General features: G+C 56.0%; 152 protein-coding genes, 2 tRNA genes, 37 pseudogenes and 1 riboswitch (1 of these 192 only partly in view). Of the genes and pseudogenes, 77 read left to right on the forward strand and 114 right to left on the reverse strand.

The window, feature by feature from the left end:
* The 12 genes and pseudogenes from JNO11_RS12885 to JNO11_RS12940 all read left to right on the forward strand — a co-directional run.
* Nucleotides 1–1,015, forward strand: partial view of an MdtB/MuxB family multidrug efflux RND transporter permease subunit gene (locus JNO11_RS12885; RefSeq protein ID WP_033788263.1) — the final stretch only. Its footprint begins 2,108 nt before the window's first position; the window shows 1,015 of its 3,123 coding nt (coding positions 2,109–3,123); the start codon falls outside the window, past its left edge; the stop codon is at nt 1,013–1,015.
* On the forward strand, nt 1,012–4,086 hold the full coding sequence (gene mdtC, locus JNO11_RS12890; RefSeq protein WP_325177392.1) for a multidrug efflux RND transporter permease subunit MdtC: 3,075 nt from the start codon (nt 1,012–1,014) through the stop codon (nt 4,084–4,086). Before JNO11_RS12885 ends, mdtC begins: the two co-directional genes overlap by 4 nt.
* A gap of 54 nt (nt 4,087–4,140) precedes the next feature.
* On the forward strand, nt 4,141–5,523 hold the full coding sequence (mdtD, locus tag JNO11_RS12895; protein ID WP_325177393.1) for a multidrug transporter subunit MdtD: 1,383 nt from the start codon (nt 4,141–4,143) through the stop codon (nt 5,521–5,523).
* Between the two features lie 21 nt (nt 5,524–5,544).
* Nucleotides 5,545–6,933 (forward strand): two-component system sensor histidine kinase BaeS, encoded by a 1,389-nt coding sequence (gene baeS / locus JNO11_RS12900; protein WP_033758415.1) that lies wholly within the window; start codon nt 5,545–5,547, stop codon nt 6,931–6,933.
* Between the two features lie 6 nt (nt 6,934–6,939).
* Nucleotides 6,940–7,647 carry a two-component system response regulator BaeR gene (baeR, locus tag JNO11_RS12905; protein ID WP_325177394.1) on the forward strand — a complete coding sequence of 236 codons (708 nt, stop codon included), beginning with the start codon at nt 6,940–6,942 and terminating at the stop codon, nt 7,645–7,647.
* Between the two features lie 120 nt (nt 7,648–7,767).
* Nucleotides 7,768–9,150 carry a tRNA 5-hydroxyuridine modification protein YegQ gene (yegQ, locus tag JNO11_RS12910; RefSeq protein ID WP_033772224.1) on the forward strand — a complete coding sequence of 461 codons (1,383 nt, stop codon included), beginning with the start codon at nt 7,768–7,770 and terminating at the stop codon, nt 9,148–9,150.
* A 220-nt stretch (nt 9,151–9,370) separates the two neighbouring features.
* Nucleotides 9,371–10,270 (forward strand): lipid kinase YegS, encoded by a 900-nt coding sequence (gene yegS, locus JNO11_RS12915; protein WP_033772226.1) that lies wholly within the window; start codon nt 9,371–9,373, stop codon nt 10,268–10,270.
* Nucleotides 10,271–10,491: 221 nt separating this feature from the next.
* Nucleotides 10,492–11,706: a D-mannonate dehydratase ManD gene (manD, locus tag JNO11_RS12920; protein ID WP_010670990.1), complete on the forward strand. Its 1,215-nt coding sequence runs from the start codon at nt 10,492–10,494 to the stop codon at nt 11,704–11,706.
* 10 nt (nt 11,707–11,716) lie between these two features.
* Nucleotides 11,717–12,728 (forward strand): annotated as a pseudogene (locus JNO11_RS12925) (Zn-dependent oxidoreductase).
* 82 nt (nt 12,729–12,810) lie between these two features.
* On the forward strand, nt 12,811–14,094 hold the full coding sequence (locus JNO11_RS12930; RefSeq protein ID WP_010248200.1) for an MFS transporter: 1,284 nt from the start codon (nt 12,811–12,813) through the stop codon (nt 14,092–14,094).
* 67 nt (nt 14,095–14,161) lie between these two features.
* Complete coding sequence (locus JNO11_RS12935) at nt 14,162–15,622, forward strand: mannitol dehydrogenase family protein (RefSeq protein ID WP_325177395.1); 1,461 nt, start codon at nt 14,162–14,164, stop codon at nt 15,620–15,622.
* 100 nt (nt 15,623–15,722) lie between these two features.
* The gene (locus JNO11_RS12940) at nt 15,723–16,409 is read left to right on the forward strand and encodes a GntR family transcriptional regulator (RefSeq protein WP_325177396.1); all 687 of its coding nucleotides are present in this window, start codon (nt 15,723–15,725) and stop codon (nt 16,407–16,409) included.
* A 52-nt stretch (nt 16,410–16,461) separates the two neighbouring features.
* Here the strand turns inward: JNO11_RS12940 and thiD are convergent, their stop codons facing one another.
* On the reverse strand, nt 16,462–17,262 hold the full coding sequence (thiD, locus tag JNO11_RS12945) for a bifunctional hydroxymethylpyrimidine kinase/phosphomethylpyrimidine kinase (protein WP_325177397.1): 801 nt from the start codon (nt 17,260–17,262) through the stop codon (nt 16,462–16,464).
* The gene (thiM, locus tag JNO11_RS12950) at nt 17,249–18,046 is read right to left on the reverse strand and encodes a hydroxyethylthiazole kinase (protein WP_122458076.1); all 798 of its coding nucleotides are present in this window, start codon (nt 18,044–18,046) and stop codon (nt 17,249–17,251) included. The genes thiD and thiM overlap by 14 nt, the downstream gene beginning before the upstream one ends.
* Before the next feature lie 34 nt (nt 18,047–18,080).
* Nucleotides 18,081–18,181: riboswitch (TPP riboswitch) on the reverse strand.
* A gap of 307 nt (nt 18,182–18,488) precedes the next feature.
* Between thiM and JNO11_RS12955 the strand changes: the two genes are divergently transcribed.
* Together JNO11_RS12955 and JNO11_RS12960 are read left to right on the forward strand one after the other, a co-directional pair.
* Nucleotides 18,489–18,686: a hypothetical protein gene (locus JNO11_RS12955; RefSeq protein WP_010670995.1), complete on the forward strand. Its 198-nt coding sequence runs from the start codon at nt 18,489–18,491 to the stop codon at nt 18,684–18,686.
* A gap of 97 nt (nt 18,687–18,783) precedes the next feature.
* Nucleotides 18,784–19,743 carry an AEC family transporter gene (locus JNO11_RS12960; RefSeq protein ID WP_022625034.1) on the forward strand — a complete coding sequence of 320 codons (960 nt, stop codon included), beginning with the start codon at nt 18,784–18,786 and terminating at the stop codon, nt 19,741–19,743.
* 55 nt (nt 19,744–19,798) lie between these two features.
* On the opposite strand, the gene ahpF is transcribed toward JNO11_RS12960, so the two are convergent.
* Complete coding sequence (ahpF, locus tag JNO11_RS12965; protein WP_010248223.1) at nt 19,799–21,367, reverse strand: alkyl hydroperoxide reductase subunit F; 1,569 nt, start codon at nt 21,365–21,367, stop codon at nt 19,799–19,801.
* 71 nt (nt 21,368–21,438) lie between these two features.
* On the reverse strand, nt 21,439–22,002 hold the full coding sequence (gene ahpC, locus JNO11_RS12970; RefSeq protein ID WP_010248225.1) for an alkyl hydroperoxide reductase subunit C: 564 nt from the start codon (nt 22,000–22,002) through the stop codon (nt 21,439–21,441).
* A 236-nt stretch (nt 22,003–22,238) separates the two neighbouring features.
* Between ahpC and JNO11_RS12975 the strand changes: the two genes are divergently transcribed.
* Nucleotides 22,239–22,694, forward strand: a complete 456-nt coding sequence (locus JNO11_RS12975) for a GNAT family N-acetyltransferase (RefSeq protein WP_010670997.1) — start codon at nt 22,239–22,241, stop codon at nt 22,692–22,694.
* Here JNO11_RS12975 and apbC read toward each other — a convergent pair.
* A pseudogene (gene apbC, locus JNO11_RS12980) lies at nt 22,691–23,804 on the reverse strand (iron-sulfur cluster carrier protein ApbC). The gene JNO11_RS12975 and the pseudogene apbC overlap by 4 nt on opposite strands.
* A gap of 177 nt (nt 23,805–23,981) precedes the next feature.
* Here apbC and metG point away from each other — a divergent pair.
* From metG to sanA, 6 genes are all read left to right on the forward strand, one after another.
* Complete coding sequence (gene metG / locus JNO11_RS12985; RefSeq protein WP_325177398.1) at nt 23,982–26,015, forward strand: methionine--tRNA ligase; 2,034 nt, start codon at nt 23,982–23,984, stop codon at nt 26,013–26,015.
* Nucleotides 26,016–26,248: 233 nt separating this feature from the next.
* Nucleotides 26,249–26,641, forward strand: a complete 393-nt coding sequence (locus JNO11_RS12990) for a CidA/LrgA family protein (protein WP_010248237.1) — start codon at nt 26,249–26,251, stop codon at nt 26,639–26,641.
* Entirely contained in the window at nt 26,634–27,326 is a 693-nt protein-coding gene (locus JNO11_RS12995; protein WP_010248240.1) for a CidB/LrgB family autolysis modulator, read from the forward strand. Before JNO11_RS12990 ends, JNO11_RS12995 begins: the two co-directional genes overlap by 8 nt.
* Nucleotides 27,327–27,446: 120 nt before the next feature.
* On the forward strand, nt 27,447–28,337 hold the full coding sequence (gene cdd / locus JNO11_RS13000; RefSeq protein ID WP_325177399.1) for a cytidine deaminase: 891 nt from the start codon (nt 27,447–27,449) through the stop codon (nt 28,335–28,337).
* 269 nt (nt 28,338–28,606) lie between these two features.
* A complete protein-coding gene (locus JNO11_RS13005; protein ID WP_033788243.1) occupies nt 28,607–30,304 on the forward strand; it encodes an NAD-dependent malic enzyme in 1,698 nt (565 codons plus the stop codon).
* Between the two features lie 135 nt (nt 30,305–30,439).
* Complete coding sequence (sanA, locus tag JNO11_RS13010; protein ID WP_010248246.1) at nt 30,440–31,159, forward strand: outer membrane permeability protein SanA; 720 nt, start codon at nt 30,440–30,442, stop codon at nt 31,157–31,159.
* Between the two features lie 689 nt (nt 31,160–31,848).
* On the opposite strand, the pseudogene mglC reads toward sanA, so the two are convergent.
* The 7 genes and pseudogenes from mglC to JNO11_RS13045 form a co-directional block, all read right to left on the reverse strand.
* A pseudogene (mglC, locus tag JNO11_RS13015) lies at nt 31,849–32,844 on the reverse strand (galactose/methyl galactoside ABC transporter permease MglC); the annotation flags it as partial.
* 35 nt (nt 32,845–32,879) lie between these two features.
* A pseudogene (gene mglA / locus JNO11_RS13020) lies at nt 32,880–34,401 on the reverse strand (galactose/methyl galactoside ABC transporter ATP-binding protein MglA).
* 69 nt (nt 34,402–34,470) lie between these two features.
* Nucleotides 34,471–35,466 carry a galactose/glucose ABC transporter substrate-binding protein MglB gene (gene mglB / locus JNO11_RS13025; RefSeq protein WP_325177400.1) on the reverse strand — a complete coding sequence of 332 codons (996 nt, stop codon included), beginning with the start codon at nt 35,464–35,466 and terminating at the stop codon, nt 34,471–34,473.
* Nucleotides 35,467–35,777: 311 nt separating this feature from the next.
* Nucleotides 35,778–36,818 (reverse strand): HTH-type transcriptional regulator GalS, encoded by a 1,041-nt coding sequence (galS, locus tag JNO11_RS13030; protein ID WP_022625039.1) that lies wholly within the window; start codon nt 36,816–36,818, stop codon nt 35,778–35,780.
* 147 nt (nt 36,819–36,965) lie between these two features.
* A complete protein-coding gene (gene yeiB / locus JNO11_RS13035) occupies nt 36,966–38,126 on the reverse strand; it encodes a DUF418 domain-containing protein YeiB (protein ID WP_263054146.1) in 1,161 nt (386 codons plus the stop codon).
* Nucleotides 38,127–38,175: 49 nt separating this feature from the next.
* A complete protein-coding gene (folE, locus tag JNO11_RS13040; protein ID WP_010248259.1) occupies nt 38,176–38,841 on the reverse strand; it encodes a GTP cyclohydrolase I FolE in 666 nt (221 codons plus the stop codon).
* 125 nt (nt 38,842–38,966) lie between these two features.
* Nucleotides 38,967–40,096 (reverse strand): annotated as a pseudogene (locus JNO11_RS13045) (YbfB/YjiJ family MFS transporter).
* Between the two features lie 117 nt (nt 40,097–40,213).
* Between JNO11_RS13045 and JNO11_RS13050 the strand changes: the two are divergent.
* The 3 genes from JNO11_RS13050 (at nt 40,214) to fghA (ending at nt 43,205) form a co-directional block, all read left to right on the forward strand.
* Complete coding sequence (locus JNO11_RS13050) at nt 40,214–41,125, forward strand: LysR family transcriptional regulator (RefSeq protein ID WP_010248266.1); 912 nt, start codon at nt 40,214–40,216, stop codon at nt 41,123–41,125.
* Between the two features lie 100 nt (nt 41,126–41,225).
* A complete protein-coding gene (locus JNO11_RS13055) occupies nt 41,226–42,350 on the forward strand; it encodes an S-(hydroxymethyl)glutathione dehydrogenase/class III alcohol dehydrogenase (RefSeq protein ID WP_010248270.1) in 1,125 nt (374 codons plus the stop codon).
* Nucleotides 42,351–42,362: 12 nt separating this feature from the next.
* Nucleotides 42,363–43,205, forward strand: coding sequence for an S-formylglutathione hydrolase (gene fghA, locus JNO11_RS13060; protein ID WP_325177401.1), 843 nt, complete (start codon nt 42,363–42,365; stop codon nt 43,203–43,205).
* Nucleotides 43,206–43,356: 151 nt separating this feature from the next.
* Here fghA and JNO11_RS13065 read toward each other — a convergent pair whose 3' ends face one another.
* The 5 genes and pseudogenes from JNO11_RS13065 to JNO11_RS13085 all read right to left on the reverse strand — a co-directional run bounded on the left by JNO11_RS13065 (nt 43,357) and on the right by JNO11_RS13085 (nt 48,265).
* Nucleotides 43,357–44,148: an ABC transporter ATP-binding protein gene (locus JNO11_RS13065; RefSeq protein ID WP_022625043.1), complete on the reverse strand. Its 792-nt coding sequence runs from the start codon at nt 44,146–44,148 to the stop codon at nt 43,357–43,359.
* Nucleotides 44,149–44,154: 6 nt separating this feature from the next.
* A pseudogene (locus JNO11_RS13070) lies at nt 44,155–45,222 on the reverse strand (iron ABC transporter permease); the annotation flags it as partial.
* 208 nt (nt 45,223–45,430) lie between these two features.
* Nucleotides 45,431–46,897 (reverse strand): amino acid permease, encoded by a 1,467-nt coding sequence (locus JNO11_RS13075; RefSeq protein ID WP_022625044.1) that lies wholly within the window; start codon nt 46,895–46,897, stop codon nt 45,431–45,433.
* A 117-nt stretch (nt 46,898–47,014) separates the two neighbouring features.
* The gene (yieE, locus tag JNO11_RS13080) at nt 47,015–47,881 is read right to left on the reverse strand and encodes a DNA-binding transcriptional regulator YeiE (RefSeq protein ID WP_010248285.1); all 867 of its coding nucleotides are present in this window, start codon (nt 47,879–47,881) and stop codon (nt 47,015–47,017) included.
* A 9-nt stretch (nt 47,882–47,890) separates the two neighbouring features.
* Nucleotides 47,891–48,265, reverse strand: coding sequence for a YkvA family protein (locus JNO11_RS13085; protein ID WP_010248287.1), 375 nt, complete (start codon nt 48,263–48,265; stop codon nt 47,891–47,893).
* A 106-nt stretch (nt 48,266–48,371) separates the two neighbouring features.
* Here JNO11_RS13085 and JNO11_RS13090 point away from each other — a divergent pair, with 106 nt between their 5' ends.
* Nucleotides 48,372–49,427: a YeiH family putative sulfate export transporter gene (locus JNO11_RS13090; protein WP_062758861.1), complete on the forward strand. Its 1,056-nt coding sequence runs from the start codon at nt 48,372–48,374 to the stop codon at nt 49,425–49,427.
* Between the two features lie 51 nt (nt 49,428–49,478).
* A complete protein-coding gene (gene nfo / locus JNO11_RS13095; RefSeq protein ID WP_235764394.1) occupies nt 49,479–50,324 on the forward strand; it encodes a deoxyribonuclease IV in 846 nt (281 codons plus the stop codon).
* 893 nt (nt 50,325–51,217) lie between these two features.
* Here nfo and fruA read toward each other — a convergent pair.
* The 3 genes and pseudogenes from fruA to fruB form a co-directional block, all read right to left on the reverse strand.
* A complete protein-coding gene (gene fruA, locus JNO11_RS13100) occupies nt 51,218–52,930 on the reverse strand; it encodes a PTS fructose transporter subunit IIBC (RefSeq protein WP_325177402.1) in 1,713 nt (570 codons plus the stop codon).
* A gap of 16 nt (nt 52,931–52,946) precedes the next feature.
* Nucleotides 52,947–53,885, reverse strand: a complete 939-nt coding sequence (gene fruK / locus JNO11_RS13105; protein ID WP_325177673.1) for a 1-phosphofructokinase — start codon at nt 53,883–53,885, stop codon at nt 52,947–52,949.
* Nucleotides 53,886–53,891: 6 nt separating this feature from the next.
* Nucleotides 53,892–55,013, reverse strand: a pseudogene (gene fruB, locus JNO11_RS13110) (fused PTS fructose transporter subunit IIA/HPr protein); the annotation flags it as partial.
* 311 nt (nt 55,014–55,324) lie between these two features.
* Between fruB and JNO11_RS13115 the strand changes: the two are divergent.
* Nucleotides 55,325–55,561 (forward strand): annotated as a pseudogene (locus JNO11_RS13115) (type II toxin-antitoxin system VapC family toxin); the annotation flags it as partial.
* A gap of 105 nt (nt 55,562–55,666) precedes the next feature.
* Here JNO11_RS13115 and JNO11_RS13120 read toward each other — a convergent pair.
* A pseudogene (locus tag JNO11_RS13120) lies at nt 55,667–55,855 on the reverse strand (YkgJ family cysteine cluster protein); the annotation flags it as partial.
* A 356-nt stretch (nt 55,856–56,211) separates the two neighbouring features.
* On the opposite strand from JNO11_RS13120, the gene yeiP reads away from it, so the two are divergent.
* From yeiP to yejF, 9 genes and pseudogenes are all read left to right on the forward strand, one after another.
* Complete coding sequence (gene yeiP / locus JNO11_RS13125) at nt 56,212–56,772, forward strand: elongation factor P-like protein YeiP (protein WP_325177403.1); 561 nt, start codon at nt 56,212–56,214, stop codon at nt 56,770–56,772.
* A 76-nt stretch (nt 56,773–56,848) separates the two neighbouring features.
* Nucleotides 56,849–57,818: pseudogene (locus JNO11_RS13130) on the forward strand (GTP-binding protein).
* A gap of 45 nt (nt 57,819–57,863) precedes the next feature.
* Nucleotides 57,864–58,571, forward strand: a complete 708-nt coding sequence (locus tag JNO11_RS13135; protein ID WP_010671014.1) for a phosphatase PAP2 family protein — start codon at nt 57,864–57,866, stop codon at nt 58,569–58,571.
* 512 nt (nt 58,572–59,083) lie between these two features.
* Nucleotides 59,084–59,659 (forward strand): bifunctional murein DD-endopeptidase/murein LD-carboxypeptidase, encoded by a 576-nt coding sequence (gene mepS, locus JNO11_RS13140; RefSeq protein ID WP_010248316.1) that lies wholly within the window; start codon nt 59,084–59,086, stop codon nt 59,657–59,659.
* 222 nt (nt 59,660–59,881) lie between these two features.
* Entirely contained in the window at nt 59,882–61,444 is a 1,563-nt protein-coding gene (locus JNO11_RS13145; RefSeq protein ID WP_029519404.1) for a cyclic di-GMP phosphodiesterase, read from the forward strand.
* 43 nt (nt 61,445–61,487) lie between these two features.
* Nucleotides 61,488–63,296: an extracellular solute-binding protein gene (locus JNO11_RS13150; RefSeq protein ID WP_325177404.1), complete on the forward strand. Its 1,809-nt coding sequence runs from the start codon at nt 61,488–61,490 to the stop codon at nt 63,294–63,296.
* A gap of 11 nt (nt 63,297–63,307) precedes the next feature.
* Nucleotides 63,308–64,402: a microcin C ABC transporter permease YejB gene (locus tag JNO11_RS13155; protein WP_182500216.1), complete on the forward strand. Its 1,095-nt coding sequence runs from the start codon at nt 63,308–63,310 to the stop codon at nt 64,400–64,402.
* Complete coding sequence (locus JNO11_RS13160; RefSeq protein ID WP_167430156.1) at nt 64,399–65,421, forward strand: microcin C ABC transporter permease; 1,023 nt, start codon at nt 64,399–64,401, stop codon at nt 65,419–65,421. Before JNO11_RS13155 ends, JNO11_RS13160 begins: the two co-directional genes overlap by 4 nt.
* On the forward strand, nt 65,422–67,026 hold the full coding sequence (gene yejF, locus JNO11_RS13165) for a microcin C ABC transporter ATP-binding protein YejF (RefSeq protein WP_187506636.1): 1,605 nt from the start codon (nt 65,422–65,424) through the stop codon (nt 67,024–67,026).
* Here yejF and JNO11_RS13170 read toward each other — a convergent pair.
* The 3 genes from JNO11_RS13170 to rsuA form a co-directional block, all read right to left on the reverse strand.
* Nucleotides 67,013–67,333: a hypothetical protein gene (locus tag JNO11_RS13170; RefSeq protein ID WP_010248336.1), complete on the reverse strand. Its 321-nt coding sequence runs from the start codon at nt 67,331–67,333 to the stop codon at nt 67,013–67,015. The two genes, yejF and JNO11_RS13170, sit on opposite strands and share 14 nt — an antisense overlap.
* A gap of 296 nt (nt 67,334–67,629) precedes the next feature.
* Nucleotides 67,630–68,826: a Bcr/CflA family multidrug efflux MFS transporter gene (locus tag JNO11_RS13175; RefSeq protein ID WP_325177405.1), complete on the reverse strand. Its 1,197-nt coding sequence runs from the start codon at nt 68,824–68,826 to the stop codon at nt 67,630–67,632.
* A gap of 49 nt (nt 68,827–68,875) precedes the next feature.
* On the reverse strand, nt 68,876–69,595 hold the full coding sequence (rsuA, locus tag JNO11_RS13180) for a 16S rRNA pseudouridine(516) synthase RsuA (protein ID WP_010248342.1): 720 nt from the start codon (nt 69,593–69,595) through the stop codon (nt 68,876–68,878).
* 155 nt (nt 69,596–69,750) lie between these two features.
* Between rsuA and JNO11_RS13185 the strand changes: the two genes are divergently transcribed.
* Together JNO11_RS13185 and rplY are read left to right on the forward strand one after the other, a co-directional pair.
* Nucleotides 69,751–71,505, forward strand: a complete 1,755-nt coding sequence (locus JNO11_RS13185) for a DEAD/DEAH box helicase family protein (RefSeq protein WP_311974960.1) — start codon at nt 69,751–69,753, stop codon at nt 71,503–71,505.
* A 176-nt stretch (nt 71,506–71,681) separates the two neighbouring features.
* On the forward strand, nt 71,682–71,966 hold the full coding sequence (rplY, locus tag JNO11_RS13190; RefSeq protein WP_003854168.1) for a 50S ribosomal protein L25: 285 nt from the start codon (nt 71,682–71,684) through the stop codon (nt 71,964–71,966).
* Nucleotides 71,967–72,084: 118 nt separating this feature from the next.
* On the opposite strand, the gene yejK is transcribed toward rplY, so the two are convergent.
* A complete protein-coding gene (gene yejK / locus JNO11_RS13195; RefSeq protein ID WP_010248346.1) occupies nt 72,085–73,089 on the reverse strand; it encodes a nucleoid-associated protein YejK in 1,005 nt (334 codons plus the stop codon).
* 158 nt (nt 73,090–73,247) lie between these two features.
* On the opposite strand from yejK, the gene JNO11_RS13200 reads away from it, so the two are divergent.
* From JNO11_RS13200 to JNO11_RS13220, 5 genes are all read left to right on the forward strand, one after another.
* Entirely contained in the window at nt 73,248–73,475 is a 228-nt protein-coding gene (locus JNO11_RS13200; protein WP_010248348.1) for a YejL family protein, read from the forward strand.
* Nucleotides 73,476–73,497: 22 nt separating this feature from the next.
* On the forward strand, nt 73,498–75,252 hold the full coding sequence (yejM, locus tag JNO11_RS13205) for an LPS biosynthesis-modulating metalloenzyme YejM (RefSeq protein WP_325177406.1): 1,755 nt from the start codon (nt 73,498–73,500) through the stop codon (nt 75,250–75,252).
* A gap of 73 nt (nt 75,253–75,325) precedes the next feature.
* Nucleotides 75,326–75,402: transfer RNA gene (locus JNO11_RS13210), tRNA-Pro, on the forward strand.
* A 440-nt stretch (nt 75,403–75,842) separates the two neighbouring features.
* A complete protein-coding gene (locus tag JNO11_RS13215; protein WP_003854174.1) occupies nt 75,843–76,046 on the forward strand; it encodes a hypothetical protein in 204 nt (67 codons plus the stop codon).
* A gap of 72 nt (nt 76,047–76,118) precedes the next feature.
* A complete protein-coding gene (locus JNO11_RS13220; protein ID WP_325177407.1) occupies nt 76,119–76,835 on the forward strand; it encodes a 4'-phosphopantetheinyl transferase superfamily protein in 717 nt (238 codons plus the stop codon).
* Between the two features lie 171 nt (nt 76,836–77,006).
* Here JNO11_RS13220 and JNO11_RS13225 read toward each other — a convergent pair.
* The 3 genes and pseudogenes from JNO11_RS13225 to apbE form a co-directional block, all read right to left on the reverse strand.
* Nucleotides 77,007–78,660: pseudogene (locus JNO11_RS13225) on the reverse strand (multidrug ABC transporter permease/ATP-binding protein).
* Nucleotides 78,661–78,756: 96 nt separating this feature from the next.
* Entirely contained in the window at nt 78,757–79,398 is a 642-nt protein-coding gene (gene alkB, locus JNO11_RS13230; RefSeq protein ID WP_033767444.1) for a DNA oxidative demethylase AlkB, read from the reverse strand.
* Nucleotides 79,398–80,444: an FAD:protein FMN transferase ApbE gene (apbE, locus tag JNO11_RS13235; RefSeq protein WP_033788219.1), complete on the reverse strand. Its 1,047-nt coding sequence runs from the start codon at nt 80,442–80,444 to the stop codon at nt 79,398–79,400. The genes alkB and apbE overlap by 1 nt, the downstream gene beginning before the upstream one ends.
* 171 nt (nt 80,445–80,615) lie before the next feature.
* On the opposite strand from apbE, the gene JNO11_RS13240 reads away from it, so the two are divergent.
* A complete protein-coding gene (locus JNO11_RS13240) occupies nt 80,616–80,726 on the forward strand; it encodes a hypothetical protein (protein WP_010248361.1) in 111 nt (36 codons plus the stop codon).
* A 149-nt stretch (nt 80,727–80,875) separates the two neighbouring features.
* Entirely contained in the window at nt 80,876–81,070 is a 195-nt protein-coding gene (locus JNO11_RS13245; RefSeq protein ID WP_010248364.1) for a hypothetical protein, read from the forward strand.
* Between the two features lie 17 nt (nt 81,071–81,087).
* On the opposite strand, the gene ompC is transcribed toward JNO11_RS13245, so the two are convergent.
* The 6 genes and pseudogenes from ompC to JNO11_RS24830 all read right to left on the reverse strand — a co-directional run bounded on the left by ompC (nt 81,088) and on the right by JNO11_RS24830 (nt 108,104).
* Nucleotides 81,088–82,206 (reverse strand): porin OmpC, encoded by a 1,119-nt coding sequence (gene ompC / locus JNO11_RS13250; protein ID WP_031292696.1) that lies wholly within the window; start codon nt 82,204–82,206, stop codon nt 81,088–81,090.
* A gap of 599 nt (nt 82,207–82,805) precedes the next feature.
* A complete protein-coding gene (locus JNO11_RS13255; RefSeq protein WP_010248368.1) occupies nt 82,806–83,975 on the reverse strand; it encodes an HlyD family efflux transporter periplasmic adaptor subunit in 1,170 nt (389 codons plus the stop codon).
* Nucleotides 83,972–86,125: a type I secretion system permease/ATPase gene (locus JNO11_RS13260; RefSeq protein ID WP_163842510.1), complete on the reverse strand. Its 2,154-nt coding sequence runs from the start codon at nt 86,123–86,125 to the stop codon at nt 83,972–83,974. The genes JNO11_RS13255 and JNO11_RS13260 overlap by 4 nt, the downstream gene beginning before the upstream one ends.
* Nucleotides 86,126–86,141: 16 nt before the next feature.
* Nucleotides 86,142–87,498 (reverse strand): annotated as a pseudogene (locus JNO11_RS13265) (TolC family outer membrane protein).
* Between the two features lie 305 nt (nt 87,499–87,803).
* Nucleotides 87,804–89,747, reverse strand: a complete 1,944-nt coding sequence (locus JNO11_RS13270) for an Ig-like domain-containing protein (RefSeq protein WP_325177408.1) — start codon at nt 89,745–89,747, stop codon at nt 87,804–87,806.
* Nucleotides 89,748–90,095: 348 nt separating this feature from the next.
* Nucleotides 90,096–108,104 (reverse strand): annotated as a pseudogene (locus tag JNO11_RS24830) (Ig-like domain-containing protein).
* Nucleotides 108,105–108,843: 739 nt separating this feature from the next.
* Between JNO11_RS24830 and JNO11_RS13295 the strand changes: the two are divergent.
* The 3 genes from JNO11_RS13295 to rcsB are packed head-to-tail and all read left to right on the forward strand — an operon-like array spanning nt 108,844 to nt 113,327.
* Nucleotides 108,844–109,998 (forward strand): MFS transporter, encoded by a 1,155-nt coding sequence (locus JNO11_RS13295; RefSeq protein WP_010248386.1) that lies wholly within the window; start codon nt 108,844–108,846, stop codon nt 109,996–109,998.
* Nucleotides 109,999–110,017: 19 nt separating this feature from the next.
* Nucleotides 110,018–112,675, forward strand: a complete 2,658-nt coding sequence (gene rcsD / locus JNO11_RS13300) for a phosphotransferase RcsD (protein WP_010248389.1) — start codon at nt 110,018–110,020, stop codon at nt 112,673–112,675.
* A gap of 1 nt (nt 112,676) precedes the next feature.
* A complete protein-coding gene (gene rcsB / locus JNO11_RS13305) occupies nt 112,677–113,327 on the forward strand; it encodes a response regulator transcription factor RcsB (RefSeq protein ID WP_009089068.1) in 651 nt (216 codons plus the stop codon).
* 54 nt (nt 113,328–113,381) lie between these two features.
* Here rcsB and rcsC read toward each other — a convergent pair whose 3' ends face one another.
* Both rcsC and gyrA read right to left on the reverse strand, forming a co-directional pair.
* Nucleotides 113,382–116,234, reverse strand: coding sequence for a two-component system sensor histidine kinase RcsC (gene rcsC, locus JNO11_RS13310; protein WP_325177413.1), 2,853 nt, complete (start codon nt 116,232–116,234; stop codon nt 113,382–113,384).
* 689 nt (nt 116,235–116,923) lie between these two features.
* Nucleotides 116,924–119,596 carry a DNA topoisomerase (ATP-hydrolyzing) subunit A gene (gene gyrA / locus JNO11_RS13315; RefSeq protein WP_033772293.1) on the reverse strand — a complete coding sequence of 891 codons (2,673 nt, stop codon included), beginning with the start codon at nt 119,594–119,596 and terminating at the stop codon, nt 116,924–116,926.
* 177 nt (nt 119,597–119,773) lie between these two features.
* Here gyrA and ubiG point away from each other — a divergent pair, with 177 nt between their 5' ends.
* From ubiG to yfaE, 4 genes are all read left to right on the forward strand, one after another.
* On the forward strand, nt 119,774–120,499 hold the full coding sequence (ubiG, locus tag JNO11_RS13320) for a bifunctional 2-polyprenyl-6-hydroxyphenol methylase/3-demethylubiquinol 3-O-methyltransferase UbiG (protein WP_010671459.1): 726 nt from the start codon (nt 119,774–119,776) through the stop codon (nt 120,497–120,499).
* Nucleotides 120,500–121,025: 526 nt separating this feature from the next.
* A complete protein-coding gene (nrdA, locus tag JNO11_RS13325) occupies nt 121,026–123,311 on the forward strand; it encodes a class 1a ribonucleoside-diphosphate reductase subunit alpha (protein WP_010258098.1) in 2,286 nt (761 codons plus the stop codon).
* Between the two features lie 72 nt (nt 123,312–123,383).
* Entirely contained in the window at nt 123,384–124,514 is a 1,131-nt protein-coding gene (nrdB, locus tag JNO11_RS13330) for a class Ia ribonucleoside-diphosphate reductase subunit beta (RefSeq protein ID WP_010258096.1), read from the forward strand.
* A gap of 2 nt (nt 124,515–124,516) precedes the next feature.
* On the forward strand, nt 124,517–124,777 hold the full coding sequence (yfaE, locus tag JNO11_RS13335; protein WP_010258095.1) for a class I ribonucleotide reductase maintenance protein YfaE: 261 nt from the start codon (nt 124,517–124,519) through the stop codon (nt 124,775–124,777).
* 338 nt (nt 124,778–125,115) lie between these two features.
* Here the strand turns inward: yfaE and JNO11_RS13340 are convergent, their stop codons facing one another.
* Together JNO11_RS13340 and elaB are read right to left on the reverse strand one after the other, a co-directional pair.
* Nucleotides 125,116–126,312, reverse strand: a complete 1,197-nt coding sequence (locus JNO11_RS13340) for a nicotinamide mononucleotide deamidase-related protein YfaY (RefSeq protein WP_022625069.1) — start codon at nt 126,310–126,312, stop codon at nt 125,116–125,118.
* 240 nt (nt 126,313–126,552) lie between these two features.
* Nucleotides 126,553–126,864, reverse strand: coding sequence for a stress response protein ElaB (gene elaB, locus JNO11_RS13345; RefSeq protein WP_010258091.1), 312 nt, complete (start codon nt 126,862–126,864; stop codon nt 126,553–126,555).
* A gap of 335 nt (nt 126,865–127,199) precedes the next feature.
* On the opposite strand from elaB, the gene JNO11_RS13350 reads away from it, so the two are divergent.
* Nucleotides 127,200–128,858 carry a glucan biosynthesis protein gene (locus tag JNO11_RS13350; protein ID WP_029519710.1) on the forward strand — a complete coding sequence of 553 codons (1,659 nt, stop codon included), beginning with the start codon at nt 127,200–127,202 and terminating at the stop codon, nt 128,856–128,858.
* A 35-nt stretch (nt 128,859–128,893) separates the two neighbouring features.
* On the opposite strand, the pseudogene JNO11_RS13355 reads toward JNO11_RS13350, so the two are convergent.
* The 15 genes and pseudogenes from JNO11_RS13355 to lrhA all read right to left on the reverse strand — a co-directional run bounded on the left by JNO11_RS13355 (nt 128,894) and on the right by lrhA (nt 146,206).
* Nucleotides 128,894–129,354, reverse strand: a pseudogene (locus JNO11_RS13355) (GNAT family N-acetyltransferase).
* Between the two features lie 123 nt (nt 129,355–129,477).
* A complete protein-coding gene (gene nuoN / locus JNO11_RS13360; RefSeq protein ID WP_010258083.1) occupies nt 129,478–130,935 on the reverse strand; it encodes an NADH-quinone oxidoreductase subunit NuoN in 1,458 nt (485 codons plus the stop codon).
* 6 nt (nt 130,936–130,941) lie between these two features.
* Nucleotides 130,942–132,462, reverse strand: a complete 1,521-nt coding sequence (gene nuoM, locus JNO11_RS13365) for an NADH-quinone oxidoreductase subunit M (RefSeq protein ID WP_010258081.1) — start codon at nt 132,460–132,462, stop codon at nt 130,942–130,944.
* Nucleotides 132,463–132,672: 210 nt separating this feature from the next.
* Nucleotides 132,673–134,508, reverse strand: a complete 1,836-nt coding sequence (gene nuoL / locus JNO11_RS13370; RefSeq protein ID WP_010258078.1) for an NADH-quinone oxidoreductase subunit L — start codon at nt 134,506–134,508, stop codon at nt 132,673–132,675.
* Entirely contained in the window at nt 134,505–134,807 is a 303-nt protein-coding gene (nuoK, locus tag JNO11_RS13375; RefSeq protein WP_003854236.1) for an NADH-quinone oxidoreductase subunit NuoK, read from the reverse strand. The genes nuoL and nuoK overlap by 4 nt, the downstream gene beginning before the upstream one ends.
* Nucleotides 134,804–135,355 carry an NADH-quinone oxidoreductase subunit J gene (nuoJ, locus tag JNO11_RS13380; RefSeq protein WP_010258075.1) on the reverse strand — a complete coding sequence of 184 codons (552 nt, stop codon included), beginning with the start codon at nt 135,353–135,355 and terminating at the stop codon, nt 134,804–134,806. Before nuoJ ends, nuoK begins: the two co-directional genes overlap by 4 nt.
* 10 nt (nt 135,356–135,365) lie before the next feature.
* Nucleotides 135,366–135,909 (reverse strand): annotated as a pseudogene (nuoI, locus tag JNO11_RS13385) (NADH-quinone oxidoreductase subunit NuoI).
* Between the two features lie 11 nt (nt 135,910–135,920).
* A complete protein-coding gene (gene nuoH / locus JNO11_RS13390; protein ID WP_003854240.1) occupies nt 135,921–136,898 on the reverse strand; it encodes an NADH-quinone oxidoreductase subunit NuoH in 978 nt (325 codons plus the stop codon).
* Nucleotides 136,895–139,618, reverse strand: a complete 2,724-nt coding sequence (gene nuoG / locus JNO11_RS13395; RefSeq protein WP_325177414.1) for an NADH-quinone oxidoreductase subunit NuoG — start codon at nt 139,616–139,618, stop codon at nt 136,895–136,897. Before nuoG ends, nuoH begins: the two co-directional genes overlap by 4 nt.
* Before the next feature lie 112 nt (nt 139,619–139,730).
* On the reverse strand, nt 139,731–141,071 hold the full coding sequence (gene nuoF / locus JNO11_RS13400) for an NADH-quinone oxidoreductase subunit NuoF (protein ID WP_325177674.1): 1,341 nt from the start codon (nt 141,069–141,071) through the stop codon (nt 139,731–139,733).
* Between the two features lie 2 nt (nt 141,072–141,073).
* Nucleotides 141,074–141,589: an NADH-quinone oxidoreductase subunit NuoE gene (gene nuoE / locus JNO11_RS13405; protein ID WP_010258066.1), complete on the reverse strand. Its 516-nt coding sequence runs from the start codon at nt 141,587–141,589 to the stop codon at nt 141,074–141,076.
* Between the two features lie 2 nt (nt 141,590–141,591).
* Nucleotides 141,592–143,392: pseudogene (gene nuoC, locus JNO11_RS13410) on the reverse strand (NADH-quinone oxidoreductase subunit C/D).
* Between the two features lie 113 nt (nt 143,393–143,505).
* Nucleotides 143,506–144,184 (reverse strand): annotated as a pseudogene (locus JNO11_RS13415) (NADH-quinone oxidoreductase subunit B).
* Between the two features lie 15 nt (nt 144,185–144,199).
* Nucleotides 144,200–144,643: an NADH-quinone oxidoreductase subunit A gene (locus tag JNO11_RS13420; RefSeq protein WP_010258058.1), complete on the reverse strand. Its 444-nt coding sequence runs from the start codon at nt 144,641–144,643 to the stop codon at nt 144,200–144,202.
* Nucleotides 144,644–145,282: 639 nt separating this feature from the next.
* On the reverse strand, nt 145,283–146,206 hold the full coding sequence (lrhA, locus tag JNO11_RS13425; RefSeq protein ID WP_010258055.1) for a transcriptional regulator LrhA: 924 nt from the start codon (nt 146,204–146,206) through the stop codon (nt 145,283–145,285).
* Nucleotides 146,207–147,186: 980 nt separating this feature from the next.
* Here lrhA and JNO11_RS13430 point away from each other — a divergent pair.
* Nucleotides 147,187–148,404, forward strand: a complete 1,218-nt coding sequence (locus tag JNO11_RS13430) for a pyridoxal phosphate-dependent aminotransferase (protein WP_325177415.1) — start codon at nt 147,187–147,189, stop codon at nt 148,402–148,404.
* A gap of 75 nt (nt 148,405–148,479) precedes the next feature.
* Nucleotides 148,480–149,079: a 5'-deoxynucleotidase gene (yfbR, locus tag JNO11_RS13435; protein ID WP_010258048.1), complete on the forward strand. Its 600-nt coding sequence runs from the start codon at nt 148,480–148,482 to the stop codon at nt 149,077–149,079.
* 29 nt (nt 149,080–149,108) lie between these two features.
* On the opposite strand, the gene JNO11_RS13440 is transcribed toward yfbR, so the two are convergent.
* The 3 genes and pseudogenes from JNO11_RS13440 to yfbV all read right to left on the reverse strand — a co-directional run bounded on the left by JNO11_RS13440 (nt 149,109) and on the right by yfbV (nt 150,874).
* Complete coding sequence (locus JNO11_RS13440) at nt 149,109–149,768, reverse strand: sugar phosphatase (RefSeq protein ID WP_325177416.1); 660 nt, start codon at nt 149,766–149,768, stop codon at nt 149,109–149,111.
* A 13-nt stretch (nt 149,769–149,781) separates the two neighbouring features.
* Nucleotides 149,782–150,276, reverse strand: coding sequence for a YfbU family protein (locus JNO11_RS13445; RefSeq protein WP_010671451.1), 495 nt, complete (start codon nt 150,274–150,276; stop codon nt 149,782–149,784).
* 144 nt (nt 150,277–150,420) lie between these two features.
* Nucleotides 150,421–150,874, reverse strand: a pseudogene (gene yfbV / locus JNO11_RS13450) (terminus macrodomain insulation protein YfbV).
* Nucleotides 150,875–151,211: 337 nt separating this feature from the next.
* Here yfbV and ackA point away from each other — a divergent pair.
* The gene (gene ackA / locus JNO11_RS13455; RefSeq protein WP_010258040.1) at nt 151,212–152,414 is read left to right on the forward strand and encodes an acetate kinase; all 1,203 of its coding nucleotides are present in this window, start codon (nt 151,212–151,214) and stop codon (nt 152,412–152,414) included.
* An 85-nt stretch (nt 152,415–152,499) separates the two neighbouring features.
* A complete protein-coding gene (gene pta, locus JNO11_RS13460; RefSeq protein ID WP_031292718.1) occupies nt 152,500–154,632 on the forward strand; it encodes a phosphate acetyltransferase in 2,133 nt (710 codons plus the stop codon).
* 109 nt (nt 154,633–154,741) lie between these two features.
* Here pta and yfcD read toward each other — a convergent pair whose 3' ends face one another.
* The gene (gene yfcD / locus JNO11_RS13465) at nt 154,742–155,266 is read right to left on the reverse strand and encodes an NUDIX hydrolase YfcD (protein ID WP_010258035.1); all 525 of its coding nucleotides are present in this window, start codon (nt 155,264–155,266) and stop codon (nt 154,742–154,744) included.
* Nucleotides 155,267–155,374: 108 nt separating this feature from the next.
* On the reverse strand, nt 155,375–156,016 hold the full coding sequence (gene yfcF / locus JNO11_RS13470) for a glutathione transferase (RefSeq protein WP_010258032.1): 642 nt from the start codon (nt 156,014–156,016) through the stop codon (nt 155,375–155,377).
* Between the two features lie 182 nt (nt 156,017–156,198).
* Here yfcF and JNO11_RS13475 point away from each other — a divergent pair, with 182 nt between their 5' ends.
* Entirely contained in the window at nt 156,199–157,095 is an 897-nt protein-coding gene (locus JNO11_RS13475; RefSeq protein ID WP_010258028.1) for a TIGR01777 family oxidoreductase, read from the forward strand.
* 33 nt (nt 157,096–157,128) lie between these two features.
* Here the strand turns inward: JNO11_RS13475 and JNO11_RS13480 are convergent, their stop codons facing one another.
* From JNO11_RS13480 to dalD, 3 genes and pseudogenes are all read right to left on the reverse strand, one after another.
* Nucleotides 157,129–158,409 carry an MFS transporter gene (locus tag JNO11_RS13480; RefSeq protein ID WP_325177417.1) on the reverse strand — a complete coding sequence of 427 codons (1,281 nt, stop codon included), beginning with the start codon at nt 158,407–158,409 and terminating at the stop codon, nt 157,129–157,131.
* 27 nt (nt 158,410–158,436) lie between these two features.
* Nucleotides 158,437–159,908: pseudogene (gene xylB, locus JNO11_RS13485) on the reverse strand (xylulokinase).
* Between the two features lie 2 nt (nt 159,909–159,910).
* Nucleotides 159,911–161,299 (reverse strand): D-arabinitol 4-dehydrogenase, encoded by a 1,389-nt coding sequence (gene dalD / locus JNO11_RS13490; RefSeq protein ID WP_010671449.1) that lies wholly within the window; start codon nt 161,297–161,299, stop codon nt 159,911–159,913.
* Nucleotides 161,300–161,494: 195 nt separating this feature from the next.
* Between dalD and JNO11_RS13495 the strand changes: the two are divergent.
* Nucleotides 161,495–162,441: pseudogene (locus JNO11_RS13495) on the forward strand (sugar-binding transcriptional regulator).
* A 135-nt stretch (nt 162,442–162,576) separates the two neighbouring features.
* On the opposite strand, the pseudogene hisP reads toward JNO11_RS13495, so the two are convergent.
* From hisP to JNO11_RS13570, 15 genes and pseudogenes are all read right to left on the reverse strand, one after another.
* A pseudogene (gene hisP / locus JNO11_RS13500) lies at nt 162,577–163,351 on the reverse strand (histidine ABC transporter ATP-binding protein HisP).
* An 8-nt stretch (nt 163,352–163,359) separates the two neighbouring features.
* Nucleotides 163,360–164,076 carry an ABC transporter permease gene (locus tag JNO11_RS13505; RefSeq protein ID WP_010258010.1) on the reverse strand — a complete coding sequence of 239 codons (717 nt, stop codon included), beginning with the start codon at nt 164,074–164,076 and terminating at the stop codon, nt 163,360–163,362.
* The gene (locus tag JNO11_RS13510) at nt 164,069–164,758 is read right to left on the reverse strand and encodes a histidine ABC transporter permease HisQ (protein ID WP_010258006.1); all 690 of its coding nucleotides are present in this window, start codon (nt 164,756–164,758) and stop codon (nt 164,069–164,071) included. The genes JNO11_RS13505 and JNO11_RS13510 overlap by 8 nt, the downstream gene beginning before the upstream one ends.
* A 179-nt stretch (nt 164,759–164,937) precedes the next feature.
* Nucleotides 164,938–165,720, reverse strand: coding sequence for a lysine/arginine/ornithine ABC transporter substrate-binding protein ArgT (gene argT, locus JNO11_RS13515; protein WP_010258004.1), 783 nt, complete (start codon nt 165,718–165,720; stop codon nt 164,938–164,940).
* Nucleotides 165,721–165,979: 259 nt separating this feature from the next.
* Complete coding sequence (locus JNO11_RS13520) at nt 165,980–166,549, reverse strand: UbiX family flavin prenyltransferase (RefSeq protein ID WP_010258003.1); 570 nt, start codon at nt 166,547–166,549, stop codon at nt 165,980–165,982.
* A 112-nt stretch (nt 166,550–166,661) separates the two neighbouring features.
* Nucleotides 166,662–168,179 (reverse strand): amidophosphoribosyltransferase, encoded by a 1,518-nt coding sequence (gene purF / locus JNO11_RS13525; protein ID WP_010258001.1) that lies wholly within the window; start codon nt 168,177–168,179, stop codon nt 166,662–166,664.
* 37 nt (nt 168,180–168,216) lie between these two features.
* Nucleotides 168,217–168,702: a colicin V production protein gene (gene cvpA, locus JNO11_RS13530; protein WP_003854265.1), complete on the reverse strand. Its 486-nt coding sequence runs from the start codon at nt 168,700–168,702 to the stop codon at nt 168,217–168,219.
* Nucleotides 168,703–168,967: 265 nt separating this feature from the next.
* Nucleotides 168,968–169,750: a cell division protein DedD gene (dedD, locus tag JNO11_RS13535; RefSeq protein WP_010257997.1), complete on the reverse strand. Its 783-nt coding sequence runs from the start codon at nt 169,748–169,750 to the stop codon at nt 168,968–168,970.
* Nucleotides 169,740–171,008, reverse strand: a complete 1,269-nt coding sequence (gene folC / locus JNO11_RS13540) for a bifunctional tetrahydrofolate synthase/dihydrofolate synthase (RefSeq protein WP_062758703.1) — start codon at nt 171,006–171,008, stop codon at nt 169,740–169,742. Before folC ends, dedD begins: the two co-directional genes overlap by 11 nt.
* Before the next feature lie 94 nt (nt 171,009–171,102).
* The gene (gene accD, locus JNO11_RS13545; protein WP_010257992.1) at nt 171,103–172,017 is read right to left on the reverse strand and encodes an acetyl-CoA carboxylase, carboxyltransferase subunit beta; all 915 of its coding nucleotides are present in this window, start codon (nt 172,015–172,017) and stop codon (nt 171,103–171,105) included.
* 144 nt (nt 172,018–172,161) lie between these two features.
* On the reverse strand, nt 172,162–172,824 hold the full coding sequence (locus JNO11_RS13550) for a DedA family protein (protein ID WP_010257990.1): 663 nt from the start codon (nt 172,822–172,824) through the stop codon (nt 172,162–172,164).
* Nucleotides 172,825–172,853: 29 nt separating this feature from the next.
* On the reverse strand, nt 172,854–173,657 hold the full coding sequence (gene truA, locus JNO11_RS13555; protein WP_045139793.1) for a tRNA pseudouridine(38-40) synthase TruA: 804 nt from the start codon (nt 173,655–173,657) through the stop codon (nt 172,854–172,856).
* A gap of 2 nt (nt 173,658–173,659) precedes the next feature.
* Nucleotides 173,660–174,667, reverse strand: coding sequence for an aspartate-semialdehyde dehydrogenase (locus JNO11_RS13560; protein WP_010257986.1), 1,008 nt, complete (start codon nt 174,665–174,667; stop codon nt 173,660–173,662).
* A 303-nt stretch (nt 174,668–174,970) separates the two neighbouring features.
* Nucleotides 174,971–176,106 (reverse strand): annotated as a pseudogene (pdxB, locus tag JNO11_RS13565) (4-phosphoerythronate dehydrogenase PdxB).
* Nucleotides 176,107–176,161: 55 nt separating this feature from the next.
* A complete protein-coding gene (locus JNO11_RS13570; RefSeq protein WP_033772307.1) occupies nt 176,162–176,941 on the reverse strand; it encodes a helix-turn-helix transcriptional regulator in 780 nt (259 codons plus the stop codon).
* A gap of 97 nt (nt 176,942–177,038) precedes the next feature.
* Between JNO11_RS13570 and JNO11_RS13575 the strand changes: the two are divergent.
* Nucleotides 177,039–177,939, forward strand: a pseudogene (locus JNO11_RS13575) (DMT family transporter).
* A 183-nt stretch (nt 177,940–178,122) separates the two neighbouring features.
* A pseudogene (flk, locus tag JNO11_RS13580) lies at nt 178,123–179,173 on the forward strand (flagella biosynthesis regulator Flk).
* Nucleotide 179,174: 1 nt separating this feature from the next.
* Here the strand turns inward: flk and JNO11_RS13585 are convergent.
* Nucleotides 179,175–179,620, reverse strand: a pseudogene (locus JNO11_RS13585) (rhodanese-like domain-containing protein).
* Nucleotides 179,621–179,707: 87 nt separating this feature from the next.
* Here JNO11_RS13585 and JNO11_RS13590 point away from each other — a divergent pair.
* Nucleotides 179,708–181,133: pseudogene (locus JNO11_RS13590) on the forward strand (PLP-dependent aminotransferase family protein).
* Nucleotides 181,134–181,219: 86 nt separating this feature from the next.
* On the opposite strand, the gene fabB reads toward JNO11_RS13590, so the two are convergent.
* Nucleotides 181,220–182,440, reverse strand: coding sequence for a beta-ketoacyl-ACP synthase I (gene fabB, locus JNO11_RS13595; protein WP_010257968.1), 1,221 nt, complete (start codon nt 182,438–182,440; stop codon nt 181,220–181,222).
* A gap of 154 nt (nt 182,441–182,594) precedes the next feature.
* Here fabB and mnmC point away from each other — a divergent pair, with 154 nt between their 5' ends.
* Nucleotides 182,595–184,601: a bifunctional tRNA (5-methylaminomethyl-2-thiouridine)(34)-methyltransferase MnmD/FAD-dependent 5-carboxymethylaminomethyl-2-thiouridine(34) oxidoreductase MnmC gene (gene mnmC, locus JNO11_RS13600; protein ID WP_325177418.1), complete on the forward strand. Its 2,007-nt coding sequence runs from the start codon at nt 182,595–182,597 to the stop codon at nt 184,599–184,601.
* Nucleotides 184,602–184,634: 33 nt separating this feature from the next.
* Here mnmC and JNO11_RS13605 read toward each other — a convergent pair whose 3' ends face one another.
* From JNO11_RS13605 to prmB, 6 genes and pseudogenes are all read right to left on the reverse strand, one after another.
* A complete protein-coding gene (locus JNO11_RS13605; protein WP_010257960.1) occupies nt 184,635–184,919 on the reverse strand; it encodes a YfcL family protein in 285 nt (94 codons plus the stop codon).
* 32 nt (nt 184,920–184,951) lie between these two features.
* Nucleotides 184,952–185,497: an elongation factor P hydroxylase gene (locus tag JNO11_RS13610; protein WP_003854284.1), complete on the reverse strand. Its 546-nt coding sequence runs from the start codon at nt 185,495–185,497 to the stop codon at nt 184,952–184,954.
* A 19-nt stretch (nt 185,498–185,516) separates the two neighbouring features.
* Nucleotides 185,517–186,321: pseudogene (locus JNO11_RS13615) on the reverse strand (sulfite exporter TauE/SafE family protein).
* Between the two features lie 8 nt (nt 186,322–186,329).
* Nucleotides 186,330–187,154, reverse strand: coding sequence for a penicillin-insensitive murein endopeptidase (mepA, locus tag JNO11_RS13620; protein WP_010257953.1), 825 nt, complete (start codon nt 187,152–187,154; stop codon nt 186,330–186,332).
* 4 nt (nt 187,155–187,158) lie between these two features.
* Nucleotides 187,159–188,245, reverse strand: a pseudogene (gene aroC, locus JNO11_RS13625) (chorismate synthase).
* Nucleotides 188,246–188,290: 45 nt separating this feature from the next.
* A complete protein-coding gene (prmB, locus tag JNO11_RS13630; RefSeq protein ID WP_010671438.1) occupies nt 188,291–189,223 on the reverse strand; it encodes a 50S ribosomal protein L3 N(5)-glutamine methyltransferase in 933 nt (310 codons plus the stop codon).
* 160 nt (nt 189,224–189,383) lie between these two features.
* On the opposite strand from prmB, the pseudogene smrB reads away from it, so the two are divergent.
* A pseudogene (gene smrB / locus JNO11_RS13635) lies at nt 189,384–189,933 on the forward strand (endonuclease SmrB).
* Between the two features lie 29 nt (nt 189,934–189,962).
* Here smrB and sixA read toward each other — a convergent pair.
* From sixA to JNO11_RS13655, 4 genes and pseudogenes are all read right to left on the reverse strand, one after another.
* The gene (sixA, locus tag JNO11_RS13640) at nt 189,963–190,445 is read right to left on the reverse strand and encodes a phosphohistidine phosphatase SixA (protein ID WP_010257941.1); all 483 of its coding nucleotides are present in this window, start codon (nt 190,443–190,445) and stop codon (nt 189,963–189,965) included.
* 224 nt (nt 190,446–190,669) lie between these two features.
* Nucleotides 190,670–192,767, reverse strand: a pseudogene (fadJ, locus tag JNO11_RS13645) (fatty acid oxidation complex subunit alpha FadJ).
* Nucleotides 192,767–194,077 carry an acetyl-CoA C-acyltransferase FadI gene (gene fadI / locus JNO11_RS13650; RefSeq protein WP_325177419.1) on the reverse strand — a complete coding sequence of 437 codons (1,311 nt, stop codon included), beginning with the start codon at nt 194,075–194,077 and terminating at the stop codon, nt 192,767–192,769. The pseudogene fadJ and the gene fadI overlap by 1 nt, the downstream one beginning before the upstream one ends.
* A gap of 158 nt (nt 194,078–194,235) precedes the next feature.
* Complete coding sequence (locus JNO11_RS13655; RefSeq protein WP_325177420.1) at nt 194,236–194,532, reverse strand: YfcZ/YiiS family protein; 297 nt, start codon at nt 194,530–194,532, stop codon at nt 194,236–194,238.
* Nucleotides 194,533–194,891: 359 nt separating this feature from the next.
* On the opposite strand from JNO11_RS13655, the gene fadL reads away from it, so the two are divergent.
* Nucleotides 194,892–196,175, forward strand: coding sequence for a long-chain fatty acid transporter FadL (gene fadL, locus JNO11_RS13660; RefSeq protein ID WP_010671434.1), 1,284 nt, complete (start codon nt 194,892–194,894; stop codon nt 196,173–196,175).
* A gap of 137 nt (nt 196,176–196,312) precedes the next feature.
* On the opposite strand, the gene mlaA is transcribed toward fadL, so the two are convergent.
* The 10 genes and pseudogenes from mlaA to ccmA all read right to left on the reverse strand — a co-directional run bounded on the left by mlaA (nt 196,313) and on the right by ccmA (nt 204,197).
* Nucleotides 196,313–197,077 (reverse strand): phospholipid-binding lipoprotein MlaA, encoded by a 765-nt coding sequence (gene mlaA / locus JNO11_RS13665; protein ID WP_325177421.1) that lies wholly within the window; start codon nt 197,075–197,077, stop codon nt 196,313–196,315.
* A gap of 150 nt (nt 197,078–197,227) precedes the next feature.
* Nucleotides 197,228–198,439, reverse strand: a complete 1,212-nt coding sequence (gene ccmI, locus JNO11_RS13670) for a c-type cytochrome biogenesis protein CcmI (protein WP_033788177.1) — start codon at nt 198,437–198,439, stop codon at nt 197,228–197,230.
* Nucleotides 198,439–198,891 carry a cytochrome c-type biogenesis protein CcmH gene (locus tag JNO11_RS13675; protein WP_325177422.1) on the reverse strand — a complete coding sequence of 151 codons (453 nt, stop codon included), beginning with the start codon at nt 198,889–198,891 and terminating at the stop codon, nt 198,439–198,441. The genes ccmI and JNO11_RS13675 overlap by 1 nt, the downstream gene beginning before the upstream one ends.
* Nucleotides 198,888–199,445: a DsbE family thiol:disulfide interchange protein gene (locus JNO11_RS13680; protein ID WP_010257920.1), complete on the reverse strand. Its 558-nt coding sequence runs from the start codon at nt 199,443–199,445 to the stop codon at nt 198,888–198,890. The genes JNO11_RS13675 and JNO11_RS13680 overlap by 4 nt, the downstream gene beginning before the upstream one ends.
* Before the next feature lie 9 nt (nt 199,446–199,454).
* A pseudogene (locus tag JNO11_RS13685) lies at nt 199,455–201,402 on the reverse strand (heme lyase CcmF/NrfE family subunit).
* Nucleotides 201,399–201,884, reverse strand: coding sequence for a cytochrome c maturation protein CcmE (gene ccmE / locus JNO11_RS13690; protein WP_010671430.1), 486 nt, complete (start codon nt 201,882–201,884; stop codon nt 201,399–201,401). The pseudogene JNO11_RS13685 and the gene ccmE overlap by 4 nt, the downstream one beginning before the upstream one ends.
* A pseudogene (ccmD, locus tag JNO11_RS13695) lies at nt 201,881–202,115 on the reverse strand (heme exporter protein CcmD). Before ccmD ends, ccmE begins: the two are co-directional and overlap by 4 nt.
* A complete protein-coding gene (locus JNO11_RS13700) occupies nt 202,112–202,852 on the reverse strand; it encodes a heme ABC transporter permease (RefSeq protein ID WP_010257913.1) in 741 nt (246 codons plus the stop codon). The pseudogene ccmD and the gene JNO11_RS13700 overlap by 4 nt, the downstream one beginning before the upstream one ends.
* 68 nt (nt 202,853–202,920) lie before the next feature.
* A complete protein-coding gene (gene ccmB / locus JNO11_RS13705; RefSeq protein WP_010671428.1) occupies nt 202,921–203,580 on the reverse strand; it encodes a heme exporter protein CcmB in 660 nt (219 codons plus the stop codon).
* Nucleotides 203,580–204,197, reverse strand: a complete 618-nt coding sequence (gene ccmA, locus JNO11_RS13710) for a cytochrome c biogenesis heme-transporting ATPase CcmA (RefSeq protein ID WP_069025243.1) — start codon at nt 204,195–204,197, stop codon at nt 203,580–203,582. The genes ccmB and ccmA overlap by 1 nt, the downstream gene beginning before the upstream one ends.
* A 243-nt stretch (nt 204,198–204,440) precedes the next feature.
* Here ccmA and JNO11_RS13715 point away from each other — a divergent pair, with 243 nt between their 5' ends.
* From JNO11_RS13715 to JNO11_RS13725, 3 genes and pseudogenes are all read left to right on the forward strand, one after another.
* Nucleotides 204,441–205,376 carry a formate/nitrite transporter family protein gene (locus JNO11_RS13715; RefSeq protein ID WP_010671426.1) on the forward strand — a complete coding sequence of 312 codons (936 nt, stop codon included), beginning with the start codon at nt 204,441–204,443 and terminating at the stop codon, nt 205,374–205,376.
* Between the two features lie 304 nt (nt 205,377–205,680).
* Nucleotides 205,681–205,752, forward strand: a tRNA-Arg gene (locus JNO11_RS13720).
* 158 nt (nt 205,753–205,910) lie between these two features.
* A pseudogene (locus tag JNO11_RS13725) lies at nt 205,911–207,087 on the forward strand (tyrosine-type recombinase/integrase).
* Here the strand turns inward: JNO11_RS13725 and JNO11_RS13730 are convergent.
* The 4 genes from JNO11_RS13730 to JNO11_RS13745 all read right to left on the reverse strand — a co-directional run bounded on the left by JNO11_RS13730 (nt 207,077) and on the right by JNO11_RS13745 (nt 209,903).
* The gene (locus JNO11_RS13730; protein WP_325177423.1) at nt 207,077–207,577 is read right to left on the reverse strand and encodes a reverse transcriptase domain-containing protein; all 501 of its coding nucleotides are present in this window, start codon (nt 207,575–207,577) and stop codon (nt 207,077–207,079) included. The pseudogene JNO11_RS13725 and the gene JNO11_RS13730 overlap by 11 nt on opposite strands.
* Nucleotides 207,513–208,007, reverse strand: coding sequence for a reverse transcriptase domain-containing protein (locus tag JNO11_RS13735; protein WP_325177424.1), 495 nt, complete (start codon nt 208,005–208,007; stop codon nt 207,513–207,515). Before JNO11_RS13735 ends, JNO11_RS13730 begins: the two co-directional genes overlap by 65 nt.
* Nucleotide 208,008: 1 nt before the next feature.
* Nucleotides 208,009–209,004, reverse strand: coding sequence for a retron St85 family effector protein (locus tag JNO11_RS13740; protein WP_033778704.1), 996 nt, complete (start codon nt 209,002–209,004; stop codon nt 208,009–208,011).
* A 710-nt stretch (nt 209,005–209,714) separates the two neighbouring features.
* Entirely contained in the window at nt 209,715–209,903 is a 189-nt protein-coding gene (locus JNO11_RS13745; RefSeq protein ID WP_321166637.1) for an ogr/Delta-like zinc finger family protein, read from the reverse strand.
* Between the two features lie 386 nt (nt 209,904–210,289).
* Here JNO11_RS13745 and JNO11_RS13750 point away from each other — a divergent pair, with 386 nt between their 5' ends.
* On the forward strand, nt 210,290–210,604 hold the full coding sequence (locus JNO11_RS13750; protein ID WP_033778703.1) for a hypothetical protein: 315 nt from the start codon (nt 210,290–210,292) through the stop codon (nt 210,602–210,604).
* A gap of 83 nt (nt 210,605–210,687) precedes the next feature.
* On the opposite strand, the gene JNO11_RS13755 is transcribed toward JNO11_RS13750, so the two are convergent.
* Nucleotides 210,688–211,395, reverse strand: a complete 708-nt coding sequence (locus JNO11_RS13755; protein WP_325177425.1) for a DUF4225 domain-containing protein — start codon at nt 211,393–211,395, stop codon at nt 210,688–210,690.
* Nucleotides 211,396–211,477: 82 nt separating this feature from the next.
* Here JNO11_RS13755 and JNO11_RS13760 point away from each other — a divergent pair, with 82 nt between their 5' ends.
* Nucleotides 211,478–211,960: a type VI secretion system tube protein Hcp gene (locus JNO11_RS13760; protein ID WP_033778701.1), complete on the forward strand. Its 483-nt coding sequence runs from the start codon at nt 211,478–211,480 to the stop codon at nt 211,958–211,960.
* A gap of 311 nt (nt 211,961–212,271) precedes the next feature.
* Here JNO11_RS13760 and JNO11_RS13765 read toward each other — a convergent pair whose 3' ends face one another.
* Complete coding sequence (locus JNO11_RS13765) at nt 212,272–213,141, reverse strand: AraC family transcriptional regulator (protein WP_033778700.1); 870 nt, start codon at nt 213,139–213,141, stop codon at nt 212,272–212,274.
* A 179-nt stretch (nt 213,142–213,320) separates the two neighbouring features.
* Between JNO11_RS13765 and JNO11_RS13770 the strand changes: the two genes are divergently transcribed.
* A complete protein-coding gene (locus tag JNO11_RS13770) occupies nt 213,321–214,220 on the forward strand; it encodes an EamA family transporter (protein ID WP_033772868.1) in 900 nt (299 codons plus the stop codon).
* A gap of 36 nt (nt 214,221–214,256) precedes the next feature.
* On the opposite strand, the gene JNO11_RS13775 is transcribed toward JNO11_RS13770, so the two are convergent.
* Entirely contained in the window at nt 214,257–214,490 is a 234-nt protein-coding gene (locus tag JNO11_RS13775; protein ID WP_010257893.1) for a hypothetical protein, read from the reverse strand.
* Nucleotides 214,491–214,775: 285 nt separating this feature from the next.
* Here JNO11_RS13775 and JNO11_RS13780 point away from each other — a divergent pair.
* Nucleotides 214,776–216,003 (forward strand): annotated as a pseudogene (locus tag JNO11_RS13780) (OFA family MFS transporter).
* Nucleotides 216,004–216,041: 38 nt separating this feature from the next.
* Here JNO11_RS13780 and JNO11_RS13785 read toward each other — a convergent pair.
* From JNO11_RS13785 to JNO11_RS13805, 5 genes and pseudogenes are all read right to left on the reverse strand, one after another.
* Nucleotides 216,042–216,917: an SMP-30/gluconolactonase/LRE family protein gene (locus JNO11_RS13785; protein ID WP_022624175.1), complete on the reverse strand. Its 876-nt coding sequence runs from the start codon at nt 216,915–216,917 to the stop codon at nt 216,042–216,044.
* A 512-nt stretch (nt 216,918–217,429) separates the two neighbouring features.
* A complete protein-coding gene (locus tag JNO11_RS13790; RefSeq protein WP_033758553.1) occupies nt 217,430–217,711 on the reverse strand; it encodes a lipoprotein in 282 nt (93 codons plus the stop codon).
* 274 nt (nt 217,712–217,985) lie between these two features.
* A pseudogene (locus JNO11_RS13795) lies at nt 217,986–218,794 on the reverse strand (hypothetical protein).
* A gap of 9 nt (nt 218,795–218,803) precedes the next feature.
* A complete protein-coding gene (locus tag JNO11_RS13800) occupies nt 218,804–219,256 on the reverse strand; it encodes a universal stress protein (RefSeq protein ID WP_033769738.1) in 453 nt (150 codons plus the stop codon).
* A 7-nt stretch (nt 219,257–219,263) separates the two neighbouring features.
* The gene (locus JNO11_RS13805; protein WP_010257875.1) at nt 219,264–220,049 is read right to left on the reverse strand and encodes an IclR family transcriptional regulator; all 786 of its coding nucleotides are present in this window, start codon (nt 220,047–220,049) and stop codon (nt 219,264–219,266) included.
* A 149-nt stretch (nt 220,050–220,198) separates the two neighbouring features.
* Between JNO11_RS13805 and JNO11_RS13810 the strand changes: the two genes are divergently transcribed.
* The 3 genes and pseudogenes from JNO11_RS13810 to ypdK all read left to right on the forward strand — a co-directional run bounded on the left by JNO11_RS13810 (nt 220,199) and on the right by ypdK (nt 223,106).
* Nucleotides 220,199–221,797, forward strand: a complete 1,599-nt coding sequence (locus JNO11_RS13810; protein ID WP_033778697.1) for an MFS transporter — start codon at nt 220,199–220,201, stop codon at nt 221,795–221,797.
* A gap of 2 nt (nt 221,798–221,799) precedes the next feature.
* Nucleotides 221,800–222,828, forward strand: a complete 1,029-nt coding sequence (locus JNO11_RS13815; RefSeq protein WP_325177426.1) for an HlyD family secretion protein — start codon at nt 221,800–221,802, stop codon at nt 222,826–222,828.
* Between the two features lie 202 nt (nt 222,829–223,030).
* Nucleotides 223,031–223,106: pseudogene (ypdK, locus tag JNO11_RS13820) on the forward strand (membrane protein YpdK).
* Nucleotides 223,107–223,157: 51 nt separating this feature from the next.
* Here the strand turns inward: ypdK and alaC are convergent.
* Together alaC and JNO11_RS13830 are read right to left on the reverse strand one after the other, a co-directional pair.
* Nucleotides 223,158–224,390: an alanine transaminase gene (gene alaC, locus JNO11_RS13825; RefSeq protein WP_033758563.1), complete on the reverse strand. Its 1,233-nt coding sequence runs from the start codon at nt 224,388–224,390 to the stop codon at nt 223,158–223,160.
* Between the two features lie 117 nt (nt 224,391–224,507).
* On the reverse strand, nt 224,508–225,032 hold the full coding sequence (locus tag JNO11_RS13830; RefSeq protein WP_325177427.1) for a GNAT family N-acetyltransferase: 525 nt from the start codon (nt 225,030–225,032) through the stop codon (nt 224,508–224,510).
* 280 nt (nt 225,033–225,312) lie between these two features.
* Between JNO11_RS13830 and JNO11_RS13835 the strand changes: the two genes are divergently transcribed.
* Both JNO11_RS13835 and JNO11_RS13840 read left to right on the forward strand, forming a co-directional pair.
* A complete protein-coding gene (locus JNO11_RS13835) occupies nt 225,313–226,983 on the forward strand; it encodes a sensor histidine kinase (protein WP_010257859.1) in 1,671 nt (556 codons plus the stop codon).
* Nucleotides 226,980–227,708, forward strand: a complete 729-nt coding sequence (locus JNO11_RS13840) for a LytTR family DNA-binding domain-containing protein (protein ID WP_325177428.1) — start codon at nt 226,980–226,982, stop codon at nt 227,706–227,708. The genes JNO11_RS13835 and JNO11_RS13840 overlap by 4 nt, the downstream gene beginning before the upstream one ends.
* A 159-nt stretch (nt 227,709–227,867) precedes the next feature.
* Here the strand turns inward: JNO11_RS13840 and glk are convergent, their stop codons facing one another.
* Entirely contained in the window at nt 227,868–228,833 is a 966-nt protein-coding gene (gene glk / locus JNO11_RS13845) for a glucokinase (protein WP_325177429.1), read from the reverse strand.
* Between the two features lie 160 nt (nt 228,834–228,993).
* Nucleotides 228,994–230,648: pseudogene (gene ipdC, locus JNO11_RS13850) on the reverse strand (indolepyruvate decarboxylase).
* Nucleotides 230,649–230,686: the final 38 nt, after the last annotated feature.

A 230,686-nucleotide genomic window follows, 5' to 3' on the forward strand; every position in this document is an offset into this window, starting at 1 on the left:
GCTGCGCGATGTCAGCAGTGACTGGCAGGATCAGGGACTGGAAGCCTATGTCAAAGTGGACCGCGACAGCGCCAGCCGCCTCGGCATCAGCATGGCGGATGTCGATAACGCGCTGTACAACGCCTTCGGTCAGCGGCTCATCTCCACCATTTATACCCAGGCGAACCAGTATCGGGTGGTGCTGGAGCAGGACAATAGTGCCACTCCAGGCATGGAGAGCCTGGAGGCGATTCGCCTTAACAGCAGCGACGGCGGCAGCGTACCACTGAGCGCCATTGCCCGCATTGAACAGCGCAACACGCCGCTCAGCATTAATCATCTCGACCAGTTCCCGTCGGCGACCTTCTCCTTCAACGTGGCTGACGGCTATTCGCTGGAAGATGCGGTGAAAGCGGTGTCGCAGGCTGAAGCCGAGCTTGGCATGCCCGCAGAGCTGATGACGCAGTTCCAGGGCAGCACGCTGGCGTTTGAGGCGGCGCTGAGCAGCACCGTCTGGCTGATTGTGGCGGCTATTGTGGCGATGTACATCGTGCTGGGCGTGCTTTATGAGAGCTTTATTCACCCCATCACGATTCTCTCAACGCTGCCCACAGCGGGTGTCGGCGCGCTGCTGGCGCTGATGCTCAGCGGCAATGAGCTGGATATCGTGGCGATAATCGGCATCATCCTGCTGATCGGCATCGTGAAAAAGAACGCCATCATGATGATCGACTTTGCGCTGGCGGCCGAACGTGAACAGGGTATGAAGCCTGTTGATGCCATTTATCAGGCCTGCCTGCTGCGCTTCCGCCCGATTCTGATGACCACGCTGGCCGCACTGCTCGGCGCGCTGCCGCTGATGCTCAGCACCGGCGTCGGTGCCGAACTGCGTCATCCGCTGGGGATTGCCATGGTCGGCGGGCTGATTCTGAGCCAGGTGCTGACCCTGTTTACCACCCCGGTGATCTACCTGCTGTTTGATCGACTGGCGCACGCTACCCGCCGCCGCTTTGCCCGCACGGAGGCCGCAGAGTGAAGTTCTTTGCCCTGTTCATCAACCGGCCCGTCGCCACTACCCTGCTGACGCTGGCCATCGCACTGGCGGGGATGCTGGGTTTCCGGCTGCTGCCGGTGGCGCCGCTGCCGCAGGTTGATTTTCCGGTGATCGTTATCTCGGCTTCGCTGCCGGGTGCCGCGCCGGAGATCATGGCGTCGTCGGTGGCCACGCCACTGGAGCGCTCGCTGGGACGCATCGCGGGCGTCAGTGAAATGACCTCAACCAGTTCGCTGGGCAGCACCCGCATCATTCTGGTGTTTGACTTTGATCGCGACATCAACGGAGCCGCGCGCGATGTCCAGGCCGCGATTAACGCGGCGCAAAGCCTGCTGCCTACCGGGATGCCGTCGCGCCCGACATATCGCAAAGTGAACCCTTCAGATTCGCCGATTATGATCATGACGCTGACTTCGGATACCTATAATCCGGGTCAGCTCTACGATTACGCCTCGACCCAGCTGGCGCAGAAACTGTCACAGATTGAGGGCGTGGGCGACGTCACCGTGGGTGGCAGCTCGCTGCCTGCGGTCCGCGTGGCCCTGAATCCACAGGCGCTGTTTAATCAGGGCGTCTCGCTGGATGCAGTGCGCACCGCCATTTCCAACGCCAATCAGCGACGGCCGCAGGGCGCACTGGATGATTCGCAGCAGCGCTGGCAGTTGCGTACCAATGACGCGCTGCAGACCGCCAGTGAGTATCAGCCGCTGATAGTGCATTACAACAACGGCGCGGCGGTCAGGCTGTCGGATGTGGCGACAGTCGAAGATTCAGTGCAGGACGTACGCAACGCAGGGATGTCGCGCGGTAAACCGGCGGTGCTGCTGCTGATCCGCAAAACGCCTGAAGCCAACGTCATCGATACGGTGGACCGCATCCGCGCCGAAATGCCGCTGCTGCATGAGGTGATCCCGGCCGCCATCGATCTGCAGATCGCTCAGGATCGCTCACCCACCATTCGCGCCTCGCTGCATGAGGTGGAGCAGTCGCTGGTGATCGCCGTGGCGCTGGTGATTCTGGTAGTGTTTGTTTTCCTGCGTTCGGGCCGCGCCACGCTGATCCCCGCCGTTGCGGTGCCGGTTTCGCTGATCGGCACCTTTGCCGCGATGTACCTGTGTGGCTTCAGCCTCAACAATCTGTCGCTGATGGCGCTGACCATCGCCACCGGCTTTGTGGTGGATGATGCGATTGTGGTGCTGGAGAACATTGCCCGACACGTGGAAGCGGGCATGAAGCCGCTGGCCGCCGCGCTGAAAGGGGTACGGGAAGTCGGCTTTACCGTGTTGTCGATGAGCCTGTCACTGATTGCCGTGTTCCTGCCGCTGCTGATGATCGGCGGACTGATTGGCCGCTTCTTCTCAGAATTTGCCATTACGCTGTCGGTGGCTATCGTCATCTCGCTGTTTATCTCGGTCACCCTGACGCCGGTGATGTGTGCCTATCTGCTGAAGCCGCACGCGCCGCGCAGCCAGCCGCGTCAGCGCGGCGCGGGCCGGTTGCTGATGGCGATCCAGCAGGGCTATGGCCGCTCGCTTAGCGTGGTACTGAACCATGCGCGCTGGGTGATGGTGCTGTTTTTCGCCACCATCGTCCTGACCGGCTGGCTGTTTGTTCATATTCCAAAAACCTTTATGCCGGAGCAGGATACCGGACGACTTTCCGGTTTCATCTCTGCCGACCAGAGCATTTCGTTTCAGGCGATGCGCAGTAAGCTGCAGGATTTTATGGAGATCGTCGGGGCCGATCCGGCGGTAGAGAGCGTGGTGGGCTTCACCGGCGGGATGCGTACCAACAGCGGCTCCATGTTTATCTCGCTGAAGCCGCTGTCGGAGCGGAAAGAGAGCGCAGTGGAGATTATCGCCCGCCTGCGCAATAAGCTGGCGAAAGAACCCGGGGCGAGTCTCTATCTGAATGCGGTGCAGGATCTGCGCGTCGGCGGTCGGGAATCGAATGCCGGTTATCAATATTCCCTGCTGTCGGACGACCTTAACGCCCTGCGTGAGTGGGAGCCAAAAATCCGTCAGGCGTTCTCTGCCCTGCCACAGCTGGCGGATGTGAACTCCGATCAGCAGGATAAAGGCAGCGAAATGGCGCTGACCTATGACCGGGAAAGTATGGCGCGGCTTGGCATCGATGTCTCTCAGGCCAATGCCCTGCTGAATAACGCCTTTGGTCAGCGTCAGATCTCCACCATCTATCAGCCGCTTAACCAGTACAAAGTGGTGATGGAGGTCGATCCGCGCTACACCCAGGATATCAGTGCCCTGTCGCAGATGTTCGTGATAAACAGCGAAGGTAAAGCGATTCCGCTGTCGTGGTTTGCCCACTGGCAGCCCGCAAATGCGCCGCTCTCGGTCAACCATGAAGGGCTGTCTGCCGCCTCGACCATTTCATTTAACCTGCCGGAAGGGGTGTCGCTGTCGCAGGCGTCGGAGGCAATTGAACGCACCATGACCGCGATTGGCGTGCCCTCCAGCGTGCGCGGCAGCTTTGCCGGTACGGCGCAGGTGTTTCAGCAGTCGCAAAGCAATCAGCTCTGGCTGATGCTGGCGGCGATTGCGGCAGTCTATATCGTGCTGGGGATCCTCTATGAGAGCTATGTCCATCCGCTGACGATCCTCTCTACCCTGCCCTCGGCGGGTGTCGGTGCACTGCTGGCGCTGGAGCTGTTCGATACGCCCTTCAGCCTGATTGCGCTGATCGGTATTCTGCTGCTGATCGGTATCGTGAAAAAGAACGCCATCATGATGGTCGATTTTGCGCTGGAGGCAGAGCGCAACGGCCAGCTCAGCGCGCGCGAGGCGATTTTCCAGGCGTGCCTGTTGCGCTTCCGGCCGATTATGATGACGACGCTGGCGGCGCTGTTTGGCGCGCTGCCGCTGGTGCTGACCAGCGGCGACGGCGCAGAGCTGCGTCAGCCGCTGGGGATTACCATTGCCGGCGGGCTGGTGATGAGCCAGTTGCTGACGCTCTACACCACGCCGGTGGTCTATTTAATGATGGATAAATTGCGCCGTAAAAAACGCCCGCTGGCCGCCGCGCAGCAGCCGTAACAGGTATGGCGGCAGCAGGCATCGGACGTGACGCCTTTATCGGGGGGGGGATCGATGAGTACGCAAAGCACTCACGTCCGCTGGCAACTGTGGATTGTTGCCATCGGCTTCTTTATGCAGACGCTGGATACCACCATCGTGAATACCGCGATCCCGTCGATGGCGCACGATCTGGGTGTCAGCCCGCTGCACATGCACTCGGTCATCGTCTATTACGTGCTGACGGTCGCCGTCATGCTGCCGGTCAGCGGCTGGCTGGCCGATCGTTTTGGCGTGCGCAACATTTTCTTCTGCGCCATTGTACTGTTCAGCCTGGGATCACTGCTGTGCGCCCTCTCCGGCACCCTCGATCAGCTGGTGCTGTCGCGGGTGGTTCAGGGGATTGGCGGGGCCATGATGGTGCCGGTGGGTCGTCTGACGGTGATGAAAATCGTGCCGCGCGAGCAGTATATGTCCGCCATGACGTTTGTCACTCTGCCCGGCCAGATTGGCCCGCTGCTGGGTCCGGCGCTGGGCGGTGTGCTGGTGGAGTACGCCAGCTGGCACTGGATCTTTCTGATCAATATCCCGGTCGGCATTGCAGGCGCTATCGCCACCCTGATGCTGATGCCCAACTACAGCATGCAGACGCGGCGCTTTGATTTCGGCGGTTTTATCCTGCTGGCCGCCGGAATGGCAACCCTGACGCTGGCGCTGGATGGTCAGCGCAGCAGTGGCGGCTCTCCGCTGCTGCTGGGTGCCATGATCCTCATTGGTATGTTCTCTTTGCTGTTCTACCTGATGCATGCGCGCAGCAATGATAATGCGCTGTTCAGCCTGAAGCTGTTTGATAATCGCATCTACTCCATCGGCCTGCTTGGCAGTTTTACCGGCCGCATCGGCAGCGGCATGCTGCCCTTTATGACGCCTATCTTTCTGCAGCTCGGCATGGGTTACAGCCCGTTTCACGCCGGTCTGATGATGATTCCGATGGTGCTGGGGAATATGGGGATGAAACGCATTGTGGTGCGCATCGTCAATCTTTATGGCTACCGCAACGTGCTGGTGATGTCGACCGTGGCGCTGGCGCTGGTGGTCCTGCTGTTCCCGCTGGTGGCAATTCTGGGCTGGGTCTGGCTGCTGCCACTGGTGCTGTTTCTGCAGGGCATGGTCAACGCCATTCGTTTCTCCTCAATGAATACCCTGACGCTGAAGGAGCTGCCCGATGAGCTGGCATCCAGCGGCAACAGCCTGCTGTCGATGATTATGCAGCTGTCGATGAGTATCGGCGTGACCGTGGCCGGGCTGCTGCTGGGGGGCATTTGCTCAGGAGAGCGCAGCGAACAGCACGGCGGAACATCAGATGTTTATTTATACCTACCTTTGCATGTCGCTGATTATCATCCTGCCCGCGCTGGTGTTCTGGCGCGTGCCGCCACAGGTGAGTACCAACGTTGATTTGCGACGCCGGAGAAAAAAATGAGAGATAACCTGCGCCTGGGCATCGGTGCCAAACTGTTTATGGCGATTTTCGCCACCTGCATGCTGGTGCTGATTACCATGCACTGGGGAGTTCGCCTCAGTTTCGAGCATGGCTTTGTCGACTACATTAAGCGCGGCAACGAGCAGCGGTTAAATCTGCTCAGCGATGCCCTGGCCGATCAGTATGAGCAGCACGGCAACTGGGATTTTTTGCGCCACAACGACCGGCTGGTGTTCACCATGCTGCGCTCGCTGGAGCAGAATCCCGACAGTAACAGTCAGCTGCCGCCGCACGGCTGGCGCACCCAGTTCTGGATCCTCGATCAGCAATATAAAGTGCTGGCCGGGCCAAAATCGCCAGTGCCACCCGAGGGCACGCGACGCAATATCACCACCAGCAATAATAAAGTGGTCGGCTGGGTCATCGGCTCGCCGCCGGAGCGGCTGACGCGCAGCACCGACATTAACTTTGATCAGCAGCAGCGGCGCACCAGCTGGATTATCGTCGGGCTGTCTACGCTGCTGGCGGCACTGGCGACCTGGCTGATGGGGCGCGGTCTGCTGGCTCCGGTCAAACGGCTGGTTGACGGCACCCATCATCTGGCGGCCGGTAATTTTGCCACCCGCGTTGAGGTCAGCAGCCGGGATGAGCTGGGCCAGCTGGCCAGGGACTTTAACCTCCTTGCCAGCTCGCTGGAGAAAAATGAGAGCATGCGCCGCGCCTTTATGGCCGATATCTCCCATGAGTTACGCACACCACTGGCGATCCTGCGCGGTGAACTGGAAGCGATGCAGGATGGCGTGCGCAAACTGACGCCGGAAGCGATCGCCTCGCTACAGAGCGAAGTGGTGGTGCTGACCAAGCTGGTCGACGATCTGCACCAGCTGTCGCTGTCCGATGAGGGCGCCCTTGCCTACCGCAAACAGGCAACCGATCTGGTGCAGTTACTGGAAGTGACGGCAGGCAGCTTTGCCGAACGCTATCGTGCACACGGGCTGACGCTGAAACTCAATCTGCCCGATAACGCCCCCTTCTTTGGCGATCCCGACCGCCTGATGCAGTTGTTCACTAATCTGCTGGAGAACAGCCTGCGCTACACCGACAGTGGGGGCCGGGTTGAAGTGACGCTGAACTATGAGGCGCCCAACTGGCGCATCGAGTTTGATGACAGCGCGCCGGGCGTGGATGGGGAACATCAGGCGCAGATTTTTGAGCGCTTCTTCCGCACCGAAGGCTCGCGCAATCGCGCCAGCGGTGGCTCGGGCCTGGGCCTGGCCATCTGTAAAAATATCGCTGACGCGCATGGCGGCGATATTCACGCGGCGCACTCTGATTTAGGTGGACTGAAAATCGCGCTACACTTGCGCTATGTTCCCCTTGTGTAGACGCTTATGAGCCTGGAAAACCACGACCCGCTGATTCTGGTGGTCGAAGATGAGCCGAAACTAGCGCAGCTGATGATCGATTATCTGCATGCCTCGAACTACCGTACCCATCACATCGCCGACGGCAACGCGGTGCTGGAATACGTGCGCCAGACGCCACCCGACCTGATGCTGCTGGATTTGATGCTGCCAGGCAACGACGGTTTAACGCTGTGCCGTGAAATCCGTCGTCATTCCGAACTGCCGATTATTATGGTCACCGCCCGTACCGAGGAGATCGATCGGCTGCTGGGGCTGGAGCTGGGCGCGGATGACTACATCTGTAAACCCTTCAGCCCGCGTGAAGTAGTGGCGCGAGTTAAAACGATTCTGCGCCGGGTAAAACGGTCGGCGGAAGAGCCGCAAAGCGCCTCGTTACTTCGCGTCGATGAGAGCCGCTTCTTCGCCAGCTGGCGAGACAAGCCGCTGGATCTCACGCCGGCGGAGTTCCGCCTGCTGAAAACGCTGTCGCTGGAGCCGGGCAAGGTCTTTTCACGCGAACAGCTGCTTAACCATCTCTATGATGACTACCGCGTGGTCACGGACCGCACCATCGACAGCCATATAAAGAACCTGCGGCGCAAGCTGGAGACTCTCGACAGCGAGCAACCTTTTATCCGCGCCGTCTACGGCATGGGCTATCGCTGGGAAGCCGATGCCTGTCATTTGATCTAGTTTGATCCCGATCAATTTACTTCCCTTTTCTCACTGCCTACAATTCCGCACCTTTTGCAGGGCTTCACTGCCCTGCACCTGCCGCCTGAGGCGACATGCTGACCTGACATCAGTGAGAAAATCATGAAACCCGAACTGCTTTCCCCCGCTGGCACCCTGAAGAACATGCGTTACGCGTTTGCTTATGGTGCCGATGCCGTCTATGCCGGCCAGCCGCGCTACAGCCTGCGGGTGCGCAACAACGAATTCACCCACGAAAACCTCGCACTGGGCATCAGTGAAGCGCACGCACTGGGTAAAAAATTCTACGTGGTGGTGAACATTGCGCCACACAACGCCAAGCTGAAAACCTTTATTCGTGACTTAGCGCCGGTAGTGGCGATGCAGCCCGACGCGCTGATCATGTCCGATCCCGGCCTGATCATGCTGGTGCGCGACGCTTTCCCGACGATGCCGGTTCATCTGTCGGTGCAGGCCAATGCGGTCAACTGGGCCACGGTAAAATTCTGGCAGCAGATGGGGCTGAGCCGGGTGATTCTGTCACGCGAGCTTTCGCTGGAGGAGATCGCCGAGATCCGCCAGCAGGTCCCGGAGATGGAGCTGGAAGTCTTTGTCCATGGCGCACTCTGCATGGCCTACTCCGGTCGCTGCCTGCTCTCCGGCTATATGAACAAACGCGATCCGAATCAGGGAACCTGCACCAACGCCTGCCGCTGGGAGTATAAAGTGGCGGAGGGTCAGCAGGATGAGGTGGGGAATATCGTCGGTATCCACCAGCCTGTCGCCGTACAGGATGTGACGCCAACGCTGGGCGTTGGTCAGCCCACCGACAAGGTGTTTCTGCTGGAAGAGAAGATGAAGCCCGGCGAGGTGATGAGCGCGTTCGAAGATGAGCACGGCACCTACATCATGAACTCGCGGGATCTGCGCGCGGTTGCGCACGTGGAGCGGCTCAGTGAGATGGGCGTTCATTCGCTGAAGATTGAGGGACGCACCAAGTCCTACTACTACTGCGCCCGCACCGCTCAGGTTTATCGCCGGGCGATTGATGATGCAGCTGCCGGTAAGCCGTTTGATCCCTCACTGCTGTTAACCCTGGAAGGCCTGGCACATCGTGGCTATACCGAAGGCTTCCTGCGCCGCCACACTCACGACAGCTACCAGAATTATCAGCAGGGCTTTTCGGTGTCCGACCGCCAGCAGTTTGTCGGCGAATTCACCGGCGAACGCCGGGGCGAATGGGCTGAAGTGGCGGTGAAGAATAAGTTTATGCTGCACGACAGCGTGGAGATCATGACGCCTCAGGGGAACCTGAATTGCCAGCTGGACGCGCTGCAGAATGCGCGCGGCGAACCCACTGAAGTTGCGCCGGGCGATGGCCATCGCGTCTGGCTGCGGGTGCCAGAGGAGGTGGATCTGCGTTTTGCACTGCTGCTGCGCAACTTCGATCATGGTGAAGATACCCGGGACCCTCATAATCGTTTACCAACGGAAACATTTTGAGGAAATCAGAACAGGATCACAGACCCCTGCGCAGCGCTGCTTTATAGTCCCGCCTGCTGCTAACGAGTAACAACAAACGGCAGATTTACCAGGAACCACCTCATTTACCCGCCCGGCTCCCCCGTGCGGGTTTTCTTTTTTCTCTCTTTCGCCAATAATTTACTGCTGGCAGCTGTGTTATAAATCCCTTCTTACTCTGTAGATCTTCAAGGAACGCAAAATGGATAATAAACCGCTTACGCTGCTCATCCTGAATGGGAAAGGCGCGGGTAATGATGATCTGCGCGAAGCTATTACGACCCTGCGTGAAGAAGGCTTCGACATTGCGGTGCGTGTCACATTTGAAAAAGGTGACGGCGATCGGTACGTCAAAGAGGCCATTGCGCTGCAGGCCGCGACCGTGGTGGCGGGTGGCGGCGATGGCACCATCAATGAAATTGCGACAGCGCTGGCTTCTTCTGAAGCGGATCATCGCCCGGTGCTGGGCATCCTGCCGCTGGGTACCGCTAACGATTTTGCCACCAGCGTCGGCATCCCGGAAGAGATGGAACCGGCACTGCGACTGGCGATTCAGGGCAAAGCCAGTGCCATCGATCTGGCCAGGGTAAACCAGAGCCACTACTTCATCAATATGGCGACCGGCGGGTTTGGCACCCGTATCACGACTGAAACCCCGGAAAAGCTGAAGTCGGCGCTGGGTGGCGTCTCCTACTTTATTCACGGCCTGATGCGCATGGATACGCTGAAACCGGATACCTGCGAGATCAGCGGCCCCGATTTCGCCTGGCAGGGTGATGCGCTGGTGATCGGTATTGGTAATGGTCGTCAGGCGGGCGGCGGTCAGCGGTTATGCCCTTCTGCCCTGATCAACGATGGCCGACTTGACGTCAGTGTTGTCACCGCGCAGGAGTTGCTGCCTACCCTGCTGCACTCGCTGACCGGCGACGATGACAATCCCGGCATCGTCACCACGCAACTGGAGTCACTGACGATCCGTTCGCCGCATGAGATGACCTTTAACCTCGATGGCGAGCCGCTTTCCGGGCGCGAATTCGTGATTGAGGTGATGGCGGGCGCGCTGAGCTGCCGCCTGCCGCCGCAGTGCGCGCTGCTTGCCTGAACCGACATCAGGGGCGAAAGCCCCTTTTTTCTTCTGCTACCATTAGCGCCCATTGTCTTCGTAACATTCCTCCTGCTGCCTCGCTTTATCACGCCTTAACGGGCGTTTTCAGGCAATGTAAACACTCTGTGATTCCGTTCACAACTCTGCCACCCTAACTTGTATGGTAGTATTAAAGAGCGTACTTTTTCATCATTGAACGCTGACTTAAGGCAACCAGGATGAAAATTGTTAAGGCAGAAGTATTTGTAACCTGCGCAGGCAGAAACTTTGTCACCGTAAAGATCACCACCGATCAGGGTCTGACCGGCATTGGCGACGCAACGCTGAATGGCCGTGAATTACCGGTCGCCTCCTACCTGAAAGATCACGTCTGCCCGCAGCTGATTGGCCGCGATGCGCATCAGATCGAAGACATCTGGCAATATTTCTACAAGGGCGCTTACTGGCGTCGTGGCCCGGTCACCATGTCCGCTATCTCGGCCGTCGATATGGCACTGTGGGATATCAAAGGCAAAGCCGCCAATATGCCGGTGTATCAGCTGCTGGGTGGTGCATCCCGTACCGGCGTGATGGTCTATTGCCACACCACCGGTCACTCCATTGATGAAGTGATGGATGACTACGCGAAGCACAAAGAGCTGGGCTTCAAAGCGATTCGCGCGCAGTGCGGCGTTCCGGGCATGAAAACCACTTACGGCATGGCGAAAGGTAAAGGTCTGGCCTATGAGCCTGCAACCAAAGGCAACTGGCCCGAAGAGCAGCTCTGGTCAACCGAGAAATACCTCGATTTCACCCCGAAACTGTTCGCCGCCATCCGTGACAAGTTTGGTTTCGACGAGCACTTGCTGCATGACATGCATCACCGCCTGACGCCGATTGAAGCGGCGCGTTTCGGCAAGAGCGTGGAAGATTATCGCCTGTTCTGGATGGAAGATCCTACGCCTGCTGAGAATCAGGAGTGCTTCCGCCTGATCCGCCAGCATACCGTTACGCCGATTGCCGTGGGTGAAGTGTTCAACAGCATCTGGGATTGTAAGCAGCTGATTGAAGAACAGCTGATCGACTACATCCGCACCACCATTACGCATGCGGGCGGCATCACCGGTATGCGGCGTATTGCTGATTTTGCATCGCTCTATCAGGTGCGCACCGGCTCGCACGGTCCTTCTGATCTCTCCCCTGTTTGCATGGCGGCTGCACTGCACTTTGACCTCTGGGTGCCGAACTTCGGTGTGCAGGAGTACATGGGCTTCTCTGAACAGATGATGGAGCTGTTTGATGCAAACTGGACCTTTGACCAGGGCTACATGCATCCAGGCGACAAACCCGGTCTCGGCATTGAATTCAACGAGAAACTGGCGTCGAAATATCCCTATGAACCTGCCTATCTCCCGGTCGCCCGTCTTGAAGATGGCACCCTGTGGAACTGGTAAGGAGAAGCTGATGAAAAGCGTTGTTATTGAACAGCCGGGTGAACTGGTGGTGGCTGAACGTCCGCTGCCACAACCTGCGGCGGGCGAAGTCCGGGTCAAAGTGGCTTATGCCAGTATCTGCGGCTCTGATGTGCATATCTGGCACGGTCATAACCCGTTCGCGAAATATCCACGGGTAATTGGTCACGAATTTTTCGGCGTTATTGACGCGGTGGGTGACGGTGTTGATCCGGCCCGGCTGGGCGACCGCGTGGCGGTGGATCCGGTGGTGAGCTGCGGCAGCTGCTATCCCTGCTCGGTAGGCCGTCCCAATGTCTGCACCACACTGCAGGTGATTGGCGTGCACCGTGATGGCGGCTTCAGCGAGTTTGCGCTGGCTCCGGCAAAAAATGCTTTTTCCCTGCCGGACAGCATCCCCGATCGGCTCGCCAGTCTGGTTGAGCCTTTCACGATCGCCGCCAATATCACCGCATTTCTCAAGCCGCAGCCAGACGATGTGGCGCTGATTTACGGTGCCGGTCCGATGGGGCTCACTGCGATTCAGGTGCTGAAGGGCGTCTATAAGGTTAAAAAGGTGATGGTGGTGGATCGCCTGCCGGAAAGGCTGGCACTTGCAGAGCAGAGCGGTGCCGATCAACTGTTCGATAACAGCGAAATCCCGCTGGCGGCACAGCTTGAGGGCGTGCAGCCTACGCTGATTATCGACGCGGCCTGCCATCCCACCATTCTGGCTGAAGCAGCTGCCCTCGCCTCACCGGCCGCGCGCATTGGCCTGCTGGGTTTCTCCGGCGAGCCGTGCAGCATTACTCAGCAGAGCCTGACCAGCAAGGAGCTGTCGCTGTTTACCTCACGTCTTAACAGCAATCGTTTCCCCCCAGGTGATCGAATGGATGGAAAAAGGGTTAATCCAGCCAGAGAAACTGGTCACGCACTACTTCCCGCTGCAGGAGATTGAGCGTGCGATGACCCTGTTTGAAAAAGATCCGCGCACCTGCTGCAAAGTCATACTTCAGATGGGTTAATTATCCGCTGAACACCAGGTCTCCTCAGCCGGTGCGTACCCGCCGGCATGACTATAAAGATAAAACAGATCACGGAGTTTGTATGTTCAAGAATCTGCGCTGGACCCTCGTTTTGCTGCTGTTCCTGGTTTACATGATTAACTACCTCGATCGTGTCGCCCTGTCGCTGACGGTGCCGCTGGTGGAAAAAGATCTGGCGATCAATGCTGAGCAGTTTGGCATGATCTTCGGCAGCTTTTTCTTTGGCTATGCCCTGTTTAACTTCCTTGGCGGCCTTGCCACTGACCGCTATGGCCCTAAAATCGTGCTGGCCGTGGCGGTAGGTGCCTGGTCCATTTTCTGCGGCATGACCGCACTGGCCACCGGCTTCTGGTCACTGCTGATCCTGCGTGTGCTGTTCGGCATGGCTGAAGGCCCGATCTGCTCCTCGGCCAACAAAGCGATTAACGGCTGGTTCCCGAAAAAACAGGCCGCGACGGCCATGGGCTTACTGAGTGCCGGATCACCTTTAGGTGGTGCGGTCGCTGGCCCGATCATTGGTTATCTGGCGCTCGCCTATGGCTGGCGTCCGGCGTTCGTGATTGTCTGCTGCATCGGTCTGGTGTGGATGGCGTTCTGGCTCTTCTTCGCCGCTGACAATCCGGCGAAGAGCAAGCGCGTCAGCGAAGAGGAACGTCTGCTGATTGATCGCCTGAAAGCAACGAACCCGAATGATGAAGTTGATCTGTCGGAAACGTCACATCCGTTTGGCTACTACCTGCGCCAGCCGATTATCCTGGTCACCGCTTTTGCCTTCTTCTGCTACAACTACATTCTGTTCTTCTTCCTGAGCTGGTTCCCGGCCTACCTGGTGCAGGCGCACGGCCTGGATATCAAATCAATGAGCATCACCACCATGATCCCGTGGATCGTCGGTTTCGTTGGCCTGGCGCTGGGTGGCTGGATCTCCGATAAGATCTTTAACATCACCGGCAAGCTGTTGTTGTCCCGCAAAATTGTGCTGGTGGTCTCACTGCTGGCCGCCGCAATTTGTGTGGCGCTGGCGGGTACGATAAAAGATGTGGTGCCTGCGGTAATTATGATGTCGGTGTCGATTTTCTTTCTCTACATCACCGGCGCAATCTACTGGGCGATTATTCAGGATGTGGTGCACAAGAGCCGTATCGGCAGCATCAGCGGCTTTATCCATCTGGTGGGTAGCCTCTCCGGCATCATCGGGCCCATCGTCACCGGGTTTATTGTTCATCACACCGGTAAATTCGATAGCGCCTTTATCCTGGCGGGCTGTGTTGCCGCGCTGGGTGCCTTCCTGGTGTTATTTGTGATTCGCAGTCCGAAAACTCAGGATAAACCGGTTTCGGTCTGAGTGTTGTTTCGCTAACAGATGTATGATTTCGGGGCGCTTTGCGCCCCGTTTGCCATAAGGATGGACTATGTTACAGATTGATCGCCTGCCCGCTGAGGTCAAGCGCCCCGCTTATGACCGCAGCCAGTTAAAAACCCGCATGGTACATATCGGTTTTGGTGCATTTCACCGCGCCCATCAGGCGCTCTGCAGCGATAAGCTGGCTGAACAGGGCAGCGACTGGGGTTATTGTGAAGTGAACCTCAACAGCGGCGCGTTGATTGAGGCCCTGCGAGAGCAGCAGCTGCTTTATACTCTCACCGAGATGGCCGATGATTCATTGCATACCCGGGTGATTGGCGTCATTACTCTGGCACTGCACGGCAAAAGTGACGGTATTGAGGCGGTGATCAATGCCATGAGCCAGCCTGAGGTGGCCATTGTCTCCATGACCGTCACCGAAAAAGGCTATTGCCACCAGCCTGCCAGTGGCAATTTAAATCCCGATCACCCTGATATCGTGCATGACCTGCAGAATCCGCATTCGCCGCGTTCGCTGCCCGGTCTGATTCTGGCCGCGATTCGCCGCCGACGTGATCAGGGCTTACCCGCCTTTAGCGTGATGTCCTGTGACAACATGCCGGAAAATGGTCACGTGACACGCAACGTTGTTGTGCAACTGGCACAGCATCAGGATCCGGCACTGGCAGACTATATTCAGCAACACATTACCTTCCCCTCCACCATGGTCGATCGTATCGTTCCGGCCATGACCGATGCAGCGTTTGCGGCACTAAGCGAGCGTCTGGGTTCCGATGACCCGGTTGCGGTTGAAGCGGAGCCCTTCTTTCAGTGGGTGATTGAAGATAACTTCGTCAATGGCCGTCCGGCGTGGGAAAAAGCGGGCGCAGAACTGGTCAGTGACGTTCTGCCCTATGAAGAGATGAAACTGCGCATGCTGAATGGCAGCCACTCTTTTCTGGCCTATCTCGGCTTCCTGGCCGGTTATGAGTACATCAGCGACTGCGTGGCCGATCCCCATTTCCGCGCCGCCGCCCGTTCACTGATGATTGATGAGCAGGCGCCGACGCTACGTACCCAGGGCGTGGATCTCAACGCCTACGCCGATTCGCTGATCGCCCGTTACGAAAACCGTGCCATTAAACATCGCACATATCAAATCGCCACTGACGGATCGCAAAAATTGCCACAACGCATGCTCGACAGTCTGCGCTGGCATCTGCAACGCGGCAGCCGCTGCGACCTGCTGCTGCTGGGCGTGGCGGGCTGGATGCGCTATGTCGGCGGCATCGATGAACAGGGTCAACCGATTGAGATCCGCGATCCGCTGAAAGCCACGCTGGCAGAGACGGTTGCCGGTAGCGAAGAAGGCGAAGCGCGTGTCCGTGCGCTATTGGGTCTGCGCGACATCTTTGGCGAAGATTTAGCGCAGAACGCCGATCTGGTGGCCCGACTGACGACGTATTACCAGCAGCTGACGACTCAGGGCGCGCGGGCGACGGTGCAACAGTGTATGAGCCAGGCATAACAGCCTGGTGACAAAGCGCTGGCGCAGATGCAGCGCGCTGATTAGACTGACACTTTCCCATCGCGCTGGCCCCGGCCAGCCGTAATATGGATATTGCTGCATGTCGATCGCCTATACCATTACTACCAGCGAACCGGTAAATCAGCAGATTTACCGGTATCTGCGCAAAGATATCGTCACCTGCGCAATTCAGCCGGGCTCGCTGCTCTCGGAAAAAGAGGTGTCCGCGCGCTTCAACGTCTCACGCCAGCCGGTGCGTGAAGCGTTCATCAAGCTGGCCGAAGCCGGACTGGTACAGGTATTGCCGCAGCGTGGCACTTTCGTGCGCAAAATCTCCGCTAAGCGGGTGGCGGATGGCCGCTTTATCCGGGAGGCAGTCGAGGTGTCGGTGGTTCGCCGTGCGGCACTGGAGATTGATGATCCGGCCCTGATGGCGCTGGAGCATAACCTGCAGCTGCAGCGCATGGCCGCTGAACGGCATGACAGCCAGGCTTTTCTCACTCTGGACGATGAGTTTCATCGCCTGATTGCTGAAAGCATTGACTGTAAGCTGGCCCGGGAAACGGTGGAGAACATCAAAGCGGCCATGGACCGGGTGCGGTTTCTGACGCTGAGTGAAGTCTCTCCACCGGACAAGCTGATTGAGCAGCATGAAGAGATTTTTGCCGCGCTGAAGCGTCATGACGCCGATGCAGCCGAAGCGGCGATGCGTCGTCATCTGCAGGAGATGATCTTCTCTATCACCCCGATTGCCGAGCGTAACAGCGCCTGGTTTGAAGCACCCTGAACCTGAAACCGCCCGCACCACCTGATTACCAGGTCGATGCGGGCCTTCGTCATTACCACCATTGATGAAAATGGTGAACCGGCCCGATACCCTTCCCGACCTCCAGCGAATCCGCCTGCAGCAGCGCCTGCTGTAACCAGTTTTTGGCTTCCCCAATCGTCTCTGCCCAGTCAGCATGACGTGGTCGCAACGCGGCTAAGGCTGCCGATAGCGTACAGCCGGTGCCGTGCGTATGACGGGTATTCACCCGCGGCGTACTGAATCGCTGCTCTGCTGAGTGCGTGATCAGCCAGTCCGGGCTCTCCGCCGCCGTAAGGTGACCGCCCTTCATCAGCACGGCCTGACAGCCCAGTGCCAGCAATTCCCGTCCCTGCTCGCGCATTTCCTCTTCATCTGCCGCAATGGAACAGTCCAGCAATGCCGCCGCTTCCGGCAGATTAGGCGTGATCAGCGAGACCTGCGGCAATAACAGCTCCCGAACACTGGCTACGGCGTCTGGCGAGAGCAGCGCATCACCACTTTTCGCGACCATGACCGTGTCCAGCACGATAAACGGGATATCCGCATTTCTCAGACGGGCCGCAACCTGCTCCACGATAGCCGTTTCTGACAGCATGCCAATTTTTGCGCTGTCGATACGCACATCACTGAGCACCGAATCGAGCTGGGCGGCCACAAAGTCAGGCGTAATGCGATAAACCGACTGCACGCCGCAGGTGTTCTGTGCCACCAGCGCGGTGATGACGCTGGTGCCATAGGCTCCCAGAGCGGAGAAGGTCTTGAGATCGGCCTGAATCCCTGCGCCGCCGCTGGGATCGGTACCCGCAATCGTCAGAGCGTTAATACGCTTCATGATTACCCTCCAGCGTCCAGAGTGCATCAATAAACGCTGTGGCAAAGCTGCCGGGGCCGGCAGCCTGCGCCGCCGCCTTTTCACCCGCCAGCGCCATCACCTGACAGGCGGCCGCGACATTCATCAGCCGATCGCCAGCCAGAGAGCTGAAACCCGCCACCACTGCCGAGAGGGCGCAGCCGGTCCCGACTACCCGTGTCATTAACGGGCTTCCACCGTGTACAGCAAGGAGTCGCTGACCATCGGTGGCGTAGTCCACTTCACCGGTGACGACCACCAGCGTGCTCCAGGTTTCCGCGAGCTGTTGGGCCGCATCGAGTGCGGCATCCGCCTGATGCAGCGTGTCAACACCGCGCCCGCCGCTGGCCTGTTGTGCCAGCGCCAGAATCTCTGACGCATTTCCCCGAATCACCGCCGGTTGCTGGTTTAACAACTGCTGGCAGAAGTCACTGCGCAGCGTCAGCGCGCCGACGGCAACCGGATCGAGTGTCCAGGGCGTGCCCGCCTGATTAGCCGCGGTGACGGCAGCCTGCATCGCCTGCTGGCGATCGCGGGTTAAGGTGCCCACGTTAATCAGCAGTGCATCGGCCATGCTACTGAACTGGGCAGCCTCAGCGGCATCGATCACCATCGCCGGTGAGGCATGGAGTGCCAGCAACACGTTGGCGGTGAAGTTCTGGACCACGTCATTGGTCATACAGTGCACCAGCGGTGACTGGCGGCGGAAAGCGTGCAGAATGGGCGCGAAGTGCGCGGCAGAAAGGTGTTGAGATTGATGTGTCATCGTAGCTCCCAACCGGCGAACAAGAAGGCGAATGCGGTCAGGCATCAGACTTCCCTACGCTGGCATTATCCAGTTCAGGTCAGCGGGTTTTTCTCAGCCCTTTCCGTGTGGAAAGCGGCACCCCGAGTCATCTTACGGCTTGCAGCATAGGCAAGCCGCGCAGCGAAAGCAAGCGACTCCCGCCTGGGAAATAATCAGAGCTGAAACAATTCACATGATCCCGATCAACGCCTGAGGGTGCAAAAAAAGGCTTAATGCTGCGGGTTAACGAGATACCTCTTTATAGGTAGCCCCGCTTATTACCCGGATAGGTAATATTTCCCGCAGTGACTCTGGTTATCCCATAATAATTAACCTGCTTGCAGCATCATCGTAAAAAAAACTTTATTTCATGGGGTTAGAAAACTCCTGAAGCGGAACTTCATACTATTCAGGATGTATGATGCGATTTTTAGCGCTTATTCCACACCGCCATCGATGGCAGGATATTAATATTGAACGCAGGGGTGCCGTGGCACCCAATGGCAGACAGTACCTCTCCACCTATATCTCCGCCCGTTGCACAGGCTGTGGCGAAATTATTCACCGGGTCTATTATCGCGACATCAGCGATCGGCAGGCGCGCCGCTGGTTAGGTTAGCGTCCCGGCAACGGTCATTCCGGACACAGTTCAGGTTAACAGTTAGTTAGCAATTTGTTAGTCTGGTAACTAATCATCGTCTGACCAGACTCTCTCTATGCCACTGCTGTTTGAAAGCTTAAGCCATCAAATTTACCTGTCAGCCCCGCTGTTTATCCTGATCCTGCTGGGGTACTGCCTGACGCGCCTCGGGAAATGGCCCGCCAGCATCAGCGAAGGGATGAACCGCTTTGTGTTTAACGTTGCCCTGCCCTGCATGCTGTTTCGGGTGATGAGCACCTTCTCGCAAAGTCCGCCGGTGGATGCGCGCCTGTTGCTGGCCTTTTTCGGCAGTTGCCTGCTGGTGTTTATCGTGGGACGACTGCTGGCAACAAGGCTGTTTAATCTGGATGGCGTAGCGGCGTCGGTTTTTGCGCTGGGCGGCATCTTTTCCAACAACGTCATGCTGGGGATCCCAGTGGCCACGGTACTGCTGGGGCCAGAAGCCCTGCCCCCGGTGGCGCTGGTGCTGGTGTTTAACAGCCTGATCCTCTGGACCTTACTGACCGTTTCGGTCGAGTGGGCAAAACAGGGCAGCTTCTCGCTGGAAGGACTCTGGCGCACCCTGCTCGGCGTGCTGAAGAATCCGCTGATCATCGGTATTCTCAGCGGTACAGCCTGGAGCTTTCTGCAACGTCCCTTGCCGCTGCTGGCCGCTGAACCGCTAAAGATGCTGGCCTCACTGGCTGCACCTCTGTCGCTGGTGACGCTGGGCATGAGCCTGGCACACTATCGGGTGCGGGATGGCTTAAAAGAGAGCTATACCATCTGCCTGCTGAAGCTGGTGCTGCAACCGATGACGGTATGGGCTATCGCGTGGCTGACCGATCTGCCGCCGCTGGAGAGTAAAGTGGTGGTGCTGCTGGGATCGATGGCAGTCGGGGTTAACGTCTATCTGATGTCGCAGAAGTTCAATGTCATTACCGGCCCGGCGGCGGCGAGCATGCTCTTTTCTACCGTGTTTGCGGCGGTGACGACGCCAATCTGGATGATGCTGATGACGCTGGCGGGCTATTAACAAAAAAAGCCCCTCAGCAGGCGTGCTGAAGGGCTATTGTCTGGCTAACTAAATGTTACTCAGCCGATTTGGTACGAATCAGATAGTCAAAAGCGCTCAGTGAGGCTTTAGCACCTTCGCCGCTGGCGATGATGATCTGCTTGTACGGTACGGTGGTGCAGTCGCCCGCGGCGAACACGCCTTTCAGGCTGGTTTCACATTTACCATCGATGATGATCTCACCCATTTTGTTGCGCTCAACCGCACCTTCCAGCCATGGGGTGTTTGGCAACAGACCGATCTGAACGAAGATACCGGAGAGCGGCAGCTCATGAGTGGTCTGCGTCGTGCGATCGATATAGTGCAGGCCGGTGACTTTGGTGCCGTCGCCTTTCACTTCGGTGGTCTGCGCGTTCAGGATCACATCCACGTTCTTCAGGCTGCGCAGTTTATCCTGCAGCACCTGATCGGCGCGCATCTCACCGGCAAACTCCAGCAGCGTAACGTGTTCAACGATACCGGCCAGGTCAATGGCCGCTTCCACGCCGGAGTTACCGCCGCCGATCACCGCCGTGCGTTTGCCTTTAAACAGCGGGCCATCGCAGTGTGGGCAGTAGGTCACGCCTTTGGTGCGATACTCTTCTTCACCCGGCACACCCATGTTACGCCAGCGTGCGCCGGTCGCCAGGATGATGCTGCGTGATTTCAATACTGCGCCGGAGGCGGTTTCGATGGCATGCATTCCGCCCTCTTTCGCTGCCGGGATCAGTTTGATGGCGCTCTGGCTTTCAATGACGTCTACGTTGTAATCATCCACGTGTGCGCGCAGTGAACCGGCCAGTTTTGCCCCTTCGGTTTTCGGTACGGAGATATAGTTTTCGATATCGACCGTGTCCAGCACCTGACCGCCAAAACGCTCACCCAGCAGGCCGGTACGGATACCTTTACGTGCTGAGTAGATGGCTGCCGCTGCGCCCGCCGGGCCGCTGCCGATAATCAGGACTTCATAGGCGTCACGCTTGTTCAGCTCTTCCGCTGCACGTTTGTCGGCATTGGTATCCACTTTGCTGACGATTTCCGCCAGGCTCATGCGACCCTGACCAAACTCTTTACCATTGAGGTAAACCGCTGGCACGCCCATCACGTTACGTTCCTGAATCTCGTTCTGGAACAGGCCACCGTCGATAGCGGTGTGGCTGATGCGCGGGTTAATCACCGCCATCAGGTTCAGCGCCTGTACGACGTCAGGGCAGTTATGGCATGAGAGTGAATAGTAGGTTTCGAAATGGAAGTCGCTGTCCAGCGCGGCAATCTGATCCAGCAGGCTTTGTGCTTCTTTCGACGGATGCCCACCGGTCTGTAACAGTGCCAGCACCAGTGAGGTAAATTCGTGACCCAGAGGTGAACCGGCAAAACGCGGGCCGCTGTTCGAACCTGGGTTGGTGATCAGAAATGAGGGCTTACGCACCTGACGATCGTTCTCTTCGCGGAAGCTGACTTTGTCAGACAAACCGGCGATATCAACCAACAGTTCACGGATCTCGGTTGATTTTGCACCTTCGTCCAGCGTGGCAATCAACTCAACAGGTTTGGTTAATTTCTCAAGGTAAGCCTTGAGCTGGGTTTTCAGATTTGTGTCGAGCATAGTGATATCCTGGTCAAAAAATCGGGTGCCGCAGCACCCGATTGGAGAATGGTCGAAAGGCCGAAGCGGAATTAGATTTTGCCAACCAGGTCCAGAGACGGAGCCAGTGTTGCATCACCTTCTTTCCATTTAGCCGGGCACACTTCACCTGGGTGAGAAGCCACGTACTGAGCCGCTTTCACTTTGCGCAGCAGGTCAGAGGCGTCACGGCCAATGCCTTCAGCAGTGATTTCGATTGCCTGGATAACGCCTTCCGGGTCAACGATAAAGGTACCACGGTCAGCCAGACCTTCGTCTTCGCGCATGATTTCGAAGTTACGGGTCAGCGCGCCAGTCGGGTCACCGATCATCGTGTACTGGATTTTCGCGATGGTGTCAGAAGAACCGTGCCAGGCTTTGTGGGTAAAGTGGGTATCGGTAGAAACGGAGTAGATATCTACGCCCAGTTTCTGGAACTCTTCGTAGTGATCAGCCACGTCGCCCAGCTCGGTCGGGCAGACGAAGGTGAAGTCAGCTGGATAGAAGAAGAACACACTCCATTTACCTTCAACGTCTTTCTCGGTTACGTCGATGAATTCGCCGTTTTTGAATGCTGCGTTTTTGAACGGCTTGATTTTGGTATTGATAATAGACATCTGGTGGCCTCCGTTAAAATATGTGATGCAGGTTACATAATTTCCGGGCCAACATCTAATATGCAGTCGTTATCAATTTGATTAACGAAAGCTATCAAACGCTAAGAGCCTGATGCTCTCTGGCCCGGCAGGCAGTGTACAGCGATTTACGTGACATTTAACCCGCTTTATCTTTTCCGCCCCTCTCCGCAAATCGCTGCTAGTTTTGTTAGACCGGATTAAAAGGGAGCTGACTTGTGGAGATTCGTCCGTTTACTGAAGCCGATCGTCCTTTTCTGCGTACGCTGTTTCTGGCGGCGCGTCGGCATAACTGGCGCTGGCTGGACGGCAGCGAGTGGCAGCTGGAAGATTTTGATGGGGTAATCCTGGGTGAAACCGTGCTGGTCGCGGAAGCTGACGGACAGCGGGTCGGATTTGCCGGCCTGCTGGAGAACGATAATTTCCTGCACAGCCTCTATGTCGATCCTGACTGGCAGGGGCGCGGCGTGGGCAGCGCTTTGCTTAAGGCGGCAGAGGCGCGCTTTACCTCAACCGGTGCGCTGAAGTGCCTGCAGAAGAATAAAGCGGCGCAGGCCTTTTACCTGAAACATGGCTGGAAGATGATTTCACAGGGCGAAGGCGAACATGGCGGCTACGTGTTAATGCACTACCCGCTGGCCTCGCAATATGCCAGCGGGTCGGGTCGGGCTTAAAGCGCGCGGAACGCGATATCGCCGGGGATGACTTCGCCCTGCCAGTAAAGCTGGGCAGCAACGCGTCCGGCCAGCTGGCGATAAAGCGCGGTAAACTCGCTATCGGGCCGGCGAATCACCGTCGGCTGACCTTCATCGAGATCTTCGCGCAGGTCAATGTGCAGCGGCAGCTGGGCCAGCAGTTGCGTCTGGTAATCCTCTACCAGTTTTTGTGCGCCGCCGGTGCCGAAAATCGGCTCATGGAAGCCACACTGACTGCAGACATGCAGGCTCATGTTTTCCACCACGCCAAGTACCGGCACATTGACCTTTTCAAACATCACCAGCCCTTTGCGGGCATCAATCAGGGCGATATCCTGCGGCGTGGTCACCACCAGCGCGCCCGTGACCGGTACGTTCTGCGCCAGCGTTAGCTGAATGTCACCGGTACCGGGTGGCATATCCAGCACCAGATAATCCAGCTCAGGCCACAGCGTCTCGTTCAGCAGCTGCATCAGCGCTTTGCTGGCCATCGGCCCGCGCCACACCATCGCATTGTCGTCCGTGACCAGATAACCAATAGAGTTGGTTGCCAGCCCGTGCGCCATGATCGGCGCCATGTGGGTGCCATCCGGCGAGGTAGGCCGTTGATCCTGGGTGCCAAGCATGTTCGGAACTGACGGGCCATAAATGTCGGCGTCAAGAATACCGACCCGCGCCCCCCTCTGCTGCCAGCGCCAGCGCCATGTTCACGGCGGTGCTGGATTTACCCACGCCGCCTTTGCCAGAGCTGACCGCAATAATATTTTTCACGCCGTTGACGCCCGGCTGGTTTTTCACCCGTTTCAGGGTGGCAATATCATGGCTGAGTCGCCAGTCGATGGCACCCGCGCCGGTCTGACGCAGCAGTTCGGCGCTGACCTGCTCTTTCAGGACGTCGAACCCGCTGGCCCAGGCAAACGGCATCAGCAGCTCCACATGCAGCGTACCGTCAAGCTGTGCCACGTGATGTAACGCCTTCAGGGCGGTGAGATTCTGCTTAAGGGTCGAATGCTCAAAGCTTCTCAATACGCCAGCCACGATGGCGCGCAGGCCTTCTGGCGTCTGCGGTTCCCGGGATTGTGCTGTCATCCCCTACTCCTTATTTCTGCTGTGCTTACGCTGTGTTTCAGCGATGTATTGTCAATGATATCAGATGCTCGTGGATCTGCGGTGACCGGAGGGGGTGAATCCCTTGTGTTTACGCAGGAGAAGCCTTCAGTTACCATCTAAGCCCGTTTTTTCAATCAACAGAAAGCTACGCAAACTATGACTCAAGTCGCTAAAAAAATTCTGGTAACGTGCGCACTGCCTTACGCGAACGGATCAATCCATCTCGGCCATATGCTCGAGCATATCCAGGCCGACATTTGGGTGCGTTATCAGCGAATGCGTGGCAATCAGGTTTATTTCATCTGCGCCGATGATGCGCACGGCACGCCTATCATGCTGAAAGCTCAGCAGTTAGGGATTGCACCGGAGCAGATGATTGCAGAAATGAAAAGCGAGCATGAAGCCGACTTTGCCGGTTTCAACGTCAGCTATGACAACTATCACTCGACCCACGGCGACGAAAACCGTGAGCTTTCTGCGCTGATTTATGGCCGTCTGAAAGAGAAAGGTTTTATTAAAAACCGCACCATCTCCCAGCTTTACGATCCGGAAAAAGGGATGTTCCTGCCGGACCGTTTTGTGAAAGGCACCTGCCCGAAATGTAAATCTGCCGATCAGTATGGCGATAACTGCGAAGTGTGTGGCGCGACCTACAGCCCGACCGAGTTGATCGAGCCAAAATCGGTGGTCTCTGGTGCGACACCGGTTCTGCGCGACTCTGAACACTTCTTCTTTGATCTGCCCTCGTTCAGCGCCATGCTGCAGGCCTGGACCCGCTCGGGTGCGCTGCAGGATCAGGTGGCGAACAAAATGCAGGAGTGGTTCGAATCGGGCCTGCAGCAGTGGGATATCTCCCGAGACGCGCCTTACTTCGGCTTTGAAATTCCGGACGCGCCAGGCAAATATTTTTATGTCTGGCTGGATGCGCCTATCGGCTACATGGGCTCGTTCAAGAACCTGTGCGACAAGCGCGGCGACATCGACTTCGACGAATTCTGGCGTAAAGACTCCACGACCGAGCTCTATCACTTCATCGGTAAAGATATCGTCTACTTCCACAGCCTGTTCTGGCCAGCGATGCTGGAAGGCAGTAACTTCCGCAAGCCGAACAACCTGTTTGTGCACGGCTATGTCACCGTCAACGGTGCCAAGATGTCGAAGTCGCGCGGCACCTTTATTAAAGCCAGCACCTGGTTGCAGCATCTGGATGCGGACAGCCTGCGTTACTACTACGCGGCGAAACTCTCTTCACGTATCGACGATATCGACCTGAATCTGGAAGATTTCGTCCAGCGCGTAAACGCCGACATCGTCAACAAAGTGGTTAACCTGGCGTCACGTAACGCGGGCTTTATCACCAAACGCTTTGACGGCAAACTGGCGGCTGAGCTGGCCGATCCGGCGCTCTATCAGACCTTTGTGGACGCGTCAGAGAAGATTGGTGAAGCCTGGGCCGGTCGTGAATACAGCCGGGCTATTCGTGAGATCATGGCGCTGGCTGACCTGGCGAACCGTTATGTCGATGAGCAGGCTCCGTGGGTGGTGGCGAAGCAGGAAGGCCGTGATGCCGATCTGCAGGCGATCTGCTCAATGGGCATTAACCTGTTCCGCATTCTGATGACCTGGCTGAAGCCGGTGCTGCCGTCACTGAGCGCCCGTGCAGAAGGCTTCCTGAACTGCGAACTGAGCTGGGATGCTATCGCGCAACCGCTGCTGGATCACCAGGTTGCGCCATTCAAAGCGCTCTACAGCCGCATTGAGATGGCAAAGGTTGAAGGACTGATTGAGGCCTCGAAAGAGGATGCCGCTGCCGCCAGTGCACCGGCCGCAAGCGGCCCGCTGGCAGATTCGCCGGTAGGTGACACCATCACCATCGACGATTTCGCCAAAGTTGATATGCGCGTGGCGCTGATTGAGCAGGCGGAACTGGTTGAGGGTTCGGACAAGCTGCTGCGCCTGCAGCTCGACCTGGGCGGTGAAAAGCGTCAGATCTTCTCGGGTATCCGCGCCGCCTATCCCGATCCCTCTGTGCTGGTCGGTAAAATGACCATTATCGTGGCCAACCTCGCGCCGCGTAAAATGCGCTTTGGTATCTCTGAAGGCATGGTGCTGTCAGCGGGTCCTGGCGGCAAAGATCTGTTTGTGCTGTCCGTTGACAGCGGTGCTGTACCGGGAATGCCCGTTAAGTAACACTCTGCATTCTGCGGCTTTAACCGCTTAGCGCAGTGCCGTTCTCAAACCCTTCGTGCCTCATCACGGGCGCGAAGGGCTATCACTCCTCGCTCTGAATGTGCACCGTGTCCATTCCACTCCTGCCCCTGAAAATCTGTATCTGCTACGGCCATACCGCTGCATAAATGTGATCGCTAGCACGCTAAGCGGTTAATGCGTATGATGAAGCTCAGTGAAAACAGGAGCCTGCCATGCTCACCGTGCTGTCTGTCTGCGGGCGCTATCTTCGCGCCTTTATCATCATTTATCTCTGCTTATACGCCGGAATCGGCATCGCCTCGCTGCTGCCCATCAAACTGCCTGGCAGCATCCTTGGGATGTTAATTCTGTTTGCCCTGCTCGCCTCGCAGATCCTGCCTGTCAGCTGGGTTAAACCGGGCTGCCATCTGCTGATTCGCTATATGGCGCTGCTATTTGTGCCAATCAGCGTCGGGGTAATGAGCTACACCGATATTCTGACCGCGCAGTTTGGCCCTATCGTGATCTCCTGCGTCGTCAGCACCTTCCTGGTTCTCTCTATTGTCGGCGTAAGCGCCCACCAGCTTCATAGTCGCCGTCCGGCCGGGGAGTCAGGCGATGAGTGAAATATGGTGGTCACTGCCACTGACGCTGGCGGCATTTTTTCTGGCGCGCAAACTGGCGATACGGCTGAAAATCTCGCTGCTTAATCCGCTGCTGGTCGCGATGGCGATTATTATCCCGATTCTGCTGCTGTTGCAGCTGCCCTATTCGCGCTATTTCGCGGGCAGTCAGATTCTTAATCAGCTGCTGCAACCGGCAGTTGTCGCGCTGGCACTGCCGCTGTATGAGCAGATGCACCAGATCCGAGCCCGCTGGAAATCGATTATTGGCGTCTGCTTTATCGGCAGTGTGACCGCCATGACCTCTGGCACCGCTATTGCTCTGTGGATGGGTGCCACGCCTGAAATCGCCGCTACCATTGTTCCTAAATCCGTTACCACGCCCATTGCGATGGCCGTCTCCGGTTCGCTGCACGGTATTCCCGCCATCAGCGCCATCTGCGTGCTGATTGCCGGGGTACTGGGGGCGGTGTTCGGACATACCGTGCTGAATCTGCTTGGCGTGAAATCTAAAGCAGCGCGCGGACTGGCGATAGGTAACGCGTCGCACGCCCTCGGCACAGCGCGCGCCGCTGAACTCGACTATCAGGAAGGGGCATTCAGCTCACTGGCGCTGGTGATCTGCGGCATCATCACCTCACTGCTGGCGCCGTTTATTTTTCCGCTGCTGCTGCACTGGTTTGGCTGAAAGTTTGCGAGAGATCTCGCAAAGTTGAAACATGCAACACAGGTTACATTGTCAGAGCGATGTGGATCACATATAAACCGGTGACTGGCACATCGCCCTGCTGAATCTAATGAGGCTCACATGCAATCCCGTTTCCTCTCTGCCTTTGAGGCATTGCCGTCAACGCTGCAAACCGCACTCGCTCCGCTGCTGGACGATCCTGGCTTTCAGGCGGTGCTGAGCGCCGACCAGGTCGCCTCACTGCAGCAACAGACACAGATGGATGCCGATGCTCTGGCGCTGGCGCTGCTGCCCCTGGCGGCGGCCTGTGCCGTTGCTACCGTGTCGCATTTTAACGTCGGGGCTATCGCCCGTGGCGTCAGCGGCAACTGGTACTTCGGGGCCAACATGGAATTTACCGGTACGCCGTTGCAGCAGACGGTTCACGCCGAGCAGAGCGCCATTACCCATGCGTGGCTGCGTGGCGAAAGCCAGCTTGAGACGATCACCGTTAACTACACGCCGTGCGGTCACTGCCGTCAGTTTATGAACGAGCTGAACAGCGGCACGAACATTCGTATCAGCCTGCCACAACGCGCGGTCAGCACCCTGGCCGATTATCTGCCGGATGCCTTTGGACCGCGCGATCTGGACATCACGACCTTCCTGATGGACAGCGTGGATCACGGCTATGTAGCCGAAGGCGATGAACTGGTGCAGGCCGCAGTTGCCGCTGCCAATGCCAGCCACGCGCCTTACAGCCAGTCACACGCCGGTGTTGCGCTGCTGACCGCAACCGGCACGATTGTCATCGGGCGCTATGCGGAAAATGCCGCCTTTAACCCGAGTTTTCCGCCCCTTCAGGCGGCGCTGGTCCTGCTCAACATGCAGGGTGGCGATGTTCGTCAGATAAAAAAAGCGGTATTAGCCGAAGTGGAAAATGCCACGCTAAGCCAGTTCGCCGCCACACAGGCGACGCTTGAGACATTTGGTTGCGGTGAGCTGCTGCAGGTGACGCTGTACAAAGCATAACCCGCTGTCAGAGAGGCCACAGTTTTGTGAGCTTTTATGAACAAACGCTGTACTTCTGCGGGAAATTTCATAGGATCTGGCGCCAGAATTCACGTGATTACAAATTACTCTGAATAATTCAGGTTGCAGGATAGCAGCACGGTCGTGAATGTTTTAGCAGCGGTTCCCCTGCCGCTGCCAGGCCTGCAGTCTGAGCTATAACGGGTAAGAAAACTGGCGCTACCTTTCCGGCGTGACGCCAGACAACACTGCAACCGGAGCATTACCGCATGGAACTCGACTACGAAAGTAAACGCCCGCTGTATATCCCTTATGCTGGCCCGATTTTGCTGGAATTTCCCCTGCTGAACAAAGGCAGCGCCTTTAGTATCGAAGAACGTAACGAATTCAACCTCAACGGTCTGCTGCCAGAAGCAGTGGAATCGATTGAAGAGCAGGCGCAGCGTGCCTGGCGTCAGTTCCAGGACTTCAAAAACAATAACGATAAGCATGTCTACCTGCGTAACATCCAGGACACCAACGAAACGCTGTTCTACCGCCTGCTGGATAACCATCTCGAAGAGATGATGCCCATCATCTACACCCCGACCGTCGGCGCAGCCTGCGAACACTTCTCTGAAATCTACCGTCGTGCGCGCGGCGTCTTCATCTCCTACCCTAACCGCGACCATATCGAAGATATGCTGCAAAACGCCACCAAGCAGAATGTGAAGGTGATCGTGGTGACTGATGGCGAGCGTATTCTGGGCCTCGGCGATCAGGGCATCGGTGGTATGGGTATCCCGATTGGTAAGCTTTCACTCTATACCGCCTGTGGCGGCATCAGTCCGGCTTACACCCTGCCGGTGGTGTTGGATGTTGGTACCAACAACCAGCAGTTGCTGAACGATCCGCTCTATATGGGCTGGCGTCATCCGCGCATCACCGGTGATGAGTATGATGCGTTCGTGAACGATTTTATTCAGGCCGTTAAACGCCGCTGGCCGAAAGTGCTGTTGCAGTTTGAAGATTTCGCCCAGAAGAATGCCATGCCGCTGCTGAACCGCTATCGCGATGAAGTCTGCTGCTTTAATGATGATATTCAGGGCACTGCCGCCGTAACCGTGGGTACGCTGATTGCCGCCAGCCGCGCCGCCGGCAGCCGCCTGTGCGAGCAGAAAGTGGTGTTCCTGGGCGCCGGTTCCGCAGGTTGTGGTATCGCTGAACAGATCATCGCACAGATGAAATCCGAAGGTCTGAGTGACGAGGAAGCGCGTGGCCGCGTAATGATGGTGGATCGCTTTGGTCTGCTCACTGACAAGCTGCCTAACCTGCTCGATTTCCAGAGCAAGCTGGTGCAGAAGAGCGAAAACCTGCAGCAGTGGGATGTCACCAATGATTCCATCTCGCTGCTGGACGTGGTGCGCAATGCGCAGCCCGATATTCTGATTGGTGTCTCTGGCCAGCCGGGCCTGTTCACCGAAGAGATCATCCGCGAGATGCACAAGCACTGTAAGCGCCCTATTGTGATGCCACTGTCGAACCCGACATCACGCGTGGAAGCGACGCCAGCCGATATCATCGCCTGGACTGACGGTGCCGCACTGGTCGCAACCGGCAGTCCGTTCTCGCCGGTGAGCTGGAACGGTAAAACCTATCCGATTGCGCAGTGCAACAACTCCTACATCTTCCCGGGCATTGGTCTGGGTGTGATTGCTTCGGGTGCCAGCCGCGTTACCGATACCATGCTGATGACCGCCAGCCGCGCGCTCGCTGACTGCTCTCCGCTGGTGAATGAAGGTGAAGGCCCGGTGCTGCCTGAGATTAAAGATATCCAGGGTGTATCGAAAATCATTGCGATGGAAGTGGGTAAAGCTGCTCAGCTGGCGGGTGTCGCCGTGGTGACCTCTGAAGATGTGTTGTCACAGGCTATCGCCAACAACTTCTGGCTGCCGCAGTACCGTCATTATCGTCGTACCTCGATTTAATCTTCAGACTGCCGGATTGCATCCGATCCGGCAGTGTTCAAAAAGAGCACAGCCAGCCGGCAGTAACTTGCTTCACAGTGATAGCTCAAGTAGCCTTGTCCCATCTCACTATTCTGACATCGAGTCTCCAGGCGCATGCTGAAACGCGTTTTCATTGGTCTGCTTTTCATCATCTTACTGATGATGGCAACGGCGCTCGGCCTTGATCGCTGGATCAGCTGGAAAACTGCGCCCTTTATCTACGAAAATGTCGCCTCTTTGCCACATCGTCAGGTCGGTGTGGTACTGGGTACGGCGAAATATTATCGCACCGGCGTCATCAATCAGTATTACCTCTATCGTATGCAGGGCGCGCTGAATGCCTACAACAGCGGCAAGGTCAATTATCTGCTGTTAAGCGGTGATAACGCGCTGCAAAGCTATAACGAGCCGATGACGATGCGCCGCGATCTCATCAAAGCCGGTGTCGATCCGGCTGATATCGTGCTCGATTACGCCGGCTTCCGTACACTGGATTCGATTGTGCGCACCCGCAAAGTGTTTGATACCAACGACTTCATTATTATCACGCAGCGTTTCCATTGTGAGCGTGCGCTGTTTATCGCCCTACAGCTGGGTATTCAGGCGCAGTGTTATGCGGTGCCCTCACCGAAGAACATGCTTAGCGTGCGCTTCCGTGAGGTAGGTGCCCGGCTGGGCGCGCTGGTGGACCTCTTCCTGCTTAAGCGCGAACCGCGCTTCCTGGGCCCACTGGTGCCGATCCCCGCCGTACGCGATGTCCCTGAAGATGCGCAGAGCTACCCGGCAGTGACGCCGGAGCAGCTGCTGGAGCTGGAACAGAAGCTGCGGAAATAGCTCACGCGCTGCGGCTTCTTTATGCTGGTTACTGCTGTGCCGAAGTCTGGCAGTAACGTGCAAGGCTCTAGGAGCTGACGGTAATATGCTGGCTCAGGGAGCATACGCCTTCTGCAAAGACGCAGGACCTCTATACCTGGCGGGCTCAGCGTGGGCGATTACGCACCTCATCCCTGAGGTGCGCCCGTAAACGGGCCAACGCGCTGCGTTGTTCAAAAACGCTCCCGGCATTTTGTCCATAGCCTGCGATGCTTTATTACTACGGGCATATGCTCCCATCGTTTTAGCTTTTGTCGCCGTCTGATGGTGAAGACCGGTCTGCTGAGAAGTTGAAGCGAGCTACATATGACAGCAATAAATCAGCTCAACGCGCAGGGAACAGGGTCAGAGGAGGAAAGCGTCCCACGCCAGGGATGGCGTGGGCCGAGCGTGTCATGGATGACGGCTTTTGCGACTTTCCGATCTGACCGTGTTCCCTACGCATACTCGATCTCACAGCAACGATTCCAGCACTCTCCGCTATAAAAAGCGTTCTGCGGAGGAATGACACAGGCAGATCATTTACTGGCCTTAGCGTCTTTCCGATCTGACCGTGTTCCCTTCGCATACTCGATCTCACAGCAACACCCACCACTTCCACATAATAAAAAAAGCGACCCGAAGGTCGCTTTGTGAGCACTGAAGAAGACTTACTTCTTACGTGAATATTTCAGGGAATCCAGCGCCACGGCGAAGATGATGATGCCGCCTTTAATGATGTACTGCCAGTAAGGGTTGACGCCGATATAGGTCAGACCGTAGTTGATAACGGTGAAGATCAACACACCGGTCACTACGCCCGCCACGCTACCCACACCACCGGCGAAGGAGACACCGCCGACCACACAGGCCGCAATCGCATCCAGCTCATACATAAAGCCGAGGTTGTTGGTGGCCGAACCGATACGACCCGCTTCCAGCATCCCGCCGAAGGCGTAGAACACACCTGACAGGGCATAAATCATGATCAGGTTCAGGTTGACGTTAACGCCTGAGACTTTCGCCGCTTCCGGGTTACCGCCGATAGCAAAAATGTTCTTGCCGAAACGGGTTTTATTCCACAGCACCCAGACGAAAATAATGGCAATCACGGCGTAGAAGGTGATGAACGAGAGCTTGAAATCACCAAAGCGTAAGAAGCCCTGGGTAAATTTCGAGAACCCTGTATCAAAACCGGCAATCGGTGATGCGCCAACAAAGTCGTAATAGAGTGAGTTGATACCGTAAACGATGATCATGGTGCCCAGCGTGGTGATAAATGGCGTTACCTTGAGGTAAGCAATAATCACACCGTTGACCAGACCAATCACGCCGCCGATGATGCACACGGTCAGGATTACCAGTGGAATCGGCACCGTATCCAGCGTCGGGAAGACCTTATTCGCGTTATCCATCGCCTGCAGCAGCGTCGCGGCGACAACCGCCGCCAGACCGACCTGACGTCCGGCTGACAGGTCAGTACCCTGCGTCACAATCAGACCCGCCACACCCAGTGCAATAATAATGCGCACCGAAGATTGGGTCAGAATATTACTCAGGTTCATTAAACTTAAAAATGAGGGGTCCTGGAAAATAATAATAGCCAGCAATACCAGCAGCACGACATAAATGCCGCCCTCTTTTAACCAGGTTAGCGCATTCTTTTTTTGTAGTCGCTTTCATGTTAACAGCCCTTGCTTCATTAAAGGTGTAATGACGCTAAACGCAATATTTCGTTCTGCGTGGTCGTTTTGGTATCAACTATGCCTGCTACCAGACCATTACTCATTACCAGAATACGATCGGTAATGCCTAACAGCTCCGGCATTTCGGATGAGATAATAATGATGCCCTTTTCTCTTTTCGCCAGCTCAGCAATTAACTGGTAAATTTCGAATTTTGCACCAACATCAATACCGCGAGTGGGTTCATCAAGCATCAGGATTTCAGGCTGGGTCAATAACCAGCGGCCAATAATCACTTTTTGCTGGTTACCGCCCGAAAGCGAACCAATCTGAGTATGGTGGCCTGGCGTTTTTACACGCATAGAATCGATCACCCATTGGGTATCACTCTTCATGCGTTTATTATCCAGCAGTCCCATACTGTTTTTATATTTTTTGATATTGGAAATAAGCGAGTTAAAACCAATGTCGAGGAAAGCATAAATACCGGTTGAGCGACGCTCTTCAGTCACCAGCGCAAAACCGTGGTTAATGGCTTCATTGGCGCTGTGATTATTAATCGGTTTGCCATGCAGTTTAATGGTGCCGCCCGATTTTTCGCGAATGCCAAACAGCGTTTCGACGATATCGGTACGTTTGGCGCCCACCAGCCCGGCAATGCCGAGTATCTCCCCTTTACGCAAATCAAATGAGATGTCGCGAATCGATGGCTGACGCAGTGACGTCAGATGACGCACCTCAAGAATCGTCTCGCCTGGCACGTTAGTACGGTCAGGGAAACGCTGGTTCAGTGAACGGCCAACCATCATGGAGATGATCTTATCCATATCCAGCCCTTCCAGCGGCTGAGAAGTGATCCACTGACCATCACGCAGGATAGTAATCTCATCACACAGCTGGAAAATCTCTTCCATTTTATGCGAAATATAAACAATGCCACAGCCGCGATCTTTCAGCTTACGAATAATCGTGAACAGGTGATTAACCTCTTTCTCGGTTAACGAGGAGGTCGGCTCATCCATAATCACAATTTTCGCATCGTAGGAGAACGCTTTGGCAATTTCAATCATCTGCATCTGCGATACAGAAAGATTGGCAACTTTGTCGCGCGGATCGATATCGATATCCAGCTCGTCAAAAATCGCTTTGGTATCCCGGTACATTTTATCCTGATCGACAAAGAAGCCTTTGCGCGGATAACGCCCAAGCCACATATTGTCCATCACGGTACGCTGCAGAACCAGGTTTAATTCCTGATGCACCATCGACACGCCATTTTCCAGCGCCTCTTTGGAACTTTTATAGTCGATCTCTTTACCCTGAAACAGGATACTGCCGGTATCTTTTTTTATAAATACCAAACAGGCATTTTAATAAGGTGGATTTCCCGGCACCGTTCTCGCCCATTAATGCATGAACAGAGTGAGGCCGCACTTTTAAATTCACATTATCTAACGCTTTAACGCCGGGAAATGATTTTGAGACATCCGTCATTTCCAGCAGATATTCTCGCTGCGCGGTCGTATTATCACTGGCCATATTTTACCTGGCTAAAAAACGGTGGTGACATAAAAAAAGGCGCGACAGCGGTCGCACCCGTAATCGATCTTATTTCACGAACTGAGACAGATTTTCTTTATCAACCGGCACGTAAGGAACGCGGACGATCTTATCAACCATCTTGAAGTTTGTTCCGTCGGTGGCAGCTTTGCCGTTAGCCAGATTGTTGGCAATATCCAGCGTTGCTTTCGCCTGGTTTTCCGCATCGTTCAGCACGGTACCGGCCAGCGCACCGGATTTCACCAGCGCCAGCGCTTCTGGCAGTGCATCGACGCCGAAGACCGGGATTGAGGTCATGTTGTGCGCTTTCAGCGCTTCAACCGCACCCATCGCCATCGCATCGTTGTTGGCAATCACAACTTCGATTTTTTTGGCATTCGGGCCTGACAGCCACGCATCCATCTTATCTTTGGCCTGCGCGGTATCCCACATTGCAGTATCCATCGCTAACTGCTGGGTTTTCAGACCATCTTTGTTCAGGGTATCGATCACATATTTGGTACGGGCTTCTGCATCAGGATGGCCCGGCTCGCCTTTCAGCAGCACGAACTGAATCTGACCATCTTTGTTCAGATCCCACGCTGGTGTGGCTTTCCAGTGCTTCTCAATCAGCTGACCCTGAATGATGCCTGACTCTTTAGAGTCGGTACCGACATAGTAAGCTTTGTCATAACCGGCCAGCACTTTGGCGTTAGGTTCTTTGTTGAAGAAGACCACCGGCACGTCGTTGGCACGCGCTTTGTCTACTACCACCGCAGCCGCAGCCGGGTCAACCAGGTTAATCGCCAGCGCTTTCACGCCTTTTGCCATCAGCACGTCAATCTGATCATTCTGTTTGGACTGGTCATTCTGTGAATCATTCATCAGCAACTGCACGCCACCGATCGCTTTCGCTTCTTTCTCGATGTCTTTGCGCACCATTGACATGAAGTTGTCATCATATTTGTAAATGGTCACGCCGATACGGGTGACAGCTGCGTGAGCGGTTGCACCAAACATCATGCTGGCAACCAGTGCTGTAAGCGTGAAAACCTTCTTATTCATGGTATCTCCGGTTTTATTATGCAGGGTCTTTTTAGCGCTACCGCGCCATACAGGCGGGAGAGCAATCGGTAAAACAGATCGGCGCGTTGGTTAACGTAATGAGGTTGTTAAGCCATTGAACACCGTCTAAAACCTGACTTCCCTGTGCCAGAATGCTTCCATGAAGAGGGTATAAACCCTTTAACCGGCTACTGAGACCACAACTGATGCCGTTACACTGGCGTTACATAATGTTTCAGTCCGGTAAGACGCTGCCATCATAGTGAGAGCAATGTTAATTAACTGTGAATGTAATCACAGATTGAAAACGGTTACATGGCTGAATCGCCTGAATTAGTGACGGACTCCACATTTTGCCGCTGCGCCACCGAATGACGCCGCACCAGCGTTGGCATAAAGATGTGCGTTGCCGTGTCATCCAGCAGTCCGGCTGCGCCCTGCAGTGCCAGTTCAGTGGCGATTTTTGCCATAGATACAATAGGATAGCGTACAGTGGTTAACTGTGGATCGGTGTAACGGGAAATGGGGATATCATCAAAGCCAATGACAGAAAAATGCTGTGGCACCTGGATGCCGTTGTCTTTCAGCGCAGTGAGTGCGCCAGCCGCCATGCCGTCGTTATAGGCAAACACCGCACTGAGATTGAGATTGCGTCCCAGCAGCTCCACCATCGCCGCTTCGCCGCCCTGCATATCGGGCTCTGCGCTGGCTATCCAGCTCTCCTGCGGCCGGATGCCCTGCTCTGCCATCGCCTGAATCCACCCTTCACGGCGCTGCGCCACATCTTCGATGGGATGGCTGGAACAAAGGTAGCCAATGCGGCTATGCCCCTGCTGTAGCAGGGTTCGTGAGGCCATCAACGCACCCGTGACGTTATCCAGACTGACACTGCGGTGTTCAAATCCGGGCACGATGCGGTTAATCACCACCATGCCCGGAACGTGGCGCATAAAATCCGCCAGTTCAGCGTCAGGCAGCGTTTTCGCGTGTACCACCAGGGCGCTGCAACGCTGACGAATCAGCACTTCAATGGCATGACGCTCTTTCTCTTCCTGATGCCAGGAGTTGCTGATTAACACATGTTTGTGCACGCGCTGCGCCACGGTATCCACCGCTTTAACCAGTGCACCGAAGAAGGGATCCGAAACATCCATCACCACCACGCCAATGGTGTCACTGACCTGCGTCGCCAGCGCCTGCGCATTGGCGTTGGGGCGATAGCCCAGCGCTTCCACCGCCTGTAACACGGCGTCGCGGGTGTCAGAGGTGACGGCGCTGCTCTGATTGAGGACGCGCGACACGGTCGCCACCGACACGCCAGCCTGACGGGCAACATCACGAATTGTTATCATGCAGCAGTTCCACAAAGGAAAAATAAGGCATCACGCCGGGTTGAACACCGGCGCTATTTTGTCAGGGGCAGGAGGCGTACAGCGTGAATTGCGTCACATCAATGAAAACGGTTACATACAATTCTGTAACCTTTGTGATGGCGGTCATTATCTGGCGTTGTCAGTGATGCGCGATTTACCGGCTGAGATCAGCGTGAGCCGCCGCCACAGCCACTCCAGCGGACCCTGTGCGAAGAAATGTAACCAGATGAGTGAAAACAGGATATTGATAAGCCAGACCGCAGGCACCATCAGCACCAGCTCCAGCCGGGTAAAGTGCATATAGAAGCCGAAGCGATAGAATAGCGTGGTGCAGATCAGCGACTGCAGCAGATAGTTGGTCAGCGCCATGCGGCCCACGCACTGAATGGCATAGCTGATGCGCCAGCGCGCTATCTGCGGCCAGTAAGCCAGACAGAGCGCGGCATAGCCCAGGCTAATCAGCGGGCTGGCGAGATCGCGCGGGGTTTGCAGATAAAAAGCGGTCCAGCGGAATTCCCAATGTAACAGCCATTGCGCTGCCACACCGGCCACCGCAATTAATAACCCCATCGTCAGCAGCAGCGCCGCCGCCTGACGGTAATGTTGCGCTGGAAATTCGCCGAGCAGCCAGCCACTGCGCAGCAGTGCGCCACCGATCATCATCAGGCCCGCCAGCTGCCAGCCATACTGTGCTGCCAGCGCCATCAGTCCTGACGAGAGATGATCCAGCCGGTTCTGTATCGCTTCCCAGCCGCCGGTCAGTTTCCAGTACTGTTCATATTGCAGATCGGCAGCACCTGGCAGCCAGGATCGGGTCGGTTCAGGATCGGAGATTGACCCAAACACCAGCAGAACGCCACAGCCCACCAGGTAGAGCAGAATGCCGGTATTCATCAGGCTGCGGGTGGAAGGGACATCGCGCACCACCCGCCAGACCACCAGCCCGATAATGCCGTAGTCCAGCAGGATATCGCCCTCCCAGAGAAAGACGCCGTGCAGAAAACCGATCAGCACCAGCAGTGAGAGCCGGGCAGTCAGCCAGCGACTGCCGCGTGGCAGCTGCATTTGCAGACCTGCGCCAAACAGCAGCGCAAACAGGGTGAGGAATTTGAGCTGGGCAAAGGCGTCAGAGATCGCCCATGTCCAGACATCGGACAGGCTGACGCTGCCCTGCCAGGCCGGATTAAGGTAGGCGGCAGAAGGCAGGCCGAAGCCGACAATATTGAGCAGCAGAATGCCGAGAATGGCACATCCACGAATGAAATCCAGCGCGTGATAGCGTTGCATGCGGCACCTGCACCATTGAGGCGGGCAACGTTATGCGCCCGCCGTAGACTCAACTATGGCGCACCGCGCGCAAAAATTCCTGGCGGGTATTCTGGCTGGACTTGAACAGGCCACCCAGAGAGGTCGTCGTGGTGGCGCTGGTGGCATCTTTTACGCCACGCGCTTTCACGCAGTAATGCACCGCATCAATAGAAACAGCCACATTGTTGGTGCCCAGCAGCGTCTGCAGTGCGACCAGAACCTGCTGCGTCAGACGCTCCTGCACCTGCGGGCGCTGGGCGAAGAACTGCACGATACGGTTGATTTTCGACAGGCCAATCACCTTTTCTTTGGGAATGTAGGCGACGGTCGCTTTGCCATCGATGATCACAAAGTGGTGTTCACAGGTGCTGGTCAGCGTGATATCACGCACGGTCACCATCTCATCAACCTTCATTTTATTCTCAATGACGGTGATTTTCGGGAAGTTGGCGTAGTCGAGACCGGAAAAGACTTCATCCACATACATTTTGGCGATGCGATGCGGCGTTTCCATCAGGCTGTCATCTTCAAGATCCAGATTCAGCAGCTGCATAATCTCGGTCATGTGCCCGGCAATCAGACTTTTACGTGTGTTGTCATCTATATCGCGCGTCGGTGCACGTAACGGCGTTTCCAGTCCACGCGCCAGCAGCGCTTCGTGAACCAGGGCAGCTTCCTGACTTAGGGTGCTCATCTTACTCTTCTCCGGCTGGTGTTGCGCCCGCCAGCTTTTGCCAGCGGGCCCTGTAATCAGGCGCGTATTGTGAAACTTTCTTTGCGGGGAATCCAGCAATCAATCAGATTGGTGATGAAAGCTTTTCACCCGGTTCGCCGCCACACCAGCAGGCCGGCCCAGACCAGGCTAACCCCGGCAACCCACAGGGCAGGCTCCAGCCGATGTAACAAGGCTGTGGAGAGAAAAGAGAGCAGCGGGCCGACCAGCTGCCCGATAGCATAGCCGGTGGTCAGCAGGCCAGCCATGTAGCGCAGATGATTGGGTGCCAGCTCACGGGCGCAGAGCAGCGACAGCTGCACCACGCTGAGGAAACCGCCCCCCCACCAGCAGCGCACCGGCCAGCAGGCCGCTAAAGCCTGGCAGCAGCGCCGCGGCAAATACGCCCAGCGCCTGCGCCCACAGCACCAATGCCAGGCGGACGTGGCTGTGCCCCCCAGCGTCGCGTCAGGATCCCCAGCAGGATGCCGATCATCGCCGCGCCGCCAAAAATCGGCCAGACAAACTGCGCGAAGATGCCGTCAGGAAACCGCGTGGCGGCCATCTGCGACAAAAAGGTGGCGGGCAGAATGTAGCCAAAGCCCGCCAGACTGTAACTCAGTACCAGCCGTTTAAGGTTGCGATCCAGCACCAGCGGCTCGGGTGCCTGATCCGGGCGATGCAGTTCGCCCCGACGCGGCAGATTACGGGTAATCAGCGCAATCAGCAGCAGCGCCAGCGCACCGTAAGCGGCCCAGGCCAGACCGGCAGAAACCTGCAATGTGTGCAGCGCTACCCCCAGCAGACCGCTGACAAAAATGCCGCAGCCTGGCCCGGCAAAAACGGCCGCTGACAGCCCTGCCCGGCCATGGCGATGCAGCTGTTCATTGCTCCAGGCCGCCACCAGCACCATCGCCCAGCCGCTGGCCCAGCCAATCAGAAAGCGGATTGCGCCGTGCAGCCACGGTCCGCTGGCGAATGCTGAGAGCAGGGTCAGGATCACCGCGCCCCATACGCCCGCCTGCAATCGCAGCTCAACCCGCCGGTGTGCGCGCATGGCATCAAATGAGCCACACAGATAGCCAAGATAGTTAAGTGCCGCGACCAGGCTGGCACTGGTGAGTGTCAGTTGGTGTGCCTGAATCATCAGCGGCACCTGGGGCGTAAAGGCAAACCGGCCAATGCCCATCGCGACAAATAAGGTTAAAAACGCGCTGAGCGCGACGCGTAACGCCATTGCTGAACTCCTGTTGTTCTGCCCTGAGATCTCTTCTGACTTGCTAACAGCATGCAGGATGATTAAACTCACGGAAAGTGAATAATTTTAACCAACTTGCTTACAGGAAGAGAAGATATGGATTTAGTTCAGCTGCGTATGTTCTGTTCCGTCGCCGAAACGGGTTCACTGGCGCGCGCAGCAGAACAGCTGCATCGCGTCCCCTCTAATCTCACCACGCGGCTGCGCCAGCTGGAAGAAGAATTAGGTGTGGATCTCTTTATTCGTGAGAAACAGCGCATTCGCCTGTCACCAATGGGCCATAATTTTCTGAATTATGCGCAGCGTATCCTGGCATTAAGTGAAGAAGCGATGAGCATGACCCGCACCGGTGAACCGGCGGGCAACTTTGCGCTGGGCTCAATGGAGAGCACCGCGGCGACGCGTCTGCCCGGCCTGCTCGCCGCCTATCACCAGCGCTTCCCCAAAGTGGCGCTGTCGCTGATTACCGGCACCTCGGGCGAAATCATCGATCGGGTGCGTGAAGGCACCCTGGCGGCCGCGCTGGTGGATGGCCCGGTCTCCCATGACGATCTCAATGGCTGCATCGCCTTTCGCGAAGAGATGATACTGATCACCGGGCTCGATCATGCGCCAATCGCCACCGCGCGCGACGTACAGGACGACACTCTGTTTGCCTTTCGCAACAGCTGCTCTTACCGGGTGAAGCTGGAGAGCTGGTATCGGGACAGCCAGACTGCGCCCAACAGTGTGATGGAGATTCAGTCCTATCACGCCATGCTGGCCTGCGTGGCAGGCGGTGCGGGCGTAGCGATGATTCCGGCCTCGGTGCTGAAGCAGATGGCGGATCGGTCACGGGTGCAGGCGCATACGTTACCTCCCGCTTATCGCGACACCGCCACCTGGTTGATGTGGCGACGCGACGCCTTTACGCCGAATGTTGAAGCACTGAAGTACCTGATTATTGAACAATTTGACGATCGTCCGCTCAACGATGAGCTGATTTACCCATTACAGGCGGCGGAGTAAGCGTTCCACGCTATGTTTAAGAGCCTGACCCACCAGGCTTTGAATCATCACGACCACCCGGCGCCACTGCGCGTCACAATCTGACTGGAAGAGGGATTGCATGAATATGATCAAAACCCGTGCCGCTGTTGCCTGGGCTGCTGGCGAACCGCTGAAAATCGAAGAAGTTGATTTAATGCCACCGCAGAAAGGTGAAGTGCTGGTGCGTATCGTCGCGACCGGCGTCTGTCATACCGACGCCTACACCCTGTCCGGCACCGACCCGGAAGGCGTTTTCCCGGCGATTCTTGGCCATGAAGGCGGCGGCATCGTCGAAGCCGTGGGCGAAGGCGTGACCAGCGTTGAAGTGGGTGACCACGTCATTCCGCTCTACACGCCGGAGTGTGGCAAATGTAAATATTGTCTTTCAGGCAAAACTAACCTCTGCCAGGCGATCCGTACCACTCAGGGTAAAGGCCTGATGCCGGATGGCACCACCCGCTTCTTTAAAGATGGCAAACCCATTTTCCACTATATGGGCACCTCAACCTTCTCTGAGTACACGGTAATCCCGGAGATCTCGCTGGCGAAAATCAGTAAAGAAGCGCCGCTGGAAGAGGTTTGTCTGCTGGGCTGTGGCGTGACCACTGGCATGGGCGCGGTGATGAACACTGCCAAAGTGAAAGAAGGCGACACCGTGGCGATTTTCGGTCTCGGCGGCATTGGCCTCTCTGCGGTCATCGGCGCGAAGATGGCGAAAGCGGGCCGCATCATTGCCATCGACCTTAACACCAGCAAATTCGATCTGGCACGCAAACTGGGTGCCACCGATCTGATCAACCCGAAAGATTACGACAAGCCGATTCAGGATGTGATCGTCGAGCTGACCGACGGCGGCGTGGATTTCTCGTTTGAATGTATTGGTAACGTCAACGTGATGCGTTCCGCGCTCGAGTGCTGTCATAAAGGCTGGGGCGAGTCCGTGATTATCGGCGTCGCCGGTGCCGGTGAAGAGATCTCCACCCGTCCGTTCCAGCTGGTGACCGGTCGCGTCTGGCGCGGTTCCGCGTTTGGCGGCGTCAAAGGCCGTTCGCAGCTGCCTGGCATTGTGCAGGATTACCTCGACGGTAAATTTGCGCTGAACGACTTCATCACTCACACCATGCCGCTGGAAGAGATCAACGACGCCTTTGATTTGATGCACGAAGGAAAATCGATTCGCTCGGTCGTGCACTTTAACAAGTAATCAGGAGGCGTTATGGCATCCACTCTGGAGCTACTGGAAGAACACCGTATTTTTGGCGGCTGGCAGCAGCGCTGGCGTCATCAGTCTGCGGTGCTGAATTGCCCGATGACCTTCAGCATCTATCTGCCTGGGCCGCACGGTGATGCGCCGCCGCCGGTGGTCTGGTTTCTGGCCGGGCTGACCTGCAACGATGAGAACTTCACCAGCAAAGCCGGCGCACAGCGGGTTGCAGCGGAACTGGGTCTGGTGCTGATTATGCCGGATACCAGCCCGCGCGGCGAAGGGGTTGCGAATGATGAAGGATACGATCTGGGTCAGGGCGCGGGATTTTATCTCAATGCCACCCAACAGCCCTGGGCCAGCCATTTCCGCATGTTCGATTATCTGAGCAACGAGTTACCCGCCCTGATTGCGGATAACTTCAAGGTCAGTGAACGTCAGTCGATTATGGGTCACTCGATGGGCGGACACGGCGCGCTGATGCTGGCGCTGCGTCTGGGTAACCGCTTTGCCTCGGCTTCCGCTTTTGCACCGATTGTGAATCCGATGCAGGTACCCTGGGGCCAGAAAGCGTTTCAGGCCTATCTGGGCGACGATCGTGCAACGTGGCGGGAATATGACAGCTGCCAGCTGATGGCGGAGGTGTCGCATCGGCTGCCAATGCTGATCGATCAGGGCGACAGCGATCAGTTCCTGGCCGATCAGCTGCAACCGGAGCGGTTACAAGAGGTCGCGAATGAGGTGGGTTTCCCGCTGACGCTGCGCATTCAGCCGGGTTATGACCATAGCTACTTCTTTATAGCCAGCTTTGTGGAAGATCATCTGCGCTTCCATGCGCAGCATCTGCTGGCGTAAACAATCAGGGCCGCAATCGCGGCCCTGAACTTTTATGCCTGCTCTGCTGGCTAACGCTCTGTCACAGAGCCAGCATACTGCCAGCCTGCCCTGTAAAAATTCCTTTCTCAGAACAGTGATGCTCAGCGCCCTACCGGACGCCTCCTCAATATCAGACCAGTGCCGGGCCGGTCAGCCCGTCGATCATCACCTGCGGGATACCACGCGAGCAGTGTTCGATACGACCATCGACGCCATACACCTTTGCCAGAGTGGCAGGCGTGATCACCTTATCCGGCTGCCCTTCCGCCACCAGCGCGCCCTGCTTCAGCATCAGCGCATGTTGCGCATGACGCAGTGCAATATTGATGTCATGCACCACTACCACCGTCACGATGTTACGCTGAGCGGTTTCGCGCCGCACCAGATCCATCACGTGAAACTGGTAGTTGAGATCCAGCGCGCTCAGCGGTTCATCCAGCAGCAGCAGCTTAGGGCGACGGATCAGTGACTGCGCCAGCCCGACCAGCTGTTTCTGTCCGCCGGAGAGCTGATCGAGATATCGCATCGCCAGATGGGCAATGCCCAGTTGTTCCAGCAGATGCATGATTTCCGCTTCGCTGCTGGCGCTGTGCAGACCACCGGAGGCACGCTGCGCCACGATGATCGACTCCAGCACATGCAGATGCACGCCCGCAGGCAGCGACTGCGGCAGATAAACCACGTTCTTCGCACGCCGGGCAAACGGCTGGGTCATGAGATCCTCACCGTTGAGCCACATTTCGCCCTGGCCTTTGTTCAGCCCGGCCAGTGCACGCAGCAGCGTCGATTTACCACAGCCATTCGGCCCCAGCAGCACGGTGATCTCGCCGCGCGGCAGCGGCGCGATATTAAGATTATCAATGACTTTATTTTTTGGGTACCCGGCACTGAAGCCGCGTAACGTCAGACCCTGTTCCATCATACCGTCCCCCCGATGACGCAGAATAATACTCAGGAAGAACGGCACGCCAATCAGTGAGGTGACAATGCCAACCGGGATGATTACACCGGGGAGCAGGTTTTTCGAGGCGACCGACGCCAGCGACAGCACCAGCGCGCCAACCAGCGCACTGGCGGGCAAATAGAAACGGTGATCTTCACCAAACATCATGCGGGCGATATGGGGAGCGACCAGCCCAATGAAACCGATCGGGCCGACAAACGCGACCGCCAGGGCAGAGAGGATGCTGATGCGCAGTAAGGTAGTCAGACGCAGACGACGCACATCAATGCCAAAGCTTACCGCGCGGTCTTCGCCCAGACGCAGCGCCGTCAGCTTCCAGCTGCTCATCATTGAAAACGGTACCAGAATGGCCAGCGCCACGCTCAGCACGCCCAGCTTTTCCCAGGAGGCGCGCGCCAGGCTGCCCATGGTCCAGAACACCAGGCCCTGCAGGGTATCTTCGCTGGCGATGAACTGCATCATGGATACCAGAGCGTTAAAGGTGAAGACCAGCGCGATACCGAACAGCACCACGCCCGCCGAAGAGACCTGAGTCCAGCGGGTCACGGCATCCAGCATCAGCGCGGCAAACAGGGCAAAGACAAAGGCATTGGCAGAAATTAACCACTGATCGGGAATGCCGGGAATACCCACGCCGAGGATGATGGCCAGCGCGGCACCAAACGCCGCCGCCGATGAGACACCGAGGGTAAACGGACTGGCCAGCGGGTTATTCAGGATGGTCTGCATTTCTGCGCCCGCCAGACCCAGCGACAGGCCCACTACCAGCGCCATCAGCGCATAGGGCAGACGAATGTCCCAGACAATGACGCGCGTGCCGGCATCGACGCTCTCGGGGCTGAGCAGCGTATTCCACAGCGTTTCAAGTGAGAGTCCCGCCGGACCCAGCGTGAAGTCGAGGATCAGCGAGGCGAGTATCGCCAGCAACAGCACGCCAATCCAGATTAAGCGGCGGCGCAGCACCTGATGATAGTTCTGCATGGTGTGGTGAAGCGTCTCTTCCCCCGCCAGCAGCGAAGTTTCGGTAGTCATGTTTGAACCCTGTGTGGCTATCACGTCAGAAAACGCAGCCACAATAGTGCAGGTGATAATAATTATCAATTCGAGAACATAAGCGAGACGTGAAAAAACAGTAAAAAACGGTGTTGCAGGCAGGAGAATGGCTCAGGGAGCCTGCGCCTTTCGCAAAGACGCAGAACCCGCCATCCCTGGCGGGTTTTGTGCGGGCGATTACGCAGAGTTAATCTTTGTGAACCGGGAACTCCATTTCGCTGTACTTCACGAAACGGCTACCGCGCGTCAGCTTGTAGCCGAACCAGATAATCAGGAACAGCGGAATGCCGATATAGGTTGCCGCCACGCCATACCAGTCGATGCTGTCGTTAAGGAATGCCTGGTAGTTCTGACCCAGCGTGATGATCAGGCAGAGCACAAAGGCGAAAATCGGACCCAGCGGGAAGAAGCCGGAACGGTAAGGCAGATCGTTCAGGTCACGTCCCTGGGCCACATAGCCCCGACGGAAGCGATAGTGACTGATGGCAATACCCAGCCAGGCAATAAACCCGGTCATGCCTGAGGTATTCAGCAGCCACAGATAGACTTCCTGATTACCAAATTTTGAGGTCAGGAAGCACAGTCCGGCCACCACGGTGGTGGCCCACAGGGCATTACGCGGCACGCCGCCCTTTGAGAGCTTCGCGAAAATCCGTGGCGCTTTACCTTCGCTGGCCAGGTTATAAAGCATACGCGTTGACGCATACATCCCGGAGTTACCCGCTGACAGCACAGCCGTCAGGATCACCGCATTCATGACGGCGGCGGCAGAGAGCAGACCGGCATTCTGGAACACCAGGGTGAACGGGCTGACGCTGATATCGTCGATATCATTGTGCAGCAACTGCGGATCGGTGTATGGCAGGATCAGGCTGATAATCAGGATAGCGAACACATAGAACAGCAGAATACGCCAGAAAATCTGCCGCACAGCGCGCGGAATATTTTTCGCCGGATCTTCAGATTCGCCCGCCGCGATACCGATCAGTTCGGTGCCCTGGAAGGAGAATCCCACAATCATCGCCACCCCGATCATGGCCGCAAAGCCGCCCGCAAACGGCGCGTCGCCCACCTGCCAGTTTTGCCAGCCCGCATGTTCAGCACCGCGCATAATGCCGGTGATCATCAGCACCCCAACGATGATAAAGATAATCACGGTGGCCACTTTAATCAGCGAGAACCAGTATTCCGCCTCGCCAAAGCCTTTGACCGAAATGTAGTTGAGCAGGAACATCAGCCCCAGGAACAGCGCGCTCCAGATCCAGCCAGGCGTGTCGGGGAACCAGTAGTTCATCACCAGCTGGGACGCTACCAGGTCAACCGCGATGGTCACCGCCCAGTTGTACCAGTAGTTCCAGCCGAGTGCGAAACCAAAGCCCTCTTCGACATATTTCGCGCCGTAGGTGGCGAAGGAACCCGATACCGGCATGAACGCAGCCAGTTCGCCGAGGCTGGTCATCAGGAAGTAGACCATCAGGCCGATGAGGATATAGGAGAGCAGTGCTCCGCCCGGGCCAGCCTGAGCGATGGTGGCACCGGAGGCGACAAACAGGCCGGTACCAATGGAGCCGCCGATGGCGATCATCGTCAGGTGACGGGCTTTTAACGCACGTCGTAATGCAGGTTGTTGTGTTGTATTTGAGTCATTATGCATGTGTTAACGCTACGCTGGGTAAAAATGAGGCGCGATTGTAGCAGCCAGATCGCCTCTGTATAGCGAATGCCAACCTGTTATTAGTTAACTTCATGATCGCGCCGGAATTATTAGTAATTACTCGCGACAATAGGAAAAAAACCGCGTCAGTGCTTTGGAAATATGCTTCTGCCGGTGATGGATGCGATAGAGCGTGCGGATAAGACGCGGCAGCGGAATCGTCAGTTCAACCAGCGTGCCCGCCTCCAGCAGATCGGCAATCACCCGGCGCGAAAGACAGCTGATGCCCATGCCGTGCCGCACCGCATGTTTAATCGCCTCGGAATTGCCCAGCTCCATGCCCAGCTGAAAACTCGGCAGATGCGACAGCAGCAGATAATCGACAATTTCACGGGTGCCGGAGCCGCGTTCGCGCAGGATCCACGGGGCGTCAGCCAGGGTTTGCAGCGTCACCGGCTGTTGCAGAATCGCCGCGTCTGGCGCGGCAAACACCACCAGCTCATCTTCGAGCCAGGGTTCACTGACCAGCTCGGTCATATGGCACGGCCCTTCAATTAATCCGACATCGACGCGGAAATCGGAAACCGCCTGAATCACATCCTGGCTGTTGCCGACACTCAGCTCCAGCGGCAGGCGGGGAAAATCGCGACGATAAGCGGCCATCATACCTGGCAGCAGATAGTTACCGATGGTGCTGCTGGCAAAGATGCGGATCGCGCCGTTATCCTCTTTAAACAGCTGCTCGATTTCGCCCGCCTGCTCCAGCAGCCCTACTGCACGGGGATAGAGCAGCCGTCCATGCTCATTCAGCACCAGCCGTTTGCCGACGCGGTCAAACAGTTGCACTCCGAGCTGGCTCTCCAGATCGGCCAGCGCTGCACTCACCGCCGACTGCGACAGCGCCAGCAGTTGCGAAGCCTGAGTGGTGGAGCCGCTCTTAAGCACTTCGGTGAAAACTTCAATTTGCCGCAGTGTAATGTGCATCGTTGCCTCTTAACTCAGTGACTGCCTGACCAGGTAAATGATTAATGCCAGCCAGATCAGCCCTATCGCCACCAGCCAGCCTGCAATCTTTTTGCCACGCGAACGTTGAGACTGCGCCCGCTCGCTGCTGCTGATGCGCACCTCTCGCGGCAGTAAACGCAGCAGCACCATGACGCCCGTCGGAATAATCACCGCGTCATCCAGCAGACCGACAAAGGGGATCACATCAGGAATGATATCGATCGGGCTGATGCCATAGGCGACCAGCCCCAGCATCCCCAGCTTGTTCCACCAGGGTGTGCGGGGATCACGGAAGGCAAACCCCAGCACAAACACATCTCTTTTGATCAGCGTCGCCCAGCGGCGCAGACGCGAAACTATCATGATTGCTGCCTTATCGTTTATTCTGGTTAATTATAAATATATTATCAATTTCACTTTTAAGCCAGTCGCCGTCATGATCGGGTCTCAACCAGGAGGAGTGAGCATCATGACTGAACTGAGCATCGCTAAACCGCATCATCCCGTTCCGCTCTGGATCCCGGGTCTGCTGCTGACCGCCGTGATTGCCGGGGCAGCCAGCTGGCTGGCGCAGCAGCCGATGATTGCCGCGCTGGGGCTGGGTTCACTGACTCTGGCGATTATGCTGGGCATCCTGGTCGGTAACAGCATCTATTCGCCGCTGGCGTCACGCTGCGACAACGGCGTGCTGCTGGCTAAGCAGAAACTGCTGCGGCTGGGGATCATCCTGTTTGGCTTTCGCATCACTTTACAACAAATTGCTGACGTCGGTTTCAGCGGCATCCTGATTGATGCGCTGACCCTGACCAGCACCTTCCTGATAACCTGCCTGCTGGGCATGCGGCTGCTGAAGCTGGATCGCGATACCGTCTGGCTGATTGGTGCGGGCAGCAGTATCTGCGGTGCTGCGGCTGTACTGGCGACCGAGCCGGTAGTGAAAGCCGCGCCGTCGAAAGTTGCGGTGGCTATCGCGACCGTGGTGCTGTTCGGCACGCTGGCGATCTTTATCTATCCGCTGCTGTGGCCGCTGGCGCATGAGCTGTTCCCGGATCTCAGTGCATCGCAGTTTGGTGTTTTTACCGGCTCAACCATCCATGAAGTGGCGCAGGTGGTGGCCGCCGGACACAGCATCAGCCCGGAAGCCGAGAACAGCGCGGTCATTGCCAAAATGCTGCGGGTAATGATGCTGGCTCCCTTTCTGCTCTGCCTGAGCGCCGTGATACGCGGCAAACGTCAAGGAAGCAACGCGCGTCAGGCTGTGACATTTCCCTGGTTCGCCCTGCTGTTTATTGCCGTCGCACTGTTTAACTCGCTGCAGCTGCTGCCTGCCGCGGTGGTGGCGACGCTGAATCAGCTGGCGGGTCTGCTGCTGGCGATGGCGATGGCGGCGCTGGGATTGACCACCCGTTTCGGGGCATTGCGTGAGGCAGGCGTTAAACCGCTGCTGCTGGGTGCGCTGGTGTTTGTCTGGTTAATCGCGGGCGGCGGTGCAATCAATCTGCTGGTGCAACATTTCATGGGCTAGCGGCATCGGGTATCATGCCGTCTCATCCGTGCACAGCCCCAGGAGAAAGGCATGAAATATATTGGCGCACACGTGAGTGCGGCAGGTGGCGTGGATCAGGCAGTGATCCGCGCCCATGAAATAGAAGCCACCGCCTTCGCGCTCTTTACTAAAAATCAACGTCAGTGGAAGGCCGCCCCGCTCTCGACTGAGGTGATTGATGCTTTTCGCGCCGCCTGCGAGACGTACAAATTCGGTCCGCAGCAAATCCTGCCGCACGACAGTTTCCTGATAAACCTGGGTCATCCGGTTGAAGAGGCGCTGGAGAAATCCCGCGCCGCTTTTATTGATGAGCTGCGACGTGCCGACCAGCTGGGCCTGACTTTGCTGAACTTCCATCCGGGCAGCCATCTGCATCAGATTGATGAGGAGGCCTGTCTGAAGCGGATTGCGGAGTCGATCAACATCGCTCTCGACCAGAGCCAGAACGTCACCGCCGTCATTGAGAATACCGCCGGTCAGGGCAGTAATCTGGGTTTCCGCTTCGAGCATCTCGCCACCATTATTGAGCATGTTGAAGATAAATCGCGTGTCGGCGTCTGTATTGATACCTGCCATGCGTTTGCCGGTGGTTATGATCTGCGTACCGAAGCGAATTGCGAAGCGACCTTCGCCGAATTTGAGCGCATTGTCGGCTTTAACTATCTGCGCGGCATGCACCTTAACGATGCCAAAAGCGCCTTCGACAGTCGCGTTGACCGCCATCACAGCCTGGGTGAAGGCAATATCGGCAAAACAGCGTTTAGCTGGCTGATGAAAGATCCGCGGTTTGATGGCATCCCGTTGATTCTGGAAACCATTAATCCCGATATCTGGAAAGATGAGATTGCCTGGCTGAAAGCCGAACAGCAGGGATAGAAAAGGGAGCCAGCTGGCTTAATGCTGGTCAGTTAAGATTAGATTTGTAAAGGCTGTCACGGTCAAACGTGGCAGCTTTTTTTGTCAGTGCGAGCGAGCCGCAGTGCGGGCCAGTGCACCTCTGCTGCTGCCGGGCCGTCCTCGCGCCGCTCACGCGGTACCTTCGGCTTTGACGTCGTGCCGACGAACCGTTCGGGGATCGGCCCTCCCTGGCCGGCCCCGACCTGTCCACGCTTCCCGGCGTGGACTTCTGGCCCACCGTCACGCCTCAGCGCTGCGGATAGCCCTTTCAGCAGCAGAGGCGCTCAGGCCTCCACTCTCGTGCCCTTTTTAACAGTACGCACCAGAAGCTTCAGAGCAGGCTGATGCCGGGCAGGGGCAGGCAATCCGCAGCGCTGAACAGAATGAGTCTGCCAGGAGAGCCCGCAGGACGCGGGCGAAAGGCGGGGCGGCACAGGATGTGCCATCCCCGGCGGTCCGTCAGGCAGGCGAATGAAGTGAAGGAACCGCGCAGCGGCGCGAGGACCGCCAGCCCCTGAGCGGCACCAGACTGCGTTATCACCTGTCGCTTAACTGGCTGGCATGGCTCCCTTTTCGTTTAGAGAGAACACTGGCTCAGGGAGCATACGCCTTCCGTAAAGACGCAAAAAAAACGCCATCCCTGGCAGGCGCAGCGCGGGCGATTACGCACCTCATCCCTGAGGTGCGCCCGCAGCCGGGCCAACGCTTTGCGTTGTTCAAAAACGCTCCCGGCTTTTTGTCCATGGCCCGCGATGCTTTACTCCAGTCGTATGCTCCCGTCGCTTTGGCTTCGGGAACCGTCTGTAAAAGCAAACAGGGAGCCATCCGGCTCCCTGTTATTTTCACTTCAGCAGATTATGCACTTCTGCACATCAGGCTTTCGCCAGCTGCTCTTCCGGACGTTTCAGTACCGCATAGCTCAGACCCGCAATCGCAGTACCGATGATGATCGCCATCAGATAGCCGATAACCGGGGTAATCGCGCCAGGGATCAGCAGTACGAACAGTCCACCGTGCGGAGCCATCAGTTTTGCGCCAATCGCCATGGAGATCGCGCCGGTGGTTGCACCGCCAACGATACAGCAAGGCAGAACGCGCATCGGGTCACGGGCAGCGAACGGAATCGCGCCTTCAGAGATAAAGCAGAGACCCAGAACCAGTGCCGCTTTACCGCCTTCCTGCTGACCTTTATTGAATTTACGACGGGCAACCAGCGTCGCCAGCCCCATCGCCAGCGGTGGCACCATACCGGCTGCCATAATGGCAGCCATTGGCGCATAGGTCTGCGAACTCAGTAACCCGACGCCAAACGCGTAAGCCACTTTGTTTACCGGACCGCCCATATCGGTACACATCATGCCGCCCAGAATGGCACCCAGCAGGACCGCATTCGCCGTTCCCATGTTGGCCAGCCAGTGCGTCAGGCCGTTCATGATGCCAGCAACCGGTTTACCCACTACGTAGATCATCAGCAGACCGGTGATCAGACTGGCGAACAGGGGAATAATCAGTATCGGTTTCAGCGCTTCCATACTCTGCGGCAGTTTAACTTTGCCGCTGATCAGCTTCGCCGCATAACCGGCAATAAAGCCCGCGATAATTCCGCCTAAGAAACCTGCGTTAATGCTGGTGGCGATCATACCGCCAATCAGACCCGGCGTCAGACCCGGACGATCAGCGATGGAGAAGGCGATAAAGCCCGCCAGCACCGGCACCATCAGGGCAAAGGCGCTGCCACCACCAATTTGCATCAGCGCCGCAGCCAGCGTGCCCTGCTCTTTAAACGCCGTGATACCAAAGGCAAACGACAGCGCGATGCTCAGACCACCTGCGACCACCATCGGCAGCATGTAAGAAACACCGGTCAGCAGGTGACGATAAGCCCCTGCTCCGCCTTTCTTCTCTTCTTCACTGCTATTGTTCTGTCCGCCAGCCGCCGCTTTATACGGCTTCGCTTCTGCTACCGCTTTATCCAGCTCCTGCGCGGTTTTCTTCAGCGCCAGACCGGTTGAGGTACGGTACATCGGCTTACCGGCAAATTTCGCCAGGTCGACTTCGATATCAGCTGCGACGATCACCAGATCGGCGGCAGCGACTTCTTCCGGAGTGATCGCATTACCGGCTCCCACTGAACCACGGGTTTCAACTTTCACCCACCAGCCGCGACGGGTCGCTTCAGCCTGAATGGCCTCGGCAGCCATAAAGGTATGCGCCACGCCGGTCGGACAGGCGGTCACCGCGACGACGCGTTTCTGTGCACCAGCCTGAGCCGGTGCAGCAGGTGCGCCTGCTGCAGGTGTTGCTACCGCAGCCGGTGTCTGCCAGGTTTTCGCTTCTGCTTTCGCGCGGTTCAGGAAGGTTTCTGGCTCACGTACTGCCAGCTGGATATCGCCCAGCCAGACCGCTTTGCCGTTCAGCGCCGCATCGTCCGGCACGTTTTTGCCCAGCACAATCGCCAGCTCAGCGTCGGCAGGATTATCAGTCAGGGTCAGGCCCGCCGCAGCGGCGGCGGCGGCCAGACGTTGTTGCGCCATATATGCGGAAGCCAGTCCCAGCGTAGGGTCTTTAATCAGCAGCGTTTTCATTATCGCTCTCCTGCTGTCAGTTAACGGGTTGTAAGTCGACGCGCGCCATCATTGCGGCCAACTGAGTACGATCGGAAACGCCAACATTGCTCTGGCTGACGGCCATCGCCGCCACAGCAGTCGCAAGACGCAGCGTGTGTTCGCTGGATTCGCGCATCAGCAGGCCATAAATCAGGCCGCCAACCATTGAGTCGCCTGCACCCACGGTGCTGACCACTTCGCACACCGGCGGTTTAGCGATCCATTCGCCAGAAGCGTTGACCCACAGAGCGCCTTCTGCGCCCAGCGAAATCACCACATGGGCGATACCCTGCTCGCGCAGTTCGTGCGCAGCGCCAATCACATCCTGCAGGGTTGGCAGTTTGCGACCGGCCCAGATTTCCAGCTCACGGCGGTTAGGTTTAACCAGCCACGGTGCCGCCTTCAGTCCTGCCACCAGCGCCTCGCGGCTGCTGTCAAAGATGATGCATGGGCAGTGGGTGCGAAGTTCGGTCATCCAGCGGGTAAAGGCATTGTGGTCGACGCCCTCAGGCAGGCTACCGCTGACGCAGACCATATCGAACTGGCCCAGCCAGGTCAGAGAATCGGTAGTAAATCGATCCCAGTCCTGCGCCGTCACCTGAAAACCGGAGAAATTCAGATCGGTGACGTCACCGGTCTGTTCAGTGAGTTTAACGTTGATACGGGTACGGCCAGGCACGACATGGAAACGGTTGGCTATGCCCAGCTCACTGAACAACTGCTGGAAACCGTCCTGATTCTCTTTCCCCATGAAGCCACCGACGGTGACATCGATACCCAGATCCTTAAGTACTTTGGCTACGTTGATGCCCTTGCCCGCAGCATGCAGCCCGGTGGTTTTCACCAGGTTAACTTCGCCACGTTCAATTTCAGGGGTATATCCCACCAGGTCATACGCCGGGTTCAGCGTAATGGTGGCGACGCGTCTGCTCATGATGCCCCCCTCACCCAGACCACTGGTGATCGCTTCTTCAATCGCATTCAGTGCCTGCTGTGCATCTTCACCGCTGGCGGTAAAGCGCAGGCGATGACCTTTCTTCACGCCCAGCGCAACCACTTTCATCAGGCTGCGGCCATTAGCGGGTTTGCCGCTGCCGTCGAGATTGGTCACGGTGATGTCGCTGTTGAACTGCTTGATCACGCTGACCAGCGCCGTGCCTGGACGGGCATGCAGGCCGTGTTCGTTGCGAATGGTAAATTCAGCCGTCAGCACGTCAGCCTGCTCATCGACTTCGCTGGTGAGCAGTGCGTATACGCCTGCAGCATCCGCTTTCAACAGACGATCCGCTTTGCCCTGCTGCAGCAAGGCGCTGAGGTAACCCAGCACTTCCAGCGGACGTTCATCGGTCGCCGAAACGCTGATTAACATCGCAGCCGATTCGCCCTGATGGTCGAAGGCATGTTCAGCGCGGCTGATAGCCACGCCGCTGCGCAGGTTGCCGAGGCTGCTGTCGCTGAGCCAGATGCCCTGACCCAGATTCAGCGGAGGCGTTGAAACCACGTCTGCGACGTAGCTGGCATCCACCACACCAGCGGACTGCAGCCGACCGGCGTTCATCGCCTGTAAGGTGATCAGATCGCTGGCAGCCACGTTGAGCGTGATTAATGAGGTGTCGAAGCTGAATTCAGCGGCTTGTTTCTCGCCCATCAGCAACGCACGAAGATCTTCAGCAGAGGCGGTTTTTAGCTGTTCTGCAATGGTGTCATCGCTCAGCACATGGGTCAGCTGACGCAGCAGCGCCAGATGTTCATCCGACTTAGCGGCAATCCCGATGGCAACATAGGCTGTCTGATCGTCACCCCAGGCAATGCCCTGCGGAAACTGGAAAACCTGAACGCCGGTTTTCAGCACCAGATCGCGGGTATCGGTGGTGCCATGAGGGATTGCGATGCCGTTGCCAAGAAAGGTTGAGGTCTGCTGTTCGCGCGCCAGCATGCCGTTGACGTACCCTTCGGTCACATTGCCCGCCGCGGTTAACGCGGCAGCAACCTGACGAATGGCCTCTTCTTTATTCTGGGCGCTGGCTCCGGTATGGATGGCCTGCAATTCGAGCTGGAACATAATTCTCCTCGCTTGCTGAGATTGAATCGTTTCAGCCAGTGGGAAAGTTTTTACGCCATGCTGTGGAAAACAGGTGGCGCAGTAACCGCTGAAACGTTTCAGGGATTGTGGTACAGCCGCTTTCACCAGGCAAGAAAATGCGCAAACGGCGTAGCAGATTTTTGACGTTACGCACATTTCGGGCAGGTTTAAGGGATTAGCGGGCGAACAGGCTGACGCTGCTGCTGTAAGGTAAGAATGGGTGGACCGAAAACTTCAGCAGCGTCAGCGCCTCAGGGCGCGGTATCCGCTTCGGTTTACAGCAGATACGTTTGCAATTGGTGGATGCATTCTGCGCACGTCTTAATGCTGTGCTTTCATGGGATCGCGCAGCGGTAGTTGCAACTACTGAAATCAAAGCGGCGCTGGTGGCTGCCGGAACGCCCATTGGTCCCAACGACACCGCGATTGCCGGGCATGCCATTGCGGCCAGGGCTATTCTGGTGACCAATAACACACGCGAGTTTGAACGGGTACCCGGATTGCAGCTAGAAGAGTGGGACAGCTAACCGCTGACGCTGGATTAAATCTGAGCGGTGGGAGGGTTCTCAGGCACGTGTGCTGGCTTCAAGCTCAATCAGGTAGGTCATGGCTGAGGTACGGTCTGTAAGACACATATCAACTGAAGGTTGCAGACTTCCGCATACTTTCGGCCTTAAATCTGAACCGAAAATCATGCACAAATTTTCATCCGATAACTGAATGCATCGGACATTCGCGGGTTTACCCTGCGGCATTCCGGGGATGGGGCTGGAGATTGACGGCGCGATGCAGCAGGCTCCACAATCAATACGACACTGCATTAACACCTCTCACGCGACCTTCAGTATACAACAGACAGTAACAGAATCTCAGAGGGAGCGACACCACACCCTTCAGCTCTTAACTTCCTGCTTAAATCGTTCACTGTCACCCATGCCAGAAATCGGTGAAGAGATAGAGGGCGCTGTACAACAGGCACCGCCCTGGCTACGGCATTGCATGCTGTGCCCCGGCAGAGAAAGTCGCGGCGACAATAGAAGTCCGGGGCGGCAATTGCCATGAAAGCCGCGGCCTGAGACAAAATTTCACGCCGGTGATATTGCCAGTTTTCATCGGCGCGAGTAACGTTGCGCGCACTTCACTCTCAAGATAGCGAGAACAGCAATGCCAAAAGCCAATGAAATCAAAAAAAGGGATGGCCGTCACGCACAACGGTAAACTGCTGCTGGTTAAAGATATTGATGTCCAGAGCCCCAGCGCACGCGGTGCCGCCACCCTGTATAAAATGCGCTTTACCGATGTCCGCACCGGTTTAAAAGTGGAAGAGCGCTTTAAAGGCGACGAGATTATTGATGCGATTTCGCTCAGCCGTCGCAGCGTGACCTTCTCTTATATAGATGGTGACGAATATATTTTTATGGATGATGAGGATTACACCCCCTACTCCTTTAAACAGGAGCAGATTGAAGAAGAGCTGCTGTTTATCCCTGAAGGCGGTATCCCTGGCATTCACGTGCTGACGATGGAAGGTCAGGTGCTGGCGCTGGAACTGCCACAAACCGTGGATATGGAGATTGTTGATACCTCACCAGGCATTAAAGGTGCTTCCGCCAGCGCCCGCACCAAACCCGCCGGTATGAGTACAGGCCTCTCGATTCAGGTACCGGAATACCTCAGCAACGGTGACCGCATCCGCATCCACATTGCTGAACGCCGCTATATGGGCCGTGCAGACTAAATAAGAAGCCTGCTGCCGATCGTGATAGTGTTATATTATTACATTATCACGTTATTCCCCGGCAGGAGTCACTCCCATGACACGCGTTAATCTGATTACCGGTTTTTTGGGCAGCGGCAAAACCACGCTGCTCTGCCATCTGCTGGCTGCCAGGCCGTCCGGGGAAAACTGGGCGGTGCTGGTAAATGAATTTGGCGAGATCGGGATCGACGGCACCCTGCTGGCCGATCGCGGTGCCACGCTGAAAGAGATCCCCGGCGGCTGCCTGTGCTGTGTTAATGGCCTGCCGATGCAGGTCGGGCTGAATATGCTGCTGAAGAGTAAACCCGATCGGCTGCTGATCGAGCCAACCGGCCTGGGCCATCCTCGTCAGGTGCTGGAGATGTTGAGTGCGCCCGTCTATCAGTCGTGGCTGCAACTGAATGCCACACTGACGCTGCTGGATGCGCGTCAGCTGGCCAATCCTCGTATCGTTGCCAATGAAAACTTCCGCGATCAGCTGGCTGCCGCCGACCTTATTATCGCTAATAAGCGCGACTGCTGGGATCAGGCGGATCGTCAGCGCCTGGCTGACTGGCAGCAGCAGATGCAGCCTGCGCGCCCTCTGATAGAGACCGAATTTGGTCAGGTCCCCCCTTTCCCTGCTGGATACACCCCGGCAGCCGCGCGAGCTTCCCGTGCCACAGCATCATCATTCGTCGGGTCCCACCAGCGGTCTGGCGGCGTTGCGACTGAATGGCGAGGCGCGCTGGCGTCGGGCGCTGAACCACGACCAGGACTATAACGCCTGCGGCTGGCTGTTTGATGGTGATACGCTGTTCGACAGCGGCACACTGCTGGAATGGGTTCGGCAGGCGCCGGTAGATCGCGTTAAAGGAGTGATGCGCACGAAAGAAGGCGCTCTGCGTATCAATCGCCAGGCAAATGAGCTGCAGAGTGAAACACTCCCCTCACCGCCATCCGATAGCCGCATTGAGATCATTCATTCTCAACAGGCTGACTGGAATCGACTACAATCGGCATTGTTGAAGTGCCGTTTACGCTGACAGAGGTATTGTCGGCGGTTATTTTTAATAATAATGAGTTTAACTATGCGCGTAACTCGCCTTATTACTATCCTGCTGCTTAATGCACTGGGCGTGGTGCTATTTCTGTCATGGTATCTGCCCCCGGAACATGGCTTCTGGTTCGGCGTCGATAAATCTATTTTCTTTGGCTTCAATAGCCAGATGGTGACCCATCCGCTGTTCGCGCTGATCGTCGCTATCACGAATTACCGTGGTTTTGATGCGGTGTCATTGCTGGCGATGGGTCTGCTTTACCTGTCGATCTGGCGGCGTGAAACGCCACAGGCGCAGCGCCGGATGCTGGCAATCGGCATCACCATGCTGCTGACCGCCGTCGTTCTCAATCAGTTGGGCCATTTATTGCCGGTTAAACACTCCAGTCCGACACTGTTCTTCGAGAACGTGCATCGCGTCAGTGAACTGACCGGTATTCCCGCAAAAGATGCTTCAAAAGATAGCTTCCCCGGCGACCACGGTATGATGCTGATCATTTTCGCCTGCTTTATCTGGCGTTATTTTGGTTTCAGCCGCTTTTTAATTGCCACGGCTATTGTGGTGATATTTTCACTGCCACGCATCATGGCCGGTGCGCACTGGTTTACCGATGTTGCCGTCGGTTCAATGTCGGTGGTATTAGTGGGTCTGAGCTGGTGGCTATTAACGCCAGCCAGTGACGTATTGGTTAACTGGTTTTATCGCAAATTGCCGGGTAAATATAAGCCCGTGACGTAAATGTTAAGCGCGGACGATTTAAACCCCTGGTTTGAACCGCCCGCGCTTATAAAAAACACCCCACCACTATTAGCCTGCTAATTAAATTCACGAAAAGAAAAGGTTATGACCCTGCTGGCAGGTTAAATAGTCGCCAATATCCTCTGTCAATAAAGAAAACTCTAAAAATAGCGGCTATGCCCCGAATTAGCCCCCCTTTAACTCCCTGTTCTCACCATCATTTGACCACAATTGTAGCTAAAGTAGTCAGTGTGTTACGGTTTGATTTCACATCAAAAAAACCTATATGAAATTGATTAAAAGCACTCGCCACGGCGTCTGTAATCAGTTAACCTCAGTCGCAGTGAGGCAAAAGCGGCAGAAAATTCGGATTTTTTACCGTTAAAATGTGTCCATTAACACATTTTAGTAATTAAGGATTTGTCTTAGTCTGTTTCGCTTATTAATCTCCCTGTTTTGTCATCTGGCTGGCGACAATCTTGTCGTAAGGAAATCGAAGGAAAACCCGAATAATGGTCAAGTCTCAACCAATACTGAGATATATCTTGCGGATCGTGCCCGCAGTGGCGCTGGCAACACTCCTCTCAGCTTGTAGCAGTACCCATAGCAGTCAAAACGCGAATAACGAGAATCATGAAGTTAACAACCACAATGGTTTTTTACTTCAGGCGTCTCAGGATGAGTTTGAAGAAATGGTGCGTAATGTCGACGTTAAGTCGCGCATCATGGAACAATACGCCGTCTGGAAAGGTGTGCGCTATCGCCTCGGTGGCGATACCAAACGCGGGATCGATTGTTCCGCCTTTGTACAACGCACCTTCCGCGATCAGTTTGGCTTAGAATTACCGCGTTCTACCTCGCAGCAGCAGGACACCGGTAAAGAGATTACCCGCAGTAAACTGCGTCCCGGCGATCTTGTGATGTTCCGTGCAGGCTCTACGGGCCGTCACGTTGGCATCTATCTTGGCAACGATAACTTCGTTCATGCCTCGACCAGCAGTGGCGTGATGATCTCCAGTCTGAATGATGATTACTGGAAAAAGCGCTACCGTGAAGGACGCCGTGTATTAAGTCGTAACCCGACCTGATAACCACTTTCGATCTTCTCTCAGCCAGAGAACATGAAACGCTGCTTATGCAGCGTTTTTTTTCGCCTTTAATCATTTTTACCAGCAGTTATATAAGATAAAAGCATTCTGACTCAGATTAATAGCAAGACATTTCCCGCCGTCTCGTTATATTCTCGGTCGCTTAAACCGAAGCCGTCGTGCGCAATAACATAATAATAATTTGATTAGGGGAAGCTCCTCATGCCACTGTCGGGGGCGCTACGGCGCCATGCCACCTATCCTCGCCGTATCGCATGGAGTAGTGCGATGGCTGGCGGCTTATTCTTTCTGTTATTTGCTGCACTCTCGCTTCACCAGACCTGGCAGAAGCGCGAACGACAGCATCAGCAACTGCTGGAGAACAGCCGCACGGCATTGCAGCAAACGCTCTCCAGCCTGATTAACAGTACTCTTAGTCCCCTGCTTCCGTTTACCCACACTGCCTGCAATACCATCAATCGTGAACTCACCTCACGCGCCGCCTTTGCCGGAAATCTTCGTGCCATCCTGCTGGTTAAAGAAGGTAATGCCTTTTGCTCCTCGGCCACCGGCAGTTTTAATTTGCCGCTCAATGTAATTGCGCCCCTGAGTGATATTTCGCGTGATATCGATCTGCAGCTGATGCCGGGCACGCCGTTGCAGCCCAATAAACCGGCGCTGGCGTTGTGGATCAAAAATCCCGGCAGCCTGCAGTCAGGCGTTTTCGCGACGCTGAATATTACCCTGGCACCCTATCAGCTGCTGGCGTCCGGGCATCCGGAAATCACCGGTATGGCACTGGTGGCACAACGCAGTGCCTTAACCAGCTGGCAATCCGTCGTCATGCAGAATAAAAACCTGCCGACGCCGCTGCACCGGCAGGCGCTGACAGGCTATCCGCTGCAGTTTGTGTTGTACGGTTCCACTCTGACGTTCAGCGATTATCAGAATATCCTGCTGAGCGGCCTGCTACTGTCGCTGCTGGTTTCAGGCGCTTGCTGGCTGCTGTTGTCGGTTTATCAGCGCCCTGGTAAAGAGCTGATTCGGGGCATGAAGCGCGGTGAATTTCACGTCGAATATCAGCCGCTGGTCACCTCCCATGATGGTCAGCCGTATGGGATGGAAGCGTTACTGCGCTGGACCCACCCGACGAAAGGCCCGATTCCGCCCGATGTGTTTATTCACTATGCCGAGGCGCAGAACCTGATTATTCCCCTGACCCGACATCTGTTTCAGCTGGTTTCCCGTGATGCCCACCTGCTGTGTCATACCATTCCCCGTCATGCCTGCCTCAGCCTCAACATTTCGCCCCTGCATCTGGCTGACAGCGGTTTCCGTCAGGATGTGCTGCGCTGGCTTGATACTATGCCTGCGGACCACTTTACTTACGTGTTTGAGATCACCGAGCGAGCCATGGTGCGTGACGAAAACGTTGGAGAACTGTTTGACTGGCTGCATCAGCAGCAGATCCATATCGCCATTGATGATTTCGGTACCGGTCACAGCGCGCTGATCTATCTGGAACGTTATGACTTTGATTATCTGAAAATTGATCGCGGCTTTGTTCAGAGCATCGGTACGGATAGCCTGACCTCGCCGGTGCTCGATACCGTGCTGCAGCTGGCGAAGAAGCTGAACCTGAAAAGTGTGGCCGAAGGGGTAGAAACCGGCGAGCAGGCTGCCTGGCTGATTAACCGCGGTGTGACCCATCTGCAGGGTTACATCTTTAGCCGTCCGCTGCGGCCGGAAACGCTGATAGACTATTTCCGGCGTCATAACGCCTGACACTACCTGGCCCAATCGCGCCAGACATCTGACAGGAGAGTGCATGCTGTTTCGTTCCGGACTTCTGCTGCTGTGCAGCCTGCTCAGCGCCCCGCTGCTGGCGGCCTCTGTCCAGCAAAGCTACGCGTTCACCCAGGCCGGTGAAGCGAAATATCCGCCCGGCTTCAGCCATTACGACTACGCCGATCCCCGCGCACTCAAAGGCGGCAGCATCACCATGGCGGTAGTGGGCACTTACGACAACTTCAACCGCTACGCTTCTCGCGGTAATCCGGGCATTAACACCGGCACGCTTTATGATGGGCTTTACACCAGCTCAGACGATGAACCTGGCAGTTATTATCCGCTGATTGCCGAGTCAGCGCGCTACGCCAGCGATTTTACGTGGATTGAGATCCGCCTTAATCCCCGCGCCCGTTTTCAGAATGGCACACCCATCACCGCCCGCGACGTGGCGTTCACCTATCAGAAATTCATGACCGAGGGCGTGCCTCAATTTCGCGTCGCCTACCGTGGCGTGACCGTTAAAGCGCTGAACGATCTCACTGTGCGCATCGAGGCACAGAAGCCGGATAAAGATCTGCTGCTTGGCTTACTGACGCTGCCGGTTATCGCAGAGTCGTTCTGGCGCGATAAGAAGTTTAATGAGCCGTTAAGCGAGCCACCCTTGTCGAGCGGACCCTATCGCATCACTCGCTGGAAGCTGGGACAGTTTATTGAGTTCAGCCGGGTAAAAGATTACTGGGCCGCTGATCTGCCGGTCAATCGCGGACGCTTTAATTTTGATCGAATGCGCTATGACTACTATCTGGATGACAATGTGGCATTTGAAGCCTTCAAGGCGGGTGCTTACGATCTGCGTGAAGAGACATCGGCAAAGAAATGGGCTACCCAGTATCGCGGCCGCAATTTTGACGATGGCAGCATCGTCAAAGAGACCACGCCTAACGATGCCGCTATCGATACCCGCTGGCTGGCATTCAACAATGAAAAAACGCTGTTCCGGGATCGCCGCGTGCGTCAGGCGCTGTCACTGGTGTTCGATTTCGAGTGGATGAACAAAGCGCTCTATTACGGTGCCTGGCAGCGCGCCAGCAGCTATTTCCAGAACACGGCGTATGCGGCCAGCGGCGTGCCGGATGCACAGCAGCAGGCCCTGCTTGAACCGTGGCGCGCGCAACTGCCACCTGAGCTGTTCAGCCAGCCTTATCAGCCACACAAAACCGACGGCAGCGGCTATGACCGCGGCAGCCTGTTAAAAGCGTCTGACCTGCTGAAACAGGCGGGCTGGCAGATAAAAAATCGCCGTCTGGTCAATGATAAAACCGGTCAGCCGTTTACCATAGAACTCCTGCTGCGCGGTGGCACCAATACCGACTGGGCGTTACCGTTCCAGCACAATCTTTCCCGGCTTGGCATTACGCTGAACCTGCGGCAGATCGACAACTCGCAGTATCTGCGGCGCTGGCGCGAAGGCGACTATGACATGATTGCCACGGTCTATGGGGCGATGCCGATCCCAACCTCCAGCCTGCAGATCCTGTGGCAGTCTGACTTTATCGCCTCGTCGTGGAATACCGCGCGGGTCAAAGAGCCTGTAGTCGATCATTTCGTGAAACAGATTGTGGTGCATCAGGGTGATCCCGCCGCGCTGCGGCCGCTGGCCCAGGCGCTGGACCGGGTGCTGCTGTGGAATGCGTATATGATTCCGATGTGGTACAACGCAGAGCAGCGGCTGGCGTACTGGGATAAGTTTTCTCACCCTGCCCGCAAGCCAGCCTACAGCGTCGGACTGGAAAACTGGTGGTACGACACAAACAAAGCCGGACGCCTGCCGGCCAGCAAACGCTAAGGAGATCACCGTTGGCCGCTTACTTTCTGCGCAGATTGCTGCTGATCATCCCGACGTTATGGGCGATCATCACGCTTAATTTTTTTATCGTGCAAATCGCGCCCGGCGGACCGGTCGATCAGGCGCTGGCTAACATTCAGTTTGGTCAGACAACCGGTCTGCCCGGAAGTGGCGCAGACAGCGCCGGTTCACGCGCCAGCATCAGTCATCTCAATCCGGCCGATAATCAGTACCGGGGCGCACGCGGGCTGGATCCCGAAGTGATTGCCGAGATTAAACAGCGTTATGGTTTCGATAAACCTCTCTGGCAGCGTTACGGCGAGATGCTGTGGAATTATCTGCGTCTGGATTTTGGCGACAGCCTGTTTCGCAGTGCCTCGGTGATCGGGCTGATCAAAGAGAGCCTGCCGGTTTCGATCAGTCTGGGATTATGGAGCACACTGATCATCTACCTGGTGTCGATCCCGCTGGGGATCCGCAAAGCGGTGCGCAATGGCAGCGCTTTCGATGTCTGGAGCAGCGCTTTTATTATCATTGGCTACTCCATCCCGGCTTTTCTGTTTGGCATTATGTTAATCGTGCTGTTTGCGGGTGGCAGCTATCTGGACTGGTTTCCGCTGCGCGGGCTCACCTCTGCGCAGCACGACACACTGCCCTGGTATGGCAAAGTGCTGGACTACTTCTGGCATATTGCCCTGCCGGTGCTGGCGACAGTGATCGGCGGCTTCGCCACGCTGACCATGCTGACGAAAAACGCGTTTCTGGATGAGATCCGCAAGCTCTATGTGGTGACTGCGCGCGCCAAAGGGGTGCCGGAGCGCCGTATTCTCTATCACCATGTGTTTCGCAATGCGATGCTGCTGGTGATCGCCAGCTTCCCCGCCACCTTTATCAGCATGTTCTTTACCAGTTCAGTGCTGATCGAGGTTATGTTCTCGCTCAACGGACTCGGGCTGCTCGGCTATGATGCGACTCTGCAACGCGACTATCCGGTGATGTTTGGCACGCTCTATATTTTTACGCTGATAGGTTTGCTGATGAATATTCTCAGTGATCTCACCTATACGCTGGTCGATCCGCGCATCGATTTCGGGAGCCGCTCATGACGCTCTCTCCGCTCAACCAACAGCGCTGGCAGCGCTTTCGTCATAACCGGCGCGGCTACTGGTCGCTGTGGATCTTTCTGATCATCTTTCTGCTGTCGATGGGTGCCGAACTGATTGCCAATGACAAGCCACTGCTGGTGCATTACCAGCAGCGCTGGACAGTGCCGCTGCTGTTTGACTACAGCGAGACCGACTATGGCGGCGTACTGGCGACAGCGGCGGATTATCAGGATCCCTGGCTGCGGCAGCGCATTGAGCAGAATGGCTGGGCCATATGGGCACCGATTCGTTTCAGCGACAGCACCATCAATTTTGCTACCGAGGTGCCCTTCCCCTCTCCGCCCTCTGCGCAGAACTGGCTCGGCACGGATGCTAACGGCGGCGACGTGATGGCACGCCTGCTCTATGGCACGCGCATTTCTCTGCTGTTCGGACTGATGCTGACGCTCTTCTCCAGCGTCATCGGGATTGTGGTCGGCGCGCTGCAGGGCTATTTCGGCGGCAGGATTGACCTGATTGGGCAGCGGCTGATTGAAGTCTGGTCCGGCATGCCTGCGCTGTTTCTGCTGATTCTCCTCTCCAGCGTGATCCAGCCGGGTTTCTGGTGGCTGCTGCTGGTCACCGTGGCTTTCGGCTGGATGAGCCTGGTCAGCGTGGTCCGGGCCGAGTTTCTGCGTACCCGAAACTTTGATTACATCCGTGCGGCGCAGGCACTGGGGGTTAGCGACGGCCGGATTATGCTGCGCCACATGCTGCCAAACGCCATGGTCGCCACCCTGACCTTTCTGCCGTTTATTCTGTGCGGATCGATTACCACGCTGACCTCACTCGATTTTCTCGGCTTTGGCCTGCCGCTGGGTTCGCCCTCGCTGGGCGAGTTACTGCTGCAGGGCAAAAATAACCTGCAGGCACCCTGGTTAGGCCTGGCGGGCTTTTTTACCCTGGCGATCCTGCTTTCGCTGCTGATTTTTATTGGCGAAGCGGTACGCGACGCTTTTGATCCGGGCAAAGGAGCCTGAATGAACACGCCATTGCTTGCCATCAATCATCTCTCGGTCGCCTTTCGTCAGGGCGAGACGCTTCGCCAGGTGGTGAATGACGTTTCACTGCGCATCGACGCGGGCGAAACGCTGGCGCTGGTGGGCGAGTCGGGTTCCGGTAAGAGCGTCACAGCACTGTCGGTGATGCGACTGCTGCATGAGGCTGCGGTGGCTTATCCCAGCGGGGAGATTCTGTTTAACGGTGAAGATCTGCTGCGCGCGCGCGAGCAGCGCCTGCGCGGGATTCGCGGCAACCAGATCGCGATGATTTTTCAGGAGCCGATGGTATCGCTTAATCCGCTGCACACCGTGGAGAAGCAGCTGTATGAAGTGCTGTCGCTGCATCGCGGGTTGCGTCGTCCGGCGGCACGCGGTGAAATTCTCAGCGTGCTTGATCGGGTCGGAATACGACAGCCCGCCACCCGGCTCAATGATTTCCCCCATCAGCTCTCGGGTGGGGAACGTCAGCGGGTGATGATCGCCATGGCGCTGCTGACCGAGCCTCAGCTGCTGATTGCCGATGAGCCAACCACCGCGCTGGATGTGACGGTGCAGGCGCAGATCCTGACGCTGCTTCGTGAACTGCAGCGAGAGCTGAATATGGGCATGCTGTTTATCACCCATAACCTGAATATCGTGCGTCAGCTGGCAGATAACGTCAGCGTGATGCGCAATGGTCACATCGTCGAACAGAACCGCTGCCAGGTCCTGCTGAATCAGCCGCAACACCCTTACAGCCAGCAGTTGCTGGCCGCCGAACCGGAAGGAAAAGCGCTGCCGCTGCCCGCAGACGCGCCGGTCATTCTTCGGGTCGATAATCTTCAGGTCAGTTTTCCGCTGCGGCGCGGGCTGTTCCGCCGGCAGAGTGGTGAGAAACAGGTGCTCTCCGGCCTGAGCTTTAGCCTGCGACGCGGCGAAAGTCTGGGGCTGGTGGGCGAGTCCGGATCAGGTAAAAGCACTACCGGGCTGGCACTGCTGCGGCTGATTGCCTCGCGCGGCGAAGTCTGGTTTGACGGCCAGCCGCTGCATCAGCTGTCACGTCGTCAGTTATTGCCGCTGCGTCAGCGCATTCAGGTGGTGTTTCAGGATCCTAACTCTTCACTGAATCCGCGTATGACAGTGCAGCAGATCATTGCGGAAGGGCTTGCGGTACATCAGCCCGAGCTTAGCCGTGCGCAACAGGAGCAGCGGGTCATCGAGGTAATGGCGGAGGTGGGGCTTGAAGCGGAAAGTCGCCATCGTTATCCGGCCGAATTTTCGGGCGGTCAGCGACAGCGTATTGCCATTGCGCGTGCACTGATTCTGGAGCCGGAGTTGCTGGTGCTGGATGAACCGACCTCATCGCTGGATCGCACGGTGCAGAAGCAGATTCTGACGCTGTTACGCCGCTTACAGCAGCAGCGGCAGCTCAGCTATCTGTTTATCAGTCACGATCTGGATGTGGTGCGTGCCCTGTGCCATCAGCTTATTGTGCTGCGTCAGGGAGAAGTGGTGGAACAGGGAGAGTGTGAAAGGTTGTTTGCTTCACCCGCGGCCGGGTATACCCGCGAGCTGCTGCAGTCGGCACAACTCAACCTGCGATAAAGGTTTCGGCAATCGCTACGCCCTGATTTTTCAGGCAGCAGTTGGTGGCGCTTTCGTCACGACGCTGAATGAACAGGCAGGGCTGTCCTTCGCACTCGGCCACTTTACAATCGACCTGAATATCCGCCAGAACCTCTTTTAGCTGCTGAAGGATCTCCCACGCCGGAATGCCGTCATGGCTGATCAATCGCAGCGCAACGAAATCCTGCTCGTCCAGCGTGGTGTCATCGGATTCGATAGCACTGTGGTGATCGCTGGCCCAGCGAAAATGCTGTGGCAGACGATGCACAATCGAAAGTTGCAGCATAGTTTACTCTCCCCGGATGAGTTTATGTCGCAACACAAAGCAGCCCAGCTGGAAGCGGCCTGATAACCACTGAGTCCGGACAGGGTTTAATGGCCCGTCCGTGTGGATTGCAGAAGCGCATTTTTTTGCGACTCACATCGCACTTCAGCCTATATGTACCGCGTTCACACGCCGTTAACAATCATTTTAGCTGCATTGTGATTACTTTTTTTAACTAAATATTTTCACAATATCGAAACAAAGTCAGGAGGCGTGCAAGTCGGCACGTCATTGCAGAGGGAAATCACTGCGCCCGATTACCGGGACGCAGTGCGGGGACGTGAAGCGTAGAAAAAGAGCAGCAGAGAGATTGTCGCGCACAGTGCAATCGTGCCGACCATTGGCCAGGCGCTGTTGAAACTCACCAGCGACAGCAGTGCGCCAACAAATGCCCCGACGCCAAAACGCAGGGTGCCCGCCAGCGACGATGCCGTACCCGCCATATGTGGAAACTCATCCAGAATCACCGCCATCGCATTCGATGAGACCATTGATACGCAACCGATAAACATCGCGATCCCCATCACCAGCGGCAAAAAGCCGAGGCTGAAGGCGCTGACCAGCAGCAGCCAGATCCCCATACAGAACTGTATCAGCAGTCCCATCCGGAACATCGCCACCGGGCCAAAGCGGCGCACGGCGCGGCTGTTAATCAGCGTCAGGACAAACAGAAACACCACATTGAGGCCAAAGTAGTAGCCAAAGTTTTGCGGTGAAACGTGATTCAGTTCGATGTAAACAAAGGGACCGGCATTGAGAAAGGTAAACAGCCCGGCAAAGGAGAAACCGCTCGACAGCATGTAACTGAACGCGCGCTTGTGGCGAAACAGCGTTACGAAATTGCCCAGCGTAGTACGCAGATGAAACCGCTGTCGCTGCTCCGGCTTCAGGGTTTCACGGATCTGCGTGGTCACCAGCACGGTAGTGACTAACGCCGCGCCCGCCAGCGCCCAGAAGATGGCGTGCCAGCTCCAGAGCACCAGCAGCCAGCCGCCGATGATCGGCGCCAGCAGCGGCGCAATGGTGGTAATCAGCATCACAAAGGACATCATGCGGGAGAAGTCCTCTTTCGAGTAACTGTCACGCATTAACGCATTGATCACCACACTGGCTGCGGCAGCCGACAGCCCATGCAGAAAGCGCATCGTAATCAGCTGATCGATGGTTTGTGACAGCGCACAGGCCGCGGCGGCGCAGGCAAAGATCAGGGTGCCGAGCGCAATCACCGGCTTACGCCCACAGCTGTCTGCCAGCGGCCCATAGATCAGCTGCCCAATCGCGAAGCCAAGAATGTAGAGGTTGAGCGACATCTGCACGCTACCGGCTGAAACGCCGAACTCACGTGCAATCTGCGGCATGGCGGGCAGATACATGTCGATCGACAACGGCATCAGCATGGCTAACAGACCGAGGATGACCACCAGTCCTGCTGGCGAATTCTTTTCCTTACGCACACCCTCTCCTGCCCTTATGATCGTGACGCGGGCCGCCGGGCCCGTCCGGTTATTTTGTCTGCAGCTCTTTCGGCAGACCGATGCTGGCGATCTCTTCTTCTGTCAGCGCACGATATTCGCCCGGTTCCAGATCGGCGTCCAGTACGATGTCACCGATGCGCTCGCGATGCAGCTCAAGGACCCGATTGCCTACTGCCGCAAACATCCGTTTTACCTGATGATAACGGCCTTCGCTCAGTGTCAGCCGGACGTCTGTCGGGGTGATTACCTCCAGCTGAGCCGGTTTAGTCAGGCTCTTCTCATTGTGCAGCTGCACGCCCGCCGTAAACTGTGCGGCGGTATCGTCACTGACCGGCGATTCCAGGGTCACACGGTAGGTTTTCTCGCAGTGATGACGTGGCGAGGTAATACGGTGTGACCACTGGCCATCATCTGTCAGCAGCACCAGTCCGGTGGTGTCGATATCAAGACGCCCCGCCGCGTGCAGTTTGAATGACATCGGTTCTTCAATGAAATAGATGATGGTGGGATGATCGGGATCGTCGGTTGAGCAGACGTAACCCTGCGGTTTGTTCAGCATAAAGTAGCGTGGACCAGTCTGCATCTGCAGTACGTTGCCGTCATAGACGACTTCGTGGTCGGGCAACAGTTTAAACGCGGTATCGCGTACGATTTCCCCGTTAACGGTGACACGCTGGCCACGGATCTCGCGATGGGCGATGGCGCGGCTGATTTCCAGTTGCTGAGAGATGAATTTGTCGAGTCGCATGAATTCGTTTTGCCTGTTACTGCGGAGGGAATCTGAAACGGCCTGGTTAACCGTTGAAAATGTGCGGGAAGTATAACGTGATCCGCGCCAGCCTGACAGCGCGTTTACCGCACTTTCATGGCATAATTACCCCCAGTTTTGCAAAAGTGAGCATCATGTCTTTTACCTTACGCCCCTATCAACAGGATGCGGTGAATGCCACCGTGGCGCATTTCCGTCGTCATCAACAGCCTGCAGTCATTGTGCTGCCGACCGGTGCCGGAAAGAGCCTGGTCATTGCCGAGCTGGCACGGCTGGCGCGTGGCCGGGTGCTGGTGCTGGCGCACGTCAAAGAGCTGGTAGCGCAGAACCACAGTAAATATCAGGCTTACGGGCTGGAAGCGGATATCTTTGCCGCCGGACTTCAGCGTAAAGAGAGTCAGCGCAAAGTGGTGTTTGGCAGCGTGCAGTCAGTGGCGCGTAACCTCGACCAGTTCGACAGCGCCTTTTCACTGGTGATTGTCGATGAGTGCCACCGTATCGGTGATGATAAAGAGAGTCAGTATCAGCAGATCTTCAATCATCTGCGTCAGCATAATCCGCAACTGCGTTTACTGGGCCTGACCGCCACCCCTTTCCGGCTGGGTAAAGGCTGGATTTATCAGTTCCACTATCACGGCATGGTGCGTGGCGACGAAAAATCGCTGTTTCGCGACTGTATCTATGAACTGCCGCTGCGCTTCATGATTAAGCATCAGTTTCTGGTGCCGCCGGAGCGACTGGACATGCCGGTGGTGCAGTATGACTTCAGCCGCCTGACGGCACAAAGCAGCGGCTTGTTCAGCGAAGCCGATCTTAATCGTGAACTGAAACAGCAGCAGCGCGTGACGCCCCATATTATCCGTCAGATCGTGGAGTTCGCTGAAGATCGGCTGGGGGTGATGATTTTTGCCTCAACGGTTGAGCATGCGCATGAAATTTTGCGGCTGCTGCCCGCTAACAGCGCGCTGGTGTCAGCCGAAACGCCTGCCAGAGAGCGCGATGCTCTGATTCTGGCCTTTAAGGCGCAGCAGCTGAAATTCCTGGTTAACGTGGCGGTGCTGACCACCGGGTTTGATGCTCCGCACGTTGATCTGATTGCGATTCTGCGCCCGACCGAGTCGGTCAGCCTCTATCAGCAAATCGTCGGACGCGGCCTGCGGCTCTCGCCCGGTAAAACCGACTGTCTGATTCTCGATTATGCCGGTAATCCGCACGATCTCTTTACGCCCGAGGTCGGCGCGCCCAAAGGGGCCAGCGACAATCAGCCGGTACAGGTTTTTTGTCCCGCCTGCGGTTTCGCCAACACCTTCTGGGGCAAGGCGACCGAAGATGGCATGGTTATCGAACATTTTGGCCGACGCTGTCAGGGCGTGCTGGAAGATGATGAGGGCGAGCGCGAACAGTGTGACTTCCGCTTCCGCTTTAAAAGCTGCCCCGACTGTGGCGCAGAGAATGATATTGCCGCCCGGCGTTGTCACCAGTGCGACAAAATTCTGGTCGATCCTGACGATATGCTCAAAGCGGCGCTGAAGCTTAAAGATGCGCTGGTGCTGCGCTGTGGCGGCATGACGCTGGAACAGGGCCGTGACGCCAAAGGTGAATGGCTCAAGGCGACCTATTATGACGAGGAAGGCACCAGCGTCAGCGAACGGTTTCGTCTGCAGACACCGGCCCAGCGCAAAGCGTTTGAACAGCTCTTTATGCGCCCGCATCAGCGCGCGCCCGGCGTGCCGCTGGGCTGGCAAAGCGCCGCTGACGTGCTGGCGCTGCAGCCGCTGCTGCGTCATCCCGACTTTGTGGTGGCGCGGGCCAAAGGTCAGTTCTGGCAGATCCGCGAAAAAATGTTCGATTATCAGGGTCGCTATCGCCGTGCCAATGAGCTGCGCTAATGAGCGCTATCGGGTCCGGCTAACCGGATGCCGAGCCCGGCTGGCGGGTATATCGTTTGCTACCATCCAGCATAACGGCTATACTGCCGCCCGCTTTTGCATGTGCATCAGCGGTATTGAATAACCAGCCTGTTACTGGGTCGCCTGTAGCAGGAATTAAATAAAGAGATATATTAATGCTCACTATCAATGCAGTAGAACGTAAAGAGCAGGGTAAGGGTGCGAGCCGCCGCCTGCGTACAGCAAACCGTTTCCCGGCCATCATCTACGGTGGTTCTGAAGCGGCTGTTGCCATCGACCTGGATCACGACTCCGTAATGAACCTGCAATCTAAGCCAGGTTTCTACGACGAAGTGCTGACCCTGTCAGTTGACGGTAAAGAAACTAAAGTGAAAGTTCAGGCTGTTCAGCGTCACCCGTTCAAGCCAAAACTGTTCCACATCGACTTCGTTCGCGCTTAATCGCGAACTTCGTTGAAAGCAGAAGGGCCGGTTGCGAAACCGGCCCTTTTCTTTGGCGCTGCCCGGTGAAATGATCGCCGCGTGCAGGGAATGAAAGCCGGGCTAAGCCCGGCTTTTTTTATTTGCTGCTGGTACGGCGCTGCAGCTGATCGCGCAGATTGGGTGGTGTGCCCTTAATCGTCAGGGTGTCCGTTGCCGGATCCCAGAAAATGCGTTCGCCCAGCAACATCGCATCGAAGTTCAGGGTCAGGCCCCCGCCGCTTCCGGCAAACTTCGTCAGCTGGCGCAGAGTACTGCGATCCGCCGGGAAGCTCTCTTCCAGTTCATACCCCTGCTCCTGGGTAAAGGCCTGGAACGTTTTTTCACCCAGTGGTGGCAGTTCGCTCGACAACTCTTCCAGCGCAATCTCCTCGCCCGCCTGCAGCTGCTCGTTGCAGTAGCTGTAGACCTGCTGGCGATAGTTCTGCCGCTCCTGCTTATCCAGTTCCGATTCGTTGCAGTAGTCATCTACCGCCTGCAACAGACCGCGGTTCTGCGCCTTGGTGTCTAATCCCACTTCGGCACCCAGGAAGTCCATAAAGAAGTCAGCCACTTTACGTCCGACCCGGCCACGCAGGAAAGTCAGGTAACGGGTCGATTCCGGGTTAGTTTCCCACTCGGTTAAATCGATGCGTGCCACGATGTCGGCATGATTGATGTCAAGATAGTGGGTGCTGCTGATATCCATCTGCTCGTTGACGCGCATGCTAGACTGGCTGTTCAGCACCGCAATCAGCAGGTATTCCACCGCCAGATAGCGGTAGTGAATAAACAGCACCACGCCGCCTTCAGCGAAGGGGTATTTTGCAAGCTCATCGCGCAGACGACCGGTCGCGGCACGGCTAAAAGCGAGAAAATCATCGTTGCCCTTACGACAATTACGCAGCGCTTCTGCCAGTTCACTCTCTGCATTGAACAGGCCATAGGCTTTGCTTTTTGCGCTATAAACCCGGTGTAACTCCTCCACCATCGCGTTGACCGTGTTGGTGGCAGGCAGCAGCGAATCGCGCAGCGCCAGTTCAAGCTGGTTTTCATCGCGTTTAATTAACTGATGCAGGGCAATCTGGTCGATATCCAGACTCATGGTAGACTCTCCTTTTAGCACAGGCGCGTATTCAAACACCGCCAGCATCGGCTTTCAACTCCATGCGTATAGCGAACGTGCTGCTTTCGATAAAATTGCGGTAAAAAGTGCGCTGTTCCGGTAATATATCGCCTTTTGAAATGAGCTTAGACGACGATATGGCACAATCATCCCGTTACAGTGACGAACGCGTGGAACAACTCCTCGCGGAAATGGCCCAAATCCTGCACAAGGACAAGGCCCCCACCGATCTCTCCCTGATGGTTCTGGGAAATATGGTGACCAACTTAATTAACAGCGATGTCGCTCCGGCGCAACGTCGTTCACTGGCACGATCTTTCGCCGATGCCCTTCAGGCGTCTGTGCGTGACGATAACGCCCATTAATTGGCTGATTTGACTTCATAATATGGTAACCAACCGGCAGCGCTACCGCGAAAAAGTTTCCCAGATGATCAGTTGGGGTCACTGGTTTGCTCTGTTTAACATCTTATTCGCGCTGATTTTAGGCAGTCGCTACCTGTTGGTCGCCGACTGGCCTTCTTCGCTGGCGGGGCGCATCTACGCCTATACCAGCTGGGTTGGCCACTTCAGTTTTGTTGTTTTTGCCGCCTATCTGCTGATTATCTTCCCGCTGACCTTTGTGGTGATGTCGCAACGGCTGATGCGGGTGTTGTCCGCGGTGGTCGCTACCGCCGGGCTGACGCTGGTGATGGTCGACAGTGCGGTGTTCAGCCGCTTCCACCTGCACCTGAATCCGGTGGTGTGGGAGCTGGTCATTAACCCTGATCAGAGCGAGATGGCGCGCGACTGGCAGCTGATGTTTATCAGCGTGCCGCTGATTTTCCTGGTTGAGATGCTGTTTGCGACCTGGAGCTGGCAGAAGCTTCGCAGCCTGAATCGCCGTTCGTTTGGTAAGCCTGTCGCCGCCCTGTTTATCAGCGCCTTCTTTGCCAGCCACCTGATGTATATCTGGGCCGATGCGAATTTTTATCGTCCGATTACGATGCAGCGTGCCAACCTGCCGCTCTCCTACCCGATGACCGCCCGCCGCTTCCTTGAGCGTCATGGTCTGCTGGATGCGCAGGAGTATCAGCGTCGGCTGATTCAGCAGGGCGACCCGGAAGCAGTGGCGGTGGAGTATCCGCTGAGCGAGATTACTTTCCGTGATACCGGCACACGCAACAACCTGCTGGTGCTGACGGTCGATGGTCTGAACAACGCCACGCTGGCCAAAGCGCTGCCGGAGCTTAATCAGTTCGCCAGCGAGAACGTGCGTTTTACCCAGCACTACAGCGCGGGTGATACGCCGGAGAAAGGGTTGTTTGGCCTGTTCTATGGGATCTCATCCAGCTACATGAACGGTATTCTGGCATCCCGAACGCCGTCGGCGCTGCTGGGCGCGCTTAGCACCCAGGGTTATCAGTTTGGCCTCTTCTCCTCGGAAGGCTTTAATCCGCCGCTCTACCGACAGGCGTTGCTGACTGATTATTCACTGCCTGCAACGACCAGCCAGCCCAACGCCAGTACTGTGGCGCAATGGCAGAACTGGCTGGAGAAACAGAACGGTTCACAGGCGCCGTGGTTCTCATGGATTGCCCTGAACGGCCCGGACGTCACCGGCGACAGTGCAAAAGCGCGTCAGCGCAGCTATCTGCGCCAGGCTCCTGCCGTTGATGAGCAGATCCACGCGGTGCTCAGCAGCCTGCAGGCGCGTGATTTACTGAAGAACACGGTGGTGGTGATTACGGCGCAGCGTGGACTGGCATTGGATGGCAATCCTGACAGCGCTGGAAACCGCCAAACGCTGCAGGTGCCGTTAGTGATTCACTGGCCTGACACGCCCGCACAGACCGTTGATCGCCTTTCTGATCATCAGGATGTGATGTCGACGCTGATGCAGCGACTGCTGCATGTGCGGACCAATCCGGTGAACTACTCTCAGGGTGAAGATCTGTTTGCTGCGCGCCGCCGCCATGACTGGGTCGTCAGCAGCGAAGAGAATAAGCTGGTGATTACCACGCCGCAGGTGACGCTGGTACTCAACAATAACGGCAGCTATCGCGCTTATGATGCGCAGGGCAACGCCCTGAAAGATCACAAGCCAGAACTGGCGCTGCTGTTGCAGGTATTAACTGAAGAGAAGCGGTTTATCGCTAACTGATTAATAATCAGGCAAATAGTCGGCAGGTATCTTGCATTAATGGTGATAACCAGTAGACTAATCCTCCAGTGTTCGGCACGTAGCGCAGCCTGGTAGCGCACGGTCATGGGGTGTCCGGGGTCGGAGGTTCAAATCCTCTCGTGCCGACCAAATTCCCTGAAAAGCAGCCCTAAAGGCTGCTTTTTTCGTTTATGTCATCAAACCTTAACTTTCCTCGCACCTTCCACAATCCGTTCTATACTTAACTGCGTGTGGGTAACAAGAGGAGAGTTCATGACATATATTGAAAAAGACGATCCAACAGAAGCACCCGAGTCAGGCGATAAGCAACCTTCTCCGCCAGACCAGAAGTAACCCACGGGGCCGCGTCTGACGCGGCCTTTCTATGTCAGCTACCCCCTCCGTTTAACATTCAGAATAGTCCCGTGTGGCAGTTAACATTCCTCTTACAATCAGCAGGTTAACAGTTGCATTATAATCTGATCTGCTTCACAAAATCGGCTACCGGCTGCGCTTATTCATCAAACTGAAACAAAAATGTCACAGAAAGTGCCTACCCTGAAATCCCCAGAAATTGACGGATAATTTTTATGGCGATCAAAGCGAAAAGCCTGAAAGATGCAGAAGCATTGCTGCATTCAGGCATTAGCAAAGTGGAACTGGCGTATGACATTGGCAGCGACGATTTCTTTCGTCTGGCAAGCCACTGGTGCGACCGAGGTGCACGCATCAGCAGGGGTCACCACCATTTCGTTGTTTCTCTGAAGAGTTTTGCCATTCCTCCCAACGACTGATTCCGGCGGGCTGCTTGCCCTGATCCATCGCGCCTGATTTAATGCCTTTTTTGGTTTTGATGATGGTCCCGCATGCGCTATCCCGACCTGCCTCTGCCGCCTGTTGCAGGCGGCTTTATCCTTTCCCGGCACCTTAACCGCAGCGATCCTTTGCTGGCGGTGAGTCACTTCGATCCGCAAAAGTATCATGATGGGCTGGCTGTCGAGTGGGATATTCCGCTGCCCGCCCGACTGCAGCAGGCTGTCAGCAAACGGCGTGCTGAATACCTCGCCAGCCGTCTGCTGGTCCGGTCAGTGATGGCAGAACTGGGTATTGCTGATTTCATTCTGACCAATGCAGCCGATCGATCTCCCCGCTGGCCCGCTGGTATTCAGGCGTCACTGTCGCACAGTGCAGGCATCGTTGTGGTAGCGGCAACCCGTCAGCGCTGCGCTGTTGGGGTGGATGTCGAGCAATTTATGTCGGAGACGACGGCGCATGAAACGGCTGAGTTGCTGATGAACGAGCAGGAACAGCACCTGCTACGGACGCTGCCCGTCTCTTTTCGCGCTGCCGCTACCCTGCTCTTCTCCCTCAAAGAGAGCGTTTACAAAGCCATCTGGCCGCAACTGCTACAGCCGATGGACTTTCCGGATGCAGAACTGGTGTCGGTAGATTTCGCGCAGCAGCGGGCGACGTTGCGACTGACTCAGCACTTTAGCGGGTGTTTTGCGATGGGAACGTTACTGGAGGCAAGCTTTGTGTGGCGGGATACTCAGGTAATCACGCTAATCACACATCGGCTTTAAAAAAACCGGCTAAACAATACGCGTTAAAACTTTGCGGTTTAGCCGGGGGGTAACACAGACGAAAGAAAAGGTTCAGAATGGCAGAAACCGGAGTTTCTGCTGATCGCTAACGTAGCCTGGTTCAGGCGAAGCACGCCACTACGCTTTTTTGCTAAGCTTTGCCAGCTGCCGTTAAAGCCCGGTGTCAGTGCGTTTCACCGAGTCGAGCGTGGCAAGATCGCGCTCATTACCGGTCAGCTCCGTCAACTTGCCTTCACGCATCTCCAGCAGCCGATCGGCATGAATGAAGTAGTGATCGTCATGGCTGATAGCAAACACCGTTTTACCCGCCTGCTGTAACCATGGCAGCAGCTCGCGATAGAAGATACGTCGGAAGTGAGGGTCCTGATCCGCCGCCCACTCATCCAGTAGCAGCACATCGCGCTCTTCTGCCACCGCCAGCAGCAGTGCCAGTCGCTTACTCTGTCCTTTAGAAAGCTGCAGATTCAGCACTTTGTTGCCTTCAATCTTCAGCTTATCCTGCATCTTCAGCCTCTCAAGCCAGAGCTGAACCAGCGCCGGGTTGGCTGCAACCCCTTCCCGCCCGATTAACCGGTCAAACAGATGTAAGTCGGTAAAGACCGCCGAGAACTGACTGCGCCACACATCAAGCTCATCCGCCGTTATCGGCTTGCCATCCAGCAGCAGCGTGCCGGACTGAGGCTGATACAGCCCGGTCAGCAGCATCGCCAGCGTCGATTTCCCGCTGCCGTTGCCGCCAATCAGAAAGACCAGTTCGCCCCGGCGCAGCGTCAGGTTAACCGGCCCGACCTGGAAGCCGTTATCACCATAGTGAAAAGAGACATCGCGCAACTCCAGCGTTTGCCAGTCTGAGGACGTGGAGGCGGAGTGGAATCCTGACTGATAAGGAGCGAGGTCAAAGGCATTGAGCTTACGGAATGCGACCTGGGCACTGAGCAACGTCGGTAACGCGCCCACCGCGGAGAGCAGCGGCGTACGTAAAAACAGCAGCGTCAGGGAAAAGGTAGCGGCGACGGCGGTATTGGCCCAGCCCAGGCTGTTGGCCATAAAAAAAGACCATACCGATAGCGCCTAACGTCATGATATTTGACCAGTTGACCGCACTGAGATGGTAAGTATCGGCGCGGACAATGTGGTGTCGCCAGGCGCGGGCATCTTCCTGATAAACCGTGTCGTAGACCTGCTGAGCGCGTGAGCGGTTAAGCTGTAGCTCTTTGCGCCCTTCAATCACCGTCTGATAATCGCGATAGAGGTTATCTTCGATTTCCCGCAGCTTTGCCATGTGCTGGTAAACCCGCGAGACCAGCAGCCAGCCGCCAACCAGCGTGACACCCAGCCAGACACTGGTTACCAGCAGCATTTTAGGCGACAGCCACGCGAGATAGATCGCTGAGCCAAGCGTAATAATCACGCCCTGAAAGAGCTCCGGCAGGCGTACAAAGGCCAGAGTAATGGCCCGCACGTCGCTGGTCAGTCCCGCCAGCAGTTGCGCACTACCGAGTTGCTCGATGCGTTCAATGCGGGTATCGAGGATACGCTTGATAAATTCGCCGCGCAGTCGCCAGACAAACTGATGGCCAAGCATGGTCAGCGCCAGCTGCGAGGCCAGTGTCACCGCCATCAGCACCACCAGCTGCAACAGAAACTGCGGCAGTACCGCAAATGAGGTGTTGATGGCGACAATCATTTCGCGATTGATAAAGGCGATCATGCCGATACCCAGCACGGCGCTTAACAACGTGAGCGCAATCACCCCGATAAAAGGCCAGCGGAACTGGCGAAAAACAACGCTTAGCAACGTCATGCAGGCAATCCAGCAGTCAAAAAACAGCCTGCAGTGTAATGGGATGCAAAATGATAGCAATAGTTATTCGTACCACGCCGTAACCGGCGTGGTGGGTCAGAAAGCGCGTCGAAACGTCAGGTTATAACGCCAGGCACCCACCAGCGGATGAACGCCTGGCTTAAGTGGCAGGATGCCGTGGTAACGCAGGCGCGACGGCCCGCCCCACACCACAATGTCGCCATGCTCCAGCAGCACACGCTGGGTACTATCACCCCGTTCGAAACCGCCAAACTGAAAGACCGCCGGTAAACCCAGCGACACCGAAACGATAGGCTGACGCAGATCTTTCTCATCTTTATCCTGATGCAGCGTCAGCTTCGCGCCCGGCTCATAGCGATTAAGCAGGCAGGCATCCGGATTAAAGCCAGGGAACCCCGCCTCAGACGCCGCCTGCTGCGCCAGAGTACGAAACAGCGGCGGCATAGCCGGCCATTTACGCCCGTTCAGGTTGTCCTGCTGCTGATACTGGTAGCCGCGAGAATCCACCGACCAGCCGAAATCGCCACAGTTGGTCATCGCCACCGACATGCGATGGCCACCGGGCGTAATGCGATGGGCAAACGGATTCTGCTCCGCAATTGCCATTATTTGCTGATAAAGCGCCTCTGCATCCTCACGTGCGCGACGCCGCAGGATCACCGCGCCCTCAGCCAGCGTCTCCTGCCAGGGTTGTTCTTCACTAAACAGATCTAACATCAGGGTTCTCCGGATTCAGCGGGGATCAGGAAAGCAGCGAACTGCGGCGACATCCAGCTGACAAATTTATCGCCCTGCTTGCTGATCAGATAGACCGCCAGATGCTGTTCGATCGCCAGCGCCTGGGCTTTTTCCGTGCCAAGTACCATCAGTCCGGTATCCCAGCCATCGGCTTCCAGCGCCGTGGTGGCGATCACCGTGGCGGAAACCAGTTTATGCTCAATTGGCCGTCCGGTAACGGGATCGATAACATGAGAAATGCGTTTGCCGTCCAGTTCATAATAGTTGCGATAGCTGCCGGAGGTACTGATGCCGTGTCCCTGCAGATTAACGCGCGCCTGAACCGCATTCTCACGATCGGTCGGTTTCTGAATCGCCACCCGCCACGGCTGCTGCTGCGCATTAAGGCCACGGCTCAGCACGGCGCCACCCACAGACACCAGATAGTTATTGATGCCGAGCTGCTCCATCAGTCGCGCCAGATGATCGGTGGCGAAGCCCTCGCCCACCGTCGAGAGATCGACATAGAGACCTGGCAGATCTTTCTGCAGCCACTGTCCGTCTGCGCCCTGCACCACCCGCAGATGCTGCAATCCGGTCTGCGCCCGGGCGGCGGCGATTTGTGCCGCATCCGGCGTATGGCCGGGCTGCTTCGTCGGGCCAAAGCCCCATAAGTTGACCAGTGGCCCGATGGTAATATCCATCGCCCCGCCGGTTTTACGGCCAATCCGCAGTGAGGTCGTGACAATATCTGCCATGTTTTCACTCACCGGCTGCGGTGACAGGTCACGGCTTTGGTTAAAGCGCGATAAGGCGGAGTCTGGCTTCCAGGTAGAGAGTTCCGCATCGTCCGCATCCAGCTGCTGCTGAATCCGCTGTTGCAGTTCCGCTCTGCGCTCACTCGCCACACCGGCCAGGCTTACCCGCCAGACGGTTCCCATGGTTTTTCCTTCCAGCACCAGCGCGGATGTGGTCGCTGGCTTATCACAGGCCGTTAACATCAACGCTAACATCGCTATAAACAGCAGATTAATCTGAGAACGCATCTTTCCTCACTTGTAACACTTTATTCAGCTCTGCTACAAAGCATAAACTTCTGGTAAAGACGCTTAAAGAGAGTTGAATATTTCTCTGAAACCTATCAGTATTCACCGGTCATCTACCCTGTATGCGCCTTTTATCAGGCGACTAACGTTAACCAAAGTAAGGAGCGGCAGATGATCTATCTGATTCTCGTCATTGCCCTGGGGCTGTTTATCTTCAGTAGCTATAAAGTCTTGCATCAGCGTCGTCATCGTCACATGACACCCTCACGCCCGCGCCAATAACAGGCTTAACTGCACCTCATTGGGGCAAGATCGCCCTGACGCGCGCGGCAAGTGTACCAAAGTGCGCGCGAGGTCTGTGGCTGTGAGAGCGGTAAAGCTGGCATGAATTCTGCACTGTTGAAACAGTGTTTATCTCTGAGAGGTGCAGAATGAAAAATTCACAGAAGTGGCAGTCAGCATGGCATCACTGGCTGAGCTTTTCAGCCTTCACCCTGGCAGGCGTGGCATTTGAAGGCGCGCGATTCGGCAGCGTGGTGTCGTCAGTGACAACCGCGCCGGAAGCCACGAAGTGGCGAAAGGCTGAAGCGCTCAGCCCGAAAGGTGACGCAGGAGCGCAGCGGTAACTGCGCTCCCGTACAACTCAGAACTGGTAAACCAGACCCAGTGCCACCACGTCGTCGGTATTGATACCGGCTGCGTCGGTGAAAGCGTTGTCGTCCAGCAGGTTGATCTGGTAATCAACATAGGTGGACATGTTTTTGTTGAAGTAGTAGGTCGCGCCAACGTCGATATATTTTTTCAGATTCTGTTTACCCCAGTTCTGAACATCGGTGCCGCGTGAGGTGACGTACGCCAGGGATGGACGCAGGCCAAAGTCGAACTGATACTGCGCAACCAGTTCCCAGTTGTCCGCTTTATCCGCATAGCCATAAGCTGAAGAGTCGTTGGTGCTGTCGCCGAAGCGGGTCGCATTGTACGAGCGTGAGTACATAGCCGCCAGATAGACGTTGTTCGCGTCATATTTCAGACCGCCAGTATAGACTTCCGCTTTATCGCCACTCCCGAGGATGCCTGATGTTGCGCTGTTCTGGTCGTTGGTACGGTCAGACTGGAAAGCAGCCGCACCAATGCCGAAACCTGAACCCAGATCATAAGTTGTGCTCAGACCCCAGCCGTCGCCGTTCTGACCTAGTACGTCACGGCCATTCGGAGACTCGGTGCTGTTGCCATTCTTGCCCTGATACTGGACTGCAAAGTTCCAGCCATCCACCAGACCGAAGAAGTTATTGTTACGGTAGGTCGCCATGCCGTTACCGCGCTGATACATAAAGTTATCTGCGCCGTAGGTGTCGCCGCCGAACTCTGGCAGCACGTCGGTCCAGGCGCCGATGTCGTAAGCTACGCCGTAGTTACGACCGTAGTCGAACGAACCTGCATCACCAAATTTCACACCGGCAAAGCCAACACGGGTGAAGCTGTCAGCCGTACCTTCAGACTCGGCGTTGTTCAGCGCCGCCTGGTATTCCCACTGGCCGTAACCGGTCAGCTCATTGCTGATTTCGGTTTCGCCTTTGAAGCCGAAGCGAACGTAAGACTGATCGCCATCAGAACCATCGTTATCAGAGAAGTAGTGCAGACCGTCAACTTTACCAAAGAGATCTAATTTGTTGCCGTCTTTGTTATAGATTTCAGCTGCGTTTGCTGATCCTGCTGCAACCAGCAACGCAGGGATCATCAGGGAGAGAACGCGACGTTTCATTTTATTACCCTCTGTTATGTGCCTTTATTATTTGCCACTGCTAACTGAATGATTAAAAATTCAGCCGGCAGGCCATTGTTGTTTTATAACGGGCAATAATCCACCAGGAAAATGCTACTAAATTTCCAAAAGTGTTTCATAAGTCGAAACAGTTATTTCATAATGTAAATAACGGGGAACTAATAACCAGCACGGATCGATAAAAAATGGCGCACAAATCGACAAACCGATTCCGATAGCTATGTTATCAACAGGTTACATCAGAGTATTCCGAAGCACTGAATGGTAAAACTTATACGGCATCAGGTAATAGAATAGACCCCGCTATCATCATTTATTCCATTATTACCTTCATTCTCCCCGAATGAGATGTACAACTTATTATTTCCCGCCGGACAAGTTGTCCGGCATTTTTTTTGCCTGCTATTTGCCATTGCGTTATATCTTCGTAAACTTTCTTAACCGGGTTAAATTAACTACAGCCTGCTTCCGCACATATTGTTAAAATACGCACGCTTTGCGCCCTGATTGCCCATATATCCGCCATGTTAATTTATCACCGTAATTAAGCAGGCGGATATTTTAGCTGGTGCGGAGTTTCAGCGCTCGCGCATCGATTCTTTGACTTTATTCAGGGGTTTAATCAGATAATCCATGACCGACTTCTGACCGGTTTTAATCTCTACATTGGCCACCATACCGGGCACAATCGGGAATTTTCGTCCGGCACGGTTAGTCAGTTCGGCTTTCTGGGTACGAACATAAACACGATAGTAATATTGATCACGTTTTACCTCATCCTGCAGGGTATCTGGCGAGACCGTTTCAACTTCGCCGTGCAGATCGCCATAAATGGAGGAGTCGTAGGCGGTCACTTTGACGGTAGCCGCCAGACCGGGCCGGATATAAGCGATATCGCGTGGATTGATGCGCGTCTCAATCAGCAATTGATCCTCCAGCGGGACGATTTCCATCAGTTTGCCGCCAGGCTCCAGTACCCCACCGACCGTGGTGACCTGAATATCTTTAACGATGCCGCGCACCGGTGAATAGAGCGTGGCACGCGTCAGTTGATCCTCTTTGCCTGCGGCAACCTGCAGTTGCGCATCCAGTTCGGCATTGTTTTTCACCTGCTCTTCGTGGGCGCGCACCAGATAGTCATTGCGCGCCTCATCGATTTTGCCGCGCAGATCGCTGACCTGACGACGCAGTCGAATCACCTCGACCTGCCCTGCTGCGCCTTTGGCAACCAGCGGTTCCGTCAGGCGCAGCTCATCCTGCACCAGTCGCAGCGACTGCTGCAGATTACTGATGGTTTCGGTGAGATTACGGCGTCGCGACTCGTAGAGCTGCCGTTCGCGCGTCACCAGGTTCGGCTCCTTCAGCGTTTCGGCGCTGAATGTCAGCGGCGTGCCCGACAGCTCCGCCTCCAGCCGCTCGGACGAGGCGCGCAGGGTGCGCACTTTGGCCTGCGCCTCGCCGAAGTTCGACTGGAAGCGCGTCGGATCGAGGGTCGCCAGCACCTGCCCTTTTTCGACAATGTCGCCCTCATGCACGTTAAGCTGTTTGACGATGCCGCCATCCAGGCTGTCGATCACCTGCGCGCGGCTGGAAGGGGTGACTTTACCGGTGCCGACCGTGACCTCATCCAGAATGGCAAAGTGCGCCCAGATGAGAAAAATCGCCAGCGCGGCGGTGCAGAGCCAGATAATCGCCGATGTCCGGCGTTCATGACGGGCAAGATCTTTATCAACAATAACCAGACTCATGCGGTGTCTCCTTTACCTGGCGACGGTGCCGGCGCGGGTGTCGTCGCACGGCGCAGGATCTCGTCGCGCGGGCCGTCGGCCACAATCCGGCCGTTATCCATCACCACTATACGATCGACCATCTTCAGCAGCGCCGGACGGTGCGTCACCAGCACCAGCGTCCGGCCGCTGATCCAGCCCTGTAGCTGACGGATCACATGCTCCTCCAGCTGTTCATCCATCGCCGCGGTGGGTTCATCCAGCAACACCACCTGCGGCTGACGCAGGATCAACCGGCTCAGCATCACCATCTGACGCTGGCCGCCCGAAAGCCCTCGCCCGCCTTCATTGATAATGCGGTCCAGGCTGGCGGCATCCTGCTGGACCAGCGACAGCGCGCCGCTGATGCGCAGCGCCTGCAGCATCTCCTGTTCGCTGGCATGGGGATTGCCCAACATCAGATTCTGCCGCAGCGTGCCAAAAAAGAGGCGGGAGTCGTGCGACAGCCAGCCGAGCTGACGACGTAAATCGGTGGGATCGATACGCTCAATATCGACGCCATCGACAATCACTTTGCCCTGGGTAGCCAGCGCCTGACCGGCGAGGATCTTCAGCAGCGTCGATTTCCCTGCTCCGACTTTGCCCAGAATGGCAATTTTCTCGCCGGGCTTAATCTGCAGCTGCTGAACGTTGAGCACATTCTTTTCATTCTCTTCGTCATAGCTGTAGTGAACATTGCGCAGATCGTACTGGCCGGTGAGTGTCGGGCAGTGTGCCAGCGTGGTCGCTTCAGGCTGATCAAGCGGCTTTTTCAGCAACTCATCCAGCCCTTTCATCGCCATTTTGGCGTGCTGCCAGCGCGAGAAGACCATGGTCAGCTGCATCAGCGGGGCGATGGTGCGTGATGAGAGCAGGCTGCAGGCAACCAGCGTACCGGTAGTGATTTGCGAATCGAGCACCAGATAGACACCAAATACCAGCATGCCCGCATAGGTGAGCTGCTGCACAGTCGCGGCCCAGCCGGTGAGACGCGCGCCCCACAACCGCTGCTGATTACTGATTGAGGCGCTGACTTCATGCGTCTGCTCCCACTGACGCTGAAAATAGGGTTCCGCCTGCAGCGCCTTGATATCCTCAATCCCTTCAATGGTCTCTACCAGCACCGCATTGCGCAGCGCGCCCTCGCGCAGCCCCTCTTTGGCCAGGCGCGCCATCGGGATCTGCACCAGCAGACCGGGAATGACGATCAGCGGGATCGCCGCCAGCGGAATCAGCACCAGCCAGCCGCCAACAAACGACATAATAAACAGGAACAGGATAACAAACGGCAGATCGGCCGCTGCGCCTACCGTGGTCGAGGTGAGCAGCTCACGCACCTGGTCGATCTCACGCAGCTGCGAGATAAACGAACCGGTCGATTTCGGACGCGCCTCATTACGTATGCTCATCGCCCGGGCAAACAGCATGGCCGAGACTTTCAGGTCGATGCGTTTGCCCATTAAGTCTGACACCTGGGTCCGCATCAGCCGGATCAGATACTCAATGGCCGCAGCGATCAGCACGCCGACAAACAGTACCCACAGCGTGGACTGCGACTGGGCCGGGATGACCCGATCGTAGACCTGCATCGAAAAGAGAATACCGGCCAGTGCCAGCACATTACTGATCACCGAGGCCAGCGAAATTTCCGTGATACGGCGGCCCATACCGCGAAAATTTTTCCAGAACCAGTGTGGCTCATAAGGCTGAACGAATTCGTCGATGCGCGCATCACGGCCACGCGCCGCTACGCCAATCACGCCGACATCGCCCTGGGCGCGTGCCAGCAGTTCTGATAACGCGCTTTCACGCACCACATCGCCGCCTTCACTGAGCCAGTAGCGCGCGCTGTTGTCTGAATCGATGCTCTCCAGCACCGCCACGCTGGCATTCTCCAGCACCAGCACCACCGGGGTGATCTCCTGACGCCAGCGCAGTTTGTTCTGCGGCACCATGGTCAGATGCAGTCCCAGCAGGCCGGAGAGTCGTTCCAGCTGCTGTGACACCGGCAAATGTTCAAACCAGCGCATCTGCTGACGCAGGGTTTTGCCATCGGCAGGTTTACCGAATCGCGCGGCTACGCGCAGCATGGCGGCAATCCAGTTATCGGTATTCAGGGTTGATGTACTCATTATTAATGCCTTATCGCTATTGCAGCGAAGGAAGGAGATCGCCGCTGCTTTGCTGGCGATCGATACCCATGATATCGAGCAGATTGTCTACCGCGGCGGCATAACGCACGGTGGCATCCCAGCCATCGTAAAGCGCGGTGATACGTGAGCTGTCAGCCTGAAACACATCCTGTTCCACGCTAAGCAGATCGTTAAGGCTGCGCTTACTCAGGCGATATTCATCGGCGTAGACATTACGGGTATGGTCGGCGCTGGCCAGCTGCACTTCCCCGGCAGCCTGCCGTTGCTGCGCGCCAATCATGTCGGCATAGGCGGTAGAGGCGTTTTGATTGATGGCGAGCTTGGCCTGCTGAATAGCCGCCTGCGCCGCTTCACGATCGCCCTCTGCTGACTGGGTTTTCGCATTCACCAGGCCGCCCTGGTAGAGCGGCGCTTCCACCTGCAGCTGCACTTCATCATCCCAGTAAGATTGACGATCGTTTTCATAGCGGGTCCGGCCCGCCTGCACTTTAATCGTCGGCCAGTGACCGGACTCTGCCTGGCGCACCCGTTCACGAGCGGCTTCCTGTTTCGACTGCGCGCTGCGCACCGCCGCGCTGCTTTCATAGGCAATTTTGTCGAGGGTGATCTGCTGCTTAAGCAGCGCCTGTGGCAGTTCAGGCAGCGTGGCGGGAACCACGCCGGTCAGCACGGTCAGTTGCGCGGTGGCGGAACGGTGCTGGGCACGATATTGCTCCAGCGTAGCCTGCATCGCGGCAATGCGGGTTTCTGCCTGCAGCACGTCGGACTGGGAATTGAGGCCGGCATCGGCGCGCAGCTTCGCAATATCCCGCACGCGCTTCAGCGAGGCGATATTGGTATGCGCCGTTTCTGCCAGCGCCTGGTAACGTTTGACTTCGAGGTAGGCCTGCAGCGTATCTTCCGCCACGGTGGTCATCGAGTCGAACAGGCTGTAACGATAAGCATCCGACAGCGCGTGCTGCTCATCGATGGCGCTGCCGGTGCGGCCAAAGTCGTAGAGCAGCTGACTGAGCGTGATGCCACCGGAGCCGTTATTGTTCAGGCTCCCGGCGGAGTCGGTCTGATGAGAGCGTCCCGCCGCGCCCTGCAGTGAGATCTGCGGATACCAGGCGCTGCGGGCGGCATCAAGATCCCCCCTCACCGATGTGGATCTGTGCCGCCGCTTCTGAGATTTTCGGATTGCGGGCGAAGGCCCGAAGAATGGCGTCGCGCAGCGTTAAGCTGGCAATCTGCTCTTCGGTGGGCGCGGCGCGCCAGTTAAATTCGGCTTTAGGTAACGGTGCGGCAAAGGCCGCGTGCACTGCAACGCCACTCAGGGCGCACAACAAAAAAGTTAATCGCGCTTTGTTCATTATCCATACCAACAGGGGTTCTTATCATCATGGTGTTTTTCCTGGTGAACAAAGCGAGCAAAAAAGGGGTGCTACTCAGCGTCTGACAGATTTACTGCATTATTTTATTTATGGTTCGCAAGCGAGACGCTAAACGACCTTTAACATTATTAGATCAGATCCCGCGCTTATTCCTGCTAAAAACAGATGAAATCGTTAATATTTCTGCTGAACGAACGAAAAGCAACCACTGAGCGAGCTCGCGCCAATCCAGACAGGCTTAACAGACCTGTCCGGAAGGCAGTGCGTTTACTAATGTGTCAGCGTCAGACCAGGGGGTGTGCCGCAGGATGCTGCAGCAGGTGGTCGGCGAGCGTATAAGGAATATCAGAGAACAGATGACTTTCCTGCGGTGCGGCGGCGGCAGAAGATGCCTGCGCCACGTGCGCCGTCTCCGCCTGCTGGGTCAGGCTGACCGTCTCCAGCAGCTGGTCCACCGTCTGACCCTCCAGCGGGTTGGCACTTTCAGTATGTGATGCCACCTGCACCGTCTGGCTGGCACTGGCCAGATTACCGGCGCTGTCTTTGCCGCTGACTGTCATCTGGTACTCACCATCGTCCAGCGGTGCCAGCTGCCCGGCCAGAATAGTCAGCGCCCAGCCGCCATCGGCTTTTACACTGGCGCTGTAGTGCTGATCGCCCAGCGTTAATTCCACCAGGCTGCCCGGTTGCAGATGACTGGAGCTGCCCTGAATCAGATGCCAGCTGTTGACATCGGCAGCATCAATTTTGTTATCACCAAAAGCCGTGTCCAGGGTCAGCGTCGGCCGCTGGTGCACGGCTACGGTAAAGAGTTTATCGCTGGTCTGGGTGTCGCTGTTGCCATATTCATCCCAGCGGTGAAAGGTGGCGGCGACCGGGCCATCCGGCAGTGCCAGCAGCTCGCTGGAGGTCAGTGTTACCATACCTTTGGCATCGGGCTGGTAGGTTTTACCGTTGATCTCCAGGGTGTTGGCGCCTTCAACGTAGAAGCTCAGATCGTGCTGCGCCTCCTGATAGTTAAGCGTCATGTCACCGCCGATATCCATTTCGGTGTAGATCGGAATAAAACCGGTGTGGATATTCAGCTCATGCGTGACGTCGATGTAGTTTTTAGCCCCGTCGATCGACCAGGCGCGGATTTCCCCAACGTTGATAAAGGCGTGCACATCCGCTGCCGGGATCACCACCTGCCAGTGTCCATCATCGCCTATGGTGGCGGCATAATCTTTCTGGTTGGCACCCGTGATCACCAGGCGATGGCCCGGCATGACGGTGGAGAGCGTGCCGCTCAGTAGCAGATCCTGCTGGCTTTCTGCCAGGTTTATCACATCGTCCGCAGTGACCTTATCAAAGGTAATTTTTGGCAGGCTACTCAGATGGGTGATCAGCGTCAGATCGTGATATTCGGTGGCGGTTTTTCCATTGGGATCAGTCGCCGTGACTTTCAGGCTGTAGACCCCGTCTTTCAGCGCCTGCATATCGCTTTCCTGAAATGTGCCATACCACTTACCGTCATTTCCCATGCTGGCGGTGGTGGTTTGCGTCCCCAGCGTCAGTTTCAGCACCGACCCCACCGGCAAATGCGTTGCGCTGCCGCTGATCTCAACGCCATAAATGCTCTCAGCAATACTCACCGCGTTATCACCACTGACCGTGTCCACTGTCAGCGTAGGTTTGATCGTACGGTCGGTATAGAGACCAAAATCTACGGTAGTTGCCGTGCTTTGCCCTGCTTTATCGGTAATGGTCAGCGTCAGCGTGTGATTGCCATCCGGTACGCCTTTCAGCGTATCAGCCGGCATTGAGGCGTTCCAGTAGCCCCACTTATTGACGGTGCTGTGCCAGCTTTGATCGTTGAAGGTCAGCGTGACGGTGGAGCCCGCTTCTCCTTCCGCACGGCCGCGCAGATGCACCGGCTTTTGCGCTTCCCAGCCAGCGATCACGCCATCACTGGCGATCGGTTCATAGGGTCGCAGCATAGCGGGCGGCGAACTTTTGACCGCACTGACAGCCAGTGTGCTGTCGTTGAGCGGGCTGCTATGCAGTGACTCGGTGGAGAGCGTGGTGATCGGCAGGCTCTGGCCCGGCGTGGCGAAAGGAAGGCTCAGACTTTGCGTAGCGGCTGGCGCAATGGCGGGCACAGCGCTATCGGCGACGGCAAAATCGCTCACCGCCGTCTGGAAAATGGATTCGAGCCGGATGGTACGAAGCGTATCGCGTGATGACATAGGTAACCTCAGTTCAGAACAGAAACGCAGACAAAAACCATCGGATAAACCGATCGTTTAGTCTGGCGACATGGTAGTGGGACAGCTGAAGCTGCCCGTTTCCGCTGGTCGGAACTGATTACCCGCAGGTAACAAGGATTGATAAACAGGACGCTAATAAAAGCGACAAATAGAGTCAGAATGCTGATTTTACGGCGTGACGCCGTTTGTTGCGCCTACCCTAATCTTTCATTCTGCTAATGAATAGTGGCGATAATCTGGAAAATGCAATTATCACGTGACTAAAACAAAAAAAAGCGGGTGCTTTCGCACCCGCTCTGTTCATCAACTGAACTGACCTTTCAGTCACTACACAACATGGACCTGCAGGTTCTGCTGCACCAGCACATCGCCCAGGGTGTTATCACTGGTCAGCGCCGAGTTGTGGTAGATCTCAAAGACTCTGCCCTCAACGGTACGCTCGCCCGTCACTTCCCAGATTCCGCCGTTGCTGTTAGCCAGTGTCACCTGGCTGCCATCTGCGCCTTTGATCAGCAAATCGTCACTCTGTTTATCCGTAATATTGAGTGCTTCGTTGAGATCGAGCTTCACGGAGTTGGTTCCGGTTTTACCCAAATCGAGCACCTCAATGTGTTCGACCTTCAGGCCCAGCGCGGTGAGATCCAGACTAAGATGCTCACCATTCAGCACCAGGGTATCGGTGCCTGCGCCGCCATCAATATGGGTAAAGTTAAGGTCACTGACCGTTACGATATCCGCCCCGCTGCTGCCGGTCACTGCCGCCCCCCTCAATGGTGCTGCCATCGGCCAGCGTAATCACGACGCCGCCGATGGTGTAACCCACCTCCTCTGCCGGTGCCGCTGCCACCGCGGCGTCATTTGCCGCCGCGTTTTCACTGCTGCTGACTGGCGTCACGGTATCCGCTTCGGTGATCAGCGTGGAAGCCACCGCCACATGGGCGCTGCTCTCATCGCTGCTGGTGCTGCTGTTATGCTGCGTCTCCGCGCTGGCGACAGTAGCGCTGTCATCCGCCACCGAGAACAGCGCAACCGATTCGTTTGCCGCCAGCGTCACCGGTAGCACGGCACCCAGTAACAGGGTATTGGTGGTCGAGTAGCTGTTACCGGCCGCGTCGGTAATCGTGACTTTCGCCAGCGTTCCCAGCGACAGCAGCAGGCCCCCCACCGACAGCAGTGAAGGTGAGAAGTTAACCGCGTAACGCCCCAGCGCATCGGTCGTGGTGTTCAGCGTCGGGCCGTTGTTGCCGTTGGAGAGCAGCAGCGTAACGTTCACTTTCGAGCCCTGCGCGGCATTCAGCGATCCCCCCCTGCACCACCAGACCCGCCAGTAAGGAACCGACGATGCTCAGCACCGGATCGACCCCGACCAGCGGCTGATTGTGCGACAGCGCGGTAAAGCTGCTGGTGCTGGTTGCGGTGTTGCCGCCAATATCCGCCACCGTGACGGTGAGAGGATGGCTGCCATCGGCGATCCCTTTCAGCGTCGCTGACGGCACGCTGATGCTCCATGCGCCATTCGCACCAATAGTAGTGGTGAGGATATTGCCCGCCACGTTCACCGTCACCGTGCCGCCCGCCGCGTTGGTGCTGGTTCCTCTGATGGTTTCAGTACTGTTGGCTTCCGCAATATTGAGGTAGCCATCGCCGCCAAAGAAGCTGTTGACGCTGACCGTTGGCGTGGTGTGACTGACCACACCCAGCGACGCCGAGGTGTTGCCAATGCTGCCCGCACCGTTGGTCACGCTGGCGGTGACAGTCTGCAGACCGTCAGTAATGGCAGCAAGGTTAGCCGCCGGAACAGAGAGACTCCAGTTGCCGTTGCTGCTCACCGTCGTGCTGTAAGTCTGACCACCCAGCGTGACGCGCACAACCGATCCCTCGGCGTTGCTGGCGGTGCCGCTGATGGTCTGCGCCGTTTTCACATCCACCGCGCTCAGCGCACTGTCACCAAACAGCGAGGTAATGGCGACCACCGGCGTCGACTGACTGATGACGCTCAGCGTTCCGCTGCTGTTTGCCACGTTACCGTAGGCATCGGTGCCGGTGACCGTGACGGTTTTACTGCCGTCAGTGATAGCAACAAGATCCGCTTTCGGGACGGTAATACTCCAGTTGCCGCCGCTGACCACTTTGGTGGTGTAGGTCAGGCCATTCAGCGTGGCGCTGACGGTTGAACCGGCAGCGAGGCTGGACGTCCCGCTCAGGGTCTGGTTAGAGGCCAGATCCGCGGCGCTCAGCACGCCATCGCCAAACACCGTATTCACCGACAGGGTCGGCTGGAACAGTCCCAGTGACACGCCCGCGCTGGTGCTGCTGACGTTTCCGACCGGATCGGTGACGGCCGCGCTGACGGTGAAGTTACCGTTCAGCAGCGTAGACAGAATCGCTGGCGAGACGGCGGTTGAGAAACTGCCATCCGCGTTGACCTGCGCGTCGACGATAGTGTTGCCAATCGTCAGCCTGACGCTGCTACCCGCAGCCAGCCCGGAGACCGTGCCGCTGATGGTCTGAGTCACCAGCGACTCCGCCAGGTTCAGCACGCCGTCGCCAAACAGCGGACTGAGGGTGACTTTCGGCAGGTTGTGAATACCGACCAGTGCCCCGGCCGTGGTGCTGTTGGTGTTACCCGCGCTGTCGGTGACGCTGATGCCCACGGTCAGATTGCCATCTGCAATCCCCTGCAACAGCGCTGGCGTCAGCGAGACGTTAAAGTTGCCATTGGCATCGGTCGCCGTCACCAACTGCTGTGAACCTACCGACACCACCACGCGCGATCCCGCTTCCGCGCCGCCAATCACCCCACCGATCACCTGGGTGACCAGCGAATCCGCCACGTTCAGCAGACCGTCGCCAAACAGCGGATTCACGGTGATGGTCGGCAGCAGCGTATCGACCCGGATACCGGCGCTGGTGCTGGCGGTATTGCCCGCCGCATCCGTTACCGATGCGCCCACCGTCAGGTTGCCTTGCGCCAGCGTGCCCAGAATATCTGGCGTCACCGTGGCGCTGAACGCCCCGCCCGCACCCACGGTGGCGGTCACCTGGCTGTTGCCAACCGAGAGCGTCACCACACTGCCCTGCGCGACGTTGTTCACCACCCCGCTGATCACCTGTCCGGTGGCGATATCGGCCAGGTTCAGCACCCCATCACCAAACAGTGAGGTCAGCGAGATTGATGGCGTCTGAGTAAAGATGCCGATGGATGCGCTGCTGGAGGCGACATTGCCCGCCACGTCTCTGACGCTGACACCCAGCGTCAGATTGCCATCCAGCAGAGAGGTCAGATCGCTGCCCGGCAGGTTAACGCTCCACACTCCACCCGCCTGCACCGTCGTGCTGTAACTCTTGCTGCCAAAGGTGACCGTTACCTGGGAACCCGCAGCCGCATTTTCTATCACGCCACTGACCAGCTGTCCGGCAGCGGCTTCCGCAATGTTCAACAGGTTATCACCGCCAAACAGCCCGGTGAGCGCGCCAACCACCGGCACCGCATCGACAATCGCGGTGACGGTTTCACCGACGGTGCGGGTGTTGCCCGCGGCATCGGTCAGGGTGACGTCAAGCGCAAGATTGCCATCGCTTAACAGGCCCAGCACCGAAGGCGGCACCACGATGGCCCATTTACCATCCTGGCCCACTGACGCAGAGAGCGTTGTGCCGCCCAGCACCACCGATACCGTGGCACCCACGCCCGCCGAGGTCGCAACCCCGGAGATAGTCTGCGCCACCGTGGTATCCAGCGCGCTGAGCGTGCCGTCGCCAAACACCGAATCGACCACCAGCGTCAGCGCACTGTTGACCACTTTGTTGACCGTCAGCGTGGCGTCGGTCTGGTTGCCCGCACCGTCATTGACCCGCACGCCAAACACCAGCGCACCGTCAGTGAGACTCGACAGGACATCCGGCGCGAGATCGATGCTCCAGCGTCCGTCAGCACCCACCGTCGCGGTGGCGATTGGCGCGGCATCGCCCAGATAGAGCCCGATGGTCTGGCCTTCTGCGCCCTGCGCGCTGCCGGTCAGCACCTGGCTTAGCACCAGGTCAGCGGCGTTGATCACGTTGTCGCCGAGGAACGCGTCGACCTGGACCAGCGGCGCGGCGGTATCCACCGTCACCGTCTGGGTGGTCGTCGTCACGTTACCGGCCGCATCCGCCAGCTGCGCGGTGATCACCGGCGAGCTGCCATCGGGAAGAGCCTGCATCGCGCTGGCAGGAACCGTTGTGGACCAGGTGCCGTTGCTCTGCACCACGGCGTTGTAGGTCTGATTATTGAAGGTCACCACCACTGTGCGACCCACTTCGCTGAGATCGGCGGTGCCACTGATGGCCTGGCTGGTGGCACTTTCATTGCCATTGACCTGGTTGTCACCGGTAAATGGATTGAGAGTCAGTGCCGGTGGCGTAAGGTCGATCAGCACGTTACCGCTGGTGGTTACAGGATTAGTGCCGTCGGTAGCATTCACCGTGATGGCAACGCTGCCGTCCGCATTGCCAAAGGCGCTGACCGGCAATGCCGCCGTTGACCAGTTGCCCGACGCATCCAGCGTAGTCGCGTACTCCTGATCACCAATCGACACCGTCACTACCCCACCCGCACCGAGGTTAGCGGAGGTGCCACTCACTACCACACCACCCGCCACGTCCTGAGTGCTGATGATGTTGTCACCCGAGACTGTGCCCAGCGTGACCAGCGGCCCTGGCGGTGGGGTAAGATCTACCGTCAGCGCAACCGTGCCGTTGGCGGTATTGCCTGCCAGATCGGTCACTGCCAGCGCCAGGGTCGTCGATGGACCAAAGGTGGCCATCTGTTCTGGCGTCAGCGTTACACTCCAGTTGCCGTTGGCTGTCACTATCGCGGTGCCAAGCAGCGTGTCATTCAGCGAGATTGAGACCACTGATCCCGGCTCGGCTCCCGCTGCGGTGCCGCTGAGACTCTGCGGCTGAATGCTCTCGGCGTAGTTCAGCGCATTGTCACCGGTAAAGGCGGCAACATTAAGCACCGGTGGTGTGGTGTCGAGCACCAGCGAACTGTTAATGGTGGTGCTGTTGCCTGCCGCATCGGTTGCCGTCACGGTAACCGGATAGGTGGCATCCGGCAGCAGTGAAAGCTCCGCCGTTGTCAGTGGCACCGTCCAGTTCCCATTGGCATCCACTGTCGCAGAATAGGTTGTGCCGCCAAGCGTAAGCTGCACAGTCTGATTCGCGCCCGCCTCACCGGTGGTTCCGCTCAGCGTCACTCCCGCGGCCACATCGCCGCCATTCACATAACTGCCAAGGAATTCCGGATTGACCGCAGGCTGTGGCGCGCTGAGATCCGCGGTGAACGGCAGCTGCGCCGACGCGCTGTTGCCCGCCGCATCCACGACGTTAACCGTCAGTGATTGCGCACCGTCACCCAGTGAACTCAGGGCGTTGGCAGGAATGTTAACCGTCCAGTTACCGTTGCTCGCCACGGTGCCAGAATAGAGGCTGCCGTTGACATCCACGGTAATGCTGACCGCCTGGTTCGCCCCGACACTGCCGGTGGTGCCGGTCAGGGTCACCCCTGCCGCGGCTTCACTGATGTTCAGCAGGTTGTCGCCGCCAAATGCGCCTGGGTTGAAGGTCGGCACGGGCAGCGCCACCTCTGTCACCACGTTCTGCGCCGTCGCGTCGCTGTTACCCGCGATATCGGTCGCCGTCACGGTAATGGTGTGGGTGCCGCTGGTGAAAGTGGCTAACTGCGCTGGCGACAGGGCCAGAGACCAGCTGCCATCGGTCTGCACCGTGGCTGCCAGTGGCTGACCGTTGTTAAAGCCAGAGATCAGCACCGTTACCGTCTGTCCGGCTCCGGTAATGCCGGTTGTGCCACTAAGGATCTGTTCACCGGCCGCCTCTGCTGCGTTCAGCGCACCGTCTCCAAACGGCAGGTTCAGGGTGACATCCGGCAGCGCGTTAACGGCGACCAGTATCGTACCGCTGGTGCTGCCGATGTTGCCGTTCACATCGGTAACCGTCACGCTCACCGGCCAGTTGCCATCCGGCAATGACTGCAATACAGAAGGTGGCAGATCCAGCGACCAGCGCGAACCATCCGCACTGAGCGTAGCGGAATAGACCGTGCCATTAACGGTCACCGTGACCGACGCGGCGTTATTAATATTCACCGCACCAGTCAGGGATCCGCCTGAGGCGGCCTCTTCAGCATTGATACGGCCATCAATAAATGGCGTATCCAGCGTTGGATTAGCAATCGGCGTAATCGCAGCGACGAACGTTTTGATCGTTTCAATGCTGTTACCGGCCCGATCCGTGGTGGTGAGGGTCAGGGTATGTTCACCGGTTCCCAGGCTGGCAATGAACTCTGGGGGCAGGCTGGCAGTCCAGTTGCCATTGGCATCGACCGTCACCGACAGCGGGATATTGTCATCGCCTACCGTGACGCTCAGGGTCTGGCCCGGCACGACGGTGGAGGTGCCGGTGACCAGCTGAACGGAGCCTGCTTCGCTGATATTAATGATGTTATCGCCGAACAGTGTCGTGTCGAAGGCGGCTGAAACAGGATCACTCTGCAGGATCTCAACGCCTGCGGTAACCTGCGCCGGATTACCGGCACCATCCGCGGCGCTGACCACCACCTGTGTCAATCCATCGGCCAGGCCCGTCAGCGCGCCCGGTGCCAGGTTCAGCGTCCAGTTACCGCTGACATCCGTGGTGGTGCTGAAGTTCTGCCCGCCTACAGAGATGTTCACCACGCTGCCTTCCGGCAGATTGGTACTGTCACCACTCAGCGTTAACGCCCCTTCCGCATCTGCCGCACTGATCAGCGCATCGCCAAACGGCGTATTCAGCGTCAGCGCTGGCAGGGTATTAAACGCTACGTCCAGTGTCGTGGTGCTATCCGTGGTGATATTGCCCGCCGCGTCGGTGACCGAAACGGTAATCGCATTGGGGCCGTCCGCCAGCTGCTGCAGGTCGGCGGTCGGAATAGTAAGTGACCAGTTACCGTCGGCATCTGCCGTGGTGGTATAGCTGACGTTATTCAGCGTCACCGTCACCGGCAATGCGCCGGTGGTGCTGCCGCTGATGGTGAGATCCTGCAGCGACTCCGCCAGGTTAAGGGTATCTCCCGCGTCGACCGTGATATTCGTCAGCGCAGGCGGTGTGGTAATGAAACTGACCTCCTGAGTGGCGGTCGCCGGATTGCCTGCGACATCAGTGGCGGTCACGGTAAAGATTTGCGTGCTGCCCGGATCCACGCTGGTAAAGGCAGCAGACGGCACATTCACCGTCCAGTTGCCGTCAGCGTCGAGCGTGGTGCTGTAGTCAGTGCCGTTAAACGACACCGTCACCAGCGTACCCGCTGCCAGCAGGGTGCTGCTGCCGCTGACCGCGACATCCGCTGTGGCCTCGGTGGCGTTAATCACATCATCGCCGGCTACCACGTTCATGGTCAGCGTCGGCTGAACCTGGTCGCTGGCCAGCACGACCAGGCTGGTGCTGGCGCTGGCCGGATTGCCAGACGTATCCGCTGAGACCACGACCAGCAGCTGATCGCCATCCGGCAGATTACCCAGATCGGCGGCCGGAACGGTCACCGTCCAGCTGCCATCGGCTGCCACCGTGCCACTGTACTGAATGTTATTCAGCGTCACCGTCACCAGCTGGCCTTCCACCAGGTTGTTACTGGTGCCGCCGATGTTCAGATCCTGTAGCGACTCCGCCTGGTTAAGGAAGTTATCATCACTGATGGTCCCGATGGTCAGGGTTGGCAGGTTCAGAGTGTCAGCATCACGCGTCAGGGTCTGGGTGGCCGTGGCCGGGTTCCCCGCCGCATCGGTCATCGAGACAGCAACGGTGTAGCTGCCGTCAGCCAGCCCCTGCACGACGCTGGCTGGCAGTGTCACCTCCCAGGTGCCGTCAGAGAGCACCTGAGTGGTGTAATCGACATTCTGGAAGCTGACGGTGACTGTCTGTCCGGCATCCGCTACCGACGCACTGCCGCTGATAGCGACCGCTTCCAGCACCTCTACCGAATTGATAATGTTGTCGCCGCCGATGGCATTGACGGTCAGCACAGGCGGCGTGAGATCGACCGTAACGGCGCTGGTCAGCGAACCACTGTTACCGGCGGCATCGCTGGCATTGACCACCAGCGTAGTAACCCCCCTCGCCCAGCGTCTGCACCTGATCTGCTGATAAGTTCAGCGTCCAGTTACCCTGCGCATCCACCGTGGCGGAATAATCGTTCCCGCCCAGCGTCACGCTGACGGTCTGGCCGTTGCCCGCTACACCGGTGCTGCCGGTCAGCGTCTGACCGACCCCCTGTTCCGCCAGGTTCAGATAACCATCGCCAAACGGGGTGTCTATGCTGACGGCCAGCGACGCCGTTGCCACGGTGATTTCACGGGTTTCGGTTACCGGGTTACCCGCCGCATCGCTGACCGTCACGGTCAGAATGTACGCCCCGGCCGGAATACCGGCCAGCGAACCCGCAGGCAGCGTCAGATTCCACTCGCCGTTCTGGTCAACCGTGGTGGTCCAGGTCTGGTTGTTCAGGGTAATGGTGACCTGCTGTCCGGCTTCGGCATTGCTGTTGCCGCTGAGAACTATCGGCGCGGTGCTTTCGGCAATATTGATACTGTTATCGCCCGCAACCGTATTCAGTGTCAGGGTCGGTGGCGTCAGATCCACCGTCACGCTGCCCTGGCTGCTGCCGGTGTTACCCGCTGCATCCTGGACTGTGACGGTATAGTTCAGGAGATCTTCCGGCAGACCGGCCAGCGCGGAAGCCGGCACGCTGATCTGCCAGTTGCCATTGCCGTCGACGGTGCCGTTGTAGGTTGCGCCATTCAGCAGCACGCTCACCGTCTGGCCGTCACCGGTTATGCCGGTGGTGCCGCTCAGGGTTTGTGCTGTAGCGATCTCGCTGCTGTTGAGCAAGCCATCGCCAAAGGCCGAGACGATCTGCGGTGCTGGCAGCGTCGCCAGCACGCTGAGCGCTGCCTCGCTGCTCAGGGTCGCCCCGCCGCTGTCCGTTGCGGTGACCGTCAGAGTGTAAGGCCCATCGGCGAGCGCCGTCAGTGCCTCAGCCGGAACGATCACTGTCCAGCGGCCGCTGGCCGAGACCTGCGCGGTGTAGCTGATGTTGTTAAACAGCAACGTGACCGTGCTGCCCTCTGTCACGTTCACCGACGTACCGGTGACGACCAGGGCCTGACCCAGCTCCTGCGCATTCAGGTAGTTATCTTCGCTGATGGCATCCATCGCCAGGCCAGAGGCGTTGCTGTTGACGTCAAAGGTGAGATTGCTGGTGGAGGTGTTGCCCGCCACATCGCTGACTGCCACGGTAAAACTGGCGCTGCCATCATTAATCGCGGCCAGCGCACCGGCTGGCACGATCAGGCTCCATGCCCCGCTCGCCTGCACGGCGGCGCTGTAGACTGTGCCGTCAACGGTGACGGTAACCAGCTGACCCGCTTCGACGTTGGTGGTGGTGCCGGAGAGACGTTGATCGGTGAGGCGCTCCGCGCCATCGACCACGTTGTTACCGGCAAAGGCATCCAGCGTCAGGGTCGGCAGTGTGCCTGGCTCCACTTTCAGCGCAAGGTCGCGGCTGGTGGTGGTGGCATTTCCTGCCGCATCGCTGGCGGTCACGGTCAGCGGATAGCTGCCGTTGCCCAGCCCGGTGTAAACCGTGGCGGGCAGATCCAGCGACCAGACGCCGTTGACGTCAGCGGTGGTGCTCAGGGTGGTGCCGTTAAAGCTGGCCACAATCAGGGCGTTAGCTTCGCTGCTGCCGGTCAGCGTCAGCGGCTGCTGACTTTCAGCGGCGTTAATGATGCCATCGGATGGCGTAATGAAGTTCAGCACCGGAGGCAGTGTATCCACCACCAGGTTGCCATCAGCCTGGCTGCTGTTGCCCGCTACATCACTGACGACCACGGTGTAGCCACTATTGCCCTGCGGCAATGCAGACAAGACATCGGCCGGAACGACGACCTGCCAGTTGCCTGCGGCATCGACCGTGCCGCTGTAGTTGTTGCCGCCCAGCGTCACGACGACGGTCTGGCCGTCGCCGGGCACGCCCGTGTTACCGGTGATCGTGCCACCGGCGGCGGCTTCCTCACCGTTCAGAATACCATCATCAAAGGCCACGCCCGGGGTCGCCACCGGCAATGCGCTGGCGATCACCGTCAGGGTAACGTCGCTGGTCGCCAGCGGCTGTCCGTTAGCGTCGCTGGCGGTGGCGGTGATGGTCTGCGGGCCATCTGCCGTTCCGGTAAAGGTGCCTGCCGGTAAGGTCAGGCTCCAGCTTCCATCTGCCGTCACGGTGGTGCTGACCGTGGTGCCGTTGGCCAGCACGGTGACAATGCTGCCATCAGGCAGACCGCTGGTGCTGCCGCTGACCACGACGGCGCCACCCAATTCCTGCGCATTGAGGTAGTTGTCGTCACTGACGGGTGCCAGCGCGATCGACGGCAGGGTGTTGTCCACACTGAAGTCAAGCGTGCTGCTGGCGGTGTTACCGACGGCGTTGATGACGCTGACGTTCAGCGTCTGAGTGCCTTCTCCCAGTTCAGCCAGGGCGCCCGCAGGCAGAATAATGCTCCAGTTGCCGCTGGCCTCGACCACACCGCTGTATTCGATGCCATTCAGGGAGATGATCACCTGCTGGCCCGGTTCGACATTCGTGCTGCTGCCGCGCACCGTTATCGGCTGCAGCTGCTCCGCTGCCGTGACGATGCCGTCACCGGCGAAGGTGCTGCTGTCGATGGTCAGTACAGGCTGCACGTCCGACGCGGTTGCCACATTCAGATCAACCACCTGGCTGCTCTGATTCCCGTTAGCACTGGTTTCCGTCACCGTCACCAGATTACTGCCAGGAGGCAGCGCCGCCAGCGCTTCAGGGGCGATCTGCAGCGTCCACTGGCCGTTAACGCCAACGGTGGTGCTGTAGAGCTGGTCATTGAGCTGGACCGTGACCACGTCGCCATTCTGACCACTGCCACTCACCACCAGCGGCTCTGCCAGTTCCCCGACGTTCAGCGCGTTATCACCGCTGACCGGCGCGACGACCAGCGGAGGCGGCGTAGTCGCAACCGTCAGGGCACTGTTCTGGCTGCTGCTGTTACCGGCTGCGTCTGTGACGGTGACCACCACCGGATAGCTGCTGCCATTGGTCAGACCGGCAAGCGCCGCTGGCGGAACAGCCAGCGCCCAGTTTCCGTCACCATCAACGGTGCCGGTGTAGGTCACGCCATTCAGCGTCACACTGACGCGGTCGCCTTCACTGCCTGCGCCGCTGAAACTGAACCCTGCCGCCTGCTCAGCGATATTCAGCACGCCATCACCCGCGGGCGCAGCGATACTGAAGTCTGGTGCCGTGGTATCCACGGTAACCGACACTGGCGTAGTGGCGACGTTGCCGCTGACGGTGGTGACGGTCACGTTGAGATCGTAACGGCCATCTGGCAACTGTTGCAGATTCGCAGCAGGCACGGTGGCGGTCCAGCTGCCATCGGCGGCAACCACTGCGTCATAGGTCTGGCCATTCAGCGCAAGGCTGACGCTACTACCTGGCGTAACGGTGCCGCTGAGGGTCAGATCGGTGGCGGTTTCAGCCTCATTAATCGTGCCATCGGTGGCAATCGGGTTAACGGTCAGCGCCGGTACGCCGGTATCAACAATCAGCGGCTCGCTGATGCTGGTGCTGTTACCCGCTTCATCACTCACCGTCACGGTAATCGGATTGCTGCCCTGCGCAAGTGCCTGCAGTCTGTCTGCGGGTATCGTCACGCTCCATTCACCATTCGCGTCTACAGTGGCCGGATAACTGGTACCGCCCAGGGTCACGCTGACCGCCTGGCCTGGCAGCACTGTGCCGGTCAGCGTCTGCGCCGCGCTGGCTTCATCGGTATTGAGTATGCCGTCAGTGAATGGCGTGTTGATTTGCGGGTCTGCCAGCGGCGCGGTCGCCACCAGCAGCGGCAGGCTGTTCTGCACATCACCCGAAGAGACGGTAACGGTGGTCGTGCCCTGCGGCAGCGTCGCCAGATCGGCAGCCGGCACGGTCAGGGTCCACGCACCGGTTTCATCGGTTGTGGTGGTGTAGACGGTGCCGCCAGTCACCAGCGTTACGCTGATCGGGCTGTTAGCCGGCAGGTTCGCTGAACCGCCGCTGAGGATAAGATCGCTCTGCGCCTCCAGGGCATTCAGCGCATTGTCGTCACTGATTGGGGCAATCGACAGCGACGGTACGGGTGATGTAACCACGCTGAACTGCCCTTCAGCAGGCAGCGCCGGGTTACCGGCCACATCGGTAATCGCCACGGTGAAGGTTTTATCGCCTGCACCGCCCAGCGATCCGGCTGGCAGCGACACACTCCAGCTACCGTTCGCCTGTACTACGCCATCGTAAGACTGGCCATTGATGGTCAGCAATACCGGCTGACCTGCCGGTACGCCGGTGACGTTACCGGTGACCAGAATGTCGGTGAGCTGTTCAGCGCTGTCGACCTGATTATCGCCGGTCACGGGATTAATGGTCAGCGCCGGCGACGTTGCCGCCAGCACAGTGACGCTGGTCGGTACGGTGCTGCTGTTACCATAAGCATCGCTGAGTACCACATCCACCGGATAGGTTGCGTCACCCAGCTGGCTGATAATCGCGGCGGGCACCGTAACACTCCACGCGCCATCAGTATCCACGGTGGCGGTGTAGGTCTCGCCATTGAAACTCACCGTGACGGTGTCGCCCTGGGCCCCCCCGCGTCCGTCGAGTGTGAGATCCTGAGTGTGTTCAGCGATATTGATATAACCATCACTGCCCGGCGTGGAGACTTCCAGCAACGGCGGTGTGGTGGCGAAAATCAGTGAACTGCTGGCTGGCGTGGTATTACCATCGGCGTCTGTCGCCACTACCGATACCGGTTGGGTACCGTTGGGCACATTTGCCAGGTCGGATGCCGGAACGGTGACACTCCAGCTGCCACCCTGCGCCACCACGGCGCTGTAGGCCACGTTATTCAGCGTGACGCGGATGATGTCGCCTTCGTCGCCGGTTCCGCTGACGATTAGCGGCTGCTGCGCGTCGCTGACGTTGATCACGCCATCATCGCTGAGATCGTTGAGCGTCAGAGTGGGCACCGCGGTAGCCACCCGCAGTTCCGTATTCTGAGTGCTGATGTTACCGGCCGGATCGGTCACGGTGACGGTCACCGGATAGGTCTGATTGGTCAGCGTGCCGAGATCGGCCACCGGGACGGATGCACTCCAGTTACTGTTTTCGTCAACAATGGCGGTGTAGGACTTACCGTTTAATTCCACCGTCACGCTGTCGCCCGGGGTGCCGGTTCCGCTGATTTGCAGCGGCGTAGTGAGTTCGTTGTTGGTCAGGACGCCATCACCGCCCGGTGCGGTAACGGTTGCAACCGGAGGCTGCGTGCTGACCGCCAGGGGCTGCGTCTGCGTGGTGGTGTTACCGCTGGCATCAGTCAGCGTAACTACCAGCGTATAGCTGCTGCCATCTGACAGGGCCTGCAGCGCCGCTGGCGGCACATCCACCGTCCAGTTGCCCTGCCCATCTACGGTGGCGCTGTAACTCTCGTTATTCAGCGAGACAGACACCACTTCGCCCGGCAACGCACCTGAACCGCTGACCGGCAGACCGGCAGCCACTTCGCTGCTGTTGAGAATGCCATCGCCGCCTGCGACCTCTGCCACAATCAGATTCGGTGGCAGCGTGTCGACGCTGAAGTTGAGCGTCTCATCCACGCGGTTGCTTGCTTCATCAATCGCGGTAATGATCAGGCTGTTGGCGCCCTGTGGCAGTAAGGCGAGATCGGCGGCCGGCAGCGCCAGGCTCCAGCTGCCGTCTGCATTGACCGTGGTGCTGTAGGTTTTACCGTTAAGTTCCAGTTCAACCTGCTGGCCCGGCACGGCTTTGCCAGTGCTGCCGCCGATCAGCAGATCGCTGCCCGCTTCCACCCGGTTGAGAAGGCCATCGGTGATTGCGCTCTCCTCCAGCGTGATTTGCGGCAGCGTGGCTGCGACTACATTCAGTTGAGCGGAGTCGGTCAGCAGTGCGCCGGTGGCGTCGGTGGTGGTGACCGAAATCAGTTTTACGCCGTCGGTGATAGTGGTGAGATCGCCTGCCGGAACAGTGACGCTCCAGAAGCCATTGTCGCCGATCACCGCGCTGTAATTATTGCCGTTAAAGTTAACCTGCACCGCCTGGCCCGGGTTAACGCCTACCGCAGAACCGCTGATGATCAGATCGCTGCTCAGCTCCTGCTGATTCAGGAAACCATCAAGGCTGACAGGTTCACTAATGGAAACCACGCCAGGTTCGCCTGCCGCCGGGGCGACGTTAATATCGCGGGTGTCGGTAGCTGGGGCGCCTGCCGCCGTTGTGACGCTGACCGCGATGGTGCTGCTGCCCGCCGCCAGTGCGCTGAGCGCCGCAGAGGGGATCTGCGTGCTCCAGCTGCCATCCGCGTTGACCAGCGCAGTGTAATTTTGGCCGCCCAGGGTAATGGTGACCGTCTGGCCCGCCTCCACGTTGCTGGTGCTGCCGGACAGCGTCTGGTCCAGCGCTTTTTCGCTGTTATCCAGCAGATCGTCACCGGCAAACAGGGCGATCGTCACCGTCGGCGTACCCGGTTCCGCTGGCGCTTCCACCGCAATCACCCGATCTTCGCTGACTGTTACGCCCGCCTGATTGGTGACTGTGGCCGCGATAGTCGCGTTGCCCGCCGTCAGTGCCGCCAGCGCGCTGGCCGGGACGCTCAGGCTCCAGCTGCCATCCGCGCCGACCGTGGCGCTGTAAGTCTGGTCGCCCAGCGTAACGGTCACGACCTGACCCGCCTCGACATTGGTTGAGCTGCCGCTCAGCAGCTGATCGCTGGTTTTCTCATCGTTGCTCAGCACGTCATCCACGGCGAACTGATCGAGCGTGATAGTGGGCTGGCCCGGCCCGGTAACCGGCGGCTCAACCGTGATCGGCAGCGTGTCACTGACGGTGGTGCCTGCCGCGTTGCTGACCGTGACCACCAGCGAGGCAGAACCGGCTGCCAGCGCACCGAGTGCATCGGCCGGAATGGCAATGTTCCAGCTGCCGTCGGCGCCAACCGTTCCGCTGTAGCTCTGGCCGCCCAGCGTCACCGTGACAATCTGGCCCGCCTCGACGTTGGTGGTGCTGCCGGAGACCGCCTGCGCTTCCAGCTTCTCATCGTTGCTCAGGATGTTGTCGTCAGCAAAGGCATTGAGGGTTAGCGTCGGGGTGCCTGGCCCGGTGCCCGAGGACTCCACCAGGAAGTCGCGGGTTTCAGTGATCTGAGTACCAGACTGATCTGTCACCGCCACATTCAGGGCTGCGCTACCGGCTGTCAGCGCAGCCAGTGAACTGGCAGGAATCGACACGCTCCAGCTGCCATCCGCACCGACCGTGGCGGTAAAAGTCTCTCCGTTCAGAGTGACAGTGACCTGCTGGCCTTCGCCGATATTAGTGGTGGTGCCGCTCAGCAGCTGATCGCTGGCTTTCTCGCTGTTGCTGAGGATGTCATCCCCGGCAAAGGCGTCGATGGTTACGGTGGCTTCACCCGGCTGCGTTACCGGGGCTTCGACAGTGACTGGCTGCGTTGAAGTGACTGTGTCGCCCGCTGCATTACTGACCGAGACGGTCAGTGTGGTGGTGCCTGCTGCCAGCGCATTCAGCGCGGCTGACGGCACGGCGACGCTCCAGCTGCCATCACCCTGCACGCTGGCACTGTAGGTCTGACCGCCCAGGGTGACCGTCACGATCTGCCCGGTTTCGATATTACTGGTGCTACCGCTGACAAGCTGATCGACCGCTTTTTCGTCGTTGCTCAGAAGGTTGTCGCCGGCGAAATCATTCAGGGTCAGAGACGGCACGCCCGGTTCCGTTACTGGCGTCTCAACCGCGATATCGCGGATTTCGGTAGTGCTCACGCCATCGGCATTGCTGACGGTAACGCTGATGGTATTAGCTCCCGCCGGCAGATTACCCAGCGCGGCTGCCGGAACAATTACACTCCAGTTACCACTGCCATCGACGGTGCCGAGGTAAGTCTGGCCACCGAAGGTGACTGTCACCGTCTGGCCCGCTTCGATGTTGGTGGTGGAGCCGGAGAGCGTCTGGGCCGTCCCTTTTTCATCGTTGCTGAGGATGTCATCCCCGGCAAACTGACCAATGGTGACTGTGGGTTCGCCCGGCAATGTGACAGGCGCTTCCACGGTGATGGGCAGCGTGCCGGTCACGGTATCACCGGCCACATTGCTGACTGAAACCGTCAGCGTCGTTTCACCTGCCGCCAGGGCGCTCAGGGCCGCCGATGGCAAAGTAACGCTCCAGTTGCCCTGCGCATCAACGCTGCCGCTGTAAGTCTGGCCGCCCAGGGTGACTGTTACCAGCTGACCGGGTTCAACATTGCTGGTGCTGCCGGTGAGTGTCTGATCGGTGGCTTTCTCCCCATTACTCAGCACGTTGTCCCCGGCAAAATCATCCAGCGTGACGGATGGCGGGCCCGGAACGACCGGCGTATCAATGCTGATCGCGCGGTTTTCACTGGCTTCAATGCCAGCCTGGCTGGTGACGACCGCGGAAATCGCAACCGAACCGGCTGCCAGCGCATTCAGTGCCGCAGGCGAGAGCGTGACGCTCCAGTTGCCCTGCGCATCCACTACTGCGCTGTAGGTCTGATCGCCCAGCGTGATGGTGACAATCTGGCCCGCTTCCACATTGGTGGTAGTGCCGCTAAGTACCTGATCGCTGCTTTTCTCGGCATTGCTGAGAATGTCATCACCGGCAAACTGATCGATGGTGATAACGGGCGTACCCGGCTGAGTCAGTGGTGGCTCTACGTTTACGGTCAGGCTACCGCTGGCGGCGGTTCCTGCCTGGTTAGCAACGGTGGCAGTCACCGTGGTGGTGCCGGATGCCAGTGCGGTCAGCGCATCAGCAGGCACGGTAATGCTCCAGCTACCGTCGCCTGCCACGCTGCCGCTGTAGCTCTGGCCGCCCAGGGTAACCGTGACGATCTGCCCGGCTTCGACGTTGGTGGTGCTGCCGCTAAGAATCTGATCGCTGGTTTTTTCTGCGTTGCTCAGCACGTCGTCGCCGGTAAACGGGGCGATCGTCAGGGCTGGCACACCAGGGGTGGTGTCAGGTGCCTGCACCTGGATACCCAGGCTGGCGGCAGCCGCCGTGCCCGCGGCGCTGGTCACACTGACCGAAATGGTGCTGCTGCCTGCAGCCAGCGCCGAGAGTGCGGCAGCCGGAATTGAGACGCTCCAGCTGCCATCCGCCCCCACAGTGGCGTTATAGCTCTGTCCGCCCAATGTCACACTGACCTGCTGGCCCGCTTCGACATTGCTGGTGCTGCCGGACAACGTTTGTGGCGTGGTTTTTTCGCTGTTATCCAGCAGGTTATCGCCCGCAAACGGGTTCAGGCTAATGGACGGCGCAGCCGGTGTGCCGGGATCGGCGGCCGCGACGGTAATGGGCAGGCTGCCGGTGGTCGTCGTGCCCGCCGCGTTAGTGACGCTGACGTCGATGGTGGTGGTGCCTGCGGCGAGTCCCGCCAGCGCGGAAGCAGGAATAGTGACGCTCCAGCTGCCGTCAGCACCGACGGTGGCGTTGTAGGTCTGGCCGCCCAGCGTGACAGTGACAATCTGACCCGCTTCGACATTACTGGTGGTGCCGCTCAGTACCTGATCGCTGCTTTTTTCCGCGTTATCCAGAACATCATCGCCAGCGAATGCATTGAGCGTGATGGCAGGCGTCCCCGGCGTGACCGGTGTTCCAGGATCGGTGCCACCGTCATTGCCGCCACCGTTACCCCCACCGCCGCCGCCACCACCACCGCCGACGCCAACGGCCAGACCGGCTAAGCCGAGCACACCCAGACCGCCCGCCGTTATCACACCCATCGAGGTGTTGGCGTTATCTGCCAGCAGCAGCGGCTCTACGCTGTCGAGTGATTCATAGGTTGGCGTGACCGACGTGGAAGCGAGTTCAGCCCCTTCTGCGGTCTGCGGAAAGAGCGCGTGTTCCGGTGGGTTGACGCCATCATCGAACACCAGTTCGCTGTGCTGGCCATCGGCGTCGTCGAGGAAGAATTTCTGATAGCGGACAGTCTTGCCGTCGCGCATATGCAGCACCAGATCGTTACCCTGGCGCTCATACTGCGTCACCATGTCGCGGGTGCCGCTGATGCGCACGACGCTGGGCTCGGTGAGGTTAATGGATTGTGACGAACCGCTGACGGACTGCGAGATGAGTGTGCCGTTTTCGCGCGAGATAATGTCTACACGGCCTTGCGTGAGTTCTGCCATTTGTAACCTCTACTCCACCAGATTAGCTAATATACTGAATCCATAAACATAAAATTATTTTATGCTTACAGTGTTCACACATAGTTTCACCTTCTGAAGATCAGAAGATGTCTTAACCTGGTGTATGTCGAAACGGCAAAGCCAAAGCTGGTCACACGTCCCTAACCAGAGTGGCGAGTGACGCTATTATTGTTAGTTTTACTTGTACAGACTCACGCAAAATGTAACGTTTCTGACAGATTAACTTTTAGCGTAGCCGTGTTAAAAAACAATTTAAATGTACAGATTTCATTATGGTTTAATCTTCATTACATAAGCCTCACTTGAAAAAAGGTTTTCATAAAATCCGCTTTGCCTTTGTTTTTACATGTCAATTTATTGCTGACTGTTTCCGGAAATGATGCGGAAAGGTTAAAAAAACCACCACTACCGGAACATCAGGGCTGTAACCAAAATTTGTTCATTAAGCGATTCAGCCATCATTTATCAGTGGCCCTGTTCCGATTTTTCAGCAGCAAGTCGTTGAAAAACGACAGTGAAATTTGAGTTAAGTCATTCTGCGGGGCGGTGGTCATGCCAGGAAAGTTCTGGAAAAAATTCGCAGCGCGACAAAAGTCGGTAAACTCCCGGTTTTGTCATTTATGCCATGTTGCTGCCCCCTTCCTGATAAGAGGCGCAACGACCACTGACTCACGGCCAGTGCTACACTTTTCCGCTTTACCATTGATGAATCTGACCTATGACCGCACTGGACGCTGCACAACAAAACAAACATCAGAGCCGCCTGAACTGGGGCACGCGCACCATCTTTTTAATCAATGGCTTAGGAATGTCAGCCTGGGCTCCGCTTGTGCCGTTTGCCCGCGATCGTCTGCAGCTCAGCGGCGCATCACTGGGCGCGTTACTGCTCTGTCTGGGTATTGGTTCGCTGGCGGCGATGCCGGTGACCGGCACACTGGTGGCGCGGTTTGGCTGCCGTCGGGTGATGTGCTTCTCTACCCTGTTAGTGCTGATGATGATGCCGCTACTGGCCACGGCTGACTCTCATCTGGTCATGGCGGCTGCGCTGATGCTGTTTGGCGCCGGGCTGGGCATGCTGGATGTGGCGATGAATTATCAGGCGGTTCAGGTTGAGCAGGCGGCGGATAAACCGATGATGTCCGGCTTCCATGGCTTCTTCAGTCTTGGCGGGATTCTGGGTGCGGGCACGGTCAGCCTGTTGCTGAGCCAGTCTTTTACACCCCTGGCCGCCACGCTGGTGGTGATGGCAGTGATGTTATTGCTGTTGCTGTGGCGACTGCCGGTCTTAATGAATGAACGCCTGCATCAGCCCGATCAACCCTGGCTGGTGATCCCACGCGGCTGGGTCGCGTTTCTTGGCCTGCTCTGCTTTATCCTGTTCCTGGCGGAAGGGGCCGTGCTGGACTGGGGCGCGCTGCTGCTGTTGCAGAACCCGGAGATGTCACCCGCCTGGGCCGGACTGGGCTATGCGGTCTTTTCCGTGGCGATGACGCTGGGCCGTTTTAGCGGCGATAAGATCATCCAGCGTTTTGGTCGCTACCCGGTGATGCTGACCGGCGCGCTGACCGCCGCCGCGGGCATGAGTCTGGCCGTCTGGCTGCCGTGGCCGGAGATCGCCCTGCTGGCTTTCCTGCTGGTCGGCTTTGGTTTATCTAACACGGTGCCGATGTTGTTCAATGCTGCCGGGAATCAACAGGATATGCCTGCGAACCTGGCGATTTCTGCCATGACAACGCTGGGATATGCGGGTATTCTCTCAGGTCCGGCTTTAATCGGATTCATTTCGCAATGGATCAGCCTCAGCGGCGCATTTTTAGCGATCGCCCTGTTGCTGTTAGCGGTAGCCGCCAGTGCGCGAAAAGTTGCGCAATAATTCAGGTACCTGACACGCTATGTTGTATAAGTTTCCACTGACCTCCGGCAACGTCACCCGCTTTTTTGTGGTTTTCAATCTGGTGCTCCTGCTGGCGCTGGGCTTTATGGTACATAACTCGGTGAATGCCTGGCTGACCGGGAAGCGCTATGCCATGGACGATCTGGCACGTGACGTTCAGAAGCGCATTGATGCCTATCGCTTTGCCACCTGGCAGATCTATGAAAACCTTTCTACCAGTGCGGCAGGTGCAACACCCGGCAGTAACCTGCAGGAGACGCGACTGCGTCCTGACGTCTACTACCTGGAAAAAACCCGGCGTAAAACGGAAGCGCTGATTTTCGGCTCACATGACAGCAGCACGCTGGACATGACCATGCGGATGTCGAACTATCTCGACACGCTGTGGGGCGCAGAAAACCCCACCTGGTCGATGTACTTTTTAAATGGTCAGGACAATAGCCTGATTATGATCTCGACCCTGCCGCTGAAAGATATGGCGACGCGTTATAAAGAGAGTGCCATCAGTTCAATGGTTGATGGCCGTCGTGCTGAGATGTTGCAACAGGCGAATGCGCTCGATGAGCGCGAGAGTTTCTCACCGCTGCGCCACCTCGCCTTCCAGAACGATCACTATTTCACGCTGCGTACCACCTTTAACCAGCCAGGCCATCTGGCCACAGTGGTCGCCTTTGATCTGCCGGTTAACGATATTGTTCCGCAGAACATGCCGCTGGAAAATTTCCAGCTGCGTCAGGACAGCTCAATGCCTGCCAGCAGCAGTGAACAGCAGGAGGTGGAAAATACCCGCATCTCACTGGTTAATCCCAATATCGAGATTACGGCCACCCTGCCCAGCACCTCGCTACAGCTGGTTTATCAGGTGCCGATTGGCCGTCTGATTATCGACACCCTGCATAATCTGCTCTGGCCGCTGCTGATTAACCTGCTGCTGTTCCTGCTTTCACTGGCGGGTATCGTGCTGCTGCGCCAGCAGTCGCTGCGTCCCAGCGAGAACCAGAGCGCTGAACTCGATTCGCTGCGGGTATTGAATGAAGAGATTGTGGCCAGTCTGCCGGTCGGTCTGCTGGTATATGACTTTGCCAGCAACCGCACCCTGCTGAGCAATAAGATTGCTGAACATCTTTTGCCTCACCTCAATCTGCAGAAGATCATTAATATGTCCGACCAGCATCAGGGCGTGCTGCAGGCCACCATTAATAACGAAGTGTATGAGATTCGCCACGCCCGCAGCGTGCTGTCGCCGCATACCCAGCTGTTTATGATGCGTGACCAGGATCGCGAACTGCTGGTGAATAAGAAGCTGCAAAAAGCGCAGCAGGTGCTGGATCGTAACCATCAGATGCGACAGCAGCTGCTGCACAATCTGGGCCACGCGCTGAATCAGCCCCTGGAGAAGATGGTGACGCAGCTGGTACAGCTCAGCCAGCGTGATGCCGATGAGACCGTGCTGGATCTGCTCGATGAGAGTCAGGGGCTGGCGCGGCTGGTGGATGATATCGTGCTGCTGAACCGGCTTGAGGCGCACGACTGGTCACCCGATGCGACCGTCTTTAACCTGCAGGAACTGCTGGATGAGATCGCGCTGGAAAGCCTGCCGCTGATGCGCCGCAAAGGGCTGTCGCTGGTGGTGAATAATCACCTGGCTAATGATGAGACGCGCTTTGGCGACCGTCGCGCCCTGCGTAAAGTGCTGACCACGCTGATGCACTACGCCCTGACCACCACCCGCTGGGGGAAAATCACCCTGGAAGTTAAGGCTGCGGACAAGCAGGCCGATAGATTGATTATCGAACTGGTGGATACCGGTGCGGGCCTGACGGTGGATGAACTGGCCAATGTCGACTTCCCGTTCCTGGGTGATACCAGTCAGGATCGCTACGGACAGGCTTCTGGCATGGCGTTCTTCCTCTGTAAGCAGCTCTGCAAGCAGATGGGTGGCAGCCTGGATATCGTGGCAAAAGCGGATATCGGCACGCGCTACAACATGCAGTTGCCGCTGGTGCTGGAGCAGAAGCGCGAAGAAGAAGAGGAAAAAATTCTGGATGGCGTTACCGCGCTGGTGGAGATCACCGTGGAGGACGTGCATAAAATTGTCTGCCGCCATCTGGAAAACTGGGGAGCGCGTTGTCTGACACCCGACGAGCGCATTTCCGGTCAGGATCACGATGTGCTGGTGACCGACGATCCATCAAAGCTTAGCGGCTGGGCACTGCTGCTGGCGGAAGATGAACTGGGGCATCATGCACTGAACGACCAGCAGTATCGGGTCAATTTCAATCTCAGTAATGCGCTGCTGGATGCATTGCTGGCACTGATAGAGAAGCAACTGTCGCATGATGTGATGGATAACGACACGGAAGACGACGCGGCCACGCCATTGATGAGCGGCGGCTATTTCCAGCTGTTTACGGAGACAGTACCGGTTGATGTGAAGAGGCTGTATACTGAGTCGGCGGAAAAGGACTACGCCTCGCTTGCTCAGACAGCGCATCGCCTAAAGGGCGTGTTTGCCATGCTCAATCTGACTCCCGGCAAACAGCTTTGTGAAGAGTTAGAACACCACATTAAAGCGTGTGACGATTCAAACATTACAAATACCACCAGTGATATTGACGCTTACGTCAATCAACTGCTGCAGCAAGGTAACCAATAAGATGAATAACTTAAACGTAATTATTGCCGATGACCATCCAATTGTCCTTTTCGGTATCCGAAAATCTCTGGAACAAATTGAATGGGTTAACGTTGTAGGTGAGTTCGAAGACTCAACAGCACTGATCAATAATCTGTCCAAGCTTGACGCCAACGTCCTGATCACCGACCTCTCTATGCCAGGTGAGAAGTATGGCGATGGTATTACGCTGATTAAATATATTAAACGCCACTACCCGGATCTCTCGATTATTGTTCTGACCATGAACAATAACCCGGCGATTCTGAGTTCAGTGCTTGATCTCGATATCGAAGGGATTGTACTGAAACAGGGCGCGCCAACCGATTTGCCAAAGGCACTGGCTGCACTGCAGAAAGGCAAGAAATATACGCCGGAAAGCGTTGCGAAACTGCTGGAGAAAATCAGCGCGGGTGGTTATGGCGACAAACGCCTGTCACCGAAAGAGAGCGAAGTGCTGCGTCTGTTTGCAGAAGGTTTCCTGGTCACCGAGATTGCCAAGAAGCTGAACCGCAGTATCAAAACCATCAGTAGCCAGAAGAAATCAGCGATGATGAAACTGGGCGTGGATAACGATATCGCACTGCTGAACTACCTGTCGTCTGTCAGCCAGACTCAGGTCGAAAGAGACTAAGTTACTTCCTGAGGCGGTGCAGCCTGCACCGCCTCGCCTCTGCCCTTTCCTGCCCTACCCCATCCGCGTTTTACGTACCCGATCAGCATAGATTGCCAGCGTCACTTTCAGCACATCTAACGTCACCGGTTTCGACAGGCAGTTATCCATGCCCGCATCCATGCAACGCTGTTTCTCTTCCGCCAGCGCATTCGCCGTCACGCCAACTACCGGGAAGAGATGGCCCAGCTGACGCAACCGCTGCGTCAGGCGATAACCATCCATATTCGGCATGTTCACGTCGGTCAGTACGATATCAATCTCATTACGACTCAGTACATTAAGTGCATCAACGCCATCCTGCGCAGTCTTCACCTGATAGCCCAGCGTGCCGAGCTGTTCCGACAGCAGCATGCGGTTAATCGGATGGTCATCGACAATCAACACCATGATGTCATCGTTATGCACTTTCTCTTCTACCGGTGCGGCCAGCAACAGCGCATCTGCGGCGTCGTTGCCCAGTGCGATTCGATAGATGCGCGCCAGCAGCGCCGGAACCTCATGCAGCGTGGCGGTAGAGTGGATCCAGCGGCCAGGCTGACGTTCACGCGGCATATCCACATGCGATCCATCGAAAGTGACCAGCGCCCGCAGCGGAACATCAATATCCAGTTCGTAATCGGTCATCACCACATCGTCGTGGCCGGGCTTACCGTTATATTCTGCGACCTGAATGCCCTGCTGCTGAATCTGACGCGTGATAAATTCCGCGAGGTACTCGTTGCGCATCGCCAGCCAGATTTTCTTATCCTGTAAATCCTCCAGCAGCATCAGTGACGGCTTCTGCCCTTTGTAGATTGGAATACGCACAATAAACTGGCTGCCCATACCTGGCTCTGAGTCGACCTCAATGTCGCCGTCCATCATATTGATCAGCTTTTCACAGATCGCCAGTCCCAGCCCGGTGCCCTGGAAATTACGCTGCACGCCATTTCCTACCTGGAAGAAGGGATCAAACAGGCGTGGCAGCTCTTTTGCCGGAATGCCGACGCCAGTATCACGGACGCGGAATGCCAGATAGCCCTGCGAAACGTAAGCGTGGAGGATAATACAGCCCGTATGCGTGAACTTAATCGCGTTATTCAGCAGGTTCGAGATCACCTGCTGCAGACGCAGCGGATCGCCGTCCAGCACCTGCGGAACGTCATGTTCGATAAAGCAGTAGAGCGTAAGCCGCTTCTTCACCACCAGCGACAGATAATTGCCGACGATGTGGGTCACGATTTCACGAGGTGCAAACGGACGCGGCTCAATTTTCAGCTGCTCTGATTCGATTTTTGAGAAGTCGAGAATATCGCTGATGATTTTCAGCAGCAGGCTGGAGGAGTTGTTCATCGCCGTCACCAGCGAGTCGATACCGCTGGGCAGCTCTTTGGTCTGCAGCAGATCGAGATTCCCGATAATGCCATAAAGCGGCGTGCGCAGTTCGTGACTGACCGTGGCAAGGAACATCGATTTTGACTGGCTCGCCTGCTCTGCCGCGTGGGCCATCTCCTGCAGCGACTGCTCCATCCGCACGCGCGCCGAGACATCGACCAGCACGCAAATCGCCACGTTCTCATTACGATAGCGCGAATGCACAAAGCTGATTTGCAGGTTGGTATTACTGCCGGTGAGCACATCGACAAAGTTGACCTGCTGCCCGCCAATAATCTCATTCAGCCGTAGGCGATCTTCCTGCGTCAGCAACGTCAGATAATTGTGCGCCAGCTCGTTACTCAGAATATTGGTGCCGTCGCTGGTGCGTAAAATACAGATCCCGACCGGCGCAGAGGCGACAATCTTACGGTTAAACTGCTCATGCTCTTCCAGCCGGTGCGCATTCTCCTCCGCCGGCAGGAACATCCGGCGCTCAAACAGCCAGGCGAGGGTAAACAGAATGACAGCGCTGAAAATATTGAGCAGCAGCGCATTAATGATCATCAGCTTGAGCTGATCCACCATCACGTCGGTAGATATCGACCACACCACGTTAAGATCGGAAGGCGGCAGCGGCTTTTTCAGAACCAGCTGACGATAACCATTCAGGTATCCGAACCAGGTTTTATCATCAGGAAGACTATCGAGCGAGAAGCCCAGCCCGCCGCGCCGCGAATTTAGCAGTGGACGATAATTTTCATCGGTAATGGACGCGATAATCGGCAGGCTGCCCGGCTGAATAAACTCATCCAGACGGATATTCTGTTCGACGCCAAGCAGCGCCTGTAACTTATTAGCAACGTAGACGGGCACCACCATAAAGAAGGTTCCGACGCCTGGCTGAGCACTGCTATTAATCCAGTACATCGGATTGCGGCGATCTTCTTCGCTGCTATTGCGATAGCGCAGCACATTCTCACGCAGCGATTTCAGGCTGCGTTCCCGGTCAGCATTGCTGCTGCCAATCGTGAAGTCGGCCAGACACTGACTCTCGCCACCGATAAAGAACACCCGATTCAGCTCATACGATGAGGCGAAGTTACTTTTCCAGTAATTGATGTAGTAACTGAGTGAATCGAGCGAGTTGCGCCAGGTATTGCTCATCGAGGTACAGTCGCCATCCGAAAACAGGGGCGTAAACTGCGGCTGGGATGTTTTACCTGGCATCATACCGGTCAGCACATCCAGACCGCTGCTGGCGTTGGTTAAGCGGTTCTCGGTGATATATTTCAGCTCACGCATCATGTCCGCCGAATGGCGCACATACCACTGTATGGTGCCGTAGTTGCTGGCAAACTCCTGCCGAACCTGCGTCTCTTTATTGTGCAGCACGCTGATAATGTAAAACGCAGTAAGAACGGCGCCCAGCGTCCAGATTAGCAGCGCCAGCGCGCGGAAAAGATAGCGCGAGATGCGAAGCGTAGTGCGGAAAGAGACAGGATATTTCAAAGGTAACTCGCAGTTGGCAAGGTTAGTCGCATCATCGATTTTTAATGCCCATACACTAGCTTTATCGGACGTAAAAAAGCCAGCCAGCCGCAGGCTTAGCGGGCGGTTTGAGAATCTTTTAAGACAGCCAAAGCAACATCTTTATCTTAGGAAGAAGTCGCCGCCTCTCCCCCCTCAAACAAATGCACGCACACATCTCCTTAAAGCGACACCACAACCCCAACAAGAAAGGCCTGCTATGCCCGAAGAGCAAAGCGTCCACGCCAGGGATGGCGTGGCCGATCCGCATGGATGCGGGAATCCTTTGCGATCGGGCACAGCAGTCCTTTCGACGGCTCCCATCTGACTGCCATCAGCCAGCCATTTTCCCGCCCCGCCTCTAAGACCTCAAACAACACGCCCATCCCCCTCAAAGCGACACCCAAATCCCAACAAGAAAGGCCTGCTATGCCCGAAGAGCAAAGCGTCCACGCCAGGGATGGCGTGGCCGATCCGCATGGATGCGGGAATCCTTTGCGATCGGGCATAGTGGGCCTTTCGGCAGCTCCCGACTCACAGCCATCAGCTCCCAGCCACCAGCCATAAGCTCTCTGCCCCCCTGCAATCTCCCCATCACACAAAAAAAACGGCAGGCCGGGTTTCCCCAGACCTGCCGTTTCTGCAACGAACCTCAGCTCACGCCAGACAAATTACTCTTCGTCTTCAGCCGCGTCGTCTTCGTCTTCTGCATCCGCTTCCGGCGCAATCTCTTCATCGTCGTTCTCTGCTTCCGGCGCGATATCTTCCTCGCCTTCCGCCACGCTACCGTCGATTGAATCCAGCTCTTCTTCTTCAACCGGCTCGGCAACACGCTGCAGACCCACGACGTTCTCATCCTCTGCGGTACGAATCAGAATCACACCCTGGGTATTACGACCCACGACGCTCACTTCTGAAACGCGGGTACGCACCAGCGTACCGGCATCGGTGATCATCATAATCTGATCGCCATCAACGACCTGAACGGCGCCAATCACCGGACCATTACGTTCGGTCACTTTGATTGAAATAACACCCTGAGTCGCACGCGACTTGGTCGGGTATTCGCTGTTGGCCGTACGCTTGCCGTAACCATTCTGCGTCACGGTCATAATTGCACCCTCTTCACGCGGCACAATCAATGACACAACGCGATCGCCTTCAGCCAGCCTGATGCCGCGTACGCCAGAGGCGGTACGACCCATCGCACGGACTGCGGTTTCTGCAAAGCGCACCACTTTACCGGCCGCTGAGAACAGCATCGCTTCATCGTTACCGTTGGTCAGCGCCACACCGATCAGCTCATCGTCGTCACGCAGATTCACGGCAATAATGCCCGCGCTGCGTGGACGGCTGAACTCTTTCAGTGCGGTCTTCTTCACGGTACCGAGCGCGGTGGCCATAAAGATATTAAAGCCTTCGGTATACTCACGTACCGGCAGAATCGCCGTAATACGCTCGTTGGCTTCCAGCGGCAGCAGGTTGACGATTGGACGTCCACGTGCGCCACGGCTTGCTTCCGGCAGCTGGTAAACCTTCATCCAGTAGAGACGGCCACGGCTGGAGAAGCAAAGAATCGTGTCATGCGTATTGGCGACCAGCAGACGATCAATGAAGTCCTCTTCTTTGATACGTGCGGCTGACTTGCCCTTACCACCACGACGCTGCGCTTCATAGTCGGTCAGCGGCTGATACTTCACATAGCCCTGATGCGACAATGTCACCACAACATCTTCCTGATTGATCAGGTCTTCGATATTAATGTCAGCCGTGTTGGCAGTAATCTCTGTGCGACGCTCATCACCGAACTGATCACGCATCAGCTCCAGCTCTTCGCGGATCACTTCCATCAGACGGTCCGCGTTCGACAGAATGCGCAGCAACTCAGCGATCTGCTCCAGCAGCGCTTTATACTCATCCAGCAGCTTCTCGTGCTCAAGACCAGTCAGTTTCTGCAGACGCAGATCCAGAATCGCCTGAGCCTGCTGCTCGGTCAGATAGTATTGACCATCACGGATGCCATATTGTGGATCCAGCCACTCCGGACGCGCGGCGTCATCACCAGCACGTTCCAGCATCGCTGACACGTTACCGAGAGCCCACGACTGCGCAATCAGACCCGCTTTTGCTTCTGCCGGGTTTGGTGCACGACGAATCAGCTCGATGATAGGATCGATATTCGCCAGCGCAATCGCCAGACCTTCCAGAATATGCGCACGATCGCGTGCTTTACGCAGTTCAAAGATAGTACGACGCGTCACAACTTCACGACGATGGCGAACAAAGGCGTCCAGAATCTCCTTCAGCGCCATGATCTTCGGCTGACCCTGATGCAGGGCGACCATGTTGATACCAAACGAGGTCTGCAGCTGGGTCAGTGAATAGAGATTATTCAGCACGACTTCGCCAACCGCATCGCGCTTGATCTCAATCACGATACGCATGCCGTCTTTATCAGACTCATCGCGCAGTGCGCTGATGCCTTCGACACGCTTCTCTTTCACCAGCTCCGCAATCTTCTCAATCAGGCGTGCCTTGTTAACCTGATACGGCAGCTCATGAATGATGATGGTCTCGCGGCCCGTTTTAGCATCGGCTTCCACTTCGCCACGCGCACGAATATAAATTTTACCGCGTCCGGTGCGGTACGCTTCTTCGATGCCACGGCGACCATTGATGATAGCGGCGGTCGGGAAATCAGGCCCCGGAATGTGCTCCATCAGCTCTTCAATGCTGATGTCTTCATTTTCAATGTAAGCCAGACAGCCGTTAATCACTTCACGCAGGTTATGCGGCGGAATGTTGGTTGCCATACCTACGGCGATACCGGAAGAGCCGTTCACCAGCAGGTTAGGGATTTTGGTCGGCAGAACTTCAGGGATCTGCTCAGTGCCGTCGTAGTTCGGTACGAAATCGACGGTATCTTTTTCCAGGTCAGCTAACAGGTCGTGGGCGATTTTCGACATGCGAATTTCGGTATAACGCATCGCCGCGGCGGAGTCGCCGTCGATGGAACCGAAGTTGCCTTGTCCGTCCACCAGCATGTAACGCAGGGAGAAAGGCTGGGCCATACGTACAATGGTGTCGTAAACGGCGGAATCACCATGCGGGTGATATTTACCGATAACGTCACCGACGACGCGGGCAGATTTTTTATAGGGTTTGTTCCAGTCGTTACCCAGTACACTCATCGCAAAAAGTACGCGACGATGAACCGGCTTCAGGCCATCACGCACATCGGGTAAAGCTCGGCCAACGATGACCGACATGGCGTAACCGAGGTAAGAATTTTTTAATTCTTCTTCGATATTGACCGGTGTAATTTCTCTCGCAAGGTCGCTCATGGAGCCGCTATCCCTCTACTTAATCCCGGATTTTAAAGGTGCGAAAGTATATCACACTGCAATGCTCTGGTGAACGCTAACCACCGATTTCACCCGCTTTTCCTTGCGCCTGAAAGGTGTGCCATCTGCGGTTAAGCGTTTATACTGTGGGCACATTTTGTCAGGAGTTACGATTCAATGAATGCACAACCGCAGAATCATCAGCAGAACGTCGATGCGCAGGAAATTGCCAAGTTTGAGGCCGTTGCCTCGCGCTGGTGGGATCTGGAGGGTGAATTTAAACCGTTGCACCGCATTAACCCGCTGCGCCTGGGCTATATCGCGCAGCACAGCAACGGCTTATTCGGTAAAACCGTGCTCGACGTCGGATGCGGCGGCGGCATCTTAGCCGAAAGCATGGCGCGTGAAGGTGCCGTGGTCACGGGCCTGGACATGGGCGCGGAACCGCTGGCCGTGGCGCGCCTGCATGCTCTGGAGAGCGGAGTGACGCTGGACTACGTGCAGCAGACCGTAGAAGAGCATGCGGAGCAGCACGCCGGAAAATATGATGTGGTGACCTGCATGGAGATGCTGGAGCACGTGCCGGATCCGCGCTCAGTCGTTCACGCCTGTGCGAAGCTGGTCAAACCCGGCGGCGAAGTCTTTTTCTCTACGCTGAACCGCAATCCAAAAGCCTGGCTGCTGGCGATATTTGGTGCGGAATATGTGTTGCGCATGCTGCCGCGCGGCACCCATGACGTGAAGAAATTTATCCGTCCTTCCGAACTGCTGGGCTGGGTCGATGAAACGGCCCTGCGTGAACGCCACATCATTGGCCTGCACTACAACCCGGTGACTAACCGATTCAAACTGGCTCCCGGCACTGACGTGAATTATATGGTGCACACCCACCGCGCCGTCTGAGTGACCCGCCCGCCTGAATCAGGGCGGGCATCTCCTCTTCTGCGCCCGTTCTCCCTGTGCCGGTCACAGCACTCACCGCGCCAGAGGCATTCTGATGTCTGCCAATAGGTTACATCAGCCCGGTTCCATCCTCTTCAGCGTTACCGCATCCGGTTCTCTGCTGACCAGCAACCCGCTAGCGGCTTTTAGCCATTTTTCATCCCTTTTCCTGCTGAATCCTGAGTATTGAATAAGAAACACGCGCCCGATCATAATAAGAAAAAAAAGTGTGATCTGGTTGACATGATGCCAGGCCTTACAAGGCGTGGGCTAAGAAATTTCGCAAGAATTACAACCCCTCCAGCCATCATTTTTTGCTCTTGTTAAGCGGCCGTAAAATACTAAAATATGCCCCCATGTAGTTATGGCTTTTCCCATCACCCCCTAGATGTAGTGTTTATCCACACATTATTCACAATGAATAGGCTGTGTATAAACCGGGATTTCTTTTAATTTTTGGATACTCACGCAAAGGTAAAAACGCGACATGAACCAGAGTCTGCTCGTTACTAAACGCGATGGCCGCCAGGAGCGCATTGATCTCGACAAAATTCACCGTGTGCTGGACTGGGCAGCTGAAGGGCTGAACAACGTCTCAGTTTCACAGGTTGAGCTGCGCTCTCACATTCAGTTCTATGATGGCATCAGAACCTCTGACATTCATGAGACCATCATCAAGGCCGCAGCAGACCTCATCTCCCGCGATGCCCCTGACTATCAGTACCTGGCTGCCCGCCTGGCGATCTTCCACCTGCGCAAAAAAGCGTATGGTCAGTTTGAGCCGCCAAAGCTTTATGACCAGGTCGTTAAAATGGTCGACATGGGCAAATATGATCGCCACCTGCTGGAAGATTACAGCCAGGAAGAGTTTGCGCAGATGGACGAGTTCCTCGACCACTGGCGTGACATGAACTTCTCCTATGCCGCTGTGAAGCAGCTGGAAGGCAAATATCTGGTGCAGAACCGCGTTTCGGGTGAAATCTACGAAAGCGCGCAGTTCCTCTACATACTGGTCGCCGCCTGCCTATTCTCCGGCTACCCGCGCGACACGCGTATGGATTACATCAAGCGTTTCTATGATGCGATCTCGACGTTTAAAATCTCCCTGCCGACGCCAATCATGTCTGGCGTACGCACCCCAACACGTCAGTTCAGCTCCTGTGTACTGATCGAGTGTGGCGACAGCCTGGACTCCATCAACGCCACCTCCAGCGCGATTGTGAAATATGTCTCTCAGCGTGCCGGCATCGGTATCAACGCCGGTCGTATCCGTGCGCTGGGCAGCCCGATTCGCGGCGGTGAAGCGTTCCATACCGGCTGTATCCCGTTCTACAAGCATTTCCAGACCGCGGTGAAGTCCTGTTCTCAGGGCGGCGTTCGTGGCGGCGCAGCCACGCTGTTCTACCCGATGTGGCATCTGGAAATCGAAAGCCTGCTGGTGCTGAAGAACAACCGTGGTGTTGAAGGCAACCGCGTGCGTCACATGGACTATGGTGTACAGCTCAATAAGCTGATGTATCAGCGCCTGCTGAAAGGCGAAGATATCACCCTGTTCAGCCCGTCTGACGTGCCTGGCCTGTATGACGCATTCTTCGCCAATCAGGATGAGTTTGAGCGCCTCTATACCAAATATGAGCAGGATCAGAGCATCCGCAAGCAGCGTGTTAAAGCGGTCGATCTCTTCTCACTGATGATGCAGGAACGCGCCTCTACCGGCCGTATCTACATTCAGAACGTCGATCACTGCAACACCCACAGCCCGTTTGACCCGAGCATTGCGCCGGTTCGCCAGTCTAACCTCTGCCTGGAAATCGCCCTGCCGACCAAACCGCTGGAAGATGTTAACGACGAAAACGGTGAGATTGCCTTGTGTACGCTCTCTGCGTTCAACCTCGGCGCCATCGAAAGCCTCGACGATCTGGAAGAGCTGGCTACCCTGGCAGTACGCGCGCTTGATGCGCTGCTCGACTATCAGGACTACCCGATCCCGGCGGCCCAGCGTGGCGCGATGGGTCGTCGTACCCTGGGTATTGGCGTCATTAACTACGCCTACTATCTGGCGAAGCATGGTGTGCGCTACTCCGATGGCAGCGCCAATGGCCTGACGCACAAGACCTTTGAAGCGATTCAGTATTACCTGCTGAAAGCCTCAAACGAGCTGGCGAAAGAGCAAGGTGCCTGCCCGTGGTTCAATGAAACCACCTATGCGCAGGGCATTCTGCCTATCGACACCTACAAGAAAGATCTGGACGCGATCAGCAACGAACCGCTGCATCTCGACTGGGAAAGCCTGCGTGAAGAGATTAAAACGCACGGCCTGCGCAACTCGACCCTGTCTGCGCTGATGCCGTCTGAAACCTCGTCGCAGATCTCCAATGCCACCAACGGTATTGAGCCTCCGCGCGGTCACATCAGCATCAAAGCGTCGAAAGATGGCATCCTGCGTCAGGTCGTACCGGAGTATGAGCGTCTGAAAGATCAGTACGAACTGCTGTGGGAAATGCCGAACAACGATGGCTACCTGCAACTGGTGGGTCTGATGCAGAAATTCATCGACCAGGCGATTTCGTCCAACACCAACTACGATCCGTCGCGCTTCACCAACGGTAAAGTGCCGATGAAACAGCTGCTGAAAGATCTGCTGACGGCGTATAAGTTCGGCGTGAAAACGCTCTACTATCAAAACACCCGTGACGGTGCTGAAGATGCGCAGGATGACCTGGCACCTTCTATCCAGGATGATGGCTGCGAGAGCGGCGCCTGTAAGATCTAATGGTCAGGCGGGAGAATCTCCCGCCTCATTCATTTCACGAGGCCTGGCTTCGTCTACTTTTGGACAACTTTTATGGCTTACTCCACTTTCTCACAGAACAAAAATGATCAGCTGAAAGAGCCGATGTTTTTCGGTCAGTCCGTAAACGTGGCGCGCTTCGACCAGCAAAAATATGACATCTTTGAAAAGCTGATCGAAAAGCAGCTCTCCTTCTTCTGGCGTCCGGAAGAGGTCGACGTTTCACGCGATCGCATCGATTACCAGGCGCTGCCGGATCATGAAAAACATATCTTTATCAGCAACCTGAAGTATCAGACGCTGCTGGATTCGATTCAGGGCCGCAGCCCGAACGTCGCGCTGCTGCCGCTGATCTCGATTCCTGAACTGGAAACCTGGATTGAAACCTGGGCGTTCTCAGAGACGATTCACTCCCGTTCTTACACCCACATCATCCGTAATATCGTTAACGATCCGGCAGTGGTGTTTGACGATATCGTCACCAATGAGCAGATTCTGGCGCGTGCTCAGGATATCTCACGCTATTACGACGATCTGATTGAGATGACCAACTACTGGCATCAGCTGGGTGAAGGCACGCATCAGGTCAACGGCAAACCGGTTGTCGTCAGCCTGCGCGCCCTGAAGAAGCAGCTCTATATCTGCCTGATGAGCGTCAATGCGCTGGAAGCGATCCGTTTCTATGTCAGCTTCGCCTGTTCATTCGCGTTCGCTGAACGTGAGCTGATGGAAGGCAATGCCAAAATCATCAAGCTGATTGCCCGCGATGAAGCGCTGCACCTGACCGGCACCCAGCACATGCTGAATCTGCTGCGCAGCGGTGAAGACGATCCGGAGATGAAAGAGATTGCGGCAGAGTGCCGTGAAGAGTGCTTCGAGCTGTTTAAGAAAGCAGCGCTGCAGGAGAAAGAGTGGGCAGAATATCTGTTCAGCGGCGGCTCAATGATCGGCCTGAACAAAGATATTCTCTGCCAGTACATTGAGTACATCACCAATATCCGTATGCAGGCTGTTGGCCTTGATTTGCCGTTCCAGACGCGCTCAAACCCAATCCCATGGATTAACTCCTGGCTGGTCTCTGACAACGTTCAGGTTGCGCCACAGGAAGTGGAAGTGAGCTCCTATCTGGTGGGTCAGATCGATTCTGAAGTAGGCGCTAACGACTTCGACGACTTCCAGCTTTAATTATGAGCCGCGACGTTGTTATTCTGCGCAGTTCCGGCACCCGGCTGGAATGCACAGACGAACATACCAATCTGCTGACGCTGCTGGAAGCCAACAATCTCTGCGTGGAGTTTCAGTGCCGCGAAGGTTATTGCGGCTCCTGCCGGATGCGGCTGCTGAAAGGCGAAGTGCATTACCCACAGCGGCCGCTGGCCTTTGTGCAGCAGGATGAGATCCTGCCCTGCTGCTGCAAAGCCAAAGGCGAGATTGAGCTGGAGTTATAACTGAGGTGGAATAAGTCTGGCTTGATTTGCTGTGAGATCGAGTCAGCTTAGGGAACACGGTCAGATCGGAAAGACGCAAAAAGCGTCATCCCTGACAGCTCGGCCCGCGCGATTACGCACCTCATCCCTGAGGTGCGCCCGTAGCCGGGCCAACGCGTTGCGTTGTTCAAAAACGCTCCCGGCGTTTTTGTCCCAGGCGCGGGACGCTTTCCTCCTCTGCCCGTGTTCCCTGCGCTTTGAGCTAATTTATTGCTGCGAGAATGACGCTGTATGGGGGGTTAATTCGCAGTCACATACAAAAACGGGCGCCTCAGGCGCCCGTTTTATTTTCACTGATATTACTGTCTGACAGTTTCAACCACATCAATCCAGCCGTGACCGGTGCTCACTTCGCTGCCGTGTAACCAGCGGCGCAGCATGTTCATCGCCATCATTGCCACCACCTTCTGCCGCGTCTCCAGATTATGGCGACCGGTACTGAACTTCACGCGCTGACCAAAACTGCCATCCGGTGTATGCAGCGCCACCGAAATCTCTTCCTGCTCCAGGCTGCCAACAGAGAGCGCCAGCGCAGCCTGCTGCTGTGCAGCAAGTTCGCGGGTGCGGATCACCTGCTGCTCCAGCGTCTCCTGCCGGGGTGGAAAGATGTCAGCGCCACGCAGCGGCACGCTGGCGCCAGCCAACTGCCAGTAGAGCAGTCCGGCGGTGTATTGCTCACTGATTGCCAGCTGCTCACCGCGCTGCTCCAGCTCACGTGCCAGCAGCGCCGGTAAGCCTTCGGTGCCTTCGAAAATGGTGCACTCCGCCAGTTGCAGACGCACCTGCTGCCACACCTGCTCCATCGCCACCCGCTGACTGGCCGGGCCGGTGAGCTTGATCTCAATGATCGGCATGGACGAGCGATATCCCATGACCACGCCTTCCGGCAGCGCCAGCGGCTCCAGTTCGGCGGCAATATCGCTTTCACCACGACCGAAGGTGGTCAGCCGCAGACAAATCGGTGGCTCGGGCGGCGAAAATTTCGCTTTCAGACGGGGGATGATCTGCTGCTCCACCATCACTTTAAATTCAGACGGCACACCAGGCGTGAAGAACATCCAGCAGCGATTGAGTTGCAGTGCAAAGCCACAGGCGGTACCGACCGGATTATCAATCAGTTCCGCATTGGCCGGGATTTCCGCCTGCTTGCGATTGCTGGCCGCCATCACGCGTCCCCGGCTGGCGAACCAGGCTTCCATCTGTTCCAGCCACTCCTGCTGCACCTCAAGCTCAACGCCACAGGCTCTGGCTGCTGCCAGCGCACTGAGATCGTCACTGGTCGGCCCCAGACCGCCATTCACAATCAGCACATCTGCCTCATGGCTGCGCGCCTGTAGCGTGGCGATTAGCGATTCGAGTGAATCTCCAACCGTGGTACGGCTGGTCATAGGCAACCCTTGCTGGAACAACATATCCGCCAGCCAGGCTGCGTTGGTATCGACGATTTGGCCATGCAGCACCTCATCCCCGGTCGACAGCATCTCTACTCTAATCACGTTGAGTTCTCCTTTTCACGTTTGCTTTACTGTACGAACTCCTCCCGCCAGACACAATCGGCATCACCAGGGATTGTGACCACTGCGTCTCAGGCACGTTGCGCATAAAGATAGCGAGGGTGAAGCAGGAACAAGGGAGGTGAAGGTGTTCAGGGAGTTAAAAACCAATAAAAACGGCGGGATTGCCCCGCCGCTTTTTTTACTACAGTTGTCTGCTACAACTGGGTCAGCGAATCGCGATTAACGACGCGCCAGCAGCAGACCAAGTACCAGACCGGCTGTTGCACCGATACCGACACCCTGCCACGGTTTTTCGTGCACGTAATCGTCTGCACGGTAAGCCGCTTGTTTAGCGCGATAGTAGTAGCTATCGGACGCCTGGCTGACACGAGATTTCACATCGTTCAGCGCCTGTTCGGCTTTGCTTTTAAGCTCAATGTACTTCTGATCGGCCGGATCGCCTGATGCCTTAAGAACTTCTTCCAGCGTTTCAGTCAGTAACGCAATATCGTCATCGAGGCCCGTTTCGAATTGATTTGTCTGATTTACCATCGTTTCCTCCGTGTGAATTGCAAAGCAGTTCATTAACTATAGTCATAATCTGGCGCTCTGCTGATTTCCTGCTCCAGGAATCACCTGATTTTTCATCTGTTAATCTTGCTCGGTGCAGGCTGTGCGCCGTTTCGCTACGCAAAGAAGTGTAAGACGCAGCGGCAACCGCGGAATTTCGCTTCGCTTCTTTGATTAATCTGATAAATTTTGTTGTGACTGAATTTTCCAGTAACCCTACTGTCGTACCCCTCTGTTGCCTGTGATTATCGGGCCATGAAAGTGCATTTTGCACGACAGTCACGACACCCTCGAACAGCTAAGGAATAATCTCTGGCATGAATCGAAGAATGTTTATGAAAGCGTCAATGGCCTTCTCCGCCGTCAGCGGCATGACCGGCCTGTCAACGCTGTTTGCGCAATCCGCATGGGCAGAAGATGGCATTGCTGACGGAACCGCCGTACGCTTCGATTTCGACGTATTGAAGAAAAACGCGGCTGCACTGGCGAAAAAACCCTGGGGCGGAGCACCGGGCGCGCTGCCGGAGACGCTGGCCACATTGACCCCGCAGGCGTACAACGAAATTCAGTATGACGCCAACCACTCACTCTGGAACAACCTGCCCGATCGTCAACTGGACGTTCAGTTCTTCCATGTCGGTATGGGCTTCAAGCGGCGCATCCGCATGTTCTCTGTTGACGGCGAGAGTCGCGAAGCGCGCGAAATTCACTTCCGTCCCGAATTGTTCAACTACAACGACGCCAAAGTTGATACGAAGCAGCTGGAGGGCAAAACTGACCTCGGCTTCGCCGGTTTCCGCGCCTTTAAAAAACCGGAACTGGCCCGTCGCGACATCGTCTCCTTCCTTGGCGCAAGCTACTTCCGTGCCGTTGACGATACTTTCCAGTACGGCCTCTCGGCGCGTGGCGTAGCGATCAATACCTTCAGCAATGGCCAGGAGGAGTTTCCCGATTTCACCGCCTTCTGGTTTGAAACGCCAAAAGCGGAAGATACCACCTTTACCTGCTACGCCCTGCTGGATGGTGCCAGCGTCACCGGTGCTTATAAATTCATCATCCATTGCGAAGAGAAACGCGTGGTGATGGAGGTGGAAAACCACCTGTTTGCCCGTAAAGAGATCCGTCAGATTGGCATCTCGCCAATGACCAGCATGTTCAGCTGCGGCACCAACGAACGCCGCATGTGCAACACTTACCATCCGCAGATCCATGACTCCGATCGCCTGGCGATGTGGACCGGTAAAGGTGAATGGATTGCCCGTCCGCTGAATAATCCTCAGCGTCTGCAGTTCAACGCCTATGAAGATGAGAATCCGCGTGGGTTTGGCCTGCTGCAGCTTAATCACGACTTCAAAGATTATCAGGATGTGATTGGCTGGTATGACAAACGTCCCAGCCTGTGGGTTGAGCCGGTTGGTAAGTGGGGCAAAGGCGCGATTAACCTGATGGAGATCCCGACCACGGGTGAAACGCTGGATAACGTGGTCTGCTTCTGGCAACCGGCTGAGCCGGTCAAAGCGGGCAGCGAGCTGAACTTCTCCTACAAGCTTTACTGGAGTGGTCTGCCGCCGGTGCGTAGCGGTCTGGCACGCGTGGATGCAACCCGTACCGGTATCGGTGGTTTCCCGGAAGGCTGGGCGCCTGGCGAACACTTCCCGGAAACCTGGTGCCGCCGCTTCGCCATTGATTTTATTGGTGGCGATCTGCAGGCTGCTGCGCCGAAAGGTATTGAGCCGGTGATTACCGTTTCATCCGGCAGCGTGAAGCAGGTTGAGATTCTGTATGTCGATCCGCTTAAGGGCTATCGCATCCTGTTTGACTGGTATCCGAACAGCGATTCCACCGAGCCGGTAGAGATGCGTCTGTTCCTGCGCAGCAAAGATGAGACGCTGAGTGAAACCTGGCTCTATCAATATTTCCCGCCTGCGCCGGATCAGCGTAAATATGTCGATGACCGCCAGATGACGGTGGGTTGATGTAAAAAAAGGCGAGGCTCAGGCCTCGCCTTTTTTTATGGCGCGTTCTTCAGCATATCGACGTGAGGGATCCCATCTTCCAGGTAGTTCTCCCCCCACCGCGACAAAGCCATGCTGCCCATAGAAACTTTCCAGATGCGCCTGCGCAGAGAGAAACAGATCGCGGCCCGGCCAGTGCTGCTGACAACTGTTGATTGCCTGCTCCATCAGACGATTCCCCAGCCGCGCACCACGAACCCGATCTGAAACAATCACCCGTCCGATTTTCACCGGGCTGGTCTCATCCTCCGGAGAGAGCAGTCGCGCATAGGCCACTAGTTGGTCATCCGCCATTCCCAGCAGATGCCGGTTTTCCGCCTGCAAATCTTTGCCATCCACATCAAGGTAAGCGCACTGCTGTTCCACCACAAACACGGCACTGCGCAACGCCAGCAGTGCATAGAGCTGTGAGGGGGGTCAGTTCGCTATGGTGTTTATCCTGCCAGTTAATGTCCATGGTCTCTCCTTTAAACCACACACTCTACATCAGCGCGGTGTCGCCAGCACCTGCTGGTGACACTATGTTACAGGCAAAAAAAATCAGGCCCGGAGGCCTGATTCGTCAGTCGCAGCAACGCGCTTACATCAGCGGCTGAGCCATCTGCACCAGTCTGATCAGCGGCTGCGGGTAAACCCCTAACAGCAGCACCAGAATGGCAGAGATCAGTACCACCACACCACCGGCCGTAAATGCCCAGTTAGCCGGGGTATCACGGGTATGCAGTTCTGGCGGGCTGAGGTAGAGACTCACCGTCACGCGCAGATAGTAGTAGAGGCCAATCGCACTACCCGCGACTACAGCACCGGTCAGCCACCACAGGTGCGCACTGACGCCTGAAGCGATAACGTAGAATTTACCGATAAAGCCCAGCGTCATCGGGATACCCGCCAGTGACAGCATCATCACCGTCATTACCGCTGACAGGATAGGACGATGCCAGAACAGACCGCGGTAGGAGTAGAGCGAGTCAGCATCCGGGCCACGATACGGGCTGGACATCAGACTCACCACACCAAACGCGCCCAGGCTGCTGAACAGATAACCGGCCAGGTATACGCCAGATGTTTCCAGCGACAGCTGATGATCTTTAACCGCAATCAGCGCCACCAGCAGATAACCGAGGTGGGCGATAGAGGAGTAACCCAGCAGACGCTTGATGTTGCTCTGCGAAATCGCCATCAGGTTACCGAACAGAATCGACACAAAGGCGATCATGGCCAGCACTGTGCGCACCGCTTCGCTGTCGGTCACCGGCGCATACATAAACAGACGCATGATGACACCGAAGATTGCAATCTTGCTGGCGGTAGCCAGGAAGGTTGAAACCGGCGCAGGCGCACCCTGATAAACATCGGGGGTCCAGAGGTGGAACGGAACCAGTGAGAGCTTAAAGCCCAGACCGATGATCATCATGCCCAGACCCACCAGCAGCAGTGGTTCGTGGATCATGCTGTCAGTCAGGCTCTGGCCCAGTGCCACAAAGCTCAGATTACCGGAGTCGGCGTAGATCAGCGCAATACCAAACAGCAGGAACGACGAGGCCGCCGCCGAAAGAATGGTGTACTTCAGCGCGGCTTCCAGTGAACGTTTCTGGCGGAAGGCGTAACCAATCAGACCAAACAGCGGCAGCGACAGCAGCTCAATGCCGATGAACAGCGAAGCCAGATGGTTAGCACTGGCCAGCACGATGCCACCAAGTGCCGCAATCAGCACCAGCAGGTAGAACTCATCTTTGTTGTCCGGGAAGCCTGCCAGCCATGGATAGGCAAAGGTACAGGTCGCCAGACTCGCCAGCATGACCAGCGCGGTATAGAACATCGAATAGCCATCGACGCGCAGCAGCGGCGTGACATCCATCGCTCCGACCTGACCGACAAAGTACAGCGAGAGCAGCGCCAGGTTCAGGCCAACTACCGTTAGCGTGGCGTTAACGAAGTGGTTGCGTCGCCAGGCAATGGACAGCATCACAACCACCACCGTCAATCCGACGATTAACAGCGGTAGCAACGCAATCAATTGGTGAGGAGTTATTGTCATGGCGAATTACGGCCTTGTAGTTGAAATTGAAGCGGTAAACCACTGCTGAATATTGCTCATGGCAGCGTGCGAAGTATCCAGAATCGGCTGTGGATAGACGCCCAGCAGCACCAGCAGCACCACCAGAACACCGATGGTCATAAACTCACGCGGTGACATGCCTGGCAGCGGATCTTTCGATTTCGCTTCGCCGTAATAAGCGCGCTGCATCATCACCAGCGAGTAAATCGAGGCAAACACCAGACCAAAGGTCGCGATGATGATAATCATCGGCACCACCTGGAAGCTGCCGGTCAGAATCATAAATTCGCCGACGAAGTTACCGGTGCCTGGCATACCGAGGTTGGCAACGGCAAAGAACAGCGACAGACCCGGAATCCATTTGATGCGCGACCACAGGCCACCCATCTGACGCATATCACGAGTATGCAGACGCTCATACAGCTGACCACACAGAATGAAGAGTGCTGCAGCGGAGAGACCGTGCGCAATCATCTGAATCACCGCGCCCTGCAGCGCCAGCTGGCTGCCGGTGTAGATGGCAATCAGCACAAAGCCCATGTGCGAAATCGAGGTGTAAGCAATCAGACGTTTGATATCAGTCTGCGAGAAGGCCATCCAGGCACCGTAGAAGATACCGATGATGCCCAACCACATGGCGATTGGCGCAAACTCGGCTGACGCATTCGGGAACAGCGGCAGACTGAAACGCAGTAAACCGTAAGCTGCGGTTTTCAGCAGGATACCCGCCAGGTCGACAGAACCAGCCGTTGGTGCCTGACTGTGCGCATCCGGCAGCCAGCCGTGCAACGGTACCACCGGCATCTTCACCGCAAAGGCGATAAAGAAGCCCAGCATCAGCAGATATTCAACACCGCTCGACATTGGGGTCTGCAGCAGCTGTTCGTAGTTGAATGTCCAGACGCCAGTCGCGTTGTAGTGGACAAACACCAGGCCCAGAATCGCAATCAGCATCACCAGACCTGAAGCCTGGGTGTAGATGAAGAATTTGGTCGCGGCGGAAATACGGGTTTTGCCGTCCGATGCTTTATGACCCCAGAGCGCGATGAGGAAGTACATCGGCACCAGCATCATTTCCCAGAAGAAGAAGAACAGGAACAGGTCGATGGAGAGGAAAACACCGATTACGCCGCCCAGGATCCACATCAGGTTCAGGTGGAAGAAGCCCTGATACTTTGAAATCTCATTCCAGGAACAGAGCACCGCCATCAGACCGAGCAGGCCGGTCAGCACCACCATCAGCAGCGACAGGCCATCAATGGCTAAATGGAAGCTGATGCCGAAGCGTGGGATCCACGGAACGGAGAAACTTGACTGCCACTGCGGAATGCCCGCTGCCTGCGTCAGTGAATAGCCTCCCTGCAACCAGAGTTGCAGTGAAAGCGCCAACGTCAGCCCCATAGTGATCAGTGCGATCCAGCGTGGCACCTTCGCGCCGAGGCGCTCAGTGAGCCAGCAGATCAGACCACCGACGAAGGGTATGATAATTAGCCAAGGTAATAACACGGCACACTTCCCTTTTCTTTGTCTTAGTTCGGGCTATCTTACTTGCCATTTTGGCTCCCGGCAGTGCTCGCAATCCTCACATACCTCGGTATGCTCCGGTTGCTGTGCGCTGGCGGTAACCAAACTGGCCGCGACGATAACGCCCTTGCTCAGGACAATTTTTGACATTCTCAATGGGCAGATTAGCTAACCTGCCCCGCTCATCAATCTTTAAATCACCAGCAGCAGAGCCAGCACCAGCACGGCGCCCACGCTCATTGACGCAACGTACCAGCGCAGGTAGCCATTCTCACTGACTACCAGGCCTTTGTTGGCAATACGTGACAGTAGCGCAGGCAGGTTCATCAGGCCATTCAGTGGGTCGCGCTTCAGCAGCCACGCAATACCCAGATAAGGTTTGACGAACACTTTATCGTAGAGCCAGTCGAAGCCCCAGGCCGCAAACCACCAGGTGCCGAAGAAACGGCCTGGTGCACTGTTTGCGATACGGGTAACCAGCTCACGTTTGCCCAGCCACAGCGCGGCAGCGATCAGAATGCCGACAATCGCTACGACGCCCGAGGTGATTTCAAGTCCCACTTTGCCCGCTTCACCGAACTCATTGGCTGGCAGTACACCTGCCAGCGGCGGCGTGATCAGCGCACCAATAAAGGTAGAGAGCAGCAGCAGCACAATCAGCGGCAGATGATGGGTAATACCCTTACCGGCGTGCGCATGAATTTTCTCTTCGCCGTGGAACACGATGAAGATCATACGGAAGGTATAGATAGAGGTCAGGAACGCCCCCACCAGACCCGCAACCATCAGGTTGATGTGACCGTTAGCCAGTGCGCCAAACAGGATCTCATCTTTACTGTAGAAGCCCGCCGTAATCAGCGGCAGTGCCGCCAGCGCCGCGCCGCCCACCAGGAAGCAGGTGTAGACCAGCGGAATGCTCTTACGCAGGCCACCCATTTTGAAAATGTTCTGCTCGTGATGGCAGGCCAGAATCACTGAACCCGAAGAGAGGAACAGCAACGCTTTAAAGAAGGCGTGCGTCATCAGATGGAAAATCGCCGCATCCCACGCCTGAACACCCAGCGCCAGGAACATGTAGCCAATCTGGCTCATGGTGGAGTAAGCGAGAACACGTTTGATGTCGGTCTGTACCAGCGCGGCAAAGCCTGCCAGCACCAGGGTTATCGCCCCGATAATCCCGACCAGATGCAGCACTTCCGGCGTCAGCAGGAAGAGACCGTGGCTACGGGCAATCAGGTAGACACCTGCTGTCACCATAGTCGCGGCGTGGATCAGTGCCGAAACCGGTGTCGGACCGGCCATCGCATCTGCCAGCCAGGTCTGTAACGGCAGCTGAGCCGATTTACCGACCGCGCCACCCAGCAGCATCAGCGTTGCCCACTGCAGCATATGGTTATCTGCGGCAAAGTGCGCAGGAGCCAGCTCCATCATCTCGCGGAAGTTCAGCGTGCCCAGCTCGTTGTAGAGGATGAACAGACCAAATGCCAGGAAGACGTCGCCCACGCGGGTAATGATGAACGCTTTCATCGCCGCTTTGCCGTTTTCCGGATTGCTGTAGTAGAAACCGATCAGCAGATAAGAGCAGAGTCCTACCCCTTCCCAGCCCAGATACATCAGCATCAGGTTATCGGCCAGCACCAGAACAACCATGCTGGCGATAAACAGGTTGGTATAGGCGAAGAAGCGGGAGTAGCCCTCTTCTCCGCGCATGTACCAGGAGGCGAACATGTGAATGAAGAAACCGACACCGGTCACGACAGACAGCATGGTCAGCGACAGGCCATCCAGCGTCAGGTTTACCTTCATGTCGAAGTTGCCGACATGCATCCAGGTCCAGAGCGCCTGCGTGTAGGCTTGCTGGCCGTTGGCGAAGAAGTCAAAACCGACCATCGCTGTAGTCAGGGCCGCCAGACCCACCGATCCCATACCAATCGTGGCCGACAGGTTCTCTGACCAGCGACCGCGCGAAAACGCTAACAGCAGAAAGCCGATCAGCGGAAACAAGACAGTTAAATAGAGAAGATTCATCCGCGCATCTCGCTCACAGTATCAATGTTCAGCGTCTGACGACGACGATAGAGCTGAAGCAGCAGTGCCAGACCAATACTGGCTTCCGCTGCCGCCAGGCTGATCGCCAGGATATACATCACCTGTCCATCGGCCTGACCCCAATAGCTCCCGGCAACCACCAGGGCTAAAGCGGCGGCGTTGATCATGATTTCAAGGCCGATCAGCATAAACAGCAGATTGCGGCGTATTACCAGCGACGTCAGTCCAAGGACAAACAGCACGGCAGCAAGAATCAATCCATGTTGTAACGGGATCATGCGTTCTCCTTTTTCACCTGAGCGGCGTCAGCATTACGGTTACTCAGGACTTCGCCCTGACGCTCTTCGCGACCGATATGGAACGCCACGACCAGACCCGCCAGCAGCAGCATTGAGGCCAGTTCAACCGCCAGTACGTAAGGACCGAACAGGCTGATGCCGACCGCTTTGGCGTCGATGATGGTGCCATCAATGCCCTGATCGTTGGCGGTCAGGATGGCGTAGACCATTACGACCAGCAGCAGCAACGAGACGATACCCGGACCAATCCACAGTGACGGGCTGAGCCACTCACGCTCCTGCTTCTCGGTCTGTTTGCCCAGGTTCAGCATCATGACCACGAAGACGAACAGCACCATGATGGCACCGGCGTAGACGATGATCTCCAGCGCACCGGCAAAATAGGCTCCCATAGAGAAGAAGACGCCCGCGATCGATAACAGCGAAACGATCAGGTACAGCAACGCATGTACCGGATTAGTGTGGGTAATGACGCGCAACGTCGTCAGCACCGCCACCAGCCCGCAAAGATAAAACGCAAATTCCATGCCTTGCTCCTTAAGGTAATAAGCCTTTGACGTCGATAGGCTTCGCTTCGTTTTCTGCTTCGCCCTTATCTTTACCGTCAATCGCCATACCTGCCATGCGGTAGAAGTTGTACTCCGGATATTTACCCGGCCCCGAAATCAGCAGATCGTCCTTCTCATACACCAGATCCTGACGCTTAAACTCACCCAGTTCGAAATCGGGGGGTCAGCTGAATCGCCGTGGTCGGACAGGCTTCCTCACACATGCCGCAGAAGATGCAGCGTGAGAAGTTGATGCGGAAGAACTCCGGATACCAGCGGCCATCTTTGGTTTCGGCTTTCTGCAGCGAGATGCAGCCAACCGGGCAGGCAACCGCACACAGGTTACAGGCGACGCAACGCTCCTGACCATCCGGATCGCGGGTTAACACGATACGGCCACGATAGCGTGGTGGCAGATAAACCGGCTCTTCCGGATACATCTGAGTTTCACGTTTGGCGAAGGCGTGCAGCCCGATCAGCCAGATACTGCGAACTGTCGTGCCAAAGCCTACGACAATATCTTTCAAAGTCATTTGTTAACCCCTTACGGCGCTGTGTAGAGAATCACTGCGGCAGTCGCCAGCAGGTTCAACAGCGTCAACGGCAGACACACTTTCCAGCCGAATGACAGCACCTGGTCGTAGCGTGGGCGCGGAAGCGCAGCACGAATCAGGATGAACATCATCATAAAGAACGCCGTTTTCAGGGCGAACCAGATGAACGGCGGCAGGAATGGGCCGTGCCAGCCACCAAAGAACAGCGTCACAATCAGCGCTGAAACGGTGGTGATCGCCACATATTCGCCGACAAAGAACAGGCCGAACTTCATACCGGCATATTCGATGTGATAACCGTCCGCCAGTTCCTGCTCCGCTTCTGGCTGGTCAAACGGATGACGGTGACACACCGCCACGCCAGCAATACAGAAGGTCACGAAACCGAAGAACTGCGGAATGATGTTCCACAGGTGCGTCTGGCTGTTGACGATATCGTTCATATTGAACGAGCCCGCCTGCGCTACCACACCCATCAGCGACAGACCCAGGAACACTTCGTAGCTCAGGGTCTGCGCCGAGGCGCGCATCGCGCCCAGCAGCGAGTATTTATTATTACTCGACCAGCCGGCAAACAGCACCGCGTAGACCGCAAGGCCCGCCATCATCAGGAAGAACAGCAGACCGATATTCAGGTCTGTCACCATCCAGGTTGGCGAAACCGGCACGATAGCAAAGGCCAGCAGCAGTGAAACAAAGGCGATAACCGGCGCAAGGGTAAAGATAAAGCGGTCGGTAAACGGCGGAACCCAGTCCTCTTTAAAGAACATTTTGATCATGTCCGCTACCAGCTGGAGCGAGCCGCCCCAGCCTACGCGGTTTGGTCCGTAACGGTTCTGGAACAGGCCGAGCAGACGACGCTCGGCGAAGCTCATGAACGCGCCGCAGGCCACAACCACCAGCAGAATCACGATGGCTTTAACAATGGCCAGCAGAATGTCGATAACGTCCGGTGTTAACCAGCTCATTGCGCCGCCTCCTGCAGAGTGTCGATTTTACCGTTCGCCAGGAATGGCGGAACGCCCGGCATGCCCAGCGGCAGACCAATCTGTCCCGCCTGCAGTGACGCCGAGAAACGGACCGGCAGACGCACTGTCTCACCGGCACAGATGAACTCAACCGCCGCGCCATTGTTGACGCCCAGCTTCGCTGCATCTTCCGGGTTAATCACCAGTGCAGGCGGTGCCATACGCTGCTGGAAGACCGGTGAACGCTGTGACATCTCTTCACTACCAAACAGCTGGTAGAGAGGGGCCACGCGCCACTGCGCTTCACTGACGAATGCCGCCGGAACGTTGCTGAACCAGGGCAGACTGGCTGCGCTGGCTTCAAACAGCCGTACACCCGGATCGCCATTACGCAGTTTGCCGCCCACTTCAACCTGGAACTTGTTCCACGCCTGCGGTGAGTTCCAGCCCGGTGCCCAGGCAAACGGAATCTGCGAACGCGGTGCGCCTGGCTGGTTGTTCCCTTCCATTGAGAAGGCGAACATCGTGTCCTGATCCTGCGGCTGACGCGGTTCGTGCACGCTGATATTGGCGCGCGCCGCGGTACGGCCACTGGCACGGTGCGGTGAACGCGACAGTTTCTGTCCACGAATACGGAAGCTGGCATCCGGTGCCGCATCCTTGATTCCGGCCAGCTGTGGCAGATGACTGACCACCGCATCGATCACGTGGTCCAGCTGCGTCCAGTCGACGTGACGGCTTTCCAGCGTGCTGTGCAGCGAATGCAGCCAGCGCCAGCTCTCCAGCATCACTACGTTGTTGTCATAGTAAGAAGGATCGTAAACCTGGAAGAAACGCTGTGCGCGGCCTTCATGGTTGATCGAGGTGCCATCACTTTCGGCGAAGCTGGCGGTTGATAACACCAGACCCGCTTTCTCAAGCGTCGCGGTGCGCTGATGATCAACCACAATCACGTTAGTGGTCTGGGCCAGCGCCGCATCAACCAGCGCTTTCGGTGCATGGCGATAGAGGTCATTTTCCAGTACCACCAGCGCATCGGCTTCACCGTTGCTCAGTTGCTCCAGCGCGCTTTCCAGAGGATTGCCGCCCATCAGGCCAAGACCCACGCTGTTGGCGTGTCCCGCCAGCAGCGTAATCCCGACGTCGGCACCGCGCGCTTTGAGCGCTTTGGCCACGTTGGCAGCCGCTTCGATCATCGCGCTGCTGCCGGAATGGGTCCCGGAAATAATTAACGGTTTTTTCGCGCCGGCCAGCGCCTGCACGATGACATCCATTTTGCCGTTCAGTTTGCTGTCGAAATCGGTCACCGCCGGAGCGGTTTCATCCAGCGCACTGGCGATAGCGAAACCGAGACGCGCCTGATCTTCAACCGGTGCGCGATAGCTCCATGCCGCGATATCATCCAGACGGGTTTCATCGACGTTGGTGATAAACAGCGGATGTTTCGCATTCTGTCCGATGTTCAGGATCGCGGCGATCTGCCAGTCTGCTACTTTCTGAGCGGCAGCCATTTCGCGCGCTTTGCCTTTCACGGCCTGACGCACTGACAGCGCCACGCGTGCGCCAACCTGGGTCAGATCTTCGCCCAGCACCAGCACCGCATCGTAGCTTTCAATTTCACGCAGCGATGGCGTATAGATACCGCCCTCACGCAGAATTTTCAGCATCAGTTCAAGCCGGGCCTGCTCGCCCGCTGGCATGCCGGTAGAGAAGTTCTCTGCACCGACCAGTTCACGCAGCGCGAAGTTACTTTCAATGCTGGCGCGCGGCGAGCCGATACCGATCACTTTTTTCGCCTGACGCAGCAAATCTGCACCGGCATTGACCGCCTGCTCTGCGTTCAGCGTCACCCAGTCGTTGCCGCGCAGCAGCATCGGCTGGCGTGGGCGATCTTTACGGTTCACGTAGCCATAGCCAAAGCGGCCACGGTCACACAGGAAATAGTGGTTTACGGTGCCGTTATAACGGTTTTCGATACGGCGTAACTCACCATAACGCTCACCCGGGCTGGTGTTACAGCCCACACTGCACTGCTGGCAGATGCTCGGCGCAAACTGCATATCCCATTTACGGTTATAGCGTTCGGAGTGCGTTTTATCGGTGAAGACGCCGGTCGGGCAGATTTCAATCAGGTTACCGGAGAATTCGCTCTCCAGCGTGCCATCTTCCGGACGACCGAAGTAGACGTTGTCGTGTGCGCCGTAGACACCCAGATCCTTGCCATCGGCATAATCTTTGTAGTAACGCACGCAGCGGTAACAGGCAATACAGCGGTTCATCTCATGGGAGATGAACGGGCCGAGATCCTGATTACGGTGGGTACGTTTGGTGAAGCGATAGCGGCGGAAGCTGTGGCCGGTCATTACTGTCATATCCTGCAGGTGACAGTTACCGCCCTCTTCACACACCGGACAGTCGTGCGGGTGGTTGGTCATCAGCCACTCCACCACGCTTTCGCGGAACTCTTTCGCTTCGCCATCATCGATGGAGATGAATGTGCCGTCAGAGGCCGGCGTCATGCAGGACATGACAAGACGGCCGCGGGTATCTTCGGCATTCTGGAATTGCTTTACCGCACACTGGCGGCAGGCCCCAACGCTTCCCAGCGCCGGATGCCAGCAAAAGTAAGGAATATCAAGGCCCAGAGAGAGACATGCCTGTAGCAGGTTGTCCGCTCCGTTCACATCATACTCTTTACCGTCTACATGAATTGTAGCCATAGTGACATGCTTCCGTAAGGCTCGTCAGAGACGAGCGTTAATCATATTCTTGCCCCGACGCACGACATTGTCGGGGCGGCGGCACCAGGCCTGTTCCGTGTTCTTCGGCGAATTACCAGCGCGATTTCAGCAGGTTTGGCTGGATCCCGCCAATGGCGCGGGTATTGCCAAACACCTGCGGTGCCATGCCGGCTTCAAACTCTTCACGGAAATATTTAATCGCACTCTGCAGTGGCTCAACCGCACCCGGCGCATGCGCACAGAAGGTTTTACCCGGGCCAAGCTGACGGCAGAGTTGCAGTAAGGTTTCGATATCGCCTGGCTGACCCTGCTTCTGCTCCAGCGCGCGCAGAATTTTGACGCTCCACGGCAGGCCATCGCGACACGGTGTACACCAGCCGCACGACTCACGGGCAAAGAACTCTTCCAGGTTACGCACCAGCGAGACCATGTTGATCTCGTGATCGACCGCCATCGCCAGCGCCGTACCCAGACGGCTGCCCGCTTTGCCGATGCTGGCAAATTCCATGGGCAGATCCAGGTGCTGGTCGGTCAGGAAGTCAGTCCCTGCCCCGCCGGGCTGCCAGGCTTTGAACTTCAGTCCGTCACGCATACCGCCCGCATAATCCTCAAGGATTTCACGTGCGGTGATACCAAATGGCAGCTCCCAGACGCCGGGATTTTTAACCCGTCCGGAGAAGCCCATCATTTTGGTACCGGCATCTTCGCTTTTAGAGATGTTTTTGTACCACTCCACGCCGTTGGCCAGAATCGCCGGAACGTTGGAGAGGGTTTCCACGTTGTTCACGCAGGTCGGTTTGCCCCACGCGCCCGCACTCGCCGGGAATGGCGGTTTCGAACGCGGATTGGCACGACGGCCTTCCAGTGAGTTAATCAGTGCCGTCTCTTCGCCGCAGATATAACGACCTGCGCCGGTGTGAACAATCAACTCAAAGTCGAAGCCGGTACCGAGAATATTTTTACCGATATAGCCCGCTTCGGTCGCTTCAGCAATCGCACGACGCAGATGCACCGCGGCTTCAATGTATTCGCCACGTAAGAAGATATAGCCACGGTAAGCCTTCAGCGCAAAGGCGCTGATCAGCATTCCTTCCACCAGCTGGTGAGGCATCTGCTCCATCAGCAGACGGTCTTTGTAAGTGCCCGGCTCCATCTCATCGGCGTTACACAGCAGGTAACGGATGTTCATCGACTCATCTTTCGGCATCAGGCTCCACTTCAGCCCGGTGGAGAAGCCCGCACCGCCGCGCCCTTTCAGGCCTGAATCTTTGACTGCCGCAACGATTTCATCCTGCGACATGCTTTTCAGCGCTTTTTCCGCACCGGCATAGCCATTTTTACTGCGATATTCGTCAAGCCAGACAGGTTGCTTGTCGTCACGCATCCGCCAGGTCAGCGGATGGGTTTCTGCAGTGCGAATGATCTGTTTAATTGTCATTGATACTGCTCCAGCAAACCAGGGATGCCTTCCGGCGTCAGATGCACATGCGTGTCTTCATCCACCATCATCGTTGGCCCCTTATCGCAGTTACCCAGACAGCAGGTTGGCAGCAGTGTAAAGCGGCCATCGGCAGTGGTCTGACCCGGTTTGATATTCAGTTGCTGTTCCAGTGCTGACTGGATGCCCTGATAACCGGTGATATGACAGACCACGCTGTCACAGTAACGGATCACATGACGGCCAACCGGCTGACGGAAGATCTGGCTGTAAAATGTCGCCACACCTTCAACATCACTCGCCGGGATACCCAGTACCTCGGCAATCGCATTGATGGCGCCGTCCGGCACCCATCCGCGCTGTTTCTGCACGATCTTCAGCGCTTCAATCGAGGCTGCACGCGCATCTTCGTAGTGGTGTTTTTCGTGCTCAATGGCGTGATGCTCTTCCGCGCTCAGCACGAAGACCTCGTTAGGGTCGATCGTTTTAATGGCAATGTGTTGATCGTGCATAATTAGCGGTCCACGTCTGACATAACAAAATCGATACTACCCAGATATACGATCAGGTCGGATACCAGGCTGCCACGGATTACTGAAGGAATCTGCTGCAGATGCGGGAAGCTCGGCGTACGCACGCGGGTGCGGTAGCTCATGGTGCTGCCATCGCTGGTCAGGTAGTAGCTGTTGATCCCTTTCGTCGCTTCAATCATCTGGAACGACTCATTGGCTGGCATCACCGGCCCCCCACGAAACCTGCAGGAAGTGCGTGATCAGCGTTTCAATATGCTGCAACGTGCGCTCTTTCGGTGGCGGCGTGGTCAGCGGATGATCCGCTTTAAACGGACCCTCTGGCATGTTGTTGAGACACTGCTCAAGAATGCGCAGCGACTGCCACATCTCTTCCATTTTCAGCATGACGCGGCTGTAAGCATCGCTGATGCCGTCGCCGACCGGGATTTCAAAATCGAAGTTTTCGTAGCCGGAGTAGGGACGCCATTTACGTACGTCAAAGTCGAGACCGGTAGCACGCAGACCAGCACCGGTAGTGCCCCACGCCAGCGCCTCTTCCATGTTGTAAGCAGCAACGCCTTTGGAACGGCCAATCAGTACGCTGTTGCGCAGTGCCGCTTTGTCATACTCTTTAAGACGTTTTGGCATCCAGTCGAGGAAGTCACGCAGCAGACGTTCCCAGCCTCGCGGCAGGTCATGCGCGACACCACCGATGCGGAACCACGCCGGGTGCATACGGAAACCGGTAATCGCCTCAACCACGTCATAGATTTTCTGACGGTCGGTAAAGGCAAAGAACACCGGCGTCATGGCCCCGACGTCCTGAATAAAGGTGGAGATATAAAGCAGGTGGCTGTTGATGCGGAACAGCTCAGAGAGCATCACGCGGATCACATTAACGCGATCGGGCACCACGATACCGGCCAGTTTCTCCACCGCCAGTACGTACGGCATTTCGTTTACGCAGCCGCCGAGGTACTCGATGCGGTCAGTGTAAGGAATGTAGCTGTGCCACGACTGACGCTCGCCCATCTTTTCGGCACCACGGTGGTGATAGCCGATGTCAGGCACGCAGTCGACAATCTCTTCACCATCCAGTTGCAGAATGATGCGGAATGCCCCGTGCGCCGACGGGTGGTTAGGCCCGAGGTTCAGGAACATGAAGTCTTCGTTGGTGGTGCTGCGCTTCATGCCCCAGTCTTCAGGCTTAAAGGTCAGCGCTTCCATCTCCAGATCTTCTTTCTGTTTGGTCAGCGTAAACGGATCGAATTCGGTGGCGCGCGCCGGGTAATCTTTACGCAGCGGATGGCCTTCCCAGGTCGACGGCATCATGATGCGCGTCAGATGCGGGTGACCATCAAAGGTGATACCAAACATCTCCCAGGTTTCACGCTCATACCAGTTGGCATTCGGGAAAAGGCGGGTGATGGTCGGCAGGTGCATATCGTTTTCAGAGAGTGCCACCTTGAGCATGATGTCGCGGTTGCGTTCAATCGACAGCAGGTGGTAGAAAACGGAAAAATCCGCCGCAGGCAGGCCTGCACGGTGGGTACGTAAACGCTCATCCACGCCATGCAGGTCATACAGCATGACGTAAGGCTTGGGTAATTTACGCAGGAACTCGATAATTTCCAGTATCTGTTCACGCTTCACCCACACCACCGGAATACCGGTACGGGTTGGCTGAACAGTGAAAGCATCCGGCCCAAAACGGTTACGCAACTCGCCGATCACCGGGTCATCAAGGTGATCACGGGTTTGCCATGAAGGCTGAGCGAGATCTTGCGTGGTCAAATCTGTCATACGTTACTCACCATTCCGGCCTGGTCTCAGGCACTCAAATGAAGGCGTCAGGATGGGGCCATGCATTAAATTGTGATGTTCTGCTGCAGGCGCTGTTTTCCATCCATACGGTTTTAAACTTCGTCCGGGCTGCGCAGGTTTGTGACTGCGATGCGCTCGCCGCGTTTTCTTTCACGCTCAGATGGCATGTTGGCGCGATAAACGCCCTGATCGCCAACCACCCACGAGAGCGGACGGCGCTCTTTGCCGATCGACTCCTGCAACAGCAGCAGTGCCTGCATATACGCTTCAGGACGTGGCGGACAGCCAGGAATATAAACATCGACCGGCAGGAATTTATCGACACCCTGCACCACGGAATAGATGTCATACATGCCGCCAGAGTTGGCGCAGGCACCCATGGAAATCACCCATTTTGGTTCCAGCATCTGATCGTACAAACGCTGAATAACCGGGGCCATTTTGGTGAACGGCGTACCGGCAATGACCATGAAATCGGCCTGACGTGGCGAAGCGCGCATAACTTCGGCGCCAAAACGTGCCACGTCGTGGACCGCGGTGAACGATGTTGTCATCTCAACGTAACAACAGGACAGGCCAAAGTTATAAGGCCAGAGGGAGTTTTTACGCCCCCCAGTTCACCATGTCATGCAGGGCATTTTCGAGCTTGCCCATATAAACGCTGCGATGAACGTGCTGCTCCAGCGGATCGCTGACGATTTCCTGCTTTTGCAGAGGATAACGGTCGTTCTCACCACCGTTCGGGTCTATGCGGGTGAGCGTATAGTCCATCTTATTGCCTCTCTTTTACTGCTTATGAGGATTGGTGTGGCTGACCGTAGTGGTTTTTACCACCACGCGACGGCGAGCTGGAGCCCAGTCCAGTGCGCCAATGCGTACCAGATAGACCAGACCCGCCAGGAGCACCAAAATGAAAATTGCGGCTTCCACAAAGCCGATCCAACCGCTTTCACGGATTGAAGTCGCCCATGCGTATAAAAAGAGGGCTTCGACGTCGAAGATGACGAAAAACATCGCAACCAGATAAAATTTCGCCGACAGGCGGATATGGGTATCACCAACGGATTCAATGCCCGATTCGAATGGCGTGTCTTTGTAGCGGGCGCGCGCTCTGCCGCCAAGCAGCCATCCTCCGGTCAGCATGAAAGCACACAGGCCAAAGGCAATAACGATAAATACGATAAACGCCCAGTGCTGAGCGATGATTTCGGTGGTAGTTGACATACTCATTGCTTACTCATCAAAAGTGGCGCTGGCATCCTGCACGCGTTTCCCGCAGCAAACTGACCACATCGATTCAAGGGAAGGATAAAAACCTTTCAAATGTCGCTGTTATTACGTAATAAGCAGCTATTTTATGGGGTTTTTTTACTCCTTTCTATAACCTTTTGTCAACTTTGACAAAAGTATCCAAACATTATTTCACACCTGCATCATATTATTAACAAATGATGCCCCGCTTTCCAGCTAAATCGCTTCAGTCTGTAGGGTTAATTTTAGTGTAGCGGGTATTCACATGCATGGATCGTGCATTTAACAAACATATTTTGACAGGTATCACTGAATTTTCCCTCCCCTTTCCAGGGCTATTTTTTTGATCCAGAACACACTTTTGCCCTTTATGCGTTAATTTTCCCCACCTGAAACGGTGATTCGGAACAAAGCGTTCGGTTTTTTGGTCTGGATGTTTCAATTAAGCAGGTGGTGAAACTTTTTTAGTCGGGTCAGGAGAGGCAGATGAGCAGTAAGGAACATAGGACGAGGGTCAGGCACAAAAAAGCCTCTCGTTCTTTTCAGGGAAGGAGAGGCTTATTTATAAGCGTTTATTAAGGCAATCACGCAGGTATTGAGTACAACACGTTAGCGAAATTACTCTTCGTCATCCAGCAACAGTGAACCGTCGGGATTATTGCTCAGGTTATAAGGATCATTGGTGGACTGCATGGCATTGAAGATAGCCAGCGCCAGTTCATTATCGCTGTCAGGATTACGGCACAGCAGATATTGCGTATCCGGCAGTACCGGCAGTCCTTCAGCTGCACCCATAACACGCAGTTCCGGGCTCATCATCTCGACCGGACGTGCCGTCACGCCCAGTCCCGCTTTCACCGCTGCGCGTACTGCAGCCAGTGTGGAAGCGACATAAGAGATACGCCACGGGATGCCCGCTTCGTTGAGATGATCGATTGCCATATCACGATAAGGACTTGGCTCATCCAGCAACACCAATGGAATGGCTTCGCCACGCTGGAAGATATAATCCGCTGCGCAGTACCACAAGGTAGGTGAAGTACGCAGTACCTGATAGGTAAAATTGCCCGGGCTGGAAGTCGTCACAACCAGGTCCACTTCACCCTGATTGAGCATTTCCATCATAAACGGATTACGTTTAACCCGCACATCGATTGCCAGTTTCGGATAAACCGAGGTCACCCGGTTTAGCAGGAACGGCAGAATAGTGTCAGAGGTGTCATCAGAGGCGCCAATAGTCAGCACGCCCTGAATGTTGCTGTACATCAGAGATGTGCAGGCTTCGTCGTTAAAACGAAGAATTTTTCTCGCATAGCCTAAAAGCTGGATACCGTGCTCTGTCAGAAGCTTATTACGTCCATGTCTGGCAAACAGCTCTTTACCTACCAATTGTTCCAGACGTTGCATCTGCTGACTGACTGCTGACTGGGTTCTGCAGACCGCTGCAGCGGCTGCTGCAAAGGTATTCAAATCCGCAACGGCAACGAAGGTTCTCAGCAGATCGAGGTCGAGATTCAGTATCGGACGATTTGCATTAGTCATGTTTTTTCTTCACTTATAAGATTTTTACGAACTACTACCCTGGTGTTATCACAAGCTTATCAAAGTGATAAGCAGTAATGGTGCTCAATGACAGTCCTGTGTGAAGACTGACACAAAAAAAGTTTAAGTGGATCCTGCACTGTTGACTCCCCTGAAAGGGCCATAGCGCTATTCAAGCCATAGTACTATTCAAGACAGATACAACTTCTGAACCGATGGCGCTGGGTGCGCAAATGCAGGAAGCTGCGTAGTTGTCTTATTCCCACCAGAAAGAATCGTGCGGGATAGAAAGCGCACTTTACGGGCTATCCAAGCGAAGCGGCAAAGTGCACTAAATAATAAATTATACTTAATCATTTTTGACTTCAAAATGGAAATGATTTTGTGAAAAGCGCTGTAAATTTTGTGCTAAAGGCATTTCCAGACCCTTATGCCACATTATTGATCACTTTTTTAAGCCTTCAGCGTTCTGAAATTTAGTGAGGAAGTGTTAAGTACGGCTCACAATCCTGCAATAAAGGTGCCATATGAAGCTCTGCTTTTGGCACTTTTCCGGCGAACACAAGGCCTTAAACGCGCCACTCTTAAGCAGCGTTAAGGCGTAATCTTTAGGCACGTTCTAAAATCGTCCATAATTTGAACATTTATAAAATATCCTTTAACTATTTCTCTAAGTGTATATTTCAGGTGCAAAGAAAAGTTCCATTTCAATAACTTCCAGATAGCGTTCATGATGCTAAAGCCATATGTCGGTTCAGCAGCGCTTTGGACAAGTTAAAATCCTGCATTAATGCCAATTTATGGTTTTATTAACCAGTTTACGCGACAACAAATATTTTTTACGCTGCGCACCGGGCAAAAAAGTTGTTGAACCCGCCAAAACGGGGCGGCACCCTTCTTTTGTGACTGTCAGGAGAGTACATTGTGCTGGTTGGATTTCTGTGGCAGCCAAAAGGATTCTGCCCATTAAGGCGGTAACAATGACTTTTCAAATTGATAAATCCGGAAAACTCGATAACGTCTGCTATGACATCCGTGGCCCGGTACTGAAAGAGGCTAAGCGCCTCGAAGAAGAAGGTAACAAAGTTCTGAAGCTGAACATTGGCAACCCGGCGCCGTTTGGTTTTGAAGCACCGGATGAGATACTGGTCGATGTTATTCGTAACCTTCCCAGCTCTCAGGGCTATTGTGACTCCAAGGGTCTCTATTCCGCCCGTAAAGCGATCATGCAGCACTACCAGGCGCGCGACATGCGCGATGTCACCGTAGAAGATATCTACATTGGCAACGGTGTTTCAGAACTCATCGTGCAGGCGATGCAGGCGTTACTGAACAGCGGCGACGAAATGCTGGTGCCGGCACCCGACTATCCGTTATGGACGGCTGCGGTTTCCCTCTCCAGCGGTAAAGCAGTGCACTATCTCTGTGACGAATCAGCAGGCTGGTTCCCTGACCTCGATGATATCCGCAGCAAGATAACGCCTCGTACCCGCGGCATCGTGATTATCAACCCGAATAACCCCACTGGCGCGGTCTACAGCAAAGAGCTGCTGTTAGAGGTGGTTGAAATTGCGCGTCAGCATAACCTGATTATTTTCGCCGATGAGATCTACGACAAGATCCTCTATGACGATGCACAGCATCACTGCATCGCAGCGCTGGCACCCGATCTGCTGACTGTTACCTTTAATGGCCTTTCTAAAACCTATCGCGTTGCCGGTTTCCGTCAGGGCTGGATGGTACTGAACGGGCCAAAGAAACATGCTAAAGGCTATATAGAAGGACTGGAGATGCTCGCCTCGATGCGCCTGTGTGCCAACGTACCGGCGCAGCATGCGATTCAGACGGCGCTGGGCGGCTACCAGAGCATTAGCGAATTTATCATGCCGGGTGGTCGTCTCTACGAGCAGCGGCAGCGCGCTTGGGAGTTGATTAATGATATCCCAGGCGTCAGCTGTGTGAAGCCACAGGGCGCGCTTTATATGTTCCCGAAAATCGATGCCAAAAAATTCAACATTTTCGACGATCAGAAGATGGTGCTGGATTTTCTGTTACACGAGAAGGTGCTGCTGGTTCAGGGCAGTGCCTTTAACTGGCCATGGCCCGATCACCTGCGCATTGTTACGCTGCCTCGTGTGGATGATCTTGAGATGGCGATCAATAAATTTGGCCGCTTCCTGCAAGGCTATCGTCAATAATCGGGCCCGCGTATACTGACGCTATTTGGGGAGAGCCAGAGCCTGTCTCTCCCCCGCCAGCCAACAGGAACGCTCATGACACAAAGCCACTTCTTTGCTCATCTCTCCCGTCTTAAGCTGATCAACCGCTGGCCGCTGATGCGCAATGTGCGCACCGAAAATGTCTCCGAACACAGTCTGCAGGTCGCTATGGTGGCGCATGCCCTGGCCGTGATCAAAAACCTTAAATTCAACGGGTCGCTTAATGCCGATCACATTGCCATGCTGGCGCTTTACCACGATGCCAGTGAAGTGCTCACAGGCGATTTACCGACTCCGGTAAAATATTACAACGCGCAGATCGCCCACGAATACAAGAAAATCGAGAAGATTGCTCAGCAGAAGCTGATTGAGATGCTGCCTGAAGAGTTTCAGGCGATCTATCGCCCGTTGATCGATGAGCATCTGCACAGCGAAGAGGAGCAGGCGGTTGTGAAACAGGCGGATGCGCTCTGTGCATATGTAAAATGTCTTGAGGAGTTGTCTGCCGGGAACAACGAATTTTTACTGGCCAAAGCGCGGCTGGAAAAGACCCTGGCACTTCGGCGTTCACCGGAGATGGATTACTTCGTTGAGGTGTTTATTCCGAGCTTCAGCCTGTCACTGGATGAAATCTCGCAGGATACGCCACTCTAAGCCCGGCGGTCTGGCCGCCGGGCCAGCCCTTAAGCCTGCTGATGGAAGGTAAAGCTGCCGTCAGACTCGCGGGTTATCACCAGTGACGCCAGTGAGTCGAGCTGAAGCGCTACCTCATCCAGCCGGGGTGTCTCCGCCGGCGCATTGATGGCAATCACCGCACAGCCAGCATTCAGGCCGGATAAGATTCCGGCAGGTGCATCTTCTGCAACCACGCACGATGTCGCCGCTAATCCCAGCTTCTCCGCGCCAAGCAGGTAGGGATCGGGCTCCGGTTTGCCCTTAGCCACCTGTTCAGCGGTAATAAACACGGCAGGCTTCGGTAAGCCTGCGGCTTTATGACGTGCATGTGCGACCGGCACTGAACCGGAAGTGACAATCGCCCAGGGAATCTGCAGTTCGTTCAGCCGGTTCAGCAACGCGTTGGCCCCTGGCAGCGCCTGCACACCGTCGGTGTCCGCCGCTTCAGCCTGCTCCAGCGCAACAAACTCCGCCTGAATAGCCTCTTCCGACTGGCCTGCCATGAAATGACGCAGAGAGGTGATCGCCTGTTTGCCATGAATGAAATCCAGAATCTCATCAGCCGCGATGCCATGACGGGCACCCCACTGGCTCCAGGCTCGTTCAACCGCTGGCAGTGAATCCACCAGCGTGCCGTCTAAATCAAATAGAAAACCTCTGTAGGTCACGCGCTCCTCCTCATCAGGCATTAATCACTTGCGCAATTTCGTTTGCACTTAAATGGTACTGGCGCGGACAAGTCTGCCACAAAGCTAACATCCGTTGATACTTTTCCCACATCGGGGTCTGCGCATTAAAACCATGGGTACCGGAATCGAAGTGGGTATAGCGCCCTTCTGTATTGACCATAAAACGGACATAACCCAGCAGGCGCGCTTCCGTTGCCGCATCGAAGCCCAGAAAGGCCAGACGGCGCTCTTCAAGCTCACCTTTCTCTTTAAGGTTCGACCAGGAGACGTGGAGAGCGTGATGCATTTCCATAATATCGATTACCGTCCGGCAGATCGCTTCGCTGAGTTCGCCAAACTCTTTGTCCAGCTCCCGCATCTGCAGCGCATAACCGCGTTCGATGATGGTCTGGTAACGACGAAAACGTTCCGCATTTTCCGGCTCAAGCATGGCCATCATTTTGTACTGATTAGTGAGAATCAAACGCTGCGCATGGGTCATTTCCATCATTTACTCCCGGTCAGAGACCGCTCAGTTAATCGACAATGGAGAAATCATTGCACAGCGTTAGCGACACGGAAATCGCCGTATCACCATTCTTTGATTTGGCCGCAGGTTAGCGGTAAATATTTTACCGCCAGCGGGGATGGGTCAGAGATCGTCGAGGAAAGTGCGGTCGAGTTGTTTGAACGCCCGCTTTAGCAGATCGGCCAGCGCCTGATAGGTCGGCTTGCCTTCTACTGGCGCTGTCGCCTGCCCCGCTTCTTCCAGCCGGGCACGAACTTCATGAAACCAGTTAAGCAGCGTCGGCGGCAGCGGCGTCACAGAACGCTTTCCCAGCCACCATAATCCCTGCATCGGCAGGGTACAGGCAAACAGCGCGGTCGCCACGGCCGGGCCTAACTGACCGCCCATCGCGATCTGCCAGGTCAGCGTAAAAATCGCCAAAGGGGGGCATAAAGCGAATAGCAAAACGCGTTGCCGATGAAACACGGTTTTCCGGGAACATAGGTGCCAGGCGCTTATCAGCCGGCCAGGTCTTCATATAGTGTTGGCCGCGCTGAAACATCCGAAACCAATTGGTACTGCCAGATTCATTCGCCATGGCTCACCTCAACTAATGCTGTAAAAATTAAAAAATAGTTATAACTACACAACTTTACGTGACATCCTTCAATTATTTTTGTCTTTAAAGGTGACTCCAGCTATTCTGACGCCGTTTTACCCCCTTTCCGGAAGCGGATTGCGCTTTTGGGAAGAGGCCTGAGCCAGGTTCAGACGAGGCAATTTTCAAATTTTCGCGTAAGATTGCCGAAATATTTTGCGGAAATGCAGAATTCTGTCTACCGCATGATGTTTGTCATTAATCTACCAGCTTTCATGGGCTACGCTGTTAGTCTGATTGCGTTTTATTTAGCCACTCTCAAAAAATAGGTACTTCCATGTCGAGTAAGTTAGTTCTGGTTCTGAACTGTGGCAGCTCTTCCCTTAAGTTTGCCATCCTCAACCCTGCCAGCGGTGAAGAATTCCTGTCGGGCCTGGCGGAATGTTTCCACCTTCCTGAAGCCCGCATCAAATGGAAGCTGGAAGGCGAAAAACAGGAAGCGCCTCTGGGTGCTGGCGCAGCGCATAGTGAAGCGCTGAACTTTATCGTTAAAACCATTCTGGCACAAAAACCTGAGCTTTCGGCACAAATTGCTGCAATCGGCCATCGTATCGTTCATGGCGGCGAGAAGCTGACTCAGTCAGTCATCATCACTGAAGAAGTGGTACAGGGCATCAAAGACGCCTCTTCTTTTGCACCGCTGCACAATCCGGCTCATCTGATCGGTATTGATGAAGCGATGAAAAACTTCCCGCACCTGTCAGATAAGAATGTCGCGGTATTTGACACCGCTTTCCATCAGACAATGCCGGAAGAGTCTTATCTCTATGCGCTGCCGTACAAATTGTATAAAGAGCATGGCGTTCGTCGCTATGGCGCGCATGGTACCAGCCACTTCTATGTGACCCATGAAGCGGCCAAAATGCTCAACAAGCCGCTTGAGTCACTGAATATTATTACCTGCCACCTCGGTAACGGCGGTTCTGTCTCTGCCATTCGCAACGGCGAGTGTGTGGACACCTCAATGGGCCTGACCCCACTGGAAGGCCTGGTGATGGGTACCCGCAGTGGCGACATCGACCCGGCAATTATCTTCTTCCTGCACGATACGCTGGGTATGAGCGTCGATGCCATCAATAAACTGCTGACCAAAGAGTCTGGCCTGTTAGGTCTGACTGAAGTCACCAGCGACTGCCGCTACGTGGAAGATAACTACACCACCAAAGAAGATGCGAAGCGCGCAATGGATGTCTTCTGTCATCGCCTGGCGAAATATATCGGCAGCTACACTGCGCTGATGGATGGCCGCCTTGATGCCGTGGTATTTACTGGCGGCATCGGTGAAAACGCCGCGATGGTTCGTGAACTCTCACTGAAAAAACTGGCACTGCTGGGCTTTGACGTCGATCACGATCGCAACCTGGCGGCCCGTTTCGGCAAGTCTGGTTACATCAATAAAGAAGGCACCCGCCCGGCGCTGGTGATCCCGACCAACGAAGAGCTGGTCATCGCCCAGGACGCCGCGCGTCTGACTGCGTAAACACTTCTCTCCGTCAGCTCAGGCTGACGGAGTTGTTTTTGACACCCTGCCATTACTGAGAGGTTCAAACGTGTCACGTACAATTATGCTCATTCCGACCGGCACCAGCGTCGGCCTGACCAGCGTCAGCCTCGGCGTTATCCGCGCCATGGAGCGCAAAGGCGTTCGACTTAGCGTCTTTAAGCCGATTGCTCAGCCGCGTACCGGCGGCGATACGCCGGATCAAACCACCACTATTATCCGTAAGAACTCTTCGATTCCTGCCGCTGAACCGCTGCAGATGTCACGTGTTGAATCACTGCTGGGATCGAACCAGCAGGATGTGCTGATGGAAGAGATCATCTCCCGTTACCATGCCAACACGCAGAATGCGGAAGTAGTGCTGGTTGAAGGTCTGGTCCCTACCCGTAAGCATCAGTTCGCCAACGCGCTGAATTATGAAATCGCGAAAACCCTGAATGCGGAAATCGTCTTCGTGATGGCGCTGGGCAATGACTCTCCGGCCCAGCTGAAAGAGCGCATTGAACTGACGCAGAGCAGCTTCGGCGGTCAGAAGAATAAAAATATCACTGGCGTGATCATCAATAAACTCAACGCGCCGGTCGATGATCAGGGGCGTACCCGCCCTGACCTGTCAGAAATTTTTGATGACTCGTCAAAAGCCAGCATCGCCAATATCGATCCTAAGCAGCTGTTCTCAGACAGCCCGCTGCCGGTGCTGGGCTGCGTGCCATGGAGCTTTGATCTGATCGCCACCCGCGCAATCGATATGTGCCGCCACCTGGATGCGCGCATCATCAACGAAGGTGAGATTCAGACCCGCCGGGTTAAATCGGTCACCTTCTGCGCCCGTAGTATCCCGCACATGCTGGAGCATTTCCGTCCAGGCTCACTGCTGGTGACTTCCGCAGACCGCCCGGATGTACTGGTCGCCGCCTGTCTGGCCGCCATGAACGGCATTGAGATTGGCGCTATCCTGCTGACCGGTAACTACGAGATTGACGATCGTATCGCGCGCCTCTGTGACCGTGCCTTCCAGACCGGCCTGCCGGTGTTCATGGTGAAAACCAATACCTGGCAGACCTCTCTGAGCCTGCAGAGCTTTAATCTTGAAGTGCCCGCTGACGACACGCAGCGCATCGAGAAAGTGCAGGAATATGTTGCCAGCTACATTAATGCCGACTGGATTGAGTCACTGACCGCCACGTCAGAGCGCAGCCGTCGCCTGTCGCCACCGGCCTTCCGCTATCAGCTGACTGAGCTGGCGCGTAAAGCGGGCAAACGCGTCGTGCTGCCAGAGGGTGACGAGCCGCGTACGGTTAAAGCGGCCGCTATCTGTGCTGAACGCGGTATCGCCACCTGCGTACTGTTAGGCAACCCGGATGAGATTCAGCGTGTTGCTGCGGCTCAGGGTGTCGAACTGGGCAAAGGGGTTGAGATTGTTGATCCGGAACAGGTGCGTGAAAACTACGTGCCGCGTCTGGTTGAGCTACGTAAGAGCAAAGGCATGACCGAAGTGGTCGCCCAGGAACAACTGGAAGATAACGTGGTGTTGGGCACCATGATGCTGGAAAGTGGCGAAGTGGATGGCCTGGTTTCAGGTGCGGTTCACACCACCGCCAACACCATTCGTCCGCCTCTGCAGCTGATCAAAACAGCGCCTAACAGCTCACTGGTTTCATCGGTGTTCTTTATGCTGCTGCCGGAGCAGGTGCTGGTTTACGGTGACTGCGCGATTAACCCGGATCCCACCGCTGAGCAACTGGCTGAGATCGCTATTCAGTCAGCCGACTCTGCTAAAGCCTTTGGTATCGATCCACGTGTTGCGATGATCTCCTACTCTACCGGCACGTCAGGTGCAGGCAGCGACGTTGAAAAAGTGCGTGAAGCAACGCGTATCGCGCAGGAAAAACGTCCTGATCTGGTCATCGATGGTCCGCTGCAGTATGACGCCGCGATCATGGAAGATGTGGCGAAGTCGAAAGCGCCAGATTCACAGGTTGCCGGTCGCGCCACCGTGTTTATCTTCCCGGATCTGAACACCGGTAACACCACGTATAAAGCGGTACAGCGTTCAGCCGATCTGATCTCAATCGGGCCGATGCTGCAGGGTATGCGTAAGCCGGTTAACGACCTGTCGCGCGGTGCGCTGGTTGATGACATCGTCTACACCATCGCCTTAACCGCCATTCAGTCTCAGCAGGCTGAACAAGGCTAAGCGTCAGGTAAGAACGCAAAAGGCATGCCCCAGGGCATGCCTTTTTTTCGCCGGTAACAGAGCCAGAGGTTTTAATGCGGATCGCTGAGACGCGTTAAAGCGCCCGTTTTCAGGCCCGGTTATCGCCGTTGCGGCTCATCCACAGAGAGAGCGCTTTAAGCGAATCGTCAGTGAACTCATCACAACGTGCGGTGATCTCATCGGGCGTCATCCAGATAATCTCATCGACTTCCGATTCCTGCATGGCGAATGGCCCATGTGACACACAACTGAACAGTCCGCCCCAGACGCGACAGTGCTGATCTTCGAAGTAGAATTTGCCATGCTCAGCAAACGGCACCGCAGCAATTCCTAACTCCTCTTCCGCTTCACGTCGCGCAGACTCCAGCATATCTTCACCGCTCTGCACCACGCCGCCTGCGGTTGCGTCCAGCTTGCCCGGCATAAAATCTTTTATCTCTGTGCGACGCTGCACCAGAATTTTGCCCATACCGTCATGAACCACAATATAGGTAGCGCGGTGACGCAGGCACTCAGCGCGCATCTGCGCACGTGTTGCCTGAGCAACAACTTCATTCTCTTCGTTTACGATATCGACCCACTCGATGCCGTCACCCGCAGTTTGATCCACCATCCGTAACCCTTTCCTGTTTGGCGTACTCTTGGGTACGCAGTTTGCCACGTCTTTATTTTTATGTGGCGTAAGGTAATCACTTCCGGCAGCCTGAGCAAGCCCTGGCTGTTACCGATTTTTACCACTTTCTGCTAACCACAGCTGTACTGAGGCTCGCTGCCACTGAAACTCAGCATAATCCCGCAGACGCGCGGGCAAAGGATCGCCATGCAATACCAGCCGGTTAAGCATCACCGCCAGATCGGTATCCGCAATTGACCACTCGCCAAACAGGTTCTGTTGCCCGTCCGGCAGCAGGCGATCGACGGCCATAACCAGTTTATCCACCGCCTGCTGCGCTGATGCGGTCAGCGGCGCAAAGCGCTCACCGGCAAACAGCACTTCTGTGGGACGCTCCTGACGTATCCACAGGAAGTCACTGCGCAGCCAGGCCTGGATCTCTCTGGCGCGGGCACGCTTCTCGCGGTCGCGGGGATAGAGGCGCTCAAATTCGGGCGCCGGAAAGCGCTCTTCAAGATATTCGGTAATCGCCGAGGATTCGCTTAACAGGAACGCATCAATCTGCAGGGTCGGGACCCGGCAGGTCAGCGACAGCTCGCGGTAAGCCGCGGCGTATTGCTGATTCTGCGACAAATCGACGCGCTTCAGCTGGAAAGGGATCCCTTTTTCGGTAAGAGCAACATAGGCCGACATGGCGTAAGGACTGAAAAATGATGAATCTGACCACAGGGTGATGGACGGATAATTCATCGGTTACCTCAATTGGCTGTCAGGGTTGCATCATGTTTACCGATTTTTATTTGGGAAGGCAACGCTGAGCTGATCCGATCTCTGCCTCCGGAATAAGAAAGCGCGACGCGACTCACGATAGAGTGGCTCGACTCTTCTATGCTGAAAGATGCAAATAACAAAAACATCAAGGGAGCCGCAACATGCACATTCTTATTACCGGTGGCACGGGACTGATTGGCCGTCACCTGATTCCGCGCCTGCAACAGCTGGGGCATCAGATCAGTGTGGTGACGCGTGACGTGGTCAGCGCACGTGAAAAACTGGGCGAAGAGGTCGCGCTCTGGTCAGGGCTGGCGCAACAGTCGAACCTGGATACGATCGATGCGGTCATTAATCTGGCGGGAGAACCTATTGCCGACAAACGCTGGACGGAGCCGCATAAACAGCAGCTGTGTGAAAGCCGCTGGCAGATAACCGAGCAGATCGTCTCACTGATCAACGCCAGCGCCACGCCACCGTCCGTGTTGATCTCAGGTTCGGCAACCGGCTTTTATGGTAACACCGGCGATCTGGTACTGACTGAAGAGGATCAGGGTCAGGATGAGTTTACTCATCAGCTCTGCGCCCGCTGGGAGCAGCTGGCGCTCGCGGCTGAAAGCGAACGCACCCGCGTCTGCCTGCTGCGAACCGGCGTGGTGCTGGCGTCTGAGGGCGGCGCACTCAGCAAAATGAAGCTGCCCTTTAAACTCGGCATCGGCGGGCCGATTGGCAGTGGTAAACAGTACATGCCGTGGATTCACATTGATGACATGCTAAACGCCATTATCTGGCTGCTGGAGCATGACGATCTGCGGGGTCCGTTCAATATGGTCGCTCCCTACGCGGTGCGTAACGAGCAGTTTGCCGCCACCCTGGGCCGGGTTATGCATCGTCCGGCCTTTATGCGCACGCCTGCCAGCGCCATTAAACTGATGATGGGCGAATCGTCGGTGCTGGTGCTGGGAGGACAGCATGTGCTGCCAAAACGGCTGGAAGCCTCAGGCTTTGGCTTCCGCTGGTACGATTTGCAGGAAGCGTTGCAGGATGTCGCAGGATAAACATACGGCGGCCCTGGGCCGCCGTATGTTTCGTTAGTTACGCTGCTCTGCTACACGCGACTTCACTACCTTCTCTTCACGCGTATGCCCCGGTTGTGGCACACGAATAATAAAGGTCAGCACGCCAGCGAACACGTATAGCCCGGTATAGGCCCATACCACACCGACAATGTCGAAGAACGGCAGCATGACTGAGGCGATAGCCGGTGCCACAAAGTTACTGAGTCCTGCGGAGAGGTTGTAAATAGAGACCGCAGCGCCTTTGTGATGCGGTTCCAGCGTGGGAAATACAGCGGTCATCGGTACAAACGCGGCGACAAAAATGCCCAGCATTACCGCAGGGATTAATGCGACCCAGAAGTTATGACCCGCATACAGCGGCAGATAATAAAAGGTCAGGCTGGAGATGGCCATCCCCAGGCAACCAAACCAGCGCACCTGACGGATCCAGCCCAGCTTCTCTCCCGTGAGGCCCCAGAAGATATTCGTAAATATAGTGACAAAGAAGAACACCGCCCAGATTTGTAGCCATTCAGAGATGGTAAAGCCGAGACGATCGACAAACAGCAGTGGCATGATAATGGCGAAACCAAACAGCGACAGCGTGTTGATGATGCGAATCAGGCAGGCATAAAACACATTCTGATTGGTGAACAGGATGGTCACGGCACGCGCCATCTCTGTCATCTTGTCACGCATCGGCAAATTCACACGAGAGCGATCCACCGGTACCTTGCGCAGGCTGAAGTATGCGAGGATCCCACCACAGGCCACCCAGATAATAGCCAGCCACAGCGTCCCCGTTTCCCCCAGCATCGGAATGGTGAGACTTGGCAGATAGCTGCCAATCACCCCGATGCCGACAGAATACATCGCCCAGAACCAGCCGGTCGCCGCCGCCAGTTTTTCGCGCGGTAAGACCTGCACCAGCATCATCATGAAAGAGTAGATAAACAGCGGATAAGCCAGCCCGCGAATGCCGTAGAACAGCACCATCAGCGGATAGTTGCGCAGGCCAAGCCCCAGCGACATAAACAGCGTATGCATCACGATCCATAACACAAAGCCAATCATCATCGCGCGCTGCGGTGTGATCAACTCGGCAACCACGCCAGATGCCCAGGCCGCCAGGGCTGCCGCTAAGCCATAGAAGGTGAATACGACTGCAGACTGCGCGGGCGTAAAGCCCATATCGGTGATATGGCGCGACAGAAACGCCATTTCAAAGCCATCACCCGCCATAAAGATTGCGATAGCGAGGAAACCCCAGAACATCTTTTTCGGTAAGCCAAACCAGTATTCGTTCGATAGCATCACAATTACCTTCTGTCTGGTTAGTCGTTATGCAGGCAGCAAACTGCGCACCTGTTGTTGCTGGACGTAGAGTTCCCGGAACAGACATAGCCGCTTTTGCAGCACGGCACCGCGCGTCTCGTCCGGTTGGTAGCACGCCTGCACAGCCGGCTTCAGACACACCTCATGCTCAAGGCCGCCATCAGCCAGCCACGCTAAACGTGCCGCACCCAGCGCGCCAGATGCGCTGGCGGGATGGGTAACAATGGGCAGTTGCAGCACATCGGCAATCAATTGAGCCCACAATGTGCTACGTGCGCCACCACCGGTCAGGCTGCACTGCTGAATGTGATGCCTGGCATCGCCGAGCACACTCAACCCATCAGCCAGCCCAAATGCCACGCCTTCAACCACCGCATAGCCCAGCAAGGCGCGCGGGGTTTCATGGCGCAGATTGAAGAAAGAACCGGATGCGTCAGGATCGTTATGTGGTGTGCGTTCACCAGACAGATAGGGCAGGAAAACCGGGGCGCTACGCACTTGCTCATCACTGAGCTGGACCATCTCCTCCATCAGCTGGCTTTCACTGACCGACAGCAGATTGCACAACCAGCGCAGACAACTGGCGGCGCTAAGCATCACACTCATCTGGTGCCAGCGGCCCGGTAACGCATGGCAAAAAGGCGTGCACCCCGCATTGAGGGTCAGCCCGTAAGCGGTCGTTTACGACAAAAATCACACCGGAGGTACCCAATGAGATAAACGCATCACCGGGATTCACCGCCCCCCACACCGACTGCCGATGCGGCATTGTCACCGCCGCCTCCCGCGACAGTAACCGCAGTAGATAAACCCCACTCGCTCGCCAGCGTCGGCTGCAGGCGTCCACTTATGGCACTGCCTTCTACCAGTTCAGGCATTTGGGCACGCTTCAGTCCGGTGATGGCCAGCAGTTCTTCCGACCAGTCACGCCGGGAGACATCGAGCCACAGCGTTCCGGCAGCATCCGAAGGCTCACTGACAAAGCGCCCGGTAAGACGCCAGCGCAGGTAATCTTTCGGCAGCAGGACCTTATCGATGCGGCTGAAAATTTCTGGCTCATTTTCCGCGACCCAGTGCAGTTTCGGCAAAGTGAAGCCGGGCATAATCATATTGCCGCTAATTTCCATTATCCGGGGATTGCTCTTCCGTAGCCTTTCACACTGCGGTGCACTGCGCGTGTCGTTCCAGAGGATACACGGACGCAGCACCTTCCCCCCGGCATCCAGCAACACGGCCCCGTGCATCTGTCCCGATAATCCAATAGCGCGAATCGCGGCCCATGCCAGAGGAAACTGATGACGTAATCCCGCCAGAACCTCGCTGCAGGCTTGCCACCAGCATTCAGGATCCTGTTCAGCCCAGTGGGGATGGGGACGCTGCACGCTCAGCGTGGCGTGCTGAGCCGCCACAATCTCACCGTGCGTATTAATGATCAGCGCTTTAAGCTCTGAGGTACCAATATCAATGCCGAGATACATAATTACACCGCCGCCAGTTCAGGCTGTTTCAGCCACTGCTGCAAACTCGCAACACGGCGGGTGACTAATTCATGAAACGCCTTATCAGATGCCAGTTCCGCAAACAGCGCGCTATCACTCAGGTATGCATGGAGCGGATCGGCGCTGGCGAACTGCTTACGTAGCGTATCGACCTGTAGCGCACCGTCCTGATAGCAATAGGGTAAATTGTCATCGGCCCATCGCTGCATAAACAGGAAGAACAGTGCCGGAATCACCGCCGTTGCGGTGGGCTGCGCACCGCGCTGGTAGCACTGTTGCAGGGTTGGCGTCACCATGCCGGGAATTTTGGATAAACCATCGGCACCGACGCGCTGATTGGTATCTTTAATGTAAGGATTACTGAAGCGGGCCAGCACCACGTCACGATAATCCGCTAAATCAAGCGGGCTGGGAGACAGAGAAGGAATGACATCCTGGGTTACGTAGTCGTGAGCCAGTTGATAAATCGCCGGATGGCTGGTGCTCTCATCGATATAGTTCAGACCAATCAGTGTGCCCGCCCAGGCAATCGCAGCATGTGTCGCATTGAGGATGCGAATTTTCGCCTCTTCCCACGGCAGTACCGATTCCACCAGTTCAACACCGACCTTTTCCAGCGCCGGGCGCCCGGCAATAAAATCATCCTCAATGACCCACTGAATAAAAGATTCGGCCATTACTGCTGCGCCATCCTGTTTGCCGGTCGCCGCCTGCACGCGTTCTGCCACCTCCGGAGTAGGACGGGGTGTAATGCGATCAACCATGGTATTCGGTGAGCGGGTTTGCGTGCGCACCCAGTCGGCCAGCGCGGTATCGCCTTTGGCCGTAAGAAACGCCAGGAAGGCGTCACGGAAACGCTCACCATTGTGCCGCAGATTGTCGCAGTTCAGCAGCGTAACCGGCGGACCGCCTTGCGCAACACGCTGTGTCAGAATATGGCTGAGTGCGCCGTAGAGGGTGCGGATATCGCCACCCAGATCGGCCTTCACATCTGCCTGATTGAGATCCAGGGTAAACGCGGGCGTCAGGTAGTAACCCGCTTCGGTTACGGTAAAGCTAATCACACGTGTTTCCGCGCTGGCCCCCTGCTCGATCAACGCACTGATATCACTGTCCCAGGGCAAAATTTTGCGCAGCGAAGTGATGGTTTCGTAGTCGCGCTTACCTTCAGGCGTCACGGTTTCCAGCACATATTCTCCCTGCTGCGCCGCGAGCTGATTGAGCAGCGGCACTGCGTCATTACGGATATTGCCGAGCGCGATGCTCCAGCTTTCATCACCCTGCTCACGCAGTTTATGCAGATACCACGCCTGATGTGCACGATGAAAAGATCCCGCGCCGATGTGCATCCACACTGATTGGTTGTTCATAATCGCCTCATTTAAACATTTGCCACACCTAAGGGCATTTGCCCGATGACTTGTAGCATAGTGCCTATTACGAAGATCCTTCTGCGAGCTGAGTCACAAATAATATTTTTGCTCTCATTCCGGGCTTTTGCTCAGTTAGTGCTTTTCGACCCGCACGGCGTTAAGATGTCCCCTCAAATTCGACGGAACATCGTGATGAGCAGAGAAGAAAAAAAGCAGGAGCTGGCCGCACGTGCCGCATGGATGTATTACGTCGCAGGCGTGACACAGCAGGAGATTGCGCAGGCATTGGGATTGTCACGACAGGTAGCGCAGCGGCTGGTATCCAGTGCACGTGAAATGGGCATGGTGAACGTAAAAATTGATCATCCAGTCACACACTGTCTGCACTGGCGCGTGAGGTACAGGCGAAGTTTGGTCTGGATTTGTGCCGCGTTGTGCCATCTGCCAGTCTGAATGATGAGGCTATTCAACAAATGCTGGCAGTTGAAGGCGCGGCGGTGATGACACAATTCATCAATGAGGAAACGCCTCAGGTGTTCGGTATTGGTTCCGGTAAAACCCTGCGCTCAATGATTGATGCGCTACCCTGGGTTGATCGCCCGCAGCATCATTGCGTTTCCATGATTGGTGCCATCGCGCGGGATGATTCCGGTACACGCTATGACGTACCGTTGAAGATGGCCGAAAAGATGCAAGGTAAGTATTTCTTTATCCCAGCGCCCTTATACGCCGACACCCCAGAGGATAAAGCGATGTGGGTTCAGCATAAGGTTTACCAGCGCGTCATTGATCGCGCATTACAGGCGGACGTGGCTTTTGTGGGTATTGGCGAAGTGATGCCGGGCTGTCCTTTGAATGCCGAGGGATTCATCACAGATGCGCAGGTCGAGGCGCTAAATGGGCGCGGCGTGGTGGGCGAAATGCTCGGTCACTTTTTCAATCAGCAGGGTGAGCGGGTATGGGGCGAAACGGATGAGCTACTGACCAGCGTGCGACTGGAAAGCCGGACTCAGCGTAAAATTATTGGCTTTGCGGGTAGCGAGCGCAAGTATCCAGCAATCCGTGCCGCATTACAGGGCGGCTGGGTATCGGGACTGGTGACCGATGAGGATACGGCGCTGAAGCTACTGCAAAAGTGATATCTCAGCATGGATGCAGAGTGCGAGGGCAGAACGCAGAGATGACGCAAAATCTCAAACGCGGCTCGCACTTATTCTGCGCAGGGCACGTTACGCCGGTGCCCTGATTCCCTCGCCTTAACTAACATCTAACCGTTACTTCAGCGATCCCTTGAGGAACTGCTGTAAACGTGGGCTTTTCGGGCTGCCGAACAGTTCCGCAGGCGGTCCCTGCTCTTCGATTTTACCCTGATGCAGGAAAATGACATGGCTGGAGACGTGACGGGCAAACTCCATCTCGTGGGTCACGACCACCATGGTTTTGCCCTCCTCAGCCAGCTTCTGCATGATGCGCAGTACTTCCCCGACCAGCTCCGGATCAAGCGCCGAAGTGGGTTCGTCAAACAGCAACACCTCTGGCTCCATCGCCAGCGCGCGCGCAATCGACACACGCTGCTGCTGACCGCCGGAGAGGTGAACCGGATATTTTGCCTGTGCCCGCGCATCAATTCCGACTTTATCGAGGTATTTGATGGCACGCTCACGCGCCGCCGCTTTACTCAACCCCAGCACCTGAATCGGCGCTTCCATCACGTTTTCCAGCACGGTCATGTGACTCCACAGATTAAAGTGCTGGAACACCATGGTCAGGCTGGTACGTAACGCGCGCAGCTGCTCTTTGTCAGCCACTTTGAGCTGACCATCTTTGTCACGGACTAAGGTGATTTGTTGGTTATTCACCATGATGCTGCCTTCACTCGGTTTTTCGAGGAAGTTGATGCAGCGTAAAAAAGGTACTTTTCCCTGAGCCGGACGATCCAATGATACTGATCACATCGCCCGCTTTAGCAGTTAACGAGACCCCTTTCAGCACTTCATGTTCACCGTAACGCTTATGCAATTCGGTGACGCTTAATTTATTGTCAGCCATAGTTCTACTCAATGCGATGAAGAGGGTTTCACGTGGGCCAGCCAGCGACGTTCCGCCAGGCGGAACAGGCTGATCAACACGTAAGAGATAATCAGGTACAACACAGCCGCCAGACCAAAGGCGGTAAACGGCTGATAGGTCGCCGAGTTAATATCCCGCGCGATTTTCAGCAGATCCGGCACGGTGGCGGTGAAGGCCAGCGCCGTGGAGTGCAGCATCAGAATCACTTCGTTGCTGTAGGCCGGCAGTGCCGTACGCAGCGCCGATGGCAGGATAATGCAGCGATAGAGTTTAAAAGTAGAGAAGCCGTACGCCCGTGCCGCCTCAATTTCACCGTGTGGCACCGAGCGAATCGCACCGGCAAAAATTTCCGTGGTGTAGGCGCAGGTGTTGAGGGTAAAGGCGAGCAGGGTACAGTTCAGACCACTGCGGAAAAAGGCATTCAGCAGTTCAGTGCCTTTCACAATCTCCAGCGTGTACATGCCGGAGTAGAACACCAGCAGCTGCACATAGAGCGGCGTGCCGCGAAAGACGTAGGTGAAGAGCCAGACCGGAAAGCTGATAAACCGGTTAGGGGAAACCCGCGCTATCGCCAGCAGGATTGCCAGACATCCGCCAATGGTGACCGAGAGGATCAGCAGCCACAGGGTGATAGCTACACCGGTAAAACGATAACCGTCAGTCCAGAGCAGCGATTTCCAGTATTCCTGAATAATATCAATCATAACTCGCCCTCTTTACACCTACCGTATAGCGCCGGTTGAGCCACCACAGCACACCGTTTGACAGCGTGGTAAATACCAGATAAATCACACCGGCCACAATGGCGAAGTAGAACGGCTGCCAGGTACTTTTTCCTGCCAGCTGCGTCGCCTTCACCACATCTTCCAGCCCCAGCAGCGAGACCAGCGCGGTGGCTTTCAGAATCACCTGCCAGTTGTTGCCGATGCCTGGCAGCGCGTAGCGCATCATGGCCGGAAACAGAATGCGGCGGAACACCTGCGCGCCGGTAAAGCCAAACGCGGTTGCTGCTTCAATCTGCCCCTGAGGCACGGCCATAAAGGCGCCGCGGAACGTTTCGGTGAAGTAGGCACCATAGATAAAGCCGAGCGTGATGATACCGGCGACCATCGGGTCGATATCAAACTGCGCCATGCCCAGCGCATCGGTTATCTGGTTGAGGACAATCTGCAGACCGTAGAAGATCAGCAGCATCAGTACAAGGTCTGGCACGCCACGAATCAGCGTGGTGTAGCCTTCAAAAATCATCGCCAGTGGCCGGCTGCGCGACAGTTTCGCGCCTGCGCCAATCAGGCCCAGCAGCACTGCCAGCACGACGGAAGTGAGCGCCAGCTCCAGCGTCACCAGCGTGCCCCGAAGAATTACATCAGAATAGCCATACAGCATCGAGAGGGTCCTGTCGTGGGGTGAAAACGAAACGCTGCCCGCAAGCGAGACGGGCAGTTTAGCTTTACTTCTCTGTTGCAGATGCCATCCGCCATTAGCGGAAAAGAACCCGATTCTGCACCTGGCAGAACCGGCTCAGACCCGGCAAAACGGATACAGAGGGTAAAGCGACAGGATGGTTAGTCGCCGTACACGTTGAAATCGAAGTATTTCTTCGCAATCTTGTCGTAGGTGCCATCTTTACGCATGTCAGCAAAGGCTTTGTCGATGGCGGCTTTCAGTTCGCTGTCATCTTTACGCAGTCCCATGCCGGTACCGACGCCAAAAATCTTGTCATCTTTCACGGCCGGACCGGCGAAGGCGTAATTTTTACCGACCGGCTGCTTCAGAAATCCTTCGCTGGCCTGCACTTCATCCTGAAAGGCAGCATCAATACGACCGGCATTCAGATCCTGATAGACCAGATCCTGGTTTGCATAAGGCGTGACGTTCACCCCTTTTGGCCGCCAGTTCTGATTGGCGTAAGTTTCCTGCGTGGTGCCCTGCAGCAGACCGATATTTTTGCCTTTCAGCGACTCAATGGTCGGCTCAATTTTCGATCCCTTCGGCGCGACTAAACGCGCGTTAGCGGCGTAGAGTTTTTCCGAGAAGGCGATCTCTTCCTGACGTTTCGCTGTGATGGAAAGTGAGGAGATGATGGCATCAATTTTCTTCGCTTTCAGCGAAGGGATCAGCGCATCAAAGTCGCTCTCTACATAGGTACATTGGGTATGAATACGTTTACAGATTTCGTTAGCGAGATCGATATCGAAGCCCACTAACTTGCCTTGCGCGTTTTTCGACTCAAACGGTGGGTAAGTTGGATCTGTGCCGATACGGATTGAACCCGGAACCGCCGCGAAAACGCTGGCAGCACTGGATAAGCCCAGCATCAGGGAAAGAGCCAGAACACGCTTTTTCATAGATTACCCTCAAGTGAAGTGCTTTTTGTTATGTGGTTCGTGATGTGTTTGCGCAAAGTAATTTGCATGTTTCATGCCAGTTCTGCAAGTTAACCACGCTGTTAGCGTGATGTCAGACAGGCGAAAACGCTGTGTTTGTGAGGGGAATATAGCAGTGAAGTAAAAGAGAAAAAGCGACGTTGTTAACTTTTGGTGCGTCAAATGCACGAAGAGTGATCCGAGGCGCGCTTATGCACTAAATAAGTGCGCCAGCGGAACTTTATGCACCCTGCCAGCGCGTGAAGAGATCTTCCGATAATTCGATATCAAACTGGTCGATCACCCGGTTAACGGTCTGATCGATCAGCTGATCGATCGTTTCAGGCCGATGATAGAATGCCGGCACGGGTGGCATAATAATGGCACCCAGCTCTGCGGCAGTGGTCATCATTCGCAGATGGCCAACATGCAGCGGGGTTTCGCGAACGCACAGCACCAGCTTACGCTGCTCTTTTAACACCACGTCAGCCGCACGGGTCAGCAACGAGTCACTGTAACTGTGGACGATGCCAGAGAGCGTTTTCATTGAGCAGGGTAAAATCGCCATGCCCAGCGTTTTAAACGATCCAGATGAGATATTTGCTGCAATATCGCGCACGTCATGCACCACATCGGCCAGCGCCTGCACGTCACGCAGCGAATAATCGCTCTCCAGTCCCAGCGTCTGACGCGCCGCCTGACTCATGACCAGATGCGTTTCTACTTCTTCCACCTGCTGCAACACCTGCAGCATGCGCACGCCATAGATCACCCCGCTTGCGCCAGAGATGCCAATGATGAGTCGTTTCATATTCCAACCTTATTTCAGCCAATGGGCCATCATACGCGGCCTGCGGGTTTCTGAAAACAAACAGGGCGGGATTGCTCCCGCCCTGTTTTATGCTGCCCGCCTGCTGAAAGTATCAGCCTTCGTTGTGCAGCTCGAGGTTTTCGACTTCGTTCTGCCGCTGAAGCGCTTTGGCATCATCATTACGCAGCGACTCAAGATACTCCAGATATTGCTGATCGACATCTTTCGTCACGTAAATGCCGTTGAACACCGAGCACTCAAATTGTGCAATGTCCGGATTCTCTTCGCGAACCGCTTCGATCAGATCGTCCAGATCCTGGAAGATCAGCGCATCGGCTTTAATCAGCTGGCGAATCTCTTCCACTTCACGGCCATGCGCAATCAGTTCCGTGGCGCTGGGCATATCGATACCGTAGACGTTCGGGAAACGAATTTCCGGCGCCGCTGACGCCAGATAAACCCGTTTTGCGCCCGCTTCACGCGCCATCTCAATAATCTGCTCTGAGGTGGTACCGCGAACAATAGAGTCATCCACCAGCAGCACGTTTTTATCACGGAATTCGGCGCGGTTAGCGTTGAGCTTGCGGCGCACCGCGCTGCGGCGTAACTGCTGGCCCGGCATGATAAAAGTACGGCCAACGTACCGGTTCTTCACGAAGCCCTGGCGATAGGGTTTGTCGAGAATACGTGCAATTTCCAGCGCGATATCGGTGGAGGTTTCAGGAATCGGAATCACAACGTCGATATCGAGATCTTCCCACTCGCGCGCAATTTTCTCACCCAGCTTGGTGCCCATACGAACACGGGCGCTGTAGACCGAGATTTTGTCGAGGAAGGAGTCCGGACGCGCAAAATAGACATACTCGAACAGGCACGGATTGCTTTTCGGATTTTCAGCGCACTGGCGGGTAGACAGCTGGCCCGCCTCAGTCACATAAACCGCTTCACCTGGTGCAACGTCACGGATGAACTCAAAGCCCAGCGTATCCAGCGCCACGCTCTCGGAGGCGACCATATATTCGGTGCGGCCATCAGCGATAACGCGCTTGCCCAGCACCAGCGGACGGATACCGTTAGGATCACGGAAGGCGACCATACCGTGGCCGATAATCATCGACACCACCGCATAGGCACCGCGCACCTGCTGATGCACGGCAGCAACCGCAGCAAAGATGTTGTCGGCTGTCAGCGGATCGTTTTGAAAACGATCTAACTCCTGCGCAAAGATGTTCAGCAGGATTTCAGAATCTGAGGTGGTATTAACGTGACGGCGGCCCTTTTCAAACAGGTGCTTACGCAGCACGTGGGCGTTGGTCAGGTTACCGTTGTGCGCCAGGGTGATGCCATACGGGGAGTTTACATAGAATGGCTGCGCTTCAGAGGCACTGGAGCTTCCCGCGGTTGGATAACGCGCGTGACCGATCCCCATATTGCCCTGCAGACGCTGCATGTGGCGTGCTTCGAAAACGTCGCTGACCAGGCCGTTTGCCTTTCGCAGGCGAAAACATTTCAGCGCATCGATAGTACAAATGCCTGCGGCATCCTGCCCGCGGTGCTGGAGCACCGTTAACGCGTCATAGATCGACTGGTTGACCGGCATGAAACCGGTGATACCGACAATACCGCACATGTTGTCATTTCCTCATTAAGCCGCACTCCCGGTCACATCACCGGGGTAAAAAACTCGACGTGCTTTTCAGGTAATCAAAAAACCACCTGATTATATAACTGAACTCGGGAATGAGTTGAGACTGTTGCCAGTCCGGACTTTTGGAAAACCCAGTGAATGTATCGAGGAAGAACAGCAAAGCGGCTACGATCAGCACACCACGCAATGCCCCGAAACAGACGCCCAACACCCGGTCGGTTCCCGACAGGCCGGTTTTTTCCACCAGCGTGCCGATAACGTAGTTCACAATGGCCCCCACAATCAGGGTCGCCACAAACAGCACACCGATGGCGATACCGTTACGAACCAGTTCGTCGTCAAAACCTGTAAACCAGACTGCAAGGTAGGCGTAGTAATGACTGGCGACAAAAAACGCGCATCCCCAGGTAACAAGAGATAAGGCTTCACGGACAAACCCACGGACCAGGCTGACCAGAGCCGAAAAACCAACTACCGCAATAATGACGTAATCAATCCAGATCATGAACTCTTCCAGCGCCAGTGCAATTGCACCCCTGCATCCAGTTCGGGGCGCATTCTAACAGAAAAAGAAAACGTTTGCGTAGCGGTTTTCTTTTTCTGCATCCATAAAAAAAGGCGATGAAAAAAAACGCTATCGCCCGGGTGATTCTCAGCCGGACAGGCCGTTGAAAATCGTCAATTTTTTCGCGGCAGCGCGCATTAAACGCGCTGCCTGAGGGGTAAAAGACGCTGCCTGTTACTGCTATCGGCAGCGCCAATCGCCCGTTTTAGCGGGCGCTGTAGGGTTTCACGACACCGCCCAGTCCTGAGATACTTTTCAGCTCGCCAACCGCACTCTGCATTTTGGCTTTCGACGCATCAGGCCCAACGTAAATGCGGGTGATCTGACCCTGTACCGGCGTTGAAGGCACGGTAAAGGCGCGATAGCCCGACAGCCGCAGTTGCGCGACAATCTCATTCACTTTGCTGGCGTTTTTCAGCGCACCTAACTGCACCACATAAGCCTGCCCTGCCGGCGCTGTCGTCTCTGCCGTTTTCGGCGGCTCTTCCTGCTTCGGCTGTTCGACCACTTTAGGCTGTTCAACCGGTTTAGGTTTAGGCTGCTCCACGACTTTTGGCTTCTGCTGTTCGACCGGCTTCTGCTTAGGCTGCTCTGTTACTTTCGGTTTCTGCTGCTCAACGACCTTCGGCTTCGTCACCGTCTGTGCGGGCACAGACTGATGGACCGGCGGCGGCGAGACCACTACCGGATCGCTCTCGTCTTCCGGTTGAGTCCGACCCTGCTCTGCTGTAGCGTTGGTTTTACCGTTGCCATTGCTGCTGCTGACCGCATTGCCCGCGCCTTCCGGCGGCTGTGCCGGCAGCGACTGGGTTACCGGCGGCACCATTTCGCTGTCCTGCTGATCGTCAGGTTTCGGCACCAGCGGAATGGCGGCAAACTCCTCTTTGTAATGCTTTTTCTGACCATCCAGCAGCCCTGGCAGCACAATCACGCCAACGGCGACCAGAATAACGGTGCCGACTAAACGGTTCTGAAACTTACTTGCCACGTCCTTTCTCCGTTTCAATCGATTCCATGACCTGTGCAACGGTGTGGAATGAACCACAGACCAGCACAATGTCCTGCGGCGCTGCCCGCTGGCGTGCCTGCTGCCAGGCGAGCTCAACCGAACTAAAAGCCTCGCCCTGCGAAAGGTTGTTCAGCAGTTGCTCAGCACTGGCGCCGCGCGGACCCTCGAGGGGCGCGCAGTACCAGGCATCGACCACCGGTGCCAGCGCCGCCAGCGTTCCGGCGATATCTTTATCATGCAGCATGCCCACCACGGCGTGCACTTTGCCGCGTTTCGGCAGTGACGCCAGCCGCGACGCCAGATACGCTGCCGCATGCGGGTTATGGGCGACATCCAGAATAACGCGCGGTGATTCGCTGAGGGTCTGAAAACGGCCTGGCAGCATCGCCAGCGGCAGGCTGGCGCGAATCTGCGCCTCACTGACCTCAAGCCCGGAGACCCGCAGCGCCACCAGCGCGGTCGCCGCGTTAGGCAGCGGCACCTGCGGCAGCGGCAGATCGTTCAGCTCACCCGTCGCATCACGCAGTGACCAGCTTTCTGCCTGCGCATGCCACGACCAGTCACGGTTGCGCTGCAACAGCTGCGCACCTTTTTCCTGTGCGACCACGGCAATACTCTGCGGCATATCTGGTTCACCCACTACCGCAGGTTTCCCCGCCCGGAACACACCGGCTTTTTCACGCCCGATGCTTTCGCGATCCGGACCAAGCCAGTCGGTGTGATCGAGTGCAATGCTGGTGACCACCGCGACATCGGCATCCACGATGTTTGTCGCATCCAGCCGTCCGCCGAGGCCGACTTCGAGGATAACGACATCCAGCTGCGCCTGGCGGAACAGATTCAACGCGGAGAGCGTGCCAAATTCAAAATAGGTCAGCGAAATATCTGCACGTCCGGCTTCAATCTCCGCAAAACTGGCGCAGTGCTGCGCTTCACTCAGCTCCTCTCCCTGAACCCGAACGCGCTCGGTATAGCGCACCAGATGCGGTGAGCTGTACACGCCAACGCGGTAGCCCGCGGCGATCAGCAGCGTTTCCAGGGTGCGACAAGTGGTGCCTTTGCCATTAGTACCGGCCACGGTAAAGACAAAAGGAGCGGGTTTCAGCAGGTCGAGACGAAGCGCAACCTGACGAATACGGTCCAGACCCAGTTCAATGGCCTGAGTATGCAGGTGCTCAAGATAATAAAGCCACGTGGCCAAAGGCGACGTGGCTTGGGGAAGGTGAAGATTGTCCATATGTCCCGTTTTGCTTATTTATACCTGGCAGGCTGCTGCTGCGGTATACGGTGCATTGGTAAGAGGTGCTTTGGACGCACCTCTCTATCTCCTGTCAGGCCTCGTTGCTTTCCGATTCAGTCGTCGCCGGAGCGGACTGTTCACCGTCATGCAGCGGTGCCGGCAGGTTCATCATTTTTGCCAGCAGGCTTGCCAGTTTGTAGCGCATTTCCGGACGGCGAATGATCATATCAATCGCGCCCTTTTCAATCAGGAACTCACTGCGCTGGAAGCCCGGCGGCAGTTTTTCACGCACGGTCTGCTCAATAACGCGTGGGCCGGCAAAGCCAATCAGTGCTTTAGGTTCCGCGATATTGAGGTCGCCCAGCATGGCAAAACTGGCCGAAACACCACCCATAGTCGGGTCAGTCAGCACGGAAATATAAGGCAGACCGCGCTCACGCATTTTTGCCAGTGCCGCACTGGTTTTCGCCATCTGCATCAGCGACTGCAGCGCTTCCTGCATACGCGCCCCGCCGCTGGCGGAGAAGCAGATCAGCGGGCAGTTATCTTCTAACGCCTGCTCAACCGCACGTACAAAACGCGCACCGACCACTGAGCCCATTGAACCGCCCATAAAGGCAAATTCAAAGGCTGCCGCAACAACCGGCATGCCGTGCAGCTGACCTTTCATGACCACCAGCGCATCTTTCTCACCGGTGTCTTTCTGGGCCGCGATCAGACGATCTTTGTACTTTTTGGAGTCACGGAACTTGAGCAGATCTTTAGGTTCAAGTTCACTACCCAGCTCAACCATCGTGCCCTGATCGAGGACACTGCCGAGGCGCTCACGGGCGTGCATCCGCATGTGATGGTCACACTTCGGGCAGACCTCAAGATTACGCTCCAGCTCGGCGCGGTAGAGCACCTGACCACAGCTGTCACACTTGGTCCAGACCCCTTCCGGGATACTGGCTTTGCGCACAGGCGTTCCGGTGCTTTTATTAAGAATGCGTTCAATCCAGCTCATTGATGACCTTTCTGTTTAAAACTGACCTGGTCCAGTCGTCTTGATACTGCTGAAAACCGCTTCAGCAGACGGTAAATGTCGCTCATTAAACCACAACCTGTTCAGACTGTGGATAAAAATCTGGTCTTACCCCTGAGCGCAGCCTTACGGCTGCTTCTGCTGCTTAGCCTGACGGCGATGACGCCAGACTTCAATCACACCTGGCAGAATCGAGACCAGGATAATGCCCACAATCAGCAGCTTCAGGTTTTCCTGCACCACCGGCAGATCGCCAAACAGGTAGCCGGCATAGGAGAACAGCAGCACCCAGAGCAGCGCACCCGTTACGTTGAACAGCGCGAAGTGGCGATAGGACATATGGCCCATACCGGCAACAAACGGCGCAAAGGTTCGCACGATCGGCACGAAGCGCGCCAGGATAATGGTTTTTCCACCATGACGGGCATAAAACGCATGGGTTTTATCCAGATGGCTGCGACGGAAAATCTTCGAGTTCGGGTTACTGAACAACCTTTCGCCAAACAGGCGGCCAATGGTGTAGTTCACTGCGTCGCCCAGAACCGCGGCCACCACTAATAATGCCACCATCACATGCACATTAAGATCGTTACCCGGCAACGCCGCCAGTGCGCCCGCCACAAACAGCAACGAGTCACCCGGCAGGAAGGGCGTCACCACCAGACCGGTTTCGCAGAACAAAATCAGGAACAAAATAGCGTAAATCCAGATACCGTACTGTGCAACCAGTTCGGCAAGATGCACATCAATGTGCAGAATAAAATCAACCAGAAAATGGAGAAACTCCATGGCGCGCCCTTTTAAGTCCTGAAAGTGAATTAATCCGCGAGGAACAACGGTCCCATCGACGGCTGTGGTAACGCAAAGTGGGATGGGTAATCCACCGCCACCAGATACAACCCCTCTGCCCGGGCTGTGGCTGCGGCTAATGTCCGATCCTTCGCCGCCAGCAGCGTTGCCATCCATGACTCCGGCTTATTGCCGCAGCCTATCTCCATCAGGCTGCCCACGATATTGCGCACCATGTGATGCACAAAGGCATTGGCTTTGATATCCACAATCACGTAGGGACCCTGACGCGTCACGTTGAGGTGAATCACGTTGCGCCACGGTGTACGCGACTGGCACTGCACCGCGCGGAATGAGGTGAAATCATTCTCGCCTAACAAACATTGCCCGGCTCGCTGCATTTTCTCTGCATCCAGAGGATGGTAAAAGTGCGTCACGCCCTGCGCCAGCACCGCCGGACGCAGACGCTGATTGTAGATCAGGTAGCGATAGCGTCGGGCCGTGGCGCTGAAGCGGGCATGAAATTCATCCGGCACCGCTTTCACCCAGCGCACCGCAATATCCGGCGGCAGATTAGCGTTGACGCCCAGCGTCCAGGCGCCATCAGGCCGCTGCGAGGTGGTCTCGAAATGGACCACCTGCCCCGTCCCGTGTACGCCTGCATCGGTGCGGCCAGCACAAAAAATGCTGACCGGATGATCGGCGACTTTCGACAGCGCGCGCTCAACCTTCTCCTGCACGCTGCGGACTTCATTCTGACGCTGCCAGCCGTAGTAATGGCTGCCGTCATACTCGATGCCGAGCGCCAGTTTTTGCGTCTGACCATCGGACATGGTTACAGATACTCCTGAACCAGTTTCTCAGCGGTTTTCACCGCCATCAGTGCGCCGCCAAAACGAATGTTGTCCGCCACTGACCAGAACTGCAGCAGTTCCGGGATACCGTAGTCGTTGCGCACAGCGCCGATGCTCAGTTCGCCGTTGCCTGAGGCATCCGTGACCGGCGTCGGCACTTCATCCTCTTCGCTCAGACGAATATCTGACGCCAGCGCCAGTTCGGCACGCGCTTCTTCCGCAGAGAGCGGGCGCAGGTTTTCGATATGCACAATCTGCGCATTACCGTAGAACACCGGAGCCTGTACGCTGCTGACCGCGATTGGTAAGCCTTCGTCCTGCAATACCTTACGCACCTGATCAATCAGGCGACGCTCACTCTCCACGCTGCCTTCTGCGTCGGCCTGTTGTGGCATCAGGTTAAACGCCAGCTGACGACCAAAATGGTGTTCATCGGCCGGAAGACCGTTCAGCAGGCGGGCACTTTCCCCGGCCAGCGCATCAACAGCCACTTTGCCGTAGCTGGAGACTGAGATCAGGTTAGTCACCTGTAAACGACTCAATCCGGCCGCATCCACCAGCGGTTTAATTGCGGTCAGCAGCTGGCTTACCAGGTTATCCGCCACGCTGATGATGTTGCGATTGCGATAATCTGCCAGCACCTGCGGATTCACATCCGGCACCACCAGCGGCACATCGGGTTCCAGCGCAAACAGCTCGCTGCTGTCGATCACCAGACAACCGGCATTGGCCGCTTCCTCGGCAAAGCGCGCCGAGGCGTCACGTCCCGCCACGAAAAAGGCCAGCTGCGCCTGTGACCAGTCGAACGTCTCCGCATTTTCGACCCGCACCGAGCGGCCTTCGAAACGTTTGATTTCGCCCGCGCTGTTTTCGCTGGCCAGCAAATATAATTCACCAACCGGGAACTGGCGTTCCGCCAGCAGTTCCAGTACAGCGTTCCCTACTGCGCCTGTCGCGCCAAGTAGCGCAATATTCCAGCCGTCAGACATGTTGGTTTACTCCAGACAATGACATAAAAACAGAAGGCGGTGATATTCACCGCCCAGGGATTCAGATTTATCCCCGTCGTCTTTCACGTTGCATCTTTGTTGGCTGTGTTCACTCACCCGAATCACTTACCTGAGTAAGCTCATCGGGATTCGTTCTCTTGCCGCCTCAATGCAACCCGAAATCCATTGGGTATATCCCCCCCAGAACCCGCCGTCATGCAGACATGCCAGCAGCGCGCGCCTTCCGTTCACTGATTAATTCAGTGCAGAAATCGCGCCAGGGCGCCTGACCTGCAGCGCCCGCTATTCCGGGGAAATGATTGCGTTAAAGCCCAGCTGGTTCAGCAGCTCAGCGGTTGTGGCGTCATCGCAGTTCACCTGCAGCGATGACCACTCGCGGCGCTCCTGATACTGCTTGCGCAGGCGATCAAACTCGCCGGGTTTCGCCGCCACTTTACGCAGGGGGGGCATCATCGCGGCGCACATCATACACCAGATGCGCCAGGCGTTTCAGCGTTGGCTGATCCAGCGGGCCATTCAGGGTGATTTCACTGAATTCCGGCACCGGCAGTAAGGTACTGAGCGGCACCTGCTGCGGCTGACCAATAAAGTCGCACCAGGCTTCAAACACCTGGGTAGTGCCGCGCGCTTTGCCTTCCAGCGTGTAGCCCGCGATGTGCGGCGTGGCGATGTCGACCTTATCCAGCAGCGCCAGCGACAGATCCGGCTCCGGCTCCCAGACATCCAGCACGACGCTAAGATCGTGCCGCATTTTCAGCACCTCCAGCAGCGCGCTGTTGTCCACCACCGGGCCGCGACAGGCGTTGATCAGAATAGTATTAGGCTTTAGCGCCATCAGCAGCGCCGCATCCGCCAGATGCCAGCTTTTATACGGGCCCTCTTTAAACAGCGGCGTATGGAACGTCAGAATATCAGCCTGCTCTGTCACAGCCTCCAGCGACAGGAAATCCCCCCTCGTCACCGCGATCGGCACGCGGCGGATCGCACAGCAGGGTTTTGATGCCCCAGGCCTCAAGACGCTTTTGCAGTCGCCCACCGACGTTACCGACGCCAACGATGCCGACAGTGCGGTCACGCAGCTGGAAACCATCGCGTTCCGCCAGCAGCAGCAGCGCAGAGAAAACATATTCCACCACCGCAATGGCGTTACAGCCGGGTGCGGCAGAGAACGCAATGCCCGCCTGCTGCAGCCAGTTCTCGTCGACATGATCGGTGCCCGCCGTGGCGGTTCCGACAAATTTCACCGGCTTTCCTGCCAGCAGGGCCTCATTAACCTGGGTGACTGAGCGCACCATCAGGCCATCGGCATCGGCCAGTTCAGCCACCGGCAGCGGACGCCCCGGCACCGCGACCACGTCGCCGGTAAGGCTGAATAGCTCACGGGCATAAGGCATATTTTCATCGACCAGAATTTTCACCACGGCTTTCCTGTCAGTTACATATCAGGCAATTATTCTGGCACAAAGCGACGCGTTAGCCTAACCGTGCACGGTAGCGTTCGGGCGTGGTTCCCGCCTGTTGCTGGAACATCACAATCAGTGCCGAAGCTGAACTGTATCCCAGCTCATGGGCGATGCTTTGCACGCTTTCCCCCTGCTCCAGCAGCACAATGGCGCGCAGAAACCGCAGCCGCTGCCGCCACTCGCCAAAGGTCATATGAAGCTGCTGCTGGCAGCGACGCGCCAGCGTCCGTTCGGTGGTAAAGACCCGCGCCGCCCAGCCTGCCAGCGTGGTGTTATCGCCCGGATGCGCTTCCAGCGCATGTAACACCGGCGCCAGAAATTTATCGTCAGAGGTGGGCAGATAACTCTCCTGTACCTGCGCCAGCTGCAGGCGATCGCGCAGCACCTCGCACAGCCGCCACTGCGCATCCGTTTCGGGTTGCTCGATTTGCTGCTCAGCAAACTCATCCAAAATGGCGTGTGCAATGGGATCGACCAGCAGCAGGCAGGCGCGCCGGGGCAGATCGGCGCATAATGGGGCCGCCAGATTAAAGGTACGGAACTGTGCCTGACGATGGTTATAGCTACTATGAAGCTGACCCGGTGGGATCCAGACCGGAATATCTGCCGGTGTCAGCAATCGCTCACCCTCGACCTGCATCTCCAGTACGTGGCTTTTCACCATAATGAGCTGACCCCAGGCATGCGCATGCGGCAAATATTCGGTGCGGGCATTGGCCTGCTCATAACGCATAAAGTAGCGCAGCTGCGGCGCGTCAAGGGGCGGCTGGTAGATCACTTTCAGGGTCATTCTGTCCGCTCCACAACTAATTTTGTCCGATATTAACTATCTGAATAAATCCGGACAAGCGTACACTGCGCCTCATTATGGCGTGTGGAGAGTCAGCATGTTTTTCCTGTACCCGCTCTTTGCGGTAATAATCTGGTCGATCAACTCAATTGTCAGCAAACTCTCGGCGGATGCGATCGATCCGGCGGCGATCTCATTCTACCGCTGGTTACTGGCGCTGCTGGTGCTGACGCCCTTTGTGCTGCCCGGCGTGTGGCGCACGCGTCAGGTCATTAAACCGCACCTCTGGCGGCTGGCGATCCTTGGCCTGCTCGGCATGGTGCTCTATCAGAGTCTCGCCTACTACGCAGCACAAAGTGTCAGCGCACTCTTTATGGGCATTATCGGCGCCCTCATCCCCCCTGCTCACCGTGCTGCTGAGCGTGGTGATCCTGCGGATTGCGCCGACGCTGGGCATCCTGCTTGGCAGCATCATCTCCTTTACCGGTCTGGTGTGGCTGGTCAGTGAGGGTAACGTGATGCAGCTGCTGAATCATGGCCTGGGCAAAGGTGAACTGCTGATGCTGGCCGCCTCCGCCGCCTATGCGCTGTATGGCGTGCTGACACGGCGCTGGGCACTGCCGCTGCCGATCTGGCAAAGTCTGTATGTGCAGATTTTATTCGGTGTCGTGCTGCTGTTGCCTGGCTTTCTGCTGGCCCCCGAGGTGGCGCTTAACCGGCACAACCTGCCGCTGGTGGCCTTTGCCGGTCTGTTTGCTTCGATCATCGCGCCGTTCCTGTGGATCCACGGTGTGCAGCGTCTGGGTGCCAGCACCACCAGTATCTTTATGAATCTGATCCCGGTACTTACCGCGGTGATCGCGGTGATTTTCCTGCATGAGCAACTACACAGTTACCACTGGATTGGCGGTGGTCTGACGCTTGGCGGTGTGATACTGGCGCAGCGGCTGCGTACCCCCTTATCCCGCCGTAAACCGGTGAGCCACCCACAGGCCTGAATAGCGCGGCTGTGGCGAGTGAGGGTGCTGTTGAGGATGGCAGTGAAGAAAGGCTACAGCTGAAGCGTAAATCTCGCGCCGAAACGCATGTCCCCCGTGGGATTTCCCGGGGGGCTTTTGCTATCATGGCCTATTCATTTTCCGGCGCACCCCACGCTGTTCTGTTTTCCCAAGGAATCCGCCATGCAACCACTCAGCGGCCCCGGTGTGCCGGTCGGCGATCGTTCATCTGTCAATCCGCAAACTGGCGTAACGCGTCACGGTTCAGTGGCCGGTGAACAGCCCCTCTCCCCCTGCGCAGCGCACGACGTTAGAACGGCTGATCGTGCGTATCTCATCGCTCAGTAATCTTAAAGCGCCTGAACTGTGGGCGGGCGTACGCCATGAAGTGGGCGTAAAGAGTGAAGCGGAGTTGCAATCGCGTCATTTTCCGGCAGCGGAACAGTACCTTAATGGCCGCCTTACGCAGACGCAAAATGGGCATGCCACACGCCAGCTGATGACCCAGCTCACCGATCTGCTGCCGAAAGGGAATAACCGTCAGGCCGTCAGCGACTTTATCCGTCAGCAATTTGGTCAGACCGTACTGAGCGCGCTGAGCCAGGATCAGCTGCGCCAGGTGCTGACGATGCTGCAGAACGGGCAGATGACCATTCCTCAGCCGCAGCAGATCCGCGTCAGCGATCGCACGCTGCTGCCTGCCGAGCACCATACGCTGAATCAGCAGGTGGTACGCCTGGCCGCTGCCACGGGCGAATCCACCGGTAAGCTGTGGACGGCTGCGCTGAAACTGGTGAATCTGACCAGCGGTGATCCCATCCCGTCGCGCCACTTCCCGCTGCTGACCCAGTATCTGCAGGTGCGCCAGACGCTGAGTCAGCACAGCGCACCGACGCTGCAATTGCTGGAAGCGTCCCTGAAACAGCCGCTTGATCAGCAGGAGCGGCAGCAACTGGAGGATTACAGCCAGCAGCGTTTCCAGGCCACGCCGCAGACGGTGCTCACCGTAACGCAGACCCAGGATCTGCTGAACTTCCTGTTCAGCCGGCGCGCCGACCGGGCAGAAAAACTTCTCGAACAGCCGCTGGCTGCCAGCGAGATAAAACCCCAGCCGATCTGGTCACCCTTTGTTGCGTCGCTGCCGCCCGCGATTCAGCCTCTGGCAGAGCGCCCCCTGCTGGGCTTCTTTGTTGCACTGGTCGTCATCACCCTTTTACTCTGGGTGGTCCTCTGAGTTAACAGCCACAGAATGCTTTGGGCGCGGCGACTGGCCATTCGCCCGGTGCATCACCCCAGGTCAGCGGATGACCGTCACGTTTCCAGAAATCCAGCCCGCCAATCAACTCCTTCACCTGAAATCCCAGCGAGGCCAGTTTCCAGGCCGCTTTCGTCGAGCCGTTACAGCCAATGCCGTCACAATACGTGACATAAACTTTACTGCGATCGAGCCGGGCCGTCGTAGTGGCATCCATCTCGCGATGCGGAAAGTTGATCGCGCCGCAAATATGCCCGGCGCGATAAGCCTCCGGCGCGCGAGCATCGATTACCACGATATCCGGGATTTGCCGCCCCAGATCTTCCGCCAGATCCCAGGCGTCGGTGTAAAAAGCGAGTTTTGCCTGCAGATAGTCGAGGCTTTGCTGCGGGGGGGGGCGGCCGGAATTCGTAAAACCGATGACATAGCGATTCTCCTGTTGTGGGGAGTCTGCAGTTTACGGCAAAGTGGACTGCTTACTGATACCCATTCCCCATCAGGTATAAGACCCATATGTCTTCACCGTTATTACAACTTTTCCAGCATCAGACCAATGGCGGCGTGCGCGAGCGGCTCTGCTCTACCCTGCGACTGGCGATCAACCGGCACCATCTGCATGCTGGTCAGCAGTTGCCGTCCAGTCGGCAGCTGGCGCAGGATCTGCGTCTGTCACGTGTGACGGTGGAAGCGGCCTACGGACAGCTGGAAAGTGAAGGCTATCTGCGACGCGAGACCGGTCGCGGTACTTTTGTTGCCATCATCATCCCCACCCACTCATCATCATTACCTGCCCGGTCTCAGCCCGTCCATTTCTCGGCGCGGGGCCAGCAGGTACTGACAACCGGTGGCTGTCAGGATCCCCCCTTTTCCCCATGCATTCGCCGCCGGTTCACCGGAGTTACGCGCTTTTCCCCATGACACGTGGCGACGCCTCGGCAGCAGCGTGCAGCGTTCACTGGGCAGTGCCGCAATGGGATATGGCGATCCCTGCGGCTACCTGCCGTTACGCAGCGCACTCGCGGATTATCTGGCACTTTCCCGGGGCGTGGCATGCCAGCCGGAACAGGTGATCATTCTGACCAGTTCACAACAGGCACTGCAGTTACTGGCAATGATGTTCGTCGATCCCGGTGATGAGGTATGGATGGAGGAGCCGGGCTATCCTGGTGCGCGTAACGCCTTTCTGGCTGCCGGCGCACAGGTGCGCGGGATTGAGGTCGATGCCGAAGGTGCCATCCCCGCCAGCGGCAGTGCAAAACTGATGTATCTGACGCCATCGCATCATTACCCTACCGGCGTGACGCTGAGCCTGACGCGACGCCTGGCGTGGCTGGACTGGGCGCAGCGCAACCGGTGCTGGCTGATCGAAGACGATTATGACAGCGAATTTCACTACGACGAACGTCCTATCCCTGCGCTACAGGGACTGGATCGCCATCAGCGGGTGATTACGCTGGGCACCTTCTCGAAGTCGCTGTTTCCCTCCCTGCGGCTGGCCTGGATGGTGGTCCCGCCCGCGCTGATTACCCCCATAGGCCAGGCACGCAGCGTGCTGGATGGACACAGCGCCCTGCTGCCGCAGGCTGTCACAGCCGCCTTTCTGCAACAGGGACATTTCGCCAGCCATCTGCGGCTGATGCGTCAGCTCTATCACAGCCGTCGCGATCTGCTGCTGACGCTAATCGCTCAGCAACTGTCGCCGTGGATCACGCCGATTGTCAGCAGCGGCGGATTACAGGTAACTGTCAGACTGCAACAGGATGAAGCGCGATTAAGCGCACTGGCGGCTCAACAGGGTTTGCTGCTGCCGCGTCTGAGTCCGCTCTATGCCGGGCCTTCATCTCAGCAAGGCTGGATGCTGGGCTTTGCCGCACTGACGCCTGACGAGATTGTGGCAGGATGCGATACATTGCTGCGGCTGCTGCAGCGGGAGGGCTAAAACGGAGGGTTGAACGAGGTAAAGCGGATGGGCTGTAAAACAAAAAAGGGCCGGCAAGCCGGCCCTTCAGAGTGCTGACGTAATAATTACGCCTGATATTTACGCATGGTCAATGTGGCGTTGGTACCGCCAAAACCAAAGCTGTTAGACATCACGGTAGTCAGCTCTTTTTCCATCGGCTCAGTGACGATGTTCATACCGGTTGCTGCCGCGTCAAGCGAGGTGATGTTGATGCTTGGCGCGATAAAGCCATGCTCCAGCATCAGCAGCGAGTAGATCGCTTCCTGCACGCCAGCCGCACCCAGAGAGTGGCCGGTCATCGCTTTCGTTGCTGAGATGTATGGCGTGTTATCGCCAAACACTTCACGAATCGCACCCAGCTCTTTCACATCACCCACCGGGGTAGAGGTTCCGTGGCTGTTCAGATAGTCAATGGGTGTATCGACACCGTGCATCGCCATCTTCATGCAGCGCACTGCGCCTTCACCTGATGGAGCAACCATGTCTGCACCGTCTGAAGTGGCACCATAACCGACGATTTCGGCATAGATATGCGCACCACGTGCCAGCGCATGCTCCAGCTCTTCAACGACGACCATGCCACCGCCACCGGCGATAACAAAGCCGTCGCGCTCATTGTCATAAGTGCGTGACGCTTTTTCTGGCGTGTCGTTGTAACGGGTCGAGAGCGCGCCCATGGCATCGAACTCACAGGCCATTTCCCAGCACAGCTCTTCGCCGCCGCCCGCAAAAACGATATCCTGTTTGCCAAGCTGGATCTGCTCAACGGCGTTACCGATACAGTGCGCAGAGGTGGCACAGGCGGAGCTAATCGAGTAATTTACGCCATGAATTTTGAATGGCGTTGCGAGGCAGGCAGAGACGCCAGAGGCCATCGCTTTGGTGACCACATAAGGGCCAACCGCTTTCAGGCCGCGTGGGCTGCGCATTGCGTCAGCACCAAATACCTGGAAACGTGGGGAGCCGCCGCCTGAACCCGCAATCAGACCCACTCGTGGGTTGCTCTGATACGCTTCAGCGCTGAGGCCAGAATCTTTAATCGCTTCTTCCATGGAAAGATAAGCATAGATGGACGCATCACTCATAAAGCGCACAACTTTGCGATCGATGAGGCCGGTGGTATCTAATTTAACGTTACCCCAGACGTGACTACGCATGCCGGAATCTTTCATCTCTTCAGAAAAGGTGATGCCAGAGCGTCCTTCACGCAGAGATGACAGCACCTCCTGCTGGTTATTACCAATACTGGAAACGATCCCTAAGCCAGTAATCACAGCACGTTTCATTCAATCTTCCTCATCCACTTCTTCTTAATTGGCATGCACTCTAGCGTACACTTGTACGCCGAACAAGTCCGATCAGCTATTTCCTTTTGTAAATTTGCGTCATGTCACGCGGGTCGCTAGAATCGCGCCACTGCCTGAAAAACGAGCCTTTACCGTGAAATTGACCCCGGTTAAACATGCAAAGCTAAACTGGAATGAACAGGGTACACCTGTTTCCCGAGCGTTTGGCGATGTCTATTTCTCTAATGACAACGGTCTGGAAGAGACACGCTATGTCTTCCTTGGCGGCAACGGTTTTCCCCAGCGTTTTGCTGAGCATCCGCGCGATCTGCTGATCGTGGCGGAGAGCGGTTTTGGCACCGGTCTTAATTTCCTGACGCTCTGGCAGGCGTTCGATGCGTTTCAGCGCGAACAGCCCGACGCCACTTTAAAACGTCTGCATTTCATCAGCTTTGAGAAATTTCCGTTAACCCGTGAAGATTTAACCGCAGCGCAGCAGCACTGGCCCGAACTGGCCCCCTGGGCGGAGGCGCTGCAGGCGCAGTGGCCCGCTGCCCTGCCCGGCTGTCAGCGTCTGCTGTTTGATGGCGGCCGCATCACGCTCGACCTGTGGCTGGGCGATATTAACCTGCTGATGGATCAGCTGGATGAGAGCCTGAATCGTCAGGTGGATGCCTGGTTCCTGGATGGGTTCGCGCCCTCAAAGAACCCGGATATGTGGACGCCGGAGCTGTTTGGCATGATGGCAAAACTGGCGCGGCCGCAGGGGACCTTCGCGACCTTTACGGCCGCAGGTATTGTCCGGCGCGGTCTGCAGCAGGCGGGCTTTGCGGTCATCCGCCGCAAAGGATTTGGTCCGAAGCGCGAAATGCTATGCGGGCCGTTGCAGGATGCGCCTCCGCTGCCCGCCGCGCAGCCCTGGTATCATCGTCAATGTGCGGAGCAGCGTGATGTGGCTCTTATTGGCGGCGGCGTCGCCAGTGCCACCCTGGCGCTGGCGCTGCTGCGTCGCGGCTGGCGGGTAACACTTTATTGCGCCGATGAGGCGCCCGCGCTGGGCGCATCCGGCAATCGTCAGGGAGCGCTCTATCCGCTGCTCAATCAGCACGACCCGGCACTTGCCACCTTTTTTCCCTCGGCCTTCAGCTTTGCCCGGCGGCTCTATGATCAATTAACCGTCACCTATGAGCATGACTGGAGCGGTGTGCTGCAGCTGGGCTGGGATGAGAAAAGCCGTAAGAAGATCAGTCAGATGCTGGCGATGGACCTGCCTGAAATCATCGCCTGTGGCGTCGATGTGGCAGAAGCTGAAAAACTGGCAAATGTTGAACATGGCTGTGGCGGCATTTTCTATCCGCAAGGCGGCTGGCTCTCACCGGTAGAGCTGACCACCGCGATGCTGGCGCATAGCGAAACCCAGGGATTGCGCATTCACTGGCTGCACCGGGTGAGCGCGCTTTCCCGGGAGGATGATCACTGGACGCTGACGTTCAGCGATCGTCCGGCGGTGCGTCATCCGACCGTCGTACTGGCAAACGGTCATGCGATTGCTGACTTTGCGCAAAGCGCCCCGCTGCCGACCTATCCGGTGGCCGGTCAGGTAAGCCATGTTCCCTCCACGCCGGGCCTCAACGCGCTGCAAACGGTGCTCTGTTACGACGGCTATCTGACGCCCGTCAGCCCGCAGTTTGGTACGCACTGTATCGGGGCCAGCTATCACCGTGGCAATACCGCAACCGCGTATCGGGAAGAGGATCAGCAGCAGAACCGCAGCCGCCTGCTGCATTGCCTGCCTGACAGCAGCTGGGCCGAAACGGTGGATGTCAGTGACGGAGAGGCAAGAATGGGGGTGCGCTGCGCCACCCGGGATCACCTGCCGATGGTGGGCGGCGTGCCGGATTATGCTGCTACGCTGGCGCAGTATGCTGATTTACCGGCACAGCAGGCGGCAGGCAGCGATATCGCTGACGCACCCGATCTTGCGGGCTTGTATCTGTTTGGGGCGCTGGGATCGCGCGGCCTGTGCAGTGCGCCGCTGGCGGCCGAAGTACTGGCAGCTCAGCTGGCGGGCGAGCCGCAGCCTCTGGATGCCAGTACCCTGGCAGCACTCAATCCGAATCGTTACTGGGTGAGGAAATTACTGAAGGGAAAAGCCGTTTAGCGGACGCTAAGGGCGGCACGCCGCCCTGCACCACTACGCGGAGAGCTGGCGTGCCTGAACAAACAGGTTATCCCACATCCCGACCACTAATGCCTGGTCGCGCGGCGAGAGTTCTCCGGCAGCTATGGCATTTTGCAGACTGCGGGTCACCTGAATCTGCAGCGCTTCTGGCGTATGTTCGCCCAGTTGCTCCACTTCAGCGACGGCCAGTGTCAGATGCCCGCGCAGATAACCGCTGGCGAACAGCTCATCGTCACTGGCATGCTCGACCATGTCGTCAATCAGGGCCAGAATACGCGCTTCAAATTCTGCGATCATCTCAATTCCTCTTTTAATAATGCCTTTCTGCATCACAGATCGTCCGGCCAGGGAAACTGCGATGCTGTTAATGAAGGCCTGCCATAAAATTCCGCCAGGGCGGTAATAAAACGCGCGGGACGGTCGGGAATGCCCGACGTCAGATAGCTCATGACCTGAGCATGCACTTTACGCTGGAACGCAATGCGATCCGGCTCACAATCTCCGTCGAGATTGTCACAACTCACGTTGAAGGGAAAGCCTGCCGCCGTACAAAACATCCACTCCAGCGCCTGTGGCTTCACTTCCACCGCTTCAAACTGACTCTGGGTCAGCGCATCGCGGCCATCCGGACAGTACCAGTAGCCAAAATCGACCAGTTTGCGGCGCGCTTCACCGGCGATGCACCAGTGAGAGATCTCATGCAGGGCGCTGGCGTAGAAGCCGTGAGCAAAGACCACACGGTTCCACGGCGATTCGGCATCAGCAGGAAGATAGATCGGTTCATCATCGCCTTTAATTAGACGGGTCTGAAATTCATCGCTGAAACAGCGATCAAACAGCGTGATCAGCTGTTCATAATGATGAGTCGGGTTCATGACGGTATCAGGTTTTAGGTTACGATTGCAGCGTGGCAAGCCAGGCCATAACGGCGCTGCCATGGCTGTCCCACAGTAATTTAATGCTCATGACGGCAGACACAATCACCACCATCGGGCGGATCAGCTTCTGTCCGCGGCTCAGCACCAGTCTTGCGCCCAGACGCGCGCCGCAGAAAGCGCCGAGCATCATGATCAGGCCGGTTCCCCACACTACTTTGCCGCCGAACATAAAGAACAGCAGGCTGCCGAGGTTCGAGGTGAAGTTGAGGACCTTGGCATGGGCGGTCGCTTTGGCAAGGTTGTAGCCGCAGAGCGTGACGAAAGCCAGCGCATAAAAAGATCCTGCGCCCGGTCCGAAAAATCCGTCATAGAATCCCACTGCCCCGCCGCCGACCAGTGCAAAGGCCAGACCATGCAGACGGCGCGCGCGATCCACTTCGCCGAGTCGCGGCATCAGCAGGAACCACAGACCGATAGCGATTAAAAACAGCGGCAACATCTGGCGCAGGAAATCCGCCTGCAGGCGCTGAATCAGTATCGCGCCCAGCACGGAACCCAGCAGCGTCATGGCAATGTTCAGCCACTGTTCATTCAGATTGACCGCACCACGCCGGATAAAGTAGAGACTGGCGGAAAACGATCCACCGACCGATTGCAGTTTATTGGTCGCCAGCGCCTGGGCCGGAGAGAGGCCCGCCGCCAGCAACGAAGGTACCGTAAGTAATCCCCCCGCCACCCGCGATTGAATCAATAAAACCGGCGAGCATGGCGATTAAAAACAGCAGCCCGACGAGCAGCGGGCTGACCACAAACCAATCCATGGAATCCCTTACAGTAGATGTTTATCCAGCAGGGCCTGACAGGCAGGCGGTAATGGCGGCGGCTCACGTTTCACCGGCGCGCCCGAGCCAGGCTGTTTTGGCAGGAACCAGCTCTGCAGCTCTGCGCCACAGCCATCGCCAGCAGGCGGTGCAGGCTGATCTTCACAGCCGATACTGCCCGCCGGGCAGCGCAGGCGCACATGCATATGGGCCCGGTGAGCAAACCACGGGCGCACTTTACGCAGCCAGTCACGATCGTTACCCGCATCGGCACAAAGCTGCTTTTTAATCGCCGGATTGACGAAGATCCGTGTCACATCATCATCTTTGGCGGCCAGTTTAATCAGGCTATCAATTTCTGGCTGCCAGTGACGCGCAATCACATTTTTGTCACCCGGCCCGACCAGATCGAGCGGCTGCGGCTTCAGCAGTTGCTGGGCGCTCCAGCGGGTTTTCGGCAGTTGCAGCCAGATATCGACATCCAGTCCGGTCTGATGGCTGGCGTGACCACTGCTGAAACGTCCGCCTGCTGCCATGCCCATGTCACCAATCAGCACGTTGCCCAGTTGCAGGTTATGCACCTGCGTACTGAGACGCTGAATAAACTGAATCAGATCGGGATGACCAAAGTAGCGCCGCTGATCCTGACGCATCACCTGATAGTGCGGTGAATTCAGCGGCAGCGCCTCGGCGCCAACAATACAGCCGTTGGCAAAGCCACCGATTGACTGCGGTGCGCCAGTGATCGGCTGCTGGATGCGTTGCCACGGCGTCGCCGCCAGGCTGGAGGCGCTGATCAACAGCGCACTCAGGGTAAGCAGAAGAGCCTTCATGGCATCACCAGCGCGGTACGGAGCTGTTAACGTCACCGTTCTGCGCCCGCTGGCGCAGCAGATGATCCATCAGGACGATCGCCATCATCGCCTCGGCGATCGGCACTGCACGGATCCCGACGCAGGGATCGTGGCGGCCTTTGGTGATCATCTCCACTTCTTCGCCGTCGCGGGTAATAGTTTTACCCGGCACGGTGATGCTGGAGGTTGGTTTCATCGCCAGATTGGCGCTGATGGTCTGGCCGCTGCTGATGCCGCCCAGAATCCCCCCCGGCGTGGTTGCTCTGGAAACCATCGTGGCGGATCTCGTCGCGATGCTGGCTGCCGCGCTGGTTAACCACCGCAAAGCCGTCGCCGATTTCAACGCCTTTAACGGCATTAATACTCATCAGCGCATGCGCCAGATCGGCATCCAGTCGGTCAAATACCGGCTCGCCCAGGCCTGGCGGCACGTGATCTGCCATGACCGTGACTTTAGCGCCAATGGAGTCGCCCTCTTTTTTCAGGCCGCGCATCAGTTCATCCAGCGCCTCCAGCTTGTCCGCATCCGGGCAGAAGAACGGATTCTCTTCCACGATGCTCCAGTCTTTCAGCTCACAGGCGATGTCACCAATCTGTGACAGATAGCCGCGCACCACCACACCGTGTTTCATCTGCAGGTATTTCTTGGCAATCGCACCGGCCGCCACGCGCATCGCGGTTTCGCGCGCCGACGAGCGGCCACCGCCACGATAGTCGCGCTGACCATATTTCTGCTCGTAGGTGTAATCAGCATGGCCCGGACGGAAGAGATCTTTGATAGCGCCGTAATCCTGCGACCGCTGATCGGTATTTTCAATCAGCAGGCCAATCGAAGTACCGGTGGTCACACCCTCAAAGACACCGGACAAAATTTTCACCTGATCCGGCTCGCGGCGCTGCGTGGTATAGCGCGATGTGCCAGGACGACGGCGATCGAGGTCATGCTGAATATCCGCTTCGGTCAGCGGGATGCCTGGCGGCACGCCGTCAACGATACAGCCCAGCGCAAGCCCATGGGACTCGCCAAAGGTAGTTACTCGAAAAAATTGCCCGATGCTGTTTCCGGCCATGCTGTTTCCTTCTCAGGGTTCGGCGGGCGATGCTTCGCCCCACTTTTAGTCTTTGTAAAAAGAGAAATGGTGTTTTGCGTCGACAATCTGCTGGCGCGTCAGCGTAAAGACGCCATCGCCGCCGTTGTCGAATTCCAGCCAGGTAAAGGGCACGTCGGGATACTGCTCGATCATGTGCACCATGCTGTTGCCCACTTCGCAGACCAGTACGCCCTGCTCGCTGAGATAATCCGGTGCACAGGCCAGAATGCGACGCACCAGCTTCAGGCCGTCGCTGCCTGCCGCCAGCCCGAGCTCTGGTTCGTGGCGATATTCGTTCGGCAGATCATCCATATCTTCCGCATCAACATACGGCGGATTGGTGACGATCAGATCATATTTCAGCGGTGGCAATTCGCGGAACAGGTCAGCGCGAATCGGCGTAACCTGATGAATCAGGCCATGTTCTTCAATGTTCTGCTCGGCAACCGCCAGCGCACCGGTGGAGATATCCACCGCGTCCACTTCCGCTTCCGGGAAGGCATAGGCGCAGGCAATCGCGATGCAGCCGCTGCCGGTACACATATCCAGTATATGATGGGGTGGCGAGCTGACCAGACCGGCAAAGCGGTTCTCAATCAGTTCGCCAATCGGTGAACGCGGCACCAGCACGCGCTCATCAACAAAGAACTCGTGGCCGCAGAACCAGGCTTTATTGGTCAGATAGGCGACCGGAATGCGCTCGTTAACGCGACGAATGACGCGCTCGACGATCAGAAGACGTTCGCTGGCGGTCAGACGCGCATTGCGCATATCTTCAGGAATATCCAGCGGCAGCCAGAGTGACGGCAGGACCAGTTGAACGGCTTCGTCCCAGGGATTGTCTGTGCCATGTCCGTACCAGATTCCGGCAGCGGAAAAGCGGCTTACCGCCCAGCGCAGCATGTCCTGAATGGTGTGCAGCTCGTTCACTGCCTCATCGACGAAAATTTTGTCCACGTAGCCCTCCGCAGGCCTTTTTGCTAAATCGGCCAGTAGTGTGCCATGAAGCCGGGGAGAATTCAGCGCAGCGAGGTGAAAAAGCTGACATTTAATGACGCTTAACGGTAAGGTATCGGCTCTGCTGTGTGACAGCCTTTTCTGATATGACTGACCTGCCATGAGTAAAAAAACACCACTAAGCCCGGATGACCAGGCGCTGTTTCGCCAGTTGATGACGGGTACACGCCAGTTAAAACAGGACACGTTTGTCCACAAAGCGCCGGTTAAAACCCGCCACATCCCGGTAAAGCGTCTGCTTTCAGAGCAGGCGGACAACAGTCATTACTTTTCGGATGAGTTCCAGCCGCTGCTCTCAACGGAAGGTGCCACCCGTTACGTGCGCGCCGATGTCAGCCATTTTGAGCTGAAGAAATTACGCCGTGGCGACTATACGCCGGAGATTTTCCTCGATCTGCACGGCTTAACGCAGCAGCAGGCCAAGCAGGAACTGGGGGGCACTGATCGCCGCCTGCCGCCGTGAACATCTGTTCTGCGCCAGCGTCATGACCGGTCATGGAAAGCATATTCTGAAGCAGCAGACGCCGCTGTGGCTGGCCCAGCATCCGTGGGTGATGGCTTTTCATCAGGCACCCAAAATGTTCGGCGGTGACGCCGCGCTGCTGGTTTTGATTGAGATTGAGGAGTGGCAACCGCCTGAATTGCCCTGAGAGGGGCCGGAATTATCGGCCCACAGACGTCAGATTGCTTTAGCCAGCTTTTTGGGACTGACCTGCCACAGCAGTTTACCGGCACTCGCTGCGGGATCGAATTCCACGCAGGCAATAGCGGAAGTGGCGAACATTGGCGGTGCTTCCTGCGGGCACAGTTCAGAGACTAAATACCCCACCAACGGTAAATGTGAAATCACCAGAGCCGATTTCACGCCTTCATTCGCCAGGGCCTGCAGATAGCACCCGACCATCTCCGGATCGCCGCCCGGCGTTAATTCCGGCAGAACGTCCTGGCTTTCCGGCAGGGGAAAGGCTTCACGCACGGTCGCGAGCGTTTGCTGCGCGCGTAAATAGGGACTCACCAGGACACGCTCAATGTCCGGCGTCTGGCTGTTTAGCCAGTTGGCCATCTGACGTGATTCATTGCAGCCACATAAGGTTAAAGGCCTGACTGAATCACTGGCTGCTTCCAGAGCCGCATCGCCGTGACGCATGATAAAAACTTGCATAAAGCACCGCTGTTGTTTGTCGACATCGCCCGACGCGTAGCGCCTGACTCTTCACTCTGCGAATGAACGCTGTGTTTTACCCTAATGGCTTTAGTATAGTCAACCGGTTGTTTATTAAATAAGCACTTCTCAGAATCATGCTGCGCCGCACACTCTGGCGGCGCTTTTCTAAGCCGCTGAATCGGATTGGTTATTCCATTTTCAGCAGAAATGTAAAATTTCGTCTATTTTGCAGCCGCCTGAATCAGCGCCTCACAGGGTGTGAATCGTTCGCCATGCTGCTGCGCAAGCCGGGTTAATCTGTTGACCACTTCCGGCGCGCCCAGTTTGTCCATGTAGTGGAACGGGCCGCCTAAGAAAGGCGGAAAGCCGATGCCAAACACCGCACCGATATCCCCATCGCGGGCGCAGCGAACCACCTGCTCATCAAGACAGCGAGCCGCTTCGTTCAGCATCATCATCACGCAGCGTTCAGCAATCTGCGCTTCACTCTGCCTGGCCTGCGGCGAGACTTTCAACAACGTATACAGCGAAGCGTCCGGTTTTTTACGCTGCCAGCGCGGCTGGTCATAGCGATAAAAGCCTTTACTGTTTTTACGCCCCTTGCGGCCATCTTTCAGCACCGCATCAAAAGCAGCGGGGGCGGCAAAGCGTTCACCATAAGCCTGATACAGGATGGGGCTGATTTTGCTGCCAACGTCGATACCGACCTCATCCAGCAGCTGAATCGGGCCGACCGGAAAACCAAACTTCACCAGCGCCCGATCAATATGGTCAATCGGCTCGCCCTCCAGCAGGCAGCGCATCGCTTCATTTATATAGGGCGTCAGGATGCGGTTAACATAGAAGCCAGGCTTGTCCGCCACCACAATCGGAGTTTTACCCTGGCTGCGCGCCAGCGCCACAATCGTCACCAGCGTCGCGGTAGAGGTATTCAGATGAGGAATCACCTCCACCAGCGGCATTTTCTCTACCGGACTGAAATAGTGCAGCCCGATGACGTTCTCAGGACGCTGGGCGCCGGCGGCGATCGCCTCAATCGGCAGCGAAGAGGTATTTGAGGCAAACAGCGTATGCGGCTGACAGTGTGCCTCCACTTCGCTGACCATCTGCTGCTTCAGGGCTAAATCTTCGAATACGGCTTCAATTACCACGTCGCGCTGTGAGAAGCCCTGATAATCGATGCCGCCCGTGATACGTGCCATCTGCTGCTGACGCTGTGCCGGAGAGAGCTGGCGGCGTTTAACCTTTTTTGCTCAGCAGTTCCCAGCTGGTTTTCAGCGCATGGTTCACCCCTTCCAGGCTGATATCTTTAATGCGTACCGGCAACCCGGCATTGATTGCGGTGACGCTGGCGATGCCGCCGCCCATCAGGCCGCCGCCGAGGATACCAACACGCTTAACGGTGCCGGGTTCCGCTTCACCGCCCCGCTCCTTTTTCATGGCCGTAGTCGCGAAAAAGATCCCGCGCAGCGCAACAGATTCTGGCGTCATCGCCAGCTCACCAAAAGCGCGTGCTTCAGCCTCATGTCCGGCCCGACTGCCCTGCTCCAGCCCGATGCGTACCACCTCAATAATGCGTTTTGCTGCCGGATAGTTACCCTGCGTTTTGGCTGCGGTCTGTCGGGTCGCCAGCGCAAACAGCGCCTGACGGCCAACCGGACCATGCAGCAGACGATCGCGCAGCGGCAGCGTTCGTCCACTAACCTTGCCCTTTTTCACCCGGGCAATGGCGGTCTCCAGCAGAATCGCCTGCGGCACCGCGTCATCGACCACGCCCAGCTTACGGGCCTGTTTCGCCCGCAGGGCTTTGCCAGTCAGAATCAGTGGCAGCGCCTGCTGCACGCCGATTAAGCGTGGCAGCCGCTGAGTGCCGCCAGAGCCTGGCAGTAAGCCGAGTTGCACTTCCGGCAAACCGAGGCGGGTTTTATCATCCAGCGAGCAGATACGGGCATCACAGGCCAGCGCCAGTTCCAGCCCGCCACCGAGGCAGGCGCCGTGGATTGCCGCGACCACCGGGAACGGCAGCGCGTCGAGCGCAGCCATTACTTCCTGGCCCTGTTTTGCCAGCGCTTCGGCTTCCTGCGCGCTCTTACAGCGGTCAATCATGCTGATGTCTGCGCCCGCGATGAAGTTGTCCGCTTTGCCGGAAATCAGCACCAGGCCAGCCAGTTGCGGATCGCGTCGCGCTTCCGCAATGATGGCGGTGATCTGCCCGGCAAATTCCGCTTTCAGGGTGTTCATCTTCTCACCAGGGACATCGATCGTAATGATGCCGACGTGATCCAGTCGCATCTTCAGATGAAACGCATTCTGCTCCATTATTCGGCCTCCAGAATCATTGCCGCACCCAGGCCGCCTGCCGCGCAGGCCGTGACCAGTCCTAACCCGCCACCACGACGGCGTAATTCATTCAGCGTCTGGGTGATCATGCGCGCACCCGTGGCGGCAAAAGGATGACCATAGGCGATCGATCCGCCCAGCACGTTAAAGCGCTCTTCATTCACTTCGCCCAGCGCGTGTGGGCGATTCAGCACTTCACGGGCAAAGCGCTCGTCGCGAAACTTGTGCAGGTTGCTCAGCGTCTGGGCAGCAAAAGCTTCATGCATATCGATCAGCGTCAGATCGGCCAGGGTTATGCCGGCGCGATCCAGTGCCAGTGGTGAAGCGTATGCCGGGCCCAGCAGCATATCCTGCTGCACACCAATGGCGGTAAAGGCGTAGCTGCGCAGATAGCCCAGCGGCCTGATGCCCAGTTCACGGGCGCGGCCCTCGCGCATCAGAATCACTGCCGCCGCGCCGTCGGTGAGAGGCGTGCTGTTGGCCGCGGTGACGCTGCCGTGCTGGCGATCAAATGCCGGACGCAGTCGGGCGTAATCCTCCGCTTTGGCGTTCATCCGCACGTTATTGTCCTGATCGATGGCGCTTTTCCACGGCGGCACAAAGGCTGCCATGACTTCCTGATTCAGTACCCCGGATTGCCAGGCCCTTGCGGCATGCTGATGGGATCGCAGCGCCAGCGCATCCTGTGCTTCGCGCGTGATGCCGTGACTCTTAGCCATCTGCTCCGCAGTGTCGCCCATGCGCAGGCCGGTCGAATACTCCGCCACTGCGGGCGGGACCGGCAGCAGATCACGCGGACGCAGACGCCGCAGAATGTGCAGTTTTTGACCGAAGCTGCGGGCTTTATTGAGATCCACCAACGCGCGGGCCAGCGTTTTACTGACCCCAATCGGCAACACCGACGAAGAGTCTGCGCCACCGGCAATACCGGCAGAGATGGTGCCCGCCAGCAGACTTTCTGCCACATTCGCTACCGCCTGAAAGCTGGTGGCGCAGGCACGGCTGACGCTGTAGGCATCGGTATGCACACTCAACCCGCTGCTTAATACAATTTCACGCGCAATGTTCGGCGCTTCCGGCATCTGCACCACCTGCCCAAAGACCAGTTGCTCGATCACCTCAGCCGGCAGTTCACTGCGCGCCATTAATTCGCTGACCACCATACGTCCCAGCTCAATGGCGGGAATGCCATGGAAGCCGGTCGCCTGGCGTAAGAAAGGGGTGCGTAATCCGTGGGTTATTGCGATGCGTTCACCATCACGCGTCAGCAGCGGCTGCGCTTTGCTCATTGTTCTCACCTGTGGCTGGGACTGTGGCATCATTGCCTGAAGAGGTCTGACCTGATCAGTGTTAACCACAAGCGGGTGAGCCGCCAATATCGGAAGGGAAAAAGTGCGAAGGGAAACACGAAAATGAAAAACGCCGCAGTGACGCGGCGTAATGGGACTTAACGCAAACCGAGTTGAAAAATCATGGTTTCAGCCTGGCAGCTGAAGGTGAAATCGATATCCAGCTGCACTCCCTGATCCACTTCGCTGAAGCGCGATTCAATCAGACAGGGTTCTGATTCAACCTCGCGGGCACGTTCGGTCAGTTGCGCTAATTTCGCTTCCGCATCGGCACGCTGCGCAAACCATTCTGACCAGCTGGCGGTGCAATCGGTATTATCCATTACCGTGCCGACATCAACACAACAACAGGCTGCGGTTTCGGTCGCACTGCATTTTTTAATGGCATTAGTCATTTCATTCTCCAGACCAGCAATTGCATAGGTTGAGCGATTTTATGGACGAAATCTTACCTGCTCGCTGAAAGATGCGCCACGCACCTGTTGCTAAGTGACGAATATCACAATAAAAATTGATCCAGAACAAACTGGAATGGTTATGCTGTCCAGGATCAGGGGCTTTTTTGTTATGCAGATCGAATTTTAAGCGATCAAACCTGAAATATTTTAAAAACAATATTGCAACATGCACACAGGTCGGACCTATACTCTCCGCACTGGTCTGATATGTGCGCTTTACATCAGTCCCTACAATCCGCCGTCCTTTGTTACGCGACGTTATAGCGTTAAATAATAATTCACATGAGGTTGTGGTCATGAACCATAAAAACCTGTTTGCAAAGTCAGCCGTGGCGGCTGCAGTGGCGCTTGTCTCTTCCCACGTTTACGCTGCTGGGTTTCAGTTAAATGAATTCTCTTCGATTGGTTTAGGTCGCGCATATTCAGGCGAAGGGGCAATGGGTGATACCGCGGCGTCTGCCAGCCGTAACCCGGCGACAATGGCGTTAATGGATCGCCCGGAATTTTCTATCGGGGCTGTCTATATTGCGCCGGATGTAAATATCAGTGGTCGCAGTCCCAGTGGCCGCAGCCTGGATGCGAATAATATTGCCCCTAATCAGTGGGTACCCAATATTCATTATGTCCAGCCCATCAACGATCAGTGGTGGATTGGCGCATCTGCAACCTCAAACTACGGCTTAGCAACAGAGTTTAATAATGGATACACCGCTGGCGGTTACGGCGGTAAAACTGACCTGATGACCGGCAATTTAAATCTCAGCACCGCTTATCGGTTTAATGAACATTTTAGTGCAGGCATCGGTTTTGATGCGGTTTACGCTAAAGCCAAAATTGAGCGTTATGCCGGTGAGTCAGGCGCGCGGCTGGGGGTTCCGGCTGATACGCAGGTTGCCCATCTGAAAGGCGATGAGTGGGGCTACGGCTGGAATGCTGGCATCCTGTATGAAGTGGATGAAAATAACCGCTTCGGCTTTACCTATCGTTCAGAAGTGAAAGTTGATTTTGATGGCGATTACAAAAGTAATCTCTCATCCCGGCTGAATGCGGTGAATAATCCGGAAGTGTCAGGCGTACCTTTTGGCACCAACGGCACCACCGTTCCAGGCGCGTTAACGCTGAATCTGCCAGAGATGTGGGAAGTGTCGGGCTGGCATAAAGTGGCACCGCAGTGGGCGGTTCACTACAGCATGGCTTACACCAGCTGGAGCCAGTTCCAGGAGCTGAAAGCCACTGGCTCTAACGGCCAGACGCTGTTCTATAAAGATGAAAGCTTCCACGATGCCTACCGCATTGCACTGGGTACGACCTATTCCTACGACAAGAACTGGACGTTCCGAACCGGTATTGCGTTTGATGACAGCCCGGTTCCGGCCGATAAGCGCTCTATCTCCATCCCGGACCAGGATCGTTTATGGCTGAGTGCCGGTACTTCTTACGCCTTTAACGATGATGCCTCGGTTGATTTAGGCATCTCTTATATGCACGGACAGAAAGTGACGGTGAAAGAAGGTCCTTATACCTTTACCTCTGAAGGCAAGGCCTGGCTCTACGGCGCGAACTTTAACTACAAGTTCTGATTGGATAGCACGATTAAAAAAGGGCGACTCTGGTGAGTCGCCCTTTTTCGTGGCCGTGGATCGCTTAATGGATCAGGGAGCATACGCCCTGCGCAAAGAGGCAAAAACCGCCATCTCTGGCGGCGCATCGCGGGCGATTACTCGGCGTCAATATCCTTAAGGTCATCCTGAATCGCGGCTGCGTTAGGATTATCTTCCGGCTTGAGCTTGCCGCCGCGCGCCAGGAAGTCGTGACGCTGGAAGTAAGCGTTACGGATGAAGGCGTACGGATCGCTCTGCTGTTTCAGGATTGCATCAGAGTCCAGCAACTGCGCGCGGGTCTCAATCCCTTCAAGCGTCCATTTACCAATCGACATTGGCCAGGTCAGCCAGCCAAGTATCGGATAAAGCGTATCAACGTAGTCGCCGCCATCCTGACGCACCGTGAAGTTGCCGTAAGCAGGCAACTCAACGTAAGGGCCGTAGCCGACGCCATAGTGACCCAGCGTAGTACCGAAACGGTGCGGCTCTTCACGCGCCAGTTCCGGGTTCGCTTTACCGGCAACGTCAATGAAACCGCCCAGTCCCAGCACGCTGTTCAGGAAGAAACGGGTAAAGTGCACACCCGCATCGCGCCCGTTGCCGACCAGTATGGCGTTGACCATGCTGGCAGGTTCTTCCAGGTTGCCGAGGAAATTGCTCAGGCCGGTACGTGCCGGCACCGGCACATAATCACGCCAGGCCACAGCGACCGGACGCAATACATACGGATCCAGCACGTTGTAGTTAAAGTTAAACATCGTGCGGTTAAAGCCTTCGAACGGATCGCTGCGCTGAGCAGGATCGCTATTCGCCGGCTTTGAACTGGCACAACCTACCAGAAGGACGCTGGCGACAGCCAGGCTGGTCAGGCGATAATTCATTCCAATCTCCCTGTGCGGATGAAAAAGGTCTACCCATCGTTCAGGTCACAGCCCGGTATCGTATCGACTTACCCGATGAGCATAGCTGACTTTGTGCCAGAGGCAGCAGGCAATGGCACGCATCATCCTGAACGCGGTCAGTTGATGCGTTCAGGGAAGCTGCTGATTAATCTCTACCGCGATCGGCTGATGCCCATCCCAGGGCGTCACTGCGCTCAGGCCCAGCCAGTCACCCGGCCGGGGATTGGCGCTGCCGTCGCGGGAGATACGCACCCGGACCTCGACCTGATGCTGCGCCGAAAGCAGGCGATCCGGCATCATGGCGTTGCTGTCATCCAGCGTCAGCGACAGCGGGAAGTGACTGAGCGGCATCCGCTTAACAGCCACCGGCACCGGTGAAGCACCGTCAGAAACCGAAATATACAACACTCCGTCCTGCGGTAACATTTTTTCTGCCTTAGGTGCCAGCGTCACGGTCAGTGCCAGTTGACGACTCTGTTGCCCGGCGGCACTTCTGGCCTTTTCGATGCTGCGGGCGATCATCGCGTGTCGCGAATCACCGGCCGGCAACAGACCCAGCAGAGTCTGCCATGCGTCGATAGCCTGACCATATTGCTGCTGTCCGTAAGCATTAAATGCCAGCAGGCTCAGCGTACGCAGGTTTTGCGGATCCGCTTTTAGCAATGCCTGCAGCAGCAGTGACGCCTGACGGTTATCCTGCGGGTCGGGGGATCGCGTCAGGACTTCGGCATAATCCTGTTTTAGCGCCAGATCGTTGGGAGCAAGCTGTAGCGCATGCTCAAATGCCTGGCTGGCCGTATCGGCATTATTCAGCACCATGCCGAGCCGTCCCAGCATCGTCCAGTCAGCCAGATTATCCGGTTCCGTTTGCAACGCGGTACGCAATCCGAGCTGTAAACGCGCCAGCTCCTCCATGCTCAGCGGTTTAGCGCCAGGGTCCATCAGTCGGGCACGCAGCTCAGGATACGCCTGCTGCACCTGCTTCCAGCCCGTGAGCTGTGCCAGGCCACCGGTTTTCAGGTAAGTCCCCAGCGATACCCCAATCAGCACGATCAGGCCTGGCAGCAAAATCCAGCGACCGCTGCTGTGTGATTTCATCGTCTGTGCCGGTGGAATATCCGCCAGCAGTGTCTGCTGTAACTCCCGCTCCATCAGTGGACGCTCAGCGACGACGCCCTGATCTTCATCCTGTGCCAGCTCATCTATCCGCTGATGGTAGAAGCGCTGATTAAGGCGATCGCGATCGCCTGTGCTGGCCTGACGTTGCCGCCAGCCCGCCGCCAGGAACAGCGTACAGGCCGCCAGCAGTAACAGAAAAAGGGTAATCCAAAATGCACTCATTACGGCTTCCTGTCTGACTTCAGTAGCGCATTAAGACGCTGTTGCTCATCTTCATCCAGCTCACTGCGGGTTTTGCGCTGACGGCTGCGCAGGATAATCACCGCACCGCCCATCAGCGCAAACAGCGCCGGACCAGCCCACAAAACCAAAGTTGAGGGCGTGACCGGTGGCGAATAGCTGACGAAGTTGCCATAGCGCGCCACCATGTAGTCGATGATCTGCTGGCGACTCTGGCCCTGCTTCATCAGCTGATAGACTTTCAGCCGCATATCGGCGGCAATCATGGCGTTTGAGTCGGCGATGCTGTTGTTCTGGCACTTCGGACAGCGCAGTGAAGCGGTCAGATCGCGGTATTGTTCTTCCTGGGCCAGCGAGTCAAATTGCAGCGTGTCAATGCTTGCCCATAGGTTGATGCTGAACAGCAGGCCGCAGAGCAGTAACAGCGTTCTCATGATCCCGCCTCCGCACTGTATTTCACCCACAAGGGTTTCACTTCCTGATCCCAGACGCGCGCATTGAGATCGCCCGCGTGGCGATAACGGATGATCCCCTTACCGTCGATCAGAAAAGTTTCCGGCGCGCCATAGACGCCGAGATCCAGTCCCAGCATGCCGTTGCCATCATAGAGGCTCAACGCGTAGGGGTTGCCCAGCGTATTCAGCCAGTTAACCGCCTTGTGACGATCGTCTTTGTAGTTCAGCCCGACGACGCGAATGCCCTGCTCCGCCAGCGTATTCAGATACTGATGCTCGGCGCGACAGGTCGGACACCAGGTCGCCCAGACGTTCAGCAATATCGGTTTGCCATCCGTCAGCACGCGCTGGTCGTAGGTTTTGCCTGGCTGATCGAGTGCTTCCAGCCGGAACAGCGGCACCGGCTTACCGATCAGAGCGGATTCGAGACGGGTCGGATCGTCGCCATCGGCATTACGTGTCAGCTGCCACAGCAGCGCCGCCGCCAGCAACAGAAACAGCATCAGGGGAATAAACAGGATTTTCTTGTTCATGTCCGCTCCTCAATTCCCGCTTTTTTTGCGCGAACGATAACGGGGATCAAACAGGCAGAACAGCCCACCCAGCGCCATCAGCGCGCCACCGAACCAGATCCAGCGGACAAAGGGTTTGTAATAGATGCGCACGGCCCAGCCGCCATCCTCCAGCTCTTCGCCCAGCGCCGCATAGAGATCGCGGCTGAAACCCCCCATCAATCGCCGCTTCGGTCATCATGGTGCGGGCGGCCGTATAAAAGCGTTTCTCTGCCTGCAGCGTCGCTTCATGTTTGCCGTTGCGCGTGACATCGATGATGCCCATGCCACCGCTGTAGTTAGGCCCCTGCAGATTCTGCACGCCGCGGAAGACAAAGTGATAGTGATGAATATCGATGCTATCACCCGCCTTCATCCGCACATCGCGTTCCACGCTGTACTGGGTGCTGAATGCAATACCGATCACCGTCACCCCTACCCCAAGATGGCCCAGTACCATGCCCCAGTGACTGCGCGACAGGTGACGTAAACCGGCAAAGAACGGATGGCGGTGAGTGGCGCGCTCATGAAGTTCCAGCAGCGTCAGCACGATAATCCAGAGTGACATCAGCAGGCCAACCACGGTCATCGCCTCAATGCGATCCTGCAGCCACCAGGGAATGATGACGGAACAGGCCAGGGTCACGATCAGCGCCAGCGCCAGCCGCTTTGCCAGCTTCTGCGGCTCATCGCGACGCCAGCGCACCAGTGGCCCGATCCCCATCAGTAGCGCAAACGGCGCCATCAGCCAGCTGAACATGGTGTTGAAGAACGGCTCACCGACCGAAATGCTGCCCAGGCCCAGTTGCTTGTGCACCAGCGGCAACAACGTGCCGAGCAGAACCACCAGCATCGCGGCAATCAGCAGCACGTTATTACTCAGCAAAAACGATTCGCGCGACCAGGTTTCATTCTGCACCCGGCCACGTACCTGCCCGCCTTTAATTGCGTAGAGCAGGAGCGAACTGCCGATTACAATCACCAGAAACGCGAGGATAAACATCCCGCGCGCCGGATCCGAGGCGAAGGAATGCACCGACACCAGCACCCCGGATCGCACCAGGAACGTCCCCAGCAGGCTCAGCGAAAACGCGGTAATCGCCAGCAGCACGGTCCAGGCCTTAAAGGTGCCTCGCTTTTCAGTGACCGCCAGCGAGTGCATCAGGGCGGTGCCTGCCAGCCACGGCATAAACGACGCATTTTCAACCGGGTCCCAGAACCACCAGCCGCCCCAGCCCAGTTCGTAATAGGCCCAGGCCGAGCCAAGGACAATACCAATCGTCAGAAAGACCCAGGCCGCCGTGGTCCAGGGACGCGACCAGCGCGCCCAGGCCGTATCCAGCCGTCCGGCCATCAGCGAGGCGATAGCAAAGGCAAACGCCACCGAAAAGCCGACATAGCCCATATAGAGCAGCGGCGGATGGAAGATCAGGCCGATATCCTGCAGCATCGGATTCAGGTCGTGCCCGTCTATCGGAAAGTCCGGCAGCGTGCGGCCAAACGGATTCGAGGTCAGCAGGATAAACAGCAGGAAGCCGAGGTTGATCATGCCCATTACCGCCAGCACGCGTGCCAGCGCATCCTGCGGCATACCGCGACTGAATATCGCCACCGCTAATGTCCAGGTGCTGAGCAGCAACACCCACAGCAGCAGCGATCCTTCATGCGCGCCCCAGGTGGCAGCAATGCGATAGTAAACCGGCAGCAGGCTGTTGGAGTTTGTGACGACATAGGCAACGGTGAAATCGTTGCTGATAAAAGCCCAGACCAGCAGCGCAAAAGCCGCCGCGATGCAGATAAACAGACCGCAGGCTAGCGGACGTGCCATCGCCATCAGTCGCGCATCCTGGCGCACTGCGCCCCACAGCGGATAGCTGCTCAGCAGCAGGGAGAGCCCCAGCGCCAGGCAGAGCAGAAAAGTACCAATCTCGGGCATCATGATGATTTATTTCCCGCCTGATACAGCGACTGCGGGCCGGTGTGATTACTCTTCATCGCGTCTTCAATCTCCGGCGGCGTATATTTCTCATCATGTTTCGCCAGGACTTCTTTGGCGATCACCTGGTTGCCCGCCGCCAGCACGCCCTGTGCGACGACGCCCTGCCCTTCACGGAACAGATCCGGCAGGATGCCTTCAAAACTGACGCTGACCACGCCGCGGGCATCATAAAGTTTGAACGACACGGCAAGCGTATTCGGATCGCGCCGGACGCTGCCGGGCATCACCATGCCGCCGACGCGCAGCCGCTGGCCCGCTTCGGGCTTCTCGTGCGCCTCGCCTTTGCCGTAGAGGATTTCACCTGGGGTATAGAACAGATCGATGTTTGAGCGCAGCGCATACATCACCAGCGCGGTGGCCAGGCCGAGGCCGAGCAGAATCGCCACTGCCGCATAGAGGCGGTTGCGTCGACGGGTATTCACAATGTCTCTCCTGCCGCTTCAGCCGCGGCTTTTTTTAGATTTCGCTGCCCGGATGCGGCGTTCCCGCGCGTCGTGCTGGCGGATCTCAGCCAGCAGGCGGCGGCGCAGCAACAGGGTATGCAGCGTCAGCCCGACAAGCGGAATCAGCGTGCAGGCAACCGCCAGCCAGACATAGAAGGCGTAGCCACCCATCTGAAAGAAGGCGTGCCAGGAGAAAAAGGCGGGTGTCATGCCTGCTCTCCCCGCTTCGCCACATCAATCGCCCAGGGACGATGACGTTCGGTTAACAGAATCAGGTTGCGCAGCCGCATCAGGGTCAGCGTGATAAATACCAGCAGATAACCGATGATTGCCCAGCGCAGCGGCGTTCGCATCACTGGCGCAATCGCCTGCTGGAGAATGCCCGACGAACCCTGATGCAGGGTATTCCACCACTGCACTGAGAAGTGAATGATCGGCAGATTAACTACGCCGACCAAAATGAGAACACCCGCGGCCCGCCCTGCGGTGCGGCGGTCATCAAAAGCGTGCCAGAGCGCAATCACGCCCATATAGAGGAACAGCAGCACCAGCTCCGAAGTGAGGCGCGCATCCCAGATCCACCAGGTCCCCCACATCGGCTTACCCCATGCGGATCCGGTGACCAGCGCAATAAAGGTAAAGACCGCGCCCACCGGTGCCATGGCGGCAGAAACCAGATCGGCCATTTTCATCTGCCACACCAGGCCGATAAAGGCGGCGATGGCCATTGAGGCATAAATGCCCATCGACCACATCGCGGCGGGCACATGAATGTACATGATGCGGAAACTGTCGCCCTGCTGATAGTCAGCGGGAGCAAATCCAAAGCCCCAGGCCCAGCCCAGCAGCAACGCCGCCAGCCCTGAGATGGCGAACCACGGCACCAGTCGCCCCGAAAACTGATAGAGCCGTTCGGGCCTGGCCAGCTGATGTAACGCTTTCCACATATCAAATGCTCACATTAACGATAAAAGAGTGTTGCCGCGTCTTTTACGCGCGGTTATTTCAACGGCTGTTATTGCAAAGTAATTCTTAGCGCTGCCGCCGTGGCAAACGGGGAGAGCGTGGCGCTGCCCAGCAGCATCGCGCCGAGAATCGCCAGATAGCCATTAATCGGTAACCCCTGACTGGCCGCCTCCATCGCCGCACTGGCGAAGATCAAGACCGGAATAGCCAGCGGCAGCACCAGCAGGCTAAGCAGTACGCCACCACGCCGTAAACCCACCGTGAGACCTACACCAATGGCACCGAGAAAACTCAGGGTTGGCGTGCCGAGCAGCAGCGTCAGGGCCATCGCCCGCCAGCCATTAAAATCCAGCGACAGCAGCAGCGCAGCCAGCGGCGACAGGATAATCAGCGGCACGCCTGTAACCAGCCAGTGCGCCACCACTTTACCGATAACCGTTACCGGGAGCGGCGTCGGCAGCAGTACCAGTTGCTCCAGCGAACCATCGCTGAAGTCATCGCGAAACAGCCGCTCCAGCGCCAGCAGCGACGCCAGCAGCGCGGCAACCCAGGCTACGCCCGGTGCAATGCGCGCCAGCTGTTGCGGGTCAGGTCCGATGCCCAGCGGAAACAGGGTAATAACAATCAGGAAAAACCAGAGCGGATTGACCACATCAGCCCCGCCGCGAAAAGCGATGCGCAATTCACGCTGGATGAGGCGAAACAGCATCAGCCTGCCTCCCCGTCGCCGAGGCGAATTTTACGCACCCGCGCAGCATCCGCGGGCAAATCCTGATGGGTTGTCAGGATCACTGCGCCACCGTTATCGGCATGCCGGGCGAATTTCGCCATTAATTTTTTAACACCCGCTTTGTCGATGGCGGTCAGCGGCTCATCGAGAATCCATATGCGGGCCTGGCTGAGCCACAGACGCGCCAGCGCTACCCGACGCTGCTGGCCCGCCGATAACCGGCTAACCGGCACCTCTTCGTCGCCCGTGAGATCGACGCTTTCCAGCGCAGCAAAGATCTGCGCATCACTGCAATCAGGATGGTAGAAACGCAGATTTTCCAGCGGCGTAAGCACGCCTTTAACACCGGGATGATGGCCCAGATAGAGCATCGCCTGATGCCAGGCTTCGCGCTGCCGCAGAATCGGCTGCTGCTGCCAGCGTATTTCACCCTGTTCAGGACGGCTCAGGCCAGCCAGCAGCCGCAGGAGTGAGGTCTTACCGGCACCATTAGGGCCTTCAATCTGCACAATGTCGCCTGCAGAGACGCAAAATGAGAGCTGCCGGAACAGCGCACGTTCGTCGTATGCACAAGTGAGCGTAATGATTTCCAACATCGAGGGGGGGAATCGCACCAGCTAAAAGTGGCCGGGATATTACCACAATGTTGCTGTGGGCCGAAGTGTGAGCCACCGCTCAGTTTCGATGCCATGGGTTTATTCGTGCGGTATCGCTCGCACTCTGAATAAAAATGCAGTTCCGAAAAACGTTGTTACGCTTATTCGCATCGATCGTTACATTATCGGCAAATAAAAAACGGCTACGCTTATTACGCGACAGCACTATCACCAGGAGAAAATATGAAGCCTTCATCAGGTAATGAACAGGGTCCTAACGACGTCGAGAGTGAAGAGAAGGATAAGGGCACTGACATCGAAGTCGATGAGGAGGCTTTACCCTCCCGCGCCGCTGCCATCCATGAAGAGATCCGCCAGGATGGGGAAAAGGAGCTGGAGCGCGATGGTATGGCGCTGCTCTGGTCAGCCATTGCGGCGGGCTTATCCATGGGCGCCTCGCTGATGGCGAAGGGGATATTTCAGGTACATCTGGATGGCGTACCAGGGGCATTCCTGCTTGAAAACCTGGGTTATACCTTTGGTTTTGTTATCGTCATCATGGCGCGTCAGCAACTGTTTACCGAAAATACCGTTACGGCAGTCCTGCCGGTGATGCATAAACCGACCTGGAGTAATGGCGCTCTGCTATTACGTTTATGGGGCATCGTCTTGCTGGGTAACCTGATCGGTACGGCACTGGGTGCGCTGGCGTTTAATGAGATGCCGATATTTGACGAAGCTACCCGTCAGGCGTTTACCAACATCAGTATGAAGGTGATGGAAAATACGCCCGGCGAGATGTTTGCCAATGCAGTGATCTCCGGCTGGATTATCGCCACCATGGTCTGGATGTTCCCCTCGGCGGGCGGCGCCAAACTGCTGGTGATTGTGATGATGACCTGGCTGGTTGCGCTGGGTGATCTGGCGCATATCGTGGTGGGATCGGTGGAAGTGCTCTATCTGGTCTTTAATGGCAGCATCAGCTGGTATGAATTCTTCTGGCCGTTTGCCCTGCCGACGCTGCTCGGCAACATTACCGGCGGCACGCTGATTTTTGCCCTGATCAGCCACGCGCAGATCCGCAACGACATGAGTGAAGCTGCTGTGGCTAAAGCGAAGGCTGAGAAGAAGAAGCAGGAGAAACGTCGCCAGCGTGAAGAGCAGGAAAAGGCTGAGTAAATCCAGGGCAGACCGAGCAGATTGAACCGCTCTGTCTGCTTTTCAGGTCTGTTTGCTGAAGGCGATTTGCCAGGCGGGCGTCTGAAAAACGTTTACTGGAAGTGGCTGCTGTAAAGAGGGAGTGAAGCTTTAAGAGTCGGGGTGCCGCTTCAGTCTGGATGACATCCCGGACTTCAGTACAGCTGTTTCCGCTTTCTGCACGTAACGTTAGCGCGTGCAGAAAACCGGAATTGCTGGCGGAATGAGCAAACGGACGGCGACGTAGTGAATCTCACTGCCTGTATGCGCTATACTGCGCGCCGCTGTCCTCTTAGTTAAATGGATATAACGAGCCCCTCCTAAGGGCTAGTTGCAGGTTCGATTCCTGCAGGGGACAATTTTTGCAAGTCTGAACTTGTCTAAAAAAAGTCTAAAAACCCTTACAAAACATGAATATAAATCATAATTCATGTCCTGCACTGTCCTGTAAAGTACAATGGAATCTATACACTGATGTGTATAAAATTGCGTATATCTTAGTTCGATCTTTTCTCTATACACGTACTTCTATCTGATATTCAAATTAAACGTACTATACGCAAGACAAGCCTTATACGCTCAACGATGGCGCAGGGCTATCTCTGTTGGTTGATGTCAATGGTGTTAAGGGCTGGTTCTTCCGCTATCGCTTTGCTGGCAAACCCTAAATGATTTCATTGGCATTAACGGGGAAGTTTCGCTTGCAGAGGCTCGCCGCAAACGTGAGGAGGCGCGTGTGTTGCTCGCTAAGAGGATCAACCTCAGTGACGCACGTAAAGCCGATAAAATAGCGCTGCGTTTCTCTCATGAGAATAGATTTGAAGCCATTGCCAGATAATGGCACGCCAGTACGAAGTCAACCTGGTCGAATGGATTTGCTTAAGAAGTTCTAGGGTGCCTTGAGCGTGATATTTTCCATTACGTTGATCACCGCCCCATTGAGCAAATAAAGCCACTTGAACTATTGGCCGTCCTGCAAAAAATAGAGAAGCGTGGCACGTTAGAGCAGACTAGCAAGATCCGACGCCGCTGTGGTGAAGTCCTCCGTTTTGCTGTGGTAACAGGCCGAGCAAAATACAATTTTGCTCCCGATTTAGCTATCGCATTGAACAAGCCTAAACAGAATCACTTCCCGTTCCTGACAGAGAAAGAGATTCCAGCTTTTGTTGAAGCGCTTGAAAGGTATCAGGGTAGCTTACTGTCTAAATACGCCACTCCGTTACTCATGCTTACTGGTGTCCGCACCGTTGGACTCCGTGAGGTTTCATGGAGTGAGTTTGATCTCGAGAATGCTCTGTGGGAAACACCGAAAGAATGAATGAAAAAGCGCCGCTCTCATTTGGTGCCGCTATCGTCTCAAGCAATTGAGAATTTAAATAAACTGAAGGTGATATCAGGTAAATATCAGCTAGTGTTACCGGGCAGAAACGATGTTAGAAAGCCGATGAGCGATGCCAGTATTAATAAAGTGATAAAGATGCTTGGCTATCATGGGCGGCTAACGGGGCACGGTTTCCGCCATATGATGAGCACGGTCTTGCATGAACATGGCTTTGAAAGCGCATCGATTGAAATTCAGCTTGCGCATGTTGATAAAAAAACGATACGTGGGATTTATAACCATGCACAATATATCGTTGATAGAGAAAAAATGATGCAATTGTACGCAAACTCATTATTTATTAATCATTAAACTTCTGTATTTTGAGGACAACTTCATCTCCATATTTAATTTTTAATCTCAAAACAAAAGATGGCTCAATGTATTTTGCAAAACCTAAATACCCCTTCAACTTATATATACTTTCTTTATCTAATAAACCAAGAGTAAAATGATGTACCATAGCGCTAATACTTCTTTTTCTTTCACGTCCTAATGACACTACTCCTTCATTACTTAACGTTATACCGGTCACATGACGGTTGAACTTTTTGGATGAAAAAACGGTTTTTGCATTGTTAACTTTTATATTTTTCAGCCCAACAACTTTTAAAGACTCTTTGACTAGAGCAGGAATTGAAAATAATATATCTTTCTGATTTGTGCTGAAGGAAAGATCGTCAGCATAACGCGTATATACAATTCCTTTATCTTTGCATATTTTAGAAATAAGCTCATCAAAGAAAAACATTGTTACATTTGATACAAATGGCGAAGAGGGTGCACCTATACTCAGACGCAAAAGAGCTGTTCCTTCTTAACTTCCAAAAGAATAGATTGGACAAAACCATCTTATCCTGATCGCTTAATATCAATCCTTGTTTTTCAATGCAGGCCAAGAAAATATCAGGCTTTATGGATAAAAAGAAATTTCTAAAGTCCATTTTTAAAATAAATTTATTTTGAACATGAGCATTAGCATTATCTTTTATACTCTTGCCCTTTACATAGGCCATCGCAGCCTCATGAATATTCAAATGATTTTTAAGTAGACTCACTACAACCATCTGTAATGTTTTAACTGTTCTCGCTGGTTGAGCAATAAGTCTATCTTCGCCATTTCTTTTTTTAACGGTGAATTGTTTATAACGTCGAGGCATGGTATTCACATAACTAAGGAAATCCTTCTCAGACAAGAAAACACCCTGTGCTAAATATTCTACTATATCCATATTAACCTCCTCTTCGCTTACTTATTTGCGTCAAAACATTTCGGCGTTTCTTTGCAGTTTCATCCATAGACTCATCACCAAATTTTATATAAGACTGTATTATTGACATTCTCATATTAGGTGAATCTTTAATCCTCCCCTGTTTAGTACGCCCAAATCGAATTTTACTAAGCTTGCTATCAATCACAAAGTAATATCTAGATCCACTATACTCTATTGAATCTATTAATTTTAAAACCTCAAGTAAATAAAGAGACTTTGATATTTTAGGCAGTGACTCATCAATTTCCAAACAAGATAAAACCCATTCTATTTCGGTTATTTTAATTGGCTCAGAAAGAAGTATCACTTCTAATATTAGAGCAGCAATATGGCCTGAATTAGTTTTCGAGAATTTTTCTGTTTTTTGCACAGCTTCAAGTTTAGTTATCACATCGCTAGCGACATGTTCTATTTCTGAATATCTTAGACTTTGACTATCTGGCCAAGGATATACACTAACAGAATCAGCAGAAGCTCGCCTGAGGCTTTCTAAGGGACCTAAATAAATAAATGAGGATCTTGGCGGAATTTCTTTTTCTTCATCCCCAGCTAATTCTTCCGCAGGTACAAAAACCAGCAATCTATGAGCTATAGATGATTTATTGACAAACATACCCAATTCAACTAAAGATCCAGCACTTTCAAGAAAGATAACAATCAAGGTGGATATATTTGCAATATCCTCCTCAAACTGCATCAAATCAGAATAAGCTCCGCTTTTGAAATAGTCCTTAAAAGCTTCCGCCATAACTAATGATTTTGATATTTTAGGATTATGTTCTGCAAAATACCTAAATACTCTTTCTCTTAAACTTGCTCCTATCTGTACAGTAGGCCCTCCGCAAACAAATACGACTGGTGGGATATACTGAACCGTAAAATTGGCAATAGATAATTCACCCCACTCGGCTAAGAGGGTATCTAAATAACCTGAATCGTAAGAAGAGTCACTCAATGAAAACACTCCATGTAAAAAAAACAAGGCGGCTAAGCCACCTTGTTTTCTCTTTACCTAGAGGATGCGCTAAATGCTTTTGGTGCGCTCCTAAGCTTGCGCAGGATCGTGCCAAAAGTATTTAGCGCAACCCAATCACACGCAATAAGTTAGAGTCTGGCGAAACGCCCGACAAGGATAAACCGTTTGGTATCCTTCGCGTAAAGAGTACCAGCATGATATCAAATCATTTTTATAGTACAAGCTCTGAAGCTAATATAATCCTAGAACCCACCAAAACGGCGCTACAGCGCAAGCGCACCCGCCTGCGGTTTCCGTATCATGAAATTATTTCAGTTTCGCTTTTCTACAAAACACCATCTCCGCCCGCAGCAGCAGAGGGTTTACTACTCAGACCCCTAACTGAAGTCATTGAAAGGAATTTCACTCTTTTTCAGTTTCGCTACACCTTAAAGTCATCAAACTTTCATTCAACTTATTGATACTTAATGTAATTCTATTTTTACGTGACCAAAGAAATCAATCTCAGTCAAAATTATTGAAATATAATCCATTGATATTTAATGACTTTATCAGAAAGACTATTGAAATTTTTTCATCCAAAAAGTAAGCCGAATGCTCACGTTCTGCCCGACATAGTAGTTAACCCTTAATCTCTTCCTATCTAAGTAACTCAATCACCTGTTTACGCTCATCCTGCCCAAGCGCGTTTAGCAGCTCCCTACCATTCCATCTCCAGCTAACGAACTGGGAGTAATAGTATGTAAAAACGAGATCTTCATTACAAAGGTGTGCCTACATTCCAGATAGGTGCACTTGCAATAAACATCCGACAGCTGAGGATGCTTTCTGTTGGTTTTGCGTATCGTTGCGTTTGCCAGGCAAACCGGGCAAGTCATTTAGTCACAGCTCACTACTTCAGATCAAAAGCAGTATGATTTGAATAATAACTATTCAGTTTTTGTCTTTAGCAGAATTACTTATAGACTGTGGCGGTGAACCTCAATTATTCTATATTCTTAAATCCGTGTTAGAGGCAATGATCTTACAAACGAATAAGTCAGACTCCTGTTGTATGAGAAAATTAAAACCAGGTTTTTCATTTAAAAAAAACGCCTGAAAACTGAATTAAACCATGGGGGATTGAAATATAGGCTAATGAAAAAACCAATACCGAATACTCTAAAATTCATATCTAGCTTATTGAAAGATAATGTAATTTTCTCTGGCAACCACCAGTCCACATGAGTTATGATCGGTCTAAACTTACAGCTCTGGTGACCATATGAACGTTTTTGAAATTGAAAGAAGACTTGCTGAAAGCGGTTTCAATGCGAAAGATATTGCTGCTTTAAGAATGCAAGCCGAAAAAAGTGGAACAACTTACCCAGCTTTACTTAAAGAGCTTAGCCTACGCTTTATTGCTTCAATGCTCCTTGTAATCATTCTTGCTGTGGTTTGGATATACACGTTTATATATAAGGATAGCCTCGCTATTACCTCATACTCAATCACAATGCTAATCATAGCTCCAATTTTTTACATTTTTACACCGATGAAGTTAGGCTACAAATCATTCCGATATACAAGAAAAAACTGACTTATTTTTTATTATCGTATATCGATTTAAGAGCGGAATAGTCGTTATATATTTCAACCCCTAATTCAAAACGGCTCATATCTTTAATACCCCGAACAAAATCGGAGTTTATGTAGTAAAAAAAGACGAAAAGTTTCGGGTTTTCTAATCAGCCTAAACATGCCGTAAGCAGAGAGAGCAAGATCCATACTGCTGTAAGCAATTTCACCTGTTTTTTGATCGAACCCTAAAAACTTAGCTGCTCCAATATAGCCGTCCTTTAAGAAACCCTGGGCGTCATTTTTTCCTGTAATAACATTCATCACGCTCTCCTGGACCCCATTCACACCATGAAGTGTGAGCATTGCACCAAACCCAACCCCTATTATATTTCCGGTTGCAGCTGAAGCGGCCATGACTCCAAACCCAGCCACTACCTGTAATCCACTCAGAACTACACCTACACCATTGATAACATATCCCCAAATATCACCTTGCTGAACAAACTGTACTGAAGCATGCAATGCCGCCTGACCTGTCCGCAGAAGTTGATCTTGTTTCATGAGATTACGATGTTCTTCTTTCAGATTTTGTATACATCGCTGGCATTCATCATCGCTGGCACCTGATCGAATAGTATCCATTTGAGCGTTAATGAAAATCTTCACTTCGTCCTGAAACTGAACCCTGTTGTAGCCATCATACAAGTGAATTAAAGAGAGGTGGCTTGACGTACTAAGTAGCTGATTAGCCTCAGCATTAGCCATTGTCAGAAAGTAATCCTTAAATCGGTCTGGTTTCCAGTAGTCCATGACTGTACCTTTATGTCACTATACGTATCATTAAGGTTATTTAATCAGATTCCTCTTCTCAGGGAAAGCAAAAGGACCAGCTATGAGTACAGATCTCTTCTTAAAAATCGATGGCATTACAGGCGAATCTCAGGACAGTAATCATAAAGGCTGCATCAGCATTGAATCATTCACCTGGGGTGCAAGCCAGCCAGGGAACATGACGGTTGGTGGGGGCGGTGGCGCAGGAAAAGTTCAGTATCGTGATCTCACTGTTCAGGCGCTTATAGACAAAGCTACTCCAGCAATAATGCGTTACGTCTCCAACGGCAAGCATATTGGCAAGGTGGAGCTTTCGGTATGTAAGGCAGGAGGGAGCCAAATCGAGTATTGCCGCATTACGCTTGAAGACGTTCTTATCACCAATGTGATTTTCAATGGCACTACAAATCGTGATCTGATCGGAGTTTCATATCAGTTTCAGGCATCAAAAGTTAAAACACAGTATTGGGAACAGTCAGCGAGTGGCGGCAAAGGCGCGGAAACTCAGTCAGGGTGGGATATTAAAGGTAACAAAGAACAGTAATGTCTCAAGAACACTGGATGTTTTAGCACGATCTGAAGCTTATTATTTATTTAGGGTGTCAATTAAAACTGGCACCTTCGTGTTTTATTAAGCCGTAATAATTTCTCTCAAATTATGAGAGTTAATCCAATCATACAGTCTTAAACACACTTATGAAGCATTAAGATAAATAACGACTCACATATTAAGCCAGAATTCGCATAAATTATGTTCATCAGAAAAAGAAACTTGCAGAATAGTTAAACGGTAATCCAAAGGTAGATCCTCAATGTGGCTTAATACCAGTATCTATAGAGGCAATTTCAGAAATTTCAGCGACTCCCCCGACGACACGCCGAGGGCGTCATACCATAAACCTGCCGGAAACGATGGCTGAAGTGGGCTGAAGAGTGGTAACCACACTGAAGGGCAATATCGGTCAGCGTAAGATCGGGCCGCTCAAGCAACATCCTTGCACGATCCATACGACGGCGCATCACGAACTGGTGTGGTGCCTCGCCAGTGGTGTGACGGAACATTCTGGCAAAGTGAAACTCACTCAATGCCGCTTCCTGCGCCAGCACAGACAGGGTTAAAGGCTGATCGAGATGGGTTTCAATAAATTCCAGAACCCGCCGTAATACAGCGGGAGCCAGTCCACCCCGTACCTGGGGCAGTTGCCACTTAACTTCGCTGTAGTGCTGCAGCAGATGGGTCAGCAAGAGTGTTGATGCGCTGCTCAGCGTCAGCTGGCTGGCGGGCTGTTGCCAGTCGCTGCTCAGCAGAAAGTGTCGATAGAGCTGGGTAATGCGGTCATCAACAGAGAAGATTTTCTCATGCAGGTTTAACTGCGCCGGACTGCGGTCCCAGACCCGTTCGGCCAGTTGCCGCAGCTGGTTCTCGCTGCAATAGAGATGAACAAAGGCGAGATCGGCACGCAGATCCCAGGTTGATTCCGTGCCTGCCGGCATCAGACAGAAGCGGTCCGGTGCGCCACCGTTACGCCAGCCATTCGGGGTTTTATGCCAGGTATCGTAGCCGCCCGCCACGTAAAGGCTCAGCGTGTGATGATCGCTGAGGTTTGTCACGCGATCGCCACTATTAAACCAGGCTGCCAGCTGAATGCCGCTGTGAAGCTGCACCTGATCGCGCAGTTGTGCTTTGTGTCGTTGCAGCATGTCAAAGGTCTGGAAGCGACTCATCGGGGTATCAGTTCAGATAAACAGAGTGCCAGTTTACGGATTGCGCGGGACAGAAAACAGAGCACATCGGGACAGAGAGTAAAAATGCGCAAGATTTTGCAAACCCTGCGCAATCCGCTGCAAGACCAGGGAGCGTTGCGGGTGCAGACTCGGCGTTTTTTTCGGTGGAGAATCTGGTAATGAACCTGTTTTTGTATCTCTCAGTCGTGCTGATCTGGGGCACGACCTGGATTGCGATTTATGCGCAACAGTCTGCAGGCATCAGCGCCGTAACCGTCGCTGTCTTCTGGCGTTTTTTGCTGGCCTCACTGGTCATGTTATTGCTGCTAAAGCTGATAAAGCGTCTGCACAGGCTGACGCTGCAGGATCACCTTTTCTGTGTGCTGCAGGGCTGTTGCGTTTTTGGCTTTAACTTTGTCTGCTTCTATTACGCCTCTGGCTATATCAGCAGCGGACTGGAGTCGGTCATTTTCTCTATGGCTGTGATGTATAACGCCATTAACAGCTGGATATTTTTCCGTCAGCGCCCTTCCGCACGTCTGATTCCAGCGATAGTGCTCGGCATGGCGGGTATTGTTGCGTTGTTCTGGCACGATCTGCGCAGCACTCAGGCCTCGGCCGGCTTGATGTGGGGCATTGGGTTAAGTGCGCTGGGCACCCTGGGATTTTCATTCGGCAATATGATCAGTCAGCGGCATCAGCGTCTGCAACGTGACGTGCTGACAACCAACAGTTACGGCATGTTATACGGTGCGCTGATCATGGCACTGGTCTCGCTGCTGCAGGGTGTTTCGCTGCAGCCGACATGGAATACACAGTGGTTTGGGGCATTGATCTATCTGGCTATCGTGGGATCGGTGATGGGATTCGGGGCCTATTTTACGCTGGTGGGACGTATCGGAGCCAGTCGGGCTGCCTATACAACGGTGCTGTTTCCGCTGGTGGCGCTGGCACTCTCTACCCGTTATGAAGGATATGAGTGGCATGCCAGCGCCATCCCTGGCCTTGTCATGATTTTACTGGGCAATATCGTGATGTTTGCCCGTTGGCCGGCAAGTCGTCGCCGGATAATCATCTGACGCGGAGGCGGGCTGAGGCCCGCGTCCGGATGGGCGTTATGCCCACTGCTGCTGAAGGAGTTTCTGTGGTTTATTGATCGCTTTACGCGCAATCCAGTAGAGCAGAACACGCTCATCGTCACTATCACGATCGGCCATCGACAGCAGTTTTAATGCCAGCGTCGATTTGGTCACAGGCTGTTGTTCTGTACTGAGTTCAATCACCGCCTGACCGATGATGCAGCAAACTTCATCCTCACTGGTGCTGGATTCATATGTCCGGTCTTTCATATTTCCTCCTGATAAGTGAACTCTTAGCCTGGCAAATAATCTGAAAACCTGCTCACAGAATCATCTTAATGAAACATTATCTTACGGCTAATTACGCTTACTTATTAAGTTGCCGCTTTGCTTACTTTTGACGCGACGTTGCCAACCCCCTCCGATGCCATTCATACCGTCGGAATGGCATTTCATTCCCCGATCCGTTCCGTTCATGCCTTTACTGCTCACGCGCGCGAATCACTGCTTTATTCTGACCGCAGTTTCCAGATTCCCGGACGGGAGAGATAAATTATGAACCAGACTCAACAGGCTTCTTACCAGCGTGCTCGCTGGCTTACATTGTTCGGAACGGTAATCACTCAGTTCGCACTGGGGTCAGTCTACACATGGAGTTTGTTCAACGGCCAGCTGTCACAGAAGCTGGATGCGACGGTCAGTCAGGTCGCTTTTTCGTTTGGTCTGCTGAGTCTGGGGCTGGCTATTGCCTCCTCGCTGGCCGGTAAATTACAGGAACGTTTTGGCGTACGCCGCGTCACTATCGGGGCGGGTGTGCTGATGGCGCTGGGTTTCTGGCTTACCGCGCATGCTAATAACCTGATGATGCTCTATTTCAGCGCCGGGCTGCTGGTGGGCCTGGCCGATGGTGCAGGTTACCTGATGACGCTCTCAAACTGCGTGAAGTGGTTTCCGGAGCGCAAAGGGATGATCTCTGCCTGTGCGATTGGCGCTTACGGTCTTGGCAGTCTGGGATTCAAATTTATCTGCGGGGCGTTGCTGGCAACGGTGGGTCTGGAGCAGACCTTTATGATCTGGGGCGTGCTCGCGATGTCGATGATTATCCTCGGTGCACTGCTGATGCGTGATGCCCCCCCTTCAGGATACCGGGAGCAGCACGAATGGTCAGCAACATGCGCGGGATTACACACTGGCACAGTCGGTGCGTCTGCCTCAGTACTGGATGCTGGCGCTGATGTTCCTGACAGCCTGCATGAGCGGTCTCTATGTGATAGGCGTTGCCAAAGATATCGGCGAAGGGCTGGTGCATCTGACTACGCAGACCGCTGCCAGTGCGGTAACGGTGATTGCGATTGCCAACCTGAGTGGCCGTCTGGTGCTGGGCATACTGTCTGACAAAATGATGCGCATCCGGGTTATTTCACTGGCGCAAATCGTGTCGCTGATCGGGATGAGCGTGCTGCTGTTTACCCGAATGAATGAGATCACCTTCTTCCTGTCACTCGCCTGTGTAGCCTTCAGCTTTGGCGGTACCATCACGGTATTCCCGTCGCTGGTCAGTGACTTTTTCGGCCTCAACAACCTGACAAAAAACTATGGTCTGCTCTATCTCGGATTTGGTATCGGTAGTGTGCTGGGCTCACTGGTCGCCTCGCTGTTTGGCGGGTTCACCGTCACCTTCAGCCTGATTATGACGCTGCTGGTCATCTCCCTGTTCCTGTCACTCACCATCCGCTTACCACAGAGTTCTGTTACAGCAACACCTGTATTGCAACGTCATTAACCATCACGACGGGCCGCGCCAGAGCGGCCCGTTCACGTTTAGCCGCGGAATCGCGGCTCTGCCATGCCCGCCACCGAGACGTCCACCGCAAAGATATCGCCTGACTGCGGATAGCGTGCCAGCTCCTCTTCGGTGCGATCTTCCCGTGAACTGGTAATAAACAGCGTTTTAAGATCGGCGCCACCAAAGGCCACCATGGTTGGCCACTTCACCGGCAGCAGGATCTCATCGACGATTTCGCTGCTCTGGGGATCGATGCGTACTACGCGTCCGCCATCAAACTGTGCGGACCAGTAAAATCCTTCGCTATCCACTGCGGCACCATCCGGCAATCCACCTTTCGCGTCGAAACGGCGGAACAGGGTGCGTTCGCCCGGTTCGCCCTGCGCATTTAATGGATAGCGATAAAGCGCTTCATTCGGCGTGTCACTGTGATACATCCAGCGCCGGTCGGGAGAGAAGGCCAGCCCGTTGGAAATTTTAATGTCACGCGCTTTGACCTCCAGCTTCAGGTCAGGCGTCACGCGGCACAGCAGCCCGCCATTTTTGTCCTGCGGTTCCCACAGGCTGCCGCACCAGAAATTCCCCCAGGGATCAACGCGGCCATCATTAAATCGGCTTTGCGCAGCCTCACCGGGATTTTCTGCGATCTTTTTCTCTGGCTTACCCTGCGCATCCAGCAGCCAGACACCGCCACGCAATGCAGCTATCAGACCGCCCTGCTCACGCAGACCGATGCATCCCACCTCTTCCGCCTGCGGGAAGGTTTGCAGTTCACCGCTGACCGGATCAAAACGGTGAATGGCGGGTGCCAGAATATCGACACAGTACAGCACCTGTTCTTCCACTGACCAGAGCGGGCATTCGCCCAGTTCAGCCTGTAAAGCCAGAATATTTTTAACGTCATGCGCCATGTTTCTCTCCCATTGAACTGACATGCTAATAATGTAGTTGTAAAAACTTTTAAATGAGAATTATTTTCGCTTGATTTTGAGACTATTCTCTTTGATAGTATTTACTATTCAGTTCATTCTTATTTCTTTATTATTATCCGCTGCAAAACGCAGCACTCTGAAATATCCCGTCATACCTTCTTAAATAACTCTACAAAGCCTGCATCTTCACTCCACTTTTCCAGCGTAGTGTCATAGTCATTGGAAAAGAGGAGAAGCTTCCGATGAAGAGATTAATTAAAGTCGCTTCGGTGGTTGCGCTGATGACATTATTAAGTGGTTGTATCATCAGCCCCAGACACGACAATGGCTGGCACCGCGGGGGTGGCGGCGGATATCATGGAGGCTACTATGGAGGTTATCACGGTGGGTATCATGGCGGTCACCATCGCCGCTAACGGGCAAAGATGTCACACAGCATAAAATAAAAGCATTAAACTTTAAGGGCGGGATAATTATCCCGCCCGTTTTATTTAGCTTTTCACAGCATAATTACACTGGAACCACGCTTTCTGCAGTCCCGGAATATGACTCTCCTGCGCAGGTAACGCCTCGACTTTATCAAAGCCTTTATTACTGCAGTAATTCGCCAGATCAATATTCATTGCATCACGATTGACCTTTACCGGGTCAAAACGGTACTGCACGGTATTTGAGCCTGGATCTTCATCTACACGTTCAAATGCCCCGGGTTTGCTGGCAGTACATCCACTCAGCAAAATCAGCGCCAGTGCGCCGGTTATTAGTTTTTTCATTAAGTTATCCTCACGTTGCCGCGCAGTTTATGACGCAGCATGCCGCGCATCCATAGGATTAATGCGCGAAAGTTCAAAACTTGAGAAGCTTTTACCGATTAATGTAATACGATTAAACGGCTATCACTATCATGCACGGCGTGACAAGATGCATTCAGACAAAACGAAGACTGCACCACACCAGGAAATGCCAAAAATAAAAATCTGTTCCTCTCTTCCCTGCCCGCGCTTAGCGGGCTTTTTTTCGCCCGCCATTCCGCTGCTCCGCTGCCGCTTACTGGCCAGTCAGTGCAATCATTCTACGTAACAGGTTAGCAGCGCGCTTGTCAGGTAATGCCAGAATCGCGCTGTAGAGATCAATCGACATGGCACACAGCGATGAGCGATCAACCGCCGTGTCGGCAGGCATATTCAGCTGCTGCAGCTTATCCCCCCCACTGCTGATAGAGCCGGGCGACAATTTTTTGCAGATCATCCTGCGCCAGCGCCTTATCCAGTGGCTGATCGGGCAGTGGACTGTTCAGCAGCAACTGCTCCATGGCATCCGCCTCTTTGCGATTCAGCGACGGCGGCAGCGTGGTCAGCAGATTGATGCCGCCACTCACCTGCGGATAGAGATAACGGAAGCAGAGGCCCGGATCGATTTGGTTCAGCGCCCGCATCTCTTCAACTGAGACGCTGATATAATTGACCACCGCCGCGTCAGTTCCGCGCATCAGCCGCTGATTAATCACCTCAATCAGCCAGCCACGTAGCTCGCCCGTCGCCTTCTCAGCCGGCTCCCCCCGCACGGATGCGCCGGGTCAGCTCCTGGGTCAGCAACAGCCATAACGCCGGTTCCTGAGTCTGCAGCACCCGATAACCGGGCATCTTTGCCAGTTGATTTACCGCCTGCTCACGCTGACTGGCCTGCAACTGATGCGGCGCAACCCAGCTGAACCAGAGCAGATTCGCCAGTATCAGGGGCAGCAGAAAGATGATCAGCCCCTGCCACAAACGCAGCCGGGTGGTTTTGATCAGCACAATAACAATCAGCGCCAGCAGCGCAAACGCGGCCAGCGTAATAAAAAGCAGAGCATTCATGCGGCGGGATTAATCCTTACGCACATCGATCAGCACAGGACAGTGAGCGCGCTCAATAACCGATGCGCTGACCGAGCCTTTTAACAGCCGATTCAAAGAGGAGAGATGGCGACGTCCCATGATAATCATGCTGGCCTTGAGCTGTTGCGACTGGGCAACGATAGTATCTGCCGCGTCACCCGCCAGAATCATGCCCCGCGCATTAATGCCCGCGCGCAGTAACGGAGCCAGTGCATGGCGCACCACCATTTCTGCCGTATTCTGCTCATCCTGCGCGGCCACAAAATCGGCCGGATCTTCACCCGCATCGATTTCCATTGGCTGATTACAGGAGGAGTAAGCGGGATCGACGCAGCACAGCACGACCACATCGGCGCGATGCGCCAGCGCTTCTTCAATGGTTAAGGCGACCACTTTTTCCGCTACCGGAGAGTGATCAATGGCCATCAGCAGGGTTTTCATCGAATGCTTATCCTTCTATCGCGGCGACTTTGCCGATTTCACGCACCAGTGCCTCTTTACACTTCAGCATCTCGTCACGAAAACGGGCTTCGTGTCGCAGAAAACGTGCAGAGGGCACCAGCAAAGAGACAGAAAAGCGACCAAACAGCGTATCCAGCGCAAACGCCATGGTAGAGATACCTTCCAGCGTTTCACCGCGATCCACGGCGATACCGGTTTCGCGCACTTCCCTGATAAGTTGCAGCAACTGAGGCAGCGTTTTCACCGTCATATCGGTTAACTCCTGCCAGGCGTCGCCAACGATCGTCCGTACATCTTTTTCACACTCCAGCGCCAGCAACGCCCGTCCACCGGAGGTGCTGTAGAGCGGCAGATTGAGTCCCATATGCGGAACCACCCGAAGCTCACGCGACGCCACCACGTGGTGAATAATCGCCAGCTGACTGCCGCTGGCGCGCGCCAGTGAGACGGTTTCATTGGTGTCGGAAGAGAGTTTTTCCAGCAGCGGACTGACCAGATCAACCACATCGGTATGTACGCTGGAGATCAGTTTTAACAGCGCCGGCCCCAGACGCAGTCCGCCCGCCCCGCTGCTGCGCACCAGCTCTGCGCTGTCGAGCGCGGCAACAATACGCTGCACCGTTGAGCGCGGCAGTTCGACCGCCTGAGCGATCTCACCGAGGCTCATGCCGCCGGGCTGTTCGCCAAGCGCATTAAGAATTTTTGCCGCACGGGCAATGACCTGTATACCGCCCGTTTTTTCATCCTCGCGGCTGGAGGGTTGATGTGCCATAGCGTCGTCCTGTTTGAGCTGCCTTACTGTAGCGCGAATGCCGCACTTTTTACAGCCTGTACCACATTGCAATACAGTATACCGGGATGTAATATTACGACCTGTATCACATCGCAGTACACTGCATCATAATAACGAGATCGCCTGCAATGAACGCTAAGCCTGCCGCCGCGCCGGCCCCTCATCCTTTTACACTGCGACTGGCACTGGGATTAGTCGGCGTGCTCATCGCCGCCCTGACCTCCGGGCTGAATGATCGCGTCAGTGATATCGCGCTGGCCGATATCCGTGCCGCGATCGGCATCAGTTACGATCAGGGTAGCTGGATTATCTCTGGTTATCAGGCGGCAGAAGTAGCCGCCATGATGATTGCGCCCTGGTTTGCCGTCACCCTGTCGCTGCGGCGTTTTACGTTAGGCGTGTCGGCGGGATTTATGCTGACCGGCATTCTGCTGCCGCTGGTGCGGGATCCGACGCTGTTTATCAGCCTGCGCGTATTGCAGGGCCTGTTTGGCGGCGCCTTACCGCCAATGCTGATGACGGTCGCCCTGCGCTTTCTGCCGCCGCCCTTTAAACTTTTTGGCCTGGCGGGCTATGCCCTGACCGCGACGTTTGGCCCCAATATGGCGGCCTCGCTGGCCTCGTTGTGGACCGATCACGTCAGCTGGATGATGGTGTTCTGGCAGGTCGTGCCGTTGATGCTGATCGCTATGCTGCTGACAGGATGGGGATTGCCCCAGGATCCGCTGCGACCGGAACGCTTTCAGCAGATCGATCTGTTCGGCATGGTGACCGGCTGCAGTGGTGTTGCGCTGCTGATTCTGGTGCTGACCCAGGGTGAGCGCCTCGACTGGCTGAACTCGCCACTGATTACCGGTATGTTGCTCACCGCGCTGCCGCTGCTGCTGGTTTTCCTGATTAATGAGTGGTTTCACCCGCTGCCGCTGTTTAAATTGCAGATGCTCCGACGGCCAAATCTGGCGCACGGCTTGCTGGGCCTGGCCTGCGTGCTCATCCTTGGGCTTTCTGGCTCCGCGCTGCCTTCGGCCTATTTTGCTCAGGTCAGCGGCTTTCGCACCCTTGAGTTTGCCCCGCTGGCGCTGGCGGTGGGCCTGCCGCAACTGCTGATCGCACCGCTGATTGCAGCCCTGCTGAATATCCGCTGGATCGACTGCCGCTGGATGCTGACGGCGGGCGTCGGCTTGCTGGTGACCTCCTGTCTGCTGGGCACACAGATCACCAGTGACTGGGCAAGACAGAATTTCTGGCTGCTGCAGATCCTGCAGGCGTTCGGACAACCGATGATCATTTTGCCGATACTGATGAGCGCCACCAGCGTTGTGGCCCCGCCAGAAGGCCCGTTTGCCTCGGCGATGTTTAATACGGTGCGCGGCTTTTCCAGCATCGCTGCCTCTACGCTGGTTGAGGTTTTCCTTTCGCATCGTGAGCAGTTTCACTCCAGTGTGCTGATTAATCAGGCGGCCAGTCGCAGCTGGCTGATGACAGCGCCGACGGCCAGTCAGGCCAGCAGCAGCTTGCCGCTGTTGCCGGATGGCAGCATCAGCGCCGCCGATAATCTCAGCGGATTCGCCACCCTTGTCAGGCATCAGGCCACGATCCTCGGCCTGAGCGACAGCTGGCTGATGCTGACCGGCTTTGCCGCCTGCCTGTTATTGCTTACCGCCATCCTGCCAAAACGGGTGTGGCCGCCTCAAACTTTGATTCAAAACCCTTCCCGGAATAACTGAATATGCGTGCTTTCGAAATGAAAAGAACCCTGCTGCTGAGTCTGTTGCTGCTGGTGTTACTGGCCATCGCTTTTGTGGTCTGGTCACTGATGACCGGCAACAATCACCGCACCAACGACGCTTACGTCAATGCGGACTACACCCTTGTGGCACCGAAAGTCTCGGGCTACATCAGCCACGTGCAGGTGCAGGATAATCAGCAGGTCAAAGCGGGTCAGCTGCTGGCGACGCTGGACGATCGTGACTATCGTGTGGCGCTGGAAAGTGCGGAGGCTGACCTGCAGGTGAGCCAGGCGAAACTGCTGAGCAGCCAGGCACAGCTGGAGCAGCAGCAGTCGGTTATTGACCAGCAGAAAGCCAGCGTCGCGGCCAGCGAAGCCTCTGCGCAGTATGCCGGTCAGAGCGCCGATCGTTATAACCGCCTCTATAAAAGCGGTACCGTGGCAGCCGACGATCAGCAGAAAGCCAGCTCAAACCAGCGCTCGGCGCTGGCAGCCGTGCATCAGAGTCAGGCCGCGCTGGCGTCAGCAGTAAAACAGGTGGGAGTGCTACAGGCGGCAGTGCGTTCAGCAGAAGCAGACGTTGCAGCGGCGAAGGCCAGCGTCGATCAGGCCAGGCTGAATCTCTCCTACACCCGCATTACTGCGCCCGTTGACGGCATGGTGGGTCAGCGCTCGGTGCGGACCGGCGCGTACGTTTCAGCCGGCACCCGTCTGCTGGCGGTGGTGCCACTGCAGCAAACCTACATTACCGCTAACTATCTTGAGACGCAGTTAAGCGATGTGCGTCCCGGCCAGCGGGTGCGGATCCGGGTGGACGCCCTGCCGGGCGAGACCTTTACCGGTCATGTGGACAGCATCGCACCGGCCACCGGCGCAACTTTTTCGGCGATCTCTCCCGATAACGCCACCGGCAACTACACTAAAGTCGTTCAACGTCTGCCGGTGAAAATTGTGCTGGATGGCGACCAACAGCATCTGGCTCAGTTACGTGTAGGCATGTCGGCGATCCCTGAAATCGAAGTGCCGTAAAATTGTGAGCAATATCTCAGAACGGACCTATTTCATTTGGGGAGGATTACGCGTAAATTAGCGCTCGATCCTGTTCTGAGTTATTCAGATCAACCCGGAAAAGAGCAGACCATGACTGTAAATGGCGATCTCTTTTCCACATCTGTTCGCGTTGCACTGGTTTGGGATCGCCATCATCGTAACCGCTCAGAGGAGTTGCTTTGTGAAATATGCCTTGATGGGAATATCTTTTTTTCGCGTTACTTTGGTTCGGAACCTTTGTTCTGCTGCTGAAGTAATGGCGTGACAGTGCCGCCACGGGGCGACCCTTGAGTCGCCCCTGCTGGCTGTCAGCGTTCTTCTTCCATTTTTATGCTGCCTGGCAATATGCCATCGGCACGAAACATCGCTTTAATTCCCCGTACCGCCTGACGAATACGATCGCTGTTCTCTATCAGCGCAAAACGCACGTGCGTGTCGCCATAGTCGCCAAACCCAATACCGGGCGAGACACAGACTTTCGCCTCCTGCAGCAGTTGCTTAGCGAACTCCAGCGACCCAAGATGTGCGTAATGGTCCGGTATTTTTGCCCAGACGTACATTGAGGCTTTCGGGTTATCCACCATCCAGCCCGCTTCATGCAATCCTTTGACCAGCACATCACGGCGGCGTTTGTACTGCTCTGCGATGTCGCGTACGCACTGTTGATCCCCTTCCAGCGCCGCAATCGCCGCCACCTGCAGTGGCGTAAAGGTGCCGTAGTCATGATAACTTTTGATTCGCGCCAGCGCGGCGACCAGCTCTTTGTTGCCCACCATGAAACCGATACGCCAGCCCGCCATGTTGTAGCTTTTTGACAGGGTAAAGAATTCGACGGCGACATCACGCGCGCCCGGCACCTGCATAATCGATGGCGCTTTCCAGCCATCGTAGACGATGTCGGCATAGGCCAGATCGTGGATCACCAGCACGTTGTACTGCTTCGCCAGCGCAATCACCCGTTCGAAAAAGTCGAGCTCCACACACTGTGCGGTGGGGTTGGACGGGAAGCCAAGGATCATCATTTTTGGCTTGGGATAGCTCTCGCGAATGGCGCGTTCCAGCTCATTGAAGAAGTCGACACCCGCCACCAGCGGCACCGAGCGTACCTGCGCCCCGGCAATCACCGCACCATAGATATGGATCGGATAGCTGGGATTGGGCACCAGCACGGTATCACCGTGATCCAGCGTCGCCAGCATCAGGTGCGCCAGGCCTTCTTTGGAACCGATGGTGACAATCGCCTCTGATTCAGGATCGATCTCAACCTGATAGCGATCGGCGTACCAGCGCGAGATCGCCCGGCGCAGGCGCGGAATACCGCGAGAAGTGGAATAACCGTGGGTATCGTCACGCTGCGCCACCTGGCATAACTTTTCGACGATGTGCGGCGGAGTCGGGCCATCCGGGTTGCCCATTGAAAAGTCGATGATATCTTCGCCGCGCCGACGCGCAGCCATCTTCAGTTCAGCTGTGATGTTGAAAACGTAAGGGGGTAAGCGTTCGATACGCGAGAAACGACGGGGTGTGCTGTTATCAGCCATGATGTCCTCTGGATTACGTAAGCGCCCGGACCGTCCGAGCGACGCGGGTCACTGTGGTGACCCGTTACGAACATAACGTGGCGAGGATCATTTTGTCGAGGGTGGCGGAAAATATTTTTATTTTTGCGGATTCAGCCGCCCCAGCAGCCAATCGTTCACCCAGCAGCCGTTCAGCAGATAATTATCCCGTAGCGTGCCCTCCAACTGAAAGCCGTTTTTCTCCAGAATACGGCGTGACGCCCAGTTCCCTTCAATCACCATCGCTTTGAGTTTGTGGAAATCGGCTTCAAGCAAAAACTGACACAGCGCCGCCAGGGCTTCGCTGCCATATCCCTGACCGCAGTGGCGATGCAGCAGCATATAGCCCACCTCCGCCTGTCGGTATGGCTCCCATTCGGGGCTGCAGCCAAACAGGCCAATCGGCTCACCGTTGTCACGACGTCGCGCAACCAGGCAGAGCATATGAAAACTGCTCGCCTGCCAGGGGGCCAGACGCTCGGTGAAGCGCTGGCGGATATCCGCTTCATCGGGGATTTCGCTCACCCAGGTCATGGTGTCGCGATCTTCATGGACGGCACGAAACAGTTGCCAGTCTTCTGGCTGTAATTTACTCAGAGTTAATCTGGCGGTGACAAGATGCATCTGCGGCTCCCGATGGGCGCGGTTTTCCAGCGTTCACTGGCGCACCTCATCGCGCAACATAGCAAAACGGCACCTTAGCGACCAGCCTCTGCAGGGCGAAAAAACTGTTCCCCTTTAATGCACTCAACCTTTCCCCTTTTTTGCAGATATGTCGTAAAAATTGATCTGAAACACTAACTCCCGCCGTGATTGATCGGGACGCTAGCGGTTCGCGATCACATTTTTTATCATAGAGGCACTTTCCATTGCCGATGAGTCGCCTGTGTCCTCCCACTTCACGATGTTACTGGCAGTATTTGACCGCGCCGCCCTGATGCTGATCTGCCTGTTCTTTCTGACACGCACCCGCCCGTTTCGTCAGCTGCTGCAAAAAGATGAACACACCCGTGCGGAGAAAGTAGCCGTTACTGCCATCTTTTCCCTGTTTGCGCTGTTCAGTACCTGGTCGGGTGTCGATGTCGATGGTTCACTGCTGAATGTGCGGGTCATCGCCGTGATGGCGGGCGGCATTCTGTTTGGTCCCTGGGTCGGGATCGCCACCGGGGTTATTGCCGGTCTGCACCGTTTTCTGATCGATATTCACGGCGTAACCTCCGTGCCCTGCCTGATTACCAGCATCATTGCCGGTATCGTCGCGGGCGGTATTAATCGCCGGGTACTGAAAGAGCATCGCTGGCGTGCCGGTATCGTCGGCGGCATGCTCTGTGAAGCCCTGACGATGTTGTTGATTGTTGTGTGGGCGCGCCCCACCTCACTCGGACTGGCGATTGTGTCGGAAATTGCCCTGCCGATGATCCTCGGTGCCTCCAGTATCGGTATCATTGTGCTGCTGGTGCAGAGCGTTGAGGGTGAGAAAGAGGCGATTGCTGCCCGCCAGGCCAAGCTGGCGCTGGAGATCGCCAATAAAACCCTGCCGCTGTTCCGTCAGGTGAACAGCGACTCGCTGCGCAACATCTGTGACATTATCCGACGGGAGATCAAAGCCGATGCGGTGGCGATGACCGATAAAAAACAGATTCTGGCCTACGTCGGCTATGGCGAACACAATTATAAACATGGGGATGATGGCATCAGCCCCACCACGGCGCAGTCGATCGCCAGCGGTAAAATTATCATTAAGAACAACGATGAAGCGCATCGCACCAAAGATATTCACTCCATGATCGTGATCCCGCTGTGGGAGAAAGGCAAAGTCACCGGCACGCTGAAAATCTACTATCGCCGCGCACACCGTATTACCGGCTCGCTGAAGGAGATGGCGATCGGCCTGTCACAAATAATCTCAACCCAGCTTGAAGTGTCGCGTGCCGAGCAGCTGCGCGAGATGGCTAATAAAGCGGAACTGCGTGCGCTGCAAAGTAAAATAAATCCTCATTTCCTGTTCAACGCCCTGAATGCTATCTCCTCTTCTATCCGGCTCAATCCCGATACCGCCCGCCAGCTGGTGATAAACCTGTCACGCTATCTGCGCTACAACCTGGAACTGAACGACGATGAGCTAATCGACATCCGTAAAGAGCTGTGGCAGGTGAAAGATTACATCGCCATCGAGCAGGCCCGGTTTGGCGATAAGCTGACGATGATCTATGACGTCGATGAGGATCTCCATTTTCTGCTGCCGAGTCTGCTGATCCAGCCTCTGGTGGAGAATGCCATTGTCCATGGCATCCAGCCCTGTAAAGGCAAAGGCGTGGTGACGCTGAGCGTCCGTGATCTGGGCGATCAGGTACGGATCTCGGTGCGGGACACCGGTCAGGGCATCAGTGACGAAGTGATAGCACGGGTGGCGCGTAACGAAATGCCCGGTAATAAAATCGGCCTGCTCAATGTGCATCATCGGGTAAAACTTTTGTCGGGTCAGGGATTGAATATCGTGCGGCATCAGCCGGGCACCGAGATTTCCTTTACGCTGAGTAAGAATGGCCAGCGCCTGGCGGAGAATCTGTTATGAAAGCCATTATTGTGGAAGATGAATTCCTGGCGCAGCAGGAGCTGAGCTGGATGATTCAGCATCACAGCAAAATCGAGATCGAAGCCTGTTTTGACGATGGTCTGGACGTGCTGAAGTACCTGCAACAGCATCGGGTTGATGTGATTTTCCTCGATATCAACATCCCCTCACTGGATGGCATGCTGCTGGCACAGAATATCCATCAGTTTGCCCATAAGCCACTGATTGTCTTTATTACCGCGTGGAAAGAGCATGCGGTGGAAGCGTTTGAGCTGGAGGCGTTTGACTACATTCTCAAGCCCTATCAGGAGTCGCGGATTGTCACCATGCTGAACAAGCTCGAAGCCACAGCGCAGGCGCAGCAGGCGGTCAGCCATCTCAGCGCCACGCCCACGCCGCAGACGGTAAACCTGATCAAAGATGAGCGCATTATCGTCACTGACGTGAATGATATTTACTACGTTGAGGCGCATGAGAAGCTGACCTTTGTTTATACCCGGCGCGAATCCTACGTGATGTCGATGAATATTACCGAGTTCTGTTCACGCCTGCCGGAACAGCAATTTTTCCGCTGCCACCGCTCTTTCTGCGTCAGCCTCAGCAAGATTCGTGAAATCGAGCCGTGGTTTAACAACACCTATCTGCTGAAGCTGCGCGATCTGGAGTTTCAGGTGCCGGTCAGCCGCAGTAAGGTGAAGCAGTTTCGACAGCTGATGCGCCTGTAGCGCAGGAGGGTTAAAGGCCTGTTCAGAAAGGGGGGTGGCGAAGCAGGAGAGCAGCAGCAAAAAATCCGGGGGGGTTTTCCCGATCCTGCCCCGCTGAAGCAGGCCGATCGGGAAAATCGCTCGCGCGCAGAATGGCAGTGCGCGCGAGGTAAAGCAGAATCAGATTTCGCAACCCAGCGTCTGGCGCAGATGCGCGCCCGCGCCCAGCAGGCCAGGCTGGTCGTGCGTAATCATATAAACCGGGATGCTGGCAACATAGTCGCGGAAGCGGCCTTTATCTTCAAACGCCGCACGGAAACCCGACGACTTAAAGAACTCCAGGAAGCGTGGCACGATGCCACCGGCAATATAGACACCACCAAAGGTGCCAAGATTCAGCGCCAGGTTGCCGCCGAAACGGCCCATGATGACGCAGAACATTGACAGCGCGCGACGGCAGTCGGTGCAGCTGTCATCCAGCGCACGCTGGCTGACATCTTTCGGCTTCAGGTTTTCCGGCACGCGATTATCCACTTTAACAATCGCACGATAGAGGTTAACCAGACCGGCACCTGACAGCACACGTTCCGCTGAAACATGGCCCAGCTCTTCGCGCAGCACTTCCAGGATCTGATCTTCTTCTTCGCTGTTGGCAGCGAAGTCGACATGACCGCCCTCACCTGGCAGGCTGACCCATCGCTTGTCCACATGCACCAGATGGCTGACGCCTAATCCGGTGCCGGCACCATAAATCGCGATAGGTTTATCTTTGACTGGCTCTGTACCGCCAAACTGAATCACGTTTTCGGCGGTCAGCATCGGGATCGCCATAGATACCGCAGTGAAGTCGTTAATGATTTCCAGGTGTTCAAAACCGATGTTCTCTTTGAGCTTGCGCGTGGAAAACGCCCAGTCATGGTTGGTCATTTCAACCCAGTCATCGGTAATCGGGCAGGCAATGGCAATACAGCCATCTTTAACGTCCTGCTGTTGTTCATCAAGATAGTGGCGGATGACGGCTTCGAGGCTGTCGTATTCTGATGTTGAGAATGTTTTGGCCTGGGTGATGCTGCCGCTTTCCACCTCACACAGGGCGAGGCGTGCGTTAGTACCGCCGACATCGCCGACCAAGGCATAGGTTGTCATTCTTCTGTTGCTCCGCTTGGGGTCTTAAGAGTTGGAGGACACTATAAAATTCTGCCCATAAAACAACAACGCTCACCGGTGCGATTGGTGAGCGTCTTACTCAGGTGTGCTACAGCCTAACCGCGATAGTCCACCCTGCACAGCGGCAACTATCTGAATCTTAGCCGCCGTTGCGTTGATTCAGGCAGGCGGTGACTTTTCGTAGCAGTGGCGGCAAATCCTCTTTCTGCATGACGACTTCAACCAGAGAGAGCCACTTCGGCTCTGAGAGTCGCGCCATCACTTCCTCTAACTGCACCGTTTCACTGATACGCCAGCTCTGCGCCTGGCCCTGCAGGCTAAGGGCGTGCGGTAAGGCCGTCCAGTTCCACTGGGCAATATCATTGTAACGTTGTGTTGCGCCATGAATCGCCCGTTCGACGGTATAGCCTTCATTATTCAGCAAAAAGAGTATCAGTCGCTGCTGGTCACGCAGCATCGAACTCAGTTCCTGAATTGTCAGCTGCGCCGAACCGTCTCCGATGATCAGGATAACCCGGCGATCAGGATCGGCAGTCTGCGCGCCAAATGCTGCCGGAAGAGTATAGCCGATTGATCCCCATAATGGCTGAACCACCAGCTGCGCCTGCGAGGGCAATCTTAACGCGGCGGCCCCAAAGGCGGCTGTCCCCTGCTCGGCCAGAATAAGGTCGCCGGGTTGCAGGAATGCCTGCATCGCCTGCCAGAACGCCTGCTGGCTGATCACCGCCGCCGGTTCTGCAGGCTGCGCGGCGGGCGGTGCGGCGGCGGGTTGCCACTGCTGTCCATAGCGTTTAAACAGCGGCAGCAGTTCGCTCAGCGCATCCGCCATCGACAGCGGCGCAAAATTTTCACCGCCCACGCTGGCGCTGGAGGGCTGCAGATCAATCAGTCGCTCAGGGTTAAACTGCTGCGTGAAGCCTGCAGTAATGGTGTCGGTAAATCGCACCCCGACGCAGATCGCCACATCCACCTGCTCGATCTGTTCGCACACCTGCCCTGCGCTGGCCTCACCGGCATAGGTACCGACGTAACCCGGCTGCTGTTCATCCAGAACCCCCCTTGCCCATCAGCAGGCTGGCACAGGGAATCGCACGCTGTTCACGCAGCGCGGCCAGTGCGGACTGCTGCTGCCAGCGCAGCGCAAGAAAATCGGCCAGCAGTGAAACCCGCTGCGCCGGTGCCAGCAAACGTTCCGCCGCATCGCTGAAAGCGCGACGCGCAGCGGGCGAAGAGGATTGATGACTGTTCAGGGGCTGCGCGGGTGGCTGCACCTCCATGGCTGCCACGTCGACGGCCAGCGACAAATAGCCGGGACGGCGGGCCTGCAGCGCACTGACGATCACCCGATCAATCTCAGCCGTGGCGTTGTCGGCGGTAAGCTGTGCCGTTGCCGCACTGACTTCTGTGGCCATGCGAATAAAATGCTGGAAATCGCCATCGCCCAGCGAATGATGAACACAATCCCCCCTGCAACTGGGCCTGCGTCGCAGGCGCGCCAACGATATGGATCACCGGTAGATACTCGGCATAACTGCCCGCAATGCCATTAATCGCGCTGAGCTCGCCCACACCAAACGTGGTCAATAGCGCTCCCGCGCCGTTGCAGCGTGCATAACCGTCTGCCGCATAGGCTGCGTTAAGCTCATTAGCGCAGCCTACCCAACTGATCGCCGGATGGGCGATGACGTGGTCAAGAAATTGCAGGTTATAGTCGCCCGGCACGCCAAACAGATGCTTTACACCAATCTCCTGCAGACGGGTCAGCAGGTAATCTCCAACAGTAAACGTGGACATTGCGCATTCCTTTCAGGGAAGAGTGGGGTTAAGTATCT

The organism is Pantoea sp. 1B4 (genome assembly GCF_016925765.1).
GTDB classification, from domain to species: Bacteria; Pseudomonadota; Gammaproteobacteria; order Enterobacterales; family Enterobacteriaceae; genus Pantoea; species Pantoea agglomerans.

What these genes read in the sequence shown, in the direction of transcription:
- mdtD (WP_325177393.1), top strand. Translation starts at nt 4,141, where the DNA reads ATGAGTACGCAAAGCACTCACGTCCGCTGGCAACTGTGGATTGTTGCC.
- baeS (WP_033758415.1), top strand. Translation starts at nt 5,545, where the DNA reads ATGAGAGATAACCTGCGCCTGGGCATCGGTGCCAAACTGTTTATGGCG.
- baeR (WP_325177394.1), top strand. Translation starts at nt 6,940, where the DNA reads ATGAGCCTGGAAAACCACGACCCGCTGATTCTGGTGGTCGAAGATGAG.
- yegS (WP_033772226.1), top strand. Translation starts at nt 9,371, where the DNA reads ATGGATAATAAACCGCTTACGCTGCTCATCCTGAATGGGAAAGGCGCG.
- manD (WP_010670990.1), top strand. Translation starts at nt 10,492, where the DNA reads ATGAAAATTGTTAAGGCAGAAGTATTTGTAACCTGCGCAGGCAGAAAC.
- JNO11_RS12930 (WP_010248200.1), top strand. Translation starts at nt 12,811, where the DNA reads ATGTTCAAGAATCTGCGCTGGACCCTCGTTTTGCTGCTGTTCCTGGTT.
- JNO11_RS12935 (WP_325177395.1), top strand. Translation starts at nt 14,162, where the DNA reads ATGTTACAGATTGATCGCCTGCCCGCTGAGGTCAAGCGCCCCGCTTAT.
- JNO11_RS12940 (WP_325177396.1), top strand. Translation starts at nt 15,723, where the DNA reads ATGTCGATCGCCTATACCATTACTACCAGCGAACCGGTAAATCAGCAG.
- thiD (WP_325177397.1), bottom strand. Translation starts at nt 17,262, where the DNA reads ATGAAGCGTATTAACGCTCTGACGATTGCGGGTACCGATCCCAGCGGC.
- thiM (WP_122458076.1), bottom strand. Translation starts at nt 18,046, where the DNA reads ATGACACATCAATCTCAACACCTTTCTGCCGCGCACTTCGCGCCCATT.
- JNO11_RS12955 (WP_010670995.1), top strand. Translation starts at nt 18,489, where the DNA reads ATGCGATTTTTAGCGCTTATTCCACACCGCCATCGATGGCAGGATATT.
- JNO11_RS12960 (WP_022625034.1), top strand. Translation starts at nt 18,784, where the DNA reads ATGCCACTGCTGTTTGAAAGCTTAAGCCATCAAATTTACCTGTCAGCC.
- ahpF (WP_010248223.1), bottom strand. Translation starts at nt 21,367, where the DNA reads ATGCTCGACACAAATCTGAAAACCCAGCTCAAGGCTTACCTTGAGAAA.
- ahpC (WP_010248225.1), bottom strand. Translation starts at nt 22,002, where the DNA reads ATGTCTATTATCAATACCAAAATCAAGCCGTTCAAAAACGCAGCATTC.
- metG (WP_325177398.1), top strand. Translation starts at nt 23,982, where the DNA reads ATGACTCAAGTCGCTAAAAAAATTCTGGTAACGTGCGCACTGCCTTAC.
- JNO11_RS12990 (WP_010248237.1), top strand. Translation starts at nt 26,249, where the DNA reads ATGCTCACCGTGCTGTCTGTCTGCGGGCGCTATCTTCGCGCCTTTATC.
- JNO11_RS12995 (WP_010248240.1), top strand. Translation starts at nt 26,634, where the DNA reads ATGAGTGAAATATGGTGGTCACTGCCACTGACGCTGGCGGCATTTTTT.
- cdd (WP_325177399.1), top strand. Translation starts at nt 27,447, where the DNA reads ATGCAATCCCGTTTCCTCTCTGCCTTTGAGGCATTGCCGTCAACGCTG.
- JNO11_RS13005 (WP_033788243.1), top strand. Translation starts at nt 28,607, where the DNA reads ATGGAACTCGACTACGAAAGTAAACGCCCGCTGTATATCCCTTATGCT.
- sanA (WP_010248246.1), top strand. Translation starts at nt 30,440, where the DNA reads ATGCTGAAACGCGTTTTCATTGGTCTGCTTTTCATCATCTTACTGATG.
- mglB (WP_325177400.1), bottom strand. Translation starts at nt 35,466, where the DNA reads ATGAATAAGAAGGTTTTCACGCTTACAGCACTGGTTGCCAGCATGATG.
- galS (WP_022625039.1), bottom strand. Translation starts at nt 36,818, where the DNA reads ATGATAACAATTCGTGATGTTGCCCGTCAGGCTGGCGTGTCGGTGGCG.
- yeiB (WP_263054146.1), bottom strand. Translation starts at nt 38,126, where the DNA reads ATGCAACGCTATCACGCGCTGGATTTCATTCGTGGATGTGCCATTCTC.
- folE (WP_010248259.1), bottom strand. Translation starts at nt 38,841, where the DNA reads ATGAGCACCCTAAGTCAGGAAGCTGCCCTGGTTCACGAAGCGCTGCTG.
- JNO11_RS13050 (WP_010248266.1), top strand. Translation starts at nt 40,214, where the DNA reads ATGGATTTAGTTCAGCTGCGTATGTTCTGTTCCGTCGCCGAAACGGGT.
- JNO11_RS13055 (WP_010248270.1), top strand. Translation starts at nt 41,226, where the DNA reads ATGAATATGATCAAAACCCGTGCCGCTGTTGCCTGGGCTGCTGGCGAA.
- fghA (WP_325177401.1), top strand. Translation starts at nt 42,363, where the DNA reads ATGGCATCCACTCTGGAGCTACTGGAAGAACACCGTATTTTTGGCGGC.
- JNO11_RS13065 (WP_022625043.1), bottom strand. Translation starts at nt 44,148, where the DNA reads ATGATGGAACAGGGTCTGACGTTACGCGGCTTCAGTGCCGGGTACCCA.
- JNO11_RS13075 (WP_022625044.1), bottom strand. Translation starts at nt 46,897, where the DNA reads ATGCATAATGACTCAAATACAACACAACAACCTGCATTACGACGTGCG.
- yieE (WP_010248285.1), bottom strand. Translation starts at nt 47,881, where the DNA reads ATGCACATTACACTGCGGCAAATTGAAGTTTTCACCGAAGTGCTTAAG.
- JNO11_RS13085 (WP_010248287.1), bottom strand. Translation starts at nt 48,265, where the DNA reads ATGATAGTTTCGCGTCTGCGCCGCTGGGCGACGCTGATCAAAAGAGAT.
- JNO11_RS13090 (WP_062758861.1), top strand. Translation starts at nt 48,372, where the DNA reads ATGACTGAACTGAGCATCGCTAAACCGCATCATCCCGTTCCGCTCTGG.
- nfo (WP_235764394.1), top strand. Translation starts at nt 49,479, where the DNA reads ATGAAATATATTGGCGCACACGTGAGTGCGGCAGGTGGCGTGGATCAG.
- fruA (WP_325177402.1), bottom strand. Translation starts at nt 52,930, where the DNA reads ATGAAAACGCTGCTGATTAAAGACCCTACGCTGGGACTGGCTTCCGCA.
- fruK (WP_325177673.1), bottom strand. Translation starts at nt 53,885, where the DNA reads ATGAGCAGACGCGTCGCCACCATTACGCTGAACCCGGCGTATGACCTG.
- yeiP (WP_325177403.1), top strand. Translation starts at nt 56,212, where the DNA reads ATGAAATCAAAAAAAGGGATGGCCGTCACGCACAACGGTAAACTGCTG.
- JNO11_RS13135 (WP_010671014.1), top strand. Translation starts at nt 57,864, where the DNA reads ATGCGCGTAACTCGCCTTATTACTATCCTGCTGCTTAATGCACTGGGC.
- mepS (WP_010248316.1), top strand. Translation starts at nt 59,084, where the DNA reads ATGGTCAAGTCTCAACCAATACTGAGATATATCTTGCGGATCGTGCCC.
- JNO11_RS13145 (WP_029519404.1), top strand. Translation starts at nt 59,882, where the DNA reads ATGCCACTGTCGGGGGCGCTACGGCGCCATGCCACCTATCCTCGCCGT.
- JNO11_RS13150 (WP_325177404.1), top strand. Translation starts at nt 61,488, where the DNA reads ATGCTGTTTCGTTCCGGACTTCTGCTGCTGTGCAGCCTGCTCAGCGCC.
- JNO11_RS13160 (WP_167430156.1), top strand. Translation starts at nt 64,399, where the DNA reads ATGACGCTCTCTCCGCTCAACCAACAGCGCTGGCAGCGCTTTCGTCAT.
- yejF (WP_187506636.1), top strand. Translation starts at nt 65,422, where the DNA reads ATGAACACGCCATTGCTTGCCATCAATCATCTCTCGGTCGCCTTTCGT.
- JNO11_RS13170 (WP_010248336.1), bottom strand. Translation starts at nt 67,333, where the DNA reads ATGCTGCAACTTTCGATTGTGCATCGTCTGCCACAGCATTTTCGCTGG.
- rsuA (WP_010248342.1), bottom strand. Translation starts at nt 69,595, where the DNA reads ATGCGACTCGACAAATTCATCTCTCAGCAACTGGAAATCAGCCGCGCC.
- JNO11_RS13185 (WP_311974960.1), top strand. Translation starts at nt 69,751, where the DNA reads ATGTCTTTTACCTTACGCCCCTATCAACAGGATGCGGTGAATGCCACC.
- rplY (WP_003854168.1), top strand. Translation starts at nt 71,682, where the DNA reads ATGCTCACTATCAATGCAGTAGAACGTAAAGAGCAGGGTAAGGGTGCG.
- yejK (WP_010248346.1), bottom strand. Translation starts at nt 73,089, where the DNA reads ATGAGTCTGGATATCGACCAGATTGCCCTGCATCAGTTAATTAAACGC.
- JNO11_RS13200 (WP_010248348.1), top strand. Translation starts at nt 73,248, where the DNA reads ATGGCACAATCATCCCGTTACAGTGACGAACGCGTGGAACAACTCCTC.
- yejM (WP_325177406.1), top strand. Translation starts at nt 73,498, where the DNA reads ATGGTAACCAACCGGCAGCGCTACCGCGAAAAAGTTTCCCAGATGATC.
- JNO11_RS13215 (WP_003854174.1), top strand. Translation starts at nt 75,843, where the DNA reads ATGGCGATCAAAGCGAAAAGCCTGAAAGATGCAGAAGCATTGCTGCAT.
- JNO11_RS13220 (WP_325177407.1), top strand. Translation starts at nt 76,119, where the DNA reads ATGCGCTATCCCGACCTGCCTCTGCCGCCTGTTGCAGGCGGCTTTATC.
- alkB (WP_033767444.1), bottom strand. Translation starts at nt 79,398, where the DNA reads ATGTTAGATCTGTTTAGTGAAGAACAACCCTGGCAGGAGACGCTGGCT.
- apbE (WP_033788219.1), bottom strand. Translation starts at nt 80,444, where the DNA reads ATGCGTTCTCAGATTAATCTGCTGTTTATAGCGATGTTAGCGTTGATG.
- JNO11_RS13240 (WP_010248361.1), top strand. Translation starts at nt 80,616, where the DNA reads ATGATCTATCTGATTCTCGTCATTGCCCTGGGGCTGTTTATCTTCAGT.
- JNO11_RS13245 (WP_010248364.1), top strand. Translation starts at nt 80,876, where the DNA reads ATGAAAAATTCACAGAAGTGGCAGTCAGCATGGCATCACTGGCTGAGC.
- ompC (WP_031292696.1), bottom strand. Translation starts at nt 82,206, where the DNA reads ATGAAACGTCGCGTTCTCTCCCTGATGATCCCTGCGTTGCTGGTTGCA.
- JNO11_RS13255 (WP_010248368.1), bottom strand. Translation starts at nt 83,975, where the DNA reads ATGAGTCTGGTTATTGTTGATAAAGATCTTGCCCGTCATGAACGCCGG.
- JNO11_RS13260 (WP_163842510.1), bottom strand. Translation starts at nt 86,125, where the DNA reads ATGAGTACATCAACCCTGAATACCGATAACTGGATTGCCGCCATGCTG.
- JNO11_RS13270 (WP_325177408.1), bottom strand. Translation starts at nt 89,747, where the DNA reads ATGTCATCACGCGATACGCTTCGTACCATCCGGCTCGAATCCATTTTC.
- JNO11_RS13295 (WP_010248386.1), top strand. Translation starts at nt 108,844, where the DNA reads ATGACCGCACTGGACGCTGCACAACAAAACAAACATCAGAGCCGCCTG.
- rcsD (WP_010248389.1), top strand. Translation starts at nt 110,018, where the DNA reads ATGTTGTATAAGTTTCCACTGACCTCCGGCAACGTCACCCGCTTTTTT.
- rcsB (WP_009089068.1), top strand. Translation starts at nt 112,677, where the DNA reads ATGAATAACTTAAACGTAATTATTGCCGATGACCATCCAATTGTCCTT.
- gyrA (WP_033772293.1), bottom strand. Translation starts at nt 119,596, where the DNA reads ATGAGCGACCTTGCGAGAGAAATTACACCGGTCAATATCGAAGAAGAA.
- ubiG (WP_010671459.1), top strand. Translation starts at nt 119,774, where the DNA reads ATGAATGCACAACCGCAGAATCATCAGCAGAACGTCGATGCGCAGGAA.
- nrdA (WP_010258098.1), top strand. Translation starts at nt 121,026, where the DNA reads ATGAACCAGAGTCTGCTCGTTACTAAACGCGATGGCCGCCAGGAGCGC.
- nrdB (WP_010258096.1), top strand. Translation starts at nt 123,384, where the DNA reads ATGGCTTACTCCACTTTCTCACAGAACAAAAATGATCAGCTGAAAGAG.
- yfaE (WP_010258095.1), top strand. Translation starts at nt 124,517, where the DNA reads ATGAGCCGCGACGTTGTTATTCTGCGCAGTTCCGGCACCCGGCTGGAA.
- elaB (WP_010258091.1), bottom strand. Translation starts at nt 126,864, where the DNA reads ATGGTAAATCAGACAAATCAATTCGAAACGGGCCTCGATGACGATATT.
- JNO11_RS13350 (WP_029519710.1), top strand. Translation starts at nt 127,200, where the DNA reads ATGAATCGAAGAATGTTTATGAAAGCGTCAATGGCCTTCTCCGCCGTC.
- nuoN (WP_010258083.1), bottom strand. Translation starts at nt 130,935, where the DNA reads ATGACAATAACTCCTCACCAATTGATTGCGTTGCTACCGCTGTTAATC.
- nuoL (WP_010258078.1), bottom strand. Translation starts at nt 134,508, where the DNA reads ATGAATCTTCTCTATTTAACTGTCTTGTTTCCGCTGATCGGCTTTCTG.
- nuoK (WP_003854236.1), bottom strand. Translation starts at nt 134,807, where the DNA reads ATGATCCCGTTACAACATGGATTGATTCTTGCTGCCGTGCTGTTTGTC.
- nuoJ (WP_010258075.1), bottom strand. Translation starts at nt 135,355, where the DNA reads ATGGAATTTGCGTTTTATCTTTGCGGGCTGGTGGCGGTGCTGACGACG.
- nuoH (WP_003854240.1), bottom strand. Translation starts at nt 136,898, where the DNA reads ATGAGCTGGTTAACACCGGACGTTATCGACATTCTGCTGGCCATTGTT.
- nuoG (WP_325177414.1), bottom strand. Translation starts at nt 139,618, where the DNA reads ATGGCTACAATTCATGTAGACGGTAAAGAGTATGATGTGAACGGAGCG.
- nuoE (WP_010258066.1), bottom strand. Translation starts at nt 141,589, where the DNA reads ATGCACGATCAACACATTGCCATTAAAACGATCGACCCTAACGAGGTC.
- JNO11_RS13420 (WP_010258058.1), bottom strand. Translation starts at nt 144,643, where the DNA reads ATGAGTATGTCAACTACCACCGAAATCATCGCTCAGCACTGGGCGTTT.
- lrhA (WP_010258055.1), bottom strand. Translation starts at nt 146,206, where the DNA reads ATGACTAATGCAAATCGTCCGATACTGAATCTCGACCTCGATCTGCTG.
- JNO11_RS13430 (WP_325177415.1), top strand. Translation starts at nt 147,187, where the DNA reads ATGACTTTTCAAATTGATAAATCCGGAAAACTCGATAACGTCTGCTAT.
- yfbR (WP_010258048.1), top strand. Translation starts at nt 148,480, where the DNA reads ATGACACAAAGCCACTTCTTTGCTCATCTCTCCCGTCTTAAGCTGATC.
- JNO11_RS13445 (WP_010671451.1), bottom strand. Translation starts at nt 150,276, where the DNA reads ATGGAAATGACCCATGCGCAGCGTTTGATTCTCACTAATCAGTACAAA.
- ackA (WP_010258040.1), top strand. Translation starts at nt 151,212, where the DNA reads ATGTCGAGTAAGTTAGTTCTGGTTCTGAACTGTGGCAGCTCTTCCCTT.
- pta (WP_031292718.1), top strand. Translation starts at nt 152,500, where the DNA reads ATGCTCATTCCGACCGGCACCAGCGTCGGCCTGACCAGCGTCAGCCTC.
- yfcD (WP_010258035.1), bottom strand. Translation starts at nt 155,266, where the DNA reads ATGGTGGATCAAACTGCGGGTGACGGCATCGAGTGGGTCGATATCGTA.
- yfcF (WP_010258032.1), bottom strand. Translation starts at nt 156,016, where the DNA reads ATGAATTATCCGTCCATCACCCTGTGGTCAGATTCATCATTTTTCAGT.
- JNO11_RS13475 (WP_010258028.1), top strand. Translation starts at nt 156,199, where the DNA reads ATGCACATTCTTATTACCGGTGGCACGGGACTGATTGGCCGTCACCTG.
- JNO11_RS13480 (WP_325177417.1), bottom strand. Translation starts at nt 158,409, where the DNA reads ATGCTATCGAACGAATACTGGTTTGGCTTACCGAAAAAGATGTTCTGG.
- dalD (WP_010671449.1), bottom strand. Translation starts at nt 161,299, where the DNA reads ATGAACAACCAATCAGTGTGGATGCACATCGGCGCGGGATCTTTTCAT.
- JNO11_RS13505 (WP_010258010.1), bottom strand. Translation starts at nt 164,076, where the DNA reads ATGATTGATATTATTCAGGAATACTGGAAATCGCTGCTCTGGACTGAC.
- JNO11_RS13510 (WP_010258006.1), bottom strand. Translation starts at nt 164,758, where the DNA reads ATGCTGTATGGCTATTCTGATGTAATTCTTCGGGGCACGCTGGTGACG.
- argT (WP_010258004.1), bottom strand. Translation starts at nt 165,720, where the DNA reads ATGAAAAAGCGTGTTCTGGCTCTTTCCCTGATGCTGGGCTTATCCAGT.
- JNO11_RS13520 (WP_010258003.1), bottom strand. Translation starts at nt 166,549, where the DNA reads ATGAAACGACTCATCATTGGCATCTCTGGCGCAAGCGGGGTGATCTAT.
- purF (WP_010258001.1), bottom strand. Translation starts at nt 168,179, where the DNA reads ATGTGCGGTATTGTCGGTATCACCGGTTTCATGCCGGTCAACCAGTCG.
- cvpA (WP_003854265.1), bottom strand. Translation starts at nt 168,702, where the DNA reads ATGATCTGGATTGATTACGTCATTATTGCGGTAGTTGGTTTTTCGGCT.
- folC (WP_062758703.1), bottom strand. Translation starts at nt 171,008, where the DNA reads ATGGACAATCTTCACCTTCCCCAAGCCACGTCGCCTTTGGCCACGTGG.
- accD (WP_010257992.1), bottom strand. Translation starts at nt 172,017, where the DNA reads ATGAGCTGGATTGAACGCATTCTTAATAAAAGCACCGGAACGCCTGTG.
- JNO11_RS13550 (WP_010257990.1), bottom strand. Translation starts at nt 172,824, where the DNA reads ATGGAGTTTCTCCATTTTCTGGTTGATTTTATTCTGCACATTGATGTG.
- truA (WP_045139793.1), bottom strand. Translation starts at nt 173,657, where the DNA reads ATGTCCGATGGTCAGACGCAAAAACTGGCGCTCGGCATCGAGTATGAC.
- JNO11_RS13560 (WP_010257986.1), bottom strand. Translation starts at nt 174,667, where the DNA reads ATGTCTGACGGCTGGAATATTGCGCTACTTGGCGCGACAGGCGCAGTA.
- JNO11_RS13570 (WP_033772307.1), bottom strand. Translation starts at nt 176,941, where the DNA reads ATGACCCTGAAAGTGATCTACCAGCCGCCCCTTGACGCGCCGCAGCTG.
- fabB (WP_010257968.1), bottom strand. Translation starts at nt 182,440, where the DNA reads ATGAAACGTGCTGTGATTACTGGCTTAGGGATCGTTTCCAGTATTGGT.
- JNO11_RS13605 (WP_010257960.1), bottom strand. Translation starts at nt 184,919, where the DNA reads ATGATCGCAGAATTTGAAGCGCGTATTCTGGCCCTGATTGACGACATG.
- JNO11_RS13610 (WP_003854284.1), bottom strand. Translation starts at nt 185,497, where the DNA reads ATGAACCCGACTCATCATTATGAACAGCTGATCACGCTGTTTGATCGC.
- mepA (WP_010257953.1), bottom strand. Translation starts at nt 187,154, where the DNA reads ATGAAGGCTCTTCTGCTTACCCTGAGTGCGCTGTTGATCAGCGCCTCC.
- sixA (WP_010257941.1), bottom strand. Translation starts at nt 190,445, where the DNA reads ATGCAAGTTTTTATCATGCGTCACGGCGATGCGGCTCTGGAAGCAGCC.
- fadI (WP_325177419.1), bottom strand. Translation starts at nt 194,077, where the DNA reads ATGAGCAAAGCGCAGCCGCTGCTGACGCGTGATGGTGAACGCATCGCA.
- JNO11_RS13655 (WP_325177420.1), bottom strand. Translation starts at nt 194,532, where the DNA reads ATGACTAATGCCATTAAAAAATGCAGTGCGACCGAAACCGCAGCCTGT.
- fadL (WP_010671434.1), top strand. Translation starts at nt 194,892, where the DNA reads ATGAACCATAAAAACCTGTTTGCAAAGTCAGCCGTGGCGGCTGCAGTG.
- mlaA (WP_325177421.1), bottom strand. Translation starts at nt 197,077, where the DNA reads ATGAATTATCGCCTGACCAGCCTGGCTGTCGCCAGCGTCCTTCTGGTA.
- ccmI (WP_033788177.1), bottom strand. Translation starts at nt 198,439, where the DNA reads ATGAGTGCATTTTGGATTACCCTTTTTCTGTTACTGCTGGCGGCCTGT.
- JNO11_RS13675 (WP_325177422.1), bottom strand. Translation starts at nt 198,891, where the DNA reads ATGAGAACGCTGTTACTGCTCTGCGGCCTGCTGTTCAGCATCAACCTA.
- JNO11_RS13680 (WP_010257920.1), bottom strand. Translation starts at nt 199,445, where the DNA reads ATGAACAAGAAAATCCTGTTTATTCCCCTGATGCTGTTTCTGTTGCTG.
- JNO11_RS13700 (WP_010257913.1), bottom strand. Translation starts at nt 202,852, where the DNA reads ATGTGGAAAGCGTTACATCAGCTGGCCAGGCCCGAACGGCTCTATCAG.
- ccmB (WP_010671428.1), bottom strand. Translation starts at nt 203,580, where the DNA reads ATGCTGTTTCGCCTCATCCAGCGTGAATTGCGCATCGCTTTTCGCGGC.
- ccmA (WP_069025243.1), bottom strand. Translation starts at nt 204,197, where the DNA reads ATGTTGGAAATCATTACGCTCACTTGTGCATACGACGAACGTGCGCTG.
- JNO11_RS13715 (WP_010671426.1), top strand. Translation starts at nt 204,441, where the DNA reads ATGAAGCCTTCATCAGGTAATGAACAGGGTCCTAACGACGTCGAGAGT.
- JNO11_RS13735 (WP_325177424.1), bottom strand. Translation starts at nt 208,007, where the DNA reads ATGGATATAGTAGAATATTTAGCACAGGGTGTTTTCTTGTCTGAGAAG.
- JNO11_RS13745 (WP_321166637.1), bottom strand. Translation starts at nt 209,903, where the DNA reads ATGACTTGCCCGGTTTGCCTGGCAAACGCAACGATACGCAAAACCAAC.
- JNO11_RS13750 (WP_033778703.1), top strand. Translation starts at nt 210,290, where the DNA reads ATGAACGTTTTTGAAATTGAAAGAAGACTTGCTGAAAGCGGTTTCAAT.
- JNO11_RS13755 (WP_325177425.1), bottom strand. Translation starts at nt 211,395, where the DNA reads ATGGACTACTGGAAACCAGACCGATTTAAGGATTACTTTCTGACAATG.
- JNO11_RS13760 (WP_033778701.1), top strand. Translation starts at nt 211,478, where the DNA reads ATGAGTACAGATCTCTTCTTAAAAATCGATGGCATTACAGGCGAATCT.
- JNO11_RS13765 (WP_033778700.1), bottom strand. Translation starts at nt 213,141, where the DNA reads ATGAGTCGCTTCCAGACCTTTGACATGCTGCAACGACACAAAGCACAA.
- JNO11_RS13770 (WP_033772868.1), top strand. Translation starts at nt 213,321, where the DNA reads ATGAACCTGTTTTTGTATCTCTCAGTCGTGCTGATCTGGGGCACGACC.
- JNO11_RS13775 (WP_010257893.1), bottom strand. Translation starts at nt 214,490, where the DNA reads ATGAAAGACCGGACATATGAATCCAGCACCAGTGAGGATGAAGTTTGC.
- JNO11_RS13785 (WP_022624175.1), bottom strand. Translation starts at nt 216,917, where the DNA reads ATGGCGCATGACGTTAAAAATATTCTGGCTTTACAGGCTGAACTGGGC.
- JNO11_RS13790 (WP_033758553.1), bottom strand. Translation starts at nt 217,711, where the DNA reads ATGAAAAAACTAATAACCGGCGCACTGGCGCTGATTTTGCTGAGTGGA.
- JNO11_RS13800 (WP_033769738.1), bottom strand. Translation starts at nt 219,256, where the DNA reads ATGAAAACCCTGCTGATGGCCATTGATCACTCTCCGGTAGCGGAAAAA.
- JNO11_RS13805 (WP_010257875.1), bottom strand. Translation starts at nt 220,049, where the DNA reads ATGGCACATCAACCCTCCAGCCGCGAGGATGAAAAAACGGGCGGTATA.
- JNO11_RS13810 (WP_033778697.1), top strand. Translation starts at nt 220,199, where the DNA reads ATGAACGCTAAGCCTGCCGCCGCGCCGGCCCCTCATCCTTTTACACTG.
- JNO11_RS13815 (WP_325177426.1), top strand. Translation starts at nt 221,800, where the DNA reads ATGCGTGCTTTCGAAATGAAAAGAACCCTGCTGCTGAGTCTGTTGCTG.
- alaC (WP_033758563.1), bottom strand. Translation starts at nt 224,390, where the DNA reads ATGGCTGATAACAGCACACCCCGTCGTTTCTCGCGTATCGAACGCTTA.
- JNO11_RS13830 (WP_325177427.1), bottom strand. Translation starts at nt 225,032, where the DNA reads ATGCATCTTGTCACCGCCAGATTAACTCTGAGTAAATTACAGCCAGAA.
- JNO11_RS13835 (WP_010257859.1), top strand. Translation starts at nt 225,313, where the DNA reads ATGTTACTGGCAGTATTTGACCGCGCCGCCCTGATGCTGATCTGCCTG.
- JNO11_RS13840 (WP_325177428.1), top strand. Translation starts at nt 226,980, where the DNA reads ATGAAAGCCATTATTGTGGAAGATGAATTCCTGGCGCAGCAGGAGCTG.
- glk (WP_325177429.1), bottom strand. Translation starts at nt 228,833, where the DNA reads ATGACAACCTATGCCTTGGTCGGCGATGTCGGCGGTACTAACGCACGC.